The organism is bacterium, from assembly GCA_023228325.1.
Classification (GTDB): Bacteria; Auribacterota; UBA6266; order UBA6266; family UBA6266; genus UBA6266.
The window spans coordinates 1,199,465-1,430,150 of the sequence record JALOBK010000001.1; the positions used below are offsets into that span (position 1 = coordinate 1,199,465).

214 protein-coding genes and 3 tRNA genes (2 of these 217 cut by a window edge) are annotated in these 230,686 nt (G+C 43.6%); 193 read left to right on the forward strand and 24 right to left on the reverse strand.

The annotated features are described in order from the left end of the window. On the reverse strand, positions 1-277 hold the 5' portion of the coding sequence (locus M0R36_05745; protein ID MCK9555299.1) for a PilZ domain-containing protein. The gene continues 146 nt to the left of window position 1, outside the view; 277 of the gene's 423 nt are visible here — the first part of the coding sequence; its start codon is at positions 275-277; its stop codon lies off the left edge, out of view. Between the two features lie 65 nt (positions 278-342). Between M0R36_05745 and M0R36_05750 the strand changes: the two genes are divergently transcribed. Continuing rightward, positions 343-1,044, forward strand: coding sequence for a YIP1 family protein (locus tag M0R36_05750; protein MCK9555300.1), 702 nt, complete (start codon positions 343-345; stop codon positions 1,042-1,044). Here the strand turns inward: M0R36_05750 and M0R36_05755 are convergent. From M0R36_05755 to galE, 4 genes are all read right to left on the reverse strand, one after another. Continuing rightward, positions 1,009-1,680, reverse strand: coding sequence for a pyrimidine 5'-nucleotidase (locus tag M0R36_05755; protein MCK9555301.1), 672 nt, complete (start codon positions 1,678-1,680; stop codon positions 1,009-1,011). The two genes, M0R36_05750 and M0R36_05755, sit on opposite strands and share 36 nt — an antisense overlap. Beyond that, positions 1,670-2,350: a deoxyribonuclease V gene (nfi, locus tag M0R36_05760; GenBank protein ID MCK9555302.1), complete on the reverse strand. Its 681-nt coding sequence runs from the start codon at positions 2,348-2,350 to the stop codon at positions 1,670-1,672. Before nfi ends, M0R36_05755 begins: the two co-directional genes overlap by 11 nt. Next, positions 2,347-3,240: a homocysteine S-methyltransferase family protein gene (locus M0R36_05765; protein MCK9555303.1), complete on the reverse strand. Its 894-nt coding sequence runs from the start codon at positions 3,238-3,240 to the stop codon at positions 2,347-2,349. Before M0R36_05765 ends, nfi begins: the two co-directional genes overlap by 4 nt. A 328-nt stretch (positions 3,241-3,568) precedes the next feature. After that, positions 3,569-4,561 carry a UDP-glucose 4-epimerase GalE gene (galE, locus tag M0R36_05770; GenBank protein ID MCK9555304.1) on the reverse strand — a complete coding sequence of 331 codons (993 nt, stop codon included), beginning with the start codon at positions 4,559-4,561 and terminating at the stop codon, positions 3,569-3,571. 556 nt (positions 4,562-5,117) lie between these two features. On the opposite strand from galE, the gene M0R36_05775 reads away from it, so the two are divergent. The 22 genes from M0R36_05775 (at position 5,118) to M0R36_05880 (ending at position 22,735) form a co-directional block, all read left to right on the forward strand. Beyond that, positions 5,118-5,558 carry a hypothetical protein gene (locus tag M0R36_05775; protein ID MCK9555305.1) on the forward strand — a complete coding sequence of 147 codons (441 nt, stop codon included), beginning with the start codon at positions 5,118-5,120 and terminating at the stop codon, positions 5,556-5,558. A gap of 98 nt (positions 5,559-5,656) precedes the next feature. Continuing rightward, positions 5,657-6,316 (forward strand): tetratricopeptide repeat protein, encoded by a 660-nt coding sequence (locus M0R36_05780; GenBank protein MCK9555306.1) that lies wholly within the window; start codon positions 5,657-5,659, stop codon positions 6,314-6,316. A 325-nt stretch (positions 6,317-6,641) separates the two neighbouring features. After that, positions 6,642-8,255 (forward strand): alginate export family protein, encoded by a 1,614-nt coding sequence (locus M0R36_05785; GenBank protein ID MCK9555307.1) that lies wholly within the window; start codon positions 6,642-6,644, stop codon positions 8,253-8,255. Positions 8,256-8,358: 103 nt separating this feature from the next. Next, positions 8,359-8,898: a hypoxanthine phosphoribosyltransferase gene (gene hpt, locus M0R36_05790; GenBank protein MCK9555308.1), complete on the forward strand. Its 540-nt coding sequence runs from the start codon at positions 8,359-8,361 to the stop codon at positions 8,896-8,898. A gap of 18 nt (positions 8,899-8,916) precedes the next feature. Beyond that, positions 8,917-8,990 (forward strand) — tRNA-Gln (locus tag M0R36_05795). Between the two features lie 126 nt (positions 8,991-9,116). Next, positions 9,117-10,109: an FAD:protein FMN transferase gene (locus M0R36_05800; GenBank protein ID MCK9555309.1), complete on the forward strand. Its 993-nt coding sequence runs from the start codon at positions 9,117-9,119 to the stop codon at positions 10,107-10,109. Positions 10,110-10,300: 191 nt separating this feature from the next. Further along, on the forward strand, positions 10,301-10,651 hold the full coding sequence (locus tag M0R36_05805; protein ID MCK9555310.1) for an SdpI family protein: 351 nt from the start codon (positions 10,301-10,303) through the stop codon (positions 10,649-10,651). Between the two features lie 47 nt (positions 10,652-10,698). Further along, positions 10,699-11,385 carry a response regulator transcription factor gene (locus M0R36_05810; GenBank protein MCK9555311.1) on the forward strand — a complete coding sequence of 229 codons (687 nt, stop codon included), beginning with the start codon at positions 10,699-10,701 and terminating at the stop codon, positions 11,383-11,385. Beyond that, entirely contained in the window at positions 11,382-13,115 is a 1,734-nt protein-coding gene (locus tag M0R36_05815) for a cell wall metabolism sensor histidine kinase WalK (protein ID MCK9555312.1), read from the forward strand. The genes M0R36_05810 and M0R36_05815 overlap by 4 nt, the downstream gene beginning before the upstream one ends. Before the next feature lie 267 nt (positions 13,116-13,382). Continuing rightward, positions 13,383-14,639, forward strand: a complete 1,257-nt coding sequence (locus M0R36_05820) for a putative porin (protein ID MCK9555313.1) — start codon at positions 13,383-13,385, stop codon at positions 14,637-14,639. Positions 14,640-14,667: 28 nt separating this feature from the next. Further along, positions 14,668-15,474 (forward strand): phosphate ABC transporter substrate-binding protein, encoded by an 807-nt coding sequence (locus M0R36_05825; GenBank protein ID MCK9555314.1) that lies wholly within the window; start codon positions 14,668-14,670, stop codon positions 15,472-15,474. A 70-nt stretch (positions 15,475-15,544) separates the two neighbouring features. After that, the gene (gene pstC, locus M0R36_05830; protein MCK9555315.1) at positions 15,545-16,423 is read left to right on the forward strand and encodes a phosphate ABC transporter permease subunit PstC; all 879 of its coding nucleotides are present in this window, start codon (positions 15,545-15,547) and stop codon (positions 16,421-16,423) included. Next, complete coding sequence (pstA, locus tag M0R36_05835) at positions 16,420-17,265, forward strand: phosphate ABC transporter permease PstA (GenBank protein ID MCK9555316.1); 846 nt, start codon at positions 16,420-16,422, stop codon at positions 17,263-17,265. The genes pstC and pstA overlap by 4 nt, the downstream gene beginning before the upstream one ends. Further along, on the forward strand, positions 17,258-18,022 hold the full coding sequence (pstB, locus tag M0R36_05840; protein MCK9555317.1) for a phosphate ABC transporter ATP-binding protein PstB: 765 nt from the start codon (positions 17,258-17,260) through the stop codon (positions 18,020-18,022). The genes pstA and pstB overlap by 8 nt, the downstream gene beginning before the upstream one ends. Positions 18,023-18,064: 42 nt before the next feature. Next, entirely contained in the window at positions 18,065-18,724 is a 660-nt protein-coding gene (gene phoU / locus M0R36_05845) for a phosphate signaling complex protein PhoU (GenBank protein MCK9555318.1), read from the forward strand. 177 nt (positions 18,725-18,901) lie between these two features. Beyond that, positions 18,902-18,978: transfer RNA gene (locus M0R36_05850), tRNA-Glu, on the forward strand. A 564-nt stretch (positions 18,979-19,542) separates the two neighbouring features. Next, the gene (locus tag M0R36_05855) at positions 19,543-19,941 is read left to right on the forward strand and encodes a hypothetical protein (GenBank protein ID MCK9555319.1); all 399 of its coding nucleotides are present in this window, start codon (positions 19,543-19,545) and stop codon (positions 19,939-19,941) included. 150 nt (positions 19,942-20,091) lie between these two features. Further along, a complete protein-coding gene (locus M0R36_05860; GenBank protein ID MCK9555320.1) occupies positions 20,092-20,310 on the forward strand; it encodes a ribbon-helix-helix domain-containing protein in 219 nt (72 codons plus the stop codon). After that, entirely contained in the window at positions 20,300-20,554 is a 255-nt protein-coding gene (locus M0R36_05865) for a type II toxin-antitoxin system RelE/ParE family toxin (protein MCK9555321.1), read from the forward strand. Before M0R36_05860 ends, M0R36_05865 begins: the two co-directional genes overlap by 11 nt. A gap of 110 nt (positions 20,555-20,664) precedes the next feature. After that, positions 20,665-21,843: an NAD(P)/FAD-dependent oxidoreductase gene (locus M0R36_05870; protein ID MCK9555322.1), complete on the forward strand. Its 1,179-nt coding sequence runs from the start codon at positions 20,665-20,667 to the stop codon at positions 21,841-21,843. Between the two features lie 64 nt (positions 21,844-21,907). Beyond that, positions 21,908-22,300, forward strand: coding sequence for a hypothetical protein (locus M0R36_05875; protein MCK9555323.1), 393 nt, complete (start codon positions 21,908-21,910; stop codon positions 22,298-22,300). A 6-nt stretch (positions 22,301-22,306) separates the two neighbouring features. Continuing rightward, on the forward strand, positions 22,307-22,735 hold the full coding sequence (locus M0R36_05880) for an arsenate reductase ArsC (GenBank protein MCK9555324.1): 429 nt from the start codon (positions 22,307-22,309) through the stop codon (positions 22,733-22,735). 2 nt (positions 22,736-22,737) lie between these two features. Here the strand turns inward: M0R36_05880 and M0R36_05885 are convergent, their stop codons facing one another. Next, positions 22,738-23,370 (reverse strand): DUF502 domain-containing protein, encoded by a 633-nt coding sequence (locus M0R36_05885; GenBank protein MCK9555325.1) that lies wholly within the window; start codon positions 23,368-23,370, stop codon positions 22,738-22,740. A 141-nt stretch (positions 23,371-23,511) separates the two neighbouring features. Here M0R36_05885 and M0R36_05890 point away from each other — a divergent pair, with 141 nt between their 5' ends. Beyond that, positions 23,512-23,991: a hypothetical protein gene (locus M0R36_05890; protein ID MCK9555326.1), complete on the forward strand. Its 480-nt coding sequence runs from the start codon at positions 23,512-23,514 to the stop codon at positions 23,989-23,991. On the opposite strand, the gene M0R36_05895 is transcribed toward M0R36_05890, so the two are convergent. The 4 genes from M0R36_05895 to M0R36_05910 all read right to left on the reverse strand — a co-directional run bounded on the left by M0R36_05895 (position 23,982) and on the right by M0R36_05910 (position 27,119). After that, positions 23,982-24,671 carry a HEAT repeat domain-containing protein gene (locus M0R36_05895; GenBank protein ID MCK9555327.1) on the reverse strand — a complete coding sequence of 230 codons (690 nt, stop codon included), beginning with the start codon at positions 24,669-24,671 and terminating at the stop codon, positions 23,982-23,984. The genes M0R36_05890 and M0R36_05895 overlap by 10 nt on opposite strands. A gap of 36 nt (positions 24,672-24,707) precedes the next feature. Next, on the reverse strand, positions 24,708-25,202 hold the full coding sequence (locus M0R36_05900) for a hypothetical protein (protein ID MCK9555328.1): 495 nt from the start codon (positions 25,200-25,202) through the stop codon (positions 24,708-24,710). Between the two features lie 100 nt (positions 25,203-25,302). Then, positions 25,303-26,508 carry a FecR domain-containing protein gene (locus M0R36_05905; protein MCK9555329.1) on the reverse strand — a complete coding sequence of 402 codons (1,206 nt, stop codon included), beginning with the start codon at positions 26,506-26,508 and terminating at the stop codon, positions 25,303-25,305. A gap of 119 nt (positions 26,509-26,627) precedes the next feature. Continuing rightward, entirely contained in the window at positions 26,628-27,119 is a 492-nt protein-coding gene (locus tag M0R36_05910; GenBank protein MCK9555330.1) for a hypothetical protein, read from the reverse strand. Positions 27,120-27,298: 179 nt separating this feature from the next. Here M0R36_05910 and M0R36_05915 point away from each other — a divergent pair, with 179 nt between their 5' ends. From M0R36_05915 to M0R36_06040, 26 genes are all read left to right on the forward strand, one after another. Beyond that, a complete protein-coding gene (locus M0R36_05915) occupies positions 27,299-27,940 on the forward strand; it encodes a toxin-antitoxin system YwqK family antitoxin (protein MCK9555331.1) in 642 nt (213 codons plus the stop codon). 7 nt (positions 27,941-27,947) lie between these two features. Next, positions 27,948-28,805 (forward strand): formyltetrahydrofolate deformylase, encoded by an 858-nt coding sequence (gene purU / locus M0R36_05920; protein MCK9555332.1) that lies wholly within the window; start codon positions 27,948-27,950, stop codon positions 28,803-28,805. Positions 28,806-28,916: 111 nt separating this feature from the next. Then, complete coding sequence (gene corA, locus M0R36_05925) at positions 28,917-29,879, forward strand: magnesium/cobalt transporter CorA (GenBank protein MCK9555333.1); 963 nt, start codon at positions 28,917-28,919, stop codon at positions 29,877-29,879. Continuing rightward, positions 29,870-30,541, forward strand: a complete 672-nt coding sequence (locus M0R36_05930) for a hypothetical protein (protein MCK9555334.1) — start codon at positions 29,870-29,872, stop codon at positions 30,539-30,541. Before corA ends, M0R36_05930 begins: the two co-directional genes overlap by 10 nt. A gap of 22 nt (positions 30,542-30,563) precedes the next feature. After that, positions 30,564-31,139, forward strand: a complete 576-nt coding sequence (locus M0R36_05935) for a hypothetical protein (protein ID MCK9555335.1) — start codon at positions 30,564-30,566, stop codon at positions 31,137-31,139. A gap of 105 nt (positions 31,140-31,244) precedes the next feature. Beyond that, positions 31,245-32,546, forward strand: coding sequence for an adenylosuccinate lyase (gene purB, locus M0R36_05940; GenBank protein MCK9555336.1), 1,302 nt, complete (start codon positions 31,245-31,247; stop codon positions 32,544-32,546). A 45-nt stretch (positions 32,547-32,591) separates the two neighbouring features. Next, on the forward strand, positions 32,592-32,840 hold the full coding sequence (gene purS / locus M0R36_05945; protein MCK9555337.1) for a phosphoribosylformylglycinamidine synthase subunit PurS: 249 nt from the start codon (positions 32,592-32,594) through the stop codon (positions 32,838-32,840). Between the two features lie 22 nt (positions 32,841-32,862). Further along, positions 32,863-33,555, forward strand: a complete 693-nt coding sequence (gene purQ / locus M0R36_05950) for a phosphoribosylformylglycinamidine synthase subunit PurQ (protein ID MCK9555338.1) — start codon at positions 32,863-32,865, stop codon at positions 33,553-33,555. A gap of 8 nt (positions 33,556-33,563) precedes the next feature. Next, complete coding sequence (purL, locus tag M0R36_05955; protein MCK9555339.1) at positions 33,564-35,828, forward strand: phosphoribosylformylglycinamidine synthase subunit PurL; 2,265 nt, start codon at positions 33,564-33,566, stop codon at positions 35,826-35,828. Between the two features lie 9 nt (positions 35,829-35,837). Next, the gene (gene purM, locus M0R36_05960) at positions 35,838-36,881 is read left to right on the forward strand and encodes a phosphoribosylformylglycinamidine cyclo-ligase (protein MCK9555340.1); all 1,044 of its coding nucleotides are present in this window, start codon (positions 35,838-35,840) and stop codon (positions 36,879-36,881) included. A gap of 15 nt (positions 36,882-36,896) precedes the next feature. Beyond that, on the forward strand, positions 36,897-38,471 hold the full coding sequence (purH, locus tag M0R36_05965; GenBank protein MCK9555341.1) for a bifunctional phosphoribosylaminoimidazolecarboxamide formyltransferase/IMP cyclohydrolase: 1,575 nt from the start codon (positions 36,897-36,899) through the stop codon (positions 38,469-38,471). 163 nt (positions 38,472-38,634) lie between these two features. Next, complete coding sequence (purD, locus tag M0R36_05970; GenBank protein MCK9555342.1) at positions 38,635-39,906, forward strand: phosphoribosylamine--glycine ligase; 1,272 nt, start codon at positions 38,635-38,637, stop codon at positions 39,904-39,906. 27 nt (positions 39,907-39,933) lie between these two features. Then, positions 39,934-40,449: a 5-(carboxyamino)imidazole ribonucleotide mutase gene (gene purE / locus M0R36_05975; GenBank protein MCK9555343.1), complete on the forward strand. Its 516-nt coding sequence runs from the start codon at positions 39,934-39,936 to the stop codon at positions 40,447-40,449. A gap of 30 nt (positions 40,450-40,479) precedes the next feature. After that, positions 40,480-41,103 carry an L-threonylcarbamoyladenylate synthase gene (locus tag M0R36_05980; GenBank protein MCK9555344.1) on the forward strand — a complete coding sequence of 208 codons (624 nt, stop codon included), beginning with the start codon at positions 40,480-40,482 and terminating at the stop codon, positions 41,101-41,103. After that, positions 41,100-41,570: a low molecular weight protein arginine phosphatase gene (locus tag M0R36_05985; GenBank protein MCK9555345.1), complete on the forward strand. Its 471-nt coding sequence runs from the start codon at positions 41,100-41,102 to the stop codon at positions 41,568-41,570. The genes M0R36_05980 and M0R36_05985 overlap by 4 nt, the downstream gene beginning before the upstream one ends. Then, positions 41,561-41,995 carry an RpiB/LacA/LacB family sugar-phosphate isomerase gene (locus M0R36_05990; GenBank protein ID MCK9555346.1) on the forward strand — a complete coding sequence of 145 codons (435 nt, stop codon included), beginning with the start codon at positions 41,561-41,563 and terminating at the stop codon, positions 41,993-41,995. The genes M0R36_05985 and M0R36_05990 overlap by 10 nt, the downstream gene beginning before the upstream one ends. Before the next feature lie 25 nt (positions 41,996-42,020). Then, positions 42,021-43,322: a serine hydroxymethyltransferase gene (locus M0R36_05995; protein MCK9555347.1), complete on the forward strand. Its 1,302-nt coding sequence runs from the start codon at positions 42,021-42,023 to the stop codon at positions 43,320-43,322. A 24-nt stretch (positions 43,323-43,346) separates the two neighbouring features. Beyond that, positions 43,347-43,823, forward strand: a complete 477-nt coding sequence (locus M0R36_06000) for a cytidine/deoxycytidylate deaminase family protein (protein ID MCK9555348.1) — start codon at positions 43,347-43,349, stop codon at positions 43,821-43,823. A gap of 179 nt (positions 43,824-44,002) precedes the next feature. Beyond that, on the forward strand, positions 44,003-44,482 hold the full coding sequence (gene nrdR / locus M0R36_06005) for a transcriptional regulator NrdR (protein ID MCK9555349.1): 480 nt from the start codon (positions 44,003-44,005) through the stop codon (positions 44,480-44,482). After that, a complete protein-coding gene (gene nrdD / locus M0R36_06010) occupies positions 44,463-46,865 on the forward strand; it encodes an anaerobic ribonucleoside-triphosphate reductase (GenBank protein MCK9555350.1) in 2,403 nt (800 codons plus the stop codon). The genes nrdR and nrdD overlap by 20 nt, the downstream gene beginning before the upstream one ends. Before the next feature lie 16 nt (positions 46,866-46,881). Next, on the forward strand, positions 46,882-47,178 hold the full coding sequence (locus M0R36_06015; GenBank protein ID MCK9555351.1) for an anaerobic ribonucleoside-triphosphate reductase: 297 nt from the start codon (positions 46,882-46,884) through the stop codon (positions 47,176-47,178). 31 nt (positions 47,179-47,209) lie between these two features. Next, positions 47,210-47,485 (forward strand): thioredoxin family protein, encoded by a 276-nt coding sequence (locus M0R36_06020; GenBank protein MCK9555352.1) that lies wholly within the window; start codon positions 47,210-47,212, stop codon positions 47,483-47,485. Next, positions 47,485-48,216, forward strand: coding sequence for an anaerobic ribonucleoside-triphosphate reductase activating protein (locus M0R36_06025; protein MCK9555353.1), 732 nt, complete (start codon positions 47,485-47,487; stop codon positions 48,214-48,216). The genes M0R36_06020 and M0R36_06025 overlap by 1 nt, the downstream gene beginning before the upstream one ends. A gap of 6 nt (positions 48,217-48,222) precedes the next feature. Then, positions 48,223-49,230 (forward strand): AmmeMemoRadiSam system radical SAM enzyme, encoded by a 1,008-nt coding sequence (gene amrS, locus M0R36_06030; protein MCK9555354.1) that lies wholly within the window; start codon positions 48,223-48,225, stop codon positions 49,228-49,230. Positions 49,231-49,282: 52 nt separating this feature from the next. Then, positions 49,283-50,884: a sodium:solute symporter gene (locus M0R36_06035; protein ID MCK9555355.1), complete on the forward strand. Its 1,602-nt coding sequence runs from the start codon at positions 49,283-49,285 to the stop codon at positions 50,882-50,884. A gap of 10 nt (positions 50,885-50,894) precedes the next feature. Next, the gene (locus M0R36_06040) at positions 50,895-51,965 is read left to right on the forward strand and encodes a glycoside hydrolase family 5 protein (protein ID MCK9555356.1); all 1,071 of its coding nucleotides are present in this window, start codon (positions 50,895-50,897) and stop codon (positions 51,963-51,965) included. Positions 51,966-51,969: 4 nt separating this feature from the next. On the opposite strand, the gene M0R36_06045 is transcribed toward M0R36_06040, so the two are convergent. Further along, on the reverse strand, positions 51,970-53,604 hold the full coding sequence (locus tag M0R36_06045; protein MCK9555357.1) for a peptidyl-prolyl cis-trans isomerase: 1,635 nt from the start codon (positions 53,602-53,604) through the stop codon (positions 51,970-51,972). 201 nt (positions 53,605-53,805) lie between these two features. On the opposite strand from M0R36_06045, the gene M0R36_06050 reads away from it, so the two are divergent. The 6 genes from M0R36_06050 to M0R36_06075 all read left to right on the forward strand — a co-directional run bounded on the left by M0R36_06050 (position 53,806) and on the right by M0R36_06075 (position 58,525). Beyond that, entirely contained in the window at positions 53,806-54,237 is a 432-nt protein-coding gene (locus M0R36_06050) for an NYN domain-containing protein (protein MCK9555358.1), read from the forward strand. A 131-nt stretch (positions 54,238-54,368) separates the two neighbouring features. Then, complete coding sequence (locus M0R36_06055) at positions 54,369-55,244, forward strand: hypothetical protein (GenBank protein ID MCK9555359.1); 876 nt, start codon at positions 54,369-54,371, stop codon at positions 55,242-55,244. A gap of 104 nt (positions 55,245-55,348) precedes the next feature. Next, on the forward strand, positions 55,349-55,498 hold the full coding sequence (locus M0R36_06060; protein MCK9555360.1) for a hypothetical protein: 150 nt from the start codon (positions 55,349-55,351) through the stop codon (positions 55,496-55,498). 14 nt (positions 55,499-55,512) lie between these two features. After that, a complete protein-coding gene (locus tag M0R36_06065; GenBank protein ID MCK9555361.1) occupies positions 55,513-56,757 on the forward strand; it encodes a family 10 glycosylhydrolase in 1,245 nt (414 codons plus the stop codon). A 17-nt stretch (positions 56,758-56,774) separates the two neighbouring features. Further along, positions 56,775-57,302 carry a DUF4416 family protein gene (locus M0R36_06070; GenBank protein ID MCK9555362.1) on the forward strand — a complete coding sequence of 176 codons (528 nt, stop codon included), beginning with the start codon at positions 56,775-56,777 and terminating at the stop codon, positions 57,300-57,302. Beyond that, positions 57,290-58,525 carry a DUF1015 family protein gene (locus tag M0R36_06075; GenBank protein MCK9555363.1) on the forward strand — a complete coding sequence of 412 codons (1,236 nt, stop codon included), beginning with the start codon at positions 57,290-57,292 and terminating at the stop codon, positions 58,523-58,525. The genes M0R36_06070 and M0R36_06075 overlap by 13 nt, the downstream gene beginning before the upstream one ends. On the opposite strand, the gene M0R36_06080 is transcribed toward M0R36_06075, so the two are convergent. Genes M0R36_06080 through M0R36_06105 form a run of 6 tightly spaced genes read right to left on the reverse strand, consistent with a single transcriptional unit; the run spans position 58,510 to position 66,128 of the window. Further along, positions 58,510-59,523, reverse strand: a complete 1,014-nt coding sequence (locus tag M0R36_06080) for a hypothetical protein (protein ID MCK9555364.1) — start codon at positions 59,521-59,523, stop codon at positions 58,510-58,512. The two genes, M0R36_06075 and M0R36_06080, sit on opposite strands and share 16 nt — an antisense overlap. A gap of 2 nt (positions 59,524-59,525) precedes the next feature. Continuing rightward, on the reverse strand, positions 59,526-61,559 hold the full coding sequence (locus tag M0R36_06085) for a hypothetical protein (protein ID MCK9555365.1): 2,034 nt from the start codon (positions 61,557-61,559) through the stop codon (positions 59,526-59,528). Positions 61,560-61,567: 8 nt separating this feature from the next. After that, positions 61,568-63,481 (reverse strand): CIA30 family protein, encoded by a 1,914-nt coding sequence (locus M0R36_06090; GenBank protein ID MCK9555366.1) that lies wholly within the window; start codon positions 63,479-63,481, stop codon positions 61,568-61,570. A 12-nt stretch (positions 63,482-63,493) separates the two neighbouring features. Beyond that, on the reverse strand, positions 63,494-64,687 hold the full coding sequence (locus M0R36_06095) for a CIA30 family protein (protein MCK9555367.1): 1,194 nt from the start codon (positions 64,685-64,687) through the stop codon (positions 63,494-63,496). A gap of 3 nt (positions 64,688-64,690) precedes the next feature. Next, positions 64,691-65,416 carry a CIA30 family protein gene (locus tag M0R36_06100; protein MCK9555368.1) on the reverse strand — a complete coding sequence of 242 codons (726 nt, stop codon included), beginning with the start codon at positions 65,414-65,416 and terminating at the stop codon, positions 64,691-64,693. Between the two features lie 52 nt (positions 65,417-65,468). Next, entirely contained in the window at positions 65,469-66,128 is a 660-nt protein-coding gene (locus tag M0R36_06105; protein ID MCK9555369.1) for a hypothetical protein, read from the reverse strand. Positions 66,129-66,499: 371 nt separating this feature from the next. Between M0R36_06105 and deoC the strand changes: the two genes are divergently transcribed. The 35 genes from deoC to rnhC all read left to right on the forward strand — a co-directional run bounded on the left by deoC (position 66,500) and on the right by rnhC (position 115,205). Further along, positions 66,500-67,165 (forward strand): deoxyribose-phosphate aldolase, encoded by a 666-nt coding sequence (gene deoC, locus M0R36_06110; GenBank protein MCK9555370.1) that lies wholly within the window; start codon positions 66,500-66,502, stop codon positions 67,163-67,165. Beyond that, the gene (gene gcvT / locus M0R36_06115; GenBank protein ID MCK9555371.1) at positions 67,166-68,275 is read left to right on the forward strand and encodes a glycine cleavage system aminomethyltransferase GcvT; all 1,110 of its coding nucleotides are present in this window, start codon (positions 67,166-67,168) and stop codon (positions 68,273-68,275) included. It abuts the gene before it with no gap. 31 nt (positions 68,276-68,306) lie between these two features. Continuing rightward, positions 68,307-68,690, forward strand: coding sequence for a glycine cleavage system protein GcvH (gene gcvH, locus M0R36_06120; protein ID MCK9555372.1), 384 nt, complete (start codon positions 68,307-68,309; stop codon positions 68,688-68,690). 6 nt (positions 68,691-68,696) lie between these two features. Beyond that, positions 68,697-70,022, forward strand: a complete 1,326-nt coding sequence (gene gcvPA / locus M0R36_06125; GenBank protein ID MCK9555373.1) for an aminomethyl-transferring glycine dehydrogenase subunit GcvPA — start codon at positions 68,697-68,699, stop codon at positions 70,020-70,022. 86 nt (positions 70,023-70,108) lie between these two features. Further along, positions 70,109-71,581, forward strand: coding sequence for an aminomethyl-transferring glycine dehydrogenase subunit GcvPB (gene gcvPB, locus M0R36_06130; GenBank protein ID MCK9555374.1), 1,473 nt, complete (start codon positions 70,109-70,111; stop codon positions 71,579-71,581). Between the two features lie 200 nt (positions 71,582-71,781). Next, on the forward strand, positions 71,782-72,573 hold the full coding sequence (locus M0R36_06135; protein MCK9555375.1) for a lipoate--protein ligase family protein: 792 nt from the start codon (positions 71,782-71,784) through the stop codon (positions 72,571-72,573). A gap of 64 nt (positions 72,574-72,637) precedes the next feature. Further along, the gene (locus tag M0R36_06140) at positions 72,638-75,052 is read left to right on the forward strand and encodes a tetratricopeptide repeat protein (GenBank protein ID MCK9555376.1); all 2,415 of its coding nucleotides are present in this window, start codon (positions 72,638-72,640) and stop codon (positions 75,050-75,052) included. A gap of 53 nt (positions 75,053-75,105) precedes the next feature. Beyond that, on the forward strand, positions 75,106-75,294 hold the full coding sequence (locus M0R36_06145) for a hypothetical protein (GenBank protein ID MCK9555377.1): 189 nt from the start codon (positions 75,106-75,108) through the stop codon (positions 75,292-75,294). Positions 75,295-75,464: 170 nt separating this feature from the next. Further along, positions 75,465-75,770, forward strand: coding sequence for a helix-turn-helix domain-containing protein (locus M0R36_06150; protein MCK9555378.1), 306 nt, complete (start codon positions 75,465-75,467; stop codon positions 75,768-75,770). Beyond that, positions 75,767-76,630, forward strand: a complete 864-nt coding sequence (locus M0R36_06155) for an AAA family ATPase (protein ID MCK9555379.1) — start codon at positions 75,767-75,769, stop codon at positions 76,628-76,630. Before M0R36_06150 ends, M0R36_06155 begins: the two co-directional genes overlap by 4 nt. Then, positions 76,591-77,247 carry a hypothetical protein gene (locus M0R36_06160; protein ID MCK9555380.1) on the forward strand — a complete coding sequence of 219 codons (657 nt, stop codon included), beginning with the start codon at positions 76,591-76,593 and terminating at the stop codon, positions 77,245-77,247. Before M0R36_06155 ends, M0R36_06160 begins: the two co-directional genes overlap by 40 nt. A gap of 13 nt (positions 77,248-77,260) precedes the next feature. Then, on the forward strand, positions 77,261-78,985 hold the full coding sequence (locus M0R36_06165) for a hypothetical protein (protein MCK9555381.1): 1,725 nt from the start codon (positions 77,261-77,263) through the stop codon (positions 78,983-78,985). Positions 78,986-78,987: 2 nt separating this feature from the next. Further along, positions 78,988-80,085, forward strand: coding sequence for a tetratricopeptide repeat protein (locus tag M0R36_06170; protein ID MCK9555382.1), 1,098 nt, complete (start codon positions 78,988-78,990; stop codon positions 80,083-80,085). Positions 80,086-80,121: 36 nt separating this feature from the next. Beyond that, positions 80,122-81,513, forward strand: a complete 1,392-nt coding sequence (locus M0R36_06175) for a sensor histidine kinase (protein MCK9555383.1) — start codon at positions 80,122-80,124, stop codon at positions 81,511-81,513. After that, the gene (locus M0R36_06180; GenBank protein ID MCK9555384.1) at positions 81,485-82,138 is read left to right on the forward strand and encodes a response regulator transcription factor; all 654 of its coding nucleotides are present in this window, start codon (positions 81,485-81,487) and stop codon (positions 82,136-82,138) included. The genes M0R36_06175 and M0R36_06180 overlap by 29 nt, the downstream gene beginning before the upstream one ends. A gap of 88 nt (positions 82,139-82,226) precedes the next feature. After that, positions 82,227-84,722, forward strand: a complete 2,496-nt coding sequence (locus tag M0R36_06185; protein ID MCK9555385.1) for a DUF2341 domain-containing protein — start codon at positions 82,227-82,229, stop codon at positions 84,720-84,722. Positions 84,723-84,738: 16 nt separating this feature from the next. Continuing rightward, positions 84,739-98,763: an Ig-like domain-containing protein gene (locus tag M0R36_06190; protein ID MCK9555386.1), complete on the forward strand. Its 14,025-nt coding sequence runs from the start codon at positions 84,739-84,741 to the stop codon at positions 98,761-98,763. A gap of 16 nt (positions 98,764-98,779) precedes the next feature. After that, positions 98,780-99,574, forward strand: a complete 795-nt coding sequence (locus M0R36_06195) for a hypothetical protein (GenBank protein ID MCK9555387.1) — start codon at positions 98,780-98,782, stop codon at positions 99,572-99,574. Positions 99,575-99,722: 148 nt separating this feature from the next. Then, entirely contained in the window at positions 99,723-100,463 is a 741-nt protein-coding gene (locus M0R36_06200) for a F0F1 ATP synthase subunit delta (protein MCK9555388.1), read from the forward strand. Positions 100,464-100,481: 18 nt separating this feature from the next. Then, on the forward strand, positions 100,482-101,252 hold the full coding sequence (locus tag M0R36_06205) for a peptidase MA family metallohydrolase (protein ID MCK9555389.1): 771 nt from the start codon (positions 100,482-100,484) through the stop codon (positions 101,250-101,252). A gap of 3 nt (positions 101,253-101,255) precedes the next feature. Beyond that, entirely contained in the window at positions 101,256-101,474 is a 219-nt protein-coding gene (locus M0R36_06210) for an ATP synthase F0 subunit C (protein MCK9555390.1), read from the forward strand. A 22-nt stretch (positions 101,475-101,496) separates the two neighbouring features. Further along, positions 101,497-102,957, forward strand: coding sequence for a F0F1 ATP synthase subunit alpha (locus M0R36_06215; GenBank protein MCK9555391.1), 1,461 nt, complete (start codon positions 101,497-101,499; stop codon positions 102,955-102,957). 20 nt (positions 102,958-102,977) lie between these two features. Continuing rightward, positions 102,978-103,847, forward strand: coding sequence for a F0F1 ATP synthase subunit gamma (locus tag M0R36_06220; protein ID MCK9555392.1), 870 nt, complete (start codon positions 102,978-102,980; stop codon positions 103,845-103,847). A 26-nt stretch (positions 103,848-103,873) separates the two neighbouring features. Further along, positions 103,874-105,295, forward strand: a complete 1,422-nt coding sequence (gene atpD / locus M0R36_06225) for a F0F1 ATP synthase subunit beta (protein MCK9555393.1) — start codon at positions 103,874-103,876, stop codon at positions 105,293-105,295. 58 nt (positions 105,296-105,353) lie between these two features. Next, positions 105,354-107,087: a Flp pilus assembly complex ATPase component TadA gene (gene tadA / locus M0R36_06230; GenBank protein ID MCK9555394.1), complete on the forward strand. Its 1,734-nt coding sequence runs from the start codon at positions 105,354-105,356 to the stop codon at positions 107,085-107,087. Positions 107,088-107,104: 17 nt separating this feature from the next. Further along, a complete protein-coding gene (locus tag M0R36_06235; GenBank protein MCK9555395.1) occupies positions 107,105-107,344 on the forward strand; it encodes a hypothetical protein in 240 nt (79 codons plus the stop codon). Positions 107,345-107,361: 17 nt separating this feature from the next. Next, the gene (locus tag M0R36_06240; protein ID MCK9555396.1) at positions 107,362-108,600 is read left to right on the forward strand and encodes a type II secretion system F family protein; all 1,239 of its coding nucleotides are present in this window, start codon (positions 107,362-107,364) and stop codon (positions 108,598-108,600) included. A gap of 16 nt (positions 108,601-108,616) precedes the next feature. After that, on the forward strand, positions 108,617-109,054 hold the full coding sequence (gspG, locus tag M0R36_06245; GenBank protein MCK9555397.1) for a type II secretion system major pseudopilin GspG: 438 nt from the start codon (positions 108,617-108,619) through the stop codon (positions 109,052-109,054). Positions 109,055-109,085: 31 nt separating this feature from the next. Continuing rightward, positions 109,086-109,514 carry a prepilin-type N-terminal cleavage/methylation domain-containing protein gene (locus tag M0R36_06250; GenBank protein ID MCK9555398.1) on the forward strand — a complete coding sequence of 143 codons (429 nt, stop codon included), beginning with the start codon at positions 109,086-109,088 and terminating at the stop codon, positions 109,512-109,514. Further along, positions 109,471-110,121 carry a prepilin-type N-terminal cleavage/methylation domain-containing protein gene (locus M0R36_06255; GenBank protein MCK9555399.1) on the forward strand — a complete coding sequence of 217 codons (651 nt, stop codon included), beginning with the start codon at positions 109,471-109,473 and terminating at the stop codon, positions 110,119-110,121. The genes M0R36_06250 and M0R36_06255 overlap by 44 nt, the downstream gene beginning before the upstream one ends. Beyond that, a complete protein-coding gene (locus M0R36_06260; GenBank protein ID MCK9555400.1) occupies positions 110,118-111,146 on the forward strand; it encodes a general secretion pathway protein GspK in 1,029 nt (342 codons plus the stop codon). Before M0R36_06255 ends, M0R36_06260 begins: the two co-directional genes overlap by 4 nt. Positions 111,147-111,213: 67 nt before the next feature. Beyond that, positions 111,214-112,683 (forward strand): pilus assembly protein PilM, encoded by a 1,470-nt coding sequence (pilM, locus tag M0R36_06265; GenBank protein ID MCK9555401.1) that lies wholly within the window; start codon positions 111,214-111,216, stop codon positions 112,681-112,683. After that, a complete protein-coding gene (gene pilO, locus M0R36_06270) occupies positions 112,680-113,228 on the forward strand; it encodes a type 4a pilus biogenesis protein PilO (protein ID MCK9555402.1) in 549 nt (182 codons plus the stop codon). Before pilM ends, pilO begins: the two co-directional genes overlap by 4 nt. Continuing rightward, positions 113,218-114,294 carry a signal peptide peptidase SppA gene (sppA, locus tag M0R36_06275; GenBank protein MCK9555403.1) on the forward strand — a complete coding sequence of 359 codons (1,077 nt, stop codon included), beginning with the start codon at positions 113,218-113,220 and terminating at the stop codon, positions 114,292-114,294. The genes pilO and sppA overlap by 11 nt, the downstream gene beginning before the upstream one ends. Next, the gene (rnhC, locus tag M0R36_06280) at positions 114,276-115,205 is read left to right on the forward strand and encodes a ribonuclease HIII (GenBank protein ID MCK9555404.1); all 930 of its coding nucleotides are present in this window, start codon (positions 114,276-114,278) and stop codon (positions 115,203-115,205) included. The genes sppA and rnhC overlap by 19 nt, the downstream gene beginning before the upstream one ends. Before the next feature lie 4 nt (positions 115,206-115,209). Here the strand turns inward: rnhC and lpxD are convergent, their stop codons facing one another. Then, a complete protein-coding gene (gene lpxD / locus M0R36_06285; GenBank protein MCK9555405.1) occupies positions 115,210-116,265 on the reverse strand; it encodes a UDP-3-O-(3-hydroxymyristoyl)glucosamine N-acyltransferase in 1,056 nt (351 codons plus the stop codon). A 150-nt stretch (positions 116,266-116,415) separates the two neighbouring features. On the opposite strand from lpxD, the gene M0R36_06290 reads away from it, so the two are divergent. Both M0R36_06290 and hemW read left to right on the forward strand, forming a co-directional pair. Next, positions 116,416-116,763, forward strand: a complete 348-nt coding sequence (locus tag M0R36_06290) for a hypothetical protein (protein MCK9555406.1) — start codon at positions 116,416-116,418, stop codon at positions 116,761-116,763. Positions 116,764-116,768: 5 nt separating this feature from the next. After that, complete coding sequence (gene hemW / locus M0R36_06295; GenBank protein MCK9555407.1) at positions 116,769-117,887, forward strand: radical SAM family heme chaperone HemW; 1,119 nt, start codon at positions 116,769-116,771, stop codon at positions 117,885-117,887. Positions 117,888-117,908: 21 nt separating this feature from the next. Here hemW and M0R36_06300 read toward each other — a convergent pair whose 3' ends face one another. Beyond that, positions 117,909-118,334 (reverse strand): ATP-binding protein, encoded by a 426-nt coding sequence (locus M0R36_06300; GenBank protein ID MCK9555408.1) that lies wholly within the window; start codon positions 118,332-118,334, stop codon positions 117,909-117,911. A gap of 124 nt (positions 118,335-118,458) precedes the next feature. Between M0R36_06300 and M0R36_06305 the strand changes: the two genes are divergently transcribed. The 27 genes from M0R36_06305 to uvrA all read left to right on the forward strand — a co-directional run bounded on the left by M0R36_06305 (position 118,459) and on the right by uvrA (position 144,684). Then, positions 118,459-119,439, forward strand: a complete 981-nt coding sequence (locus tag M0R36_06305; GenBank protein ID MCK9555409.1) for a tRNA 4-thiouridine(8) synthase ThiI — start codon at positions 118,459-118,461, stop codon at positions 119,437-119,439. After that, complete coding sequence (gene thiD, locus M0R36_06310) at positions 119,436-120,233, forward strand: bifunctional hydroxymethylpyrimidine kinase/phosphomethylpyrimidine kinase (protein ID MCK9555410.1); 798 nt, start codon at positions 119,436-119,438, stop codon at positions 120,231-120,233. The genes M0R36_06305 and thiD overlap by 4 nt, the downstream gene beginning before the upstream one ends. A gap of 21 nt (positions 120,234-120,254) precedes the next feature. After that, positions 120,255-120,755, forward strand: a complete 501-nt coding sequence (gene def / locus M0R36_06315) for a peptide deformylase (protein MCK9555411.1) — start codon at positions 120,255-120,257, stop codon at positions 120,753-120,755. Then, positions 120,739-121,593, forward strand: a complete 855-nt coding sequence (locus tag M0R36_06320; protein ID MCK9555412.1) for an ARMT1-like domain-containing protein — start codon at positions 120,739-120,741, stop codon at positions 121,591-121,593. Before def ends, M0R36_06320 begins: the two co-directional genes overlap by 17 nt. Next, entirely contained in the window at positions 121,590-122,513 is a 924-nt protein-coding gene (locus M0R36_06325) for a radical SAM protein (GenBank protein ID MCK9555413.1), read from the forward strand. The genes M0R36_06320 and M0R36_06325 overlap by 4 nt, the downstream gene beginning before the upstream one ends. A 162-nt stretch (positions 122,514-122,675) precedes the next feature. Then, positions 122,676-123,254: a CvpA family protein gene (locus M0R36_06330; protein MCK9555414.1), complete on the forward strand. Its 579-nt coding sequence runs from the start codon at positions 122,676-122,678 to the stop codon at positions 123,252-123,254. Between the two features lie 126 nt (positions 123,255-123,380). Then, the gene (gene rplM, locus M0R36_06335) at positions 123,381-123,809 is read left to right on the forward strand and encodes a 50S ribosomal protein L13 (GenBank protein ID MCK9555415.1); all 429 of its coding nucleotides are present in this window, start codon (positions 123,381-123,383) and stop codon (positions 123,807-123,809) included. A gap of 3 nt (positions 123,810-123,812) precedes the next feature. Beyond that, complete coding sequence (gene rpsI, locus M0R36_06340) at positions 123,813-124,202, forward strand: 30S ribosomal protein S9 (GenBank protein MCK9555416.1); 390 nt, start codon at positions 123,813-123,815, stop codon at positions 124,200-124,202. Positions 124,203-124,356: 154 nt separating this feature from the next. Beyond that, complete coding sequence (gene argC, locus M0R36_06345) at positions 124,357-125,379, forward strand: N-acetyl-gamma-glutamyl-phosphate reductase (GenBank protein ID MCK9555417.1); 1,023 nt, start codon at positions 124,357-124,359, stop codon at positions 125,377-125,379. Next, positions 125,379-126,587: a bifunctional glutamate N-acetyltransferase/amino-acid acetyltransferase ArgJ gene (gene argJ / locus M0R36_06350; GenBank protein MCK9555418.1), complete on the forward strand. Its 1,209-nt coding sequence runs from the start codon at positions 125,379-125,381 to the stop codon at positions 126,585-126,587. The genes argC and argJ overlap by 1 nt, the downstream gene beginning before the upstream one ends. An 8-nt stretch (positions 126,588-126,595) precedes the next feature. Beyond that, on the forward strand, positions 126,596-127,480 hold the full coding sequence (gene argB / locus M0R36_06355) for an acetylglutamate kinase (protein ID MCK9555419.1): 885 nt from the start codon (positions 126,596-126,598) through the stop codon (positions 127,478-127,480). Positions 127,481-127,488: 8 nt separating this feature from the next. Next, positions 127,489-128,679 (forward strand): aspartate aminotransferase family protein, encoded by a 1,191-nt coding sequence (locus tag M0R36_06360; protein MCK9555420.1) that lies wholly within the window; start codon positions 127,489-127,491, stop codon positions 128,677-128,679. Positions 128,680-128,699: 20 nt separating this feature from the next. Continuing rightward, complete coding sequence (locus M0R36_06365; GenBank protein MCK9555421.1) at positions 128,700-129,908, forward strand: argininosuccinate synthase; 1,209 nt, start codon at positions 128,700-128,702, stop codon at positions 129,906-129,908. After that, the gene (argH, locus tag M0R36_06370) at positions 129,895-131,280 is read left to right on the forward strand and encodes an argininosuccinate lyase (protein ID MCK9555422.1); all 1,386 of its coding nucleotides are present in this window, start codon (positions 129,895-129,897) and stop codon (positions 131,278-131,280) included. Before M0R36_06365 ends, argH begins: the two co-directional genes overlap by 14 nt. Positions 131,281-131,285: 5 nt before the next feature. Next, complete coding sequence (locus M0R36_06375; GenBank protein ID MCK9555423.1) at positions 131,286-131,678, forward strand: hypothetical protein; 393 nt, start codon at positions 131,286-131,288, stop codon at positions 131,676-131,678. After that, on the forward strand, positions 131,671-132,918 hold the full coding sequence (gene lysA / locus M0R36_06380; protein MCK9555424.1) for a diaminopimelate decarboxylase: 1,248 nt from the start codon (positions 131,671-131,673) through the stop codon (positions 132,916-132,918). The genes M0R36_06375 and lysA overlap by 8 nt, the downstream gene beginning before the upstream one ends. Before the next feature lie 20 nt (positions 132,919-132,938). Further along, the gene (gene dapF / locus M0R36_06385) at positions 132,939-133,745 is read left to right on the forward strand and encodes a diaminopimelate epimerase (protein ID MCK9555425.1); all 807 of its coding nucleotides are present in this window, start codon (positions 132,939-132,941) and stop codon (positions 133,743-133,745) included. 47 nt (positions 133,746-133,792) lie between these two features. Next, positions 133,793-134,659, forward strand: coding sequence for a 4-hydroxy-tetrahydrodipicolinate synthase (gene dapA, locus M0R36_06390; protein ID MCK9555426.1), 867 nt, complete (start codon positions 133,793-133,795; stop codon positions 134,657-134,659). A 21-nt stretch (positions 134,660-134,680) separates the two neighbouring features. After that, on the forward strand, positions 134,681-135,487 hold the full coding sequence (dapB, locus tag M0R36_06395; protein MCK9555427.1) for a 4-hydroxy-tetrahydrodipicolinate reductase: 807 nt from the start codon (positions 134,681-134,683) through the stop codon (positions 135,485-135,487). Positions 135,488-135,528: 41 nt separating this feature from the next. Further along, positions 135,529-136,710, forward strand: a complete 1,182-nt coding sequence (locus M0R36_06400; protein MCK9555428.1) for an LL-diaminopimelate aminotransferase — start codon at positions 135,529-135,531, stop codon at positions 136,708-136,710. Continuing rightward, positions 136,694-137,188, forward strand: coding sequence for a 2-amino-4-hydroxy-6-hydroxymethyldihydropteridine diphosphokinase (gene folK / locus M0R36_06405; GenBank protein ID MCK9555429.1), 495 nt, complete (start codon positions 136,694-136,696; stop codon positions 137,186-137,188). Before M0R36_06400 ends, folK begins: the two co-directional genes overlap by 17 nt. 9 nt (positions 137,189-137,197) lie before the next feature. Further along, positions 137,198-137,986 carry a 3-methyl-2-oxobutanoate hydroxymethyltransferase gene (gene panB, locus M0R36_06410; GenBank protein MCK9555430.1) on the forward strand — a complete coding sequence of 263 codons (789 nt, stop codon included), beginning with the start codon at positions 137,198-137,200 and terminating at the stop codon, positions 137,984-137,986. A gap of 80 nt (positions 137,987-138,066) precedes the next feature. Beyond that, positions 138,067-138,927 (forward strand): pantoate--beta-alanine ligase, encoded by an 861-nt coding sequence (gene panC, locus M0R36_06415; GenBank protein ID MCK9555431.1) that lies wholly within the window; start codon positions 138,067-138,069, stop codon positions 138,925-138,927. An 18-nt stretch (positions 138,928-138,945) separates the two neighbouring features. After that, positions 138,946-139,302, forward strand: a complete 357-nt coding sequence (locus M0R36_06420) for an aspartate 1-decarboxylase (GenBank protein MCK9555432.1) — start codon at positions 138,946-138,948, stop codon at positions 139,300-139,302. Next, on the forward strand, positions 139,299-140,207 hold the full coding sequence (nadA, locus tag M0R36_06425) for a quinolinate synthase NadA (GenBank protein MCK9555433.1): 909 nt from the start codon (positions 139,299-139,301) through the stop codon (positions 140,205-140,207). The genes M0R36_06420 and nadA overlap by 4 nt, the downstream gene beginning before the upstream one ends. 22 nt (positions 140,208-140,229) lie before the next feature. Further along, positions 140,230-141,822: an L-aspartate oxidase gene (gene nadB / locus M0R36_06430; protein ID MCK9555434.1), complete on the forward strand. Its 1,593-nt coding sequence runs from the start codon at positions 140,230-140,232 to the stop codon at positions 141,820-141,822. A 30-nt stretch (positions 141,823-141,852) separates the two neighbouring features. Continuing rightward, positions 141,853-144,684, forward strand: coding sequence for an excinuclease ABC subunit UvrA (gene uvrA / locus M0R36_06435; protein MCK9555435.1), 2,832 nt, complete (start codon positions 141,853-141,855; stop codon positions 144,682-144,684). A gap of 4 nt (positions 144,685-144,688) precedes the next feature. Here uvrA and M0R36_06440 read toward each other — a convergent pair whose 3' ends face one another. Then, positions 144,689-145,690, reverse strand: a complete 1,002-nt coding sequence (locus M0R36_06440) for a TrkA family potassium uptake protein (GenBank protein MCK9555436.1) — start codon at positions 145,688-145,690, stop codon at positions 144,689-144,691. Positions 145,691-145,819: 129 nt separating this feature from the next. Between M0R36_06440 and M0R36_06445 the strand changes: the two genes are divergently transcribed. The 14 genes from M0R36_06445 (at position 145,820) to M0R36_06510 (ending at position 159,141) form a co-directional block, all read left to right on the forward strand. After that, positions 145,820-147,208: a discoidin domain-containing protein gene (locus M0R36_06445; GenBank protein ID MCK9555437.1), complete on the forward strand. Its 1,389-nt coding sequence runs from the start codon at positions 145,820-145,822 to the stop codon at positions 147,206-147,208. A gap of 10 nt (positions 147,209-147,218) precedes the next feature. Continuing rightward, a complete protein-coding gene (locus M0R36_06450; GenBank protein ID MCK9555438.1) occupies positions 147,219-147,824 on the forward strand; it encodes a hypothetical protein in 606 nt (201 codons plus the stop codon). Beyond that, complete coding sequence (locus M0R36_06455; protein MCK9555439.1) at positions 147,821-148,645, forward strand: CPBP family intramembrane metalloprotease; 825 nt, start codon at positions 147,821-147,823, stop codon at positions 148,643-148,645. The genes M0R36_06450 and M0R36_06455 overlap by 4 nt, the downstream gene beginning before the upstream one ends. Continuing rightward, positions 148,576-149,373 carry a ComF family protein gene (locus tag M0R36_06460; GenBank protein MCK9555440.1) on the forward strand — a complete coding sequence of 266 codons (798 nt, stop codon included), beginning with the start codon at positions 148,576-148,578 and terminating at the stop codon, positions 149,371-149,373. The genes M0R36_06455 and M0R36_06460 overlap by 70 nt, the downstream gene beginning before the upstream one ends. Positions 149,374-149,404: 31 nt before the next feature. After that, complete coding sequence (locus M0R36_06465; GenBank protein ID MCK9555441.1) at positions 149,405-149,929, forward strand: hypothetical protein; 525 nt, start codon at positions 149,405-149,407, stop codon at positions 149,927-149,929. 113 nt (positions 149,930-150,042) lie between these two features. Next, complete coding sequence (gene gap, locus M0R36_06470) at positions 150,043-151,050, forward strand: type I glyceraldehyde-3-phosphate dehydrogenase (protein MCK9555442.1); 1,008 nt, start codon at positions 150,043-150,045, stop codon at positions 151,048-151,050. Positions 151,051-151,069: 19 nt separating this feature from the next. Continuing rightward, positions 151,070-152,287 (forward strand): phosphoglycerate kinase, encoded by a 1,218-nt coding sequence (locus M0R36_06475; GenBank protein ID MCK9555443.1) that lies wholly within the window; start codon positions 151,070-151,072, stop codon positions 152,285-152,287. Positions 152,288-152,461: 174 nt separating this feature from the next. After that, positions 152,462-153,220: a triose-phosphate isomerase gene (gene tpiA / locus M0R36_06480; GenBank protein ID MCK9555444.1), complete on the forward strand. Its 759-nt coding sequence runs from the start codon at positions 152,462-152,464 to the stop codon at positions 153,218-153,220. A 2-nt stretch (positions 153,221-153,222) separates the two neighbouring features. Then, entirely contained in the window at positions 153,223-153,540 is a 318-nt protein-coding gene (secG, locus tag M0R36_06485) for a preprotein translocase subunit SecG (GenBank protein ID MCK9555445.1), read from the forward strand. Between the two features lie 107 nt (positions 153,541-153,647). Continuing rightward, positions 153,648-154,631 carry an ABC transporter ATP-binding protein gene (locus M0R36_06490; protein MCK9555446.1) on the forward strand — a complete coding sequence of 328 codons (984 nt, stop codon included), beginning with the start codon at positions 153,648-153,650 and terminating at the stop codon, positions 154,629-154,631. Beyond that, on the forward strand, positions 154,628-155,593 hold the full coding sequence (locus M0R36_06495) for a dipeptide ABC transporter ATP-binding protein (GenBank protein MCK9555447.1): 966 nt from the start codon (positions 154,628-154,630) through the stop codon (positions 155,591-155,593). Before M0R36_06490 ends, M0R36_06495 begins: the two co-directional genes overlap by 4 nt. After that, positions 155,578-157,200, forward strand: a complete 1,623-nt coding sequence (locus M0R36_06500; protein ID MCK9555448.1) for a peptide-binding protein — start codon at positions 155,578-155,580, stop codon at positions 157,198-157,200. The genes M0R36_06495 and M0R36_06500 overlap by 16 nt, the downstream gene beginning before the upstream one ends. A gap of 7 nt (positions 157,201-157,207) precedes the next feature. Then, the gene (locus M0R36_06505) at positions 157,208-158,200 is read left to right on the forward strand and encodes an ABC transporter permease (protein ID MCK9555449.1); all 993 of its coding nucleotides are present in this window, start codon (positions 157,208-157,210) and stop codon (positions 158,198-158,200) included. Then, positions 158,197-159,141, forward strand: a complete 945-nt coding sequence (locus M0R36_06510; protein MCK9555450.1) for an ABC transporter permease — start codon at positions 158,197-158,199, stop codon at positions 159,139-159,141. Before M0R36_06505 ends, M0R36_06510 begins: the two co-directional genes overlap by 4 nt. A 10-nt stretch (positions 159,142-159,151) precedes the next feature. On the opposite strand, the gene M0R36_06515 is transcribed toward M0R36_06510, so the two are convergent. Both M0R36_06515 and M0R36_06520 read right to left on the reverse strand, forming a co-directional pair. Then, positions 159,152-159,739, reverse strand: coding sequence for a hypothetical protein (locus M0R36_06515; protein ID MCK9555451.1), 588 nt, complete (start codon positions 159,737-159,739; stop codon positions 159,152-159,154). A gap of 26 nt (positions 159,740-159,765) precedes the next feature. Continuing rightward, on the reverse strand, positions 159,766-160,776 hold the full coding sequence (locus M0R36_06520) for a PDZ domain-containing protein (GenBank protein ID MCK9555452.1): 1,011 nt from the start codon (positions 160,774-160,776) through the stop codon (positions 159,766-159,768). A gap of 215 nt (positions 160,777-160,991) precedes the next feature. Here M0R36_06520 and M0R36_06525 point away from each other — a divergent pair, with 215 nt between their 5' ends. From M0R36_06525 to M0R36_06585, 13 genes are all read left to right on the forward strand, one after another. Further along, positions 160,992-161,141 carry a DUF5679 domain-containing protein gene (locus tag M0R36_06525; protein MCK9555453.1) on the forward strand — a complete coding sequence of 50 codons (150 nt, stop codon included), beginning with the start codon at positions 160,992-160,994 and terminating at the stop codon, positions 161,139-161,141. Positions 161,142-161,291: 150 nt separating this feature from the next. Continuing rightward, entirely contained in the window at positions 161,292-162,425 is a 1,134-nt protein-coding gene (locus M0R36_06530) for a nucleoside-diphosphate kinase (GenBank protein MCK9555454.1), read from the forward strand. Position 162,426: 1 nt separating this feature from the next. Beyond that, on the forward strand, positions 162,427-163,587 hold the full coding sequence (locus M0R36_06535) for a pyridoxal phosphate-dependent aminotransferase (protein MCK9555455.1): 1,161 nt from the start codon (positions 162,427-162,429) through the stop codon (positions 163,585-163,587). A gap of 49 nt (positions 163,588-163,636) precedes the next feature. After that, on the forward strand, positions 163,637-166,792 hold the full coding sequence (gene mfd / locus M0R36_06540; GenBank protein MCK9555456.1) for a transcription-repair coupling factor: 3,156 nt from the start codon (positions 163,637-163,639) through the stop codon (positions 166,790-166,792). A 74-nt stretch (positions 166,793-166,866) separates the two neighbouring features. After that, positions 166,867-167,754 (forward strand): peptidylprolyl isomerase, encoded by an 888-nt coding sequence (locus M0R36_06545; GenBank protein ID MCK9555457.1) that lies wholly within the window; start codon positions 166,867-166,869, stop codon positions 167,752-167,754. Next, complete coding sequence (locus tag M0R36_06550) at positions 167,741-168,700, forward strand: SurA N-terminal domain-containing protein (protein ID MCK9555458.1); 960 nt, start codon at positions 167,741-167,743, stop codon at positions 168,698-168,700. Before M0R36_06545 ends, M0R36_06550 begins: the two co-directional genes overlap by 14 nt. A gap of 18 nt (positions 168,701-168,718) precedes the next feature. After that, positions 168,719-169,702 (forward strand): 4-hydroxythreonine-4-phosphate dehydrogenase PdxA, encoded by a 984-nt coding sequence (gene pdxA / locus M0R36_06555; protein MCK9555459.1) that lies wholly within the window; start codon positions 168,719-168,721, stop codon positions 169,700-169,702. A gap of 158 nt (positions 169,703-169,860) precedes the next feature. Then, positions 169,861-170,685, forward strand: coding sequence for a 16S rRNA (adenine(1518)-N(6)/adenine(1519)-N(6))-dimethyltransferase RsmA (gene rsmA, locus M0R36_06560; protein ID MCK9555460.1), 825 nt, complete (start codon positions 169,861-169,863; stop codon positions 170,683-170,685). Positions 170,686-170,691: 6 nt separating this feature from the next. Then, positions 170,692-170,982, forward strand: a complete 291-nt coding sequence (gatC, locus tag M0R36_06565; protein MCK9555461.1) for an Asp-tRNA(Asn)/Glu-tRNA(Gln) amidotransferase subunit GatC — start codon at positions 170,692-170,694, stop codon at positions 170,980-170,982. A 2-nt stretch (positions 170,983-170,984) separates the two neighbouring features. After that, positions 170,985-172,430, forward strand: a complete 1,446-nt coding sequence (gene gatA / locus M0R36_06570; GenBank protein ID MCK9555462.1) for an Asp-tRNA(Asn)/Glu-tRNA(Gln) amidotransferase subunit GatA — start codon at positions 170,985-170,987, stop codon at positions 172,428-172,430. A 188-nt stretch (positions 172,431-172,618) separates the two neighbouring features. Then, complete coding sequence (gatB, locus tag M0R36_06575; protein ID MCK9555463.1) at positions 172,619-174,049, forward strand: Asp-tRNA(Asn)/Glu-tRNA(Gln) amidotransferase subunit GatB; 1,431 nt, start codon at positions 172,619-172,621, stop codon at positions 174,047-174,049. A gap of 170 nt (positions 174,050-174,219) precedes the next feature. Further along, positions 174,220-175,059, forward strand: coding sequence for an acetyl-CoA carboxylase, carboxyltransferase subunit beta (accD, locus tag M0R36_06580; protein ID MCK9555464.1), 840 nt, complete (start codon positions 174,220-174,222; stop codon positions 175,057-175,059). Further along, the gene (locus M0R36_06585) at positions 175,056-176,351 is read left to right on the forward strand and encodes a bifunctional folylpolyglutamate synthase/dihydrofolate synthase (GenBank protein ID MCK9555465.1); all 1,296 of its coding nucleotides are present in this window, start codon (positions 175,056-175,058) and stop codon (positions 176,349-176,351) included. Before accD ends, M0R36_06585 begins: the two co-directional genes overlap by 4 nt. A 1-nt stretch (position 176,352) precedes the next feature. Here M0R36_06585 and M0R36_06590 read toward each other — a convergent pair whose 3' ends face one another. Continuing rightward, entirely contained in the window at positions 176,353-177,234 is an 882-nt protein-coding gene (locus M0R36_06590) for a hypothetical protein (protein ID MCK9555466.1), read from the reverse strand. 221 nt (positions 177,235-177,455) lie between these two features. Here M0R36_06590 and M0R36_06595 point away from each other — a divergent pair, with 221 nt between their 5' ends. Then, positions 177,456-179,303, forward strand: coding sequence for a cation:proton antiporter (locus M0R36_06595; GenBank protein MCK9555467.1), 1,848 nt, complete (start codon positions 177,456-177,458; stop codon positions 179,301-179,303). A gap of 422 nt (positions 179,304-179,725) precedes the next feature. Here M0R36_06595 and M0R36_06600 read toward each other — a convergent pair. Beyond that, a tRNA-Ala gene (locus M0R36_06600) sits at positions 179,726-179,801 on the reverse strand. 134 nt (positions 179,802-179,935) lie between these two features. Here M0R36_06600 and M0R36_06605 point away from each other — a divergent pair. The 45 genes from M0R36_06605 to M0R36_06825 form a co-directional block, all read left to right on the forward strand. Next, on the forward strand, positions 179,936-181,972 hold the full coding sequence (locus tag M0R36_06605; protein MCK9555468.1) for a hypothetical protein: 2,037 nt from the start codon (positions 179,936-179,938) through the stop codon (positions 181,970-181,972). A 22-nt stretch (positions 181,973-181,994) separates the two neighbouring features. Further along, positions 181,995-183,668, forward strand: coding sequence for a glycosyltransferase family 39 protein (locus M0R36_06610; GenBank protein ID MCK9555469.1), 1,674 nt, complete (start codon positions 181,995-181,997; stop codon positions 183,666-183,668). Between the two features lie 6 nt (positions 183,669-183,674). Further along, positions 183,675-184,520: an exosortase/archaeosortase family protein gene (locus tag M0R36_06615; protein ID MCK9555470.1), complete on the forward strand. Its 846-nt coding sequence runs from the start codon at positions 183,675-183,677 to the stop codon at positions 184,518-184,520. Then, a complete protein-coding gene (locus M0R36_06620; protein ID MCK9555471.1) occupies positions 184,502-185,164 on the forward strand; it encodes an EpsI family protein in 663 nt (220 codons plus the stop codon). The genes M0R36_06615 and M0R36_06620 overlap by 19 nt, the downstream gene beginning before the upstream one ends. Then, complete coding sequence (locus tag M0R36_06625) at positions 185,164-186,330, forward strand: FecR domain-containing protein (GenBank protein ID MCK9555472.1); 1,167 nt, start codon at positions 185,164-185,166, stop codon at positions 186,328-186,330. Before M0R36_06620 ends, M0R36_06625 begins: the two co-directional genes overlap by 1 nt. A 43-nt stretch (positions 186,331-186,373) precedes the next feature. Beyond that, positions 186,374-187,549 (forward strand): outer membrane beta-barrel protein, encoded by a 1,176-nt coding sequence (locus M0R36_06630; GenBank protein MCK9555473.1) that lies wholly within the window; start codon positions 186,374-186,376, stop codon positions 187,547-187,549. A gap of 78 nt (positions 187,550-187,627) precedes the next feature. Further along, complete coding sequence (locus tag M0R36_06635; GenBank protein ID MCK9555474.1) at positions 187,628-189,691, forward strand: polysaccharide biosynthesis tyrosine autokinase; 2,064 nt, start codon at positions 187,628-187,630, stop codon at positions 189,689-189,691. Next, positions 189,678-190,283: a polysaccharide export protein gene (locus tag M0R36_06640; GenBank protein ID MCK9555475.1), complete on the forward strand. Its 606-nt coding sequence runs from the start codon at positions 189,678-189,680 to the stop codon at positions 190,281-190,283. The genes M0R36_06635 and M0R36_06640 overlap by 14 nt, the downstream gene beginning before the upstream one ends. 32 nt (positions 190,284-190,315) lie before the next feature. Further along, complete coding sequence (locus M0R36_06645) at positions 190,316-192,133, forward strand: O-antigen ligase family protein (GenBank protein MCK9555476.1); 1,818 nt, start codon at positions 190,316-190,318, stop codon at positions 192,131-192,133. Beyond that, positions 192,130-193,104 (forward strand): GDP-mannose 4,6-dehydratase, encoded by a 975-nt coding sequence (locus tag M0R36_06650; protein ID MCK9555477.1) that lies wholly within the window; start codon positions 192,130-192,132, stop codon positions 193,102-193,104. Before M0R36_06645 ends, M0R36_06650 begins: the two co-directional genes overlap by 4 nt. A 20-nt stretch (positions 193,105-193,124) precedes the next feature. Continuing rightward, entirely contained in the window at positions 193,125-194,021 is an 897-nt protein-coding gene (locus M0R36_06655; GenBank protein MCK9555478.1) for a DUF2334 domain-containing protein, read from the forward strand. Between the two features lie 26 nt (positions 194,022-194,047). Then, the gene (locus tag M0R36_06660) at positions 194,048-195,490 is read left to right on the forward strand and encodes an oligosaccharide flippase family protein (GenBank protein MCK9555479.1); all 1,443 of its coding nucleotides are present in this window, start codon (positions 194,048-194,050) and stop codon (positions 195,488-195,490) included. Beyond that, positions 195,477-196,325, forward strand: a complete 849-nt coding sequence (locus M0R36_06665) for a class I SAM-dependent methyltransferase (GenBank protein MCK9555480.1) — start codon at positions 195,477-195,479, stop codon at positions 196,323-196,325. Before M0R36_06660 ends, M0R36_06665 begins: the two co-directional genes overlap by 14 nt. Before the next feature lie 3 nt (positions 196,326-196,328). Next, the gene (locus M0R36_06670; protein MCK9555481.1) at positions 196,329-197,687 is read left to right on the forward strand and encodes a hypothetical protein; all 1,359 of its coding nucleotides are present in this window, start codon (positions 196,329-196,331) and stop codon (positions 197,685-197,687) included. Beyond that, positions 197,684-198,838, forward strand: coding sequence for a glycosyltransferase family 4 protein (locus tag M0R36_06675; protein MCK9555482.1), 1,155 nt, complete (start codon positions 197,684-197,686; stop codon positions 198,836-198,838). The genes M0R36_06670 and M0R36_06675 overlap by 4 nt, the downstream gene beginning before the upstream one ends. Beyond that, positions 198,831-199,961 carry a glycosyltransferase gene (locus M0R36_06680; protein ID MCK9555483.1) on the forward strand — a complete coding sequence of 377 codons (1,131 nt, stop codon included), beginning with the start codon at positions 198,831-198,833 and terminating at the stop codon, positions 199,959-199,961. Before M0R36_06675 ends, M0R36_06680 begins: the two co-directional genes overlap by 8 nt. Next, the gene (locus M0R36_06685; GenBank protein MCK9555484.1) at positions 199,951-201,372 is read left to right on the forward strand and encodes an O-antigen ligase family protein; all 1,422 of its coding nucleotides are present in this window, start codon (positions 199,951-199,953) and stop codon (positions 201,370-201,372) included. The genes M0R36_06680 and M0R36_06685 overlap by 11 nt, the downstream gene beginning before the upstream one ends. Then, a complete protein-coding gene (locus M0R36_06690; protein MCK9555485.1) occupies positions 201,344-202,585 on the forward strand; it encodes a glycosyltransferase family 4 protein in 1,242 nt (413 codons plus the stop codon). Before M0R36_06685 ends, M0R36_06690 begins: the two co-directional genes overlap by 29 nt. Further along, positions 202,569-203,591 carry a radical SAM protein gene (locus tag M0R36_06695; protein MCK9555486.1) on the forward strand — a complete coding sequence of 341 codons (1,023 nt, stop codon included), beginning with the start codon at positions 202,569-202,571 and terminating at the stop codon, positions 203,589-203,591. The genes M0R36_06690 and M0R36_06695 overlap by 17 nt, the downstream gene beginning before the upstream one ends. After that, on the forward strand, positions 203,581-204,720 hold the full coding sequence (locus tag M0R36_06700) for a glycosyltransferase family 4 protein (protein ID MCK9555487.1): 1,140 nt from the start codon (positions 203,581-203,583) through the stop codon (positions 204,718-204,720). Before M0R36_06695 ends, M0R36_06700 begins: the two co-directional genes overlap by 11 nt. Further along, on the forward strand, positions 204,717-205,541 hold the full coding sequence (locus M0R36_06705) for a TylF/MycF family methyltransferase (protein MCK9555488.1): 825 nt from the start codon (positions 204,717-204,719) through the stop codon (positions 205,539-205,541). Before M0R36_06700 ends, M0R36_06705 begins: the two co-directional genes overlap by 4 nt. A gap of 11 nt (positions 205,542-205,552) precedes the next feature. After that, positions 205,553-206,770 carry a CapA family protein gene (locus tag M0R36_06710; GenBank protein ID MCK9555489.1) on the forward strand — a complete coding sequence of 406 codons (1,218 nt, stop codon included), beginning with the start codon at positions 205,553-205,555 and terminating at the stop codon, positions 206,768-206,770. Positions 206,771-206,853: 83 nt separating this feature from the next. Next, positions 206,854-208,146: a 3-deoxy-D-manno-octulosonic acid transferase gene (locus M0R36_06715; protein MCK9555490.1), complete on the forward strand. Its 1,293-nt coding sequence runs from the start codon at positions 206,854-206,856 to the stop codon at positions 208,144-208,146. Between the two features lie 26 nt (positions 208,147-208,172). Next, positions 208,173-209,078 carry a PTS sugar transporter subunit IIA gene (locus tag M0R36_06720; GenBank protein MCK9555491.1) on the forward strand — a complete coding sequence of 302 codons (906 nt, stop codon included), beginning with the start codon at positions 208,173-208,175 and terminating at the stop codon, positions 209,076-209,078. A gap of 12 nt (positions 209,079-209,090) precedes the next feature. Beyond that, entirely contained in the window at positions 209,091-210,347 is a 1,257-nt protein-coding gene (locus M0R36_06725) for an ArsB/NhaD family transporter (protein MCK9555492.1), read from the forward strand. An 8-nt stretch (positions 210,348-210,355) separates the two neighbouring features. Continuing rightward, positions 210,356-210,814, forward strand: a complete 459-nt coding sequence (locus M0R36_06730) for a PTS sugar transporter subunit IIA (GenBank protein ID MCK9555493.1) — start codon at positions 210,356-210,358, stop codon at positions 210,812-210,814. A 12-nt stretch (positions 210,815-210,826) separates the two neighbouring features. Next, positions 210,827-211,999: a tetraacyldisaccharide 4'-kinase gene (gene lpxK, locus M0R36_06735; GenBank protein ID MCK9555494.1), complete on the forward strand. Its 1,173-nt coding sequence runs from the start codon at positions 210,827-210,829 to the stop codon at positions 211,997-211,999. 25 nt (positions 212,000-212,024) lie between these two features. After that, the gene (locus M0R36_06740; GenBank protein MCK9555495.1) at positions 212,025-212,879 is read left to right on the forward strand and encodes a lysophospholipid acyltransferase family protein; all 855 of its coding nucleotides are present in this window, start codon (positions 212,025-212,027) and stop codon (positions 212,877-212,879) included. An 89-nt stretch (positions 212,880-212,968) separates the two neighbouring features. After that, positions 212,969-213,997, forward strand: a complete 1,029-nt coding sequence (gene waaF, locus M0R36_06745; protein ID MCK9555496.1) for a lipopolysaccharide heptosyltransferase II — start codon at positions 212,969-212,971, stop codon at positions 213,995-213,997. 16 nt (positions 213,998-214,013) lie between these two features. Then, positions 214,014-215,183: a glycosyltransferase family 4 protein gene (locus M0R36_06750; protein ID MCK9555497.1), complete on the forward strand. Its 1,170-nt coding sequence runs from the start codon at positions 214,014-214,016 to the stop codon at positions 215,181-215,183. 12 nt (positions 215,184-215,195) lie between these two features. Further along, positions 215,196-216,329: a glycosyltransferase family 4 protein gene (locus M0R36_06755; protein ID MCK9555498.1), complete on the forward strand. Its 1,134-nt coding sequence runs from the start codon at positions 215,196-215,198 to the stop codon at positions 216,327-216,329. 21 nt (positions 216,330-216,350) lie between these two features. Then, positions 216,351-217,874 (forward strand): glycosyltransferase family 39 protein, encoded by a 1,524-nt coding sequence (locus M0R36_06760; GenBank protein ID MCK9555499.1) that lies wholly within the window; start codon positions 216,351-216,353, stop codon positions 217,872-217,874. Beyond that, positions 217,861-218,757, forward strand: a complete 897-nt coding sequence (locus M0R36_06765) for a class I SAM-dependent methyltransferase (protein MCK9555500.1) — start codon at positions 217,861-217,863, stop codon at positions 218,755-218,757. Before M0R36_06760 ends, M0R36_06765 begins: the two co-directional genes overlap by 14 nt. Then, on the forward strand, positions 218,754-220,211 hold the full coding sequence (locus M0R36_06770; GenBank protein MCK9555501.1) for a glycosyltransferase family 39 protein: 1,458 nt from the start codon (positions 218,754-218,756) through the stop codon (positions 220,209-220,211). The genes M0R36_06765 and M0R36_06770 overlap by 4 nt, the downstream gene beginning before the upstream one ends. Further along, the gene (locus tag M0R36_06775; protein ID MCK9555502.1) at positions 220,211-220,918 is read left to right on the forward strand and encodes a polyprenol monophosphomannose synthase; all 708 of its coding nucleotides are present in this window, start codon (positions 220,211-220,213) and stop codon (positions 220,916-220,918) included. The genes M0R36_06770 and M0R36_06775 overlap by 1 nt, the downstream gene beginning before the upstream one ends. Continuing rightward, a complete protein-coding gene (locus M0R36_06780; protein ID MCK9555503.1) occupies positions 220,915-222,423 on the forward strand; it encodes a B12-binding domain-containing radical SAM protein in 1,509 nt (502 codons plus the stop codon). The genes M0R36_06775 and M0R36_06780 overlap by 4 nt, the downstream gene beginning before the upstream one ends. Before the next feature lie 89 nt (positions 222,424-222,512). Continuing rightward, positions 222,513-222,794: a helix-turn-helix domain-containing protein gene (locus M0R36_06785; GenBank protein MCK9555504.1), complete on the forward strand. Its 282-nt coding sequence runs from the start codon at positions 222,513-222,515 to the stop codon at positions 222,792-222,794. After that, positions 222,781-223,761, forward strand: coding sequence for a UDP-N-acetylglucosamine 4,6-dehydratase (inverting) (gene pseB, locus M0R36_06790; GenBank protein MCK9555505.1), 981 nt, complete (start codon positions 222,781-222,783; stop codon positions 223,759-223,761). The genes M0R36_06785 and pseB overlap by 14 nt, the downstream gene beginning before the upstream one ends. An 11-nt stretch (positions 223,762-223,772) precedes the next feature. Next, the gene (gene pseC, locus M0R36_06795; GenBank protein ID MCK9555506.1) at positions 223,773-224,930 is read left to right on the forward strand and encodes a UDP-4-amino-4,6-dideoxy-N-acetyl-beta-L-altrosamine transaminase; all 1,158 of its coding nucleotides are present in this window, start codon (positions 223,773-223,775) and stop codon (positions 224,928-224,930) included. Positions 224,931-224,936: 6 nt separating this feature from the next. Continuing rightward, positions 224,937-226,790 carry a hypothetical protein gene (locus M0R36_06800; protein MCK9555507.1) on the forward strand — a complete coding sequence of 618 codons (1,854 nt, stop codon included), beginning with the start codon at positions 224,937-224,939 and terminating at the stop codon, positions 226,788-226,790. 21 nt (positions 226,791-226,811) lie between these two features. Continuing rightward, positions 226,812-227,576: a hypothetical protein gene (locus M0R36_06805; GenBank protein ID MCK9555508.1), complete on the forward strand. Its 765-nt coding sequence runs from the start codon at positions 226,812-226,814 to the stop codon at positions 227,574-227,576. After that, the gene (locus M0R36_06810; protein ID MCK9555509.1) at positions 227,573-228,130 is read left to right on the forward strand and encodes a GNAT family N-acetyltransferase; all 558 of its coding nucleotides are present in this window, start codon (positions 227,573-227,575) and stop codon (positions 228,128-228,130) included. The genes M0R36_06805 and M0R36_06810 overlap by 4 nt, the downstream gene beginning before the upstream one ends. A gap of 6 nt (positions 228,131-228,136) precedes the next feature. Next, positions 228,137-229,165 (forward strand): Gfo/Idh/MocA family oxidoreductase, encoded by a 1,029-nt coding sequence (locus M0R36_06815; protein MCK9555510.1) that lies wholly within the window; start codon positions 228,137-228,139, stop codon positions 229,163-229,165. After that, positions 229,166-230,458, forward strand: coding sequence for a DegT/DnrJ/EryC1/StrS family aminotransferase (locus M0R36_06820; protein MCK9555511.1), 1,293 nt, complete (start codon positions 229,166-229,168; stop codon positions 230,456-230,458). Beyond that, positions 230,455-230,686 carry the beginning of a Fe-S cluster protein gene (locus tag M0R36_06825; GenBank protein MCK9555512.1) on the forward strand. It continues 410 nt past the right edge of the window, so only the first 232 of its 642 coding nucleotides appear in the window; it begins with the start codon at positions 230,455-230,457; the stop codon falls past the right edge of the window. Before M0R36_06820 ends, M0R36_06825 begins: the two co-directional genes overlap by 4 nt.

The window sequence follows — 230,686 nt, forward strand, 5'->3', positions numbered from 1 at the left end:
CCTGTTTTGTCGTATCTTTGTCGCATCTTGTCACTTTTACCTGGCAGTTGATAGGTTTGTAACCTCCCGGGAGCCTGATTTCAGAATCAAATACGGTATTTAATACTATATATTCTGGACTGAGGAACATTAAACCTGTTCCGCTGATATTTTTTGTAAGAACACAGCGGGATCGGTTTAAAAACCCTTTTTTCCTGCCCGGGTTCCAGTATTCGAAATAACACTTTTCCTTTATCGACAGGTTGATTCTCGCATACCTGCGGCGCTCGAATATCACTTGTTGTTACTCCTTGATTTTTATACAATTATTATATCATTTGGGATTTATAAAACAAAATAAATATGATTTCTTGTCCTGTTTGCGGCAAAAATTTTAATATTTCGGGTGAAGGCATTTTTGAATGTCCCGCCTGCCTTTCCGGGTTTTCCGTTCGGCCCCTTTCGGGGTTCAATGTCTGGGATCGCCGGCGTGAAACGGGCTTTTTAAGGGCTTTTACAATCTCTGTATGCAGGATTACGGCGGAACCGTTTATCTTCTTCAATGCCGTAAAGGCTGAATCATCCGTATGGCCGGCCTTTCTATTCTGTTTTATGGTGTTTTTCTCGGCCGCGCTGATAAAATTTGCCGCCTATGAAGCGCCGGTTTTTATCGGTTTATCCTTCTTTTCCGGTCCGGCTGAACATCTTCCGGAGTTTTTATTCAGAATATCCTCGGCTCTTATGCAGCCGCTGAAAATGCTCTTGATAACCGTATTCAAAGCGTCGGCGCTCCATCTTTGTGTTATTCTTTTCGGCGGAAAAGGTTCTGTGGGGTCGACTTTCAGGATAGTTTTATATTCATCTGTCGCATATTTTGCGCTGTTGATTCCGGTTGCGGGTGTATTGCTAAGCCTGTGTTGGGAGATATGGCTTTATATGGAAGGTTTTCATGTAGCGCATGATATACCGCGATCCCGTTCCGCGTGGGCGGTTATGTTTCCGATACTGATGTTTATGTTATTTGTGATTTTAGGGCTGATGGTGTTTTTTTCGCTGACCATCTAATCTTTCAAGCGCTCCGGAGATTTCTGTTATGTCCTTTATGATTTCATCTATATGCGGGTCTTTCTGTTTTTTGCCGACCAGAATGGTCTTCATGTTGAGTTTTTTTGCCGTCAGCAGGTTTTGGGTCAGGTCATCTATCATAATAAAATCACCGGTTGCCCGTCCTATATCTTCCGCGACTTTCAGGAACGCTTCAACGGCGGGCTTGCAGTTGAAATTCATAAATTCTATCCCGTATATTTTCCTGAAGCATTCGGAAATATCAAGGGCTTTGAGGATTCTGGAAGCGTAGCTTTCAAGGCCGTTTGTAAATATATATTTAAAGTTCGGGATTTTAAGCAGGATACGCCTGAGTTTTTTCGCGGGCTTCAGCATTTTTTCTATGTCGAAATCATAAACATATTTTAAATAACCATTAACATCAAACCCGGGGTATTCTTTTATCAGTCCTGTCAGAGAGAGCCCGTATTGCCTGTAAAAACCATGTCTTAACTTTTCCGCCTCTTCTACGCTGATCTTAAAATATCCGGCCAGAAAATCCGAAATATTCCGGTCAATATTTTTTAACACGCCCGCCTCTCTGGGATACAGTGTGTGGTCAAGGTCGAATAGCAAGACGGCATTTTTATTTTTCATAATTTCTCCTGAAGTCGTTTACAAGCATATGCGCCTGCCTGGTCGGTTCGGGTATCCTGTAACGTTTTGCGCTTATAAGGGCTGTCTTAACCGCGTCCTTTAATGAAATCAGGTTTCCCGCTGATATGAAAACAGGTTTTACATTGTCTTTTGTGCGCAGGGCGCAGCCGACTTGTTCCCCTTTATAGAAGAGCGGCGATTTACTCCCTTTTTTTATGCCCGGTTCATTGAATTCGCCTATAAGCAGGGATTTTGCGCAGCCTATTGACGGAATGTTGTATATAACTCCGATGTGGGCGGCCAGACCGAATTTTCTCGGATGAGCGATCCCCTGCCCGTCAACGATGATGACATCCGGCTTCCGTTCAAGCTTGAGCAGGCATTTCCGGAGGACGGGTATTTCCCTGAAGGAGAGAAAACCGGGGACATATGGAAAAGATACAGTTCCTTTTGCCGTAACGGAAGATAAGATTTCCATACCGGGAAAAGAGAGGATAACGGCGCCGGCGAAAAAGAGGTTTGTTTTCAGAGAATAAGAAACATCGACTCCGCAGACCGTCCTGATGGTTTTTGTTTTTCGCGGTATTGATATTTTTGCGGAAAGCTTTTTCTGGAGTTCGGCGGCTTCTCTGAAAGACAGATTGAAAGAATGGCGGATTTCCGGTTTCACTTGTTTAATAAGACAGATAATTTTCTGATATGTTCGGGTGTGGTGCCGCAGCACCCGCCGACTATAAGCGCGCCTGCTTTAAATATAAGAACTGCTTTCGATGCGAATTCTTCGGGCGACTGCTTATAAAACGTCTGACCGTTTTCATATCGGGGAAGCCCCGCGTTGGGTTCAGCCATAACCGGCAGGGAAGTTAATGCCGCGATTCTTTCGACCACCTTGAGTATATCGTGCGGCCCGGTTCCGCAGTTAACGCAGATGACGCTTGCCCCGCATTCTTCGGCCCGGCTTACAAATGTCTTGATGTCAACCCCCATAACAGTATGGTAATCATCCCTGTTAACATCTTTTGCGAATGACATGGAAGCGATTACCGGAAGTTTTACGGAAGCCGCGGCTTCTACGGCCACGGCGAGTTCATTAACGTCTGTCATTGTTTCAATGATTATGGCATCTGAGCCGGCATCCGCGAGAGATTTCGATTGCCGGTGGAATATTTCACGGAATTCCTCCTTTGAACAGGTTCCCAGAGGTTCGAGGAATTGTCCGGTCGGACCTATGCCGCCTAAAACCGCTGCCCTGCCGGAACCTGCCTCAATAGCGATTCTTACAGCTTCTTTGTTGATAATATCGGCTTTATCCTGCAGATTATAATTCCTGAGTTTTGGCAAATTACCGCCGAATGTATTGGTTATTATCATTTGAGCTCCCGCATCAATATATGAGGAATGTATATCTTTGATAACGGGAGATTTTTCAATATTCCAGAGTTCGGGGCATTCCCCGGCCTTAAGGCCGCGCTCTATTAACTGGGTACCCATAGCCCCGTCGCAGATGAGTTTTTTTCCTGTTTTTAATAATTTATCGAATTCCACTGAAACAAACCTCATTATTTTTCGGCTGAAATTTAACCAACCACAAGCTTTAAAATCATACGTTGTTTAGGAAGCAAAGTTTTCAGGGGCGTTTATAAATCCCGCCGAGGTTTACTGCGCTCCACTTTTTTACTCGCTCGCCCTTCGGGCACCATGCCTGCCGGCAGGCAAGGCGTGGCCGCTCGCAAAAAAGAGGCCCTTCAAAACTTACTTCCTAACCAACTTCTTAACCTTAACCTTAACCTTAACCTTTTCTACTTAACTATTCTATATCTGTATATCTATGTAAATCTGTTAAATCTGTGGTTAAAATTCTTTTTATTTTTCTGTTTTTATTTTGGATTTAGAGTTTAGTATTTTGAATTTTTGATTTATATCCTTCAGGATTCTTCTTGTGCCAGTTCCACGCCGATGAGATTATTTTTTCAATAGAAGCGTATTCAGGCTTCCATCCGAGTTTTTCCGATATTTTCTTCGAACTGCCTACCAGCGCGGGAGGGTCGCCTTCTCTCCGCCCGGTTTCAACGGTTTTTATCTTTTTTCCGGTGATTTTTTCGGCGGCTTTTATTACTTCCATAACCGAGTAACCGCTGCCGTTGCCGAGGTTGTAACAATCTGAAAAGCCGCTTTCCATTGCGAGTATATGGGCCCGGGCGATGTCGGATACATGGATGTAATCCCTTATGCACGTACCGTCGGGAGTGTCATAATCCGTGCCGAATATCTCCAGTGTTTCCCTTTTGCCGGCGGCGCACTCCATGATCAGGGGGATGAGATGTGTTTCAGGCCTGTGGTCTTCCCCGAGCTTTTCGGTGGCTCCCGCCGCATTGAAATACCTCAGGATAGAATATCTGATTCCGTAAGCACTGGAATACCATACCAGGGCTTTTTCAAAGGCAAGTTTTGTTTCGCCGTACGGGTTTACGGGCAGCTGTTTCTCATCTTCGGTGATGGGAATTTTCCCCGGCACGCCGTAGGTGGCGCAGGAAGATGAAAAGATAAATTTTTTCACTTTATGCCGGACGCATTTATTCAACAGTATCAGGCTGCATAATACATTATTACTATAATATTTTACGGGGTCTTTTACGGATTCCCCCACATAGCAGTTTGCCGCAAAATGCATTACGGCGCCGATTTTGTTTGCCGTGAAAAGGGCGTCGAGTTTTTGTTCGTCCGCAATATCGGCGATTATTAAGCCGCATTCTTCGGGAACGGCGGCTTTATGCCCCTCAGAAAGATTGTCGAGCACGATCACATCGTGATTTGATTTTACAAGCAGTTCCGCTGTCACACTGCCTATATAGCCGGCGCCGCCGGTGATTAACACTTTCATAATTCTCTCCGTATTTGCGTTGCTGTGCGGCAAAATGAGATTTTACCATAGCGCCGGGTGCCGGTTGCAATGTTTTTTTGACAACATCATATAAACTGAATTAACCGCCGATGACTCAGACAATAATCCTCAGCGGTTTGCCCCTAGGGATTCGAAGAATTCCAGAGTGTTAGTCCTTTTATAGGATTTTGCAAAGCAAAACAGCAGAGGGTAATCACAGATACTAAAAAGAGCGATAGTAACCACATTTACCCGCCTTAGGCGGGGATGACACACCTGCCTACGGCAGGCAGGGATATACACAGATAGAGACTATTAAGCGCAAAAGAAAAATTTAAGAATTGCAATTTTTTATTTTCAAACTATTTACATGTTTTTTTATTTTTTTATCTGCGCAAATCTGAACTATCTGTGGTTGCAATTATTTTTTCTTTTGTTTTCTTTGTTCCGGAAGGCGGAATTTATTGACATGCTTTTTTTGAGGTGATACACTTTCGCTATTCCGGGGATAAATCCGGCTTGTGATGTATATGTTTGGATATAAAGGCGGTTTAAAGTGAAAAAACTTCTTGTTATTCTTATAATTTTAAATTTTATTACGGTATCGGGTTGTTCTACATGGGGTTCGGGTTCGAAAAAAGGAAGCTCGGATTATCAGCAATCCACGATCGGCCTTGCTCTTTCCGATTCCCTGAAATTCGAGGATGTCCCCGTTCCGTCAGGGTTCCAGTTAAACATTAAAGACTCATTTGCCTTTCAGAATAATACCATGAGAGTGGGGGTTCTGCTGTACAGGGGAAAGGCTCTTCCGCAGGATATCATAAATTTTTATAAGGAGCAGATGCCTCTGTATAACTGGAAGATTTTGAATGTTATTGAATACGAGAATATTCAGATGCTTTTTGAAAAGTCGGATGAAACCTGTGTTATAACACTTATCCCGGGCAGGACAAGTTTAATGAAAATCAGCGTTGCTCCGAAGAGTAAGACCCGTTAGAGAACCATATTATCTTAACGGCGCGCGGGAAGTAATTCTAAAGAAGAATAATTTTTATTGGAACAGACAAATTTTTCTCTAATAAGAGGTTATCGTAAATGAGATACAAACGCCATAAAATCAAGATAACAAGAGAAGCCCTAAAACATGACGGTTTTGTTGATTTTATCAGCAAATGTGTTGAATTATACAACACTTATAAAACAAAAATTCTTATTATTGTCTGTTTTTTGGGAGCGGTCCTTCTTTTAGGGTTTACATATTGGTTTTACCTTGAAAAACAGACTGATAATGCATCTTTTGCTCTGTATAAAGCTGCCAATAGAGAAGAACTGGAGGCTGTTTTTAACCGTTTTCCCGGCACGGATTCCGGTAAAATAGCGCTTTATTTGGCTGCAACATCGTATGTTAAGACCGGTGATGTCCAAAAAGCCCTTCAGTTATTTGAAAAGTTTATAGACCTCTACCCTTCAAATTATCTTATACCGGATGCTATGATCGCCGTTTCTTGTATCAAAATCGATGCGGGCAAACGGGATGAAGCGTTAACCATACTGGATAAGTTGATTGACAGGTATCCGTTCAGTTATGTGACTCCGGAAGCTTTGGCATATAAAGGAATGATACTTGAAGAAGAAGGCGAGTTGCATGAGGCATTAATACAGTATAAGAAAATAGCCGAAACATATCCCGGCAGTTTTTGGGTTAATGATGCCGAACAAAAGATCTCGATTTTAAGCTCAAATCTGAAGCTGTAAGGGGCGCAGAAAAAAAAGTAAAAAAAAGTTGACTTACAGTGTGTTTTTTCAGTAAAATCTTGGAAAATTAAGATATAGGTTTATATAAGCGTGAAGTTTTTAAGTTTTACGGAGAAGCTGTTCTTTGTAATAATGTGTTTTGCGCCGTAGGTAATTTTAATAGTTTAATTCGCGAGCTGCGGGAAGGAGGCGATGTTAAATAAATAGCGGCTGGAATTACCGAGACGGTGTTAAAATAGATAAAATATCAAGATTAAGCCGGAGTCATTCGATTTGATGGCTTCGTTTTTTGAGTGCGAGTTGCACTAAATTTGGAGGTTAATTAATGAAGAAGTTTCTATTAGCATCTTTGGCGCTGATTTTCGTTCTGTCATCTGCAGCGATTGCTGAAGTTCAGAATGTTAAAGTCGGCGGCGAAATCAGGGTCCGCGGTTATTATGAAGATAACAGAGCAGACCTTTCTACAGAAAACAAATTCCCCGGCACCAGGCCGACCGACGCATGGATGTATCGTTGGAATCCACGGGATGAACAGGTCCCTAACGATACCCTGAGCGCTCAGCACTGGAGTGACGAGGATAGTTACATCCTTCAGAGAACTCAGGTATATGTAGAAGCCGACCTTACTGACAATGTTCTTGTACGTGTAACATTGGAAGCAAACGGCGCCTGGGGCTCTAATGATGGAGATGACAACATAAATTCTCCTTTAAGAGGCGGAACAGAGAACTGGGATGCAGGAATTGTTGAAGCATGGCTGCAGGTATCAGAACTCTATTATTCTCCTCTTACAATCAAGGTTGGACGTCAGTACCTTAATTATGGTACGGGCTTCATGATCAGCGACAAGGAAAAATTCTGGAATTTCGACGCTGTTAAAGCGGTTCTTGATTTCTATCCTTGGACACTGGACCTTATCTATGCAAAACTTGCTGAAAATACGGACAGAGAATTCCAGGTTCGTAACAGCAATACAAACGCTATTATGGATACCAGAAGAGACTGGGATCTTTATGGCGCAAACCTGAGATATTCTGCTGATTTCTGGAATATTGAAGCTTATATATTCGCAACGCAGAATACAACAGACACCAGCCACTATGCTAATGACCCTCTGAGGGTTGCTTACACCTCTTATACTAACGGTGTAGGCTGGGCAGATGTTAACGGAAGGCTTGTTCCTAATGATTTAGCTCCTTCCGTAGTTGGTATCCGTGGCGATGTTCGCCCTGTAGAACAACTTGATGTCTGGGGTGAATTTGCATATGAATTCGGTACACGCGGCGGTATAGCTCGCTGGGCTACCGGTAACGACAGAACAATCCAGAACCCGCTTGAAGAAACAGATGAAATCGAACTTTCAGCGTTTGCGGTTGACTGCGGTTTAACCTATACATTTGACTGGACATGGGAACCTGCAGTTACTCTTGCGTATACATACGCGAGCGGCAGTTCGGATAATGTAATAGAAGAAACAGACAGCGCCGGTAACAGGATCAGACATTGGGACAAAGAAAGCCACGCTTTCTATCCTCTGTTTGACTACGACTATTATGGATACGCGTTTTCACCGATGCTTTCAAACATCCATATTTTCAATGCGGGAATCAGCCTTCTCCCTCTTGAAAATGTAGAATTAGTCGTTGATTATTATCACTATGAACAGGCAAGGACTAACCAGAATGAACTCGGCGCGTCAGCCGGTCTTTATCCTGTAGTTGGAAACCCGTTCATGGATAACGGCGGCGTTTCTGCTCCTACTAACGGAAAAGAAAAGTCTCTCGGAGATGAAATCGACGTGACTGTTAACTACGACTACTCGGAAGATGTAAGCGTTCAGCTTATTGCCGCTTATTTCATACCTGGTGGCGCATTTGACAACGTAACTGATGAGAAAGAAGTAATAGAAGTACGTGGAGAACTTAAGGTTAATTTCTAACCTGAGTTAAAAAATATGGGAAGCCCCCGGTTCTTCCGAACCGGGGGCTTTCTTTTATTGACACTGTAAAAAGCATCTGATAAGATTCGCGGTGATTTTTTTTATGAAAAATGACATAGAAAAAATAATATTTTCACGCTTTGAAATAGCGGCAAAAATCAGGGGACTTGTCCGGAATATAATGAAAGATTTTAAGCGTGAAAAGACGCTTGTAATGGTAGCTCTTTTAAAAGGCAGTGTAATTTTCCTTGCGGATTTAATAAGGCAGATTGACAGGTCAGTTGAATTCGATTTTATAGGCACTTCAAGTTATAAGGGGGGCACTATTTCAGAGGCTTCTGTGGAAATATATAAAGACCTTGTATTTGAAGTAAAAGGGAAATCCGTGATACTGGTTGATGATATACTCGATACGGGAAAGACCGCGAAAGTTGTAATGAAGCATTTGCTCGATAAGGGAGCCAAGCAGGTTAAATTATGTGTTCTTCTTGATAAGCCTTCGAGAAGAGAAGTGGATATAAAAGCGGATTATGCGGGTTTTACGATAGATGATGTTTTTGTTGTGGGTTATGGCCTTGATTTTAAAGATAAATACAGAAACCTTCCGTATATAGCCGTATTGAAGAAAAAACATTATAACTAAATAACTAAATTTTTCGGTTGCCCTCTCGTCTAATGGTAGGACGGCTGACTCTGGATCAGCTGGTCGTGGTTCGAGTCCACGGGGGGCAGCCATTGAGCAATACTTGCCCGCTTTAGGAGGGGCAAATAGAACAATAGAGCTGATGCTCAATTGCGGTCTAATGTTCTATTGCTCTATTGTTCAAAAGTAAAGCCAACCTTATTAGCTAAGAGATTATAATGGCAAAAGCGGCTCATAATCACGGGAATTTAATCATGCTTAAAGGACTACGGTATTTATTGATTATTTTCGTCCTGTGGGTTGGGTTATCCGGTTGCTCCAGACCTTATTATACGGAAACATGTCTTATGATGGGGACGTTTGCGAAAATCACCTGTCAGGATCAGGAAGCTATTGGCGCCGCATTTAAGGAAATGAGCAGAGTTGATGCAATAGCCGATAATTTTGACTCCTCATCAGAAATATCGCGGTTGAATAAAACAGGTAAACTTAAGGCATCCGGCGATATGATGGATTTGGTAAAAAATTCGCTCAAGTACTACGAGCTTACCAACGGCGCGTTTGATATTACAGTCGGCCCTGTTGTCGACGTGTGGAAACAAAAAATTGAAGAAGCGCGGGGAAATAAGATACAGGCATTATTACCTTCTCCGGCCGATATTGATGCAAAGTTAAGGCTCATCGGTTCGGAAAAGATTTCAGTTGATGAAACAACATCTGTGATTACATTTAATCAGCCGGGTATGGAGATTGATCTGGGAGGAATTGCCAAGGGATACGCGGTTGATAAAGCAGTGGAACGCCTTAAGACTCTGGGAGTAACTTCGGCATTGGTAGATTTAGGAGGAACTATCTATTGTCTGGGCAGAAAAGGAAATAAAAAGTGGCGTATTGCTATACGTGATCCGCGCCATAATGACCGGATACTTCACCCTCTGGAGCTTGAAAACCGGGCAGTGGCCACATCAGGCGACTATGAGCAATTTTTTATGGTTAAAGGGAAACGTTACAGCCATATTATAGATCCTAAGACCGGATATCCGGTCAATAACGGAGTTATTTCAGTGACTATCATTGCCGATAGCGCTATCGCGGCGGATGTCATGAGTACAGCCGGTGTTGTGTTAGGAAAAGAAAAAGCGGAATCACTGGCAGAAGGAATGAATGAAATCGTTGAAATAAAGATATTAAGGGAAAAGGATCTATTATAAACAACAGAATCGGATTTAACTGGAAACTTAGGAGTGGTATGCCGGACAAAAAGATGCAGGACGGGTTCTTTTTTCCCGTCTGAATATTAGAGACGCTTGAATTCAACATCGGAGTTCGGAATGCCGCCCGGCGGCGGCGCGATTTTTAAATTCTCTTCAAAAAGATATACCCCGCGTGTTATAATCTACATATGATATTTACGCTGTTTGTTTATAACCTTGTTCTGGCGCTGATAATCATTGCGCTGGCCGTACCGCTGTATATGGAAAAAATACACATTAACCGCTGGTATGGGGTAAGACTGCCGAAATCTTACGAATCGGAGCAGAACTGGCACAGGATAAATAAATTATGGGCGAAAAAAGCGTTTCTCTGGGCTTCTGTTTATATACTGGCGGATATAATTATTTATGTCCTCGGCGTTTTGCTGACTCCACGGAATGAACTTATATTTATTCTTTTGTTTTCGCTGCTGCCCGTTATGATAGCTGCCATGCTGTTTATAGCGGCGATTATTGTGTCGTCAAAAATAATAATTTAGCGTGTCGTCCTGTCCTCGCCGGTATATTTTATTTGAGCATGTGGAATATGAAAAAGACAGTTGTTATAGTGGATGATGAGCCGGATATACTTGAGCTTGTCTCTCTGCATCTTAAGAAATCCGGTTTTGAGACAAAAGGTTTTTTGGAACCCGAAAGTTTCCTGGATTTTGTCCAGTCCCGGAAACCCGACCTTATTGTTCTTGACCTTATGCTTCCCCACACGGACGGTTTCGATATATGCAAGAAGCTTAAAACCGATGACAAACTCTCCGACGTCCCGATTATAATGCTTACGGCTAGAGGGGAAGACACCGACAAGATACTCGGGCTTGAGCTCGGCGCCGATGATTATGTGACAAAACCGTTCTCACCGAAGGAGCTTGTGGCGAGAGTGAAGGCCGTGCTTAGAAGAACCGAAAAAAGAGAAAAGACCCGGGATGATATTATACATATCAACGGAATTATGGCTATTGACCCGGTAAAATATCAGGTCAGGGTTGAAAACCGGAAAATTGAACTTACGTCAACCGAGTTTAAGATCCTGATGCTTTTGGCTTCCGGAAGCGGGCGCGTCTTTTCCCGGGAACAGATACTGGACCACCTGTGGGGGAATGAAAAAGCGGTAATTGACCGGACGGTGGATGTCCATATAAAAAATCTGCGGGAAAAACTGGGTAAAGCCGGCGGCCTTATTAAGAATATGCGCGGTGTCGGGTATAAAATAGAAGAATGAAAAAACCGATTTTCCTTAAACTATTTATAAGTTATGTCGTGCTTATTGCTCTGTTCTCGTTCCTGATGCTTTTTATTTCTTTCCGGATCGCCAAAAAGAATTACATAGACACTCTCACTGCGGACCTCGGGAAAATATGCATTTCGCTCGAAGATAAGGTTTCAACACTTGTAAAATCAAAGCGCGAAAAGGAATTAAACCGCATAATAAGGGAATTATCCCCGAAAATCGCCACCAGGATTACGGTTATCGACAACAACGGCATTGTGATTGCGGATTCCGAAGAAGAACCTGCCGTTATGGAAAACCATAAGAACAGGCCTGAATTGAAAAAAGCGTTGAAGGGCAGGGAGGGAACATCCATGCGGTTCAGTTCGACTGTCAAAGAGGAAATGCTGTATGTCGCGGTTCCTGTGGAAGCGGACGGCGAGGTTATTGCGGCAATAAGGGCAAGCCTGTTCCTGAAAGACATTAAAGGTATCCTGGCAAATTTAAGGAAAAAAACGATAGAGGTGACTTTGCTTATCGGTTTGATCGCCCTTGCTTTCAGCCTGATATTTTCTGCCAGGATAGTCAGGCCCATAAAGGAGCTGTGCCGGGCGGCGGGTAAAGTCGCTTCGGGCGATTTTAGCTCAAAAGTTATACTGGACAGGGATGATGAGTTAAGGGACCTGGCAGTGAGTTTTAACCATATGACCGATCAGATAAAAAGCCTGTTCCAGCAGTTGACGGGGCAGAAGGACGAACTGGATAACATAATAGCATCCGTTACGGAAGGGCTTTTAGTGCTTGGTGTCGACGGGAAAATCCTCCTTGCGAACCAGACGTTTAAAAAGATTATAGGCGAGGGAGAGTTTAAGGGCAGGTTTTACTGGGAAATAATAAAAGCGCCGGATTTTGCGGAACTGGTAAAAATTATTGTCAGGAAAAGGAATAATATTTCGAAAGAGATTTTGCTGAAAGATAAAACCTTCTTGTGCAATGCCGCTTTCCTTGAAGCAAAAGAGGAGATCGTCATAGTGTTTTACGATTTGACACAGATAAGGGAGCTTGAAAAGATTAAAAAGGATTTCGTGATAAATGTATCTCATGAACTTAAGACGCCGCTGACATCCATAAAAGGCTATGTGGAAACGCTTGAGGATGACCCTTCCGAGGAAAACCTTAAATATCTGGGTGTCATCGGAAGAAATACCGAAAGGCTTATAAATATTGTAAAAGACCTGCTTGTTCTTGCCGAACTTGAGGAAGGGAAAGAAAAATTTGAGTTCAAAAAGGTAAACATTACCGAGCTGGCCGAAAGCCTGGTAAAGCTGTTTGAGCCGAAAGCGAAAGCCAAAAACATAGAATTTAAGGTTCAAATACCGGCTAAAAAGATAATTCTGACGGCCGATTCCTTTAAAATAGAGCAGATGCTGATAAACCTTATGGATAATGCCGTTAAGTACACTGATGAAGGTTCTGTGACGGTTGCGCTTCATGAAGACGGCCGGAACGCGTATATTGAAATCAAGGACACCGGAGTCGGGATAAAAGAAGATGATATCCAGAGGATATTCGAGAGATTTTACGTGGTCGACAAGTCCCGCTCCAGGACGCTGGGAGGGACCGGCCTCGGGCTCTCCATAGTCAAGCATATCGTCCTGCAGCATAACGGCGATATAAAAGTTTCAAGCGAGCCTTCGAAAGGGACTGTATTCACTGTTGTTTTGCCTTATAACCCCGCATAACCTGCTGTCCCGGATTTTCTGCTATCGCAGAAAATTAACCAAAAATTAACAAATCATTTATACCCGCTTAATTATCTCCGTGTAAAAATACGGGTGTGTTCTTTAATGCATTTTTCTTTTCAGGGGAAAATGGGCGAAAAGGAGGTGTTGAAAATGAACAGCCCGGCTCTGTTGGGAAAAATGTTCATACGAATAGACGCGCCGAGAAAGAGCGAACGTAACATTGTGGAAAAACCGTGTTTTTACTTAAAGGGAGATAAATAAAAAATGAAAAATCTGTTATATATAGTTGCCTTTATGCTTGCTGTTTTAGCCGGAGCGGCGGCAGTTAAAGCGGGAGAGATAGATCTGCTGGTTGACAAGCTTGTAGAAAAAGGGATTCTTACAAGAGGCGAAGCCCAGCAGATAATAACCGAGACGCAGGAGGAAGTAAGAAGAGAGGTAGCTTCAATGGAAGCCCCCGGGCTTCCGAAATGGGTCCAGAAGATGAGTTTTAAGGGTGACTTACGCCTGCGTTACCAGTGGACAAAGAGAGAAACGAACCCCGGCGTTCCGCAGGTTGAAAGGAATCGCGGCAGATACAGGCTGCGCTTCGGCGTTGAGACATATGTAGTGGACAACATATCCGTGGGTTTCGGTATCGCCACGGGTGACGGCGATCCGCGTTCGACCAACCAGACTTTCACAAACTCGTTTGAAAAACCCAGTGTCAGATGGGATTACGCTTACGCAAAATATTCACCCGCTGACTGGATAACTTTTACAGGCGGTAAGATGCAAAATCCCCTCTGGCGGCCTACAGACCTTGTGTGGGATACGGATATTACGCCTGAAGGAGGCGCTGTTCAGTTTCAATACGGTATTTATGACAATCTTAACTTTTATATAAATTCGGGATTATTTGTTTTGGACGAATCTGCCGGAGATGAGGCGGATCCGCTTCTTTACGCTATACAGCCGGGATTCAAGTGGAAACCCATGGATAAGGTCGCATGGAATACCGCAGGAGTATTTTACGGGACATCTGGTGTAAAAGGAAAGATACTTAATTATTCGGCCGGAACGAACAAGAGAAGGCCTAACGGGGGCGCCGGCGGGCTTGCGTATGATTATGATACCATTGGCGTAAGTTCGGAAATCGCTTTTGAAAACCTGTTTGACCTTAATTTGCCCCGCCTTGCGTTTATAGGGGAATATTACAATAACATAGATGTTTCAGATGAAGATTACGCGTGGATTATAGGAGCAAAAATAGGAGCTGCGAAAGTCGGGAAAAAAGGGCAGTGGCAGGCAAAGTATCTTTACAGGTGGCTTTGCCAGGATGCGGTGCTTGATATTCTTCCCGATTCCGACGCATACGGCGGAGCTACGGGCGTAAGAGGACATGAAGTCGCGCTGGAATATGCCCTTTTGGATAATGTAATTATGGGATTGGACTATTATCATATGGAACCTATACATAAAGTGGGCGGGCACAGGAACGCGGAAGATCTGTTCCAGGCCGATATACTGTTTAAATTCTAAAAAAATTGTTTAAAGGAGGTTTTTGATAATGAAAAAAATAATGTATATATTGGCGGGTTTGGCGCTTATGCTCTTCGCCGGTAACGCTTTTGCCGGTGTTACCATTAAAGGTTCGACGACTGTTCTGCCTATAGCGCAGGCTGCGGCGGAAGAGTTTATGGACCAGAATCCCGAAATAGATATTTCTGTCCAGGGCGGGGGTTCGGGCGTAGGAATATCGTCTTTAATTGACGGCACATGCGATATCGGGGATGCTTCAAGGGCAATTAAAGAGCAAGAACTCAAGCAGGCGGCGAACAAAGGGATAAAGCCTAAAGCCCATGTCGTCGCAATGGACGGCATAGCCGTTATTGTTAACTCCGGGAACGGCGTCGGAAACCTTAAGATTGAACAGATAAAAGATATTTACACGGGCAAGATTTCCGACTGGTCCCAGGTGGGCGGAACAGGTGGGAAAATCGTCGTTATATCCAGAGATTCTTCAAGCGGAACTTATGAAGCCTTCAACGAATTGGCATTGAAGAAGGAGAAGGTGAGAAATGACGCGCTTTTGAGCGCCTCAAATCAGGCGGTTGTCACCACTGTCGCCAAGACGCGCGGCGCAATCGGGTACGCCGGGCTCGGTTACCTGAGCGAAGAAGTTAAAGCGCTTACCGTCAACGGCATTGAATGTTCCAAAGACACGGTGCTGTCGGGGGAATATCCTCTTGCAAGGCCTCTGTTTATGTACACAAACGGGAAACCTTCGGGCGATGTGAAAAGTTTTATTGATTTTGTCCTTAGCGCCGAAGGCCAGATTATTGTGGAAGAACAGGGTTTTGTCGGATTAAAATAAAGTTAACCTCCATAAGTTGCCCGGGGCCTTTCGCAAGGCTCCGGGCAACGGTTGTTGTAACGGGGCATGTATGTTAAAAGAAAAAATATATAAATCGGTATTCCTAGTGCTGGCATTTGCCTCTCTGCTTTTTCTAGTAGGCATTATGGTGGTGCTTTTCTTAAACGGCCTTCCTATTTTTAAAGAGACAGGCGTTTTCAATTTCCTGTTTGGCAGAGACTGGTATCCTACCTATGAGCCGCCCGAATTCGGTATCCTGCCGCTGGCGCTCGCATCCCTGATGGTGACTTTCGGGGCGCTGCTGGTATGTGTGCCGCTGGGCGTGGGAAGCGCGTTGTATCTGAACGAACTTGCCGGCCACAGGCAGAAGGCAATACTCAAACCAATTATAGAAATACTTGCGGGCATTCCTTCTATTGTTTTCGGGTTTTTCGGAATGCTCATTGTGGCTCCGCTTGTCCAGAGGATTTTTAACCTTCCCGTGGGGCTTACGGCTTTTACGGGCAGTATTATTTTAGGTATTATGGCTGTTCCGACGGTCTGCAGTATATCGGAAGACGCGTTGAGTTATGTGCCGAAAAGTTTCCGCGAGGCGTCTCTTGCCCTCGGGGCGAACAGGTGGCAGACACTTATCAAAGTCGTTATTCCCGCGGCCGGTTCGGGCATATCAACGGGAATAATTCTGGGTATGAGCAGGGCTGTCGGCGAGACGATGACTGTCCTGATGGTAACGGGCGGCGCGGCGGTAATGCCTAAATCTTTCTTTATCCCGGTTAGGCCGATGACGTCCACTATAGCGGCGGAGATGGGAGAAGCCGTTGTGGGAAGTTCTCATTTTCACGCGCTTTTCGGCATAGGGCTGGTGCTGTTTGTGATAACTCTTATATTCAATATAATCGCAGAGATGATAAGCAGAAGGTTCCGCGTCAAACTCGGGCTTGGAAGATGAAAAAACTGACCGAAAAATTAGGTTTCGCGTTTTTATTTGTGTGTATGATAATATCCCTGTTTTTTTTAGGGAGCATACTATATTTTATAATCTCACGCGGGTTCAGCGTTATAAGCTGGGAGTTCCTTACACAGGTCCCCAAAAAAGCTATGACGGCCGGAGGTGTCGCCCCGGCTATAGTGGGCACGTTTTATCTTACGCTGGGCTCTATACTTTTTGCCCTGCCTCTCGGCCTGGCGTGCGCTATTTATCTTTGCGAATACAGCCCGAAGAGTTATGTGGTGAACATAATAAGGATGAGCATAAATAACCTCGCGGGTGTTCCGTCCGTAGTGTTCGGGCTTTTTGGCCTGGCTGTGTTTGTAAAATTTTTTAATTTCGGCGTATCTATGCTGTCCGGCGCCCTGACTCTCGGCATAATGATATTGCCGAACATAATATCCGCGTCCCAGGAAGCTCTGCTCGCGGTTCCCCAGTCATACCGCGAGGCTTCTCTCGCGCTGGGGGCCACGCACTGGCAGACTATTAAAAAAGTGGTTCTGCCCACTGCTATGCCGGGTATCCTTACCGGCGTCATCCTGGGCATAGGGAGAGTGGCCGGAGAAACCGCGCCGATACTTTTTACGGCGGCCACATTTTACACCAGGGGTTTCCCGAAATCCGTTTTTTCCGAGGTGATGGCTTTGCCTTACCATATATATGCCCTGATGACCGAGGGGACCCATCCCGAAAAACAAACACAGATAGCTTACGGCTGCGCGCTTATACTGCTGGCGCTTGTGCTTTTGATATCTTCAGTCGCGATAGTAATAAGACAAAGACAGAGGAAATATTATGGATAAAAACGGCATAAGGATGAAGTGCGAAAAGGTTAATTTTTACTACGGTAAAAAACTGGCTCTGGACGGTATTAACCTGGATATATTTAAGAACAGTGTTACCGCCATCATAGGTCCGTCGGGCTGCGGGAAATCAACGTTGATACGGCTTTATAACAGGATGAACGACCTCATTCCCAGGACAAGACTCGAGGGAAAAATATTCCTTGATGATAAGGATATATACGATATCGGGTCGGATGTGGTCGAAATAAGAAGGAAAGTCGGGATGGTTTTCCAGAAACCGAACCCTTTTCCCAAAACGATTTTCGAAAATATAAGTTACGGGCTTGAGGTGAACGGGGAGAGAGATAAGACGTTTATAAACGACAGGGTCATTTCATCCCTGAAAAAGGCGGCGCTGTGGGGCGAGGTGAAAGACAGGCTTCACGACAGCGCGCTTCAGCTTTCCGGCGGCCAGCAGCAGCGCCTTTGCATAGCCCGCTGCCTTGCGGTTGAGCCGGAAGTCATACTTTTTGACGAGCCGTGCGCCAGCCTGGACCCGATTTCCACCCAAAAAATAGAAGAACTGATACTGGAACTGAAAAAAACATATACGATAATAATCGTTACGCACAATATGCAGCAGGCGGCCAGGGTTTCGGATTTCACCGCTTTCCTGTATATCGGGAAACTTGTTGAGTTCGGGACTACCGAGAAAGTCTTTACGGTGCCAAAAGAAAAATTGACGGAGGAATACCTGACAGGCAAATTCGGATAATACTTCCGCCTGTGTTAGGGTATAATTTTAAAAGGAGGAAATATGTTAGAGGAAAAACTGACAGCCCTGAAGAAAGAGCTGATAGAGTACGCGAATTTCGTGCAGAATATGTTCGATAAAAGCATCAAAGGCCTTCAGAAAAAAGATGAGGCCTCTCTTCAGGACATAATAAGCAAAGATGAACCCAGGGCGAACAGGGAAGAGATACAGCTTGATAAACTGTGCACTGTCCTGATAGCCCAGTATGAGCCGCGCGCGAGCGATCTCAGGACGGTCCTTATGATATTAAAGATAAACAATGACCTTGAAAGAATGGCCGACCACGTGATAAACATAACGGAAAGCAGCCTTTTCCTGATTGAGCGCCCGTCAATGGGGATACTCGATGATGTCATAACAATGAGCGGGCTTACAGGCAAAATGCTCAAGAACAGCGTTGATTCTTTTGTAAGTAAGGATGTGGAAAAGGCGAGGCTGGTCTGCCGGACCGATAAACAGGTCAACGAACTCAGGGACAGGATAGTGGAAAAACTCATTTCCCTTATGAGCGCCGATTCTCACAATATCGAGCGCGCCCTTCACCTTATGAGGATAACGACAAACCTTGAAAGGATATCCGACCTTACGACCAACATATGCGAGGATGTCATTTTTATGGTTGAAGGCCAGGTGATAAAACACCATCACGAGCAGGGGGAGTGACGAGGGCGCGAAAGACGAAAAACGTAGGACGTAAAGAATGTAGGATGTTGGACGTGAAAAAACGTTGTTCTTTATCTTAACCTTAACCTTAACCTTAACCTTTCTACCTGTCTCTATGTTTATTATTGCTTGTAAAAGAATTGCCTATCTCATATAATCTCCATTCTTGGTAAAAATGCCCCCATCGTCTAGCGGCCTAGGATGCATGGTTCTCAGCCATGAGACCGCGGGTTCGAATCCCGCTGGGGGTGCCAGCGTTTAATAAAAAAAAGGCGGCCTTTTGGCCGTCTTTTTTTATTAAGTGTGGTATTTGCCACGCAGATTCGAACCCTTGGGTTCGTTTCGAAGCGAAGCGTAGAACAGCTGAACTTTTTGAAGAAAAGTCAGAGCCCTGAACGAAGTGAAGGGTGCCAAAGGCACCATCCCGCTGGGGGTGCCAATTTCGCCTTTGGCGAAATAGAGCAATCGAAAATAGAAAGTAGAAATCTGACAATTATTCGATTGCGGTCTAATTTCGATTTTCTATTCTCACTATTTGACCAAATCTTATGACGACTTTCCTTGTGGATTCATTTTAAAGCAAAGGGTGCTGAAAGCACCATCCCGCTGGCTTCCCTAACATCCTGTCAATGAGCATAATAGATGAATTTATACTTGTAATATATGATTTTTGGGCGTATATTTGTCTCTGCAATGTGTTAGGGAAATCTGTATATGTTATTGTGCTATTGATTTTCAGGAAAAGACCCCTTTCGTCTATTATGTTATTACAGTCAAAAGACGAATTGAGTCAGCGGGTTTCCTGTACAAATACTGGGATGAAAACTAAACTTTTTTTAAGAAAAGATTTCAATAATATAAAAAACGACGTTCGTATATTAATTGTTCGGGATAAACGCATGAAAACAACTGGAACCAAGCGAGTCGCGATGGCTCTCATCGCAGGTGTCCTGGGCGGCGGCATCGCTGCCAGCGCGTTCTACCTTCATGCTTCACGCCTGTATTCCCAAACACCCTCCGATCCGCAGAAAGCTATCGGATATATCTTCATTGCATTGTACTCGGCACTTGTTGGTGCCCCAGCTTTCGGCTCTGTCTTCACCGGCTTCATGATTCCGCTTGTCCGACACAACAAGACTGCAATGCTCGGATTATCTGTCCTATCCCTCTTGCTAGCTCTGGCAACAGCGCTCCTTGTCATCTTCAGTCCGAAATGATGAAAACATCCCGAACCATGAGTTGGAGTTTACGTTTCTGCCGCGGCGGCAGAAACGAAACTCACCTCTAACGTTATAGAAGAACACCCTTGACAAACGTGTATTCATAGTATACAATGTATTACAAATGAATACAAAGGGGAGAAGAATATGAGTACATCCGTATCTGTAAGAATACCGGATAAATTAGCTAAAGAGCTTGAATCTGTAGCTAAAATTACAGAGAGGTCAAGGTCCTTTCTTATCCAGAAAGCACTGGAATCTTATCTTGTAGAACAGGCTGATTTGCAGATTGCGCTTGACCGCCTGCGCGATACATCCGATCCCATTATCTCCATCGGGGAAATGAGAAAAGAACTTGAAATATAAAATAGCATTCAAGAAATCGGTTGCTCGCGATCTAAAAAAAATTGATAGCCAGCATGCTAAGAGGATATTAAATAAAATCGAGAAAGATTTGCCTAAAACAGCTGCGCAATATCCTGAACTTAAGGGAAAATTCTCAGGGTTGCGTAAATGCAGAATAGGTGACTATCGAATTATATTTTCTATTATGGAAAATACTGTTTTAATTACAAGAGTAGGTCACAGAAAAGAAGTATATAAAAGATAACAGTTTGTTTCACCGGCTGGACTTGAACAGCCCGGTGAATGCCGAATGTTCCTCCTCAACCCCCCGATTGACACAAATCCTCTTTAAGAGTAATATCGGTTAATTTGAATATGAAAGTGAAAAATCATTTTGATGTCATTATCATCGGGGTGGGGGCGTCCGGCCTGATGTGCGCTCTCTCGGCGGGAAAAAGAGGGCGGAGTGTCCTGGTTCTGGAGCATTCAAAAGAAGCCGGCGCCAAGGTTCTTGTCTCGGGCGGCGGTAAATGCAATTTTACCAACCTTAGCGTGGATAAAGAAAACTACATCTCGGAGAATCCTCATTTTGTCACCTCGGCATTGCGGCGTTTCACACAGCATGATTTTACAGGTCTTCTTGATGAGTATGGCGTGAAATACGAGGAAAGGGAACACGGCCAGCTTTTCTGCAGGGGGAGCGCGAAAGAGGTGATTAACCTTTTACTGAAGGAATGCGGCGCTGCGGGTGCGAAAATCCGGACGGGATGCAGTGTAAAGAAAATTGAAAGAGAGAAAAATTTCCGCGTAAAAACAAATTTGGGAGATTTTATTTCCGAGTCGCTGGTCATTGCCACAGGAGGGCTGTCCCTGCCGGAATCCGGCGCGACTGCTTTAGGATATAAGATAGCCATACAATTTGGAATCAGGGTTATTAAACAGTTTCCCGGACTGGTGCCTCTTGTTTTGAAAGAAGTAAAAGATTTTAAAAGCCTGTCAGGGATATCCGTTAATGCTTGCGTATCGGTAAACGGCTATTTGTTCAAAGATGCAGTCTTGTTTACCCACAGGGGTTTGAGCGGTCCCGCTATACTGCAGGCATCTAACTACTGGCATAAGGGAGATGAGATTATAATAAATCTTCTCCCGGATGTTAATCTTGAAGAACAACTTGCCCTATGGCAAAGGGAAAAACCCAAATCAACAGGTAAAAACCTGTTATCGACGTTGTTGCCCAGGAGGCTTGCAGCATATTTGTGTTCCGGCCTCAATATAGAAAGGCCAATCAGCCAGTACAGCAAAAAAGATATGAAAAGAATTGCAGAGATATTCAACGCCTGGGGTGTCCGCCCCGTCGACACAGAAGGCTACAGCAAGGCGGAGGTTACAAGAGGCGGTGTCGATACAGATGAGTTATCATCCAGGACTTTTGAGGCGAAAAAAGTGAAAGGGCTTTACTTTATAGGCGAAGTCCTTGATGTCACCGGCTGGCTGGGGGGATACAACCTGCAGTGGGCCTGGTCATCCGGCTATTGCGCCGGCCAATACGTTTAATCACATAAAAATCTATTTATTTTATGGCCTCATTCTAATAAACTCTATAAAAAGGCAGAGTTTAATGAAAAAAGCAATCTTAACTCTTCTTATAATTTTAGGGATTTGTCTGCTTGTGCCGTTTATTTTTGTAAAGGTTTTCCTGGACCAGATTGAAATCCCCGTCACAGAGCCGGAACCTGTTGTTGAGCAGCAGCCGGCCGAAGTCGAAGAAGTCAAAAGAGTTCCACAGAAAGTAAAATGCCCCGATTGCGGAGGAGAAGGCTGCATACAATATGAGAAAGTGGAAAAATGCCCTATGTGCAAGGGCAATAAACTTGTAAAATCAGGAATGAAGGGGTCTGACACGATGTATCCGTGCCCCAAATGCGGCGGAACCGGTGTTAAGAAAAAGACCGCGTGGAAAACATGCCCCAAATGCGGGGGGAAAGGTTATATAGAGCGTTATAGCCGGTAGTATCTTATGGGTAAGAAAAAAGTCCTTTTTATATGCGTTCATAATTCCGCGAGAAGCCAGATGGCTGAAGCTTATCTTAAGAAGTTTTCGCCGGACGACTTTGATGTTGAGAGCGCCGGACTGGAGCCGGGAGAGCTGAATCCTGTTGTCGTGGAGGCAATGAAGGAGGATGGCATTGATATTTCCGGAAACAAAACTAAAAGCGCGCATGATTTTATCCGCCAGGGCAGAAAGTACGACTATGTTATTACGGTCTGTGACGAATCGGGAAGGGAAAAATGCCCTGTTTTCCCGGGCAAAGTAGAAAGGCTGCACTGGAGCTTCCCGGACCCGTCTTCTCTGAAAGGCAGCGCGCCGGAGAAACTGGAGAAAATCAGGGAAATAAGGGATTCCATCAAGAAGAGAATCACGGACTGGCTGAAGGAGCCGCGCTGAGATTAACTTTTGCCGTTCTGAGGCGGTATAACTCCCCCCGAAACAATACACTTGATTGCCTTATCCACAGAAATATCCAGTTCGATGATTTTATCTTTAGGGACGAAAAGTATCATTCCCGAAAAAGGCGCCGGAGCGAGCGGCACAAACACAGTTATAAGGTTTTTATTTGCTTTCCTGTTCAGTTCATAGAGTTCTTCATTGGTTATAAAACCGAGAGAATAGGATTCTTTTGTGGGGTATTCGACAAGTACGACCTTCTTGAATTTATCTTTTTTATTTGAACTGAAAAGGGAATCGGACAGTTCCTTTGCCGAAGGGTAAATATGGGCTATAAAGGGGATTTTTAAGATTAATTTCTCAAAGACAGGAAAGATCTTTATTCCGATTATGTGGCTTGATATGAACCCGACTATCAGTATGATGAGGATTGTTGTCAGAAACCCCAGCCCGGGTATGGAAAAACCGTATTCTTTTATAAGCAGGGCATTGACATATTTGCCTGTGAGCTGGTCGGCAAAACGGAATATGATGACTATGATATAAACGGAAACGAATAAGGGGAATATGGTTGCTATCCCCGCAAAAAAGGATTTTTTTAAAGAGGAAACAAATGTGGTTTTATGCTCATCCATATAAAAGATTATACCAGTTTCTGTCTTTTTGTTTAAGGTTTTTATATGAAGCCCTTGACAAAATCGGAAATATCGTTATTATTTATAATATGATGTAACCGGTTACATCATATTATCTGTTTTCGACATTGTGGGGGAGAGATGGTTAGAAAAGTTTGTTACTTTGTTGTTTTTCTTTTTGTTTCCATATGTATAACTTCTTTTGCTGAGCCAAGTTATACAGTTTTAGCTCCGGGTTCTACCGATGCCAGGTATGTTTTTGAGTATTCCGATGAAGTATGGTACTACATTAACGTGCCTGATTATTCCTCTTATTGGCCCGGGGGTTGTACGATAAGCGGCGATGTTGACTGGTATCATGAAGGCCAGCATGAGGGGTATGCTTACTTAAACCAGATGGGGCAGAACTGGAAATATATAGGCTCCGGCCTGGAGGCGGGAAACTGGACAATATATACGGTTGTCGATTATTATCACGCCGAACAGTATAAGAGAGATTATTTTACAGCGACGGCTTCATTTTATATCAATCCCGTGCCTGAGGTTTCAACTGTCGTATTCTGGGCTGCGGGTTTCGCGGGGTTAATCTTGCTTAAGAGGAAAAGTTTGTTTCAGGGTTGAGGATGGTTTTTCTGCCACTCTTTCCACTTCGAGTAATTTTCTCCGATATTTTCTCCCGTTAACTTATCCAGTGATTTTGCCGCGGTTCCCCTGACATTCACATCGCTGTCTGTAAGAGTTTCTATCAGATGACCGATCGCTTTTTTATTTTCCATCCGGCCCAGGGCATATTCTGCGGCTGAGCGGACACCCGGGTCTTTATCTTTGAGCATCCATATCAGGGCGGAAGTTGAAACCTTTTCTTTTATCTTGCCGAGGGAAAAAGCGGTTGTCCACCGGACGCGGGGTTCTTCATCGGCGGTTAAGGGGATAAGAGCGTTTACGCTTTGAAGATTTTTAAATTTTCCGAGCGCAAAAGCCGCGGCTTTACGGACGGAAGGTTCCTCATCTTTCAGGGCTTTGATCAAAGGATGAAAGGCTCTTGTATCGGTTGCCTGCGCGAGCGCTGTTGCGGCGGCAAATCTGACATCAGATGAAGGGTCTTCCATAGCTTTTATGAGAGGTTCGACCGCTTCAGGCATCTGTTTTGTCCCCATTTTGTTCTGCAGTATCCTTGCCGCCTGGGCTTTTTCTTCGGCAGTGGGGGATGAAAGCTGTTCTATGTATTTCTGAGCCGGGAATCCGCTAAATTCACACCGGCAGTACGCCGGAATTAACAGGAGCAGCGGGATGAAAAGCAAAAATTTTAAAACTTGCCGACCGGATAGCATGATATATTATAAGCCGTAACCGGGAAAGTAATCCATGATTACTTCCTTTTTTACTCCGGTTATCTCAGAAAATTTCACGGAATATTTTTTCCGTATTTCAAGGATTTTTTCTTTCCTCGCGCTGCCGGCGTTTTGAATCCGGCTTAGTGCGGGCGCATCCAGCTTTTTCCTGGTTATATTTTCAAGTTCTGAGGAAATTTTATCAGGGTTGTTTTCTTCCTGCAGGTTAACGATTATAGTCTGGGGGCTTAAACCTGTTATTCTCGACAATTCGGTTATAAACCGGGCCCGGGTTTCATTCAGTTCCGCTTCCATTTCTATTTTTCTTTTACCGAAGGAAATCCGCTCATCAAGAGTCAGGGGCTTCCCCCTGGCAAATTCAAGCCGCGCGACAAAAGAAGGTTTTGTTTCCGCATTCAGGCCGGAAGGGGAATAATTTAGTATTACCAGAAAACCTAATACAAAACATATGAATATAAAGCATGGAAATCTTTTATTCATTTAACTTCGCCCTCAGTTGTTTTATATATTTTCCTGTATTAGGGCGCATAAGTCAAATTTAAAGATTTATCCCGCGGGATTATAATTGGATTAAGTAAAACTAAGATTGGCTCGCGGGGTTTTCGGGAGCAAAACCCGGGGCATTCGGGCCGAACCTGTTTCCGCCCGGAGGAGGCTGATAACCTTCCGCTCCGAGGGTCTGAGCATTGATTCCCTGTGACAGAATGTCGAGGGCTTCTCCGAATGTAACAAATGAATTTATCGGTCCGTTTACATTCACGCCTGCGTCCGCAAGCGCTTCGATGGCCGCCTGGACCGCGATTTCAGCCCCCGCGTCGATAGCCGCCTGAGCATCGGCAGGGCTTAATCCGGACCCGGCCTGAGACAATGTAATGTTCAACGATGACTGAATCATATTCTGCAGGTTTCCGGCCTGACTGTTAATTGAACCGGCGAGTGTTTCGCTGAGAGACTGTGTGTTGCCTGAAGGTTGATTTCCTGATTGTGAAAGAAATTGGCTGAAATTTACCGTGACAGGGTCTCCTGTCCTGTTTCCGTTCGCGTCCAGCGCGTAAGTAGTTACCGCGCCCGATGTAACATCCACTTCCATATTCTGCCCGTTGTAAGAGAGCTTATAGGTGGTCCCTTTGATGGCGGCGACGGATATGGGGGTCGCTGTTTTGAATGCCGACCCTTTTTTGATATCATTGATATCCACTATCATGTCGCCCCTGGCAAGGTAAAGAAGGACATTTTCCGTCTTGTCGGGATTATAGTTTAAGGTTTTTATTATAATTTCGGAGTCATTAAGTATTTTTATTCCTCCCATGGAACCTATCTGGAGGATTGCGGAAGAGGTTTTCTCTGTTGAAACGGAAGCGCCTTCCGCAAGGGTCATCCTTTCCTGCGCTGGTGTCCAGTCTCCGTTAGAGTCCTTTTTAACATTGACGGAACCCTCGATATTAATGAGCATGGCGAGAAATTTGCCTTTGTCGTCTTCACCCGTTAATTTTTTTATTACCGCGTCTTCCAGCCCGAGGCTCCGCTCAAGAATAATCGCCATATCGCCGTTGGTGAGGACCTTATCCGCCTCAAACCCGCCGGGAGGGGTTATGCCTCTTGCGGCAAGTATGGAGAAATAATCCTCGGTTGCCGGGTTATCGGGCAGCATATCTGTTAACCCCAGCGAATTTACAAGATATTCGGCAAACCGGGCCTGTGTAATAGCGTCGGTGCTTTCGAGCGGAAACGCGGTTGTTCCCGCAAACAGGAAAAAAAGCCCGAAAATTATATTTAAGTATTTCATAAGTATGCTTTAAAAAGATGGTTAGCAAAATTTACGGGCAATAACCCGGCACATAAATATTTCATAAAAATATGAAGTTGTCAATCCGAAAAAATAAGACAGGAGTAAATTCGCTGAGCCTATTGGACGGATTTTTCGTATTTTTGTTTGACCATCATAGGCCTGTAAATATAATCGATGTACCCGAAATTTTCCTTAGGGGAGTATTTCATGCTTATTATGACATCCTTGCCCACCCATTCGTATTCATAGCCTTCGATATCCTGGTTTGCGCGTTTACCATGCTGGTAAAAAAGAAGGCTTCGAATCTTTTCGAAGTTTGTTTTCCCTTCAAATCCGACGCTCGCGGCGTAGAACTTGTTTTTAGAAAATATGTATACTATGATTTTCAGGCCGGCGCTTCCAAAATCGAGGTTTTCATTTTTCATTGCGAAGAACATATCGTTTCCGGACCTCCGGACCGGCTGAAGACCGGGTATGTTAGCGGGTGATGTCTTCCATTTTATGCCGCGGAAACCGTCGGGTTCATTTTGAAAAGAGTCTGTCCGGGTAGGGAAAAACACAGCAAACAGCAATAATGGGAAAAGAAGTAAGGCAGCGTTTATTTTCATAACTATCGTATTATATACGATTGTGTCAAATAAGTGTTAACTATTACGGATATACGGTTGATTGTCCCGGGAAAATCTGTCCCCTGCCCAGCGGTATTATATATATAAGTCTTTTAAAAAAACAATTTATATGATAGAAATATTTAAGATTATTTTTTTATAGGAGAAGTATATCTTAAATGAGAAGACTTTTGTGGTGGGTATTGTTTTTGCTTGCGGCTTCGCCTGTGTCGGCTCAGATGGTTATGATGAAAACGGGGAAGACGGAAAAAGGATGGGAAAGAGCTTTCTACAGCGCCAGCGCGGAGTTGGCCGTCCAGGAATTTGACCGGGATTGGAATTTAAAGAAGATGAAAGGCAGGATCCCCGACGGCGTGGCCAGGGAATACGATGGTTCAGGCCGGCTTATCAGGATATATAATTATAAAAGTAACAGGAGAGAAGGGGAATCAAAGGTCTATTATGAGAATGGAAAAGTAAAATCGATAAAGAATTACAGGAGAGATATCCTTGAAGGGGTAAGCCGGAGTTTCTATTCTGACGGCGCCCTTGAAGCGGAGCGGATCTATAAAAAGGGGAAACTGGACGGCTTATGCAGGAAATACGATGAAAAAGGGGTTTTGCTTTTTGAATATAATTACAGCGGCGGGGAACAGGACGGAATCACCAGGCAATATACTTCCGGGGGAGTCCTTATAGGGGAATATAATTTCAAAAAGGGGAAACTGGACGGCGAATCAAAAATCTACAATTCCGCCGGAAGATTGATAAGCATTGATACATACGGCGGCGGAGATTTGATACGCAAACAGGCTTATTAGCGTAATTATGAAAACAAAAACAGTCAGACTTTTAGTGTCCTGCCCTGACAGAAAAGGGATAGTCGCCGCCGTTTCGTCGTTTTTATTCGATAACGGGGCTAATATCATTGAGTCCGATCAGTACGCGACGCGCCGTTCATCCGGGGTTTTTTTCATACGGATTGAATTTGAGGCTGAGAAAGGACTATCGGATAAGGATAGTTTCAGGCAAAAATTCAGCCCGCTTGCGAAGAAGTTCTCTTTTGACTGGACGGCAAGTTTCGCCGAACCGCGCAAAAAGATGGTCATTTTTGCGTCTTTGGAAGAACATTGCGTTCTTGAACTGTTATGGAGATGGAAAAACGGGGAACTTCCGGTTGATATCCCTTATATTATCAGTAACCATGAGGTATTAAAAACCGTTGCGGACCAGTTCGGCATTGATTTTAAGTTTCTCAGGGTGGATAAAGGAAACAGAGAAAAAACCGAACAGGAGATGATGTCTCTTATCAGGGGCAAAGCGGATTTCATCGTGCTGGCAAGGTATATGCAGATATTGACCGGCGGATTTGTAGATGAATACAGAAACAGAATAATAAATATCCATCATTCTTTTCTTCCCGCGTTTGCGGGGGCCAAACCCTATGAGCAGGCGTATCAGAGGGGAGTAAAGATAATAGGGGCGACTTCCCATTATGTTACCGAGGAGCTTGACAGGGGCCCGATAATTGAACAGGATGTCGAAAGGGTAACCCATAAAGACGATGTCGAGGAATTGAAACGCAAGGGAAAAGACATAGAAAGGACCGTGCTGTTCAGGGCCGTGAAGTGGCACGCGGAAGACCGTATTATAGTTTATAACAACAGGACGATTGTCTTTGGCTGAATCTGTCTCTCCGGTTCAAGCTTCTAAATAAAATGATTGTCATATTTCTTCCGGAAGATTAAAATAAATAGGATTTATCTGTATAAACATTACCGGCTTGGAGTATTAAAGATGATTTCGGCGTATATATATGCGGATGGAAAAGTTGAAGTAATCGACTCTGTCGAAAGGCTTTCGAAGGATATCCTGCAAAAGGGGAAGGTGTGGCTTGACATATCGCAGCCGGCCGATGGGGAACTAAAGAAAGTGCTTGAAGAATTCTTTAATTTTCATCCCCTGAGCATAGAAGACTGTTTTACCGAGATGCATTATCCCAAGGTTGACGATTACGGGAACTACCTTTTTATTGTTATACACGCGCCGGATTTTACGCATCTTGAGACTTTCGAGACGGTTGAAGTCGATGTTTTTCTGGGAAAGGATTTTCTTGTCACATACAGCCGCGCGCATGTGAAAAGCACGGATACCCTTAAGGAAAAATGCATAAAAGACTCCAGGAGGACATTTGAGCAGGGAATGGACATGATGTTTTACAACCTTGTTGATAGCACTATGGATAATTACAATAACATCCTGGATTTTTTTGAGAAAAGAATTCAGAAATTCGAGGATGAAGTGGTTGACGGGGAAATAACCATTTCGCTTAAGGATATTATCCTTTTAAGGAATGACCTCAAGGAAGTCCGCAGGATACAGCAGCCGCAGAGAGAACTTTTTAACAGGCTGTCCAAACAGAAGTTTTCACAGATACTTGATAAAACAAGAAGATATATGAGGGACACCTATGATGCCATGTACAGGATCAATGACGAAATAGATAACCTCAGGGATTATATAAACAGCGTCAGGGATATTTATATGACAGTGGAATCGAATAAGATGAACCGGGTGATGAAAACTTTAACCGTCATCGCCACGATTATGATGCCCTTTGTGGTTATAGCAAGCATCTACGGTATGAATATAAGCCTGCCGCTGGGAGACAGTCCGCACAGTTTTATGCTTATCATGGTAATTATGTTTTTTGTAACAGTGGTTTTTATGTTCTGGTTTAAGAAGAAAAAATGGCTTTAATCCACATTAAAAATTCACCATTTAAATCGGCATTTTTTCAGTTGGTTGTCGCGGCGGCGCTTTGTTTCTGCACCGCGGTTTTTCCGGAGGACGGGATACCGGTTGAATTCGAGGGTTTTAAACTGGGAATGGAACTGGAAGAGGTTAAGCAGAAGCTTGATGAGAATAACCTTGCGTATAACCGGACAATCGATCCGGGAACGCCCAATGCCCTTAAAGAAGGTTCTCCCATGAGCCTGCAGGGCGAACTTGCCAGGGCTTTAAAGTATACGACGCCTTTTGCCCTGACGGTGACAAAACTGGGGGATTCGGAGTTTACCAAGTTTTATTTTACCGGCGCCCTTAAACCCGAAAAACTTTGTATTATCAATGCGAGATACGGTTCGTCATACTGGCAGAATTACAGCGCTCTTGTGGAAACCGAAGCAAAAAAAATGCCGGATTACAGGAAAGAATCAGAAGAAGGCTTTATGAAAAGGTCCCTGAACGATTCCGCGGTGTGGGAAAACGCAGATTATATATATAAGGTTACCAGGGCGACCGAACAGGACCATTTTTCCATGTACGGAAGGAAAAAGATGAGAAGTATTGAAGGGTCGTATCTTGAATTATTGTTTATCGATAAGCGTTTATTTGAAAAGGAACTGGCTTCTTACAGGTAAATATTCCGTGTCCGGAGATTAAATGAGAAAGTTTGCCGTGCCGTTATTGTTTCTTCTCTTGATATGTTCCGTCCTTTATATATTCATACTTTTCTTCAGGACAGATTCCGTTTTGGGCATCAAGATAGGAAAAAGCAGGGAGGAGATTCAGCGGGAATTCGAACGGCTTGCGATAACAAAACTTGATGCGGGCGACGGGTATATTGTTTATGATAAGGTTCCAAGCGGTATAAAACATGTAAAGAATGTGAAGATGTCCTTCTCCCGTGATGACAGGCTTACTAAATTCGAAGTATGGTTTGCCAAAAGGGCGAAGGAAATAATGAGCGAAGGTATTGATGATGAGATTTTTTACAAAAAGGAAGGTGATTCTTCCCCTGATTTCGACCTTTATTTCTATGTAAGGGATGAACTTTCCAAAATTCACGGCGAACCGCATATTGAATCGATTTCAATGGAAAAGGGCTGGGCGGCATGTAAATGGTATCTTAAAAAAGCCAATGTGATATTCGGAATAAACGGGGATATGTGCGGTTTGAGCTGTTATAACCCCGGGAACACGCCTCAGAAATTGATAATAAACGAATTCGAAGAATAAATATCCCGCCTTTTGATTTTTCATTTCTTTTATCGTTGACGTTTTTATAAGCGGTTTGATAACATTAAAATCTTCAATTTCTGTCTAAAAAGGGAGAGAGAAAAGATGATAGAGCGATATACCGGGCCTGAAATGGCGAAAATCTGGTCTCAGGAAAACAAGTTCGGCACCTGGCTTAAGATAGAAGTGCTTGCGTGCGAAAAAATGGCGGAGCTCGGAATTATACCTAAAAAAGACCTTGCCCTGATAAAAAGAAAAGCGGGTTTTAACGCGAAAAGAATCGATGAAATAGAAAAAACCGTAAACCACGATGTAATAGCTTTTCTTACCTCTGTCGCTGAACATGTCGGTCCCGCGTCAAGGCACATACATTACGGCATGACGTCTTCCGATGTGCTGGATACATCTCTTTCTCTCCTTATGAGGGAATCTGCGGATTTACTGCTGGACAAGCTCGGGGTTCTCATTAAAGAAGCAAAAAAGAAGGCATTAAAATATAAATTCACGCCTATGATAGGCCGTTCTCACGGAGTCCACGCGGAACCGGTGACTTTCGGGCTTAAGATGGGGCTGATGTTTACCGAACTTAAAAGAGCTTATGAAAGGCTTAAAGCGTCCAGGGATATTGTTTCCGTCGTAAAAATTTCCGGTGCTGTCGGGATGCATACGCATCTTCCCGCGTCGGTTGAAAGTTATGTCGCGAAAAAACTCGGGATGAAGCCCGCCGCAATATCCACCCAGATTATACAGAGGGACAGGCATGCGGACTTTCTGAATTCAATAGCCCTTGCGGGCGCCGTACTTGAAAAATGGGCGCTGGAACTGAGAAATCTTCAGAGAACGGAAATATATGAGGTGGAGGAATATTTTGCGAAGGGGCAGAAAGGTTCTTCGGCTATGCCGCATAAGCGCAACCCCATCACCTGTGAAAGGATATGCGGACTTGCAAGAGTGCTCCGGGCGAATGCCATGGCGGGTCTTGAAAATGTGGCTCTCTGGCATGAGAGAGATATTACTCATTCTTCCGTTGAGCGGATTATTATTCCCGACAGCGCCATACTGCTTGATTATATGCTGTCCCTGATGATTAAGATCATCAGGAATTTGAATGTATATCCCGGTAATATGATGAAAAATATTTTCAGGACCAAAGGGCTGGTATTTTCACAGCGGGTGATGCTGGAACTTACACGGAAGGGGATGTCGCGTGAAAAGGCCTATAAGGTTGTCCAGAAAAACGCGATGAAAGTGTGGAAAACAGGCCGGGATTTCAAAGAACTTCTTATGAACGACGAAGAATTGAAAACACTGATGAAACCCGGAGAAATCGAAAAATGCTTTGATTTGAAATATTATTTCAAAGATGTAAACAGGATGTTCAAAGCCGCGGGGATCGTCAAGCGGTAAATGATGTTTCGGAGAGTGCTAACGGTTTAAAATCAGAGGGAGATTATGTTTCTTGCCAAAGTATATGTGACTTTGAAAAAAAGCGTCCTTGATCCGCAGGGAGTAACTGTGAAGCATGCCCTGGATTCCCTGGGATACAGGCAGGTGAATGATGTCCGGCTGGGCAAGTATATGGAAATTAAAATTAACAGCGATGACAGGCAACAAGCGGAAGTTTTATTAAAGGAAATGTGCGAGAAGCTGTTGATAAATCCTGTTATAGAAGAATTCAGGTACGACCTGGAACAGAAATAAGGATCCTCCCAGAGGAAATCTGATGAAATTCGGAGTTGTGGTTTTTCCCGGTTCTAATTGTGACCATGATTGTTATTATGTGTTGAATGATGTAATGAAAGTTAAGACCGATTATATCTGGCACAAACAGAACGAAATAAGCGGTTATGACTGCATCGTTTTGCCCGGAGGTTTTTCGTATGGCGATTATCTCAGGACCGGCGCGATTGCCAGGTTTTCCCCCGTAATGAAGTCGCTGATCGAATATGCGGAAAAAGGCGGATTGGTGATAGGCATATGCAACGGTTTCCAGATTCTTCTGGAATCCGGGCTTTTGCCGGGCGCTATGTTAAAAAATGAGTCCCTTTCATTTGTCTGCCGGGATGTCCGGCTTAATGTTGAAAACAGCATGATCCCGTTTACATCCCGCTGCAAAAAAGGAGAGATACTGGAGATTCCTGTAGCCCACGGCGAAGGAAATTACTATGCCGATGAAAGGACAATCAGAATGCTTGAAGACGGAGGCAGGGTTGTTTTCAGGTATTGCGGCAAAGACGGGAAAGCGTCAAAAGAAGCGAATCCCAACGGCTCTATTAACGATATCGCGGGTATATGCAATGAAAAAGGGAATGTGCTTGGAATGATGCCTCATCCCGAAAGGTGCTCGGAGAAGATTTTAGGTTCCGCCGACGGAACAAAAATATTTAATTCGATAATAAGCCATTTAACCAGGTAAAGCGTAAAATGCCCATATCAGACAAAACACAGATCGCCGAGCCGGAAGTGAATGAGAAGCTTGTGCGGGAACATAATATCACGCCGGAAGAATATAATCATATAGAGGAAATACTCGGCAGGAAACCGAATTTTACCGAACTCGGCATTTTTTCGGTTATGTGGTCCGAACATTGCTCCTATAAAAATTCCAGGCCCGTGTTAAAGTTATTCCCTGTGGACGGCCCGTCGGTTCTTGTAAAGGCGGGAGAGGAAAACGCGGGTGTTGTCGATATCGGGGACGGATGGGCTGTCTCTTTCAAAGTTGAATCCCATAACCATCCTTCGGCGATTGAACCTTTCCAGGGAGCCGCGACAGGTGTCGGGGGGATTATAAGGGATATTTTCACAATGGGCGCGCGGCCGATTGCGAGCCTCAATTCGCTTCGTTTCGGGAAATTGGCGAATGCGAGAGTGAAACACCTGCTGAAAGGTGTTGTCGGAGGAATTGCGCACTACGGAAACTGCATAGGAATACCCACCGTGGGCGGAGAAATATATTTTGATGAGACATATGAAGCCAATCCTCTTGTTAATGCTTTCTGCCTCGGGATAATCAGGCATAAGGATATCGCCAGAGGGTGCGCTAAAGGTGAGGGAAACCCCGTCTTTTACGTTGGAGCCGCCACAGGGAGAGACGGACTGGGCGGTGCGAGTTTTGCTTCCCGTGAACTTACCGACGAATCTCACGAAGACAGGCCGGCTGTCCAGGTCGGCGACCCTTTTATGGAAAAATTGCTTTTGGAAGCCTGTCTGGAACTTTTGAAAACGGGTTATGTTGTCGGCATTCAGGATATGGGCGCGGCGGGACTTACATGTTCGACATGTGAAACGGCAAGCAGGGGAGGTTCAGGAATAGAAATCGAACTTTCCAAAGTGCCGAAAAGGGAAACAGGTATGATTCCCTATGAAATAATGCTTTCCGAGAGCCAGGAAAGAATGCTTGTAATAGCGGAAAAGGGAAAAGAAAAGGAAGTAAAAAAAATATTCGAGAAATGGGACTTGCACGCTGTTGAAATAGGGCATGTCACAGGTGACGGGATAATGAGAGTCAGGAATAACGGCAATATTGTGGTTGAAATACCCGCGAGAAAAATTGCCGAAGATTCTCCTGTTTATATCAGGGAAGAAAAAGTGCCGGCATACCTGGAAAAAGCCGCTGAACTTGATGAAGAGAAGCTTGAAGAACCCGGAGACTATAATGAAGTGCTCGCGCGGCTCCTGGATGACCCCACCATATCGAGCAAAAAATGGGTATATGAGCAGTACGACCATATGGTTATGACTAACACGGTATTGCGTCCCGGTTCCGATGCCGCCGTCCTGAGAGTGAAACCCGCCGGGAAATATCTTGCGCTTTCATCGGACTGCAACAGCACCTACTGCTATCTCGACCCGTATACGGGAGGCAGGATCGCAGTCGCTGAATCAGCGAGGAACGTGATATGTTCGGGAGCTAAACCTATTGCGGTAACCGATTGTCTCAATTTCGGGAATCCGATGAAACCTGAGATATTCTGGCAGTTTAAAAAATGTGTAGAAGGTCTTGCTGATGCCTGCAGGTCCTTCAATACGCCTGTCACGGGGGGGAATGTCAGTTTTTATAATGAGAATCCGAGGGGACCTATTGATCCCACTCCTGTTGTGTGCATGGTCGGGCTTTTTGAAAGTGAAAAACATATCACCGGTTCCCGTTTTACGAACAAGGGGGATTTGGTGTATCTTATAGGCGGCAACAGGGTGGAAATCGGGGGGTCTCAATACTTGAAAAATATTTTCGGTATGAAAAAAGGAAAATGCCCCGTTATGGATCTTGAAGAGGAGAAAGCGGTCCAGTCGCTCTGTTATGAATCCATAAAAAAAGGACTGATAAGATCCGCGCATGACTGTTCCGAAGGAGGGCTTGCTGTGGCCCTGGCCGAATGTTGTATAATGCCCGGAGGCGAATGTCTGGGGGCTTGTATTGACCTGGCACGGGTTTACCCCGGCGCCCGTTCAAAAGCATCCGTTCTTTTTGGCGAGTCGCAGTCCAGGATAATTGTTACCGTTGCGCCTGAAAATGCCGGAAAGTTTGATTCTTTCGCGGATTCTTCGCCTGCGAGTGCGCACAGGATAGGAACTGTAAAAGGCAAAAAACTGGTGATTAAATTCAACGGAGATGATTTAATAAATTCTGAAACTGACCGCATGGGGGAAAAATATTTTGGCAGTATCGGAGCGAAATTAAAACTATAACGAACGGAGATGGTTGTGAACAGAGAAAAAATGACCTATAAGGATGCCGGAGTGGATATAGATTTAAGTTCCCGGGCCGTGGAAAGAATAAAAAAGATAGCCAAAAGGACGCATAAACACGGGATAATTTCGGGGATAGGCGGTTTTGGCGGTTTGTATGAATTGCCGAAAAACAAGTATGAAGAACCTGTGCTTGTATCGAGCATTGACGGTGTGGGAACAAAACTTAAAGTCGCCGTTATGGCCGGAAAACATGACACGGTCGGGATGGATATCGTAAACCACTGCGTGAACGACATAGTTGTCCAGGGCGCGCGCCCTCTTTTTTTTATGGATTATGTCGGGATGGGAAAACTTGAAAAAACTGTTTTTGACCAGATTATAGACGGCATTGTAACCGCCTGCGATAAATCGGATTGTGTTCTTCTCGGAGGGGAGACGGCAGAAATGCCGGGGTTGTACGGAGAAGGAGAATATGATCTTGTCGGATGTATAACGGGCATTGTTGATAAAAAGAAAATAATAGAGGGCAAAGAAATCAAGCCGGGGGATAAAATAATAGGTTTGCAGTCTACCGGTCTTCATACCAACGGGTATTCGCTTGCGAGAAAGGTCTTATTTGTAAAAGGGCAGTTTGCGATTAATGATAATATTCCCGAACTGGGAAGAACGGTTGCGGAAGAACTTCTTATGCCGCACAAAAGTTACGGCAACCTGATTCTTTCCCTGCTGGAAAAATTTAAAATCAAAGGTATGGCGCATATAACCGGCGGAGGTTTTGTGGATAATATCCCGAGAATGCTTCCGGGCGACTGTTCCGCGAATATATTCAGGAACAGCTGGAAAGTCCTCCCGATTTTCGGATTGATTTCTTCCGTGGGCAATATAGACGAAATAGAAATGTACAGGACATTTAACTGCGGTATCGGCATGGTCATTGTTGTTGAAGCGGAGATGGCCGATGATATACTTGCGGAAATAAAGAAACAGAAAGAAGAAGGTTTCCTTATAGGTGAAATTGCAAAGGGCAATAAAATAGTTAATTTTGTATAGCGTTAAGGGGAAAATATGAAAAAAGTTGAAAGAGCTTTGTTAAGTGTATACGACAAAACAGGAATAGCCGAATTTGCGAGGGAGCTGCGCGGACTGGGTGTGGAGATAATATCCACCGGCGGCACGGCGCGGCTCCTTAAAGAAGAAGGAATTCCCATTACAAATATTTCCGATTACACGGGATTTCCCGAGATGCTGGACGGGAGGGTAAAAACCCTGCACCCGAAAGTGCACGCCGGGCTCCTTGCCCTGAGAAATAATGAAAGCCACAAAAAACAGATGAAAAACGCCGGCTTCGGATATATAGACCTTGTTGTTGTTAACCTGTATCCCTTTGAACAGACCATTTCCAAAAACAATGTTACTCTTGAGGAAGCCATCGAAAATATTGATATCGGCGGGCCTTCAATGCTCAGGTCAGCCGCCAAAAATTACAGGGATGTTGCCGTTGTGGTGAACCCGTCGAAATATGAATTAGTGCTGAAAGAGCTCAAAGAAAACAAGAATACGTTATCGGAAGAACTGAAAATGAGGCTGGCAGTGGAAGTTTTCCAGACCACTTCCAGATATGATGCCCTTATATCCAGTTACCTTAAGAAAGTTTCTTCCGCTATCACCGACAGCCTCCCCGGCGAACTTTCCATTTCATGCGTGAAGAAACAGAATCTGAGATACGGCGAGAATCCCCATCAGAAAGCGGCATTTTTTGAAGACTATGCTTTTGAAAAATCTGAACCGTCTGTGATAGGCGCGAAACAGCTTCATGGAAAAGAATTGTCGTTCAACAATATTATAGACCTTAATGCCGCGCTTGAAATAGTCAAAGAATTTACCGAGCCTTTTGCCGTTATCATAAAACATACGAATCCGTGCGGGGCGGCCGTATCCGGCGATATTTGTTCAGCGTATAAGAAAGCCCTTGAGACAGACCCCCTTTCGGCGTTCGGAAGCATAGTCGGTTTTAACAGGGGACTTGATGAGGCCGCCGCAGTTGAGATCTCAAAGCTTTTTGTAGAAGCGGTTATCTGCCCTTCCTATACAAAAGAAGCTCTGGGTATCCTTGAAAAGAAAAAAAACATAAGGATTCTCGAGATTGCGAATCTGACTGACTGGTACAAGAATAAGATTTATTCCGGTTTTGACCTCAAAAAGGTGACAGGGGGAGTCCTTGTGCAGGACAGGGATGTGAAAGAAGTGACAGAAAAAGATATAAGAGTGGTAACAAAGAAAAAACCTACAGAGAAACAGGTTGAAGATATGCTTTTTGCATGGAAAATCGTCAAGCATGTTAAGTCCAATGCCATTGTTTATGTTAAAGATAATCAGACGATTGGCATCGGAGCAGGTCAGATGTCCAGGGTCGATTCATCGAAGATAGCCGTGATGAAGGCTCAGAAAGGATTGAAAGGCAGTGTTATGGCGTCAGATGCTTTCTTGCCGTTCAGGGATAACATTGATACCGCCGCCGCCGCGAATATTTCTGCGATAATACAACCCGGAGGTTCGGTGAAGGACCAGGAAGTCATAGACGCCTGCAATGAGCATGACATGGCGATGGTCTTTACGGGCGTAAGGCATTTTAAGCATTAAGAATAATAATAAAATAAAAGAACTACGACCACAGATAACACAGATGATCACAGATAAGTGCTATTTTGATATAAGTCAAAGTTTTAATAATTTATATGTTTCTTGCTTTATATCTGTGTATATCTGAGCAATCTGTGGTTAATGTTTTTAATGGGAATTTATCATGAAAGTACTTGTAGTCGGTTCAGGCGGCAGAGAACATGCCCTGGTATGGAAACTGTCAAAAAGTAATTCTGTTTCCGGTATTTACTGCGCCCCGGGCAACGGGGGTATAAGCGCGCTTGCCGATTGTATTGACATTGCCGCAAATGATATAGAAGGTCTTCTTGCTTTTGCAAAAAAAGAAAAAATCGATTTTACGGTTGTTGGCCCGGAAGCCCCTCTTGTTTCCGGGATAGTCGATATTTTTGAGAAAGAAGGACTGCATATTTTTGGGCCGGTGTCGCAGGGCGCAAAGCTCGAAGGAAGTAAAGCATTCTCGAAAATTTTTATGAGAAAACACGGTATTCCCACGGCCGAATTTCAAATCTTCGATAATTCAGATGAGGCAGCGGATTATATCCGCGGTAAAAAATATCCGCTTGTCGTAAAAGCTGACGGGCTTGCCGCGGGCAAAGGGGTTTTTGTATGTGCTTCAGCAGCCGAAGCCGAAGAAGCCGCCGGGCTTATAATGAAAAAAGGAATATTCGGTAAGGCAGGCAGAGAGATTGTAGTGGAAGAATGCCTGAAAGGGGAGGAAGCTTCCATCCTTGCTTTTTGCGATGGGAATACGATTATGCCCATGGATTCTTCGCAGGACCATAAAAGAATTTTCGATGGCGATAAAGGTCCTAATACGGGGGGGATGGGAGCCTATAGCCCCGCTCCCGTAATTACCGGAGACCTGATGAAAGTCATTGATGAGAAAATCTTACAGAGAACCATCCGCGGCTTGAAAAAAGAAGGAATAAAGTATAAAGGAGTTATTTATGCGGGTATAATGGTTACGGATAAGGGCCCTATGGTTTTGGAATACAATGTAAGGTTCGGAGATCCGGAAACACAGCCGTTGCTTATGAGGATGAAGACGGACCTGATGGAAGTGATAAAAGCGGTGTCTGCGGGAGATTTGAATAAAATAAAACTTGAATGGGATGACAGAGCCGCAGTTTGTGTGGTTATGGCTTCGGGAGGTTATCCGGGCAGGTATGATAAAGGGTTTGAAGTAACGGGGCTTGAAAAAGCCGGCGGCATCAACGATGTTTTTGTGTTTCATGCCGGGACAAGGAGAAAAGACGGCAGGATTCTGACAAGCGGCGGAAGGGTGATTGGCGTTACGGCCCTTGGAAATAATATAGAAAAAGCCGTAGAAAAAGCTTACAACGCGGCCGGACTGATAAAATTTGAAGGCGTATTTTTCAGAAAAGATATAGGCCATAATGCTTTGGCAAAATAAATCATCCGTATATTTAAGGAGGATAAAATGAATAACAGTCCGTTAGTCGGGATAGTCATGGGAAGCGAGTCGGATTACGAGATCATGAGGAAAGCCGGTGATATGCTTGATAAGTTTGATATAGCGTATGAGATGGATGTCCTCAGCGCGCACAGGTCTCCGAAACTGGTTGTCAAATATGCGGAAGAAGCCGTTACAAAAGGTTTGCGTGTCATTATCGCGGGCGCGGGCAAGGCGGCCCATCTTGCGGGGGTAATTGCCGCCCATACAACCATACCTGTTGTCGGCGTTCCTATTTCGTCCGACGAGTTAAAGGGAATGGATGCCCTTTTTTCCATGGTTCAGATGCCTGCCGGTATTCCGGTCGGGACTATGGCGCTGGGTTCCTCGGGAGCAAAAAACGCGGCTTTATTCGCCGCCGAAATAATTTCCCTGTCCGATTCAAAATTGTTTGATAAACTTTTAAATTACCGGAATCTGCTTGAAGAAGAGGTTCTTGCGGCATCTGAAAGAGTGAAAAAAGCAAGCAAAGAAGCAAAATAAAAATTTCCTAAATTAAAGAAATACCTGAGATTGAAAATTTATATTGCAAATAACCCCGAAGAAATAGAAACCGCCGTTTCAGAAGCGGCGAAAGTTATAAAAGCCGGCGGGATCATAGCGTTTCCCACGGAAACAGTTTACGGGCTTGGCGCCGATGCGGGCAACCCTGATGCGGTTAACAGGTTGTATGAAATAAAAAAACGCGATAAAAACAAGCCTTTTACGAATTTAATCGCGTCCGCCGGGCAGATAAAAAGAACATGTGTCGTTACTAAAGGGGCTGAAAAAATCATTAGAAATTTCTGGCCCGGCCCGGTGACACTAATATTCAGAAGTTCAGAGGGAAAAGAAGGGTACAGGGTTCCTTCAAACAGTATTGCATTAAGGCTGCTTCAGGAGTGCGGAAGAGCTTTAGCCGCCCCGAGCGCGAATCCAAGCGGATTTAAAAACCCAAATGACGCTCAGACTGTCAAAAGCTATTTTGGAAAGGAAATTGATCTTTTGATTGACGGAGGTTCCGCGGATTTGGGTGTAGAATCGACGGTAATTGATTTTTCCACGGGGAAACCGTCCGTCCTGAGAACAGGAGCCGTATCCGTCCGGGATATCAGGGAAAAAACAGGTGTTGAGCTTGATATCGCTTCAGAGTTATGAAAAAGCCCATAAAAAAAGTTTTGTTTGTGTGTACCGGCAACAGCTGCCGTTCTCCGATGGCGGAAGGATATTTTAACTTCCTGTCAGCCGCAGGAAAAACGGGTGTGAATTCGGAATCGGCGGGGGTTTTCGCCATTGACGGATTTCCCCCGAGCGCGGAAGCGGCCAAAGTGATGGAGGATCGGGGAATAGATATTTCTTCTCATAAAACCAGAAGGCTTTCCCAGAAAATAATAGATTTATCCGATATAGTCATTGTTATGTCGGATTCACATAAGCGCGAAGTCGAAAAAAAATTTAAGACAGGCGGGAAAGAAGTAAAATTGTTAAAGGAATTTGGTGAAAGTGATAATATAAATTCCATGGATATCAGAGATCCGATAGGGATGCCTGTTGATGTTTACCGGGCTTGTTTTGAGGAAATGAAACCGTTAATTGAAAATTTACTGGAGGATATATGCGGATAGCCGTTGCAAGTGATCACGGTGGATACCTTTTTAAAAAGGAACTTATAGCATATCTTCAAGGGCTCGGACATGTTGTCGGGGATTTTGGTTGCGAAGACGAGAACTCCTGCGATTATCCGGATTACGGCATACCCGCCGCGCGGAGTGTTTCGGAAGGGAATAATGACAGGGCTATACTTATATGCACAAACGGGATCGGGATGTGTATGCTGGCGAATAAAATACCGGGGATAAGGGCGGCTCTCGTATATAGCGAAAAAACCGCGGAGAAGACGAGGCAGCACCATGATTCAAATGTGTTATGCCTGGGCGGGCAGGAATTCAGTTTTGATGATCTGAAAAAATTTGTATATATCTGGCTGAACACCGGTTTTGAAGGCGGAAGACACGAAAGAAGAGTAAATAAAATCAATGGCCTTGATTAACCGGTTTTATAAAGGAGGCTTGTTAATGAAAAATTTAAGAAAAGCGGACCCTGAAATTTTCGATGCCATACAGAAAGAAACAGAAAGAGAGGAATATCACATTGAATTAATCGCCTCCGAGAATTTTACAAGTGACGCGGTGCTTGAAGCGGCAGGCTCCGTTATGACCAATAAATATGCGGAAGGTTATCCCGGAAGAAGGTATTACGGCGGCTGTGAATGTGTTGATATAGCCGAAAATATTGCTATTGAAAGGGCAAAAAAACTTTTTGACGCCGAATACGTAAATGTCCAGCCTCATTCGGGATCACAGGCAAACATGGGAATATATTTTTCCGTCCTGAATCCGGGGGACACTATTTTAGGTATGGACCTCGCGCATGGCGGGCACCTTACTCACGGCGCCAAAGTAAATTTTTCAGGCCGGTTGTACAACGTGTGTTCTTATGGAGTAAGCAGGGAAAAAGAGACGCTTGATTATGACGGAATAATGAGGCTGGCAAAAGAGCACAAACCCAGGCTGATTATCGCGGGGGCATCCGCTTATCCCAGGACGATAGATTTTAAAAGGTTCAGAGAAATAGCCGATTCAGTGGAAGCATATCTTATGGTTGACATGGCTCATATTGCCGGACTGGTTGCTGCGGGATGCCATCCTTCTCCGCTTGTTCACGCTCATTTTGTCACTACGACTACGCATAAGACTTTGAGAGGACCCCGCGGCGGGATGATTCTTATGGGGAAAGATTTTGAAAACAGGATGGGTATTATCCTGAAAAGCACCGGAAAACCGAGGATGATGAGCAGCATCATAGATTCCAATATAATGCCCGGGATTCAGGGCGGCCCTCTGATGCATATAATTGCGGCAAAAGCGGTGTCCTTCGCCGAAGCGCTTGAACCCGGTTTTAAAAAATATTCGGAACAGGTGATAAAAAACGCGAAAACACTGTGCGGCGCTCTTGAGAAAAGAGGATACAGGATAGTATCCGGAGGAACGGATAACCATCTTTTCCTCGTAGACCTTACGGATAAAAATATAACGGGCAAAGATGCGGAAAAGGCCCTGGACAGGGCTGGTATAACCGTCAATAAAAACGGTATCCCTTTTGATTCCAAATCGCCTTTGGTGACTTCGGGTATCAGAATAGGCACTCCGGCCATGACTACCAGAGGAATGAAAGAAAAAGAAATGGATGTTATCGCGGGTTTTATATCGGAAGTTTTATATGCTCCGAACAGCGATAAGGTTGCTGAGGATATAAAAAGCAGGGTCAGGGGATTATGCGAGGCATTTCCGATTTATAAGCATCATATTAAAAAATAATTTATTTTGAGGAGAATCAGACAGATGTGTCCTGTAAAGAAAAACAACTCTGCAAAAAAAGATAAGCGCCCGTCGTGGGATGAGTATTTTATGGAAATTGCCCGTCTTGTTGCGCAGAGGTCCACATGCCTGCGGCGCAAAGTCGGAGCTGTCCTGGTTAAGGATAAGCATGTCCTCGCAACCGGTTATAACGGTGTGCCGTCGGGTCTGAGACATTGTCTGGAAATAGGCTGCATAAGGACGAAAAACAAAATCCCTTCCGGCCAGAGGCATGAATTGTGCAGAGGCCTGCATGCCGAGATGAATGTTCTTATACAATCCGCCAAATTCGGAGTGAGCATTGAAAAAAGCACAATTTATTCAACTACCCATCCCTGCATCTTGTGCGCCAAGATGATAATCAACGCCGGCATTAAAAAAGTTGTAATCAGTGAAGGTTATCCGGATGAAGATGCTGTTAAAATGTTCAAAGAAGCCGGTGTGGAAATTAAAAAAATTTAAAGATTTTTTGAAAAAAAATAAAAAAGGCTTTTTATAACCCGCGTTTTTCCAAGGGAAAACAGCAAAGGCCGCGGATTTTCTAAAATGTTATTGACATACTATATATAGTGTGATAACGTCGTAAATGCACTACATATACTACATCGATGGGGTATTTGGATTTACGGGGAAAAACACAAATGCGATGTCCTTATTGTGATTATGATGGAGACAAAGTGGTTGACTCCAGATCGTCGAATGACGGTGTAGTGATAAGGCGGCGGCGGGAATGTCTTAAATGTTCAAAAAGGTTTACCACATACGAAAGAGTCGAAAAAATACATATTTCTGTGATAAAGAGAGGTAACATAAGGGAAGATTTTGACAGGGGAAAGATGCTTGAAGGAGTTTTAAAGGCCTGCCAGAAAAGGCCCATCAGCCTTGACAGGATAGAACAGCTTGTAGATGAAGTAGGGCAGGAAATAGAAGCTGAAGGGAAAAAAGAAATAAAGTCCGAAGAAATAGGCAATATAGTTATGAATAAACTCCAGTCGCTTGATGATGTGGCATATGTCAGATTTGCCTCGGTTTACAGGCAGTTTAAGGATGTCAACCAGTTTATGTCCGAGATAAAGAGTATATTAAATGAGGAGAAGAGGAATGATAAAAGAGGTCGATAAGGTAACATATGTAAGGAAAAGAGACGGCCGCCTGGTGCCGTTCAATAAGAGAAAAATAGCGGATGCGATATTCAAAGCGGCAAAAGCGGTCGGAGGAGAAAACCGGGAACTTGCCGATGAGCTTGCTGAAGCCGTTTCTTTCTACCTTCATAAAACATATTCCGAGGCAGCCCCCAACATAGAAGAAATACAGGATATGGCCGAGAAAATTCTCGTTGAAACAGGACATACCAGAACGGCAAAAGCATATATCCTTTACAGAGACTCAAGAGCCAGGAAAAGGGAAGAGATTAAGGTAAGAAAAAAAATAATAAAAGACGGTAATTCTACGGATTTGGCGCTTATGGTATCTCCTTCCTCGAAAGACCAGATGTTCAACTGGGACAGGTCCAGAATAGCGCTTGCGCTTATAAGAGAAGCGAGGATGCCGCAGCATGTTGCGGAAGAAATAGCCGCCGCCGTCGAGAAAAAAATATTCAATTCCGGACTGAGCCAGATTTCCACGTCTCTGATAAGAGAACTTGTTGATAACGAACTTTTTGTCAGGGGCTTTGATGTAAAATTAAAAGCGCATTCTATCATAGGCATGCCCGTATATGACCTCGACAGGCTTATAACTTCAAAAAGCAATGAGAACAGCAATATTGCGGCAAATAACCCGGAAGCTATAAATCTTTCGATTGCTGAAGCGACACTCAAACAGTATGCGCTCGAGAAAGTTTTCAGCGAAGAAGTCGCCGAAGCGCATCTTAAAGGGCAGATTCATCTTCATGATCTGGGTTATCCGACAAGGGTATATTGTTCCAGCCATTCTCTTGAATACCTTAAAAAATACGGCCTTCAGCTCGGGAACCTCGATACTTCATCAGGGCCTGCCAAACATGCCCGCACGCTTACGGGACATCTTAATACTTTTCTTGCGTCCATGCAGGCGTATTATGCGGGAGCTCTCGGAGTCGGTTATATAAATATATTTTATGCCCCCTACCTTGAAGGGATGCCTTATGAAGAAATGAAACAGGAAGCCCAGTATCTTATTTTCAGCGGTTCCCAGAATGCCTTTTCCCGCGGCGGGCAGACGCTGTTCCTTGATTTCAATATTCATACCGGCATTCCCAACTATATGAAGAATATTCCGGCAATAGGGCCGGGAGGAAAATATACAAATAAGACTTATAAGGATTATGAGAAAGAGTCCAGGATGTTCGCGAGGGCTATGCTTGAGATATGGGAGAAAGGAGACAGCGGCGGCAGGGTGTTCGCATTCCCGAAATGCGATTTTCACATCAACAAAGAGACTTTTGAAGAACCGGAACAGCTTGAACTGTTGAAATATGCCTGTGAAATAGCAGGCAGGAACGGAACTCCTTATTTTATATTTGATCGCGATGAGGTTACTTTGTCGGCCTGCTGCAGGCTTAGAACCCAGATAAAAGATAATTACATGATACAGCACCCGGAAAGCATGCGTTTCTGCGGTTTTCAGAATGTTACGGTCAACCTTCCTCGCGCGGCTTTCCAGTCCGGCAGGGGGAATAAAGAGAAATTTTTCGAAGAGGTCGAAAAATCATTTGAGCTTTGTGTAAAAGCCCATCTTGAAAAGAAGGACTTTATAGAAGGGTTGATGGGTTTTCCCGGCGCCCCGCTCTGGGAGGTCGGAAAAACGGCGATGGACGGGAGGCCTTATATAGAGTTGGAACAATGCACTTATATAGTAGGGCTTGTCGGGCTGAACGAGGCTACGCAGTATATATTGGGAAAAGAACTCCATGAGGGAGAAGATGCTTTGAAATTCGGGCTGAAAGTTGTTGCCAATATGTATTTTCTCGCGAAAAAAGCCGAGCAGAAATACGGCCTTAAATTCAGCCTTGAAGAATCTCCCGCAGAATCCGCGACAAGAAGGCTTGCGAAGGTCGATATGCAGCATTATCCCGAGGCGAAACAGTATGTAAAAGGTGATTTTGCCAACGATGAGTATTATTATACGAATTCAATACATCTTCGGGCTGACGCGGATGTAGATATAGTAACCAGGATAGAGAAGCAGGCTAAATTTCATACAATGATAGAGTCGGGCGCGATAATCCATGCTTTTGTCGGGGAGAAACTGCCTTCGCCGGAAAGTATTTTGAACCTTGTAAAGAAAACATATCACAAGACTCAGGCGGCTCAGTTAACGATTTCACCTGAATTTACGGTTTGCCGGCAGTGCAGAAGGAGTATCATCGGTATTAAGAACGAATGCCAGTCCTGTGCCGGAATAAAAATACCCGATGTGACTCACTTAAGCGGCGCGGATGAGAATATCAAATGGCGGAAAAAAAGGCCGGAGAACGATGTTGTTTTTGAGAAATGTGAAAAAGTTCAGGAAGCGAAAGTATAAGCGCGGGGGGATTATAATGAAAACGGAAGAATTTCTCAACAGATGCGTGGGCGAAGGATTCGAATGGGCGGAAGGAAAATACAAGGATGAAACCGGAGTTTATGTTAAAAACCCCAGAATCGGGACATGCGCGCATTTTAAAGAAGAAGCCATCGAAAATAATGAATGGGATGTTCTGAAAACACAAGTCCTGCAGGGCAAAGACATCTATCATGTCAGCCGTATAGTCGGTTATTTTTCAAGGATAGAGAACTGGAATAAGAGCAAACTGGGCGAATTGACAGACAGGCGCAAGGGTAATTACGCTGTCTGACAGGTGACTTGGCTTTTCACGGGAGGGGAATATGCGTATTAAGATTTTCGGAAAATTAAATTGCGCGAAATGCGAAACTACAAAAAATAAATTCAGCCACTTTCTGCAGAAATGGGATTGCAAAGGAAAAGCAAACATTGAATTTTTCGATATGGATACTATTGAAGGTATGGCTGAAGGAGCTTTCAATAATGTCCTGAATATCCCTTCCACTATTTTGGAGAAAGATGACAGGCAGATTGCCAGGTGGGACGGGGAGGTCCCTAAGTCTGAAGAATTTAAAACGTATTTTCAAGACCTTGTTTAATGCGAATAAGCAAATCACAGAGTTTACCGGAAATAAAAGGGTTCATTAAGAATACATTAATAGAGTGGGATGGTTTCCTGTCCTCGGAAGTGTTCCTTCCGAACTGCAATTTCAGATGCCCGTTTTGCCATTCATATAAGTTGTTCCAGTCTCCGGGGGAAATCCCTTCGGTAAAATGGGAAGAAGTCATTTCTTACATGACTGAAAAGAACCAGTGGGTGGACGGGCTTGTTATATGCGGCGGAGAACCGCTTATGGATAAGGATATTGTTTCCTGCCTCCGCATGCTCAAATCCGAAGGGATTAAAGTCAAAGTTGATACTAACGGGTATTTCCCCGGCGTGCTTAAGAAGATATTGGAAGAAAAACTGGCGGCATATGTGGCTATGGATGTAAAAGCTCCCTTGAACAACTCCGATTACGGAGCCGCCGCGGGGATCAGGGACATTGATGTATCAAGGATAAGGGATTCCATAGATATAATCATGAAGTCTTCATCCGATTATGAGTTCCGGACGACAGCATGCCCTCTTTTTGTTAACGAAAAAAATATCGAAGATATAGCCATGGCGATCAAAGGCGCTAAAAAATATTCTATTCAGCAATTCAATCCCGAAAACTGTTTGAGCGGGGAATTGAGAGAAATAAAACCTTATATGAAAGAATATATCGAAAAGATGAGGGAAACCGCCGTAAAATACGTCCAGCGTTGTGTAATCAAAGGCATCTGAGGTCCAATGGATAAAAATCCAAAAGTAAAGAAAGCGTTGTTCGGAAAAGTTGAGGGCGGAAAGCTGTCATGCGGATTATGCCCGCACAATTGTCTCTTGCCGGAAGGCTTGCTGGGCTTTTGCGGCACGAGAAAAAATTCCGGCGGAGAGTTGTTTACCTTGATATATGGGTGTGTGAGCAGCATGGGCGTTGACCCGATAGAGAAAAAACCGCTTTATCATTTTTACCCCGGAAGCAGAATTCTCAGCGCGGGAACCGTGGGGTGTAATTTCCGCTGTTCTTTCTGCCAGAACTGGGAAATCTCCCAGAACACTTCTTTCCCGTGTAAGTTCATTGGGCCCGAAGAACTTATTTCTTTTGCCGCGGAGAAAAAATCTATCGGCGTAGCGTATACTTATTCGGAACCTTTGATATGGTATGAATATGTGCTGGATTGCGCAAAACTGTGTAAATCAAAGGGGCTTAAAAATGTCCTGGTAACAAACGGTTATATCAATCAGGGACCTTTGAAACAGCTTCTTCCCTTTATTGATGCCATGAATGTGGATTTAAAATCATTCAGCGACAATTTTTACAGGAAACTTTGCAAAGGCGCTCTTGAGCCTGTTCTCAATACCATCCGTACGGCTTCAGGAGCCTGTCATATGGAAATTACGAATTTGCTGATTCCCGGGCATAATGATTCGGAAAGTGAAATTGAGGATATGAGCAGGTGGATAGAGAATAATGCCGGAAGAGGAACCCCTTTGCATATAAGTAAATATTTTCCCGGATACAGGTTCAATGCGCCTGAAACCGGAGCAGAGGCGATTAGCGCCGCCAGGGATATAGCGCTGAAGCATCTGGATTTTGTGTATGCCGGCAATATTGATGTGCCCGGATCGTCTGATACTTTGTGTCCCCGATGCGGCGCCCTTCTTATCGGGCGGAGCGGGTATAACACGGAAATTAAAAATCTGAAAAAAAATATTTGTGGTAAATGCGGCTCCGAAATAAATATAATTAATAGTTGATATTGTTTTGATTTTTTCCAGTGGGTTTTTAATATCATGAAAGGAAAGTAAGATGAAGCCCATCGACTATTTTTTCCTGGCGGCGTATTTTTTTATCGTGTTTTTCATAGGCTATATTTCCAGCAGAAAAAGCCGGACCGATTCAAAAAACTATTTTCTTGCGGGTTCATCCATAGGATGGATGGCCATCGGGGCAAGCCTGTTTGCCAGTAATATTTCCGCCGAACATTTTATAGGGCTTGCGGGTTCGGGCGCTCAGGGCGGACTGGCGGTTGGACAGTTCGAGTGGCTCGCATGTTTCATTCTCCTGCTGTTGGGTTGGGTATTTGTTCCCCTTTATATCAAGACCGGTGTTTTTACGATGCCTGAATTCCTTGAGAGAAGGTACAACAGGCAATGCAGGACTTATCTTTCATCCATTTCACTCATCGCTTATATTTTTACCAAAATAAGTGTTGCGATTTATGCGGGGGCTATCGTTTTAAAAACAATACTGGGATGGAACATCTGGTTTGGAGCCGTGATACTGATAGTCGCGACGGGAATTTATACCATTTTCGGAGGACTGAAGGCTGTCATATATACGGATTTTTTCCAGGCGGGGGTTTTAATATTGGGAGGGTTGCTGCTTACTGCGCTTGCCCTTTCCAAAGCCGGCGGGTTTTCCTCTTTGATGAGCAGTGTAAACCCGGAGTTTTTCAATTTGTGGAAGCCCCTGAGCGACGCTGACTTTCCCTGGACAGGCATACTTTTTGGAGCGCCCATACTTGGCGTCTGGTATTGGTGTACCGATCAGATGATAGTCCAGAGGACGCTTGCGACAAAAGATATTGAGAATGCGAGAAGAGCGACGATATTTGCGGGTTTCCTGAAAATATCCCCCGTATTCATATTGGTTTTGCCCGGGGTGATAGGGAGCGTGATTTATAAGGATGTTCAGCCGAATGAGATGTATGCCACTATGGTAAACGACCTTTTGCCCGCGGGAATGAAAGGTTTTGTTATAGCCGCATTGCTTGCCGCTTTGATGAGTTCCCTTTCAAGCGTTTTTAACAGCAGTTCCACTCTTGTGGTTATGGATTTTTACAAAAACTGGAGGCCCGATGCGACAGAAAGAGAACTTGTCACAGCCGGCCAGATATTTACTGTCCTGCTTGTGGGCATAGGCCTGCTGTGGCTTCCTTTCATAGGCATAATGAGCAGTCAGCTGTACATATATCTTCAGTCGGTTCAGGCTTACATATCCCCTCCGATAGCGGCGGTTTTTCTTCTGGGTATATTTTTTAAGAGGATCAACGGAAGAGGGGCCTTTGTTACATTAATTACCGGGTTCGTGCTTGGCGCCGTGAGGTTTGTTGCCGAAATAGGCACAAAATCCGGCTGGATCCGATGGAAACCTCTTGTGCATTATTCTTCGATGAATTTTTTGCATTTTGCCGTGTTTCTTTTCGCTGTGTCGGTCATTATATTGGTAGGCGTCAGCCTGTTAACCGGATTTCCTTCTCCGGAAAAACTTGAAATTTTCAGGTTGAAAGAGGCGGATACGGCTGTCAGTTCATCCAGAAAATCGCACATTCTGAATATTGTATTAAGTTTAACACTTTCCGCGATAATATTAAGTTTATGGTTTTATTTCAGCCCCTTATTTTTTTAAATAGGAGATAATGATGCAGAAGAACGACAGCGACAGAAAAAATCTGAAAATCAGAGGAGTGAATCTCGGAGGATGGTTTGTTCTTGAAAGATGGATGACTCCTTCCCTTTTTGAAGGCCTCAAAGCTCCCGATGAAACAAGGTTTTGTGAAGAACTCGGCGTGAAAGCCGAGAAAAAACTGAAAAAGCATTGGGAAACATTCATTACCGAAAAAGATATTAAATGGATTGCCGAAAGGGGAATAAATACGGTCAGAATTCCTGTCGCCCACTGGATTTTCGGGGATGTAAGGCCGTACTACGGGAGCATTGAATATCTGGATAATATAATTAAGGTTTTGAAAGACCGTAAAATAAATGTGCTTTTGGACCTTCATGCCGCTCCCGGCAGCCAGAACGGACTCGACAACGGCGGCATAGAAGGTGTTTGCGAGTGGCATAAAAAAAAGGAAAACATCGGGAAAACGGTCGATTTTATAGAAAGGATTGCCCAGAGATATAAGGATTGTGAAAATATATGGGGCATCCAGCTCTTGAACGAACCCAGATGGGATATCCCGATGGACATACTTCATGATTTTTACACAAAAGCATATTTCAGTGTCAGGAAACATATGTCCGGCGATAATGTAGCCGTGATTATTCATGATAGTTTCAGGCCTTTAAGCTGGGGGGATTTTATGAAAGAGCCTGAATATTCCAATATCGTCCTTGACACACATCTTTACCAGTGTTTTCTCGACGAAGACAAAAAACTTGATGTATACGGGCATATCGGCCGCGCGGCGGTACAGAGAAAAAAAGATGTGGATAAAATAAGGCACCAGCATGAAACCATTGTCGGCGAGTGGTCTTTGGGGCTTCCTCATCAGTCTTTTGAAGGAATGAATGATTTTTCGGTTTATTCTTCTCACCGCGCCTATGCCGCGGCGCAATTGATATCCTATGAAAGGTGCAAAGGATGGTTTTTCTGGAGTTATAAGATTGAGAAAGGTTTATACGGCTGGAGTTTTGTTGAATCTGTGAACAAAGGCTGGCTGCCATCTGATTTCCGCGATGGAAGTTACCCCGATAATTTATAACACATCAGTTTTGTGATGCCAATTCTTTCAGGTTAGCTTTCTTGAAAAGGTTCCTGTACCATTCCGACAAAACTATATTTTGTTTTATGGCCAGAGCCTTTTCCGTATAAGTTTCCTTTATCTCATCAAATTTAGACATGTCGGGCATATCGATTTTAGTTATCCAGAGCAGGGAAACTCCCGAAGAAGTTTCCACGGGTTCGCTCAGAAGGTTCTCTTTAAGCGAAAAAGCTATTGATGTGAACATATAAGAATTGCCTATACCGCTGAACTGTGATTCCAGGGTTGCAGACTTTTCGGATTCGGTTTTGAATCCGAGTTTCGATGAAGCTTCTTCAATGCTCATCGAAGGGTCTTTTTTAGTGAGGGCCAGGATTTGTTCCCTTGCCGATCGAGCCGCAGCGGCTGAAGCTTCGGAGGCTTTTTTTATTTTGAGAATCTCCCCGATTTTATCTTTGCAGTCTTCAAAGGCCGGGATTACGGCGGGAGTTTTGGCCTTAGGGATTACAATTATGAATTCAGTGCCCGTAAAAACAGGTTCGGAAACTTTATTTAAAGGTGTTTCAAAGGAAATTTTTGCGAATAAATCGGAATTGGCTATACCTTCTACAGGATCGAAGCGCGAAAAGTACTCCGTTGTTTTTAAGCTGAGGCCTGATTTATCCGCCGCTTTCGCGGGGGATAATTCGCCGCTGTCTATGTCAAAGAACAGTTCTGTAATTTTTGCCGACGCGTTTTCATAGGCCTTTTTTGCGGATAGATCTTTTTTGACATCAGATTTTGCTTCGGAATATGTTTTTTCCGAACCGTCTTCGTTTTTGTAGTTTTGCCTGTTTCTTTTATAGAAAGCTTCCGCTTCGGGTTCCGTAAGCCGGATCGAAGGGTCGTTGCTGTCCGCTGTTACGCTGATATAATCAATTTTGACTTTTTCCGGTATTTTAAGCAGGTTTTTGTTTGCGTTGTAAAAATCCTCCATTTCCTTGACGGAATACGATACCTCGTTCACAAAATCTTTATAATCGAAGGCTATGAAGCTCACATCTCTTTTTTCATTTTCACGCAGGAAGTAATCTTTTACTTCGTTTTCGGTTACTACAGCGGTTGAGCGTATCAGGCGGATAATCTTTATCGAAAGCAGGCTTTTTTTAAGTTCTTCAAGGAAATCGCCCGGCAGAATACCGAAGAAAATAGTTGAAAGGACTGTATCGAATTTTGATTCTTCGAACTTGCCGTTAGACTGAAAAAGAGGGAAAGAGGATATCCATGCCTCTATTTCCCGGTCTGAAACGGACAATCCGATGTTTGAAGCTTCTTTTTCAAGGATGAGCCTGTCCCATGCCGCCTGACGAAGGGCGTTTTCCTGGGATAAGATATTATCTATAATCCATTTATTGGCGAGAATGGCTTCAGGGTTGCGGACATTGTAATATTCGCAGAGTTCGATTATTTTCCAGACGCCTGCTCCCCTGAGGCTTGAAGAAAAGACAGCGCTGCTTACCGGTTTTTCAAAAATATATCCTGCGACCGGGCCTTTCGCGCGTTCCGCGCCTCCTGAACCCCAGAAAATGAACGCCGGAATGATTAATATGAGAATAGCTATAAAAATGGCTTTTGAATATTTATGAATTTTAATAAGCATTTTGTATCTCCTTTGACATTATGCTGAAGTGAAAAATTATAGTAAAAGGTGTTTGAACCGTAAAGAAAAATCGTAATAAATGTTCGGTAATGATATGCCGTAAATTTGTGGCCGGGCCCGCCATATCTATGGCCGGCAAAGGTTTTTTATACTGCAAATTCAGGAATTAATGCTGTATAATTAACTCAAGCTGAGGTTGTTATGAAAAAATACCTGATAGATGGTTATAATCTGTTGTATTCATGGAGGGAGCGGGCGGTTTTCCTTTCTTCGGGGTTTGAGGCAATGAAGGAGGAGATGCTGATTATGCTTCAGAAACTGGCTGATTTTGAAGAGAATGAGATTGAGGTCTATTTTGATGCGTTTAAAGGTCCGGCCAGGCAGGCGGAAAAATCAGGAAGGCTGAAAACAATTTATGCTTCAGGAGAAACGACGGCGGATATGATAATTGAAAGGGAAGTTTATAATACCGGGAAAAAAGATGATATCAGGGTTGTCACTTCCGATATGGGCATAAAAAATATGGTGATGGCCATGGGTGTTTTAGTTGTCGGCCCCGATCAATTTTTAGCTGAGGTCTCGGATTGCATAAAGGAGATAAATGAAATAATAAAAAAGCAAAACCGCCGGTAATCCGACGGATGCTCCCTCAAAAAACATTTGACTTTTGCGTTGCCAGATATTAGAATTTTTTCTTAAGTATATTAATAATATTAAGTTATATAATCTGACGATTATTGGATAACCGGACGGAGGTTATTTTAATGGGAAAACTTGTAAAAGGCGGAGTCGCAGTTATTTTTGTATTAAGCATCGTGTGCCTCGGTGTTACAATAATGCTTTTTGCGCACAAAATTAACGAAAGAGAAAGAGCCGATGCTATGGCTGATTACATCTCAAAATCTTCCGTAGCTTTGGGCATCGCAAACTCGGAGCAGGAAGTGCTGCTGAAGCTGAAAGACCCCGCGCAGAGAAAATCCATGCTGGACCAGTTTAAGAAAGGCCTGGACAATACCTTGACTGAACTTGGCGAAACAAAGAACAGCCTTGCCAAAGTTAAGGAAGACCTGACGAATAAAATAGAGGAGGCCAAGAAGCTTGCAACCGATCTTCAGGTTGAAAAGAAGGAAAAGGACCGCCTGCAGGTGGAGCTTGATAAACAGATAGAAAAGGCCCAGAAACTGGTTGAGGAACTTGAAAAAGAAAGAGAAAAGACTAAACAGATAGAGCAGAAGCTTGCAAACATATCCGGGGAACTTGAAACGCTTACGGCAGGCAAAGATGAAATGGTAGAAAAAGTAAGAAAGCTTGAAGAAGAGAAGATGGCTTTGAAAAAACGTCTCCAGGAAATTTCGGCAACCGCGGAAGGCTCAGTTCCTCTTGAACCTATTTATGTCCGGGCCGAAAAGAAAGTATCGGGGGAAGTGATCGCAGTTAACGATACTTATAATTTTGTCATAGTTAATGTCGGCTCTGCCGAGGGGCTGAATAAAGGCGATGAACTGATAATAAGCAGGGATAAAGCCCTGGTCGGAAAAGTAAGAGTGGAGAAGCTTAAGGATGATATGGCCGTTGCCAATATTATGCCTGAGTGGCTGCAAAAACCCATAAAAGAGGGCGATGATGTCAACAAGTTCTAAATCCGGTTTAGCGGCGCTGGACATTCTGGTAATATTGACTATAGTCCTCCTTGCGGGCACATTCCTTCTGCAGGTCGCTGAATTGGCGGGTTATTTTTAGGGTTATGAAACGTCTTTCTCTGATACTTATATTATTGGCTGTTGTTTTGTGCTTTTTTTCCGGTTGCGCGACTCCGAAAGGCGGAACTTCGATGCCCTGGTCGACACCGGCTTCATGGGAAAGCAATACGGCTATTCAGGGTGGTTCATTCTAATGCCCTTGTTTTTTTTGAAGAGTAAACCTTCTTTTTCTTCCCATGCCGCTTTTTCTTTAAAAACGGGAAGATATATTAAAATAATTCTGTTTTTTCTTTCTTTCAGCGTATGTTTTTCATCTGTAACGGCATCCGGTGTTCCTCTTTCCATCTGGGTTGAATGTGAAGGATCAAACAAGACCCTGTCCTCGGAGCAGAAAATCACTGAAATGATAGATTTTTGTTCAAATACCGGAATCAGGGAAATTTTTGTCCAGATTTACAGGGGCAACAGGACATGGTTTAAAACCGCTCTTGCCGGGGAGGGATTGGTTGATGACACTCCTTACAGGGATTTTCTTGAAAAAGAGAAAGGGTTGGATTTGCTGAATACGGTAATTAAAAAAGCTCATGCAAGAAAGATAAAAGTGCACGGCTGGATAAACGCGTTCAGGATTGCGAAAAACCTCAATGCGCCTGTTCTGCTTAAATACGGAAGGGATATAATAATCGTGGACAGCAAAAACAGGTCAATGCTTGATTATCCTGATTTAAATCTTCCCGGGGCCGAAGGAGAATTTTTTTCTACAGGCAGAGATGGTTACTGGCTTAATCCGGGGGATGACAGGGTGACATCCCTGATTTCTAGGCTTATTCAGGGCGTAATGGAAGAATATCCGGATATCGACGGTATACACCTTGATTTTATCAGGTATCCTTATTGTGTCCCTTACTCGCCTGGATCCTTGTGGATGAAGGGTGTTGATTTCGGATATAACAGGGTAAACAGGCAAAAATTTTCAGATGCTTACGGGCTGGACCCGTTATATATGGATAAAAACAGTGTAAACTGCCGGTTATGGGATGATTTCAGAAGGGGTTTGATATCCGGCTTCATAAAAGAGCAGGGGACTATTGTGAGAGAGTCCGGTAAAGAGTTTTCAGTGGCGGCCTTATGCTGGCCCGACAGGGCTTATCTGTCTTCCTTTCAGGACTGGAGGATGTGGATGGAGGATAATTACCTGGATTTTATTGTTATTATGAATTACGGGACAGACCGCAAACTGGTGAGATATCTTTCAAAAGAGGCAATGGCGTTCAGGCGCGACAGCGGCGTCTATATAGGGCTGGGGGCATATTTGCTGAAAGGAAGCCCGGATGAATTAAAAACGCAGATAAAAGATGCGGAAGAAGTTTTTCCTGACGGGATTACGTTTTTTTCATATGACTCCGTTAAGGACCAGCCCCGGGTAACCGAGATTATTAGCGGGTTGGATTGATAAGCCGGATAAATGATATGGGTAAAATTATTAAAGACAGGCCGGTTAAATATACTGCAGGCCTGTTATATAAATCGGGAATTGAAGAAATGCTGGAGTTGTTAGTTCCGGTTCTGGGTGATATCGACGGACAAAGCAGGGAAGAGGAATTTTCGTTTACGGATTATTATGAGAGGGAAATGGGAAAAAACCTTAAAAGGATATTTGTAAGTTTTAAGAAGCTGCAGCCGCCGGAGCTGATTGCTGATATTAAGATAAAAACCAATCAGGTGGAGTCGGAGACATCGAAATCAGGGAAAAGGGTTTTTAATATAGACCCGGGTTATCTTGACCTTGCCAAGCTTGTCGTAGCTTCAACTAAAGATGCCACATACAGGGTTTATATTAAAAATGGAATTTTTGCGCAGGGAATGTTATATTTTGCGAATAATTCTTACAGGCCGTGGGAATGGACATACAGGGATTATAAAGAGGATTTCAGCATAGAGTTTTTTAATAAAACCAGGGAAACTTACAGAAAGCAGATTGAATTATGGCAACGGTAAAACCTTTCAAAGCTTTAAGGCCGGAACCGGGGTTAACATCGAAAATAGCTTCTTTGCCCTATGATGTTGTATCAAGGGAAGAGGCGCTGACTTATTCAAGGGGGAATCCATTCAGTTTTTATCATGTGGTAAAGGCAGAAATCGATTTACCTCCCGAAACAGATGAGCACTCGAAAGAGGTATATAAAAAGGCGAAGGAAAATTTTGACAGGTTGGTTAAAAACAGAATACTCATCCAGGACCAGAAAGAATGTTTTTATATTTACAGGCAGAAGATGAAAGAGCATGCGCAGACAGGGATAGTCGCCTGTATCGCGGTGGATGAATATATTTCCAATACCGTGAAAAAGCACGAACTTACGAGGGAAGAAAAGGAAAAAGACAGGACAAACCATATCGCGGCGCTAAAAGCTAATACGGGTCCTGTTTTTCTGATTTACAGGGGGAAAAATGAAATAGATGAGGTTATTGAGAAGATTACGGCCGGAAAACCGGAGATTTCATTCTGTTGTGACTTTGAAGTTACCCATGAATATTGGATACTTGACGATCCCGGACTCATCGATGAACTGGTTAATCATTTTAAACAGGTTCCCGCGCTTTATGTCGCGGACGGACATCACAGGCTGGCGGCCGCGGTCAATGTCGCGAATATGTGCCGCGAAAAAAACAAAGATTTCACCGGACATGAAGAATTTAATTTTGCCATGGGAATTATATTCCCCCATAACCAGATTAAGATTCTCCCTTATAACAGGGTGCTTAGAGATGTTGATATTGTCGATAGAGAGCGGTATCTGAGCGTTTTAAAGGATGAGTTCAGGGTTGAACATTCAAATAGCGGCGTACCCGGGAAAAAAGGGATTTTATGCATGTATATGGCAGGCAGGTGGTTTTCTCTGGAGTTGAAGAATCCGGATGGTATTGCCGGCACGGCAAATAAGCTCGATGTAAGCATCCTGCAGGATAAAATACTTTCAAGGATATTCGGTATAGAAGATCCGAGAAAAGACACAAGGCTTGATTTTATAGGCGGCAACAGGCATCCGGATGAATTAAAAAAACTGGTTGATTCCGGGGCGTATAAAATCGCCTTCAGTCTGTTTCCGACTTCGGTTAATGACCTTTTTGAAATATCTGATGAAGGAGGTATTATGCCTCCGAAATCAACATGGTTTGAACCTAAGTTAAGAAGCGGTATATTCGTTCATCTGCTGGAATGATCCGGGCTGTTGAATTTTTTGTAAGATGCCGTCAGAGTCTTCCATGCTTCCTGAGGGTTTTCACAGGCAAGCTGTGACATAGCTTCGGTTCCCATATAGCTCCACGCGGCTATATCCCTTATGCCGCAGGAAAAAGCCGCTTCGCACGCGATTGTAATGAACCTTTCCTCGCCCTTTCTTATCCTGAAGTTTTGTATCCATATATGGGCTCGTTTGCCATGTTTTTCGGCGATGTCCTTTATTTTCCGGGAAAAAGTTTTCACATGTTCCGCAATTGTATTTTCGGTTATATCGGACAGGTGATTCCAATAGGGGTCCGTCCCTATTGATTCAATGGCGGGTATCCCGGCTATTTCAGTCCATAGTAAAGTGTTGTCGATATCGGGCAGAAAACAGATGGAATTTTTTATTCCGTTTGCCGAAGCGTATCCTGAAACGGTTTTTATTAAATCAAACAGCGAAGCGCGCTGAAACGATTTGACCTCATCGTTTATGTTGGCAGGGATATCTTTTTTGAATACCGAAAGGTATTTTTCTTTGCAATGTCCGCAGTGGCATCCCCATATATCGTTTTTTTGCCCGAACCAGCGCGGTATATAAAAATGTGGTTCATCCCAGAATATATAGTCGGCGGAGCAGTCTCCGCATGCGTCAACCCATGATTTCAGGAAGTCCACGGTCTGAGGGTTATTCGGGCATGAGACGGGAAGCGGCCGTCCGCGGTTGTCGATCTGCCTTGAGGTAAAAGATGTGTTGATGAAATTTGTGTAAGCCTCGCCTCCGAATATGCCGCAGACTCCCCATGGGTCTAAATGGACTTCAAGCCCCGCGCAATGGGCTTTTTGTGAAAGCCCGGCGATATTTTTTTTGTAATACTGGAAATCATTTTCGGAAAATGTCAGGACGACATAGGAACACCCGTTTTCTTTCATATTTTTAAAATCTTTTTCCGCATGTTCGGGGAATTTATTGCCGAAGTAGCTTGTGCCTGTGCGCATTATTAACGCCTTGTCCTTCCGGGGCTGTATTTTCTTCTGCCGAAAGTTGTGTTTATATATTTGGGGGAAGCAAGAGTTACGTAATCGTCGATTGCTATTCCCGAAAAGACATAATTCCTGTAAATATCTTCGGGTATCTTATCTAATATGTCTTCGCACCTGTCCGCGTCTATGCTTAGCATTATCCTGTTATTATATCGGCATACGATATCCGATATGCGTTCCAAGCGTGTAAAAATATCTTTTTCGCTTCCTGTATATTTTACCAGAAGATAATCGCAGTTTTTACCGAGTTCTTCCGCGAAATCCTCTGTTATGTCAGGCGGAATCATGGCGCCGAACGAGATGGGGGTCTTTTTTTCGTAGATATCGTTTGAGATCTCTCTGGTTATGTCTATGAAGTCGCGGTTAAGTCCTTCGAGGAAATCGTTTTTTCCGGATTGCGCCTGCGCCTTGTTGTAATAATCTATTATCACCCCGTCAAAACGCTCTTTGGCGCCGACATCGGAGTTATATGAAGAAAGGCGCCCCAGCAGGCGCTTCGCGAATTCCGAATTCAGCCTCGTATGTTCTCCTGAATCGAAATAGTGGACTTTGCAGCCTTTTTTGTGGCACTGTTCTATGAACTCTTTCAGTTTGGTGTCTTCTTTTTTAAGTATCCTGCCCCATTCATCGAGGTTAATGAATATATTTGTAAACTTATTTTCTTTTGTTTTTTCGTTTTCGATGAAACTGAAGAATTCTTCGACGGCTTTCGGGTTTTTGAACAGGTATTCCGAATCGGATATGAAAATTCCGAGGTCGGACTGGCGGTTGTCGAAAGTGTCTTTTCTTATCCGGGATTTGAACATATATTGTACGGGGTCGAAATCATCCGAATACATCCATTTTACCGAGTAATATGCGGGTTTGGGCCTGACATCGTAGTCTTTGAAGCTGTTCCCGTCTATCGAGATTATGCCGAACCATTCTTCATAATCATCTTTTTCGTGGTAAAGTTTATCTTTCGCGGCGGGGACGGGTTTTGCGGCCTTGCTCTGCTTGTACCATTCATCGCTCCATTCGAACACCAGCCCTCCCGCAAGAGGCGGTTCTGCCGTAATAATATCGGTCCACCTGTTCAGCAGGTATACGGCCTGCATAGATTCCGAATTGCCTGATTCGGTCGGGTTTTCCGGAGCGGTCGCATAGCCGAATTCGCTTATTATCAAAGGCATTTTGCCATAATTTTTTTTTAATCCTTCTATATAACCCTGATATGCCGTCCGGGTTGTTTTTCCCTTGGGATGGGAGTATACTTTTTCAGGCCAGTAGGAATAGACGTCAAATAAAGCGATGTCAAGGAAAGGGGTTTCAATCAGATTGTCCGTAACAGGCCAGTTGATGTGGCTTACCATCGCATCCCTGTTGTAATTTTCCCGTACATGGGATTTCAGATAATCGGCTGTCTCGGCCAGAAAAGATTCCGTCGCGTTGGCGTCATCCGGGGCGCTTACATATGTTCCTTTATAAGGCATGGAGTCCGCGTGTATCCTGTTTGTTGTGTTTACCGCGCCTTCATCAAATTCCCCACCGACCCAGTACGCGAGTATGATGTCGGAATAATCGCTGCCGTTATAATTATGTATTGTGTCTGTGAGATACCGGATTCTTTTTTTGATTTGTTTCTTAAAGTTTTCATCTTGAAAATCCCGGGGGTTGTTCTCGACTGTTACACCCTGAATAATGTACAAACCCTGTTTTTTCGCTTCTTTATAAATGCGCTCATCTCTCAGCCAGTACAGGAGTATCGTGTTTGCGCCAAGCTCTTTTATTAATTTCATGTCTTTTCCGATGTCCGCTTTTTTAGGCACGTCGGAGTGTGTCTCGCCCGGGTAAAAAGGAGAATAAGTTATCCCTTTTATGATTGTTTTCTCGCCGTCCACATAAATAAAGTTACTGTCTTTGGTGAAAGTAACAGAGAAGGAAAAAGACACTGCGGAAAGAAAAACGGCCAGTACAAAGAAAAACATCGGCAGTCGGGTTGTTTTTTTCATAGTTTACCTTATTTGTCCGGCATGTTTTTGTATGTCGCATAATAATGTATGGCGAAACCGAAAAAGCTTTCATTTTCGGAAAAATGCTTTTCCACTGCCGTGAGCTCCCTCTCCATTTCTGCTTTTGTCTTGTCGTCGAATGTGATTTTCGGCAGCATGATGAGAGTGGTCTCAAACCCCGGGTATTTCTCCTTGCCATCAGGCGAAGATATCTCTATTTCAGCCAAACCGTCCCACTCGGGGTTTTTGGAGATAGCGTATTCGGCGTCAAACACGAGGTCATCTATATCCGTGTCGGAAACATCTCTGCCTATCCATCTTGCAAGCTTGAGAAGCGCTTCGTCAAAATGTTTCTGTTTTTCTTTGTCCATACCCTGCGGGACTTCAAGCCCCGCGTGGATATAATTTCCGGTTGAAAGGACCTGAAGCCGGAAACTGGCTCCGCACATTCTGCTTATGTCGCGCAGTTCCTTAAGCTCTTTATTCAGGCGGGCCATAAATTCTTCCTTTTCGAACCCGCATACCATTTTTACTGTTATAAGGGGGTATCTGAAGGTCTCAATTCCTATATATACCTTTTTGCCTTTTTGGTCGGCATATTTGATCTCGTCAACCGCGTGGGCGATCATCCCGTCGGCTCCGTAAGCGAAATCGCGGTAGTCCATAATTCCGATATTATCCACGAGATCTATTATATGGCAGCTCGCCGGTTTCTCTGTCCCGTTATATTCGCAGGAGCCGGCCGCGTTGAATTCCTCGTCTTTCTCCTCAAACCAGTAGGGGATGTCTATGCCGTAGACCATATCGGAGTTTTCATGTACCATCCTGCTTGCTTTATCATTCAGCTCTATAAATTCCGACAGTATCTGCTTCCTGTATTCGGGGTTGATGAAACCCACAAGGAGATAGGGCTCATTATCGAGGTGGATGCCGTCAAATCTTTCTTCAGGCGAAACTTTCTTGTTGTAATCTATCACCGATTTTATCATCGACAGGGAATACTTGTGCATTGGTTTAATCACCCAGTCAGGATATCCTTCAAGGGCCTGGATAAAAAGGCCGTTGTCATGGGATTCGGCGATAAAACCCCTGAATTCATCAATCATAGTGACTTCTGTCACGATATTCTCCGGGTCCGAATCATCTGTTTTATACTGCAGCTGGAGAAAAATATCGTTTATTTTATACTTTTCGCAGAATTCAAAGAATTCCCGCCTTTTTGCGCTGTCGGTCAGCAGGGAGTATGAATCCCAGACCCACATTGCCCTTCTCAGGTTTTTCGGCTTGAATGTTTCATTTTGCTTTGCTGTTTCCGGGGTTGGTTCATCTTTGTTTTTCTTCAGGTAAATATCATCTATATATATTTTATACTTTCCTTCGGATGTGAAGTTAAAGGTTATACCTCCGAGCTCCGTCGTGTCAAGCCCGGTAAAATCCGAAAGGGGAATGACAACCTCCTGCCATTCGGCGGTGACGCCTTCAGGGATGTATGTTTTGAGCGGCCGGGCCGGGACGGAATCTTCTTTTTGGACCCATGAAGCATCGGCCATCTGGACTGTGAAATTTTCCCCGCCCTGTTCGCCTTTTACCCGGAAAGATATATATTTGTAGTCTGACGCGTCGAGATACTTCCTGTTCTCGGGTTTTTCCTTTACATTAAAAAAATGCACCCATGTTCCGCAAAATCCTCCGGAAGTCTTTTCCGCGGTTATTTCGAGTGACCTTCCGCCTTTCCCCCTGTATGTTTCATCGCTGAGATAGTTGGAAGCGGAGGACTCCTGGTTTGCGAACTGGTTGAAATGGCCGCCGAAATCGGTAGTGTTGCCGTTATCGAAGTTCCATATCCTCAAGACATCATCGGAAGCATATGTTAAAGCGACATTTAAAATAAGTAAAGCGGCGAGGAAAAATAGTTTTTTCATTTTCAACCCTTTTTATTTTTCAAATTGTATCTCATCTATCAGAATTTTTCCACTGGATACTCCGTCAGGGAAGCAGCTTCCTTCGAAGCATATAGACACCGCGTATAATGCCTGGGTATCCACAAAAAAATCGCTCAGGGGGATTTTTACTTTCTGCCAGTCCCGTCCGATGCTTCCACTGTCTGTGTAATCAGTGACATCATTGGATTTATATGAATCGTCATTTACAGCGTGCATCTGGTCCGCAATGCCGATTTTAAAGTTTTCATCTCCCGCGTACGCTTTTACCCTGAATGTGATATATTTGTATTTTGAAGCGTCGAAAAATTTTATGTCGGTGATATTCCTGTTTTCTGATTTCGGGTGTTTTGTCAGAAGCATAAAATATCCGCAGAACCCGCCTTTTCCGAATTTCCCGCCTTCATTTTTCTTGTCATACCATATTTCAAGGCCTTTGCCTGTGCCCTTGTTGTAAGCTGCGGAAGAATTTATCAGGCAGGTCGTCCTGGAAGGAGAATTCTGGTAAGAGCCCGATACCCCTTTCATTTTTGTTTTTTCACTTGAAAAATCATGTATTACTTTAACTCCGGTTTCTTTTTTTTCTGTTTCCGGTTCAGTTTCTGCGGGATTTTTATAAGAAGTTAAACTTTTTTGTTTTTGCGGGGAGGGGAATATTTGCAGAAGTTCTGCCGGATGAGCAAATTCATCCTCAAGTTCTCCGTTCAGATATATGCTTATTGTAAAGCCGCCGAATTCAAGAGACAGCTTGTTTTCCTTGAGGTAATTTTCCAATTCTATATCGTTGTAACAATGGCTGGCGAATAAAACTGCTTTTTCCTTTTTCTCCAAACCCGGGATTTCCCTTTTTTCGGCCCAATCCGATCTCAGGGGCTTTATATAATTACCGCCGCCCGCTTTATCGAAGAAACGGGTTATAACGGTTATTTTATCTTTGATGTCTTCATCCGCGCGGTTTGTTATTCTGAATGATATATCATAATATGTGTAATCCTGAGCCTGGTCTTCAAGTACCGGTCTTTCGGTTTTCCTGCTGATTCCTTTCGGTTTTTCCCTGTTTGTTTTAGAGAAGTTTTTGGATATGTTTGAAATAGAAATTTTCCGCGGCGGTAATGCCGCCTGCGAAATATCCGCGGAGCAATTTCCTCCGGCAAAAAGAAGAAAGATAATAAATAATATTTTTTTCATTTTTTATATGTAAGGTTGTGTTTCAAGTTGGATATCATCAATTGCTATAATGCCTTTTGAAGGCTTGTCATCGGCAAATAAGTAGCCTTCAAAACACAAATATATACCGGAAAGTTCGCTTAGGTCGATTTCCGGAAAATCTGAAAGGGGGATTATGGCTTTTTGCCATTTATCGGTTATCTTTCCTTCGGTGAGATAATAACCGATGGATCGGGATTTCAGGCTGTCCCCCTGGTACTTATCCCATGTCTTGTCTCTCAGTCCCACCACCATGTTTTCGTCTCCGGCGTCTCCTTTTATCCTGAAGGTTAAAAATCCGTATTCGGAAGCGTCAAAATACCTGTTGCCTCTTTTAATCAGCACATACCAGCCGCACCAGCCTCCTTTGCCGAAGGGCCCGCCCTCTTTTGCTTTAAAATATCTGATCTTCACTATCCTGTTGATGTTTTCTTCCCCCGATTCCAGTTTTTCAAGTTTGAACTGGGCTTTGGACGGAGGCTGTTCATAACATGACATTTTTGTTTTCTTCAGGCCGGATGTGTTTTCGAAATTCGCTATCAGAAAAACATCGCCGTATTTTTTAAAAGGTTCTTTCGGAAGTTCTTTGGCCGGTGTTTCACCGGGGTCTTCGGATTTTACGAATACAGGTTTTTCGCTTTCAGCCATTACGCTGTACGGCCGGAGTAAAAATTGGATAGAAATAATTATTAAAAATACCGGTTTTTTCATAGGCATGAAAAAGCGCTCCCTTAAAGCACCGGGAGCGCTTTTAATATGCGGATTATTTTTCAAATTGTATGTCATCTATATATATTTTTCCCTGCTGCCCGCCTTCTTCATAGCAGTCAGTTTCAAAGCAGAAGGATATTGAGTGAAGCATACCCCAGTCAACAAAGACTTCTTCAAGCGGAATTTCAACTTTCTGCCATTCGGTCGTGACGGCGCCTTCGGGGAGATAGGCTGTAATGCAGTCTGTTTTTGTAGAGTCATCTATCATCTCTCCCTGCTGGTCGGCTATCCCGAGTTTAAAGTTTTCTCCGCCTTTCTCGCCCTTGATCTGAAAAGTAAGTTTCTTATAACCCGATGCGTCAAGGTAGTTTTTGCCTATATGAACAAGAGTGTAATATCCGCACCAGCCGCCGTTTCCGTAAGGTCCGCCTTCGGCTTGCTTGTCATAAGAAATTTTTAATCCCTTGGTCGGCTGATCGTTTTTCGCGTATCCTGTGTCCGGGGCCTTTGAAAACATAATGCGAGAGGGGGCCCTGACATATACGGAACATCTTCCTCCCAGCGAGTTTGTGTTTTTTTCCATGTCATCAACCACAAGCGCTTCCACGGAAATTTCTTCTGTTTCTTCTGCTATCGCGCTCAGCGGGAAGCAGGAGCCGAATAGCGAGAAAAGAAAGATTACTGCAATCAGATGAAAGGCCATTGTTTTCATTCTTACACCTCCTGTAAAAGTTTACCTTATTTAAGACTGCCGTTAAAGAAACTTTTAACAGCAGATTTCATAATGAGCGGGACAAACATAGTTTCAGTATGGAACGATAATAAGCAAAAAATAAAGAGCGTTTGTTTTAATATGAAACTAACTTAATATAATACTTTTTCAAGGGTTTGTCAAGCCACTATTTCATATTTTTTACGTTGAAACAAAAAAACACGGGTATTCTGCGCTGATACCAAAGTATAGAGGAGTAAAAAATAGTGAAAATGAAAATTTTTTTCTTGTCTTTTCACCGCGGATATATTATTTAAGAGTATTCTTTAATTATTTATTATTACTTAATTACCGGTTAAAATTGGAACTTTATGGACCTTTCCCGTTATTTGGAACATACACTTCTCAGGGCTGATGCCTGCATAAGCGATGTAAAAAATTTGTGCAATGAGGCTAAAAAGTACGGATTTTTTTCTGTGTGCGTAAACCCTTTTTGGGTCAAAGACTGCAAAAAATTTCTTAAAAACTCAGGTGTAAAAATATGCGCGACGGTGGGTTTCCCTCTGGGAGCGAATAAAACCGAAGTCAAAACTCTGGAAGCCGTGATTGCGGCCGGGGACGGGGCTGATGAGCTGGATATGGTCATTAATATAGGAGCCCTGAAATCCGGGGATATGAAAACATTGTATGATGATATAAGGTCAGTCGTAACACACGCCGGGAAAAGACCGGTTAAGGTTATAATAGAAGCCTGTTCCCTTACAAAAAAAGAAAAGATAACAGTCGTAAAACTTGCTGTAAAGGCGGGCGCTTCTTTTATTAAAACCTCAACAGGTTTCGGAAACGGCGGGGCAACTCAGCCGGATATCAGATTGATCAGAAAAGCTGCGGACGGGAAGATAAAAATAAAGGCCGCCGGCGGCATCAGGAATTATGAAGAAGCCCTGGATTTGATAAGCGCCGGCGCGGATAGAATCGGCAGCAGCGCGGGAGCGGACATCATGCGTAAAATCGGGAAAAAAGGAGGAGCCTGTTAAGTGCAGTCTTTGAAAAAATCTCCGCTTAATGAAGTCCATATAAACCTCGGGGCAAAAATGGTTCCCTTTGCCGGATGGCTTATGCCGATACAGTATTCCGGTATTATAGACGAGCATTTGACTGTAAGGAAGAAAGCCGGGCTCTTTGATCTTAGTCATATGGGAGAAATTATCGTGACAGGGCAAAGAGCGGAAGAATATGTGCAAAAGCTGGTCACAAATAATACCGCGAAGCTTACCGACGGAAAAGCCTTTTATACCGTAATGTGTTTCAAAACGGGCGGAATAGTCGACGATGTTATCGTATACCGCTTCAAAAAGGACGAATATATGTTTGTGGTAAATGCTTCCAATGCGGATAAGGTTTTTGCCTGGCTCAGAAAAGAACTGATACCCGATGTCAGGTTAATGGATAAGTCATCCAGGACGGCTCTGCTGGCGGTTCAGGGGCCTGCTTCCGAAAAAATACTTTTAAATGTCGGTTTTAACGTCGGCAACCTTGGTTATTTTGAATTTATCCGGCAGATGTGCCGCGGTATAGAATGTGTTATTGCAAGGACAGGATATACGGGGGAAGACGGCTTTGAAATATTTTTTCCGGTTGATTATGCATTCAGCCTCTGGGCTACATTGAATACCGCCGGGAAAAAATACGGTTTGAAACCAATTGGACTCGGGGCAAGAGATACTTTAAGAATAGAGGTCGGATACCCTCTTTATGGAAATGAGATAGATGAAAAGACAAATCCTGTTGAGGCGGGCCTGTCGTGGGTTGTTGATATGGAAAAGGATTTTATCGGGAAAGAAGCGTTAAAATCACACGTAAACGGAGCAACCGCGCGCAGGCTTATAGGGTTTGAAACGGCTGAAAGAGCTGTTCCCAGGCCTCATTACGATATTTTTTCCGGCGGCGATAAGGTCGGGTATGTGACAAGCGGCGCATTGTCTCCGGTCCTGGACAGGGGTATAGGCATGGGGTATGTCCCCGCAGAAATGTCTCAGGCAGGTTCCCCTATAGATATATCTATAAGAGGGAAGATGATAAGAGCTGAAATAGTGAAAAAACCTTTTTACACCAAAGGTTCGATAAAGAGAGATAAAGTCAGTTAATAGGGACTATTCAATAAAAAGGAGGGACAAAGTGAGTATTCCGGGAGATCTGAAGTATACGGTTTCGCATGAATGGATAAAGGTTAAAGATAATATCGGAACGGTCGGCATTACGGATTACGCCCAGGATAAACTCGGAGATATTGTATTCGTCGAATTACCGAAAGCTGGAGCGGAATTGGAAGCCAACAGCGAAGCGGCTGTTATTGAATCGGTGAAGACGGCGGCGGATGTCTATACCCCCATATCCGGTAAGATAGTAAAGGTTAACAGTCTGCTTGATAAGGACCCTTCTTTTATAAATTCAGACCCTTATGATAAGGGATGGATATTCGAAATCCAGATTAAAGATATGTCAGAACTTGAAAAACTGATGGATTCCTCAGTTTATCAAAATAAGATTTCAGAGGATTAAACTTCCATGGATTATACACCTCACGGACGGGAAGACATCCGGCAGATGTTTGAGTCGCTGGAAATATCTTCCGTGAAAGACTTATATCCAAATATTCCTGAAAAAATCCGCATAAAGAGCTACGGGATTGCTGAAGGAATATCCGAACCGGAGATGAGAGAAGCCCTTGAAAAATTTGCGGGCATGAATTTTTCCGTCAAAGACTTAAAGTCATATATTGGCGGCGGGGCTTATGAACATTTTATACCTGCCGTTATAGATGATATATGTTCCAAACCGGAATTTTATACCGCATATACGCCTTACCAGCCTGAGGCAAGCCAGGGGATCCTGCAGTCTATTTATGAGTACCAGAGCATGATATGTGAACTTACCGGAACGGATGTTTCGAATGCATCCCTTTATGACGGGGCGACCGCCGCCGCGGAAGCGGCGTTAATAAGCGTCAATAAATGTGATGAGGGCACCGTAGCCGTATCATCCGCCGTAAACCCCATGTACCGGAAAGTAATAGAGACTTATCTGAAATCTTCGCCCTGCAATATTGAAATTGTGGAACACACTGAAGGGATAACGGACGTCAGCCGGATTGAAAAACAGATATCCGGCAAATTAATTTCTTTCATATTCCAGTCGCCGAATTTCTTCGGCTGTATCGAAGATGTGAAAGCCTTGTCGGATTACATCCACGATAAGAAGGCGTTATCAATCGCTATTGCGAATCCCTTATCCTTGGGCATCCTTGAAGCTCCCGGAAAAAACGGGGCGGATGTTGTTGTCGGGGAAGGCCAGAGCCTGGGTATCCCGCTGTGTTTCGGCGGACCGTACCTGGGTTTTATTGGCGTGAAAAAGGAATTAATGAGAAGGCTGCCCGGCAGGATAATCGGCAGGACACTGGATAAGGACGGCAAAGAAGGTTTTGTTATGACACTGCAGGCGAGAGAGCAGCATATAAGAAGGGAAAAAGCCACATCCAATATATGTTCGAACCAGGCGTTAATGGCGCTGAGAGCCGCGGTTTATATGGTGTATATGGGAAAAGAAGGGATGAAAGAAGTGGGGGCTCTTAATATATGTAACAGCCATTATCTTGCGGCGGGGGTTGAAAAAACGGGAAAAGCCGTTTTGAAGTTTAAAAAACCTTTCTTCAACGAATTTGTGATTGAGTTCAAGAAGGACGCGGAAGAAGTTTTTAAGGCTTTTGAAGAGGAAGGTATATTACCCGGCATACAGCTTAAAGAAGAAGGGCGAAACAGTATTTTATGCTGTGTAACAGAAACAAAAAGCAAAAGCGATATGGATAAATATGTTGAGGTTGTAAAAAAACTGTAAATTCAAAATAGTTTCGGGTTTCGTATTTTACATTTTGAAAGATTGGTTTCGAATATTTTAATTCTCAAAGATACGGTGGATATTAAATGGCGAAGAAAAACGGTACAGGTTTGATTTTTGAGAAAAGCGTTAAAGGGAGAAAAGCGTTTTCACTGCCTGAACCTGCTGCAAAAGGTAATAAGCCGGCCGATTATATTCCGGCAGGATTCTTAAGGTCTTCGCTTGAATTTCCTGAGATATCCGAGCTTGATATCGTAAGGCATTATACCAATCTTGCGTCGAAGAATTTCAGTGTTGACGGCAATTTCTACCCTCTTGGATCCTGCACGATGAAATACAACCCCAAAATTAATGAGCAGATATGCGCTTATGAAGGGTTCAAAGATGTACATCCTCTTTTCCCGTGTAAAAAGGTGCAGGGGTATATGTCTTTGCTGAAAGAGATGGAAAAATTACTTTGTGCAATAACGGGTATGGATGAGTTTTGCCTGCATCCTTCGGCGGGCGCGCACGGCGAATTGCTCGGCCTTATGCTGATCAGGGCTTTCCATGACAAACAGGGCAACAAGCGAAAAAAGATTATTGTGCCCGATTCTTCTCACGGCACCAATCCGTCCAGCGCCGCGATGGCGGGATACAGGATTGCTTCGATAAAATCAGACAGGGACGGCCGGATTGATTTGAACGAACTCAGAAACGCTCTTGATGGCGAGGTTGCCGCTTTAATGATGACAAACCCGAACACTCTGGGACTTTTTGAAGATAAAATACTTGAGATTGCCGGGATGGTCCATGAAAAAGGAGCTCTCCTGTATTATGACGGAGCTAACCTAAACCCGCTGCTCGGATTATGCCGTCCCGGTGATATGGGTTTTGACGTTGTACATCTTAATCTCCACAAAACTTTCTCAACGCCTCACGGCGGAGGCGGACCGGGTTCGGGCCCTGTCGGGGTGAAAAAGAAACTGGAACCGTTTCTTCCGGTTCCTGTTATCAGGAGAGAGGATGATATCCTGACGTTTGATTTTAACCGCCCTGACAGCATAGGCATGATTAAGGCTTTTTGGGGAAACACAGGCGTTATCCTGAAAGCTTTCGCTTATATAACGGCGCTGGGAGATGACGGCTTGAAAAAAACGGGTGAGACTTCAGTGTTAAACGCCAATTATCTGAGGAAAAAACTGGGAGAGCATTATAATATTCCTTTTAACAGGGCCTGTATGCATGAATTTGTGATTTCCGTTAAAGACCTGGCCTCAAAAGGAGTCCATGCGATAGATATCGCGAAAGCTCTTATAGACAGGGGAATACACCCTCCGACGGTATATTTCCCTTTGATAGTGGAAGAATCCATAATGGTTGAACCGACTGAAACCGAGAGCAAATCCACGCTGGATTCTTTTGTCGATGAAATGGTTCAAATCCGGAAAGAGGCGGAACAGAATCCCGGGTCTTTGAAAGATGCGCCGGTCAATATGAGCGTGAAGAGGCTTGATGAATTCAAAGCGGCCAGATTTCCGGATGTAAAGTGGGATTTTAAAACACAAAACTTAGAATAAAAATAAAAAGCCAACAAAAAAAAGAAAAATATTTTAACCACAGATAATACAGATTCACACAGATAAAGAAGTAAGAGCATATAATAAATAAAAAAATAAAAACAAATAAGTATTTAATAAAAATGTCTTTAAGTCTATCTGTATTAAATGGTGTTTATCTGTGGTTGAAAAGCAAATAATAAAAATAGAAGAATAAGGTTATGGATAAAAGTAGAATCTGGCGGCTTTTGGACGACGAACCCAGGAACGCCGGAGAGAATATGGCGGTTGACGAAGCGCTGGCTTTATCGATAGCCGGAGGCGTGTCGCTTCCGGTTCTGAGGCTTTACAGGTGGTCGTCGCCTGCGTTGACCTACGGATATTTCCAGAATCCCGGACAGGAAATAGATATAGAGTATTGCAAAAGTAATAATATAAGTTTTTCAAGAAGGATGACAGGCGGCGGTGTTGTCCTGCACTTCGGGGATTTGACATATTCCGTCATTACGGATATAGGTTTTTTCGGCGTGAGGAATGATGTTATGTCCACATATGAGATACTTCACCGTTCTGTGAAGAATGCATTGGGTTTTCTCGGTATAAATGCCGAATTATGCGTGTTAAACCCGGGCGTGACCGACAGGCGGCGCGGCTTCTGTTTTGTGAAACATTCCAGATATGACCTTTTGGTTGATGATATCAAAATAGCCGGGAGCGCGCAGAGGAGGCTGTCAAATATACTGGTGCATCAGGGATATATTATGTTATACGGCGCGCCGGAAGAAAGCGCTAAGATCCTGAAGGGCGGGAAAAATAACCGCTGCGCGCGCGGCATTGATATACCGTCGGGCTTTCCGCCGAGGGAAGAAATAACATCCTCGATGGCTAAGTCTTTTGAAGATGAGTTTGATTTGAAATTTGAGCGCGGATATTTGAGCGCCGCGGAACGGAAAGATGCGGAACAGTTGAATTTTGATAAATATTCTTCGGACAAATGGAAATACCTGCATTGATTTTTGTTTGGTATATTTATTAAAAATATTATTATATATCATTGAGTTTTTCGGGAGTGCTGTTATGCCGGTTAATAAATATATTTTATCAGCGATTTTTTATACGTTCCTTTTCAGCCTTGCCGGCTGTTCAAAATCCGGGCAGAAACCCGCCAGCCCAGGTAAGATAGAACAGGCGTATAAATATTACCGGGAAAAATCCAAAGAAAATCCCCAAACCGCTTCCTCGACAAAATACAAGTTAAAGCTGGGGATTATATGCCTGAAGATGGGAGATTACAACAAGGCTGTTTCGGAGTTTATTTCTGTAATAGATATAGACCCCGGCATAGCGGAAGCGCATTACAATCTCGCTTACGCGTATCAGATGCTCGGCAACGACGACAGCGCCATAACCGAATACAAGAATGCGATAACCATAAGGCCCGGTTACTCCGATGCGTATAATAATCTCGGCTTGCTTATGGTGGAAAAAGGGTATATTAAGGAAGGGATATATTATTTAAGAAAATCGCAGGAAAATGACAGCGGTTTTTCCCCGGCTTATTACAACCTTGGCGCCGTATATCTTACAAAGGTAAAAGATAATGATATGGCGCTTGATTATTTCGCGAGGTACCTGGAGATTAATCCTTCGGGCGAAAAATCGGAGGATGCAATCAAATACGCTGAACTTTTAAAATCCAAAACCGGCGGAAGAAAAATTGATACAGCGGAGTTATATTATAAAAGAGGGATTTCCGCGCGTGAGGTTGGGGATATAAAAGCCGCAGTTTCCGAATTTCAGAAGAGCATTAAAGATAACCCGCGCTACCCTGACCCTTACAGGGAATTGGGTTTGCTGTATCAGGACAGCCTGCATGACAATGATAAAGCCCTGGCGTATTTTGAACAGTATCTTGAAATGAATTATAAAAGCGGCGACGCCGCGGAGATCATGCGGCGGGTCAAACACCTGAGAAAGAAGGGAAAAGAGCCGGAAATAACTCCCGAAAAAATCGAACCGGAAAAAGCGGGAGCCGCGCCGGCTGAAGAACATAGAAGCGTTAAGTCAAAAGAGCGGGAACTCGCTGAAACCAGGAAAAAAGCCGCAGAATATTATAAATCGGGCGATTATGATAAATCCGCCGAAGCGTATAAATCCGCATTGATGCTGGAACCTGATTCCGCCGATTTAATTTCATCTCTGGGTGTTGTCTGCCTGAAAGCGGGCAATTACGGGGAGGCGAAGGAATATTTTGTCCGGGCTTTGGAAATCAACCCGTCGGATAAAAACAGCATTGAGGGGATTATCGCCGCGGAGAGGAATGCCGGAAATCCGGAGGCCGCGGCGGCTTTGCTTTTGAAATCGGGCAGAAAGGATGAGGCGGCGGATATATACAGGGAAATAGGTTCGAATTTCGCGCAGGAAAAGAAATATACTGAAGCTATAAGTAATTTTGAAAAGGCCGAGGAACTTAATCCCGGATTGAATTTGAAGCAGGAGAAAAATGACGCCGCGAGCCGGAGCGCGAAAATAAAGCTTGCTTCGGGGGATATAAAAGGCGCGGAAAAAATGCTGGAATACCTTAAAGGCAACGGCGCCGCCGGGGAAAATATCCATATATTGAAAGGGGAAATACTTTTGGCGGAAAAAGATTTTTCCGGAGCGGCCGGCGAATTTGAAAAAGCTTATTCTCTTTCCCGAAAACCGGAATTAAAGAAATTAACTGCGGGGGCCCTTGCGTCAGGATGCAGGCAATTAATAAATAAAGGCGACCTGATTCGGGCGGAAGAAATAGCCGGCAAAATAATAGAATACGACCCTTCGCTTTCCGAAATAATTTATGAACTGGCCGAAGCATACCGGGCCAAAGGTAAAGATACAGAATCCGCCTATAAGTACTTTAAACTGTATGCCGATAAATTTCCTTCTGCCGGGCACTCCCGGAAAGCAAAAGCATTTGTGGCGGATTATGAAAAAGCGAAAGAAGAAAAAGATTCATACAGAAAAAAGATGCTGACCGTTGACGAAAGCGCCGCGCAGCATTACAATCTTGCCGTGACCTGTACGAATCAGGCGAATTATGACCGAGCCATCGAAGAGTATAAAAAAGCGATTCAAATAGACCCCACTTTTACCGTGGCGCATTATAATCTCGCCATACTTTACCGCAGGAAAAATAACCTGCCTCTTGCGGCGGATTCTTATAAAAATGCCATAAAATCCGATCCGCGGTTTGAAAAAGCGTATGTAAATATGGGATTTATTTTAAAAGAGGCGGGCGAGTATGATACAGCAATCAGTTACTTTAAAAAAGCGCTGACACTGGACCCGGAAAATCCGGTTGTCCATCTGGGGCTGGCGCAGATATATGATTTAAAAAAATATAATAATGACCTGGCGCTGTATCATTATGAGAAATATCTCGGGCTTGAGCCGAACGGGAAATATTCTGCGGATGTCAGGGCCCGGATAAAAGTTTTAAAAACGCAGTAAACATAATATAATGTATTTATCCGGCAAATAATGTAAATAGAGGAGTTGTCCGTATGGAGAGAAAATTGTATTTATTGTGTGCGTTTTTGTCTGTTGTGGCTGTTTTCGGATGCGCGACTGTGGAAGGGGACCTTGATAATCCTGTTAAAACTGTGGCCGACGCCGCGGCAAAGGGCGTGTCGCTTAAAGGCGAGATGCAGCAGCAGGACAGGGATTCCGTAAATCCTATGGGTATAGAATAATTTTTTACAGCGCTTCAAACCCGCGATATTCTTTTTATGGATGTTGCGGGTTTTTTTTATTTTTTTACAGGTGTCCCGGTACGGCATTCAATTACTTGACAAAAGTGCTTTTTTTGATATAATTGCACTATATTAACAAATTGAAGTAAGTACTTTAATGATTTTCCGGTTTGAAGAAAATCGGGGATTTTTATTTCTTCAGGGCGGAAAAAAATGTCCTTATAAGGTTTTTTGTTATGTCCAAAAAGTTGATTTTTTCCAAAGATATTGTTGAAAAATTCAATATTCCTTACTCCACAGTTACACACTACACGAATATGGGGTTCTTCGCGGTCGTAAAAAAACAGGGGAATAAGCGCCTTTATGATGAAAATGAAATAGGCGCGCAGCTGGAAAAAATAAGGGAATTGACGGAGAAAGGCTATCCCTTGCGTTTAATACGCGAGATACTCATAAACGGAGAAAAAATAAGGTGAGCTATTATAAGGTATTGGGATTACAGAAAGAACCTTTTTCAACAAGTCCGGACCCGGCGTTTTTCTTTGAGTCCATGGAGCACAAGACCGCTCTTACAAATATTCTGATTGAGATCCGGTTAAAACGGGGGCTGAGTGTGATACTGGGCGATGTGGGGACAGGAAAAACGACACTGAGCAGGAAGCTTTTCCAGATGTTCGGAAACAGGGAAAATATAGACTTTTTTATGATACTTGACCCCACATATGAAACCGAGTTTCTGTTTTTGATGTCGCTGGTAAAAACGTTCGGGCTGGAACTCAAAGTAAAAGACCCGACTATCCTCGACCTGAGAGAGGAAATAAAGAGATTCCTTTTCCAGAAAGGGGTCAATGAAAAGAAGACAGTGGTGCTTCTTATAGATGAAGTCCAGAAGCTGAATTCAATGTCTCTGGAAGTATTAAGGATACTGTTAAATTATGAGACAAACGAGTTCAAGCTTCTCCAGCTGGTCCTCCTGGGCCAGATGGAATTCCTGCCGCGGCTGGTTGAGACCAGGAACCTTGTAGACAGGGTAAGCTTGAAGTACACGCTGGGGCCTCTGAACGAGGAAGAGACCCGCCAGATGATAGAATTCAGGATTGCCAGGGCAGGATATCAGTCCGGCGAAAAATTATTTTCGGACAAAGCCTATAGGGAGATCCATAAATACACAAAAGGTTATCCGAGGCGGATATCAATGCTGTGCCACAAGGCGCTTAAGAATATTGTAATGGAAAACAAACTTTTTGTAGATGAGAAAACCATACAGAATATAATAAATTCAGAGGTCAAGTTAGGATGGCAAAAAGAAGACCAACTCCTGAAGAACAATTATTAGACCTTATAGAAAAGGGGGATGATCTCAGTTCCGGGAAAATCAGGAAAAGGAGGCTGAGCCCTTTTGGTTTTTCCGGGATCAAGGGGTTTATATATGTCTCCAGAATAAAAAGCCGGGCTTTTTTTTCCGGCATATTAAAATCGGTTAAAGAACCGAATTTAAAACTTATAAATAATTTATTACTTGTGTTAATCTGTATAGTATTCGGCTTTTCGCTGTTTGACTTTCTGGTTAGAAGCCCCGGGATAGAAGAATTTTTCCGGAATATACATACGGGAGCTTTTGACAAACCCGTTGCCGGAGAAGAGAAGCAGGGAAGGCCGTTTCTTCACTATCTGGAAATAGTGAGGCGGAGGAACATATTCAGCCCTCTGGAAATAAAAAGGTTTCAAAAAGAGGAAAAGACTGTTGTAAACGTCCAGGATATGGTCAGCGACCTTGCTCTTGTGGGCATATCATGGGACAAAGATGACCCGGTTGCTATGATAGAAGACAAGAAAAACCAGAGGACGTATTTTCTCAAGAAAGGCGATACGTTTTCCGATTTCAGGGTAGAAGAAATATTTTCCGACAGGGTTATTATAAAATCGGGAGCGAATAAAATCGAAATGAAATAAGGGCTGTAATATTATGCTTAAGAAAAATATCTTTTTGGCGGTTTTGATTTGTTTCTGCGCCGTATCGGCCGGCTTTGGCGAGGATACTGTTCCCGGCGCCCCTCCCGGGCAGCCCGGAAATACGGATGAGCAGGCGGCAGGGGCCCCGGCCGCGGGCCCGGCGGTCATCGAGGAAATCAAAGAAGACGAAACCCCGCGCCATTTTGTCAGCATGGAAGAGGGGCTTTCAAGAAAAATCAGCCTTGATCTCAGGGGGATAGATATTGTCGATGCCATAAAATTTCTTGCGATGAAAGGCGAGCTTAATATAGTGACCAGCAAAAGCGTCAACGGCAGGACGACCCTGTTCCTTCGGGATGTTACGATATCGAATACGCTTGATGTGATTCTCATTACAAATAAGCTGGCGTGCGAGAAGAGGAACAATATTATCACTGTCATGACTGAGGCGGAATATGAAGCCCTTTACGGCCAGAAATACACGGATAAGAGGGAAATTGAGACTTTGAAGCTTTCATATGCCTCAGCATCGAAAGTCGGCGCGGCGCTGTCAAGCATCAAAAGCACCATAGGCACTATCATTATGGACGATGCTTCGGGCACCATAATCCTTATAGACACGCCGGAAAAGATAGCCGAGATGGAACAAGCGGCCTACGAGTTTGATACGGGGATGGAAAAGAAAAAAATCCCGACGGTTAACAAGGTTTTTGAACTCAGGTATGCGAAGGTGAAAGACATAGAAGGTAAAGTCAAAGAGCTTTTGACTGAAAACATAGGCGTGATGTCGGCGGATGAAAGGACGAATAAAATAATAGTCAGCGACCTGCCGTTTGCCATCGAGAGGATAACACATGTGGTCGAAAATTTCGATTCAAAAACCAGAGAGGTATTTATAGAGGCGAGAATCGTGGAGATAAGCCTGAGCGATAAGTATACCTGGGGTATAAACTGGGAGAGGGTTTTTGAAGATGTCCATAATTTCACGCTTACGGGGGTTTTCCCCGCCGGTGACCTGACCTCGTACGGAAGGATTGCCATAGGCACGCTGAGCAGGGATGAATATCAGGCGACTTTGACGATCCTTCAGGAAATAGGGGATGTGAAGATAGTGTCCGCTCCCCATATCGCCGCCTGTAATAACGAGGAAGCAAAGATAATGGTGGGAAGCCGCGAACCTTATGCCACCAGCACGATTTCACAGAGCGATACCACGGCGACTACATCATGGCAGGCGGAATTTGTCGATGTGGGAGTTACTTTGACCGTAACGCCTACCATAAATGAAGATAACTTTATTAAGATGCACATTAAACCCGAAGTGAGCACATTGAGAGACTGGTTTGAGATAGAAGATGACGCCGGCACTGCCCAGATCAGGCTGCCTATCATAGACACTACCAATGCCGAAACGGATATTCTCGTGAAAGACGGGACGACAATAATCATCGCCGGCCTTATAAAAGACATAAAAAGGGATAATACCGATAAAGTCCCACTGCTGGGCGATCTTCCTCTGCTCGGGTACCTGTTTCAGAACAAGGCGACAGAAAACACCAAAAGCGAGGCTGTAATCTTTATTACGCCCCATATAATAAGCGGGGACAGCAATATTATGTATGTAAGCGACACGGAGAAGGGAAAGAAACCGTTGAAAGAGATAAGCGGCGGCGCAAATAAAAAAACCGCCGGCAGTAATCCGCCCGCCGGCAAACCCGTTAAAAAGAAAAAGAACTGAATATGAAAGAAAACCTGTTTAAAGCTTTAGTGATAATAGTTATGTTTTGCATACTGGTTTTCATTGTCGCGGGCGGGATTTATGCCTATCTTATATATACCCGCAATGTGACTGAAATTCAGGGCGAGCTGAAACAGATGGTCTCCGAACTGGAGGAAAAAGAGAAAGAGCTCCGGAAAGAGAAAGAGGTAAGGGCTCTTACGGAGGGAAAGCACCAGCAGCTGGAAAGTATTGCAGGGGAACACAAGGACACCATAGATAAACTAAAGCAGAAAACAGGAGAGCTCGAAAAGCTTAACGAGGACCTCCTAAGGAGAAGTGCCGAGCTTGACAGGATGATGGCCGAAAAACAGGACGAAGTTTACACTCTTGACGAAAAAAACAAAACCGAATCAGCGCAGAACAAAGAGATCGTTGCCCGGCTTCAATCCCAGAGCAAACTGCTGAAAGAGCAGAAAGAAGAACTCTCGATAAAGCTTGACGGGATGGAGGCGGAAATAGGCCGCCTGCGCAAGAATAACGACGGACTTAGCCTTGAATTGGGACAGATGAAAAATCTTGTTTTGGAACTTGAGAGCGATAAAAATGTCAAAAACATAAGGGAGATCAAGAAGGAGCTTAAAGAGAAAGAAGAAAGACTTAGGGAAGAAATAAGGAAGAATGAAAAACTTATTTCCGAAACAGAAGGAAGAACAAAAGATTTGGCAAGGCCGGACAGAAAAAGAAGGCCGGCAAAATCGGAAAAATCCGGGACTGAAACGGCGCAGGAAATCCCGGAGAGCGCAAAAACAGAAGATGCTAAATTCTACTATAATACAGCTTTAGGGTGCCAGCAGACAGGTGATTACAAGGAAGCTCTTAACAATTACGAAAAAGCCCTCGAACTCGATCCTCTTGATCCCGATATCCACTATAACATTGCAATCCTTTACGATGAGAACCTGGGGGAAAACAGCAAGGCGGTTTACCATTACAGGAAGTATCTTGAGCTGAACCCCGGGGCCGAAGATAAGAGTACCGTGATTCACTGGATTGATGAGGCCGAAAGGGAATCGAACTGGGGAAAAAACCTCCAGAAATTTGATTTTTTCAAAAAATAAAAAAATGGAATATCGGGAATTGCCCACGTGAAAAGAATGACATCGGACTGGAAGCTCGCATGCGGTTTTATCGCATTATTGCTGCTGATACCGCTCATCGGCCTGACCGGTATTTACCAGATCTCCTCGTTCAGCAAGCAGCTTGACAATCTCGGGAGGAAGCATTTTCCCATGCAGAAAGCCGCGTTGGAAATACGGATGCAGACCAGCATGTATGCGATGTATCTCAGGAATTATGTCTTCTGGAAAAGCTTCAAATACCTGGAGGCCGCGCGTAAAAGCGTTACAGCCGAAGACATAAACAGCGTAAAAGAGAAATCAAGAAGGCAGGTTGAGTATTTCGGCTCGCTGTCCAGCGATGCGGCGCAGAAGGATTTTGTGCTGCAAATGTCGGTTCTTCAGAAAAATTTATTTGAAATAGGGGACCAGATTATGGAATCGGCAGACAGGATGGACGGGGCGGAGAGCAGCGGTGAAAAGGAAGAGGGCCGGAATTCTGTAAATAAGCTGATGATGGTCTTCGAAACGCGCCTTTTCGCCGTCGATGATTTTATCGAGAGCGAGGTGCAGAGCTATAACCTGCGTGTTGTGGAAGAGGAGCTTGAATACGCGCGGGAAGCCAAGAGGAAAGCATACACATTGCTCGGATGGTCTATCCTTTTTTCAGTCCTTATAGGAGGGCAGACGGCCGTAGTTGTCTATAACAGCAGGAAAAACGACAGGCTGAAAAGAGAAGAACTGATTAAAAAGATGATAAAGATAGAAGAAAAGGAAAGGGAGAACCTGTCAATGCAGGTCCATGACCAGATGGGGCAGGACCTCAGCGGCCTGAAAATCTATCTTGACGTCATTTCAAACGCGATTGGGGGAAAATCCCCGGATATCGAAGAAAAAATACGGAAATGCAAAAACGTGCTTTCGGGGCTTATCGAGAAAAGCCATAATATAGCTGAGTTGCTCAGGCCTCCGGCATTGGATGAACTGGGGCTTGCCGATGCTCTCAGGGGCATGATATCGCAATACCGCCAGGTTTCGGGTCTGGATATCTCTTTTTCCGGAGCCGTGAGCAAGTCCGGGATAAAAGGGGAATATTCGCTTCTTATATACAGGATAATACAGGAGTGCCTTACAAATATAATCAAGCATTCGGGAGCGACGAAAGTGGATGTGTCCCTGAAAGGCGCGGGAAACGGCCTGGAGTTGACGATTAAAGATAACGGCGTCGGCTTCAAAAATTCAGGGAACGGCCCGGAAAACTCTGAATACGCCGATGACAGGTTAAAACTCGGGCTTCTCGGGGTAAAAGAAAGAGTGGAGTTTTTTCAGGGAAATTTTAAGGTGCTTTCCCTTGAAGGAAACGGAACGACAATAACAGTTGAACTGCCTTTGGAGCGGGATTATGGCGCACACGATAATAATAGCCGATGACCATGATATTATCAGGGAAGGGATAAAGAATATCTTAAGGGATGAAACCGCCTATAAAATCGTGGGCGAGGCTTCAGACGGAAAAAGCGTTATAGATAAGGTAAAAACGGCTAAGCCCGATATCCTGTTGCTTGATATTTCCATGCCGGAGATGAGCGGGCTTGAAGCGATTAGGGCTGTCCACCTGTCATCGCCTGAAACAAAAATACTGATAATAAGCGTCCATAAGTCCAACGCTTATATAATGAAAGCCCTTGAATCGGGGGTTATGGGATATTTGCAGAAGGAGAATGCCGGAGAGGAGTTAATCCCGGCCCTGGGAAAAATAGCGAAAGGCCGGATTTATCTCAGTTCATCAATATCATCTTTCCTGGTTGATAAAGCCGTGAGCAGGGATAAAAAACCTTCGGAATCCGGAGATGTTTTATCTTCAAGAGAAAAAGATGTGATACGGCTTGTCGCGGAAGGAAAGACCGCGAAAGAAATATCTTCTCTGTTGTGCATCAGCCGGAGAACAGTGGAAAACTACAAGAATAATATTTTAAAAAAACTGGACCTTCATAAGACCGGCGACCTTATTAAATACGCCATAAAGCACAATATTGTCGATCTGGAAAATTTTTGATTAGAGTAATTTGCGCAGGAAAGAAGAGTGTTTTTACCGGTAGTTATCGTTAAGGCACTTATGTTATATTGGATATGAGGCCAAATAGATGAAGATAATGTTGCGCGAAATTATAATGTGCATTTTTGTCTTTTCTTTATGTACTGTCTTTTCTCCCTGTGTTTTTGCAAATCCCGAATGCTATAAGTTAAGCTCGCCTGCAGTCTGGAAAACAGATGATTCCGGAGATTATCTGCTTGACGCTGAGAAAGCCGGAGCCGCCGGTTATTATGACAGCGGAACTGTATATGAAACCGACGGGGAGATACAGTCGCTTACGGTTTCATGGAAATCCAGGGGTAAAGTCGAGATTGAAGTCAGCGCGGATAACGGCCGCAATTTTGTCAAGGCTGTCAACGGAGTCCCTGTTACCGGCGGATTTATAAAAGGCAGTATGATAAAGTGGAAAGCAAATATTTCCGCGGGCGGCGCTCTTGAGGAAGTCAGGGTATATTACACCGATAGTTCGGGCGTGGTTTCTTCGTTCGGCGAACCGCGGCTTTCAGGCTGCGGGTATCGCAAGCCGGTTTACTTTGCGAATAGTTCGGAAGACGCTGTTTTCAACCATCAGCTGAAAATAAGGGTAGGGCAGACTGAAGACTCCGTGTTTCCCGATGTGCATTGCGACGGCAACGCCAGGCAGGATTTTGCCGATATCAGGTTTACCGCGGCTGACGGTATTACTTTGATTCCCTATTATATTGAAAAGACCGAAGGCTCAGGATCTGCGGCAACAGCCGTTTGCTGGATAAAGCATCCCCAACTGCCTTCAGGGTCTTCTTATATATACATATATTATGGCAATAACAGCGCTTCCAGCCTGTCTTCGGGGGAAGAAGTGTTTGATTTTTATGATGATTTTGCGGCAAACGCGCTTGACAGCGGCAAGTGGCTGGCTCTTTCGGGAAAAGTCAATGTTTTCGGCGGCCAGTTAAAGTTGGATTCCGGAGAACTGGTTGCGCGGGATTATATTATGGCCGACGGCGTAATAGAATATGAGGCAAGAGCCGGGGAAGGAAGTGAGATAAGGGTTATTATAAAAGGCAATGAAACAGTTGGCCTTTCCTCTTCGAGCGAACTTGTTTATTCATCCATTTATGACGGAGCCCAGCATTGCATTGTAGTAGGCGATATTGTCAAGGCGAATTCTCCTGTCCCGATAGAGATTGATAAGAATTACGGCTTCCGTGTCACAAGAAGCAGTCAGACGGTTACTTTTAACAGGTTTGCGAAGGGTTCCGACTTTGTCCAGGCCGAGACCTCATATGTTGCCCGAAGCGCGTTAAAAGAAGGCTACATAGGGCTGAAATCGGCGGCAGAGTGCGTAAGCTATTTTGATTGGTTCAGGACAAGGCAGAATGATTTATATTATATAAGCATTGATAAGGAGGCATCCGCGGACGCTTCTCCCGAGGAGCTAGAGCTTCCTTATTTTTCCAATATCTCATTAAATGGCAGGGGTGAACTATCATTGGAAGAAGGGGCTTCATCCGGCTTCTACGTTTCCGATACCTTCAGCATACCTTTCCCTGTAAGGGTGATTGTCCCGGAATTCCTCATCTCGTCCGTATCCGCCGAAAAGGCATCGCTGGATATTTCTTTGGACGGCGGCGAAAATTATTGCGGCGGCTGCATCAGGGACAGAAAGTATTATTCGGCAAAAGAAGATTTTGTTCCGGGTGAAGAGCTCAGGTTGAAGATCTCTCTGCAGGCGTCGGGAGATGTAGATGAGGGTATGCCTTCAGGCGTGAAATCAGCCGGCGCGGAATGCCTGCCCGGAAGAATACTCGTGATTTCTCCCAACGGCGGAGAAGAATTCAGCGGCGGCGACAGGGTAGCCGTATCGTGGACCGCCCTCGATTACGATGAATCTTACGAGATGAAAATCGAGTATTCCGCCGATGAAGGCGGCAGTTATAAAACGGTTGCCGATGATGTTTCGAATTCAGGTACCTATATATGGAATGTACCTTCGGGATTTGAGCCGGGCAGCGCCTTGATCAGGGTTTCCGACTCGCTCGATGCCGAAGCGAATGACATCAGCGACGGGTTGTTTTACATAAAATCGGAAGAGGAATCTGAGGAAGACAGCAAGGATAATATCGAGACAATAGGCCCTGACGAGTTCGACCTTGAGAAAGCCATTGAAGAAGGAGAGCGGCCGGGGACCAGGCTGTACGACCTTCTTATAAAGGTGGGAGATAATGTTTCCGCCGATTCAGGCGAAGACGCTGTCGCCAGTTTTAAAAACGGGGATATAGTCATAGTAAGGCCTGCCGGACATAAGTGGGGAGCCCAGGAAAAAAGAAAGTTCCTGATAGTCAGGGTTTATCTGACCGATGAGGAAGTTAAGGATATCACGCAGGAGAAGAAGGTCGAAACGGGAAGGGTCGGCAGGAACGGCAATCCGGTTATGAGAACGACAGGCAGAAGAAAAAATAAAGTCGATCTCCAGAAACTGGGGATATCCGGAACCAGCATTTCGCAGGCGCAGAACATTCTTAATAAGAAAATTTTTGAACCTGATGTAATAGAGCAAAAATAAAAAAGCGGGGAAAAATATGGCTACGGCAGGAAAAAAATTAACAATGTTATCAGGTGTCTTGCTTGCGGGCCTTTTGCTCTTCTCGGTTTTTTCTGACAACGCTTATGCCGCGACTGAAGTCACAAAAATAATAAGGGCGGGCCAGTCGATAAGTTCAATAAGCAGGTCCGGTAATGTCGTTACGGTTACTATGTCCGCGAATTATCCTAACAGCAACATTAAGGCAGGCCAGTCGATAGTTGTCTCCGGCGTCAGCAATTCTTCGTTCAACGGGACATTCACGGTTTCGACGGTCGCTGACCAGCAGCACTTCACTTATTCCCAGGCGGGCGATAATGAATCGAGCTCGGGCGGAACGGCAGGCGGCGATTACACGAGCCTTACTTCATGGGTCGCGGGCGAACAGAAAAACCTGGTTTCCTCGGATGAAATTGCCATCGCCGAATGTTATAACGACTGGGCGGCCGGACTGGAAGATAACGTTACGATAGACGGTTTCACGACGGATTCCACCCGCTACATCAAGGTCACATCTCCCGAAGGCGAAAGGCCTGACGGACAGGCAGGCGTAGGTTTTTGCATTAATCCCTTATCCGATGGCGACGCTGTCGTCATCTCCGACGATTACACCGTATTTGAATATGCCGAAGTCAAAGGCTGGCAGGGCGCTGATTCGACCGATGTCTGCGGCATAAAAATCAATGCCGATAATGTTACTGTTGAGGGCTGTGTGGTTCATGACCCTGATAGCGGAGCGCTCAAACAGCAGATAGGTATACTTGCAGGGAACTATACATCTAATATATTCAATAATATAGTTTACAATATTGAAGGGACCGCGAAAGGTTACGGTATTTCCGCGGGTGGAAACGGAAACAAGGTTTACAATAATACGGTTTATAACGCGCTTGATAACGGTATAATCAGGGCCGGCGGCTCACCCGATGCGCGCAACAACCACATCACGTTGTGCGGAATGAATTATAATATTAACGGTGGTTCGTGGGGCGCGTCGACGAATTATAACCTTTCTTCATCCGCTTCCGCAACGGGCGGAGCTGATGATGTTTTAAACGTTGCGGTCGCAGATGAATTCGTAAGCATTGCGTCGGGTTCCGAAGACCTGCACCTTAAGACCGGAGCCGATGCCATAGGCGCCGGGCAGGACCTGTCCGCGACTTTTACGGATGACTGCGACGTTCAGACAAGGTCCGGCGACTGGGATATAGGCGCCGACCAGATAGGATGTGTTTGGAACAATGCTACAGGGAACAGCCAGTGGGCAACTGCGGATAACTGGGTAAGAAGTATACTTCCCGCGGCGGGTGTCCCGGTCATTGTAGATTACACCTGCGCCAATTTTACAAAAGTCTGGGTATATGACGGCGCAACATATGAGAATGTAACCGACCAGGCAGGCAACGGGACAGAAGAAGATATCTTCCACTCAGCGACAAATGCGCTTCTGAAAGATACGGGCGACATATTATATATAGGAAGAAGTTCGAGTTTTACCGGTATTTATTTTGAGCTTTCGACGCCGAGAACAGGCGGGGATATCGTATTTGAATATTGGGTAGGGGCTTATAGTTTCTGGAATACACTGACAACAATTATTGAGGATACGACATCTTCTCTTACACGCTCGGGTTATATAAGATTTACTGTCCCGCCCGACTGGGGGACCACAAGTGTAAACGGCAGTCCGCAGTATTATATAAGAGCGCGCGCGACATCGAATATTACAACCGGCCCCGTCGGAACAGCGCTGCTCCAGAGTTATATAAGGGTTACATCCGCCGCCAACAATCTTCTCTCCTTTACGGCGAATGCGCCGTGTATGGTCTATTTCGAAGATAATTCGGTTGCGGACGACATGGCGTTTACGGTTGCGGGCGACATTACTCTTAATAAAGGCGAAATGATATTCGAGGGAGATATCGCGACGGATTGCAACCCCGCCACGCCGGCAAGTGAAGGGACCGGATGGGTAATAACCGCCGATAATATTACTGTAGAGTCAAGCGCCGGTATAAGAACCGACGGGCTTGGATTCGGCGATTATGTCGGTCAGCGCGGTCCCGGCGCCGGAGCGACAGGTTCTTCGGGTTACGGCTCAGGCGCGGGTTACGGGTCGGCCGGCGGAAATTCTTCGGACGGCGGCGCCGGCGGCGCTACTTATGGAATTTATGTTTCACCCAGATATCTCGGTAGTAAAGGCGGCGGTTCGGAAGGCGGAGAGAGCGGCGGAGCGTTATGGTTTAATGTCGCGGGGAGCTTTGTTATAAACGGAAGGGTGTCCGCTGACGGTAACGATGCCTCATCAGGAAATAACGGAGGCGGTGGTTCGGGCGGAAGCATAACGATAATTACAAACGTCCTGTTCGGTTCCGGAACTATATCGGCAAACGGGGGCGCCGGCGACGGTAACGGGACAGTAGGAGGCGGAGGCGGAGGCGCCGGAAGAATATATATCGAGAGAGGGAACATAACAATACCGTTTAGCGGAACAGCCGAAAGTAACGGCGGAGCGGCCGGAGGAACTGCCGCCCAGTCCGGAGGAAGTAACGACGTATTTTATACGGATTCGGTCAATATACATACATATATATGGGATAACGGTTCGGGAGACGGGCTGTGGTCTAACCCTCTGAACTGGGACAGAAAGAGCGGTGTTCCCGGGCCAGGTGACGCCGTTGTATTTAAAGTCCAGGGAGCTGTAGGGACTACGGCTAACTGCACGGCGGATGTTGTGGTAAATAACCTCGGCTCAATTACGCTTGAGAGCACTTATACGGGGATACTTTATTTAAATACTAATTTTGTCGGCGACAGTAATGAACTGACTATTTCGGGCGACCTGACGCTTAATCCGGGAACGCGTATCATCTGCAAAGGCGAGACTGACGGTGTGCCGGTGAACGGCTTGGGAATATCGATTAAAGCCGCGAATATAAATATTGCCGCGGCCTCAACTATTGACGCTTATATGCAGGGTTTCCTATATCTTCAAGGGCCCGGAAAGCCTTCAAGCAGTTACAGGATGGACGGCGCTGCACACGGCGGTTACGGGGGGCGGGGAGAACGGGCAGGTACCAATACGAAAAGTTACGGTTCTATAACACAGCCGACTTCGCTCGGAAGCGGCGGGGGTTATTATACCGGCGGTTCCGCGACAGGCGGCGGGGCGATTAAACTAACCGCCTCGGGGACAATTACGTTAAACGGGACAATTAATGCAGATGCCCAGAATTCGACCGGCGACTGGCAGAGCGGCGCCGCCGGCGGCAGTATATGGCTTGATACCCCTACATTGACCGGTTCCGGCACAATTACGGCAATCGGCGGCCAGGAAGGTAATTGGCAGAGTGGTTGCGGCGGCGGCGGCGGCGGAAGAATTGCCGTTTATTATACTACGAACAATTTTACAGGGACTATAACGGCGCGCGGCGGCTATTCTGCAACCGGCAGTTCAAATACTGAATTCGGCGGGGCGGGCACGATTTATTTAAAGAAGACGGGCGAAGAGCCGGAAATAGTTGTAGAACACGGCGCTACATATAATGCTTATATGGCAAGCACGCTGGTTGCGGAAGATTTTACATTAAAATCACTTGCGGTCAGGAATAACGCCAAGCTGGTTTCAACCTGTGACTTTAATATCGGAGAACTGTCGGTTAGCGGAAACGCTTCGAGAATGACACATACGGGTGATATAACTGCAGAGGATGTTACGGTAAATAATTACGGCGCGTTATATGTTACGGGAAGTCTTTATATCAATAACTCTATAAACGGCCAGACAGGGCCTGATTACACGCTTGCCGATAACTATTCGGCCACCATAAAAGTCACGAACAGTTTTAATTTCCCGTCCGCGGTGGATAACCTTACGTTAAGCAAATATTACCTCGAATTTATGAAGTATAATTCGACTGACGAATTTACATTAGATGATACACTTGAACTGACAAACAGCAGCAGCCTTGTTATACAGGGGGATTTGACAGCGATAAATGAACCCTCCGGCGGAACGCCTGAGATCCCGGGCGTGCAGGCAGCGAATCCTCACGGAACCGGTGTTACAATCAGCGCCGCCAACATTACGATTGACGCGACATCCAAGATTTCAGCGGATGAGCGCGGTTTCCCTATGCTTACTGGCCCGGGCAAAGCAAACAGCGACTACAGAATGTGCGGCGCTACTCACGGCGGGCGCGGCGGGCGGGGTGAGCGTTCAAGCAATTCCGTTACAGCGTATGGGATAATGGAAGAACCTACCGCGCTCGGGAGCGGCGGCGGTTATTATAACGGTGGCACATCAACGGGCGGCGGCGCGTTTAAACTGGTTGTTTCCGACACCCTTACAGTCAACGGGACGCTTAGCGCCAACGCGAAAAATTCAAACGGCGAATGGCAGAGCGGCGGCGCCGGCGGAAGCATATGGATTAACACCCCGACACTTGCAGGTTCGGGAATGATTATGGCGAGAGGTGGAAATCCGTATAACTATGGCAGCGGCAGCGGCGCCGGCGGAAGGATAGCTGTTTATTACACAGACAACGGTTTTACTGGAACCATATCGGCGCGCGCCGGTCAGGCATACGCCAACCGTTCGGACAGTTACTACGGCGGCGCGGGAACAATCTATTTTAAACAAGCAAGTCAGACCAATTTTGATTTGGTGCTCGATAACGAAGCGGATAATCCATACAGGGAGGGAGCATATCTTACGGGCAACCACACCATAGATAATTTGACTATAGCCAACAGCACGGGGCTGATTCACACCGGTAGTCTTACGGTGGATAATATTGACATTGATGTAAGATCTTTCTTAACCAATACCGGCAATATTAATGTTAAGGATTTAAGCATACAGAACTCATCCGTTGTAACCAACACAGGTGATGTTATTGCCGAAAATCTGGTTGTCCAGAGTTCTTCACAGCTTATCGTTACAGGAAGTGTGACGGTTACGTCATCCATTAACGGACAGGCAAGCAGCGACTATACACTTGTCGACGGGAGCATAATGGTGACAGAATCTCTTACATATCCCGTTACGCCGAATATACTTACGCTTAGCAACTTCAATTTAAAACAGAAATGTGATTTAACGCTTTCCACACTTAATCTCACAAACGGCAGCACATACAGTTTCATAGGGGATACAGGTTCTACTTACGGGACGGGTCACACAATAACAGCCGATAATATTACGATAGATGCGGGTTGTTCAATCCATGCTGACAGACTGGGTTTTCCCCCGGGGCAGGGTCCCAGCGTCAGAAATAATTACAGGGACTATGGCTCCGCCCACGGGGGTTACGGCGGATACAGTTACAACTACAGTTACTGGAACCAGAACACATACGGTTCGCTGACTCAACCGACCGCTCTCGGGACAGGAGGCAGTTCCTCCCAGGGCACCGGCTATACGAATGAAGGCGGCGGGGCGATTAAATTCAACGTTGCGGGTACGCTCACGATTAATGGATATATAAGCGCCTGCGCCGGAAATTCCGGCAATGAGGCTGCCAGCGGAGGCACGGGCGGAAGTATCTGGATAATAACAGGCACACTGGCAGGTTCCGGCACAATAAGGGCCAACGGAGGTTACGGCGGTACTTATTCGGGGAGCGGCAGCGGCGGAAGGATAGCCGCACATTACACAACAGATAATTTCAGCGGGAATATTACCGCTTACGGCGGGAATTACAGCGGCGCTAATAGTATTACCTATACCGGAGGCGCGGGGACAATCTATAAGAAACAAGCTGCTCAATCCAACTTCGATTTGATTATAGATAACAACAATTATTATGAAACGCCCACGCCCCTGGCGGCAGATTACACAATAGATAATTTAAATGTCCGGAATCTTGCGTATCTTTATTCGACGGGAAGCTTGACGATAGAAGAGACGTTGAACGACCAGGCGGGGCCGGGCTACACACTGACGGACGGTACTATAAAAATTTTGAAGGCGCTTACATTTCCATTGGGTATAGAAGACCTGACGCTTGATAATTTTAATATAGACCAGCAAAGTTTATTTACATTACCGGGCGATTTAAGTCTTACAACCGCGAGCAATATATATTTTTATCCCGACAGCGGGCTTGGCGCAATATTAACATTAGGCGGTAACCTGAACATTGAAACCTCAAGCAATATGTATTTTTATGGCAAGACGGATGTGACAGACGGGCTTGGCGGAACGATAAACGCGGGTAATGTGACCGTTGACCCGACTTCAAGGATTTATGTCGGATATAACTACGGTTTTCCCGGCAGCCAGGGACCCGGCAAAGGACAAGGATATAGAGGCGGCGGCTCGAGCCACGGCGGCTGGGGAGGAGAAGGGTATAACAGAACTACTCTTCCGGGGAAAATATATTACGGTTCCCTGACAGAGCCGACATCTTTAGGTTCGGGCAGTGGTTATAGCAGTGCTGCTTATGGCGGCGGGGCTATAAAAATAGCCGCGGGGACTGTTGCAATAGACGGGTATATCAATGCGACCGGGAGAGGGAATTATGGAACTGATTATCCCGGAGCGTCCGGAGGGAGCATATATATTGACGCCGATACGCTTACAGGTTCGGGGTATTTTGAAGCTGACGGCGGCGCTGGAGGCCAGTATTCGGGTGGCGCCGGAGGCGGAAAGATTTCGATTAACGCATCGAGTTATTCCAATTCGCTTTCATATGTAAGAGTTGCCGGAGGGCTTAACGGCTCGAGTGTTTCCAGCGCTTATCTGCAGAGCGAATCGGGCACGATTGTCTGCGCTCCGATAGGAGGGTATTCGGATGACAATGAAATACCCGCCGGGCAGATAACGCAAGAGACAGATGGGTCGGGTGTTATGACCGTCAATTTTAAGATTAAAGACGCGGGTGACCAGATTAATAACACGGATTATTATAAATACAGGACAGGCGACACTCAGGTGTATGACGGCGGAAACGGCTGGAGCACGGCGGATAAAACTCTGGGCAGTTACGCTAATATATGCTACTACGATGTCAACGGGAACGGGAAGTATGATACGGGCGAGGATATCTGGACGGAGAGCATAAGTGTCAACAGGATATATGACAGAGGCGAAACACAAACTTATGACGGCGGGAACGGATGGGAAACGCCTGAAGAAGCTTATGGCAAAAAACAGGGGCTTTATTATAACGGTGATGATATATGGGCTAAGGCAGGGCTTGATAATGAGAATCACACTCTGTCCGGTTTCGAATACTCTGTTGACGGCGGGGAAACATGGAATGCGCCTGTAAACGGGGACGCGTCAGCGTGTCTGACAGGTTACTGGCAGGCAGACGACCAGGATTACAACGGGCCTTTCTATGAAGGCGCTACGCTGTTCAGTAACGCATCCGAATACAGTTTCACGTGGAACACAAAACATGCCGACCTGAGCGGGCTTGATAATGTCGACCAGGATGATATAAAGATAAGGTTTAAGATAAAAGACTGGAACACGCAAGGTGTGTTCCCCAACGACGTAAAATATTATTTATATTCAAAGGCTTATACGGTATCGGCGGCATTCCGCGTTGATAACCTTGCCCCCGATGTCCCCTCTACTCCGGATTTGGCGGCTGAAGACGACCTTGGCGTGTCCGATTCGGATAACTATACGAATGTTACTGAAAACCTGACGTTTACCGGCACAGCGGAAGCGGATATGGTTGTCCGGCTTTATGACGGAGCTTTGCCTGTCGGGAGTCCGGGTGTGGCAGCCGGTGGAAATTACAGTATAGATATCGACCTTGCGGACGGAGAACATTATATAAGCGCGAAGACAGTTGATTTAGTCGGAAACGCGTCTCCTTCTTCTTCCGCGGTGACTGTTACAATAAAGACCTCGGCTCCGGAACTGAGCAGTGTTATGGCGACGTCTCTAAACAACGCGGGAGATACTATAGAGTTGACGTTTAATGAAGCTATGGACACATCGACTATCGAAAACGGCTGCTCGACTATTGTAATAGAATATTGTGATGATGCGCTGGGTGCGAATACGGTTGTGATAACGGCTGCAAATGCAACTGTTTACTGGACGGGAAACCTGATAGCCACAGTCACACTTGATGAAAGTGTTGACGGCGCGTATATACCTGACGGCAAATATGTAAGGGTAACCCCGAATGCCGACAGCGTTAAAGACCTTGCGGGCAACAGTGTTGAGAACACTCCTGTCTACACCGCGAACGCTATCTCCAAAGAAGCAATAGCGCCGTCCATTGCAAGTGTTGTCGGGACATCAATCCATGCCGGCGGGGATACGATAGTCGTAACATTCAGCGAGCCGATGGACACTTCTACGTTGACTGACGGAAATGTAGCTTCCAATATCGAAATAGATTATTCGGATAATGCCGGAAACATAAACGAGGGTGACATTGTCCTTAATAATGCCACGGTAGAATGGGATACGGCGAGAAAAGTCGCGACGATAACGCTTGATGAAGCGACTGACGGCGCGTTTATCCCGAGTTACAAATACATAGGCGTAACACCTGTCGCGGCAGCGGTGAAAGATCTTGTGGGCAATACTGTTCCCGCCGCGGAAATTTACACATCCAGTCCCGTCGAGAGGGAAACGACGGCGCCCGCTATCACGGTCAGCGCCGTCTCGAGGCATGCGGCGGGAGATATTATCACTATTACTTCCAATGAGGTTTTGAGGCCTGATCCCGCGGTAAATCTTTCCAACTGGCTTGTACAGTATGATGATAACAATACAGCCGGCGGTGAAACGACATTCACTACCGCAAACGCCCAGATAGCGCTTGATTCGACGGGCAAAATTGTAACGGTTACACTGGATGAAAGTGTTGACGGCGCGTACATACCTGACGGTAAATATGTAAAAGTAACGCCGAACAGCAATATAAGAGACCTGATAGGAAACTCAGGCGTCCAGGCGAAATATAGTTCATCGCCCATAGCGGCGGAAACAATTCCTCCGTTATTCTCTGTAACCGCGCAGTCGGTCCATTCCGGCGGTGATACAATAACGCTGACATTTGACGAGGCGATGAACACGGCTTCGGTAGCTAACGGCTGCGCAACGCTGAATGTTGCTTATACCGATAATACTTTGGGCGACGGAAGAGTTGACATAACTGTTGATAATGCGACGGTAAACTGGGATGTAACAAGAAAAATCGCGGTGATTACCCTTAATGAAGAGACCGACGGCGCATATATACCGAACGGAAAATACATCGAGGTCAACCCCGTTGCGGATTCCGTTCTGGACCTTGTAGGAAACGCGGCGGTATCTTATGAGAGATATACCGCGAGCGCCGTTTCGAAAGAAAATATTGCGCCTACGATAACAAATACGGCTCCCGCGACAAATGCAAAAATAAATAATGCCAGGGTTACTTACACATTGTCAGAAACCTGCGCTTCCGGGACTATAACCTGGACAAGGACAGGCGGAACGGCTGACCCCGCATCGCCTCACGCGTGCACGCTTGTAGGCGAGGAACTTTATGAAGGCGCCCATACGGATATTACCTTAAATGATAATCCTTCACTGGTAGGCGGGGCAATTTACAGTGTGAGATTTAATGCAACTGATTTTGTGGGCAACACCGCAACGCCTGTGACCAACACGAATATCACCTGCGATATAACCGCGGTTGTAATAAGCAATGTATCGCCTTCATCTACGGCTACGGTTAAGAACGCAAATATAAGTTATACGTTATCCGAGGATGCAAGCTCGGTTACTATTACATGGACAAGGACAGGCGGAGAAGCCGATATTAATTCTCCTCATGTCTCGAATTTAAGCGGCGACAACCTGCTTGAAGGCGCCCATACGGATATAACGCTTACCGGAGTGACATTGGTCAACGAAGCAGTCTATACCGTCACTTTTGAGGCCTCCGACCTTGCAGAGAACCCGGCCGACCCTGTTTCAAGCACGCTTGTGGTTTGTGATATGGTGCCTCCTTCTGTGGCTGTTACGATTACAAAAGCCAATTACAGCGCCACGACATGGAATGAGACCACGACGATAAACGGAACATCCAGCGACTCCCGTGGAATAAGCGGAGTTGAAATATCTGTAAAAAGAGAAGACGGGACAACAGACCATTACTGGGACGGGGAGGATTGGGATGCGACAGCCGAGCAGTGGCTGCCTGCGACAACCGGAACCACGACCTGGAGATATACGCTTGCGGCAGCTAACCTGGCTAACGGGAGGATGTATACTGTCAGGGCAAGGGCGACGGATAATGCCGGAAATGTTACTCTTGTAGCAAATTACGCGAGCGACACATTTACTTATACGCCTATAGTTGAAGTAAGCGGAATAACGGACCCTGTAACTGCCGGCGATGAGAATGATGCTATTGTAAGCATTAAGGATTATCTGGGCAACCTTGTTACCGAATATGTCGGAGTAATGAGGTTTACATCAACCGATACGCAGGCAGTGCTTCCGTCGAATTACCAGTTTGAACTGGCTGATGCCGGCGACCATACGTTCAGCGGACTGATACTAAAGAGCGCCGGCGAACAGTCTGTAACGGTAACGGATACAGCAGAAGCGGTATTGACGGATATACAGAGTGATATCACAGTCCTTCATGCATCTGCTGACCATCTCAAATTCCAGAGCAATGTAGTTTCTCCTCAGGATGTAGGAGTAGAGTTTGACCTTGGCCATCTGCAGGCTGTGGACCTTTATGGAAACGTTGTTAACGGCACAGGATCTACTCCCGCTTATAACGGAACCAAGACGGTAGGATATGTTTTGAGCGGCGGCAACAATGCTCCTAACGGCAGCGCGACTGATTCATATACCACTTCAGTATCGTTTGCCGACGGCGCTTCCGTAACAGTCCTGAATACCACTTTATACAGGTATCAAAGCATTACTATTACCGCTTATGCAAGCGATCTTGCGGATTATGCGAGCGGAAGGAATATCGCATCCAATTCAGTTACTGTAAGGTCAGGTTCGGTTTCCGGGCTTTATTTCTATCAGCAGCCTTCATCTTATTCTCTTACAAATGTTGCTCTTGCCCAGCAGCCGAAGGTTGCGATTGCAGACGAATACGGCAACCCGTGTATGGGAGAGACTCCTCTTATTACTTTGAGCGCTTCGGCGAGCAATACGGAATACGACCCTGATATAAACGGGACACTTACCGCAACTGCGCTCCAGGTGATAGCCCAGGACGGACTGGCCGAATTCAGCGGTGTAAAATATAATTATCCTGAAGACATCTACTTGAGGGCATCCACTTCGGGTGTTGATGATATCTATTCAAGTAAGATAACATTTATAAACGCTGCCGACGGAACTTTGACCGCGGGCGCTCTTGCGGAACCCGCGACTATATCTTCGGCGGCTTCTTCGCCCGAAACAAAAGTACAGGTATTTGATTTTAAAGTTACGGATTCAGGTTCAGACGGAGCCAGCATAAATATTACAAGAATAATCATAACACGCGGCGCGACTGATACGACCGAAGGCTGGTCGGATTACATTGCGGGCGCTTCCCTGTTCGACGGCACAACGACTGTTGCGGGCACGATAACAGATAATGCCCTGACTTTCGGGGACGGCATAAATGTTATGTACACTGTTTCCGATAATTCAAACAAGACTTATACATTGAGCATATACCTTAAATCGACCTTGCCTGCCGACGCCGACGGCAAAACAGTGGCATTTGACGTAGACCCCAATGATGATATCGGCGTAAAAACACCGGGTTCATTGTTTACGGAAGGTAATTCAATAACAAGTTCGTCGGTTGTGGATATTATAGCTTCCCAGTTCACTGTAACAGGAAGCGTTTCACTTGTTGCGGCAGGGCAGGAAAGCCTTGTTTACTTAAGGGCAACCGACACTAATTATAATACCGATATAGGATATGAAGGTGTTAAGAGCATAGTATTCAGCGGGGCAAATGAGTCTGTTACGGAAATAAAACCTTCATGCACGAATTATTCCGGGGTAACGATTGATTTCGGCGATACCACTCTTATCAGTTTTAATTCGGGAGAAAGCGCGTCGGCGATTACGATGAAACTCTATAAAGCGGAAGCTGTCGCCATAAAAGCGGGTAATTCAGCAGGGACAATCACTACATCCGACAGCGATGACCTTGAAATAGTTGTGACCGGCGGTGTGCCCGGTCAGTTACTGTGGGGCACACAGCCTGAGAGCACAGTTGTGGCGAATTCTCCATGGAAAACATTTACAGTGAACGTAACCGATGCCTACGGCAACACTACGCCGAGCAGTATCAATGTTACAGCCACGCCCACAGGCGGCGCGTGGACTCCGGGAAGCGCTTATATCGCGACCGCTAATTCCGGAGTCGCGAGGTTTACCGGTTTCGCGGTTTACTGCGCCGATTATCCGAGGCAGGTAACTGTGAACGCGACCGCGACCGGTGTCGCTGAAACCGGCGCTTCCGGCGCAGTCACGGTGGTTGAAAAATACGCTGTAACGCTCAAAGTCCTTGACCAGACTACGGCGAGCGCTTTGACCGAAGTAAGGGTTACGGTCTTTGACGCGGATACCGGCGAAGTCGTAAGCATATCCGACGCCGATAACCCGATGACGGGCAACAGTCCGTTCTCATTCAGCCTGCCTTACGGTTCATATAACTTCAAGTTCGAGAAAGACGCTTATGTCGAGACGACTGTTGGTAAGATTGCCGATACTTCGGCTGACGCCCTTGACGGGATATATGACAACGAAATCACATGGTCGGTTTATATTACATCGATAGCCGAAACACTTGCCGACTATAAAGTCATGTCCGATTTTGTTTATGATGAAAACAACGACATACTGGCCGCGTCTCTCCGGCTTGAAAAGAGAGGACAGATTGTCACGAGCACGCCGTCTATGGAACTGAAAACCGCGACTATCAATATCTATGACGGCGATACACTGATAGGCACGATTACCGATGCAGCCGCCGACGAACTGGGCAATTACTGGTTCGCGCTTGAAGATCCTGTTGAAGGCGTGTCCGGGCTGCCTCCGGCCGGTATGACGGAACTGCTTGAAAGCGGAAAGAGTTATTTCGCGAGATGCAGTATTGCCTACGGTGATTTGATGACTTATTATTCGGGAACTACGTTCACGATACCGGTTGCCATGAAAATGAAGGAAGTCACCGACAGCATACAGGCGATGAGCACCGAAATCAAGGCGGAAGTCGCCGGAGTGAAACAGACCGTAACAGCGGAAGCGAACAAGGTCCAGGATCTGATAGGGGATGACGATCTCATATCGGGAGAGTCTCTTGTAAGCACGCTGAAAAGAGAACATGCTTCGAGGATACTGACACAGCAGGATTATGTCCAGCAGAACAATACCCTTACGGTGCAGTATAAGACCGATACGGGGCTTTCGCCTACAATCACGGTATATGATTCTTCAGGCGCGATAAGGATAAACAAACAGGCCATGAAAGAGACAGTCGCGGGTTCAGGCATATACGAATATGACGTAAGATTTATCTGGGGCAGGGGCCAGCATACGATAGTCTGCGAAGAAGCGGTAAAAGGGACTGTTGACGGTATACATATTGAAGTGATAAGCACGGACCTTGAAGATATATCATCCACGGCGACCAATGTCCAGGCGCAGCTTTCAAATATTGATACGGATGAATTGGGCAGCCTGACGACAAGTGTTAATGAGATTAATTCCGTTATAACGAGGATTATATCCAACATAGACGAACTTACAAACCTGAGCGCGCAGGTCAAAGACCTTACTGATAAGACCACAGGCGCTATATATGACCAGCTTGAGGTGGCCATGTCGAAATTGAGAGAAATAAATGAAGGGCAGGGGGTTAAGCTTGAGAGGATGTATGATATGTCTGAAGATCAATCCACTGATGTCGATTACATAAGGAATAAGACGCTTGAGATAAAATCGCTGGTTGAATTGAGCCAGGATATACTCTCAAGGACAAATGATGAACCTATAGTTAAGACATGGATGGAATCGGGAGAATAAGGGGAGTGAATTTACGATGAGATTAAGGTGTTTGCCTGTTTTCTTTTTTTGTTTTGTTTTATTTGCCGCCGGAAACGCAAATTCAAAAGACGTGGTCCTTAAAACGCTTGTAGTGAACCCGTCTAAAACAAAGACCCAGAGCGCCCTGCTGAAGGCGTATCTCCCCAGGGAGGCAAAACCTGTGGATGTTGAAGAAATGGGGGACCTTAAAATAGATTATGATATAGAAAAAGCGCTTTATTATGTTTATAAGATGTTTGAGCTGGAGCCGGGCCAGAGCGAAACGAGGGAAATAATCATAAATGATATCTGGATAATCCCGGAGGAAAAGATTAATGCCATGAATACCTCGGCTCTCGATTACGTGAAGGTTTTAAGGGATTCCGAATTTTATGATTCGGCTGTGGCAATGCAGAGGGAAATCGAAGAAAAAAGCAGGCAGATACTTTTAAAACAGCAGGAGGCCCTGGATGCCCAGCCCCAGACGCATATCGCCGTTTACAGGGAGAATATGAAGGGGGTCGAAGAGATTAATAATATGCTGGTGAAAATGGAGAAAGAGTCCGGAAAAGCAAAAGCCGCCGCCGGAACCGGAGGAGGAGGCTCATCTGTTCCTCTGGAAAAAATATCTGTTAAAGCCAGTTGGTGGCTTATTCTCGGTGTTATATTTTTTCTCGGCCTGGTTTCGCTTGTTTTCTTTATTGTGTGGCACAGGCAGGTTGGAGAGAGCGCTTCGGGAGAGGAAGAAACAGCCGCTCCGGCTTCCGCGGAAAGTATGCCGGTCGAAGAAAACGGACAGGAAAAAAAGTAAAAATTTCCTGAGGATTTTAAAAAGGGGGCTTAATGAATCATGTTAAGTCCCCTTTCGACTATCTATTTATTGCCTGAGGCTCAGTCATTATGATAAAATTTCAATATTGAACTTTGTATTTTAAAACAAATAAGAAAGGCAGATGTTAATGGCACTTTTCTGGCAGTTAATCCTTATCCAGATAGTAACCTTCCTTCTCATCATACTTTTCCTCAGGTGGCTTTTCCTCAACCAGACCCGGAGGACGATAAAAAGGCTGCGGGAACTTAGCGAGGAAAAGCAGAAAGAGGAAAAAGCCCTTAAAGAAAAAATTGAAAAGACGAAAAAGCAGATACAGGAAGAAATGGATAAAAGCAAAAAAGACGTCGAGGATCTCAGGAAAAAAGCGCGCGCCGATGCTGAAAAAGACAGGGAAGAAATTATTGAAAGAGCAAAAATCGAATCGAAAAAGGTGCTGGATGAGGCTTTACAGGAAAGCAAAAGAAGAGAGTCCGAGCTTATTATTGAGATGCAGTCTAAATCCCTCTATCTGGCCGTTGATATGATAAAGCAGATTTTCAGCGATAAGAGGCTCGAGGAAATCCATCGGCATCTTGTAGATGATGTGATAGATGAGATAAAAAAGATAGATGAAAGCAAAAGAGATACAGGATCCGCCGCCGCAGTTGAAATTATCACTTCGATTAAGCTTACCGATGCGCAGATGAGAAAGTTAAAGGAAATATTAATCGGGAAAACAGGCGGAGATTTGAAATTTATCGAAAAACAGGAAGATGATGTTATCGCCGGGCTTGTAGTTAAAATCGGAGAATGCATTATAGACGGTTCGCTGAAGAATAAACTTAAAAAGATCCTGCCCAAGATGAGGGAAAAAGTCAGGGCTGTTTAAAGAGAGAGAAAACAGCAGTTGAAACTTGTTTTTAAAATATCAGTCTTATTTTTTGCCGTTCTTATCTTTTTCGGTTTTAAGTTCGGCGGCGACTGGAAAGTAAAGAAAAGCAAACATTTTCTGATTTACTACAAGCGCGCTCCTTATGGATATATCGGCAATGTGGCCCGGGAATCGGAAAGGTATTATAAGGAGATAACCGAATATCTCGGTTTGAGAAGGTTTAATTTCTGGACATTCGATAACCGATGTAAAATATATATATTCGAGAGCCTTGAAGATTACCTGAAAAATACCGGTTGCGAAGAATGGTCAAGAGGCCATGTTGACATAAAAGAAAAGGAAATAACCACATTTGTTATTCAGGAAGAGTTTTTTACGAATATACTTCCTCATGAGATGGGGCATATTATTTTCAGGGAAGTTATAGGTTTTAAAGCGAAGATACCGTTATGGCTTGATGAGGGGGTCGCGGTCCTTCAGGAAGAGAACAGGGACAATTATTTGGACGCCGCAAAAGCCCTGGTGAAAAATGATCTTTATATTTCGGTAAAATCCCTTTCGGATATCAGGGATTATAAGTACGTTATTCCGGTGATTTTTTACAGCGAGGCGGCGAGTTTAATAGAGTTTCTCCTTGATGTATACGGGAGGGATGAATTTATAAAATTCTGCAGGAAAATAAGAGACGGAATGGGATGGGAAGAAGCCCTTTTTAAAGTATACGGGTTTAAAAACCTTGAAGCTTTTCAGGGCGCCTGGATTAATAATATGAAAAAGCAGGTTTAAAAAATGAAACATATAACCGTAATTCTGATAATGCTTATAAGCACATTGGGCCCTTCATCGGTGATCGCTTTTGTGGGTTATAAGAGCGTCGAAGCCCTGGGCAGAAATCCGTCTGCCGCGGCTAAAATACTGATATCGATGCTGCTTGCGTTTATTTTCGCCGAAGTTATCGCGGTGCTGGGGATACTTTCGGTCTTTATGCTTTACGGCCATTGGCAGTGATTTTTATAGAGGATGAAACGTTATGGAAGGCAGAGAAGATAAAATCCCCCTTGTGGAAATCAAGGATACGGGGGAAATAAGGGAAATCAAGAAAGGTATTGTGAAATTATCGGGCCTGCCTTTCTGCATAAACGGGCAGCTGGTGGAACTCGGACAGAATTTAAGGGGTATGGTAATAGGTTTTACGGATAAAAATGTTGTGGCGCTTGCCCTTGGAGATGAGACTTCTCTGAGTGTCGGGGATACTGTTTATGCGGAATCCGATATTTTTGAGGTTCCGGTCGGACCGAACCTGATAGGGCGAACAGTGAATGCTTTTGGCGAGCCTATAGATGATATGGGGAAGATTGAGCAGGAAGACAGTTATCCGATATTCAGAGAGGCGCCCGGTGTTATGGACAGGTCTCCTATAACACAGCCCCTGTTAACGGGAATCAAAATGATAGATACGGTCATACCTCTCGGCAAGGGGCAGAGGGAACTTATAATAGGAGACAGGGTTACGGGAAAAACAACCCTTGCGCTTGATACCATCCTTAATCAAAAAGAGAAAGATGTCATCTGTATATTCTGCTGGATAGGGGGCAGTTTCTCTTCATTCCAGAAAATAATCCAGCAGTTACAGAGGGAAGGGGCCATGGATTACACTATTGTCGTCGGAGCGCTCGCCTCTGATTCTCCGGCAGAGCAGTATGTTGCCCCGTATACCGCCGCTACTCTGGGCGAATATTTTATGTATAAGGGAAAAGATGTGCTGGTGACATTTGACAATCTGACCCGCCATGCCTGGATTTACAGGCAGATATCGCTTCTGTTGGAGAGGTCTCCCGGAAGAGAGGCGTATCCGGGAGATATATTTTATATACATTCACAATTGGTGGAGAGAGGAGCAAAGCTCAGCAATGAAAATGGCGGCGGCTCAATGACCATGCTTCCTATAGTTGAAACCCAGGAAGGTGATGTCACGGGTTTTATCCCGTCTAACCTGATATCGATGACCGACGGACAGATTTATTTAAATAGCTCGTTGTTCCATGAAGGGTTTAAACCCGCTATCGACCTGGGGCTTTCCGTATCCAGGATAGGCAGCAAAGTCCAGTGCGAAGCGATCAAGGAAGTGGTCGGGCATCTTAAGGGGGAATACGCGCGTTACAGGGAGCTTGTGAGCCTGACGAGAGTAAGGGCAAAGTTATCCGCGGAAGTCGAAGACAGGCTGAAAAAAGGCGAGATATTAAGCAGTTTCTTCGTACAGGATAAATCAACCCCCCTTTCCATAGAAGAACAGGTTATCCTTTTCTATGCTTACAGCAGGAACATACCCGAGCTCAAAGACGCTGATAAAAGACAGAATTTCAAAAGGAATATTTTTAAGTTTATTTCCGGGAAGACCCCCCATTTGATCAGAAAACTCTCGGATAAACTGTCATTGGCCGAAGATATCAAGCAGGGTTTAAACGAAGCTTTTGCCGATTTCTTTAAATAAAGTTTTTACCGGGGATAAATATGCTTGATTTGACAAAATTGAGGCAGGAACTTCAGTTTAACAAAGAAATAGGCGGTATTATCAATGTGCTGAAAGGCGTTGCGTCTTCGGAATTTTACAGGCTTCAGCGTGAGAGAAAAAGGTTAAATGATTTTGAAGAATGCCTTAACAGCATGTTTTCCGTCATTTCGTCCGTTGGCGAAGACAGTATTTTTGTAAAGGAATCATCCCTTCCGGAAACGGTCGTTATGATTACTTCAGACCTTGGCTTTCTGGGCAAGCTGAACGTAGCTATCGTAACCGCCGTTATGGAAAAATATTCCGCCGGCAAAAAACTTGTTGTTGTCGGGAAACAGGGCTTGAGATATATGGAAACAGGGGAGGAAGATATAGTCAGTTTTCCCGGCATAAGCGATGAAGTTTCTCACAGTGAAGTGGATTCCGTAGGCAATTATGTTTTTGACAGGTTTTTCAACGGGGAAACGGGCAGGGTAAATGTTGTTTTCCCCCATTTTATCTCATTCGGAGTGTGGGAAGTTGAGGAAAAACAGTTATTACCTTGCGGAAGCCTGTTTGAATCGTTCAGGGAAAAAAAGAAAATCGAGTATCTGATAGTTGAGCCTGCGTACAAAAGGGTCCTGGAATATCTGGTTAAAGTATGGATTAACCATGTCCTTTACGGGATCTTATGGGAGAGCAAGCTTTCCGAATGGTCGGCAAGGGTAATGCATCTGGAAAGAAGTTCCACTGAGATTAAGGAAATGGATAAAAAACTTAAATTCAGGTATTTCCGGATGCTTCATGAAAACAGCGATAAGAATATCAGGGAAATATTTTCCAGCCGGCTTGCCGTTTCCCGGCAGAACAGACAGATGCATAGCGCTGTATAGCGGCGTACAATCGGGAGAAAACAGATATGCCGGATAAAAACATAACGAAAAACGGGACGCCGAACGGTAAAGTGACCGGTATCCAGGGCCCGGTTGTAATAGTCAAGTTTGATTCGCCTGAACAGATGCCCGACATATATGATGTCCTGGAAACAAGGACGTATGACGGCAAAAAAGTTGTCCTTGAGGTCTTTGAGTATCTTTCCAGGAGAGCCACCGATGTCGGTGATGTGGTGAGATGCATATCACTTTCTCCCCTGTCCGGACTGCAGAGAAACGCGGAAGTTGTGTCTGTCGGAGGCGGCATAAAAATCCCCGTGGGCGAAAAGGTGTGCTCGAGGATATTGAATGTTTTCGGTGAACCGGTAGACAAAAAAGGCCCGGTTGATTCCAAAGAGTTTGAGTTGATACATAAAAAGCAGAAAATTGATTTTGGTATGTCCAAAACCAAACAGATGAAATTTGAGATGCTTGAAACGGGGATAAAAGTCATAGATTTGCTTTTTCCTATGATAAAAGGCACCAGGACCGGTATTTTGGGGGGAGCCGCGCTCGGCAAAAGTGTTATCATTCTTGAACTTATGCATAATGTGACAAAAAAACAGAAAGGTTATTGCGTATTTACGGGCGCGGGAGAAAGAATAAGGGAAGGCAATGAACTTTATAATGAGTTAGACAGGCAAAAAATACTTGAGCGTTCGGTGCTTGCTTTCGGGCAGATGAACGAGCCTCCGGGAGCCAGGTTTGAAATAGTGCATACCGGTATTACGCTGGCGGAACATTTTCAGGACAAAGGCAATGACGTGCTTTTCTTTGTTGACAGTGTTTTCAGGTTTGCCCAGGCCGGAAGCGAAATATCGACGCTGCTCGGGAGAATACCGTCCGAAACGGGATACCAGCCCACTTTGACTTCGGAAATGAGCGATTTTCAGGAAAGAATAAGGTCTTCGGGCAGGGCCGCTATTACCGCCATAGAAGCTGTTTATGTGCCGAGTGACGATTTGACTGATCCTGCCGTAGTCAGCATTTTCAGTTATCTCGATTCGATATTGATTCTTTCAAGGCAGCATGTCCAGCTGGGACTTTATCCCGCGATAGACCCTCTCCTCTCTTCTTCGTCGTATATGGATCCGCATATAATCGGAAGCAGGCATTTTGAAGTGGCTCAGAATGTAATAATCATCCTGAACAAATTTGAAGAGCTGAGAAGGATAGTGTCGATAATCGGAATCGAAGAATTATCGAGGGAAGACAGGATTATGTTTGAAAGAGCCCGGAAGCTGAGGAATTTTCTGACTCAGCCTTTCTTTACCGCAGAACTTTATACCGGGAAAAAAGGCGTGTATATCCCCCTGGAAAAAACTATTCGCAGCTGCGAAAAAATTATTTCGGGCGAAATGGATAAAGTTCCGCCTGAAGACCTGTATATGATAGGTGAGATTGAATAAAAGCCCTTAAAATATCTTCTTTAGAAGGCTGAGTTTTAATATAGGAGAGACATGGATTATGGTGATGAAACTGGGCGAGATACTCATAAAAGACAATCTTATTTCTAAAGATGAACTCGGGATTGCTTTAAGGGAGCAGCAGAAAACTTCGGAACCGCTTGCGAAAGTTCTGATAAAACTGGGATATTTAAAAGAGGAAGATTTACTTCCCGTGCTTTCGAAACAGCTTAAAATTCCCGTTGTTGATATTAAAAACGCGGATATCGATGAAGCGGCCGTTAAGAAAGTGCCGGCAAAATTCGCGTGGCATTATAAGATTATGCCGGTCAAATTTGAAAAAAACACTTTAACCGTTGCTACATCCGACCCCCTGCATTCGCTGAATGACCTGCAGTTATTCCTCGGAGTGGATATAATAGGCGTCCTCGCTCCGGAGAAGGAAACCATTAAGACTATAAAGAAATATTACGGCGTCGGGGCTGAAACCGTCGAAGGCATTATGGCAAAACAAAAGTTGGAAGATGAGCCGGACAATACGGAAAGGATGGATGAAGTTGAAGACATTGAAAAAATGGCCGCGGAAGCCTCGGTTGTCAAATTGGTCAACCAGATTATTCTTGATGCCCACAAAGCAAGGGCAACCGATATCCACATAGAGCCCTTCAGAGGGAAACTGGGTTTGCGCTACAGGGTAGACGGGGTGCTGTATAATGCCAATGTTCCCAATGAGATGAGCAGGCTTTTCCCCTCTATAATATCGAGGATAAAAATAATGTCTAAACTCGACATTGTGGAGAGAAGGCTGCCCCAGGACGGAAGAGCCGCGGTAAAAATAGGCAAAGAAGAATTCGACCTGAGGATTTCCGTCATACCGACCAGACACGGTGAAAGCCTTGTAATAAGGGTTCTTCCGACAAAAATGCTTTTCAGCCTTGAAAAACTCGGATTAAAACCGGATGAGTTGAAAATAATGGAGAATCTCGTCAAAAAACCCAACGGTATCATATTCGTAACAGGCCCGACGGGCAGCGGAAAAACCACAACCCTTTACGCCTGCCTGAGCAAAATCAAAAGTTCGGAAAACAAGATAATTACCCTCGAAGACCCTATTGAATACGAAATAGAGGGGGTTACCCAGATACAGATAATGCCTGAAATAGGATTTACATTTGCGCAGGGTTTGAGAAGTGTCCTGAGGCATGACCCTGACATTATGATGGTAGGCGAAGTAAGAGACTATGAAACAGCCGAACTTGCCATCAGGATTGCCTTAACCGGGCATTTGATTTTTTCAACTGTGCATACCAATGATGCCGCCGGAGGCGTGACCAGGCTTATTAATATAGGGATTGAGCCGTTTTTGATAACTTCATCCGTTGAAAGTTTTATAGCGCAGAGGCTGGTGCGCGTGATTTGCCCTGAATGCAAAGGGGAGGATACTTCAATAGCGGATGAAGTCGGTAAAATGATATTGCAGGACATAGATAATTTTAACCGGAAGCAGAAGGCGGACAGTTTGATTAAGATTCCCGAAACCCTGAAATTTTATAAGGGGAAAGGCTGTGATTCCTGTAATCATACGGGGTATAAACAAAGAAGCGCGATATATGAGATGTTGTTGATCAACAGGCCTATCAAAGAGCTCATACTCGAGAAAGCTTCTACTGACAGGATAAGGGACAAAGCCGTCGAACAGGGCATGAAGACCCTGCGCGTTTCCGGCTGGGAGAAAGTTCTGGAAGGGCTTACCACTCCGGAGGAAATATTGAGGGTAACGCAGACTGCGGATTAACAGGGGGTTTTATAACGATGTTCAAAGTGACCGTATACAGCGCCGCGGAAGAGTCAGTGCTCTACAGGGATGAGTCTTCGTGCGTTATCCTTCCATCCGAGGAAGGGGAGATATCGGTAATGGAGTTTCACCGCCCTATTGTTTCAACATTGAATAAGGGGACCATCAGGATTGACCGTAAAAAGCAGTTTAAGATAAGAGGCGGCATAGCCGCTATGAGCGGGGCCGAGCTCAGGATAATCATAGAACCGCTGTAATTTTAAGAGAAAGCCAGATGGAATTTTATTATAAAGCGAAAAAAGGGCCTCATGAGGTTGTAGAGGGGACTGTTGAAGCCGAAAACAGGGAACGGGCTGTAGATAAATTAACACAGGGGGGATTGATCCCCGTTAATATGCTGGAAGTGAAACATCATGCCGCTGAGCGCCATAAAAAACATGGGAGAAAAGACGGTTATCCGGGCGGCAGATTACTTTCAAGGAAAGTTAAGCAGAAAGATGTTACGGTGTTTACCGAACAGCTGTCAAGTCTGTTAAAGGCAAAAGTAAGGTTATCGGAAGCTTTGGAAGTCCTGTTTGAACAGACTGAAAACTCATTTTTGAAAAATATTATTATGACAATCGAAGGTAAAATTAAAAACGGCGCCACTCTTGCCGGCTCTCTTTCCGGTTATCCTCATATATTCAGCTCCCTTTATATCAATATGATAGACGCCGGCGAAAAAGGCGGGGTTCTTGACAAAACACTTATAAGGCTTGCCGGGTTTCGGGACAGGGAAGAACAGATAAAATCAAAGATACTTTCGGCTCTTGCGTATCCCCTGTTTATTGTTGCTGTAGGCATCCTGACGGTTTTTATACTGCTGGGTTTTGTAATTCCCAAAATGGCCGTCCTGTTCCAGCAGATGGACCAGGTTCTGCCTTTGCCGACCAGAATATTGATATTCTTAAGCCAGCCTGTTAAGAAATTCGGTCTATGGTTTGTTGTAGCTTTGTGTATTTTTGTTTTTATACTGGTCAAAGCGGGAATGATAGAGAAAAAGAAGCTGGCTATAGACAGGCTAAGCTTAAAACTGCCTGTGTTGGGAGGATTCCTTAAGAGGACCGTATATTCCAGATTTTGCAGGACACTGCAGACTCTGCTTGAAAACGGGATTCCACTCGCCCAGGCAATCGACATCGCTATGCCGACAGTCAATAATGAGGTGTTCAGGAAAGAGATTATCAATGCGCAGAAAAATGTTATGGACGGCGCCTCTTTTAAGGACAGCCTGAGGAAGACAGGTCTGTTCCCGCCTTTTATGATTAATATGATAGCCGTCGGAGAAAAGAGCGGCAGCCTTGAAACCGCGCTGTCCGATGTGGCTGACTTTTATGAGAAGGAAGCCGACAAGATTACGAAAGTGATTACTTCTCTTTTCGAACCCGTGATAATTTTAATAATGGGGCTTATAGTTGGCTTTATAGTATTTGCCATGCTTTTGCCCGTATTCCAGATGAATTTGGCAGTTTAATCAAGGAGATTATAATATGAACCGTAATAAAACTATCGGAACGGAAAAAAAATCTCTAACGGGATTCACCCTTATAGAGCTGATGCTTGTGGTTATAATAATAGGAGCCCTGGCCGCCATGATTCTTCCGCGCCTGGCCGGCAGGTCCGAACAGGCTAAAATTGCAGTAGCTAAAACAGATGTGACAGCGAATATCCCTGTTGCCCTGGACCTGTTTGAAATTGATAACGGAAGATACCCTACGACCGAAGAAGGACTGAAATCACTGGTCCAGCAGCCCGGAGGCCTGAAAGACTGGAAAGGCCCTTATGCAAAGAAAAAGAAATTCCTTGATCCGTGGGGAAAGGAATATCAGTACAGGTGCCCTTCGAGCCAGGGGATGGATTACGATCTTTTTTCCTTCGGTTCCGATGGCGCCCAGAGCAGCGATGATGTAACTAACTGGGAAGAATAATTTCCGAAAAACCTGAGCCGTGAATGATATTTTGAAGAGAAATTTTAATAATGGAATCAGTGGTTTTACTCTTATCGAAGTGATGATAGCGGTTGCCATCGTCTCTATAGGCCTTGTAATGATTCTTCAGGGATTCGTCTCGAGTCTCAATGCCGTCAAAATTTCGGAAGGCACATTGACGGCGTGCATGATCGCGGACAGCAGGATGGCTTACGCGCAGCTCGAATCGGAAAATAACCCTGAATTTATGCGGGCGGAATCTTCCGAAGCTTTTGTTTCTGAGAATCTGGAATTCTCCTGGGAATTTATTCCCGAAATTATTGATATGCCGGAAACAGGGGATATAAATGAAGAGCTTTTCAGCGTGACCTCGGTTTTAAACTGGAAGGATGGAAAAAGAAAAGGGGATATAAAGATTGAAACTTTATTCAGACAGAAAAAAGAAGCGGCGGGTTTCTGAAAAGGGATTCACCCTGCTTGAGGTTCTGATTTCAGCGGCGATAGTTTCGGTCTTAAGCGTTGTAATATATGCGGTTTTTTCAAGCGGTGTTACAATATGGAAAAAAGCCCGGGAAATGAGGTTTTTGGAAAAGAATGTCTTCGGTTCATTGCGGGAACTGACGGTTGACCTGAGAAATTGCCTGAAAATAACCACTCTTCCCGTTACTGGCGGCTCAGACAGGATAAGTTTTCCCAGACTGGTTAAAAAAAATGCAGAAAAAGAATTGGGGCTTATAACTTATTATTTTGATGAGGACAGTTCTTCAATAATAAAAAGCGCGGAGACATATGCCGAAGCGCTTAATGAAGAGGAATCGGAGGAAAAGGGTATCGGAAAAGCGCTCGCCGGGAATATAAACAGATTTTCATTAAGTTACTGTTATCTGGATACGGATACGGGGCTTTACGGTTGGAGGGACGATTGGGAACCTGAAGATGATAGCGCTGAGATTCCGAGGGCAGTTAAAGTGCTTGTTGAACTGGATAAGGGAGGCAGAAAAATTTCTGTCGAAAAATTGATTTTAATACCGATAGGCTTGTCCGCCCGGAAGGGATCTTTTAAATGAATAAAGCGGGAAAAAATACCGGCGGGAGCATACTTATTCTTGTAGTGTGGGTTTTGTGTTACCTGTCAATTCTTGCGGTCGGAGCCGGTAATATGGCGTTTTCCAGGCTGCTGTTTGTAAAATATGCGAAAAACAGGCTTGTGTCTTATTATCTCGCAAAAGCGGGAATTGAAAAGGCGATCATTATGATTGAAGCCGACGAAAACAAGGGAATCGTATCGTTCAATATCCCTATCCTTAACAACGAAAATGTGTTCAGGGAGTATCCGTGTGACACCGGCTTTTTTACGGTTTGCCATACTGTATCATCCGGCGGCAGGGACAGCGCTGACGAAGAAGAGTTTTTGTATGGAGCTGAAGATGAATCCGCGAAGATTAACATAAATAAAGCGCCGTCCGGTATATTACAGAAACTGCTCGTAAATACGGCGGATGTCCGGCCTGAGGAAGCGTATGGAGTCGCAAATTCCATCATTGACTGGAGAGATAAAGATTCAAGTGTTTCGGACATGGGAGCCGAGGAGTTGTACTACAGCGAACTTGAAATCCCCTGCCATTGCAAAAACTCGGATTTTGAAGTTCCCGAGGAATTATTGCTCGTTAAGGGGATGAATGCGGATATATTCAGCAAAATATCGGATGTAATAACGGTTTACGGTAACGGGAAAATAAATATCAATACCATGGGAAAAAAAACCATGCAGGCGCTGGGTTTCAGCCCGGAATTTGCCGATGATGTGGAAGAATACAGGAGGGGCGGCGACGGAATTCCCGGAACGGAGGATGATATGGTTTTTATGTCGCCTGCAGAACTGAGGAAAGCGGGGCTCCTGTCCCGGGCTGATTCGGATACGGTTAATTTTCTTTCCTCGGCTGATATTCTCGGCGTTAATTCCGATGTATTTAAAATCAGTTCGACAGGGTTTATATTCAAAGATGATAAACGCTATTCCAGGCAGGTAGTCTGTTTTGTGCGGAGGGAAAAAGGGGATGCCCCTGTTATATTGAGATGGATTGAAGATTAGAATTTAAAGCGGAATCTGGAAATTGTATAATAACCCCGGTGTTTTATAAAAGAAAGCGGACAGAATAATGTTCAAACGGGCAAAAAAGAAGGTCTCGGTTATTGAAATAGGGAAAGACTGGCTTAAAATTGTCCAGGCGCAGTTGTTTATTAAGGAAAAAAAAGTCAGCAGGGTAGTTGTTGAAAAAATATCCGGCCTGTCGGACGACCTTATTTCCGAAAAGCTTAAAAATCTTGCTAAATCCGAGGATATAAATTCCCTGTATCTCTGTCTTTGTGTTCCCCACGCCCAGGCGACGGTTAAAAGCATCGAACTTCCTTCAACGCATGAAGATGAGATAAGGAACATGCTTGACCTTCAGATAGGCAAGCAAACACCTTTTTCCCGCGAGGAAGTTATTTTTGACCATGCGGTGCTGAATATTTCCGAAGAAGGCTACAGCAAAGTATTGCTTGTAATAATACATAAGGATATTGTTGAAAGGTTTCTTAATATAATACACGGCGCGGGATTGAAAACCGATAATATAGGATTAAGCTCCGAAGGCCTGCTTAAATGGGCCGAAATATCCTGCCACAGCAGGATAAGCGATGATTCTTTTATCCTGATGGATGTAGATTATGACAGCTGTGATTTCGAAGTTATACATGAAAAACATATAATATTTTCACGGAATATATCATTCGGTATGGTAGATTTTACGGGGAATAAAGATGAATGGCAGAAAAAGATCACGGAACAGCTTAACCATTGCCTGTATGCGTTCCAGAACGAATTTCCCGAAAAAGAAACCCTGAAATTAGTTATTACCGGCGCCGACAGGATAAATGAGGCAATTGACATTGAAAACATGAAAAAAGATTTGAATATGGCAATTGAGCTGGTTCCCCAGTTTAAGAACATACCGGAGAACAGGGAATTCAGGGATGACGAATTGTCAGCGGAAGTTTCATATCCTGAGCTCCTGGGTCTGGTGCTCACTTATCCCGAACATGATATAAATCTCATCCCGCAGGAACTTCTGCTTGAACGCGAGGTAAAGGAAAAAGGAAAGAACCTTTTTTTATGCGGAGCGTATATTTTCCTGCTTATACTGCTTGGCTCAGTATTTTTTCTCGGGAAAATATACAGCAAGGAAAGATATCTGGGCCAGCTTCAGGATAAACTCGAAAATATCAGGCCTAAGGTTGAAAAACTTGAAAGTATGACTGAAAAAACCATGATAATAGAAGCCCGCCAGAAAGCAAAGGATTATTCGCTGAACCTGATACATGAAATCCACGGTCTTATATCTCCGGATATTCATCTGACTTCCATTATTTATGACGGGAAAACCCATTTTACTTTAAGAGGCACTTCGAAAAATACATCGGAAGTATTCAAATTTGTCACCAGCCTTGAAGAATCGGGGTTCTTCATAAACGTTAAAGCGAAATATGCGACGAAAAGAAATGAAGGGGACAAGGAACTTACGGATTTTGAGATAGTGTGCCCTCTTGAAATACCCTTGGAAAATGATATGAAAGAGAAAAAATGAAGTATAATATTTTATCGAAAATGTCAAAGAGAGAAAGAATAACAGGCGTAATCGCCGTGCTTGTGCTGCTGTTCTTCGGCGTGAATACATATGTTGTAAAGCCTCTGTTGAATAAAATGGATGATCTGGACCAGAAGATTTTGATGGTTGAGAAAAAATTGCGGAAAGCATACGGGATACTCTTCAGGGAAAATACCATTGCAAAAGAATATGAAGAAAAGCTGCAATTTGTTAAACAGGATCAGAACGAGGAAGAAGAAATAGCGGCGTTCCTTTCCGCAATAGAGACTATCGCCAGCAGCAGCAACATTTTTCTTTCGGATATCAAACCGGGAAACGTCGAAAAAACGAAAAATTACAGGATTTATTCGGCTGAAATCGAAATAGAGTCGGAAATATCATATATTGTAGATTTTATGTATCAGCTGGAAAGGCTTCCTCAGCTGATAAAGATAAAAAGTTTTACTTTTTCTCCGAAAGATAAAAATTCGAATGAACTTAAAGGCAATTTGACAATGGTCCTTTTGCTGATTGATGAAAGTTAAAGAGAACGGAGACAGGAAAATGGCGGATGAAAATATAATCATTAAACATGTTCCGAAAAAGGAAGGGATTCCGGGCTGGTTCTGGGCTGTATTGACGGTTTTCATAATGCTGATTGCGGCGTTTTGGGTTGCGGGGGCCGGTGTTATTTACATTTTAAAGGAAGCTCAGTCATCTCTGAAATATCCTTCCGGGGAAGAAATAAGGTTTGAAGAGGTCTATGTCGAAGGTAAAGGAGACAAAAAAATAGTCCTGATACCCGTTAAAGGTTTGATTATGAGTTCAGGCGGTGATTCATGGGGAAGGACAGACATTGTAAAAGAAGTCGGCAATAAGCTGAAAAAAGCGAAGACGGATGAGGAAGTTGTTGCGGTTATATTGCAGGTAGACAGCCCCGGGGGAGGTGTTACCGCGAGCGATATCCTTGCGAACAGGATAAAGGACTTTAAGGATTCAGGTAAAATAATCGCGGTAAGCATGGAAGACCTTGCTACGTCAGGCGCTTATTATATCTCTGCCCCTTCGGATTATATTATTGCCCATCCCACGACTATTACCGGGAGCATAGGGGTGTTGATGCAGGGTTTTAATCTTGAGGTTTTGCTTGAAAAAATAGGCGTGCAGGATATTATATTCAAATCCGGAAATATGAAGGATATTTTCTCTCTCACGCGGGATATGACCGAAGAGGAAAAAGAACTTATCCAGAATATTGTGGATTTCATGTTCCGCCGGTTTATTTCTGTTGTAGCCGAGGGAAGAAATCTGCCCGCCGAAAACATAGAAGCTGTCGCGGATGCGAGGATTTTTACCAGCGATGAAGCGTTAAGGCTTGGGCTGATAGATGACATAGGATATATTGAGGATGCGATAGACAAAGTTAAAGAACTTGCGAACGCGCAGGAAGCAAAAATAATAAGATACAGAAAAGAAGCTACCCTGAGTGAAATTTTTCTGATGAAAATAGAAGATATCAATCCTATCTCGAAGATAACTAACAATAATCTGCCGGGCCTGTCCGGTTACGGCGGCTTCCGTTTTCTTTATTTGTGGAAAGCAAACCTGTGACAGAAAAAAGAACCGTTAACACTTATACTCATACAAAACCCTTGTCTCCCGGGGAAACAGAGAAATTAAAAACTGTATTGACGGAAAAGAATTTTATCTTTTCGCCGAAACCCTATACAGTGATAAATGCTAAAAATGAAGGGGTGTCGGTTTCAGTTTATAGTTCCGGTAAAATTGTGGTTCAGGGACGGAAAACAGCGGATTTTGTCGAATTTATACTGGAGCCGCTTGTTATAAAAGAACTTTCTTTCAGCGCTTCTTTTTTTGCGGATAATGACATGGCAAAAAGGATAGGTTCCGATGAAAGCGGTAAAGGTGATTTTTTCGGGCCTCTGGTAGTCAGCGGCGTTTGTGCTTACGGAGAAGAGATAGCTGAAATGGCAAAAGCCGGCGTCCGCGATTCGAAGAAAATAAAATCCGAGGCGAAAATCCATGCGCTGGAAAAAATAATTGCGAAAAATTCCGCGACGGAAACCGTTTCAATAAGTCCGAAGCGTTTTAATCAAATGTATATGAGCATGAAAAATATGAACAAAATTCTGGCGTGGGCGCATGCCTGTGTCATAGAGAATCTTATCAAACAGACGGGATGCAAACTTGTTGTGGTTGATAAATTTGCGCCGAAAACGACCCTGCTTCAGATGCTGAAAGAACACGGCCGGAAAGCCAGAATTATCCAGAGGACAAAAGCGGAATCGGATATAGTTGTGGCCGCGGCTTCGATTTGCGCCCGGGCGGCTTATCTAAAGGAGATGAAGCGTCTGGGTGATAAATACGGGGTAACCTTTCCCAAGGGGGGAGGGTCGGATAAAATCACCGATGCGCTGAAGACGTTCCTTTCAAAATACGGTAAAAATGAATTGGAAAATGTCGCAAAGATAAATTTCAAAACTTCCGATGGGTTTCTGTGATTGGTTAACTCTTGTCTTTTTCCCTGATGTCCGTTTCCATCTGGTCCTTCATTTCATCCAGGTCTTTTCTCAACCGTTTGAATTTGGAAAAGAATCTGGGAAGCATCCCTTCCAGAGCGAAGATTTCGGCCATTTCTTTCATCTTCCTGACAGGAGAGCCGAGGTAAACCTCATTTGAACGGAGCCTTTTTTTCATCGGTATTCCGCATTGAGCTCCCACGGTTACATTATCCTCTATGACGGCATAGTTTCCTACCCCGACCTGTCCGGCCAGAATACAGTTGTCTCCCACCTTTGAGCTTCCCGCTATCCCGACCTGTGAGATTATCAGGGTGTTTTTACCGATTTCGACATTATGCGCTATCATGACCAGATTGTCGATTTTTGTGCCGTTTTTGATTCTTGTAGAGCCCAGGGCGGCCCTGTCTATAGTTACATTTGCGCCGAGTTCAACGTTATCTTCAATTACTACATTTCCGACCTGAGGTATTTTACGGTAAGCGCCGCCGTCTTTCTCATAGCCGAATCCGTCGCTTCCTATAACAACACCCGAATGGATCCTGATATTATTGCCCAGAATACAGTTGTAATATATGGTAACCCCCGGGAATATTCTGCAGCCACTGCCTATCTTGACATTTTTCCCGAGGAAGGAATGGGATTCTATAATGGAATTTTCTCCTATGGAGCAGTTATCGGAGATAACGGCATATGGGCCTATATGGACATTTTTCGGTATATCGCAGTTCTTGCCTATAACGGCTGTATTGTGAATGGAAAGTTCGGGTTTCGGTTCAGGCGAAAAAAGTTCGACAACCAAAGCAAAAGCCACCCTGGGGTTTTTAACTTCTATGGTGGGTTTTTTTGATTTTCTGGTGCCTTCGGGAACTATTATCGCTTCCGCTTCCGTGATTTCGGCTTTTTCCATGTAATCGGGCGAAATGATATATATGATTTCGCCTTTTCTCGGATTCACAAGATTCCCGAAAGAGGTTATTTCTGTGTCGGGTTTGCCGTTAAGTCTTCCATTGCAAAGTGTTGCGATTTTATCTAATTTCATGTGAATTCTCTTTTTATTTGAAAAATTTGGAGTATTATTGCATAAAAAAACAAGGAAGCAAACAAAAAAATAAAAAAATAAAATCATAGGGGTCAGACCTTGAAATGTGAAATGATTTGACAAATTTTTTTCGACGGATATACTCTTGACATGCCGCGACTATATAGATCGCAAGCTAAAATACAGGGCAGGGATTTTGCCCGCAAGAGAGAAATATCGGCCATTGATCCAGAAATTCTGATAAACAGGGTTGCGGCATATTATGGCAAAAAGCCTGAACAGCTGAAAAAAGCCAAAAAAAGGCCGCTGCTTGCAAAAAAAATAGCAGTATATTTACTTAAGCGATTTACCGATATGACCAATGAATGTATCGGGAATCAATTTCAGATAAGTTATTCTGCGGTAAGTAAAATCAATAAGGATGTTATAGAGATAATGAAAAGAAGTGCGGATGTGAATGCTGAAGTGGAAGAGCTCATTTCACATTTCAAGGTCTGACCCCTATGGTTGCGGGCAGCGCGGGTTTATATATTCATGTTCCATTCTGCAAAAAAAAATGCGGATACTGTTCTTTTTACTCCGTTTGCCGCGGGGAAAATGCCGGAGCCGGATTTGTCGATGCCCTTAAAACCGAATTCAGAAAATATGATGCTTTGTGTTTTGATACGCTCTATATAGGAGGCGGTACGCCGACAGCTGTTTCGGATATGGATTTTGACAATATCTGCGATTTTGCTTTTCAGGTTAGCGGGGAGAAAACGGTTGAAGCGAATCCCGAAAGCCTTTCTTCGACTAAAATTTCGATTTTGAAGGAACACGGTTTCAACAGGTTAAGCATCGGATTGCAGTCTCCCGCGCGGAAGGACCTGAAATTCCTCGGCAGGATACATTCATTCGGTGATTTCCGGAAATGTTTCATAGCCGCAAGGTCCGCAGGTTTTAAAAATATCAACATAGATTTAATTTACGGTCTGGAAAACCAGAGTTTAAAAGAGTGGCTGAAGAACCTGGAAAAAATAACAGCATATGAACCTGAGCATATCTCATGTTATTGCCTTTCAATAGAAAAGGATTCCGGTTTTTATGAGTCGGCGGGTGAGAATCCAATAAGACTTCCGTGTGACGATATTACTGCCTCGATGTTTATTGAGACCCATAAATTTTTGGCTGATACAGGTTATATCCATTATGAGATATCTAATTTTGCGAAAAAGGCGAAAGAGTGCGCGCATAATATAAACTACTGGAAAAACGGGCAGTATGCGGGACTCGGGCCGTCAGCGTGGTCTTTTATCGATAATATCAGGTTCAGAAACATATCGGATTTAAACGGTTATCTGGCTTCTTCCGGCGCCGGCGAATCCTGTATCGAAGAGGAAGACAGGGTTGATGCGCGCGTCAGGTTTTATGAAACGATATGTATAGGTCTCAGGATGAAGGCCGGAGTAAACATTGAAAATGTCAGCAATACATATGACATCGATTTCTGGGGATGTTACCGGGAGATATTTAATAAACTGAATGAAGACGGGTTTCTGTTTATGGAAGACGGGTTCTTAAAACCTACGCTGAAAGGTATGCTTTTTCATAATACCATTGCCGCTGAATTCGTCCTGCTGTAGACTTCCCGGCCTGAAAACGGTTCATCTGGCCGTTTTTTCAAAAACCAGGATATTCTTATCTCCGGAGTTGGAGTAATAGACCTTATCCATGACCTGATGTATCAGGTAGATGCCCAAACCTCCTATAGGCCTTTTGGTGATGTCCGAGGAAAGATTGGGGTGTGTTGGTATTGACTGGTTGAATACGGGGGCGTTATCGGTTATTTTTACGGTATATTTACCGGGATGCCTTGCGATTTCCATGGTTATCCTGCCTTTTTTACCTTTAAAACCATGTTTTATTATATTTGTTATTGCCTCGTCGGAAGCGAGTTCGATATCGAATAATGTTTTACCGTCAATTTTGTTTTTGACTCCGAACTTGTGTACGAATTTGTGGAGCTTGTCCAGCTCGCTGATTTTTCCCGACAGAATGAGTTTTGCTGTATCCGGACAATGTTTTTTCATATAAATTTAATATCATAAAACGTTATAAAATGACAATAAAATACGGTATCCATTTAAATATGATAGTTTTAATTCCAATGTGGTAAAATGAAATTCCTGTTTTCGGGTATTAAGGAGGTATCTGTTGAAAAAGGGGTGTATTGCCCTGTTTTCGGGAGGACTGGACAGCGTCCTTTCCGCTTTGCTGGTGAGGCAGCAGGGGATCAGGGTCATAGCTTTGAGGTTTATTTCGCCTTTTTTTGAAAAACCCGCTTCCGGAGAAATTGAAGAGATACTTAAAAAAAACGGGATACGGCTTCTAAAAAAAAAGGTAAAGGAACACTATCTTGATTTGGTCGCAAATCCCCGGTTCGGCAGGGGGAAGAACATGAATCCGTGTATTGACTGTAAAGTCTATATGTATGAAGAGGCTGCGCGTATGTTCGGAAAAACCGGGACATCGTTTATAGTCACGGGGGATGTGTTGGGGCAAAGGCCCATGACACAGAGCAGGGATACAATGTATATGATGGATAAAAAATCTTTTTTAAAAGGGTATGTTCTCCGTCCTTTGACCGCCCTTAATTTAAATCCGACGGTTCCTGAGGAAACGGGAATAGTGGACAGGAGTAAATTGATGGGTTTATCCGGCAGAGGAAGGAAAAAACAAATTGACCTGGCCGGGCATTTTGGTATAGAAAAGATTCCTCAGCCTGCGGGAGGCTGTTTGCTTGCCGATTCGAATTTTTCCAGAAAGCTCAGGGATCTTATAAAACATAGAGAATTTTCCTTAAAAGATGTTGACCTGATTAAACACGGGCGTTTTTACAGGAATAAGAACGGCAGCCGTATTATAATAGCGAGGAACGAAAGCGAAAGCCTGCTGTTATGGAACGAACGCGGGGGCAACATGATTAATATGAAGCATTATGATTTCCCCGGCGCGGCGGCGGTTTATATACCCGGAAAAAACAGGGATATTGAAAGCGCCGCGGCCCTGTTATCTTATTTTGGCAAGGGGAGAAATCTTGAGAAGGTGGAGATAGTGTATAAAATTGCCGGAAAAGAAAAGAGATTGTCCGCAACCCCGGGGAGGCCGGAAAAATCCGGGTTTTCGCCTGTATGAAAAAAAGACCGATAGCCTTAACAGTAGCGGGTTCTGATTCGGGAGGTGGAGCGGGTATCCAGGCCGACCTTAAGACTTTCTACGCGTTTGGAGTCTATGGAGCCAGCGTTATAACAGGGCTGACCGCTCAGAATACAATAGAAGTAAGATCCGTATTTAAAGTCCCTCCTGAATTTGTTATCGAGCAGCTAAATGCGGTGTTTGATGATTTTGCCGTGGACGCGGTAAAGACCGGAATGCTTTGTGATGCGGGGACCGTGAAAAAAGTAGCAGGATTTTTTACCGGAAAAAAGATTAAAAATATCATTGTTGACCCTGTTATGATTTCCAAAAGCGGATATGCCCTTCTTGAAGAAGACGCTGTCCGGACACTTATCAGGGATCTTTTGCCTTGCGCTGCGGTTGTTACACCGAATATATTTGAAGCGGAGAAGATAACGGGCATAAAAATATCATCGGTCGGGGATATGCGTTCGGCGGCGAAAAAAATATTGAAAACGGGGGCAAAAAACGTTCTTATTAAAGGAGGACATCTCAAGGGGGACCCATTTGATGTTCTGTGTTCCGAAAACAGGTGCGCGGTCATTAAGGGAAAAAGACAGGCCGAATCATTTACCCACGGCACCGGCTGTTCTTTGTCTTCAGCCATAACATCTTGTATTGCGAGAGGGCACGGCATTGAGGCGTCCGTGAGGATATCAAAACAGTTTGTTGAAGAAGGTATCAGAAAGGGATATAATCCCGGCAAAGGCTGCGGTCCTGTTAACCATTTTGTCAGGCCCAGATTTTTATAGATTAAATTCGAAAATAATATTATGAAAATTTTTAAATACGGTTCGGAAGTGTTAAGGAAAAAAGCGGGAAAAGTGGTTTGGTCCGAAGAGACCAGAAAACTTATTTCGGATATGTTTAAAACAATGAGAGAGGAAAGGGGAGTCGGCCTTGCCGCGCCCCAGGTTGGAAAATCAGCAAGGATAATAGTTATAGATATAGGAGAAGGCGGGGTTGCTCTGGTTAATCCCGAAATAACGGAAAAAAGGGGGAAAGAAACATCTGTTGAGGGCTGCCTTAGTTTTCCCGGTATTGAATTTGAAATAGAGAGGGCCGGAGAAGTTGAAGTAAGGGGCTTAAATGATGAAGGCTGTGAAGTGAACATAACGGCCTGCGGCCTTTTTGCGCGCGCGCTGCAGCATGAGATAGACCATCTTGACGGTATTCTGATTGTTGACAGGACAACTTTTTTAAGCAGGAAACTTGCTTCAAGCAAATTGAAAAAGCTGATAAAGGAAAGCAAAAAAAATGAAATGCTATCTTGAATGCATACCCTGTTTCGTAAAACAGGCTGTCGAAGCCGGGAATATACTTTCGTCCACCGCAAGCCAGAGAGAAGAAATTTTACAGAAAAGCCTTAAGCTGATAATAAATATGGACAGGGATATGACCCCGCCCGAAGCAGGGATGAAGATACATTCGATAATAAAATTCATTACGGGCAGAAAAGACCCTTATAAGGGGATAAAAGATTATTATAATAATCTCGGACCGGAATTCTATAAAAAATATAAGAAAAAAGTCAATAAATCGAAAGACAGACTTTTAACTGCGGTTAGATGTGCTATTGCGGGAAACGTTGTTGATTTTGGCGTGGCGGGCGAGTTTGACGCCGAAAAAGATATCGAAAAAGTGATGACCCAGGATTTCGCGTATTTTGATTACGATGACTTCAAAAAGATTCTGTCGAAATCGCGTTCGATCCTGTATCTCGCGGACAATGTCCCTGAAACATTTTTCGACCGTATACTTATCGAGGAATTGGAGGGTAAAGAGATTACGTACGCTGTCAAGTCGGCGCCCATAATAAATGATGCCACCGTTGAAGACGCGTTGATAGCGGGAATTGACGGGACTACCCGCGTTGTTGAAAGCGGCTCCTGCGCGCCCGGCACGGTGCTAAGCCTGTGCAGCGCCGAATTTCTGCAGACAATGAAGGAAAGCGATATGGTCATAAGCAAAGGACAGGGTAATTATGAGGCATTGGAAGATATGAAAGGCAAGGATGTGTTCTTTATGCTTAAAGCAAAATGCAAGGTGGTTGCAAAACATTTAAATGTGAAAGTCGGGGATATAATCTTCAAGTATAAAGGTGGAAAATGAAATATTTGTACGGTCCTGTTATATCACGCAGGTTGGGATTATCGCTCGGTGTTGACCTTATCCCTTTGAAAACGTGTTCCTTCAATTGTGTTTATTGCCAGTTGTCGTCTACCGCAAGCTGTGTGACAGAGAGAAAGGATTATGTTTCCCCTGAAGAGGTTATAGATGAGTTTTACGAATTCAACAGTGAAAATATCCAATATGACTGGATAACTTTTTCCGGTTCGGGAGAGCCGACTTTGAATGCGTCTTTGGGGTATATAATACAGGAAATAAAAAAATCAGCTTCAAAAAAAATCTGTGTGATTACCAACGGTTCATTAATAAGTTCAGGCGAAGTGAGACGGGACCTGCTCGGCGCGGACCTGGTTATGCCTTCCCTGGATGCTGTTTCCCCGGAGATATTTCAAAAGATAAACAGGCCGTTTAAAGGGGCGGATGTGGAAAAGATTATCAGCGGGCTTATTGAGTTCAGGAAAGAGTTTATGGGCCGGATATGGCTTGAAATAATGTTTGTCAAAGGCATAAATGACAACAGCTCCGAAATCGCAAAATTTTCAGAGGTTATAAAAAAGATTAAGCCGGATAAGGTTCATTTGAATACCGTTATCAGGCCGCCGTCCGAAAAAAATATACTGCCTGTCGACAGGTATACGCTTATAAAGATAGCGGATCAGTTGGGGGATAGGGCGGATGTCATAGGCAATTTACCGGAGGTCCCCCAATTTGAAAAAGGCAGATTGAACGCGGAAAATCTCCTTGGCCTTCTGGAAAGCCATCCTGCGACGCTTGAAGAGATTATGAACTCGTTCGGCGCGACAAAATTTGCCGCGGCAAAGATACTTGAAGAACTTGTAAAATTAAGGAAGGTGGAAGAAAAAAGATTTGAGAATAAAGTGTATTATGTGCTCAAACCATGATTCCCTGATATAGCCTTTTTTCACGTCGATAAATAATATTTTACCCGTAATTTCTTGACACCGAAAGAGCAAGGTGTTAGTATCCGTCGAAATTAAAATTATTCTTCCGCTTCTTTCCGGAAAAAAAGTTCAAAAATTCATATTTGGTACGGGGTGAATATTATGTTTTTTAACTGGCTTGATATAATTTTACTTATAATAATTTTACATGGCGCGAGAAAGGGCATGCAGAGAGGTTTTTCCGCGGGGATTATTTCGCTTATCGGTTTTGTTTCAGCCGGTATTTTAGCGTTGCATTTTTATAAGGATGTCGGCGCAAAGATAGAGAATCTAATACCCATAGGAGAAAGGTTTTCAGGCTTTATCGCTTTCGGGATTATATGCGCCTTAATAATTTTTGCCAGCGTTTTAGTCCAAAAATTCTTTCATTCGGTTCTGCAGATGAGGTTTGTCGATAACTTTGAGAAGTACGGAGGCGCGGTAGTCGGATGTTTAAAAAGGACATTAATGATTGGGATTGTTTTTTATGGCTGTTTGTTTATCGGAACATTTACGGAAGTGCCTCCTGCCGTTGTGGAAAGCGGCGAACATTCCGTGATAGCAGGAATGATATTCAATATTTTTAACGGCGCTTACAGGACAAGCATAGCCATTACCGGTTCGGAAGATAATCTGGCTGAACAGGAAATTATCAGCAGGAATCACGGCAGCCCGGGTTATGCGAAGCGGAAAAAATCGTGAATAAAAACCGCCCCGCGGGCAACCTGAAAACTGATAAAATTTAGTGTTGACATGGTATTAGACGTATGTTAAATTATGCGTCTGTTTTTTAGATATGTTGAGGGAATTGTTACGGAACAGGATAATATGAAAAAGAAAAGCAAAGAAAAAAGCCGGAAATGGTATCTGGTAAATGCGGAAGGGCAGATCCTGGGAAGGATGGCCACCAGGGTAGCCGATATTTTGAGGGGAAAGAATAAACCTACTTTTGAGCCGCACGCCGATACCGGAGATTTTGTTGTGGTCATCAACGCTGAAAAAGTTAAGCTGACCGGCAGAAAAAAAGAACAGAAAGTTTATATTTCGAAAAGCGAATATCAGGGCGGGCAGAAAATTGTGCCGATTAAGAAAGTTATGGAAAAGAAGCCGGAAATGGTCATTTTTCATGCGGTTAAAGGCATGCTGCCGAAGAACAAACTGAGCAGCGCCATTATAAAAAAGCTTAAGGTGTATGCCGGTTGTGAACATCCTCATGCGGCTCAGCAGCCGGAAAATCTGAATTTAGGAGTTAAATAGGCGATGATTGAAGAATATAGAGCTATCGGAAGGCGGAAAACCTCTGTTGCCCAGGTTCGTATGATGCTGGGAAAGGGGAAAATTGAAGTGAATGATAAACCTTTAAAAACATACTTTAATATGGAAAATTTAATCAGGCTTGTTGAAAGGCCGTTATTGGATACAAATAATATGGGCAAGTATGATGTAATAATCAGAGTTAAGGGCGGCGGAGTTGCGGGTCAGGCCGGGGCTATCAGACACGGCATAGCCAGGGCTCTTGTCAGGGCGGATCTCAGTATCAGAGGGCGCCTTAAAGAAGAAGGGCATCTTACAAGAGACGACCGGAAAAAAGAAAGAAAAAAATATGGCCGGGCCGGCGCCAGAAAGAGGTTCCAGTTCTCGAAACGTTAATATTATGCGTTTATCAGGGCAGAGGACTTACCTCTGCCCTTTTTTTTTATCCATTGTTTATAAAACTTTACATTAGAAACGTTTGACACTTTTGTTGCAGTAAAATATAATCGAATACATTTTAAACGCGTAAGGTATTTTAAAGGAGACAGATATGGTTAAGGCTTCAATAGTAGGGGCTACGGGATATACAGGGGAAGAGATAGTAAAAATTCTTACAAGGCATAAGAGCGCGAAAATCGTGTCTTTGACGGCCAAAATAGAACAGGAAGTGTTTATTGATGATGAATTTCCCGAATTAAAACATGTTACCCATATTAAATGCTATCCTTTTGAAAAGGAGATAGCCGCCGCTGATGCGGATGTTGTTTTCCTGGCGCTTCCCCATACGGTGAGCATGAAGTTCGCGTCTTTTTTCCTGAAACGGGGCAAAAAGGTTATAGATCTTAGCGCGGATTACAGGCTTAAAAATGCCGGTGATTATGAAAAATGGTACGGCTGTAAGCATGTGGATGAAGATAATGTTCAAAAAGCGGTTTATGGATTGCCGGAATTGTATGAAAATGATATCAGGTCCGCGAATCTTATTGCCAACCCCGGCTGTTATCCGACAAGCGTGATCCTGGGCCTGGCTCCGCTGCTGAAAAACAATATCAACAGTTCAGATAATTTCATAGTTGATTCCAAAACGGGCATTATGGGAGCGGGCAGGAAAGCCAGCCTCAGTTTTCATTTTCCGGAATGTGACGGGAGCGTTTGGGCTTATAAAATCGGACAGCATCAGCATACCCCCGAAATGATCCAGGAATTGGCCAGGATTTCGGGCAGAAAAACCAGTGTTCTTTTTACGCCTCATGTCGTTCCTTCATCACGCGGAATTTTAAGCACCATATATGCGGACATTAAGAAAGGAATAAAATTAGAAGAGATAATCGGCATATATGCCGATTTTTACGGGAAGAGCCCTTTTGTAAGGGTGTATCCGGCCCATAAACTTCCCCATACAAAGGATATCAGCGCGAATAATTTCTGTGACATCGGGTTTGGTTACGACTCTGAATCGGGGAAACTGATAGTCGTATCCACGGTAGACAACCTGCTTAAAGGGGCAGCCGGTCAGGCTGTCCAGAATATGAATATTATATATGGCTTTGACCAGAAAGAAGGATTAATTTGATGAATGAATCTTTTATCAGAAATATACCTCAGGGAAGCATAACCACTCCCAAAGGGTTTAAAGCCACAGGCGGCCATTGCGGCATTAAAAGAAGCGGGAAGAAAGATCTGGCTATAATATATTCCGACGCGGAAGATACTGTTGCGAAAGGTTTATTCACAACAAATGTTCTTCCGGCCGCTCCCGTATTGTTATCCAGGCTGCGCCTCAGGAACGGCAGGCTGAGGGCTGTTGTAATAAACAGCGGCGTCGCCAATGCCTGTACGGGTCAGCAGGGATATAAAAACGCCGATGCAATAACTGAAGAAGTTGCTGATATTCTCGGTTTGAAAAAAAATATGGTCGCGATGTGCTCTACGGGTAAAATAGGGGTCCCTCTTCCCGTTGAAACAATAAAGAGAGGGTTAAAATACCTTTCCAAGAGAATATCCTCTGAGGGCGGGCATTATGCGGCTGAAGCTATAATGACTACTGATACAAGGGAAAAACAATTGGCTTATGAAGTAACTTTGAACGGCGGGAAGGTAAGGATCGGGGCTATGGCAAAAGGCGCCGGTATGATAAATCCGAATATGGCTACAATGCTTGCTTTTATTACCACCGACGCAAAAATAACTGCCGTCCAGATGAAAAAGATTTTGGCTGATGCCGTTGAAATGTCCTTCAACAGGATCAATATAGACGGCGATATGAGCACCAACGATTCTGTAATCGCGATGGCTAACGGCCTTTCGGAAGTTGAAGTTAAGCCGAATTCCGCCGATGAGAAAACGTTCAGGGCGGCTTTTAACAGTATATGCCTTGCGCTTGCGGAAATGATAGTAAGAGACGGGGAAGGGGCTACAAAATTTGTTAAGGTTAAAGTAACAGGGGCAAAAACCAGGAAAGACGCATCGCTTGCGGCCAGGGCTGTGTCAAATTCCCTGTTGTTCAAGGTCGCTCTGTACGGGCAGAATCCGAACTGGGGGAGGCTCATGGACGCGCTGGGTTATTCAGGAGCGGCGATATCCGCCGATAAAATAAGTGTTAGATTCGGAGATATCCAGGCTGTAAAGGAAGGAATTGCAGTGGAAGATTCCGAGCACCTTCTGAAGACCTATATGAAGCAAAGGGAAGTAGATATTTTTATAGATCTTTCGCTGGGATGTTATCAGGAAGAAATCCTGACATGTGATATCGGCAGAAGGTACATAGAAATTAATATTTAGGAGATTTTTTGGAAAAGGCTATTTCAAAAGCAGCTGTTCTTATAGAAGCGATGCCGTATATACAACGCTTCAGGGATAAGGTTGTTGTCATAAAATTCGGCGGAAACGCCATGTCCGATAAGGCTATAAACAATAATGTGTTGAGGGACATTGTTTTTATGGAGCTTGTCGGGATGAAGCCTGTCCTGGTGCATGGAGGCGGCAGCGCTATATCGAAGGAAATGAAAAAAGCAGGTAAAGAGCCGGTATTTTCCGGCGGGCTCAGGGTTACGGATCTTGAGACCATCAGGATTGTCGAGAAAACATTATTTGAATCGGTGAATAAAGAATTGGTTATTTTAGTAAAAAAATTCGGAGGCAGGGCAAAACCGGTCTCAGGAAACAGGGACAGGATAATAAACGCCGCGAAAAAGAGGTTTTTGGACCCTGAAAATCCCGGGAAGGGAATAGACCTCGGTTATGTGGGTGAAGTGAAAAAGGTAAATCCCGCGAAGATCAGGAAAATCTGCGATGAAGGCATGATCCCTGTTATCGCGCCTCTCGGCTACGGGAAAAAGGGGGAAGTTTTCAACATAAATGCCGACCATGCCGCGGCAGAGATTGCAGCCGCTCTTAAGGCGGAAAAACTTGTGTTTTTGACCAATGTGAAAGGCGTAATGGTTAACAGGGGTAATGACGAGGCATATCTGGTCCCTTCCATTAATGTGCGGGAGATCGAAAAATTGAAGATGAGCAAAATTATAACGGGCGGGATGCTGCCCAAGGTGGATTCCTGTATTCATGCAGTAAAATCGGGGGTTCATAAAACACACATAATAGATGTTAAAATCCAGCATTCTCTTTTGCTCGAAATTTTTACTGACAAGGGAATAGGAACTGAAATTATCGTATGAGGTGACGGATGCAGAATTCAGCTGAGGATATTATTAAGTTTTACAACACATATGTTATGAAAACATATATGTGGAATCCCATAGTTATCGTTAAAGGCAAAGGCTCATGGGTTTGGGATATAAACGGCCGGAAATATCTGGATTTTTTTCCGGGTTGGGCTGTCAGCGGGCTGGGACATTGTAACACGGAAGTGGCCGGAGCCATAAAGAAACAGGCGTCCACTCTTATCCATATGCCCAATAATTTTATGATGGAACATCAGCCGCTGCTTGCCAAAAAGATAATAGAAAATTCTTTTAAGGGGAAGTGTTTCTTCTGTAATAGCGGCGCCGAAGCCAATGAAACAGCTTTTAAAATTGCGAGGAAATACGGGAGTCAAACGGGAAGATATGAAATAATAACGATGAAAAAATCATTTCACGGCAGGACTCTTGCGGCTGTGACAGCTACGGGGCAGGAAAAATACCACAAGGGTTTTGAACCGCTCGTCCCGGGCTTTAAATATGTGGGATTTGGCAGTAAGGATGAACTGGCAAAGGCTGTTACGGATAAAACGGTTGCCGTTATGCTTGAGCCTATCCAGGGTGAAGGAGGAATTAACGTTTCGGATAAAGACTATCTCGCGTATATCAGAGACTTATGCGATAAAAATGATATGCTTTTGATACTTGACGAGATACAGACCGGCATGGGCAGGACAGGCAGGATGTTTGCTTACCAGCATTATGATGTTGAGCCGGATGTTATGACTTTGGCTAAAACGCTGGGGGGAGGGATTCCCATAGGAGCTGCTGTCGCCGGCGAAAAAGTATGCGATGTCCTTGAACCCGGGAACCATGCGTCTACCTTCGGCGGCAACCCGCTTGCCTGCGCTGCGGCGCTGGCGGTTTTTGAGGTTATAGGGGAAAATGGTTTTCTTGATAAGGCTGTCAAAAAAGGCGGTTATCTGAGGAAAAAACTTGAAGGCCTTAAATCCAAATATCCTTTCATCAAAGAAGTGAGAGGTGTAGGATTAATGTTGGGTATGGAATTGAATATTGAAGGCGGCGGAATATTCAATGAATGCCTTAAAAAGAATCTCATAATAAATTGTACATCGGGTAATGTGCTAAGGTTTGTGCCGTCAATGACAGTTAAAAAATCGGAAATTGATATGGCGATTAATATAGTTGATGAAGTTTTTAAAAATGTGTCTTAACTTAGGGACGGGAGTATTTTATGGAGAAAGTTGTTCTTGCGTATTCCGGGGGATTAGACACTTCGGTGATATTAAAGTGGCTAAAGGAAGAAAAAGGATATGATGTTATTGCTTTTGCCGCGGACCTGGGGCAGGGAAAAGAACTGGACAGGATTGAAAAAAAGGCAAAAGACACGGGGGCTTCAAAGGTTTATGTAGAAGACCTGAGGGAGGAGTTTGCCCGCGATTATGTTTTTGAAATGCTGAAGGCTAACGCTGTTTATGAGGATAAATATTTGCTGGGGACATCAATAGCCAGGCCCCTGATAGCCGGGAAGCAGGTTGAAATTGCTCTGAAGGAAAATGCAACGGCGGTATCTCACGGCGCTACGGGTAAAGGTAATGACCAGGTAAGGTTTGAACTTACATATGCGGCTCTTGCGCCCGGGCTGAAGGTGATTGCTCCGTGGAGGGAATGGGATTTCAAGTCAAGGACGGATTTGATAAATTACGCCAGGGAGAAAAAAATACCGATTCCGGTATCAAAGCAAAACCCTTATAGTTCCGACAGGAACCTTCTTCACATCAGTTTTGAAGGAGGGATACTGGAAGATCCCTGGATGGAGCCGCCGGAAGATATGTTTGTTATGAGCTGCAGTCCCGAAAAAGCGCCTGATAAGCCGGTTTATATCGAGGTCGGTTTTGAAAAAGGGATTCCTGTATCTGTCAACGACAGGAAAATGAGCCCTGCCGCCCTGCTGCAGTATATGAATGAGGCCGGCGGAGCCAACGGCATAGGAAGGGTGGATATGGTTGAAAACAGGTATGTCGGAATGAAATCAAGGGGAGTCTACGAAACTCCGGGAGGGACTATACTGAGGGAAGCTCATATTGCTATGGAATCAATAACTCTTGACAGGGAAGTTCAGCATCTTAAAAACTCTCTTGCCCTTAAATATGCCGAACTTGTGTATAATGGTTATTGGTTTTCTCCCGAGATGAATATATTAAGGAATACGGTTAATGAAACACAGGAAAAAGTATCCGGGACAGTCAGACTGAAATTATATAAGGGAAATTGCATTGTTACCGGCAGGAAATCCGCATTTTCCCTTTACAGCGAAGATTTTGCCACTTTTGAGAAAGACAGCGTATACGATCAGAAAGACGCCGGCGGTTTTATAAAAATTAACGGATTAAGGATGAGGATTAAGAAAATTCTGGATGGTAAAAAATATGGAAAAAAATAAGAAAAAATTGTGGGGCGGAAGGTTTTCCAAACCCACAAATTCCGGGGTAGAGCGTTTTACCGAATCTCTCTCTGTGGATATCAGGTTGTATAAGTATGATATTAAGGGCAGTATCGCTCATGCCGAAATGCTTGCTAAAACCGGTATAATTTCCCGGAAAGACAGCATTAAAATAATCGGCGGGCTGAAGAAAGTCGGGGAAGATATTGAAAAATGCGATTTTAAATTCTCCGTTTCCGATGAAGATATACATATGGCCATAGAAAGGTCGTTGACCGAAAAAATAGGTGAAGCCGCCAAAAAACTGCATACGGCGAGGAGCAGGAACGATCAGGTCGCGCTGGATGTAAAAATGTATTTAAAAGATGCCGCAAAGCAAATAACCGCGCTTATTGAGGCCTTTCAGGGGACAATAGCGGAAAAAGCTTATGCTTATTCGGATACGGTTTTTCCCGGGATGACACATATGCAGCTGGCTATGCCCGTGACTTTCGGCCATTACATGCTGTCCTTTATATATATGCTTGAGAGGGATAAGGAAAGGTTGAAAGGTCTTTTTAACCGTTTGGATGAGATGCCTCTCGGTTCGTGCGCGCTGGCGGGCACAAGCCTGCCGATTGACAGGGGTTATGTCGCTAAAAAACTTGGATTTTCAAAAATAAGCCGGAACAGTATGGATGCGGTCGCGGACAGGGATTATATTATTGAAATGCTTTCGATCATATCGGTGACAGGCATACATCTCAGCAGGCTCTGCGAAGACCTGGTTTTTTATTCCTCGTCAGCCGTGAATGTTGTCAATCTGCCGGAGGATTTCTGCACCGGTTCGAGTATGATGCCCCACAAAAAAAATCCTGATGTCGCAGAAATTGTGAGGGGTAAGACCGGAAGCATGGTAGGCAATCTTGTATCAATTCTTGTGACAATGAAAGGTTTGCCTATGACCTATAACAGGGACATGCAGGAGGATAAGAAGCCGTTATTTGACTCGATTGACGCTGTGTCATCCTGTCTGGAAATTATGGCTGATTTAATACGTGGAATTACATTGAATAACAGGGTATTAAATGAAGTGCTTGGATCAAACCTCGGGTTTTTAGCGACGGACCTGGCTGAATACCTTGTCAGCAAAGGAGTGCCTTTCAGGGATGCGCATCATATTATAGGTAAAATGATGTTATCTGAGATAGCGACAATGAACCCTCGGGAGATTACACTTGAAGAACTGCGCGGTTTCTCGGATAAGTTTGGATCTGATTCACTGGCGGTTTTGGATATAGAAAACTCTGTGGCGAACAAAAAATCTCAAGGAGGCACAGCACCTGTCAGAGTTAAAAAAGAAATCGGGAAATGGCTTAAAAAAAGCAGATAAAACCTATGATATTTTTCCGTCGTCAGAATGTTACGGAAAAAAGCCTGGCCGAGAAATACAGGCTTGATGAACATGTCGTTTGGTTTATAAGACATGTTATTAAGTCTCTTGTCCACCTGGAAGTTTTTGTTCATTTTTACCGGAACAGGAGTTCGATCGAAGCGCCCGGTGAAGTGGCCAGGAAAATCGGGGCCGATAAACTTATTGTTTACAGGGCGATGAAAGATTTGCAGAAAAATGATATTCTCAAGAGTCTTGATGCCGAAGACAGCGCTTTTAATTACGCTCCGGCTGAAAACCTGAAAAACAATATTGAACTTTTTATTCAGGCTCACACAGATGAAGATTTAAGGAGAAGGATACTGAGTTTGGTGATGGAGATAAGCGGAAATGAATGATTTTGAATATCGTAACGGCGAATTATTCTGTGAAGATATCAGGGCGAAAGATCTTATAGAAAAATACGGGACCCCTTTGTATGTGTACAGCAAAAAAGCTGTTTGTGACGGTTTTGACCGGTTATCGGATGCGTTTAAAAAAATCGACCATTTGATATGTTTCTCGGTTAAATCCTGCTCTAATCTCGGGATTCTCAGGGTTTTGAAAGAAAAAGGCAGCGGTTTCGATATCGTGTCCGGCGGTGAATTGTTCAGGGTTGAAGAAATTAATGCGGATATGTCGAAAGTCGTTTTTGCCGGTGTCGGTAAAACATGTGATGAGATAGAATATGCCCTAGAACAGAACATACTGATGTTTAATGTTGAATCGGAGCAGGAAGCGGAAAGAATTAACGCAATTGCCGGAGATTTGGGGGTTGAGGCCAATGTCGCCGTAAGAATCAATCCCGATGTCGATCCTAAAACCCATAAGTATATAACAACGGGAAAAAGCGAAAATAAATTCGGGGTTGATATAGAGAGAGGTTATGACTTGTATAAAAAGGCGTCCGGTCTTAAGAACCTGGCGGTTAAAGGTATTCAGATGCATATCGGTTCCCAGATAACCGAGATAGAACCGTATATAGATGCTGTCAGGAAAATAACACGACTGGCCGAGAAAGTGGCAAAAGATATTGCCCCGCTCAGCTATCTGGATATCGGGGGGGGGATGGGCATAGTATATGAGGATGAAAAGCCTTTTGATGTTCCGGCTTTTGCCGAAGCTATTATAAAAGAGATAAAATCTCTGGGCGTAAAATTGATAATTGAACCCGGAAGGTATATTACCGGTAACAGCGGCGTCCTGCTTACACAGGTTCAATACCTGAAAAAATCGGGAGCGAAAAATTTTATTATTGTTGATGCGGGGATGAATGACCTTATAAGGCCCAGCCTTTACGGCTCATACCACAGGATAGAACCTGTAACCAGGCATGATAACGGCAGCGTTCTTTGCGATGTGGTCGGACCTGTTTGTGAATCAGGCGATTTTATCGCGAAAGACAGAAAAATAGGGCGTATTTCGCAGGATGATTATCTTTGTGTCTTTAGCGCCGGGGCATATGGTTTTGTTATGAGCAGTAATTATAATTCCAGGCCCAGAGCGGCGGAAATCCTGGTGGATGGGAACGAAGATGTGATGATCAGGAAGAGAGAAGAATATCTTGACCTGATACGTTTTGATAATCCGAATGTTTAGATACGAGGGGTTTTTATTTTATGCGGATAAGGTTTTCCAAGATGGAAGGCGCGGGAAATGATTTTATAGTTATCGATGACAGGGAAAAAATATTTCCTGTTCCGGAGAATTCTCTTGCGGCTGAAATGTGCGTCCGCAGGAAATCCATAGGCGCGGACGGTGTCATACTGCTTCAGAATTCCGGAAAAGCGGATTTTAAAATGAGGATATTTAACCCCGACGGGGGTGAAGCCGAAATGTGCGGTAACGGGGCCAGGTGCATAGCAAAATTCGCCTATGACAATAAGATTGCGGGTAGAAAAATGACAGTAGAGACTATGGCGGGGATGCTGTCTGCTTCTGTTGAAGGTGATATGATAAAAATCAAAATGAGCGACCCGCGTGATTTGAAGGCGGATGTTTGCATTTTGTTTCCGGATAAACAGGTAAAGCTTGATTTTATAAATACGGGTGTCCCCCACGCGGTATTGTTTGTGGAAAAAGTAGAGCAGGTTGATGTTGAGGGGCTCGGCAGGAAGATCAGAAACGCGGCTGAGTTTAAGCCTTCCGGGACAAACGTGAATTTCGTTGAAATAAACTCTGACAACTTGGTAAAAGTCAGAACTTACGAGCGCGGGGTTGAGGCAGAGACCCTTGCCTGCGGTACGGGTGTCGTAGCTTCCGCGATAATTTCACACAGGCAAAAAAATGTGAAAGCGCCCGTAAAAGTGGTTACAAAAAGCGGTGACAGTATTATTGTCGATTTTAAAATCGGGGACGGATCCTACAAAAATGTTTACATGTCCGGACCCGCAAAGCTAATATATGTTGCTGAATATGGTTTCTGAAAATCAGTTTAAAGATATGATTAAATTAAATATTCCAGGGGGTAAAAATGTTTAAAGGCTCTTTTGTCGCTATAGTGACTCCATTTAAAAACGGCCGGCTGCATGAAGAATCTTTAAGGGAACTTGTACAGATGCATATTGCAAACGGCACATCGGGGATAGTGCCCTGCGGTACTACGGGAGAATCAGCCACTCTTACACCCGAAGAGCATAAAAAGGTGATAGAGACAGTTATAAGCGAGACGGCGAAAAAGATTCCTGTTATAGCCGGCACTGGATCAAACAACACGAAAGAAGCCATAGAATATACGAAGCATGCTTATAATGCCGGGGCCGATGCGGCGCTGGTAATAACACCTTATTATAATAAACCCACGCAGGAAGGTTTATATTATCATTATAAGGCAATTGCGACCGAAGTCCCTATACCCATAGTAGTTTATAATGTCCCGGGCAGGACGGGCGTATCCATAGAGCCCGAAACAGTTGCCAGGTTGTCGGAATTAAGTAATATCGTTGCGATTAAAGAAGCCAGCGGGCAGATGGACCAGATATCCAAGATTATGTCACTTTGCGGTATAACCGTGTTGTCGGGCGATGATTCGATGACAATGCCCATAATGGCAATCGGCGGTAGCGGCGTAATTTCTGTGATAGCCAATATTGTGCCGGCTGATATGAAAGAACTTACATCTGCGATGGAAGACGGAGATATTGAAAGCGCAAGGGAACTACACTATAAACTTTTTGATTTGTGTAAAGTTATGTTTATTGAAACCAACCCTATTCCTATCAAGACAGCTATGGCGATGAAAGGAATGATTGAAGAGGAATTCAGGCTGCCTCTTGTCAGCCCGACTGAAAAATCAAGATCGCTGATTAAAAGACAGCTTGAACAATACGGTTTACTGTAATAAAAATGAAGGGGAAGAAAGATGCTTAAAATTGTTGTATGCGGCGCTTCCGGAAGAATGGGAAAAAGGATAATCTCTCTTGTCCTTTCCATGGACGGGGTGAAACTGGCCGGCGCGTGTGAGGCGAAAGCCCATCAAAGCGTCGGTCTGGATGCCGGGGATATAACCGGTAATCCCAAAAGCGGTGTTGTTATTTCCGATTCCCTTGAAAATGCGCTCGAAAATGCCGATGTCCTTATAGATTTTTCATCAAAGGATTCCGTTGTTTCAAATGTTCGGGCGGCGTCAGACAAAAAAGTGCCTGTTGTAGTGGGTACCACAGGGTTAACGGAAGAGGATAAAGATAAAATCCGGATTTGCGCCAAGACCATACCGGTTCTGGTTTCATCCAATATGAGCGCCGGTGTGAATCTGTTGCTGCAGATTGCGGGAGATATTGCTTTAATGCTTGGCGAAGAGTACGATATAGAAATTATAGAGAGCCATCATAAAATGAAAAAGGATTCCCCGTCGGGCACCGCTCTGTCATTTGCCGAAGCAATAAAAAAAGCCCTTGCCGCCAAGGGAAGGAATATAAAATTTATTTACGGCAGGGAGGGTATTTGCGGGGAGAAGAAGAAGGACGAGATAGGTATTCATGCCGTAAGGTCAGGAGATGTTGTCGGAGAACACACAGTTATATATTGCGGCTCGGGAGAGAAAATAGAAATTAAGCATACTGCCCATACACGCGATACATTTGCCCTGGGCGCGGTGAGGGCGGCGATATGGCTGAAAGGCAGGCCTTCGGGTTTTTACACTATGAAAGATGTCCTTTTCGGGAAATAGGTAAAACGGTTCGAAGCCGGGATTGTTATAAGGAGATTAAAATGGCTTTTAAATCTGGATATTCCGAGAAATTAAAAAAACTGCCCCCGTATTTGTTTGCGGAAATAGATAAAATTAAAAGAAAACTGCTCCAGGACGGGAAAGATATCATAGACCTGGGAGTGGGGGATCCGGATATACCCACACCGACGCACATAATTGAAAGGCTGTATAAGGCCGCGCAGGATCCGAAAAACCACAGCTATGCCCTTGACGCCGGCATGCCGGAATTTAGAAAAGCCATAGCGTTATGGTATAAAAAAAGATTTAATATCGACCTCGATCCGCAGGATGAAATACTTCCGTTGATAGGTTCTAAAGAGGGGATAGCACATCTGCCTCTTGCTTTTGTGGATCCGGGAGATGTCGTTCTTATACCTGAGCCGGGTTATCCGGTATATTTTTCCTCCACCGTTTTTGCGGGTGGCGACCCGTATTTTATGCCTTTACTGGAGAAAAATTCTTTTTTACCCGGTTACCATGATATTGATGCGCAGGAATTAAAAAAAGCGAAACTTATGTTCCTGAATTATCCCAATAATCCCACATCGGCAACGTGTGATATAAGTTTTTTTGAGAATACGGTTGAGTTCGCAAAAAAGAACAACATTATAGTGTGCCATGATGCCGCCTATACAGAGATATTTTTTGACGGAAAAAAACAGCCCAGTTTTCTTCAGGCTGACGGGGCGAAAGATGTCGGGATAGAATTCCACTCTTTGTCCAAGACTTTCTGCATGACCGGCTGGCGCATCGGTTTTGCTGTTGGAAACCCGGATATCATAAAAGGCCTCGGAAAAATAAAAAGCAATATCGATTCAGGCATATTTCAGGCAATCCAGTTAGCCGGTGCAGAAGCTCTTGAGAGAGGAGAATCGGATACAAGGCGGTTTAACAAGATTTACCAGGAAAGAAGAGATATATTCGTTGAAGGGTTGAATAATTTAGGCTGGAAAGCGGAAAAACCGGATGCTACTTTTTATATATGGCTCAAAGTCCCTCCGGGATATACTTCTTCCGAACTGACTATGGTACTGCTTAAGGAATGCAATATAGTATGCACTCCCGGGAACGGCTTTGGCGAAGATGGGGAGGGATATGTCCGGTTTGCGCTTACAAGGGATAAAGGCAGGATCATGGAAGCGCTTGAAAGAATCAGAAAGCTGCATGAAAAAAGAAGTTGAAGTCTATATCGGCCTGGGTTCTAATCTGGGGGAAAAAAAGTTAAATATCGAACAAGGCATAAAGTTTTTACAATCAGACAATAAGATCAGAATTATTTCACAGTCGTCGTTGTATGAGACCAGTCCAGTCTGTATTATTTCAAAAAAGTTTTTTTTAAATTCTGTTATAAAAGTTAAGACTGTTCTTAAACCGCTTGCTCTTTTAAAAAAGATGAAGAAAATAGAAAAAAAGATGGGAAGAAGGCCGTCAAAAAGAGGCGACAGGATTATTGATATGGACATAATACTGTACGGAGAGAAAAGCATGAAAAGAAAATCGCTTGAGATCCCTCATCCTTCCTTTCATAAAAGGCTGTTTGTGCTGCTTCCCCTGTGTGAAATTAACGGCCGTCTGAAGCACCCGGTTTATAAGAAAACCGTTAAATATTACATAAGAAAACTTAAAGATTCGGGACAATCCGCGGAAAAAATCGCGTAGTGTGAAAAAATGAATGCGGAAGATATCAAAAAGTTAAAGGTTTCCGGTAAAAAAATTGTTGCGGTTACGGCATACGATTGGGCAACTGCCTCGCTTTGCAGGGATGCGGCTCCGGATGTTGTGCTGGTGGGCGATTCCCTGTCCATGGTGGCTCTCGGTTATGATAATACTTTGCCTGTGACGGTGGATGAGATGCTGCATCATACAAAGGCTGTCGTAAGGGCCGGACTTAATTCTCTTATTGTAGCGGATATGCCTTTCATGTCGTTTAATGTTTCGACCGAATCGACGATTTATAACGCGGGGCGTTTCATAAAAGAAGCCGGCGCGCAAGCCGTAAAAATCGAAGGCGGGACAGAGGTTTCTTCTGTAGTAAAACTGCTTGTCGAGAGAGGTGTCCCCGTAATGGGCCATATTGGCCTGACCCCTCAGGATGTACTTGTCCTCGGAGGGTATAAAGTCCAGGCGAAAACACCTGAGAAAATAGGGCTTTTGCTGAAAGACGCAAAATCTTTACAGGATGCGGGTGCCTTTTCGATTGTGCTGGAGTGCGTCCCGGCTGAGGTAGGTAAATTGCTGTCGGATTCGGTTGATGTCCCCGTTATTGGAATAGGGGCCGGTCCTTTTTGTGACGGGCAGATAATGGTTTTCAGTGATTTAACGGGGTTGTATGAAAAGAAAAAAGCAAAATTTGTGAAGGTTTACGCCGATGCCGGCGGCGTGATAAAAAATGCCGTAAAGAAGTATGCGGATGAAGTGCGCAAAGGCGAGTTTCCCGATAAGGAACATTCGTATTAAATAGTTAACACTTAAACAGGAAAAATAAAAAATAATATTGAAATTTTAATAATTAAAATATTTTATAGTAAGGAATTAATGTGATTGTAGTTAAAAAAATAGATAAGATGAGAAAAGAGGTTCTTGCCTGGAAGAAAAAAAACAAAACCATAGGTTTTGTCCCTACGATGGGTTTTCTTCATAAAGGACATATAAGCCTTATTAAGAAAGCACGCCTCGAAAACGACATAGTGGTAGCCAGTATTTTTGTTAATCCGATACAGTTTTTGCCGGGCGAAGATTTTTCTTCTTATCCGCGGAGTTTTGAAAACGATAAAAAAATATGTAAAAACGAAAAAGTTAATATCCTGTTTTTCCCTTCCGCCGGAGAGATTTACCCGCTCCGGTTTTCGACTTTTGTCGAAGAAACTGATTTGAGCTTGCCTTTGTGCGGAAAAGACAGGCCGGGCCATTTCAAGGGGGTTACAACAGTCGTATTAAAGTTATTTAACATAATTCAGCCCGACACAGCATATTTCGGTCAAAAAGACGCGCAGCAGGCGCTCGTAATAAAGAAGATGACCGAAGATTTGAATATTTCCGTAAAGGTTAAGGTTATGCCGATAGTCAGGGAAAAAGACGGTCTCGCAATGAGTTCAAGAAACAGCTATCTTTCCGCGGATGAAAGGCGAAAGGCTCCCGCCATATACGAATCGCTGAAAATGGCGGAAAAAATTATTATGGGAGGAGAAAGAAACGCCCTTAAAATCAAGAAGCGCATAGCGAAGGCTGTCAATTCCGCTACAGGAGGGAAAATCGATTATATAGAGATAGTCTGTCCGGTCAGTATGAAAGCCTTAAAACGTGTGGAATCCGGCGCCTTGATTGCCATAGCTGTTAAGCTTGGCGGGGCAAGGCTTATAGATAATATCATTGTCAAAACGCCGGGAAAAAGGAAATAAGAAAGGGGAAAAATTAAAATGTTAAGAATGATGTGCAAATCTAAAATACACAGGGTGACTGTTACGGATAAATCGCTGAATTATGAAGGGAGTATTACTATAGACGAAGAACTGGCGGAGGCGGCAAATCTGGCTCCGTATGAAGTTGTAAAAGTCGCCAACCTGAATAACGGCGAACGTTTTCAGACATATGTTATAAATGGGAAGCGGGGTTCGGGCGAAATCATACTTAACGGCGCAGCGGCGAGGCTTGGGGAAAAGGGAGATAAATTGATAATAATGGCGTTCTGTATGGTCTCCGAAGAAAAAGTGAGGGATTTCCATCCCTCATTTGTCGCTGTAGACAGCGAAAACAGGATTGTTAAAAAGAAATGAAATACAAAAAAACTTTAAATGAAATAGAAATTCTCAAAAAAGACAGGAAGGCCCTGATACTCGCTCATAATTATCAGAGGCCTGAAGTGCAGGAAATTGCGGATATCACCGGCGATTCGCTCGAACTTGCGCAGGCGGCTTCCGAAACCGATTCGGAAATAATAGTGCTTTGCGGGGTAAGATTTATGGCGGAGACCGCCTCAATATTAAACCCGGGCAAAAAAGTTTATCTGCCGGAAAATAGCGCCGGTTGCCCGATGGCGGATATGATTGGGGCGGATGCGTTGAGAAATATTAAAAAAAACCATCCGGGTGTTCCTGTTGTAACATATGTAAATTCGCCTGCCGAGGTAAAAGCCGAAAGCGACATTTGCTGCACTTCTTCAAATGCGGTTGAAGTCGTAAAATCGGTTTCTTCCGGGAAAGTGATTTTTGTCCCGGACAGGAACCTCGGGTCATTTGTAGCTTCCATGGTGGATAAGGAACTGATATTGTGGGACGGGTACTGTTATGTGCACGATTGTCTGACAAGGGAAGAAGTTCTGAGGGTTAAAGATGCCCACCCGGGCGCGGAAGTTATCGCCCATCCCGAATGCAGGGCGGAAGTGCTTGAAATTGCGGATGCTGTTTTAAGTACGGCAGGGATGCTTGATTATGCCGGAAAAACAGCCGCAAAAACTATAATTGTCGCGACTGAGATAGGCATGTTATGGCCTTTGAAAAAAGCCGCTCCCGGGAAAGAGTTTATTCCCGCGAGTTTTAATATGGTCTGCCGTGAAATGAAATCCATAACCCTGGATTCAGTTCTGTCTTCGCTTAAAGATGAGAGGTTTGAGGTTAAAGTGCCTGAAAGTACAGGCAAAAAGGCATTAAGTGCGATTCAAAAAATGCTTTCGGTAAAATAAAATTATTCATCAGGATTGTTTTATGAATCCCAGATATCTTATAAATTTTGATTTGGCAAAAATGAATTCGGTAAAAACCGGCATGATAGTCATCGGCTCAGGTTCTGCGGGTCTGACAGCGGCTTTGCATGCATCTGCATTCGGTAATGTCACTATTGTCACAAAGTCAAAAATTGAAGAGAGCAATACATTGCATGCGCAGGGCGGTGTGGCCGTTTCACTCTCTAAGGATGATTCATGGGAAAAACATTTTGAAGATACTATTTTTGCGGGAGCGGGTTTGTGCAACAGGAAATCAGTTGAGATCCTTGTAAAGGAAGGGGTCGACAGGGTAAATGAATTAATAGACCTGGGAGCTAATTTTGACAGGCATAACGGCAAACTGCTCTTTACGCGCGAGGCTGCGCATGGACAGCGCAGAATAATACATGCCAACGGAGATAATACGGGAGCAGAAATAGAAAGGACTCTTGTCCGCGCTGTTAAAAATAACAGGAAAATAGATGTAATGGAAGAGCATTACGCGATTGACCTGCTGCATCATAAAAACAGATGTTACGGCGTCATTGCCTTTAACCGAAGAACCGGCAGAAAAACCGCGGTAATCGCTCCCTCTACGATTCTGGCCACCGGAGGAGCGGGTCAGGTATACAGGGAAACCACTAATCCTGAGGTTGCCACCGCAGACGGGATGGCTATCGCTTACAGGGCCGGAACGGCGTTGATGGATATGGAATTTATGCAGTTTCATCCCACAACACTTTATCTCGCCGGGGCGCCCCGCTTCCTGATTTCCGAGACGGTGAGAGGGGAAGGAGGCGTTCTCGTAGATAAAAACGGCTACAGGTTTATGCCCGATTACCATCCTCTTTGCGAACTGGCGCCGCGTGATGTGGTAAGCAGAGCAATAGTTGAACAGATGAAAAAAACCGATTCAAATTTTGTTTCCCTGGACCTGTCGAATATACCGCCGGCAAAAGTCGGGAAAAGATTTCCCAATATAAAAAAGATATGTAATGATTACGGCCTTAAGATTCCCCGCGATAAAATTCCCGTCAGGCCGAGCGCCCATTATATGATGGGAGGGGTACGGATAAATCTTGGTTGTGAAACAAATGTAAAAGGGCTGTATGCGTGCGGCGAGGTTTCATGCTCGGGGGTCCACGGCGCAAACAGGCTTGCAAGTAATTCCCTCCTTGAATCCATGGTTTTTGGATATAGGGCGGGTATCGCCGCCGGACAGAATTCAAAGATGAAAGGTTTCAGGGTCCCGCCGATAAAATATGAGATAGACAGGAAAATCCTGCGTGCGCTTGATGTAGCTGACGTAAAAAGGTCTCTCCAGAGCGTTATGTGGAGATGTGTCGGGCTGGAGAGAGAAGAGCATAGTCTTGCGGAAGCTTATAATATCATTACTTTCTGGGAAAGATATATACTGTCCGCGATGGTCAGATATGCGGACGGGTTTGAATTGCAGAATATGCTGATGGTCGCAAAACTGATGGCTAAAGCCGCTCTTCGCAGGAAAGAAAGCCGTGGAGCTCACTACAGAACTGATTTCCCCAAACCTGTCGAAAAATGGAAAAAACATATTAATTTTTCATTAAAATACTGATTTATCATCCTTCACATCTTAAAAATATTTATGGAAAAGAACATTGTTATCAGGAATGCCAGGCAGCACAACCTGAAGAATATCAGCCTGGAAATACCGAGGAACAGGCTGGTTATTGTTACGGGCCTTTCCGGTTCGGGAAAATCATCGCTTGCTTTTGATACGCTTTACGCGGAAGGGCAAAGGAGATATGTAGAAAGCCTGTCAGCCTATGCGAGGCAGTTTCTTGAGCAGATGCAAAAACCGGAAGTTGATTATATAGAAGGTTTGTCCCCGGCAATATCTATTGAGCAGAGAAGCGCGTCTTCCAATCCCCGTTCGACCGTCGCCACATCCACCGAGATATATGATTACCTGAGGGTTCTTTACGCCAATGCGGGGGATGTGTTCTGTTATAAATGCGGCCGTCCCATAAGCCGGCAGGGGCCTCAGGATATCGCCGATTCCATACTGGAATTGCCGGAAGGCCTGGATATTGCGCTGCTTGCCCCTGTTATTGAAGGCAAGAAAGGCGAACACAGGCAGGTCTTTGAATTCCTCAAAAGAGACGGCTTTTCAAGAGTCAGAATAGACGGCTTTATGAATGAGCTTGATGATGTCACAGGGCTTGATAAAAATAAAAAACACAGCATAGCCGCCGTTGTTGACAGGTTTAAAATTAAGAGCGGAATAGCAAAAAGAGTAAGTGATTCCGTCGAAACGGCTCTTAAGACCGGCAAAGGCAAGATAATTATACAGCGCGGCAGGAATAATAAGGCGGAAGATATCTTTTATAGCGAGGAAAACAGCTGTCCTTACTGTGGAATAAGCTACGGGGAAATAAGCCCCAGGATGTTTTCGTTTAACAGTCCTTACGGGGCCTGTCCCTCCTGTCATGGACTTGGGCATAAACTGAGTTTTTCGAGAGAGTCTGTCGTGCCTGATCCCGATAAATCGCTTGAAAAGTGGGCGATTGCTCCCTGGAAAAGAGGCGGAAAATCATTACTGATTTATTATAAAAAGATTTTAAGGGGGGTATGCAGGCATTTTTCCATTGATATGGATAAGCCGTGGAAGGAACTGTCCGGAAAACAGCAGAAGATAATATTATACGGCTCCGGCGAAGAAGATATTTCTTTTTCATTCTGGAGAAGGGGCGCGGTCAGGCATTTCAGTAAACCTTTTGAAGGTGTTATCCCGAACCTTGAAAGAAGGTTCAGGGAAACGGACAGCGAGGGGGTAAAGGAATACCTGCAGAGATTTATGGGAGAAGAAGACTGCGAACTCTGTAAAGGTTCCAGGCTGAAACAGGAAAGCGCTGCCGTGAAAATAGAAGGTAAATCCATTTATGATTTTACAAGAATGTCTGTTTCAGAGGCTCTGGAATTCATAAACAATATAAATTTTTCTGCAAACAAATTTAAAGTTGCGGGTGAATTGATTAAAGAAGTCAGGATGAGGCTGGTTTTCCTGGAAAATGTAGGCCTTGGATATCTGACGCTGGACAGAAAAAGCGCGACCCTTTCCGGCGGAGAAGCCCAGAGGATAAGGCTGGCGACACAGATCGGATCGGGACTTGTCGGGGTTCTCTACATACTTGATGAACCGAGTATAGGTCTGCACCAGAAGGATAACATAAAACTTCTGAATACATTAAAAAGCCTGAGAGATATGGGCAATACCGTGATTGTGGTGGAACACGATGAAGAAATTATAAGTTCGGGTGATTTTATTATAGATCTGGGTCCCGGCGCGGGGAAAAAGGGAGGATATCTTGTATATGCCGGAGGATTGGACGGCCTGCTTAAAAATAAAAATTCAATAACGGCGGCATATCTTTCGGGAGAAAAAGAGATTTTGCTCAGGGAAAGAAGGATTGTGGGGCCGAAGAATAAATTTTTGAAGGTTTTCGGAGCCAGGGAGAATAATCTTAAAAATATAGATGTGAAGATACCTCTCGGCAGGTTCTGCTGTGTTACGGGTGTGTCGGGATCGGGGAAAAGCACCCTTGTGGATGAAATCTTGAGGAAGGCGCTGTTTCAGAAAATTTACGGTTCCAAGGAAAAACCCGGCGCTTATTCCCGGATAGACGGGGTTTCGAATGTTGACAAGGTAATCCTTATCGACCAGTCGCCTATAGGCAGAACACCGCGTTCCAATCCCGCTACATATACGGGTGTTTTCGGGCATATAAGAGATTTATTTTCAAAAATACCTGAGGCAAAGCAAAGAGGCTATATGCCGGGAAGATTCAGTTTTAACGTCAAAGGGGGCAGATGCGAATCCTGCAGGGGAGACGGAATTTTAAAAATCGAAATGCATTTTCTGCCGGATATTTATGTAGAATGCGAAACCTGCAAAGGGAAACGTTACAACAGGGACACGCTCGATATCAGGTATAAAGGTTTGAATATCGCGGAAGTTCTGGATTCAACGGTTAACGAAATGCTTGAGCATTTTAAAAATGTGCCTAAGATAAGGGAAAAACTTCAGACATTGAAAGATGTCGGGCTTGGTTATATCCATCTCGGTCAGCCCGCGACCACACTATCCGGAGGGGAAGCGCAGAGAGTCAAGTTATCTTCGGAACTGGCGAAGAAAGCGACAGGCAGTACATTGTACATCCTGGATGAACCTACGACCGGGCTGCACTTTGACGATATAAATATGCTTCTTGATGTTTTGCACCGCCTGGTATCGCTGGGCAACACGGTGCTTGTCATAGAACACAACATAGATGTCATCAAAACGGCTGATTATATTATCGATCTCGGCCCTGAAGGCGGCGACAAAGGCGGTTTTATTGTCTGTGAAGGAACGCCTGAAGAATTAGCTTCAAATCCGGAATCTTATACGGGGAATTATCTGAAGAAAAAGCTTTAAGGTCTTATTCCACGAGTTTTCTGAGTTTTTCCAGCTGTTCTATGTTTCCCATCATTATCAGCGAATCTCCGGCGTTCAGCACAAGCTCGGTGCGGGGATTATATATATAATTTTTAGTTTCAGCCTGTTCGACCGCAACAACAATAAGACCTGTTTTCTTTGCTATATCCGCTTCTCCCAGGGTCTTCCTGATGAGGGAGGAGTTTTCAGCGATTGTAACGCTCTCCATTCTCAGGCTCAGATCGGCTTGTTTCAGCATAGTATCAAGAAATGAGACAACAACAGGCCGGAGAGCGACGGATGCAAGGCGCATACCTCCTATCCTGTTGGGAGAAACCGTGGCATTGGCGCCTGCTTTAAGAAGCTTTCTTTCAGAGTCTTCATCGACCGCTTTTGAAATAATCCTGAGGTTGGCATTAAGGCTTCTCGAGGTAAATACGACGAAAAGGTTGCTCGTATCATCGTTCAATGTCGATATCAGGCCTTTTGCGTTTTTTATGCCGGCAAGTTCAAGTATCTCGTCCTGCGTGGCATCTCCTGTCACAAAAAGAAGGTTCTCTTTATACGGTATCTGATTCAGGGCTTCCTCTTTTTTTTCAACTATCACAAACGGGTTTCTTGTTTTATAAAATTCTTCAATAACCGATAAGCCGGTTTTGCCCGCGCCGCATATAATAAAATGATTATTTAATTTAGATATATTTTTATTCATTTTCTTTCTCCTTAAAATATTATTTAATTGCCCTTCAAGAATAAAGGCAGTTGTATTTGATACTCCGTATAACAAAGTTCCCATCCCGGTGAAGATGATAAAAATGGCGAAAAATATTTCAGCGGGATTTTCTCCGATTTCCCTGTTGCCGACCGTTGATATAAGGCAGATTGTCAGATAAAGGGCATTTTCAACCGAAATATTTTTAAGAGCGGCAAATCCTGCCGTGCCCGTAATAATCACCGCCGCAAGGGCTATGATGATTTTCAGGATCCTTTTTTGAATGATATCCATAGTAACTATATTATTTAATCCGGCCCGGCGTGTCAATTATTTCAGAAAGAATATGGAATATCTTTTTTGACATGGGGAAGAATTTAGTGTAATTTAAATGGGAAAAATTTTTAAAAGGACGGTGTTTCAATGATAAAGAAAAGTTGTATTCTTTTTTTGACGGTATTGTTTATGGCGGGTGTTAAATGCTATGCGCTTAAAGTGTCTGATGTTTCGACCCAGTGCCCCGAACATCCGTCAACCGCGGCTGTTGACGGCAATGACGCCAGTTACTGGCTGTCATCAAAAGGGATGAGTCCGGCCTGGCTGGCCATAGATATAGGGAAGACAACTAAAATCAACGGTATTCAGCTGATCTGGGGTGATAAGGCCGCCAGATTATATAAGATATACATATCTTCGGGGGGAAAAAAATGGGATGAAGTCGCCTGTGTTGATGACGGCAAAAAAAATGAAAGCCGCATGATATTCTTTGATGACAAAGAAGCAAGAATGATAAAAATCTATTGCGAGGAGGGCGCTGACGGGGACGAATATTCAATAAGGGAGATAAAGCTGCTGTGTAACATAGAAGAAACTCAGGCCGATAACCCCATTATTTCTATTAAAGCCTCTTCCGAAGGTCCCGGAAGCGACGGAGCCATAACGGCATGCGACGGAAACGATCTTACAAGATGGGCATCCAGACAGGGAAGCGAATATGAATGGATAGAATTTGAATTTACAGGTATGCAAAAGATAAAAGCCGTGGAAATTATCTGGGAACGGGCATCCGCGAAGGAATATACGATAGAAACATCCGTCGACGGTAAAACATGGGAGTTGCAGTCTGCGGTCAAAGACGGCCGGCAGGGAGAAAGAAGAATGGTGCTTCTTAAAAACGAACCCGAAATCAAATTTTTCAGGGTCAATTGTTTCAGCAGGGCAAGTGTCTGGGGTTATTCAATATGGGAAGTAAAACCCATATTAACCGGCAAACCTAAATTCTCAGGGAAAAGATCCGAAAAGAAAACAGAATTGAAATTCGACAGGTTCCAGTCCCATGCCAGCGGCGCGCTGAAAAAAGAATGGCTTTACAGAGATGCTTCCGAAAAACTTGTTAAAAGCGTTACCGCATCTTCGACAAGGGAAGGGCATGAACCCGTTTATGCGGTAGACCCCAGGATGAGAACCAGCTGGTTCTCGGACGCAAACGGCGAGGAATGGCTGCAGATAGAATTTAAGGAAGGCGTGATTCTGGGGAATTTAAGATTGAAATGGAATTATAACCCTGCCCAGCATTTTAAAATCCAGGTTTCGGAAGACGGATCTGACTGGCGGGATGTTTATGAGCAGGAAGGCGTGGGGAAATACGAGCAGAAATATATAAGTTTTGATTCAGTTGCGTGCAGGTTTATGAGAATACTATGTATAAAACCCACTTTTGATGAAGCGACTTCCGGTAATTATGACAGTTATTCGGTGATTGATATCAGTATCAATCCTGCTAAACCGACCCCTGTTTGGAAGCAGAATTGAACAAAATCTTATGAAAGTAAAAATATTATTTTTCATAACAGTATGTTTTTTTGCGGTTGCGGCGGTTTCGGCCGAAGAACAGCTTTATGCCGGAAAGAGCGAGAACCCTCCGACACACACAATAGAAAAGTTTTTCTCGGCCAGCAACAAGATCCCCATATGGATATCGGATTCGGAAATAGTTTTCGTGAGGGAAAGCATAATGTGGATCGTGAATCCGGGAGACAAGGTAGTGGATGATGAAAAAGGGAGAATTATCAAGGAAGAGATTTGCGTAATGAACCTGGATACAGGCAGGATCAGCGTGGTATATAATACAGCCGGCAGAAAGAAACGTATAGAAGCTCTGGGATTGCGCGATAAGGATATCCTTATCAAAGATAAGTTTAAAGGTGATTTATATGTTTCCGAGAATGGCTGGTTGAGGAAATCCGGGAAATCGGAGGAAGCTGGTTTTAATGAGGTTTTAAACCGGTCCGTAAAAGATAATGAGAGAAAAGGCAGATGCATTTATGAAGAAGGCGGCAATATTATGATGAAATGCAGAGGATCGGACAAGCCGGTTGTTTTGGTAAAAAGCCTGTTTAAGACGGTCGAGTTTTCCAAAAAAAGATGAAAGGCTACTTTAACAGCAGGTTCAGTATATTGTATGAAGCCTTTACTTCGGCGGTCGTCGGTTTCGTTCTTGCTATAGTCGTGCGCGGGTTTATCGATTTTCCTGTAGTTAAGATATGGACCAGGACATCCGCGGCGGCTTTTCTTATTCTTATAATGCTGGACTGCAGGTTTTCGAAATTAAGCGGGCATGAGCTCGGGCTGGATATCTCGCTTGCGGCAAAAAAATATCTTTACGGTTTGGCTTCGGGGGTTCTGAGCCTGTGTGTTCTTCTGGTAGCCTTTTATTCTTTCCGGCTGAGATATCCCGACCCGGCTTTCCTATGGAGTTCTTTTTCGCGTCGCTTGGTTGCGGCCCTTTTTATTGCGCTTGCGGTGTCTGTATTTGAAGAATTTGTCTTTAGAGGCTACCTGTTTTCAAAGATAAAAAAATACAGTTCGGTAAAAGTTTCTTTCTGGACTGTAACCGTTCTGTTTGCCATGTTGCATCTTATAAAACCGGTTTTCATTGACGGTGAAAAGTTTTTTCCGGAACATTTTGCCGGCATGTTCGGCATAGCCGCCGTCAGTTATATACTTATGGATGCGAGGATAAAAACCGGAAGCCTGTTTTTCCCGATGGGAATCCATGCCGGATGGGTTTTTGTTATGAAGACCAAGAGTATTTTTCTGGATGTCCCGACGCATTACAGTGATTCATGGTTTTTGCCTCTTTTTGGTTCAACCGAATATTTTGAAGGAGGATTGGTTTCGTGTCTTTTTCTTATAGCCGTAGCGGTATTCTTAACAAAAAAAATATATCCGGCTCTGCAAAGAAGATAAAGTCCGCGGCGGGTTCCTGGCTTAAAACCGCAGAAGATATTTTTTTCCCTCCGAGATGTTTGTTTTGCGGGAAACTCTGTGATGACGGGGAGATAAGGTTTATTTGCGGGGATTGTTACGGCGGATTTACGGGTTTCGATTCCGTCCGGTGCGTAAAATGCGGGAAAATCCATTCCGAAGCAAACAGTCTCTGCGTCAGATGCAGTTATGCTCAATTTTCCTGCGGCAGGGCTTATCATGCTTACAGACTGTGTGAAAAAACCAGATTCCTTGTACACCAGTTTAAATACGGCAAAAATTTTGAAGCGGCGCAGGCTATTGCGGGATTAATGGATAAAAAAGGGCTTTTAAGCGCAATATCATCTGATATAATCGTACCTGTGCCCATGCATATAATTGATAGACTGAAAAGAGGTTTCAACCATTCTTCATTTCTCGCAAAGATGATTTCTAAAATTACGGGAATTCCTGTTGTGAAGGCTCTTGCCAAAACAAAAAGCACCCTCCATCAGGCAAGCCTTACGAGAACAAAAAGAATAAAAAACATTAAAAATGCCTTTAAAACCGTAAAAGCCGGCAGAATAAAAGGAAAAAAAATCCTTTTGTTTGATGATATATGCACTACGGGGGCTACGTTAAACGAATGTGCGATTGCCCTGAAAAAGGCGGAAGCCCGGAGTATAGAAGTTATGACTTTTGCTGTTACAGCCTCGGACAGCAGCTCTTAAACAGATTAAGTTTTATATAAGGAGACGATTGATGAAAAAGTTTATTTTTGCCGCGGTCATCACTCTGCTGATTTCAGGTTTTTCATATTCCCAGGATTATATTTTAGTTTCCCAGATTCCGCTGGGTATTCATAACGAAAGTTTTGTAAAAATATTCGGGAAACAGATACAGAAAAAAGCCTTCCATCAGGGTGTCTACCGTTATTATATGGGGGAAAAACAGTATTATTGGGGAAACCTTTCCGCCACGGCCGATGCGACTAAACTTAAAAAGTATGATAATTATGTCATAACATCAATAAACATAAAGCTTTATGAATTGGATAAATGTTATGCCTGTGATGTTTTTGAATTCATTATAGAAAGCCTTAATGACCGGTTTGGAGAGCCTGAGATTAAAGGAACCCTGAAACCGGTTTATACATGGAACACTGAAGACGTCCTTATTAAAAAAGAAGATAACTGTATAACATTTTCCGCTAAAGAAAAATACCTTGAGAATTTGCAGAGGGAAGAGCTTCAACAGTCGGTCGAATCTCTTTTCGGCTGCCAATAGATTAGTTTAAAAATACCTTTTTACCCTTGACATACTTAGAAGAACAGATAAAATAGTGAAACTTTGAACCAAGTAAGCAGAAAAACGGCAATATTAAATTTAAGGAGGGTTCCATGGCTGTAAAAGTTGCTATTAACGGGTTTGGCCGTATAGGAAGACAGGTATTCAGGCTTCTTAAGGCTGAGAAAGGTTTTGAAATTGTTGCTATTAACGATTTAACCGATTCAAAGACACTCGGGCATTTGCTCAAATACGATTCTGTCCATGGTAAATATAAAGGGACCATCCAGGTAAAAGAAGACGCTCTTATAGTGGATGGCAAAGAAACAAAAGTTTTGAAAATAAAGGACCCCGCGCAGCTTCCCTGGAAAGATATGAAAGTTGACATAGTGTTGGAATCCACAGGTGTTTTTGCGAGCGCGGAAGACCTGCAGAAGCATATATCGGCCGGCGCTAAAAAAGTATTGCTGACCGTTCCTCCCAAGAAAGACCCCGAGGGGAAAGTAAAAATAGTCGTGATGGGAGTAAATGACAAAGACCTTACACCGGACCAGATTTTTGTTTCAAATGCTTCCTGCACGACAAATTGTCTTGCTCCTGTTGCGAAGGTTCTTCATGAGGCGTTCGGCATCAAGAGGGGTCTTATGACGACTGTACATGCTTATACGAATGATCAGAGGATATTAGATCTGCCTCATAAAGACCTGAGAAGAGCCCGCGCGGCGGCTTCAAGCATAATTCCGACCACTACAGGCGCTGCAAGAGCCGTAGGGAAAGTGCTCCCGGACCTTAACGGGAAACTTGACGGTTTTGCAATGAGGGTTCCTGTTACGGACGGTTCGGTTGTTGACCTGACCGTGGAATTAGCAAAGGAAGTTACAATAGAAGAAGTTAATGCCGCTGTTAAAAAAGCCGCGGAAAGCGAACTGAAAGGCATTCTCGAATATGAAGAAGCCCCTATTGTTTCGGTGGATATCGTAGGCAACTCCGCTTCATCAGTTTTTGATGCCCTGTCTACCATGGTTATGAACGGCAACATGGTTAAAGTTGTTTCCTGGTATGATAATGAGTGGGGTTATTCAAATAGGTGCATCGATTTGATTAAAAAGATGTCTGAATAATCATAAAAGGTATTTTATTATGGCTAAACTTTTTATTGAAGACCTGGATGTTAAGGGCAAAAAGGTTCTTATAAGAGTTGATTTCAACGTTCCTCTCGACGATAAACAGAATATCACCGATGATACGAGAATCCGCGCTGCTTTGCCGACCATAAAATATGTTATGGACAATGGCGGCAGGGCCATTCTTATGTCTCATCTGGGAAGGCCTAAAGGGCAAAGAAACCCCGAATACAGCCTTGAACCTGTCGCAAAAAGACTTTCAGAACTCCTGAATAAAAACGTCGGTTTTGCCAATGACTGTATCGGCAGCAGAGTCCAGATGATGGTCGGGCAATTGAAAGAAGGCGATGTGCTTTTGCTTGAGAACCTGAGGTTCTATCCGGGCGAGGAAAAAGGCGATGATTCTTTTGCCGGGGAACTTGCTTCGCTGGGTGATATGTATATCGATGATGCTTTCGGAACCGCGCACAGGGCTCATGCTTCCATGGTAGGCGTGACAAAACACATAAAACAGTGTGCCGCCGGGTATCTGCTTAAAAAAGAAATCGATTATCTCGGGCAGGCTGTCGAAAACCCGAAAAGGCCTTTCATCGCCATTATGGGCGGAGCGAAGGTATCGGATAAAATTAAGGTCATTAAAAACCTTATAGAAAAAGTGGATTCCATACTGATCGGCGGAGCGATGGCGTATACTTTTCTGAAGGTTAAGGGTATCTCTGTGGGAAGTTCCAGAGTCGAGGAGATTATAGAAGATAAAAAAGGAAATAAAATTAATGTTCCGGATCTTGTTTCCGAGATATTAAAGAAAGCCCATGCCAGAAATGTAAGCATACTTTTACCTGTCGACCATGTAATAGGCGATAAATTCGGTGAGGACGCGAATGTAAAGGTGGTTGAAGAAGATAAAATAACGGACGGCTGGATGGGACTTGATATAGGGCCTGAGACAATAGATTTGTATTCCGCGAAAATCAAGGAAGCGAAAACCATCATATGGAACGGACCTATGGGTGTTTTTGAAATGAAACCTTTCTCCGAAGGAACGATGGCGATCGCCAGGGCTTTATCTGAATCGGATGCGATATCCATTGTCGGAGGGGGAGATTCTGTCTCCGCTGTGAATAAAAGCGGCGTAAGCGACAAGATTTCACATATATCTACGGGCGGCGGGGCGTCGCTTGAATATCTCGAGGGAAAAGAGTTGCCGGGTATAGCGGCGCTGACCGATAAATAAAACTTAAGTATGAAAAAAGACTAAAAAATAAAATATTTAAACCACAGATTACACAGAGTTACACAGATAGGAAAAAAGAAAGAAATATAAAAAAATTAAAAGTATTTTATAGTATTTATCTGTGATTATCTGAGCTATCTGTGGTTATATAAGAAATTATAGGAGATTAACAACATGCGTAAGCCTATTATAGCCGGAAACTGGAAGCTTTATAAAACTATTTCTGAAGCTGTTGAATTCGTTTCTGAACTCAGGGAAAAGGTTAAAGGAATAAACGATGTTGATATTGTTGTCTGCCCGCCTTTCACGGCTGTTTCGAAGGTGGCGGATGTCCTGAAAGGTTCGAATGTCAAAGTAGGGGCGCAGGATGCGTACTGGGAAGAGCAAGGAGCTTTTACGGGAGAGGTTTCCCCGTCAATGATAAAAGAAGCGGGATGTTCGTATGTTATCCTCGGGCATTCCGAAAGAAGGGCAATGTTTGGAGATACCAATGAAACGGTTAACAAAAAGCTGAAAGCGGTGTTACATACAGGTTTAACCCCTATAGTTTGTGTGGGCGAGAAACTGGAAGAGCGCGAAAAGGGGATAACAAAAGATATTGTCAAAGATCAAATTCAGGGATCTCTTCAGGGATTGAAAAAGGAAGAGATGCTGAAGGCGGTTATTGCGTATGAGCCGGTTTGGGCTATAGGAACCGGCAAAACCGCGACACCGGAGCAGGCGCAGGAGGTTCATTCTTATATAAGGGAGCTTTTATCTGATTTATTCGGTGGCGAGGTTGCTGAATCTGTCCGTATCCAGTATGGCGGAAGCATAAAACCCGATAATATCAAAAAGCTGATGTCACAGAAAGATATTGACGGCGGCCTTGTAGGCGGAGCAAGCTTAAAAGTTGATTCATTCGAAAAATTAATTAAATACCAAGAGGTATAAATATGTTTACTTTTCTTTTATCTGTGCATGTTTTGTTGTGTATAGCTTTGGTTGTTATTGTGTTACTGCAGGCCGGAAAAGGGCAGGGTTTGGCCGGACTTTTCGGCGCGGGAGGCGGAACTCAGACTATTTTCGGCTCCAGAGCGGGAGATATACTGACGAAGTTTACGACTGTCGTAGCGGTTTTATGGATGCTTATAAGTGTTTCCCTCGCAGTCATGAGCTCCAAAAGGAGCGGGACATTTGCCTCGAAGATAGAAGCCGAGGCCGCAAAAACCGTAAAGGAAACGCCGCTGCAGCAGGACAGTAAGCCCGAATAATTGGACCACTCGCTTTCAGGCGCCGTTTATTTAAACGGCGCTTTTTTATTGTAAAAAAATATTATTGAAATACAATAGTTCAATAAGCGGTTTTAAAGGAAGGTTGAATGTCCATGTCCCTGCTTTCTGTAAAAAATCTTAAAACCTACTTCTATACTTCCGAAGGCGTGGTAAAGGCTGTAGATGATATCAGTTTTGATATTCAAAAAGGGGAGATACTTTCTATTGTGGGGGAATCCGGCTGCGGAAAAAGTATCACTGCTCTGTCTATCCTGAATTTAGTGCCCGGTCCGGGGGCGGTAGCGGGAGGTGAAATCCTGTATAACGGAAAAGACCTGTTGAAGTTGAAAGAGAAAGATATAAGGAAAATACGCGGCAAAGAGATCTCCATGGTGTTTCAGGAGCCCATGACTTCTCTGAACCCTGTTTTTACCGTGGGAAACCAGGTTGCGGAAGTTTTTGCGGTCCATAGCGGATTCGGCGGGAGGAAGGCAAAAGACTCAACTGTACAAATGTTTAAGAAGGTCAGGATTCCGGATCCTGAGAGGATCTTTGACTCTTACCCGCACCAGTTGTCCGGCGGGATGCAGCAGAGGGTTATGATAGCAATGGCGCTTGCGTGCGGGCCTTCCATACTGATTGCCGACGAACCGACCACTGCTCTTGACGTAACGATTCAGGCGCAGATCCTGGACCTTATCTGTTCTTTAAAAAAAGATTTTTCCATGAGCGTGCTTTTTATAACACATGACCTTGGGATTGTTTCGGATATCGCGGACCGTATTCATGTCATGTACTCCGGGAAAATAGCGGAAAAAGGTCTTGTTAAAAAAGTTATTTCGGAACCGGCTCATCCGTATACAAGAGGATTGCTTGACTCTCTCCCGAAACTTGGCCGGAATAAAGAAAAACTTAATGTTATTCCCGGGCAGGTGCCGAGTCCTCTTACACAAATTAAAGGGTGTAAATTCCATCCCAGGTGTCCGCGGGTTGTGGAAAGATGCCTGGTTGAAGAACCCGGACTTTTTGATTTGGACGGCGGCGGGTGCGCCGCCTGTTTTAATCCCGTTCCTCCAAGGAAAATCAAATGAAAGAAATTTTAAAAACAGAAGGCCTGAAAAAATATTTTCCTGTTAAAAAAGGGGTTTTTTCCAGGATTGCCGGTTATGTGAAAGCGGTTGATTTTGTCAGCTTAACGATAAACAAAGGTAAAGTTGTTGGATTGGTCGGGGAATCGGGATGCGGGAAAACAACACTCGGAAGGACCATTATAAAATTATATGAGCCGACTGCCGGAAGGATTGTTTTTGATGACATTGACATTACCTCTATGTCCCGAAAACTGATGAGACCCCTGAGAAAAAGGATCCAGTATATTTTCCAGGACCCGTATTCTTCTTTGAATCCGAGAATGACCGTCATGGATATCGTGGGAGAAGGGCCTGTTATACACAATATCGTTAAAAATTCCGATCAAAAGAGAAAACTTGTAGAAAACATATTAAATAAAGTCGGTTTATCCAGAGAACATGCTGACAGGTATCCTCATGAGTTCAGCGGAGGGCAGCGCCAGAGAATAGGTATTGCCAGGTCAATGGCGCTGAATCCTGAGCTCATTATCTGCGATGAGCCGATTTCCGCTTTAGACGTGTCTATCCAGGCGCAGATAATAAATCTTCTGGTGGATTTAAAGAATGAATTTGGTATTTCCTACCTGTTTATTTCCCACGACCTTAAAGTCGTGGAACATATCAGCGACGATGTTGCGGTTATGTACATGGGCAGGCTGGTTGAGTATGCTTCCGCCTCAATGCTTTACAGCGAACCCCTTCATCCTTACACGCTCGCTCTTATAGACGCTATACCGGTTATAGACAAGAAAACCAACTCGAAGAAAATTTTTCTTCAGGGTGATGTTCCTTCTCCGATGAATCCGCCGGCAGGCTGTCCGTTCCATACAAGGTGCGCGGAATGCGTTGACAGATGCAAAAAAGAGATACCCGAATTAAGAGAAGTGAGAAAGGGGCATAAAGTAGCATGCCACAGAAGATAATTTTATTGTTAATCCTGGTTTTTGTGTTTAATAATTTATCCTGCTCGGTAAGCGAGCCTGACGCTGAACATATGCCGCTTGACACGAAACCTGCTTCGGGAGATGCCCTTGTAAGGCTGATTCATGCCGAACCTGGTATATTAAATCCGATTTTAAGCACGGATGTTTATTCCAGCGATATAGAGAGCCTGATGTTTGATTCTTTAATCGAAAGGGATCCGCAGACGCTTGAATTCAGGCCGTTGTGCGCGGAAAAATGGGAAATATCCCGTGACGGCATGGAATATACTTTTTCCCTGAGAAAAGGGATAAAATGGGATGACGGGCGGGAAATGACGGCGAAAGATGTCCTCTTCTCGTTTAATATGATAAAAGACCCTTCGGTAAATGCCCCCCATCTGAGGAATTATTATAATGATATACAGTCGGTGGAAGTTATCGGCGCGTATACCGTCAAATTCAAATATATCAGGAAATATTTCAGGGCGCTTGAGATTTGCGGCACCATGCCGATACTGCCCGAGCATATTTATAATTCAGGCGATTTCAACGAGTCCGGATTAAACCGCCGTCCCGCTGGCAACGGCCCTTACTCTTTCGACAAATGGAAAACAGGCAGTGAGATAGTCATTAAAAGAAATAAAAATTACTGGGGCGATAAACCGTTTATAGACAAAATAATTTTTAAGATTATTACCGATGAAACGGTGGCCCTGCAGCTGTTGAAAAAAGGAGAGATAGACATGATGTCTCTTCAGCCCCTGCAGTGGGAAAAACAGACCGGCGCGGAAAAGTTCCTGCGCAGATATGACAAGCATAAGTATTTTCTGCCCAATTATTCGTTTATCGCATGGAACCTGCAGAAGGAACCTTTTTGTGATGTAAGAGTAAGGCAGGCGATGACCCATTTTATAAACAGAAAGAAAATTCTGGATAAGCTCAGGTATGGGTTGGGGGTTATAGTCACCGGGCCCTTTTATGTCAACAGCGATGAATATGATAAAACCGTCCTGCCTTTGGAATATTCACCGTCAAAAGCAAGGCAGCTTTTGGCGGAAACCGGCTGGAAAGATACGGACGGCGACGGCATTATGGATAAAAACGGAAAAAAATTCGAATTTGAATTTTTAATCCCCTCCGGCACGGATTTTTCATCGAAATTGGCCACCATCATCAAGGAAGATTTCGCAAAAGAAGGTATTATCGTAGAGATAAAAAACCTTGAATGGGCTGTGTTTGTGCAGAATCTCAATGAAAGAAATTTCGACGCGGTGACTCTTGCATGGCAGATGCCGGTAGAATCGGACCCTTACCAGGTCTGGCATTCTTCCCAGGCCGGCAAAGGTTCGAATTTCATCGGTTTCAGAAACGATAAAGCGGATTTTCTTATAGAAGCTATCAGGGAGACGCTGGATAAGAAGCGGAGAATAGAGTACTGCCACGAGTTTCACAGGATGCTGAACGAACTTCAGCCTTACACATTCCTGTTCTGCAGTAATTCACTGGTCGCGCTGAATAAAAGGTTTATGAACGTAAAAGTTTATCCGATGGGGTTTAGGATAATAGAGTGGTATGTTCCCGGCAGCATGCAGCTTTATTCGGAATAGGGGATAAATGAGAGATTATATTTTAAGGCGGCTGTTATTGATAATACCGACTTACATCGGCATTACCCTTGTGACATTCATCATTATACAATTGGCTCCGGGCAGCCCCGTTTCACAGAAGCTCGGCATAGGGGAATCACTGAAAGATAATGCGGTAAACAAAGAAATAATTGAGCAGACAAAACAGCTTTACGGTCTGGATAAGCCCCTTCCGGTCCAGTATATGAGATGGTTCAAGAGAAGTGTTTCTTTTGATTTCGGAAATTCCTACAAGGATAACAGGCCTGTAATGGAAAAGATTTCCGAGAGAATTCCGGTTACCCTTCAGATAAACATTATTTCAATTCTTGTCATCTACCTGATATCAATACCGATAGGCGTCTTTTCTTCGATAGAGCATAATTCCCTTCCGGACAAATTGCTGACGCTTTTTATTTTCATACTTTATTCACTGCCTAATTTCTGGGTTGCCATTCTTCTGATTACTTTTTTGGGCGGCGGAGATTATCTGAATATTTTTCCGATTTACGGTTTGAACTCATACGGCATAGAAAAAGCGGGTTTTTTCAACTTTGTCATTGACCGGTTATGGCACCTGTTCCTTCCCGTGTTGTGTTTGTCATATGGCGGGCTTGCCGTTTTATCGAGATATGCTAAAGTCGGGATGCTGGATGTAATAAGGCAGGATTATATACTTACCGCCAGAGCAAAAGGACTTTCGGAAAAAACGGTGATATTCAAGCATGCGCTGAGGAATTCCCTGATACCGATTGTAACATTGCTTGGAGGCCTTTTGCCTGCAATGCTTGGCGGAAGCGTTATTATCGAATCGATATTTTCGATTCCAGGTATGGGCAAGCTGGGTTTTGAATCCATACTGGCGCGAGACTATCCGACGATAATGGGGATAGCTTCGATTGCCGCCTTGCTTACGCTTGTAGGGTTTTTAATATCGGATATTCTTTATGCTGTAGTTGACCCGAGGATTTCATACGAATGAAAACAGGATATTTATACGGTATCTGGTTGAGGTTCAGGAAAAATAAACTGGCCCTGTCAGGATTGTTTTTGGTTATATGGATAAGTTTAATTGCGGTTGCAGCCCCTCTCCTGTCTAATGATGTGCCGCTTTTCGCCATAAAATCTTCCGGCAAATTCGTATTCCCTTTCCTGAACAGGAAAATATTTTCTGAAAAAGAAGAATATGTTTTCAGGTTAAACCCCCCGATTAGTTTCAGTCCCACAGAGTATAACCTTGATGAAGTGCTTGAGGCGCCCTCCCGAAAACATATATTCGGCACGGATGACAGGGGAAGAGATGTTGCCAGCAGGCTTCTTTACGGCAGCAGGATATCTCTATCCGTGGGGTTTGTCGCGGTATCTATCTATGTTTTGATAGGAGTGCTGCTGGGTTCTTTTGCGGGTTATTTCGGCAGGTTTGCCGATGCTTTGATTTCCCGTGTTATAGAAATAGTCATCTGTTTCCCTGCTTTTTTCCTTATAATAACGATAATAGCATACCTGCCTTCCAGCATTTATAACATAATGATAGTCATAGGAGTGACAGGCTGGCCCGGTGTCGCGAGGCTTGTAAGGGGAGAAATATTAAAAATAAAAAGTATTGAGTATATCCAATCAGCCAGGACTGTGGGTGTCTCATCCATGCGCATAATTTTCAGGCACATATTACCCAATGCCATAGGCCCTGTGCTTGTTTCCGCCACATTCGGCGTTGCCGGCGCGATATTGATTGAGTCAAGCCTGAGTTTTCTCGGTTTTGGCGTTCAGCCTCCTACTCCTTCATGGGGTGAGATACTTTCGCAGGCGAAGCAATATCTGTCATGGTGGCTGGTATTATTCCCGGGGATAGCGATTTTTATAACAGTCACGGCCTTCAACCTGGTAGGGGAAGGCGTAAGAGACGCGATAGATCCCAAATGACAGCTTCCGTTCAGGATGTGGTTTTGAATTTGTTAAGTATTTCGTTCAATTCGGATATATTTTTTTGTAATTCATCGACTATGGGCTTAATTTTTTCGTCTACCTGAATATTCTCTTTGAGATTTGAGAGGTTCATGGAAATTTCCTTTGCGGTGAACTTTGATTCGCCGATGTTCCTGTCCAGGGCCGACGCCAGGTTATTTATGTGGTTTGCTATAGTTTTTAATTCGTCGCCTTTTCTGAGACGGACTCTTTTTTTCAGGTTTCCTTTCGATAGTTCTTCAATATCTGTTTCCAGCCTGTATATAGGGCCGGCAATCTTGTGAGACAGGAAAATGCTGATAATTATTATCAGGGGTGAAATAGCGGCAAGGCTTGAAATGACACTTTTCTTTATGGCGGATAATATAGGCACAAGCCTGTATTGAGGATATACCTTCTGGAGAGGTTCCTGGACGAGAGGCATACCGGTTTTCCAGATAACGGCGCCCGTAAGGACCGACGCGATAACCATAATCAGCAATGTTATAAATATATATTTTCCCTGAAGTTTGCCCTTTACAATATAATTGGTTCTCATTTTTCTGATTTTAACCATCTTCGGCTCCTTTCATTAGCAAAAGATCAAAGAGAAGATCCCGCACCGGTTTCTTTTTTATTTAAAGAAGAATTATTGCTTTCGTTAGAAAGATCTGGCCCTCTCATTAACTCAACCCTTCTGTTGATAATCAAATCTATTGTCTGGCCCTGCGAGTTGGAAATATTTTTTATGGCTTCTTCCATGGGCATGTACCTTGTAGGTTCCTGGTTAATGGATATTATAAGGTCCAGAGGCTTGAGTCCTGCCAGGTCAGCCGGTTTCCCGGGCATAACGCTGATAACCGTGAGCCCTTCGGTTTCCATGCTCAAAGAAGCGCCTATGCCTTTGAAAGACCTTGTGCCCCAGTTTATTTCTTCGCTCCGCGGCTTGATTTCTTTTTGCACGATTATGTTTATTTTTGAGCCTTCGGAACCGGAAAGGAGCTTGATAACCTCTTCGCGTGGCATATATTTAGTGGCTTTATCCCACACGCCTACAAGGAAATCTCCGTTTTGTATGCCTGTTTTTGAGGCTTCGGATTCGGATATTACATCGTTTATCCTGAAATCATCGCCTTCTTTTTCGATATTAAAACCGACATTGTTCCTGAGGATTGTTTCCTGTTCTTCGCGCATCTTGAGGAGCTGTTCTTTTTTTTCTCTTAATTTGGCGAGAAGCTCTTCTTTCCGTTGCCTTTTTGTATCGACGATATCATTGATTCTGCTTATCGCGTCTTTTGCTTCCCTGAGGTCGGATTTTAACTCGAGCGCCATATTATAATAAGTAATAGCTTTTTCGTAGTCCTTGCGTTCTTCATATTTCGAGGCCAGCATCATATAATTATTTTCAGGGTCGTCATACACTATGTTTTTGACCTGGTCCATCATTATTTCGACTTCGCCTTCAGGAATGGACAAAACTATACGATCGGCATATTTATCTACGATAATACCCATCTGTCTGCCGCCGTTTTTAAGATGGACGACATCGGCACCGGAAGAAGCGGCCCATAGGGTGAGAAAACAAAAAATCAAAGTAAATCTCAATCTTGTCATTGAGAAATTTTCAGTATCTTTCAGGTTAATTAAATGTTCTAAATCAACAAATAACATTTTAAATTGATATAGTCAAGCAATAAGAGAAAGAAAAAGGATCGTTAAAATTTGAATTATTTAGTTTTATTTTTATTGACACGGTAATATAATGAATGATAGTTTCATTGAAATTTTTGGGAGGATTGTCATCTAAACTTTTTCAGGAGGAGGGTAAAATGGCTGAAGGTTATTGTGTTAAATGTAAAGCAAAGAAACAGATGGTTAACTCAAGTGAAATTACTATGGCAAACGGCCGTCAGGCAATGAAGGGCAAATGCCCTGATTGCGGAACGGGAATGTTCAAGATTCTCGGAAAGAAAAAATAACAATTTTGAGTTAAAAAACAATTCCGGAGCTGTGCCTTATTGTGAAAATCTGGGGTATGGCTCCGGAAGATCTTTTAGTACCGCGATGTATTTGAGGAATTCTCTATGGCCCAGGAACTTGCATACGTTTTAATCAATCCTTATACCCTTATGAAATCAAGAACCGGCGGTGTAATCGCAAGGCTGCTCGGAAGAAGCAATCTTGAATTGGTTGCCTGCAGAATGTTTGCGCCGAACGAAGAAATGGTTAATGAATTCTGTGAGGTCATAATGGGTGATTCCAAAAGCGGCAGACAAATCAGGGATCATATAGTCGGTTATCTTCAGAATAATTATATAAAACACCCCAATTCGAAAATGCATAACAGGGTGATGTTCCTGCTTTTTAAAGGCGAGAATGCCGTCAATAAAATAAGAAAAGTTGTGGGGCCGCTGGTGCATAAATCCATTTCCGGCGAAACGATACGCGATACCTATGGTGATTACATCAAAGACGCGAAAGGCAACATTACTTATTTTGAACCCGCTGTCCTTGTTCCGCCCGACGCTAAAAATGCTGAAAAAAGGCTAAAAATATGGGCGAAATACTCAAAGAAAAACGGCGGACTTCTTGAAAAAACGATAAAATACAAGAACAGGAAAAATGTTCAGAAAACACTTGTGCTGATTAAACCGGATAATTTCAGAGGGCCGAGCCATAAGGCGGGCAACATTATAGACCTTTTTTCGAAGACCGGATTGTATATTATTGGGGCAAAGCTTGTTAACCTCAGCTTAAAAGAAGCGGAGGAATTTTACGGCCCTGTCAGGAAAGTATTGGCGGAAAAACTGCAAACAAGGATTAAAGAGCGGATCAAAAAAGCCATAGAAACGGAATTTGGCTTCAGAGCACCGGATGCGTGCCTTGATAAAGTTACAAATGAAATCAGCAATATCAATGCTGAAAACGAATTCAACAATATTATTTATTTCATGACCGGTATAGACAGGCGAAATCCTGAAGTGCTGAAAAACAAGGATCGGAAAGGGAAAGTTAAATGCCTCGCGCTTGTATATCAGGGAAAGGAAGCGGTTCAGAAAATAAGGAATCAGCTTGGATCGACTGACCCGACAAAAGCCGAATGGGCGACCGTAAGGCGGGAATTCGGCCAAAACGTAATGGAAAATACCGCTCATGCTTCTGATTCCCCGTTAAATGCGGAGAGGGAGATGAGAATAATAGATATAGACAAAGATGATATTGGTCAAATAGTCAGAGATTTTTATGGAAAGAAAAAGAAATAAGATTTCGTTAAGCCGCCGCGTACGGAACATAACGCCTTCCATTACGCTTGAGATAACAAGTAAAGCAAAAGAAATGAGGGAAAAAGGCATTGCTGTCCTTGGTTTCGGGGCGGGGGAGCCGGATTTTGACACTCCCGAAAATATAAAACAGGCCGCGAGGGAAGCAATCGATGAAGGTTTTACAAAGTATACGCCTGCGGCCGGAACCCCCGAATTGAGGAAAGCAGTCGCGGAGGAATTCAAAAAAGACACCACTGTAAACTATGATTCCTCCCAGATAGTGGTCTCCTGCGGCGCCAAGCATTCTCTTTTTAATATTTTACAGGTTATACTGAACGAGAAGGATGAAGTGATAATCCCTTCCCCTTACTGGCTGAGTTACCCCGAGATGGTTAAAATGGCCGGCGGTGTCCCGGTATTTGTGCTTTGTGATGAATCGGAAGATTTCCAGCTCAGGATGAAGAACCTGGTCAAAAAAATCACACCGAGAACCAAAGCCATCATAATAAATTCCCCGAACAACCCGACGGGTTGTATCCTGGGGAAAAAAATACTGAAAGAGATAGCAGAATTTGCCATAGAGAATAACATATTTGTAATATCTGATGAAATATACAATAAGATAGTCTATGAGGGCGAATCAGAAAGCATTTTAAAAATATGTCCCGAACTGAAGGATCTGGCCATTATAGTTAACGGTGTTTCAAAAAGTTTTTCTATGACCGGCTGGAGAATCGGTTATATAGCCGCGCCGAAACCGATAGCTTCCGCGATATCAAGTTATCAGAGCCACAGCACTTCCAATCCCTCTTCCATTGCCCAGAAGGCGGCGTATGCCGCGTTAAAAGGCGACAGGGAATTTATAAATAAAATGGTCAAATCCTTCAGAGACAGAAGAGAGTATATGTTCGGTAAGCTGAGTGGAATCCCCGGTGTTTCCTGTGTTAAACCCAGAGGCGCTTTTTATGTATTCCCCAATGTATCCGGGTTGGGAATGAAATCCACTGATTTTGCCGCTGATTTACTTGAAAAAGCTCATGTGGCTGTTGTTCCGGGGGCTGCTTTCGGCTGGGACACGCATATAAGGTTGTCTTACGCCGCATCGATGGAAGTTATTAAGAAAGGTCTTGAGCGGATCGAAAAATACATTAAATCTCTGTAATGCCTGGGAACCCCTTGTTTTTTCGGAAAAGTCCGATTTATTCCGCCGATTGACAGATACCATACGGGAAGGTAACAGTTGTATTGGCCGGGGAATACCTCAGGAAGCGAAGGGGTATGTCCTTTCGTATCTTTTTAAGCATCTGTCCAGAAGTTTTATCCTGTGTGTTTCCGGAAATCATGAAGCCGAATCCGTTATAAATGAAATAGAATCTTTTCTGGGCGGGGATAGTGTTATTTACCTGCCCGCGTGGGAAATCCTGCCCGGGGAACATGTCCACCCTCACATTGATGTTGTCGGGGAAAGAATGTCGGCGTTGATTCGTATTGCCGAAGAGAAATCGCCGGCGCTGATAATTACGACAGTAGATGCCCTTCAGCACAGGGTTGCCGCTCCCGCGCGCCTCTTTGATTTTGTTATAAATGTAAAATCCGGGGAATATTTAAATTTTGAAAATACACAGACAAAGTTGTCCTGTATCGGTTACGAAAGGGTGAAACAAGTTTCTTTCAAAGGCGAATTTTGTGTCAGGGGGGGGATTATCGATGTTTTCCCCTCGAATTCCGATTATCCCGCGCGCATTGATTTTGACGGAGATACGGCAAATACCGTCAGGATATTCGATGCTTCAAATCAAAGGTCATTCAGGAAGCAGAGCGCTGTTTCTATCGCGCCCGCGGATGAAACAATAACGATGGCTCCGGGCGGGATGGGCCGTATAACGGATTATTTTTCACCGTCCGCTATTTTAGTCCTCGATGATCCGGGGGAATTGGCGCGAAAAGCGGAAAAGAATAAAAAAATGCTGGCGCATAAAAGTCCGGAGGAATTTGAAGAAGCGCAATATCTGTTTGATTCCGCCGGACAAAAAATCATTTTCGGGGAAGACAGCATTGCCGGCGGGAAATTCGGGCATTTTAAGGAAATTAATTTTGGGATAAGCAGGATAGAGTATTTCCGGCCGAAAACGGAGCATGCGGGCCTGAAAAATATATTCGGCAGCGCGGTTAGCGAGTTAAAAAAAATAATAGGTAAACAAAAAAAAATATTTATATTCGGAAATAACACGGGAGAAATCGAGCGCCTGGCCGAAATGCTGGTCGAGGAAAAAGTGCCTGTCGATAAAATTAATTTTTCAATCGGCAGGTTAAGGGGCGGCTTCTCGCTTGATGACGCGGGGCTTTATATCCTTACCGACCAGGAAATCCTGGGAAGATATAAAATACAGAGGCCGAGGAGAAAGTTTTACGGCTCTATCGCGCCCATGGAAATTTCCGAACTTAAGACAGGAGATTATGTTGTCCATATAGATCACGGTATCGGCAGGTATCTGGGGCTTAGCCAGATAGAAAAAGACGGCAGAACATCGGAAAAGGCCCTTATAGAATATGCGGATAATTCGAAGTTATACGTCCCTTTAAGTAAATTTAACTTAATACAGCGCTATATAGGGTTAAAAGACAGAAAACCGGCGCTTGACAGGCTGGGCGGCAGGAAATGGCTTTATAAAAAAGCAAAAGCACAGAAAGCCATAATGGATTATTCATCGGAGCTGCTGAAGACGCAGGCCGCGAGGAATTCCGCTTCCGGGTTTAAGTTTTCAAAAGACAGCATATGGCAGAAAGAATTGGAAGCTTCTTTCATTTATGAAGAGACACCCGATCAGAATTCTTCGTTAAGCGATATAAAAAATGATATGGAATCCGACAGGACTATGGACAGGCTGATATGCGGCGATGTGGGTTACGGAAAAACGGAAGTTGCCATGAGGGCGGCATTCAAATCAGTCATGGATTCAAAACAGGTCGCCGTGCTGGTACCGACCACTATTCTCGCAAAGCAGCATCACGATACTTTTTCCGAAAGGATGGCCGATTATCCGGTTTGCATTGAAATGCTTTCCAGGTTTAAAACGTTTTCTGAACAGAAAGACATTGTTGAGCGTCTAAAACAGGGTAAAGTCGATATTATAATCGGGACGCACAGGCTACTCCAGGATGATGTGGAATTTAAAGATCTGGGGCTTGTTGTTATTGATGAGGAACAGAGATTCGGGGTCCTACATAAGGAAAAACTGAAAAGATTCAGGTTAACCGTGGATGTGCTTACTATGAGCGCTACTCCGATTCCGAGGACGCTTTACATGTCGCTTGCGGGAGCCAAGGATATAAGCACAATCACTACTCCTCCCGAAGACAGGCTTCCGGTTGAGACATATGTGGGGGTATACGATAAAACCGTTGTCAGGGATGCCATCCTGCGGGAAATCGGGCGGGAAGGCCAGGTCTTTTATATTCATAACAGGATTGATTCCATCGGTAAGGCATGTGCCGAGCTGGCGGAAGCTATCCCGCAGGTCAAGTTTGCTTATGCTCACGGGCAAATGCACGAGCATGAACTTGAATACATAATGAGCGATTTTGTTTCCGGAAAAATTGATGTCCTGGTGTCAACAACGATTATAGAATCAGGGATAGATATACCCAATGCCAATACGATAATTATAGAGCGCGCGGATATGTTCGGGCTTGCCGACCTTTATCAGCTGAGGGGCAGGGTGGGAAGATTTAAGCGCAGGGCGTATGCCTACCTTTTTACATTGTCCGATTCGGCTATGACATCCGATGTAAGGAAGCGGCTTCACGCGATGAAAAAATTCTCTTCGCTCGGCTCGGGGTTTAAGGTTGCTCTTAAAGACCTGGAAATAAGGGGCGCGGGAAATATTATAGGGAAGGAACAGCACGGGCATGTGAGCTCGATTGGATTCGATTTATATTGTAAACTGCTCCGTCAGGCCGTGGCTGAGCTTCAAGGTAAAAAAGTCCGTGAAATTCCGGATGTACACATAGATCTCGGCTTATATTTGAGGATTCCCGAAGCTTATGTGGAAGAAGAGACTGAAAGGACTAAAATCTATATTATGATAGCATCCTCTGTTGACGGCAAAGAGATAGATGAGATAGCCCGGAACATGGAAGACAGGTTCGGGGCGATTCCCAGGCCGGTGAGTTTGATGTTAATGATTGCAAAATTAAGGTTCTCGGCTTGTTCCTGCGGGGTAAACTCCGTTGAAGTTGCCGGCACCAAGCTGATTATAAGAAAAAAGGGAAGAAGACTGTGTTATAACTTAACGGATATCGGAGGTGATATTAATGATCCTGAAAGGTTAATTTCGACGGTGAAAAACTTGTTGCAGGGTATATAAGTAAATGATAAACTCTTTTTCTTGTTAAATATTGAGTTAAGCGCTTTAAACAGTCTCTGAATTGGAGGATTTCAATGAAAACAGCGAAATACTTTTTTGTCATAGGTCTTATGTTTTTGCAGGCTGCGGTTTGCGCCGCTTCCGGTAAAGATGTGGTGGCTACGGTGAACGGGCAGGAAATAACGGTTGATGACTTCAAAAATAAAATAAAAATTTCTGTTATGCCTGCCGCGTACGATGATGAAAACGTTAAAAAACAGGTCCTGGATTCCATGATAATAAACAGCCTGATATATGATATGGCAGTGGAGAAGGGTGTCGATAAAGATGAAGAACTGCTATCCAGGATAAACGACATAAAGAAGTCAATGGCGTCACAGATATTCATTGAAAGGGAAGTGCTTGATAAAATCAGTTTAACCGACGAGGAAACGAGAAAGTATTATGATGAGCACAGTGAAGAATTTGTAATTCCGGAGAGGATAAAAGCCTCTCACATACTTATCCAGATTCCTGAGAATGCGGATGAAGATGTTAAGGATAAGGCGAAAAAAGCCGCTGAAGATATCCTTAACAGGATAAATAACGGGGAAAAATTTGAAGTCCTTGCCGAAGAAATGTCGGATTGCCCTTCTTCAAAAAGAGGCGGCGACCTTGGCTTTTTTGCCCGCGGGCAGATGGTCCCTGAATTTGAAGATGCGGCGTTTGACCTTGAAGTGGGGGGGATTTCCCGGGTGGTGGAAACCAGGTTTGGGTACCATATAATAACGGTTACCGAAAAAGCCCCCGGCGAAAAAATTAATTTTGATGAAAATAAGGACAAGATTCAACAGGTTCTCCTCCAGAAAAAAAAGAATGACACGCTGCAAAAATGGCTTGAAGATGTGAAATCCAAATCCGATATACAGATAAACGAAAACGCTTTAGAGGAAGTAAAGATAGAAGCCGATGACAAGCAGTAGAATCCTCAATTTTATTTGTATTTTTATCATCGGGATAACCTGCCTTGTTTTTCCCGCTGATGTTCCCGCTTTTGTTTTCGATAAAATAATAGCGATAATTAATGATGATGTCATTACATCGAGCGATATAAACAGGTTGATAAAACCCCTGTATGAACAGTATAAGAATATATATTCCGGCGAGGAATTGAATAAAAAACTGCTGTCTGCCCAGAAGGAAGCGCTTGATATAATGATAGACAACAAACTTCTGTATCAGGAAGCCGTCAAATACAAGGTTGAAATTGACAAAGAAGAAATAGACAGGAAAATAAACGAAGTCAAAGCCCGTTTCGGCTCCGAAGATGAATTTATCCAGGCGCTTGAAAGTGACGGGATAACAGTTGAAAAATACCGCCAGGAAATAAAAGAACAGATGATGATAATGAGATTGGTAGGGTATTTTGTCACTTCCAGGGTAGTTGTTGCCCCTATCGATGTGGAAAAGTACTATAACGAGCACAAAGAAGATTTTTTTGTAAAAGAGATGGTGAAGTTTGATTTAATCACAGTCAAGGATTCAGAAGAAAACCCGGCTTTGGATAAGGCAAATAAAATATTCTCGCTCCTGGAAAGCGATGCCGCCCTTTCAGAAATAAAAGGTAACTTTAAAGACGATGATTTTGTAAGCGTTAAGGAAGACATGGGTTTTTACGGCAGAGACCAGCTGCTGAAAGAGATAGAAGAAAACGCCTTCTCTCTTCAGATAGGCGAGTTTAGCAGGCCTTTTGTTATTGAAAATGAGTTTTATGTGGTGATACTCACAGACAGGATTACCGAAGGCACGGCTTCTTTAAGTGATGTTTTCCAGTCTATAGAAAACAAGTTGACATACGATAAAGTCAGGGATAAAAAGGCGGAGTTTATCAAGGAACTGAGAGAGAAAGCCTATATTTGTTACAAATAACCCCTTTAAGAGATTATAATGTCTAAAAAACCTGTTGTTGTTTTTACAATGGGAGACCCTTCAGGGATCGGACCTGAGATCTGTGTTAAAGCGGCATTATCGAAAAAAGTCCTTTCAGTATGCAGCCCTGTGATTTTCGGAGACCCCCTGGTTATTGAAGAAGCGGGTATCTTAATCGGAAAAAAGATACATATTATATCCGGAAAACTGGATTCAGCAGAATTAGGGAAAAAGATATGCGTGATGCCTGCTGTAAAACATAAGGGGAAACTTGAACCGGGCATTATTTCCGCTTTATCCGGAATTTCCGCCATGAAATGCATAGATGTTGCGCTGCGGTATGCTTTGGAAGGAAAAATTTCGGGGATTGTCACCGCGCCGATAAACAAGGAGTCGATTAAAAAGGCCGGGTATGATTTTCCCGGCCATACAGAATATCTTGCCGACAAGACAAAGACTAAAGACTTTGCCATGATGCTTATCGGGGGAAATATAAGGACGGCCCTTGTCACGACCCATTTACCTTTAAGAAAAGTCGCCGGCCGACTGACAGTTTCCGGTATTTACAGAAAAATACTGGTCTTAAATGACGGGATGTTAAAACTGGGGTTTAAGAAACCCAGAATCGCCGTCTGCGCCCTGAATCCTCACGCCGGGGAACACGGCAGGTTCGGCTCAGAAGAACAGAAAATCATAAAACCTGCCATCATTAAGGCCGCAAGAAAAAAGATAGATTGTTCGGGCCCTTTTCCGGCTGACACGGTTTTTTATTTCGCGAACAAGAAGAAATATGACGCAGTTTTGGCTATGTATCATGACCAGGGCCTTATCCCGGTTAAAATGCTTGGTTTTGACGACGGGGTCAATATAACTCTGGGCCTGCCGTTCATACGGACTTCACCCGACCATGGGACAGCGTTTGATATCGCATGGAAAAACAAGGCGTCTTCAAAAAGCATGGAAACCGCCGCGATTCTCGCTGCGAAACTCGCAAAAAAATAAGTTAATTGCTAAGAAAAAATGAAAAAAGAAAAATTGAAACCACAGATAACTCAGATAATCACAGATAAATATTCTTTAGCAAAAAATAATGCTTTAGTAATTTATATATTTTTGTTTTTATATCTGTGGTTAGAAATACTTTAACTACTGACATACAAATGAATGTTTCTGAAATAAAAAAAGTTCTCGAAGAGCGTGGAATAGCCCCGTTAAAAAGGTTCGGCCAGCATTTTCTGATAGATGCTAATGTTGCGGGAAAAATAGTCAATTCCATGGAGTTGACTGCTGCGGACAAAGTTCTGGAGATTGGCGGCGGTCTGGGCGCCCTGACTTCCGTTATTTTGAATAAAGGCTGCAGCCTTGAAGTCTGTGAAATTGACAGGAAAATTTCTGACATTCTTGAGGCTCGGTTTTCATCCGATAAAAACTTTAGCCTTATAAGGGGAAACTTCCTCGATTATAAGTTCCGTATTCGCGGCAAAAAAAAATATAAGATAATTTCTAATTTGCCCTATTATCTCACTTCATCTATAATATTCACTTTAATTGAAGCAAGGGGGTGTATTTCCGAAGCCGTGCTTGTTATGCAGAAAGAGATGGCGGAGCGGATTACCGCAAAACCCGCTACACCCGAATACGGGGCCATTACGGTTAAAGTAAATTTATTTTGTTCGGTCAGGAAATTGTTTGATATAAGCAGAAACGTATTTTACCCCAGGCCTGAAGTTGAGTCCGCCGCTGTTAAATTTGTTTTTCCGGAAAAGCCTAATTATTATGTGGAAGATATGGCTCTTTTCGACTTGATGCTTAAAAAGGGTTTTTCGCAGAGAAGAAAACAGTTCAGAAAAATACTGGCTGATGTCGGCAGGGAGACTGACCCTGTAGGCATATTAAGCGGTATAGGGCTTGACCGCACTGCTAGAATAGAAGAACTTGAAACAGGGGATATTGTAAAAATAGCCAATTGTTTGAAGGGAAAATAATTTCGGATGAAAGTTGATAAAAAACTGGTTGAATACCTTGCGAATCTTTCCAGGCTGGAGTTTGACGATACAAAGCTTGATGAAATTACAGGCCAGCTCAAAGGGATAATAAAATACGTCGAAAAACTTGATACCCTTGATACAAAGGATGTTGAGCCTACCGCGCATATACTTCCTTTGAAGAATGTTTTTAGGGAGGATAAGATAATCCCGTCAATTGACAGGGATAAGATTTTCAAAAGCTCTCCCGATTCTGACAACGGCTATTTTATCGTGCCCAAGGTCATTGAGGAATAACAATGGAAATCTGTGATAAGACAATTCATGAAATTAAGGGTATGCTGGCAAAAAAAGAAATTTTGCCGAGTGAAATCATGAAAAGCGCCCTTTCGCGCATGGAAAAAACCGGAAAATTCGCGTCTTTTATAAAAACATTTCCCGAAGAAGCCCTGAAATATGCCGAAGAACAGGATTCCGCGCCGCTTAAGGGTATCCTCTCAGGCATACCCGTCGCGATAAAAGACAATATGTGCATTGAAGGCAAAGAAACTACCTGCGCGTCACATATCCTGCGGGGTTTTGTCGCGCCGTATACCGCGACTGTTGTGCAGAGGCTTTTAAATGAAGGCGCGATTGTAATCGGTAAAACCAATATGGACGAGTTTGCCATGGGGTCATCAACGGAAACATCGTTTTTCGGCAACACATTAAATCCGTGGAATAAAGATATGGTTCCGGGCGGTTCAAGCGGGGGTTCGGCGACATCCGTTTCATTGGGGGAAGCGCTGGGTTCGCTGGGTTCGGACACAGGCGGTTCTATAAGGCAGCCGGCGTCACTCTGCGGTTTGGTTGGGTTAAAACCCACCTACGGGAGAGTTTCGAGGTACGGATTGGTGGCTTTTGCTTCTTCTCTGGACCAGATAGGGCCGTTCGCAAAGGATGTTGAAGACGCGGCGATATTATTAAAAGCGATAAGCGGATATGATGCAAAAGATTCAACTTCGGTTAATGCGGAAGTGCCCGATTACCCCGAAGAGATAAAAAAGGGAATAAAAGGGCTCAGGATAGGGGTTCCCGGGGAATATTTTTTAGAAGGGATTGATGATGAAGTCGGAGTCTGCGTTAGAAAGGCTATAAAAGACCTTGAACACTGCGGGGCCGAGGTGAAAAATATTTCCCTTCCCCGCACAGAGTATGCCGTGGCAACTTACTATATTATAGCTACGGCCGAGGCGAGTTCGAACCTTGCGCGGTATGACGGGGTCCATTACGGCCTGCGCGAGAAGGCCGGCAATATAATCGACCTGTATAAAAAGACCAGGAGCGCGGGTTTCGGAGATGAAGTGAAGAGAAGGATTATACTGGGCACATATGTTTTAAGTTCGGGATATTATGACGCGTATTACTTAAAAGCCCAAAAGGTGAGGACGCTTATAAAAGAAGATTTCTCAAAAGCTTTTGGTGAAGTTGACGTGATAGTAACCCCCACTTCACCTACGACGGCATGGAAAATCGGGGAAAAAACCGATGACCCGCTGAAAATGTATTTGTCCGATATATATACGATTTCCGCCAATCTTGCGGGTATCCCCGCCGTTTCGCTCAACTGCGGATTTTCCGCAGGCCTGCCTGTCGGGCTGCAGCTTCAGGCGGCGCATTTCAATGAGGCTGTGCTGCTGAGGACGGCTTATGCTTTCGAACAGATGAACGATTATCATAAAAAAAGAGCATTTTCCGAAAAGTAGAAGTATAAAGTGGCAAGGAGTTAAGTAAGTATTTTGAACGGATTCGGGAGCTGAATTTTTCTCTCAGCGACTGCCTCGGAATCCCGCCGCAGGCGGGATGAGAATGAGTGAAAAATATTTACTTAACTCAGTTTTTGAAGCAAGTGATTTATCCATGCAATAAGCGTTAACTGTTACAAAGGTGTTTTATGGAATATGAGATTGTAATAGGGCTGGAAGTCCATGTGCAGCTGAATACTCTCTCAAAGATGTTTTGCGGGTGTTCAACTAAATTCGGCGCCGAACCGAACACACAGACATGCCCTGTATGTTTAGGGCTGCCCGGCGTCCTGCCTGTGATGAATGAGGAAGCGATAAGGCTTACCGTAAAAACAGGCCTGGCTTTCGGGTGTAAAGTTTCTAATTTTTGCAAATTCGACAGGAAAAATTATTATTATCCGGACCTGCCCAAGAATTACCAGATATCCCAGTATGATAAGCCGTTGAATGTGGGCGGAAGCGTTCCCATAAGAATCAAAGGTGAAAAAAAAGCGATAAAACTTACCAGAATACACCTTGAGGAAGATGCGGGAAAACTGGTGCATAATATTTGCGGCGGCAGCGGCGTAGACCTGAACAGGACAGGATTGCCTCTTATGGAAATCGTGAGCGAACCGGATATCCAATCGCCCGATGAAGCATACGCTTATCTCGTTTCACTTAAGCAGGGGTTAAAATATCTCGGGGTTTCCGACTGCAATATGGAAGAGGGCAGCCTGAGATGCGACGCGAATATATCTATAAGGCCTAAAGGAGTGTTGCAATTAGGCACAAAAACCGAAATAAAGAATCTTAATTCATTTGCCAATGTTAAAAAGTCGCTGGAATATGAAGCAAAAAGACAGGAAAAGGCGCTTGGCGGCGGAGAAAGGATAATTCAGGAAACACGGCTGTGGGACGCCGTTAATAATAAGACAGTATCCATGAGAAGCAAAGAGGAAGCGCATGACTACCGGTATTTCCCCGAGCCGGACCTGGTTCCTGTTGTTTTGGATGATGAATATTTCCGGAAAGTTGCCGGGGAAATACCCGAGATGCCCGACATTAGATATGAAAGGTTTATTGCGGAATATAAACTCTCCGAATATGACGCCGGAGTTATGACAAGTGACAGGGATCTGGCGGATTTTTTTGAAGAAACATCAAAGCAGGGAGTTGACCCCAAAAAAGTCGCCAATTGGATTATGGGGGATTTTCTTAAGGAAATCAATACCGCAAAAGTCGGGATATGCGATGTTAAGGTAAAATCGCCGGATCTTGCCTCGCTGATAAAACTTATTGATGAGGGGACTATAAGCGGAAAAATCGCAAAAGATGTTTTTGCCGAGATGTTTGTATCAGGGAAAAAACCCGAAACCGTTATAAGGGAAAAAGGGTTAATCCAGATTTCCGATGAAAAATCAATTGAGGGGGTTATAGAAAGTGTATTGAAAAGCAATTCCAAGGTTGTGGATGATTATAAAAGCGGGAAAAAATCCGCGGCCGGTTTTATGGTAGGCCTTATAATGAAAGCAAGCAAGGGTAAAGCGAACCCGAAACTTGTAAATGAACTTTTGAAAAAAAAATTATCTGGACTATAATAGAAAAAGCGCAAAGAATTAGAACCACAGATAACTCAGATAGTCACAGATAAAGAGAATTAAGCACAGAAGAAATTTTGATAATTATAACTTTTTTGTATTTTTAATCTGTGTAGATCTGTGTCATCTGTGGTTAGTATAAATAATTAACTAAAGCCAAAGGATTATCAATGGCTCTATTCGGAAGAAAGAAAAGTTCGGCGGCTCAGGCGAAAAAGTCCAATATACCGGACGGCCTCTGGATAAAGTGCAAGGGCTGTAATGATACCCTTTACACCAAAAAACTGGATGAAAACCACAGGGTCTGTCCTAAATGCGCGTTCCATTATCCGCTCAGGGCTGCGGACAGAATCAGAATAATCGTGGATAAAGGGACATTCGAGGAGACAGATGCCGAACTGAGAAGTATAGATTCGCTTGATTTTTTTGATTCAAAAAAATATGAACACAGGATAACACAGGCGGAAGAAAAGACAAAAATGAACGAAGCTGTCGTGACAGGCACCGCCCGGATTGAAAAAATAAAAGTTGCCATAGGCGTCATGGATTTTAGTTTTATGGGGGGCAGCATGGGTTCTGTCGTTGGGGAAAAGATAACAAGGATTATTGAATTGGCGACAGATGAGAATCTTCCCGTTATTATTTTTTCGACATCCGGGGGGGCGAGGATGCAGGAGTCAACCCTTAGCCTTATGCAAATGGCTAAAACGAGCGCTGCTCTTGCGCGGCTTGCCGAAAAGGGGCTGTTCTATATTTCCGTCATGACTGATCCCACAACCGGAGGGACAACAGCGAGTTTTGCGTCGCTTGGCGATATTATCATAGCGGAACCGGGAGCTTTGATAGGGTTTGCCGGCCCGAGAGTGATAAAGCAGACCATCCAGCAGGAATTGCCGTCCGGTTTCCAGAGGTCCGAATTTCTGCTTGAGCACGGGCTTATAGATATGATCGTAAAGAGAGAAGATCTCAGGAAAACAATAGCTTCTATTTTAAAGTTTACCCTTAAATGACCTACCAACAATTTCTTTCTGAAATATCAACATACCGGAAGTTCGGTATAAGGTTAGGGCTGGAAAATATCCGGCGCCTGATGGAAGCGCTCGGTTCCCCGCAAAAAACCCTGAAAATTATACATGTAACCGGCACCAACGGCAAAGGTTCGGTTTCCAATTTCCTGATGACAATATTAAGCGCTTACGGGTTTAAGACAGGGCTGTTCACTTCGCCTCACCTGTGCTCGGTGGCCGAAAGGTTTATAATAAACGGCAGTCCTGTATCCCGCGAAAAAATCTCGGATGTTTACCGTCTGGTTAAAAAAGCGTGCGAAAAAATCGGTAAAAACCGCAATTTCAGCCCGACTTATTTTGAGATTATGACGGCAATGGCTATGGCGTATTTTAACCTTGAGAAAACGGATTACGTTGTTCTTGAGACGGGCCTGGGCGGCAGGCTGGATGCCACAAATATTTTTCCCGACATATTATGCGTAATCACTACGGTTGCGAAAGACCATACGGAACATCTCGGTGATTCCATTGCCGGTATCGCGTATGAAAAAGCGGCCATAATCAAACGGGGAAGCAAAGTTGTGATAGGTAATGTCCCGTCCGCGGCGCTAAAAGTTATAGAAAGAACGTGCAAGAAATTAAAGGTTTCCCCCAAAATTCTAGGCAGGGATTTTAAAGTGGATTTAAAAGAAACCGGGCTCAAAGGTTCAAAATTTGATTTTAATACGGGTAATTTAAAAATAAAAAATCTGGAACTGAGAAAGGCCATAGGCGCAAACCAGGTTGAAAACGCGTCCGTTGCCATTATGGGTATTAAAGAAATACTTCCCGTAGAGGAAAAATGTATCAAAAGCGTAAAAAAAGCATTCTGGCCCGGCAGGTTTGAGATTTTGCGCAGGAAGAACGGCACAATTGTGATTGATTGCGCCCATAATCCCCATGGAATGCGGACATTCAGGCGGAATATGGAGCTTTTCGGCAAAAAAACGAAATTTGACCTGGTATTCGGTGTTTTGAAAGATAAAGATTACAGGAAAATGATAAAAGAAATCCCTTTTGAGCGTTTTAATTCCGTTACTGCGGTTGTTCCTCCCGTTCCCGACAGGGCGCTGAATGCCGGGATTCTCGCCGGAGCATTAAGGAAAGAGAGCGGAGGCGTTTCCGTAAGGGAAGGGGAATCTTTGGAAAAAGTGATAAAGTATCATTTGAGCAGAAAAACAAATATTGCTGTCGCGGGGTCGCTTTTTTTAGCGGGGGAAACAAGGAAAATACTTAAATTATGCATGGGAGAATGATTCAAATATGCAGCGCCGCTCCCAGTAATATCCCCTCATCCGAAACAGTTATTTCATCTATCCCGAACGTGTCCATTATACAGAGAAGGATTAATGTCCCCGCGCCTATTATGTCCGCCCTTTCGGGTTCCATGCCTTTTATCCGTTTTATTTCTTTAAGCGTGGATGAGGAGAGTTTTTTGAATATGCGTGATATTTTTTCTTTTGAAAGCATGTAACCCTGGACTTTTTTCCTGTCGTAACTTTTTTTGCCTATATCTATCGAAGCGAGCGTTGTGCATGTGCCTCCGATGGCCGCGCATTTCCCGGGAATTTTCAGGGTTTTCGGCTTCCTTATTTTTGATTTGATGAATTTGACGGCGTTTTCAACGGATGTATCTTTATACGGGAATGAGTTTAAAAAAAATTCCCTGAGGCTTACGCATCCCATATCGATGCTCCTGATGTTTTCGGGCGATGATCCTATCTCGGTGCTCCCTCCGCCTATATCTATGAAAAACATTTTTTTCGCGCCGAGCGATTTTTTCGCGCCGCAAAACCCGAGGAGGGCTTCTTTTTTTCCGGAAACAACATTGATTTTCGCGCCGATAAGGCGTTCCGCTTTTTTCAGAAACAGGAAAGCATTTTTTGCCGTCCTTAAAACTTTTGTTCCTATAGCTTTTATTTCAGGCCCGTATCCCGATGTCTGTTCCATATATTCTTTCAGGCAGGCAATGGTTTTTATGATGCCCGCTTCCGCGATGACGCCTGTCTTAACGGTGCCTTTCCCAAGGCGTGTAATAGTGGCATCAGACTTGATAAGCCGCATATCTTTTTTGCGGTAAAGCCCGTATCTTGTGGAATTGGTCCCGATATCTATAACAAGGATATAATCTTTTTTCATAAAGCTATGATAGCAGATATGAGAGTATAATTTAATTGAATAATAAATTGAATAACAAAATCATTTTTTTGGAAATAGGAAATTGAAACCGGGCCGTTCCGCCTCCGGCGAAATTCCGCCAAAGAAGGGATACTCTTAGTAATCCATTGATATAACGCAAGATATAAAATAATTGTTTTTATATTTGATTCAGGTATAATGTCAGCGTGGAGTGAGATAATATGAAAAATGTCCCTTTGGTTTCTTGTTGCTTTATCGTCTTTTTACTGCTTATTTTATTTCCCGCGGCGATTCTTAATGCGGAAGGATTGGGAGTCGGCGACCACAGCAACATAATTATAAGCGTCGGAATTGCCATATTGGCCGCTACCATCGTGGCTTATATCGGTTATCTTCTGAAACAGCCTTTAATCCTCTCATATATAGTCGCCGGCGTAATAATCGGCCCCGGAATCGGATTCGGGCTGATCAGGGATATTAATGAAATTGAGACTATATCGCGTTTCGGGCTTATACTCCTCCTGTTTTTAATAGGGTTTGAGATTAATATAAAAAAATTAAAAGGGTCCGGTAAATCGCTGTTAGTCAGCGGCTTCACGCAATTTCCCCTGACATTTATCATCGGCGCCGGATTCTTTTTCCTGCTGGGATATGTATTTGACGGCGGAAAATACGGTCTTTTCTACCTTGCCGCCTGCTGCAGCCTGAGCAGTACCGCGATAGTCGTCAAACTTTTATACGGGAAATTCGAACTGGATACGCTTGCGGGAAGGATATCGCTGGGCATCCTTGTGTTCCAGGACATATGGGCTATTGTGTTGCTGGGAATACAGCCGAATCTGGCAAGCCCGGATGTTTTTCAGATTCTCTGCTCTTTCGGCAAAGGTATTTTCCTCATCGCTTTTACTATGCTTATCAGCAAATATATTTTACCGCGCATATTCAAGTCGATAGCGAAACTGCCCGAACTGGTCCTGGTATCTTCTCTGGGCTGGTGTTTTCTTGTCTGCGGGATGGCGTCCATTTTAAATTTTTCGCTTGAAATGGGAGCTCTGATAGCGGGTATTGCCATATCCACATTCCCTTATAATCTTGATGTAATGACCAAAATAGTCAATATAAGGGTTTTTTTTGTAACGCTTTTTTTTGTTTCACTGGGCATGCAGGTTCCCAATCCTTTTGATAACCCGTCCGTCCTTTTAATAGGGGCAGTCGTATCGGCATTTTTAGTGGTTTCCCGTTTTCTGTCAATATTTCCGGTGCTCTACCTGTTGAAAAACGGCTTGCGGGTCAGTCTGTTGACTTCCTGTAATTTATCGCAGATAAGCGAATTTTCGCTGGTTATAGCTTCTCTCGGGGTAACGGCCGGACACATAAACCGCGACACGATGTCGGTTATAATATTTGTTTTTGTCATAACATCGAGCCTGTCAACTTATATGATTAATTATAATGATTCAATCCAGAAATTCCTGGCCTCGTTTCTGAAAAAAGCCGGCTTGAAGGATATCCGGTCCGCCGAACAGCAGGATGCGGACGCGGGAGGCAGGGAAATAGCCCTGCTCGGTTTCCATCAAACCGCGAGTTCCCTGCTCCATGAATTATTATCAGGCAGCCGGGGGAGCGGACAGGACCGTCATTTCAAGGATAAGATCGTAGTCGTTGACTTCAATCCGGAAATCTATGAAGCCCTCCGGAGCGCGGGAATCAAGGTTGTTTACGGGGATATAAGCCATTTTGATACGCTTCACCGCGCGGGAATCCATGATGTTAAAATAGTGATATCCACAATACCCGATACGATATTGGTTGGAACCGATAATTTAAAAATTATCAAACATATAAAAAATATCTGCCCTCAGGCGAAAATAATAGTAACGGCTGAAAATATTGATAAGGCATTGAAAATGTATGAAAGCGGGGCGGATTACGTTTTTATCCCCCGGATCCTTGCCGCGAAAAATATTATGGCGATTATTGGCATGATACTGGACAATAAACAGGACCAGATGTCGGTTATCGCAGCCAGAGAAGTCGAAATGCTGAAAAGCAGGGCCGAAATTCTCTAAACAGCTAAACAGGGACAGACACCAATTTAAATAGGGACAGACACCCTATTTCTTAAATCCTCTCTTTTGCCTGGTTTTGGGAGTAAATTCCAAGACGTTCGGACAATACTTGTTCCGTCCCGCTGTCGGCGGATAAAAAAACTGCCCTGTACCATGCAGGATACAGGACACCTCACCAGATAGAACCTATGCTTGTCTTTATAGAACGTATGTTTTAAAATCCTCTTTGGCGCTTGCACCGAACCCTGTGTGGTCCTGAGCTTTTTTGAACAATAGAAAATAGAAATTGGACCGCAATTGAGTTTTTCTAATGTTCTGATGATCTATTGCTCAATTGCTCTGTCCCGCCCCGAGGAATTTGTAAAATTCCCGGGACTAAAGTCCTTGGAATCTTTTAGATTCCTAATGGCCGCTGGCGGGACTGGTGGAGCCGATGGGAGTCGAACCCACGGCCTCTAGAGTGCGATTCTAGCGCTCTTCCATCTGAGCTACGGCCCCATTAATCCAGGAAAAGAAATATAATATAAAACATAAAGAAGGACAAGCACAAGTTATTTAATAACTTTGATTTTGCGCGTGTTTGATGTATTATTTTCTGATAAATGAGCAAGGTTTTACATCTATTTTTTCTTATGTTTCTTTTTGCTGAGACGATGGCTTTTTGTGAGAAGAAAATCGTTATTGTGCCGGATGAAGAAACTTTCCTTTATTACCTCGGCGAATGGTCGCCCGAAAATAAATTCCCGGTTTTTATCGGCGAAAGCAGGTATTCGCAAAAATTTATTTCCGCATACAGACCCGATATCGTGGAAAAGGCGGGCAAAAGAAATGTGGGAGGCGTAACGGCAGATAATATTTTCAGGGCGTTAGCCGCATCACTGACCGGAAAAAATATAAGAGATATATCTCCGGGTGAAGGTTTTAAAATGTATTATAAACTGCTGGAGAGAGGGAAACCCGTTGACGGAATAGTTGTTACAGGCCGGAGCTCGAAAGAATTAATGGCCGGAGTAGCCCTTGCCGCTTTTTACAAACAGGATATTTTTATGTTCGATTACGGCCGGACAATGGACGATAAACTCACATTCGATGAAGTTGACTCTTTAAGGAATTCCATTCTTCAGTTTATCAGGGATCGGGGATATACGTATTCGGGGCGTGGCGGCATTGAATATATTACGGTTGCGGAGGATCTGCCTTATATTTACGAGCGCAGTATGAGTGTTGATGATGCCGTAGGGCGCGAAAAAATGACGGATTCCGATGTATACGCTTTTGTCGGCAGGCTTGTTGAAGTCGAAGAAGGGGCTTCTTTATATCAGGCGATGTGTTCTCTGTTTCTTGAGGCGGAAAAATCACTTTTCTTTGATTTGTGGTCTCCGGACTGGAAACTTCAGGCAGGCTATGGGGCATGGATGTTATTTGATAAAATGGTCACCCTGAATATTTCCGCCCCGCGGGCGGATGTGGGTTACTGGAAGAGCATTGTCAGAGACGGGTTAGCGGCGGATTTTGTATGGGTCAATACGGGCGGAGGTCCCCGTGACTGGGGCGGAAACGGAACTCCGGATGATATCCCCTCGTGCGGTCCCTGTTGTGTTTATTTTGCGCACAGTAATTCCGCGCGTGATCCGAGGGATAAAGATACCATATGCGGAAGATGGCTCAGCCAGGGGGCCTATTTTTATGTGGGGTCTGTTTTTGAGCCCTACGCCCAGTCTTTCCAGTTTTCTTATTACGCCGTAAAAGACCTGGTGGAAGGCAAATCATTTGGACAGGCTTTCCAGACAAAAAGAGGGCTTTTCAGAGGAAGGTTTGACATCCCGTGGAAGCATATTTATATAGGAAATCCGAGAGCGCGCCTTGTTATTAAGGACAATACAGGCGAACAATACCTCATGTTTAAAGAAATTTTTCTGGAAGTAAAAAGAGGAAATTTTTATTCGGCGAAAGATATGCTGGAAAATTCCATTCCCGGTTTTTCGGATCCGTATATAGTTTTGCAATCGGAAAATTTTCTTAAAGAGGTTTATTTTTTTGATTTCTGCAGAGGAGTGGATTCTTCAATAACTCTTGCCGGCGAGAGTGAAATAAAGCAATGGATGTTAAATTTGTCGCCCGATATTATACGTAAAAAGAACCGCCTGTTATCAGAAAAAGGGGACATGTTCATATTTTATCTGAAAAACAGGTATTACAGTGTAGAGAATGCCGTTTTAAGAAAGATGATAAGCTCTCAGATTTATGAAACCGAAAATTACCTGCGGTATATTAAGGGTATTTATGTTTTCGGGCCGTTTAGAGACCTGTCCGGCGCGGAAGCCAATATTTCCAGGGTGGATAACCTGATGAAAATGGCGGCGGGATATGATATATGGGGGAGAAAACTGATTCTTCCCGCGGAAAACAGGGTATATCTTCTTAAAACGGATGTTTATTCGCGTAAAGACTGCGCGGTAAAAATAAAAATTGACGGGAGCGCGGCGCTGAAAGCTTTATATGTCAATAATAATAAAGTGCCCGATATTTCGGCTTTTTATATCAAAAAGGGAAAAAACAGGATTTGTTTTCTGGTTGAAACGCCGGAAAACAAGGAAAAAGCGGGTTTCGGCTGTATTATTTCGGATGTGAAAGGCGGATATTTGCCGGATTTGAAATATTCAAACTGAAAATAAAAACGGGGGTGTTTAAATGACGGATAAACTTTTGAAAACACTTGTTAATATCGATGATCTCGGCCCCATACTGGTGAAGATATCTTTATGGGCTGCGCTGGTAATGGGTGTGTTTTTTTTATTCTATACCGCGAATTTCAGGGGTCTGGACACGGAAGATTCGATGGAATGCGCGCAAATCGCGAGAAATATCGCTTCGGGCAGGGGATTCACGACAGATTTCATTACCCCTTTATCGTTAAGTTATTATAACCTCCTGAAGGATACCGGCGATACTTTGCCGGAAAATTTTCCGGACCTTTCGAACCCGCCTTTATACCCCCTTTGGCTTTCGCTGATTTTTTCGTTTCTGACCCCTTCAATGACATTTAGCGGTTATGCCGCGCACGCGGACAAGATAGTGTCTTTACTGGGTTCGGGAATATTTTTTATGGTAACGGCCATTCTGGTTTACTTTTTCGCTAAAAAAATGTTTGATAAAAAAATAGCGTATCTGAGCCTCTTGCTGTACATCGTCTGCCTGAACCAGCTGAAGATCGCCATAAGCGGCGATTCTCTATCTATGCTGGCTTTTCTTACCACGGCCTTTTTGTACTCTTTATATGCGACTGACGGGAAAAATATCATACCTGTGGTTTTCGCGGGTGTTTTTGCCGGGCTGTGTTTCCTTTGCCGTTACAGTTTCGGCATCTTTGTATTTCCTGCTTTGGTTTATTACGCGGTTTCTTTCAGGCAGAAAAGAGCGGTGTTTTTATCAGTATTCATTTCAGTGTTTATCGTGACGGTTATGCCGTGGCTTATACGAAATGCCGTTGTAGCGGGCAACCCCTTTTTTTCCCTGGGGACATATAATCTTTTTGCCTATACCAACGCGTTTCCCGCCCATGAATATATGAGAAGTTTCAGCGCGGAAGCCTTGTCAAAGGCGGTGAGCCTGTCCGATGTGATGGGGAAAACCGTAACGGGACTGAAGGCCGGCTACCTTTCATTGATTAATTTATCCGATAATTTTCTGATATGCTTTATCGTTGCGGCGGTGTTCTATTCGTTTGCTGACAGGAAGATCAACAGGTTCAGGCCCCTGGTGTATTCTTTGTTTGTGTTTGTAATCATTGCGGCGGCCGCATTTTTCCCGTCGGGGAATAATTTGTCGGTTTTCGTGCCGTTTTTTGTGATAATTTCCTCCGGGTTTTTTGTGAAAGCCTTATGCGATTTTAATAAGCCTAAGATGCTGAAATCATGGGTTGCGGTTATTGTTATGGTAGTGATTTTTATATTGCCTCCTTTTATTTTCTCCATAACCAGAAAAAACAGGTCTTTGCCATACTATATATTCAATGATAAGAAAACCGGCCTGGTAAATGCCGTTACCGAAGCAATGGGGAAAATCCCGGAAGATACACTTATTGTTTCCGACGTCCCCTGGGCTGTCGCCTGGTACGGGAATGTTAAAACGATATGGCTCCCCTGGGATATAGGAGAATTCAGGAACCTTAGCGAAAAAGGTTATAATATGGAATATGCCTTTTTTTCTTCAATGCTTTTAAGTTATCCCAATATGCCCGAGTGGAGGAATATTTTAATGGGAAGAATTCCTATAGAAACAGGTTTTAAATACGGCAGGGCCGTATCGGAAAACCCTTTAAATGTCGTGTTAAGCAGGTATCCTTTTAAAGAGGATAAAAAATAGCATTCGATGAATACGGGAAAAAACATAATAAAAAAATATCTCCCTGTTATTATTTTGTTTATTTCCGTGGCGTTTCTTTATTGCAAGCCCGTGGTCTGGATGATAGGGACATGGAACGATAAATATGTAAGCCACTATACTCCGGGGCCATGGATATTGTTCCTGTCCTTGTGGGTTGTTTATTTGAAGCTTCCCGAGTTGAAAAAACTGACGGCGGAAGGCGACACAAGAGGCCTTTATATCATAATCTTTGCTTTTTTGCTTAATCTGTTTGCTCTCAGAACCGATTTAAACAGAATTTCCCTGGTTTCCCTGATAATTTTCTTTTTCGGTTTTGTGCTTTACTTTTTCGGTAAAGGCTTCCTGAGAACCCTTTGGTTTCCCATAACTTATCTTCTTTTTATGGTGCCGATGGGGTTTCTGGACTCTATTGCCGGTATGCCTTTAAGGTTTTTCGTTACGGATGTCAGCGCCGCTTTCTTTAAGATGATAGATTCGCTTGATTATGTTAAGGGGACGGTTGTATGTTTGAAAAATATCGGGCCTTTAAACATAGATGCCCCGTGCAGCGGTTTGAATTCCATGATATCACTGGCGGCGGTCGGAGCTGTTTTTGCTTATTTGACCCAGAAGACAATTTTCAGGAAGTGGTTTTTATTTCTGCTTTCTTTGCCGATAGCCGTTACAGCCAATATAATCCGCGTGGTTCTTATAGGTATGGTAGCGCAGGGGATTAGCCCGGAAATAGCGCTGGTTAAACTTCATTATTTTTGGGGATTTTTTGTCTTTGCGCTTGCGTTGGCGATGTTTATACTTGCGGGATATTTAATCAGATGGAAAACAGGAAAATAATAATTTTGATTTGCATAAGCGTTGCCGCTGCGGTGGCCGGTTCATTTGCCGGCAGAGTTTCCGTTGAGCCTTCACCGGATGTTACTCCCGGTATCGTTCCCGAGCAAGTCGGCGTTTGGAAATCTTCTGATATAAAGATGAATGATATAGAGAGGGAACTTCTCCCTCCCGATACTGAAATGGTGAAGAAATTATATGCCGGTCCGGAAGGCAGGGAAATCTTTGTAAATATCGTAATAAGCGGGAAGGACAGGAGAAGCATCCACAGAGCCGAAGTATGCCTGCCTTCACAGGGGTGGGTTATCACGGGAAGGGAAACAGTTTTTCTTTCATATGAGGATTGCGCGGGAAGGCGGAAGACCGCTGATGTTCAAAAGCTTTCGGTTATCGCCGGTAAAAAAAGTATTGAAATAAATAGTCTTGTTTTATATTATTACATAGGTGGAAACCGGGTAACGGGCAGCAACCTGAAAAGGATATTTTTCACCGTTTACGACAGATTATTCAAAGGCAGGCAGACACGTTGGTCTTATGTGGTTATTTATATGCCTGTTTATAGAGGGGAAAAAGACACCTTGTATATTCTGGAAGATTTCTTTAAACAATTTATGGCTGATATGGATAAAAACCGCGGAGGTATTTAATGCTAAGATATATTAAGTATGCCGTTTTCATTACACTTATTGTAATGTTAAACAGCACATTTACATGCGCTCTTGATAAAGAAGAAGTAATGACACAGGGCCAATTTGCGAGGTATCTTGTTAACGCGCTTGCATTGAACGAACAGCTTCCGGCGGCTCCGTCAACACAGGACTATTTCAGATTGCTCGAATCCCGCGGCGTTACTCCTCCGGGGGGCTTTGATGCGGAAAAGGTGTTGACCAACAAAGATATGGTGATTCTGCTTGAGCGCGCTCTGGGCCTTGAAAAAGAAGTAATCAAAAAGCTTACAGAGGGCGGAGAGGCGATTCCTTCCGCGGATAAACTTTTTGCTTATGTTGTGGATGTTCAGGGTGATGTTGAGATAAGAATAGGCCAGGGCCAGTGGATACCAGCAAGAAAGGGAATAAGGCTTAAAGAGGGCGATGCTATCCGGACAGGGGAAAATTCCTGGGCTGCTCTGGGAATAGGGAAATTAGGAGCGGTAAAGGTTAAAAGCGATTCGGAAATAGTTCTTCAGGAATTAAGTTTCAATCCGGACAAAACCGAAAACGTGTTTATTTATCTGCAAAGGGGCGATATGCTTGTAAATGCCGGCGATTTGAAAGAAGGCGCCAGGTTTGAAGCGGCGACCCCCGTTTCCGTAGCCGCCGTAAAAGGAACGGTCTATACTTTATCTTATAACGGCCAGAGTATGCAGATTCAGGTTACCGACGGAACAGTTACAGCTTATGCTCTGGATTCCAGCGGGAACCCTGTCGGCGACCCTGTTGAGATAAATATTAATGAGTTCTTAAATCAGACGGGAAATCAGCCCGCGGGCGGAACACAGTCATTAAGCCAGGCAATGGCTGATGCCATTAATTCCGAAGCAGGGAATCTGCAGAATATGGTAGAAGCGGCTTTAGGAATTGCAATCGGCCAGCTGACGGCAGGCATGACGCCGGAAGAGGCGCAGGCAGCCATTGAGCAGGGGCTTGATATCGCCATTCAGGCCGCGATGGAAGCTCTTGCTGAGATCGGGGTTCAGGTTGAAGGGTCTCCGGACATGCCGGTTACTTTCGGACAAGCGCTGCAGATACTTTCGCAGGGGGGCAGCAACCTTGAGACACAGACTAATTATGAAACGCCGGCTACGCCGACATAAAATGTGATTATTTAAAAAACGGCATAACGGGAGAAAATAAAAAATGCGTTTAAAAATTGTTATATTAGCTGTAATTATCGGGCTTGCAGGTTGTTGTTCATATGTGTCGGCATGGGACATTTTAGACAGAAATGATTTTTTCACGCCGTCGGTAAGGTTCAGGACCGAATATGACGATAATATTTACACTACAGAAGATGATGAAACGGCCAGCTGGAAATTTATAGTTGAGCCGAAAATCGAACTTAAATTTGATTTTCCGCAGGATGTGGTCAGCCTGGATTATAAATTCGGATACAGGTATTATACACATAGCCCTCATGGGAAAGACCACGAATTTGACCACAATGCCAATTTTAGCTGGTCCCATGAATTTGACCCCAGGTGCACGCTGTTTCTCAAGAATACCTTTGTTTATGACCAGGAACCCGAAGCAGTCGATAACAATGTTGTACTGCAGAGGGAAGGTAATTATTATTACAACAAAGGTTCCGTCGGGCTTGCTTATAATATGACTGAAATGTTTGTGATAAGGCCCCGCTATTACAATGAGTACCTGCATTATGTTGATGATTTCTATGAAGACCAGTATGACAGGTTTACTAATGCTGTGGGAGCCGATATTGATTATCTGATGAATCCAACAACTTCCCCTTACGCCGGATACCTTCTTCTCCGCACCGATTGGAAAGAGAACCATGACAGGGATTACTGGTCTCACAGGGTTTACGGCGGAGTGAAGCACAGGTTCAGCAAGATGTTTTATATTGACGGTAAAGTAGGGTATGAATACAGGGATTTCAAAGGTTACGGGAATTTTGATTCGCCTTTCGCCGACATAAGCCTGACCACCACTATTTCACCTATGACTAATTTTACTGTCGGTTATTTTATCGAGATAGACAACCCGGCCACCGGAGATTATAAATACCAGCAGAGGCAAAAAGCGTATCTCCGCGCGGAACATAAATTTACGCGCAGGCTGGCTGTTTTTGCAAGAGGTTCGTATGACCACGGGCGCTATAACAGAAGCAGCAGGATCGCGTCAGCCGCAAGAGACGGCAGGCAGGAGACATGGGAAGCTGCCGTCGGCTTAAGTTATGAGTTTAAAGATTATCTTTTTGCGGAAGCAGGATATAATTATATTGATGTTGATACTGATGTATCCACCCCGTATGACCGGAACCGCGTCTATATGGGTGTAAACCTTATTTTTTAACGTTATTTTCAGTTGATAACCGGAAAACAAAAAAGGGGTATAAAACATTACCCCTTTTTCCATGTAAAAGCGTAATTCATGAAAAATGTTGAAGATAAACACCTTTTAGATTATTGGAGAATTGTCCGCAAGCGTAAAGGTCTGATATTAGCCACGGTGTTTATTGTCACTTTTACGACCGCACTTGTTTCATTCATTATGACACCCCGTTATTATGCATCCTGTAAGATCAGGGTGGTAAAACAAAAACCCGCGGTTGATGTCTACGGCAAACAGTATTCCATGATGTCGGATTATGACCCTATTTTCTTCGGGACACAGTCTGAATTGATACAAAGTGAGCCTATCCTTCTTAAGGTGATAGATGAACTGGGCCTCGCGAAGCGGTGGTTTGGAGCCAGAGACGATTTTAAGGAATTGGGGAATAAGTTCGCTTTAAAAAGAATGAAATACCATCTCCGTGTCAAGCAATTCAGGGGAACGGATATAATTGAAATAATATTTGAGGATTATGACCAGGAAAAGGTTTCCGTAATAGCCAATACCATTGCGAATGTTTTTCGCGATGAAAGGCTTCGTCTGATGCAGGAAAATGTTAAAAAAGGGCTCGATAACCTTTCTGAAAGCCTTAATAAGTCTTTACAGGAGCTTGCCGAGACCGATAAAGAACTTGAAGACGCTAAAAAACGGACAGGACTTGCGTATTACCAGGGGGTTAGCATAGACAAGCAGAAACTGACTGAATACAATGATGCTTATATTCAAGCGCAGATGGAAGCCGTCCTTAAGAAAACAGAGATGGATGAACTTACGAAACTTTCCCCCGAAGATCAGCTTTATACCCTTTCTGTCGGAGTCAGGGGAAATGCTTCACAGAACCTGGCAGTTTTGAAACAGCGCCTGGCGGAAGCCAGTGTCGAACTTTCCGTTCTGCTTGAAGATTACGGCGATAAGCATCCTCTTGTTATGCAGGGAAAAAGCAAGATAAAGGAGATAGAGGATAATATCGCGAAAGAGATTCGCGGGATTATTAACGGGCTTAAAACCGAGTACGAAGTCGCCAGAGTCAGGGCTGAAGAACTGAAACATGTTCTGAAGACTGTAAAAGAAGAAGATCAGGTGCTTGATGAAAAACAGCTTGAAGTGGTAGCCCTTGTCAGGGAAGTGGAAACAAACAGGGAAGTATATATGACGCTGAAAAAACAGCTTACCGAGGAAACAGTTATCAAATCTCTCCCTGTAAGTTATGTCGAAATCGTTGAACCTGCCGTGAGGCCCACAATTCCGTCCAGGCCGAAGAAAGCTTTGAATATAGCTCTCGGACTGCTGTTCGGACTTGTTCTGGGGACAGGGTTTGCTTATTTTATGGAGTATCTCGACACAAGCATAAAAACCGTAGACGATATAGAAGAACTTTTAGGATTACCGATCCTGGGTGTTATCCCGCAGAAAATAAAGATACTTTTTGAAGAAAAAAGAAATTCCCTGAATTACGAGTCTTACCGTATTGTCAGGACAAATCTTGACCTCATACTGCAAAAAAACAATTATAAAGTCATTACGGTTACGTCTGCCGGAGCAGGGGAAGGGAAATCGACGACTGTAGTAAACACGGGAATAGTTTTGGCAAGAGCCGGGAAAAAAGTGATTATACTGGATACGGATATCAGGAAACCCAGGATAGCGTCGTTTTTCAACGCGGCGGAAACAGAAGGGATGGTTGATATCCTGAAAGGGAATATGCCGCTGGATAAGGCAATCAAAGATACCCGGGAAGAAAATCTGAAATTTATACCGTGTGGCAAATCATCATCCGGTTTTGTAGGTCTGTTGAATTCCCGGAAAATAAAAGAGTTTGTTTCAGACCTGAAAAATAAATTTGATATTATTCTTATGGACGCCCCGCCTCTTATAGGCGTGAGTGACTCTTCCATACTCGCGAACGAAAGTGATGCCGTAATTTTAGTCATCCAGCACAGAAAATATCCCAAAGATATGACTAAAAGGGCTGTTAAAACTCTGCGCAATATGGGCTCGAATGTAATAGGGGCCGTTCTTAACAATATTAATTTTGCGCGTGACGATGATTACTATAAGCACTATGCGTATTATTATCATGATAATGAGAATGAAAAAAGCTGAACTTATTATATTAATCATGTTATCTTGCTGTTCCGCTTTCGCGGCGGATATGCAGACTCCTCCGGGTGTTTCTAAAACGGACAAATCCAAAACTGTTTCGGGCGGCGACCTGAACCATGTTATAAAACCGCGTGATGTGCTTGAAATATCCGTCTGGCGGCATGAAGACCTGAATACTGTGCAGGAGGTTTCCCCGTCGGGAGAGATTAATATGCCTCTGCTGGGGGAAATTAAGGTTCAGGACATGACGGTCCAGGACCTTAAGAAACACCTTGAAAAACTGTATGAGGACGGTTATATCAAAAACCCGTATGTAACGGTTATAGTGCAGGCAAAGACCTTCTTTGTTATGGGAGAGGTAAAAAGGCCGGGAAATTATACACTCCTGGGTAAAATAAATATTTTAAGCGCTATAACCATGGCCGGCGGTTTTACCGATTTTTCCGATGAAGGGAAAGTTAAAATCATTAAGGGAACCGACAAAGAAACGGTAGTGGTTAATGTCGGACGCCTTATAAAACACAATGAAGATGCCGATAAGTATATGATCGGCCCCGGCGATGTTATTAATGTGCCTCAAAGCTTCTGGTAAGATTCTAAACCGTGAATACCTTTAAACCTGCTATGAATGATAAAACAAAAGAAATTAACCTTGTAAACTATGCTCTCGTGTTTATTTTAATTGCCGTTTCCGTTTTCGCGCCGGTCGCTCTCGGGGCGATGAGGCCGTGGTCGGGCGCGTCTCTGCGGCTGCTGGGATCCGTCCTGTTTTTGGTTTTCGGGGTTTCTGTTTTCAGAAAAGATGAAATTATCTTTAATAGGCTTGACCTGATTGCTCTCCTGTTTTTAGCTTATTGCCTGGCATGGTTGTTTTTTTCCCCCGTTAAATATTTCGCGGTTGGAGAATTTTTAAACATTCTCAATTATTTTTTCCTGTTTTTTGTGTCGGCCCGGTTATTTGCCGGGAAAAAACCGGTAAACATTTATATTGCAGGTTTAATGCTGTCGGTCCTGTTCGTTTCGTCTTACGGGCTTATAGATTATTTTAAAGGGATGAATTCAGTATTCGGGATATTAAGGCCCGTCCAATACCATGGCAGGCTGGGGGGGACATATATATGCCCCAACCACTGTTCCGGATTTTTTGAAATTAGTTTTTTTGTGATCCTGTCCTGCCTGTTTGTCAGGAAAATAAATACAGGTTATAAGATAATCATAGGATACATCCTGGTATTAGTTGTTTTATCGCTGTTTTTATGTAAATCGCGGGGCGGCCTGGCGGGCATGCTGACGGGAATGGCAATATTTTTTGTTTTTGTAATCAGAGAAAGAAAAAGGAATTTCCTGGTTGGTTTAAGTGTTATCCTTGCAGTCATGATTATAATCGGGATAGCGTTTTCGCCGATGATAATTGAAAGGTTCAGCAATCTTTCTTCCGATACCAGCGTAAATACAAGAATCACTATCTGGAAAGACACGTTAAGCCTTATAAAGCAAAGACCTTTGCTGGGCTTTGGGCTTGGTTCATATAAATGGGTTTATCCGGCAGTGAGAAGCATGGGTATGAGCAGGGATATTAATTTTGCGCATAACGATTATCTGCACACATGGGCTGAATTAGGTGTTTTCGGCCTGGCCCTGGTGTTATGTTTTATCTTTTTTTATTTCAGGATCAGCATTAAATCAATCGGCGGGATATCCAGTTCAACAAAAAGGTTTCTTCTTTACGGGGTGCTTTCCGGTATCACCGTTATGTTGGTGCATTCCCTGACCGATTTTAATATGCATATTCTGGCAAACGCTTCAATTTTAATCATTCTGGCGGGATTGGGAAGCAGTATAGCATTTTCTTCTCTTGACCCGGGGAAAATTCGGGGCATAAGGGTTAAACCCGCGCTGGCTTCGATTATTTTTTCTTCAGTAGGTGTTGTTGCCTGCGCGCTTTCTTTGATGGATATCAGGGCCGCGATTTTAGATATGAAAGGCGCTGAATCTCTTGAAGACGGTGAATTTGACACTGCTATCGCCTTTTATGAAAAAAGCATGTTAAATTACAGGGTCAACCCCGAAGTATATAAAAATGCCGGGCGTATATATGAAATATTGTATAAGTTCAGGAAAAACAGCGATTTCAGGGAAAAAGCGGTTGATATGTTTAAAAAAGGCGGACAGTCAAACCCCCTCGAAGGCGATTTTAATCTGGGGCTCGGGCTTATTCGGCAATCCGAGAAGAAATTCCCGGAAGCGCAGAATGAATTTTTAAAGGCGCTGGAAAAAGATCCTAACAATGCTTATTACAATAACGTTATCGGGACCTATTATTATATAATCAATGACAATGAAAAAGCGGAAAGATATTTTAAAGATGCTTCCAGGATGGATTTCTGTAATAATTATGCGAATCAAAAGCTTAATCTGATAAGAAAGAGAGTTGCGAAATGAAATACTTGATTACAGGCGGGGCTGGTTTTATAGGCTCCCATCTTTCAGATGCCCTTGTAAAAAGAGGGGATGAAGTATATGTTATCGATGATTTATCCACCGGATCCCTTAAGAACATAGAACACCTGAAAAGCGAAAAAAATTTCCACTGTGTGATAGATACGGTTATGAATGAGGCGGTTATCGGGGTGCTGACTTACAAGTGCGATGTTGTCTTTCATCTTGCGGCCGCGGTAGGCGTGAGAAAAATAATAGAAAGCCCGGTTGAAACCATAGAGACAAATGTGCACGGAACCGAAAATGTGCTGAAAGCCGCGGCTAAGGAGAAAAAACCGGTTGTTATCGCTTCAACATCGGAAGTATACGGGAAAAGCATGAACAGGGTTTTTAACGAAAACGATGATTCCATTATGGGGAGCACACAGAAGAGCAGGTGGAGTTACGCCTGTTCCAAGGCTATAGATGAATTTCTCGCGCTCGCGTATTTAAAGGAAAAATCGCTGCCGGTTATAATAGTAAGGTTATTTAATACAGTCGGCCCCAGGCAGACAGGCAGGTACGGCATGGTTATCCCCAATTTTGTGAAGCAGGCCATAAAGGGAGAGCCTATAACGGTATTTGGAGACGGCAAACAGACAAGATGTTTTACATATGTGACGGATGTGGTTAACGCGCTGATTAAATTGTCCGAAACAAAAAGCGCGGTCGGGGAAGTGTTTAATATAGGTTCGGAAGAACCTATATCGATTTCCGGCCTTGCCGGAAAAATAAAAGAGAAAACTTCAAGCCCTTCGGAAATATCGTATATTCCCTATGATAAGGCCTATGAATCAGGTTTTGAAGATATGCTGAGGAGAGTGCCCGACATTTCCAAACTCCGGAAGTTTATAGGATATAAGGCTGAATACACTCTCGATATGACCCTGGGCAAAATCATAGATTATTTCAAAAGCAATGTTGGTTTTGAATAATCTTTTTTAAAATACCCGAAATGAATTTTGCTATCCGAGACGATGATATTAGTTACTGGACGGACCCCTCTGAACTGGAGTCCGTTTACTCGGAAATTTTTGGGAAAAAAGTTGTCGTATCTTTTTCCGTAATCCCCTTTGCCGTAAAATCCTTTTTTCCCGGAGAGAGAAAAAAGTTTTATCAGGATGAAACGGAAAGACCTGTAGGGGAAAACAGGGAACTCGTAGAATATCTTAACAGGCGGATAGCGGAGGGAAAAGCTTCAATAACACTGCATGGTTATTCTCACTTGAAAAAAATTGCTGTTCCGGGAGAACATGGATATTTCAGCCTTACAAAAGATAATATCGAACAACATGCGAAACACTTACCGCGGGGAAAATTAATTTCTTTAAGCGAATACAGATGGAAATCTTATGAACAGCTGAAAGAAGAAACGGCAAAAGGGAAAAAACACCTTGAAGATACGTTCAGCAGAAAGATAAATGTCTTTGTCCCTCCGGGAAACGATATTTCCAGAGAGGGGGCAAAAGCTGTATCAGAGTGCGGGCTGAATTTAAGCGGGACAATGCGTATTGTGAAGTTCAACAGGAAAATTGATTTTTACAACCTGAAAAACTGGACTTTAAAATTGTTTTGGCGGCTGGCATATAACAGGGTATATCCATATGTTATGGATTACGGCTCTCACAGGGAACTTTGCGCGTACGGCCTGATAAGCGGGAAAACAATAGATGAATTAAAAGACGAGTTTTTATTTTGTTTTAAAAAGAACGCGCCCTTTGTGTTGGCTGTTCATCATTGGGAATTGCTGAAAAACCCGCCTCTGCTTGAAGTTTTCAAACAGTTTCTGGAGTTTGTGTTTGTTTTTAAGAATATATCCTTCAGAGATTTAAATTCATTATATGGAGAATGACTTTGTTTTCGTTTTTCTTGAAAAGAATGAGAAACGGGGTTGGCAGAAGAAGCGCCATCAACCTTTCCTCAAGAATCATTGTATCAGCAATATCTCTGGTTTTTCTGGGCATTGTTTCACGCAAGCTGTCGGAAGAGCAACTCGGTGTTTTTGCGGTCCTTTTTGTTTTTTGCGGCATTATAAGTATGTTCGGAGGTTTGGGATTCGGCACTTCTTCGATAAGGCTTATTCCCGAACTTAATGCCAAGGATGAGACAAGCTATGTTTCTGATATTATAAAATACACCGTCTTTGTTCCGTTTCTTATACTGCTTTTTCTGATGGTTGCCGGTTTTTATTTCCGGGAAAATTTAGCGGAGGTGTTTTTGAAATCCCGGGATTCGGCGGATTTTATCCTTATAATACTTGTGGCAAGCGTTTTTTACGCCACTTATGACAGGATAATACTTATAATGCAGTCCCTGCAGTGGTTCTCCAAAATAGCGGTTTCGAACATAACAATAAATATCCTGCAGAGGTCGCTGGCGGTTATCTTTTTGTATTTCGGGTATGGGGTAAAAGGGATTTTGTACGGATTTTTGATAGGTAATATCCTGGGCTGTATCTTAGGCCTTATGCTTTTGCTTAAATATCTGCTTATGCCTTTTTCAGGTTACTCGCTGAAGCAATATATCAGTTTTTCTCTGCCTTTTTACGGGCAGGGTTTCAGCAGGTTCCTGTTTTCCAGGGCGGATCAGACTTTTATAGCTATCCTGTTTACCCCGGATAAACTGGCGGTATATTTTATAGCAAAAAGAATTGTATCTCTTATAAACCTTGTGCTTGAGCCCCTCCTGGAACCTGTAATCCCAAAGCTTTCCGAAATAAAAGCGAGAGGGTTGTCCGCTTTCAGGGAAAATTCGGCTAAAATATATGTAATATTCAGTTTCCTCGCGTTTGCGGGGGCCTGTTTTGTAATTTTCAATTCAAAAATCGCGTTATTCATTGTCGGCGGCGTTAAATATGTTCCGAATACACTGATATTGAACATTCTGGCGGTTTCGGTTTTTCTGTCGTTTGTTTTTTCGGTAAGCAGGATTGGGATTTACCTGTATCAGCATCCCAAAGAGACGTTCAAGATATCTTTTTATGTCGGGTTAATCAATACCTCCCTGGGAATCGTTATAGGCCTGTATCTTGGGCTCGCAGGGTTTGCGCTGGCCCAGTGCGCAGGGTTTCTCTGGGGTGTATTTTTTATAAGGTGTAAATATAAGAGTGACTGGGTGATATACGAGCCAAGATTGGATATTCTTTATTTTCTGAGTTTAAGCGCTGTTGTAATTACAGGCGCGGCGGTTAACAGGTATCTGGCACAGGCCAATATGGATATTATCAATGTAGTTAAAATCTTTATTTTAAATTTTATTCTTATCGGGGTGTTTTCGGCGCTCATATTTAAAAACAAGGTCGTATCAAATGCGTTTAAATAAAGATCACATTGAAAAATCATTTTACAAAAATAAAAATTATTATGAATTGATGGAGCGCAGGTATAATACGGCGAAAGGTTCGCTGACAGTAGAGCCTGTCACAAAAGAGCTTATATTTCGCGCGCTCAAATCGTTGAATCAGGGCGCCAGAGTTTTGGAAATGGGATGCGGCGTCGGAAGCAATGTAAGATGGCTGGCCGAGCGCTTCCCGGAAATAAGATTTTTAGGCTCTGATATTTCGGAAATCGGCATATCTTATGCGCTGCAAAAGGTTGACAGCCTTAAAAACCTTGATTTTGTTGTTGACGACATCCAAAACTCAAAATTGGAAAAGGGGAAATTTTCATTGATAATAGCCCAGTCTGTATTAGAACATTTGACTGATTATAGAAAAGCTCTCGGTGAATGTTTCGGGTTGCTTGACAACAACGGAACGCTCATAATCAGGGTTGGAAACGGGGGAAGGACGGGGTCAGGTTTATTCGGATTTATAAAGGATACAGTTAAATATATTTTAAAGGTTAACCATTCGCGGAATTTAAAGCCCGAATTTGTTATAAACAAAGAAGATATCGCAGGCAGAAGAGAACAGCACAGGAAAAACTTTGATATGTGCAGTATCCCGTCCGATATTTTGGCCGGAGACTTAAAAAGGGCCGGTTTTATAATCAATTCTTTTTCAACTTACAGGGAATTAAGCAGGCTTACGGAAAGATATGAACGCGGCAATGTTTTGCAGAAGAAACTGATGGATTTATATATAAATACGAGGATTTTTCCTTTCAGCCATATGGGGCGTATCACCATCCTTTCGGCGTCAAAGCGGGTTATGTAGAATATGATAATTCAGCAGATGCAAGATATAATATGTAAAAGCAGATTAAAAAAATATCTTTCTTCAAGAAGAAGCAAATGGCAGCTTTATCGCGACAAAGAGAAATTATCATATCTTTCCGAAGATGAAATAAGGAATCTCCGGGAACGGAAATTCAGAAAACTGTTAAAGCAGTCGCTGAACTCTTCTTATTACAGCGGTGTATTGAAGAAAGCCGGTTTGAATCCCGATAACATTGTGCTTGAAGACTTAAAAAAGCTTCCTTTCCTTACCAAAGAAATCATCAGGCAGCAGGGGGACAGTCTTCTTACAAAACCCAAAAGCATGCTTTACCAAAATGCAAGCGGCGGTTCCACGGGAGAACCTGTAGTATTTTACCAGGATGATAATTACGCGGATAATATCTGGGCGACGATGATGGTAATTCTTGAAATGTGCGGGTGGCGCTATGGCGCGAGAATAGCAAGGCTATGGGGGGCCCCGCAGGATAAATATAAATTCGAGACACTAAAAGGCAGACTCGTATATTTTCTGCAGAATACAAGATTCTACGATTCATTTAATATGTCCGAAGAGAATATGCTGAAATATCATTATGATATGACAAAGCATAAACCTGATATAATCATCTGTTATGCGTCTTCCGTTTACCTTCTGGCGAAATTCCTGAAAAAAAGAGGATTGAAGCCTTCATACCCCTCTATATCCATAAACACATCGGCTGAAACGCTGATGCCCCATATGAGAAATACGCTGGAGGAAGTATTCGGCAGGGAAATCTATGACAAATACGGCAGCAGGGAGATAAGCGGCATAGCGTGCGAATGTTCCGAGCATAAAGGGCTCCATATTTTTGAAGATAATGTCATTCTGGAATGTCTTGATCCCGTGACCGGGGAAAATGTCTATGAAAAACCCGGAGAGCTTGTCATTACAGACCTGAATAATATGGGAATGCCGTTTATCCGCTACAGGATAGGGGATATGGGGGTGGTTTCAGGGGAAAAGTGCGGCTGCGGCAGGAACACCATTATGCTGAGAAAAGTGCTGGGCCGCATTACGGATAATTTTTACCTGAAGGACGGCAGAATCGTGCACGGGGAATATTTCACGCATCTTTTTTACGGGAAGCGGGGCATAAAAAATTTCCGGTTCACGCAGAATAAAGAAGATGATTTCCTGCTTGAGATTGTTAAAGACAGAGATTATACGGATGAACATTTGAATAAGATATTGTATGAGATAAAAAAAGTTATCGGGGACAAAGTTTTATTAAAAGTTGAATTCAGGGATAAGATTCCCGATACCGCAACGGGAAAATACAGGTTTACCATTTCAAAGGTGAGAAAAAATTCCTTATGAATATCTTATTCGTAAACAGGTTGCTGGGAACTTACTGGGGCGGCGGGGAATCATTTACTTATAATGCGGCGAAAATTATCTCAAAGATGGGGCATAAAGTATGCATCCTTTCAGCCATGCCCCTGCTGGGGAAAAAGAACGGCATAAGTGGCGTTGATGTAACTTATATAAGGATGCCTTATTTGAAAAAATTCGGTTATATGCTCCAGGATAAGTTTCCCAAAGTGCCGTCTTTGCTTATGCAGGCGGATTCCTTCTTGTTTAGCAGGATGGCTTATTCCTGGATTAAGAGCAACGCCGGTTGCTTTGACGTAATACAGCTTACAGCCCAGACTTATCTCGCGGAAATGATATTAAGCCGACTCGGCAAACCTGTCGTGTTGAGGTTCCCGGGCCCGCCGTCGGAAAAATGGCACTTGCCTGCATTGAAAAGGTTAGACAGCAATCCCAGAGCGCTGGTTTTCGGTACCGGAGACGCGGTTATAAAATCGGAAAAAATGGGAATCCATATGGAAAATATTTCTCAGGGCGTAGATTCGGATATCTTTAAACAAGATTATGTTGAGAGGAGTAAAATTCGCGCTAAATACGGCATCAAAGATTCCGATTTCCTGTTTTTTTCATGCGCGAGGCTGATAAAAGGCAAGGGCCTGGGATTTTTGATAAAAGGTTTCTGTAAGGCGAACCTGAAAATACCCGGTTTAAAGCTGATTATATCCGGCGAAGGTATATTGGAAAAAAAACTCCTGCGTCTGATAAAAAAACTGAATCTGGACGGCAAAGTTTTCCTATCGGGATTTTTGCCTTATAATGAAGTTTATAAGTACTATTCCGCGGCGGATGCATATGTGCTGCTGTCACATTACGAAAACTTTTCAAATACTGTGCTTGAAGCAATGGCCTGCGGCTTGCCGGTGATTACCACTGATGCCGGCGGTTTCCCGCTGCAGGTGCAAAAAGGAAAAAACGGTTTTATGATACCTTATAACGATATGGATACCTTTGTTTCGAGTGTTAATAGGGTATATTCAGACGTAAATTTGAGAAAAACAATGCGGGAAACAAATAGAAATTGTGTTAAATCGGATTATCGATGGGAAACGGCCGCGGAAAAAATGCTGGGATTGTATAGAAAGGTAATCAATGCCTGACAGGAAGAAAATTGTATTTACCATTCCTAATATGGAAGGGGGGGGCGCGGAGAGGACGGTCTCTAACCTGTTGAAGTATTTAGACAGGTCTAAATACAGGTTTTTCCTTGTGCTATATGAAAAAAAGATTAAATACGATATTCCGGTGGATGTGAAGGTTTTTTCCCTTAATGTATCTCCTTCCGGAAATTTCTTTGTGAAAATATATAATTATGCGATTCGTATCATCAAACTTGCGGCGGTGTTCAGGGATATCAAGCCCGATACTATTATGAGTTTTCTGACGGATGTCAACATATCGGCGATACTGGCCCGCTTTCTTTCGTTTTCAAAAAGCAGGCTGATACTCTCCGAGAGAAACTCTGTTAAAGCCGTTTATAGCGCCGGATATCAGAGAACAAAGAGATTTCTGGTAAGGTTGCTGTACAGGTATGCGGATGGGATAGTAACTGTTTCCGAAGACATATCCGGGGAACTTATGGGCTACGGGATAGATAAAGGTAAAATAACAGTTATCCACAATATGGTTGATTGCAGGGATATCGCTGTTTTATCCAAAGAGGAAGTAACCGAAACAGATATATTTAATAGGAGCTTGCCGGTAATTGTTACGGCGGGTTCACTAACGAGGCAGAAGAACTATAGTTTGCTTCTGGATGCATTTAAGCTTGTTTTGGATAGCATAGACGCAAAACTTATTATTCTGGGCGAGGGGCCTCTTCTTGGCGAACTTAAGGAACAGGCAAAAACGCTTTGCGTTGAAGATGATGTTGTTTTTGCGGGGTTTCAAAAAAATCCTTTTAAGTATATTTCAAAGAGCGATGTTTTTGTGGTGACTTCACTGTGGGAAGGGTTCCCTAATGTCATACTCGAGGCTTTTGCGTGCGGGACTCCCGTAATATGTGTTGATTGCGGGAACATATGCAGAGGACTTATAAAAGACGAAATAAACGGTTTTATTGTTTCCGGGCATGATGATAAATTATTGGCGGCATCCATTATAAGGTTATTGGAAAACAGTGTTTTATTGAAGGAATTCGCAGGCGGCGCTGTCGTGGCGGCAGGCGAGTATGATATTAAAAAAGGAACATCCCGGTACGAGAAGGTGATTTTTGAAAAATGAACTGATGAAACAGTTTAATATCAGTGAAACGCTGGTAAGTAAAGTCTATTTTTACGGCGTTATTGCTTTGATATCCGTGTTGCTGGGTATTTTGATTGCGGTTGACTATCATATCTTCATTCTGCTGGTTTTAATCGGTTTGGCCGCAATTTTTCTGTTTTATTTCGACTCGGAATATTCCTATGTTATTTTTTTTATCGCGCTTATCTGGGTGCCGACATGGGTAAATTCGTATTCTTTATTCGGGGTAAGGTTCGGCATACTTACCGTGAATTATCCGCTGGTTTTTCTCTTTGTTTTTTTTATAAGGGATATTATTGATATTTATACCAAGAAAACCTCTCCGGAGATGAACTATATTGACGGGCTTATTATTATACTGTTTTTATGGACATTGTTTTCGCTTTCCAAATCCATATCACCCGAAGGAAAAAGAAGTTTTTATCTTTTTGGCTTCCCGCTGCTTTATTTTTTATTTGTAAAATATTGCCCCCTGGATAAGAAAGGGTTCATTTTGTGGATGAAAAACATAGTCTTCTTTTCCCTGCCTATGGCGCTTTACCTTGTTTTTGAGATGATAACAGAGATAAACATCTTCTTCCCGCCGCAGGAAAGGTATAAATATTTCAGTTATATGTATAAGGATTCCAGCGGATATCAGCCCGGGGGAAGTTTTCTAGGTCCCAATGAAGCCGGCCTTTTCCTGTCGATGGCGGCGGCTATGGCTCTTTATTTTTATAATACCTGCGCTGCAAGACTGAAGAAGTGGTGGATACTGACAATAGTAATTTTAAGTTCCGGTGTGGCAATAACCTTATCGAGAAGCGCATGGCTGTCATTGTTGAGCGTTTATATAATGAACGTTTTTTTCAACGAGAAGAACAGGATTAAGTCATTTTATTATATTTTTACTTTTTTCATATGTTTTGCCATCGGGTTCCAGTTTTTTGACCTGCCGCGGACAGCCTCCGAAAGATTGTTTGACGGCGATACGATTAATGCCAGGATTGAGGTCTTTCACGACGCATTGAATCAGATCAAGGATAACTGGTTGTGCGGCATCGGGTACGATAATTTCCGTTTCAGGCATTTCTGGATGGTAAAAGGCCCCACTCATAATGTATTTACATCTCTGCTTGCCGAACTCGGTATAATCGGGTTGATTCCTTTTGCCGTTATCTTGACAGTTGTTTTCCACCGCTGGAAACTGTATTCGGATATTGACGGTATTGATAAAAGTATCTTAACCATGTTTATCAGCATTTTTGTCGCGTATGTTGTCACGGGTATGGCGCACAGCGTGAATCTTGCATACCATTCGAGTTCATTATTCTGGATTTTTGCCGCGGTTTATTTGAATAACAGAAAAACACTAATAATTGATGATAACGAGAATACTTTTAATAAATAAATTTTTATACCCCCGAGGCGGAGATGCCATCAGCACTCTCGAGGCAGGCCGGCTTCTCGAGGAAAAAGGCCATAAGGTGTATTTCTGGGGAATGAAGCATCCTCTGAATCGGGCGTTTGAGCATGCCGAGTGGTTTGTTGATAATTCGGACCTGAACGCGAAATCAGGTATTTCCTCAAAATTTAAGGCGGCGGCGAATATCCTGTACTCAAGGGAGGCAAAAGAGAAAATCGCTTTTATGCTGGACGAATGCCAACCCGATGTTGTCCATATCAATAATATATCCCATTATGTTTCGCCTTCCATATTACATGTGATAAAGAAGAAGAACATTCCTGTTGTGATGACGCTCAGGGATATGCAGATGGTTTGCCCGACTTATTTGATGCTGTCCGGTAACAGGCTGTGTGAAAAATGTAAAAACGGGCGCTTTTACTGGTGCGTCTTAAGAAAATGCACAAAAGGTTCCTACGCTAAAAGCGTTTTAAATGCCGCTGAGATGTATTTGCACCATAAAATAATGCATATTTATGATGCTGTTGACATGTTTATATCCCCCAGCATCTTTTTAAAGGAGAAAATGTCCGAGATGGGGTTTAAACCCGGGATTGAGCACCTGCCTAATTTTATAGACGCGGAAGAATACGCGCCGGTGGATTCCGCCAAAAGCCGGAAAATGGTTTATTTCGGGAGATTATCTCCGGAGAAAGGGATTCTTACGCTTTTAAAAGCGGCGAAAAATATTAAAGTGGAGCTTGATATAATAGGTGACGGGCCTATAAAGGGAGATATAGACTTATTTGTAAAAAATAATATGCTTGAAAATGTCCGGGTACACGGGTTTTTGAAAGGAGAAAGTCTCAAAGCAAAAATTAAAGAAGCTTTTGCCGTTATAGTCCCTTCCGAATGTTATGAAAATAATCCCAGGTCTGTTTTGGAAGCTTTTGCGCTTGGGAAACCTGTGATAGCGTCAAAAATAGGGGGAATACCGGAAATGGTGAAAGACAATCAGACGGGTTTGCTTTTTAAGCCCCGGGATGCCGTTAGCCTGGGTGAAAAAATCCAGTACGCGCTGGAAAATCCTGAAAAATTTGCTGAAATGGGGCATAAAGCAGGATTATCAGCGAAAAATAATTATAGTCCTGCTGTTTATTATACTAAGCTTATAGAAATATACGGGAAAGCGCTGAGCAAACATGAGAAAAAACATTAAATATCCGGAAGAAGCATGTTTTATTTCCACATACAGGTGTAATGCGAAGTGTGTGATGTGCGGCATTTGGCAGAAACGCGCAGGGGAGGGAAAAGAAATCGGGCCGTCAGACCTGAAAAAACTTCCTTCCTGTTTTAAACGGATTAATATCAGCGGTGGCGAGCCGTCTTTGAGAGATGACCTCCCTGATATTGTCGAAGCGCTAAGGTCTAAATCGCGTAAAATCGACATCAGCACGAACGGATATCTAACGGAAAAGTTAGTGGAAACGGGCCGAAAATTTCCCGATACGGCTTTCAGGATAAGCCTTGAAGGAATGAGGGAATTGAATGACAGGCTAAGGGGTCTGAAGGATGGGTTTAAAAAAGCCATGGAAAGTGTTGAAAAATTAAAATCAGCCGGTGTAAAGGATATAGGATTAAGCATTGTTATTTCCGACAGGAATAAAGATGACCTGTTGAAATTATACCGCATGGCAGTGGAAATGGATTTGGATTTAAGCAGTTCCGTCATGCACAACTCTTTTTATTTCAATAAATTCGATAATAAGATCGAAGATGTCGAAGGCACCGTTATTGAAGTGCGAAAGTTTGTAGAACAACTTCTTAAGTCAAAAAGAAAAAATATAAGTTTGAGGATAAAGGATTGGGGCAGAGCTTTTATCAATTATGGTATTATAAAATACATTAAAAAGGAAGACAGGCCTATAATGTGCGGCGCCGCGAAGGATTTTTTCTTTCTTGACCCCTATGGGAACATATTGGCATGCAACGGAAGCGATGAGCCGTGGATTCTCGGCAATATTATGAAGGAATCGTTTGAACAGATTTGGTCTGGCGAAAGGGCAAATGAGATGCGCGAAAAGGTTTTGCGATGTAATAAAAAATGCTGGATGGTCGGCAGCGCGCGGCCCGCCATGAGAACCAGACCGTGGGTTCCCGTCATTTGGATAATAAAAAATAAAATAAGCCTTTTAAAAGGGGGATGTGTTTTCGGTGAGAAATAATAAAGAGGGAAAACATATTGCCGTTATAGGGATAAAGGGCTATCCTCCGAAGGCAGGAGTAGATTTTGTCGCAGATGAAATTATCCGGAGTTCTTTAAACAGCGGTTTTAAAATTACGGTTTACGGAAAGAGAAGCTGCTGTAACCCGGATTATAAAAGGGAAAACCTTGAAATTATCCCTGTCTGGGATATGAAAGGGAAACATCTCAGCGCTTTTTCATACGGTCTTTTTTCCGCGCTGCATGCTCTCTTTTTCGGTGATTTCGGCCTTATCCATTTGCATTGCGCGGATTACGGCTACATTGTCCCCTTACTCAGGTTAAGGTTCAGGGTATTGAGCACATCTCACGGCGCGGAATATAATCGTGACAAGTGGAACTTTCTTGCTAAAGCATTCTTCAGGGTCGTGGAGAGGCCTTTTATTAAGTATTCCAATATCTGCACATGTGTTTCAAGGAAACTCAGTGAATATTACAGGGAGAAATACAGGAAGAAAGTCCTGTTTGTGCCTAATAGAATAGATTTTGAAAGCATGGACCGCATCAAACATTTGCTGGACGGGAGAAAATGCAGGGAATACGGTTTAGAGCCCGGAAGGTACATTCTTTTTTGCGCCGGCAGGATAATTCCGAGCAAGGGTTGTGATATCCTGCTTAAAGCCGGTAAAAGTTTTGAGACGGACGTGCCTGTTGTAATAATCGGCAACATTAAGGACAGGTATTACAGGAAATACCTGATGCAGTTAAAGAGGGATAATACGGTTTTTATCGATGCAATCGAGGACCGCAGGACGCTATTTGATATTATAAGGCATTGCCGGTTTTTCGTATTTCCTTCGACTTATGAGGCTATGTCTATGATGCTGCTTGAAGCGGCGGCGCTCGGCAGGGGTATCGTCTGCAGCAATATCCCCGAGAATGTCGATGCCATAGGCGAGAACGCCCTGTTTTTCAATGCCGGTTTTATAAGCGACCTGGCCGAAAAACTGAAGTACGCGCTGGAAAATCCCGGCGAAATGGATAAACTGGGTAAAAAAGGGTGCGACTGGGTCAGGGAAAACAGAAACTGGGAAAAATTCGCTCTCACATATATAGATTTATATCGCGAATTGATGGAATCGGAGAGATGAAAAATATTTTACGCAGGCTAATACGCGGTAAACCGGAGAAAGACGGTTATATTTACCTGAAACAGAGATTTCTGGAGAACGGAATATCTGCGCGGGATACAAACATCAGGAAAGACATAGCGAAAAAATTTGAGATAATAGATAAAAATATCCGCTCGGCTACAACACCTGTTGACGGATTATTCCTTGCCGAATTCGTCCTTTCAGTGAAAGCGGACGGGGAGATGGTGGAATGCGGCACTTATGCCGGGGCGAGCGCGGCCAAACTTTCAGTCCTTGCGGGGCTTACCGGCAGGAGACTTTATATTTTTGACAGTTTTGAAGGCCTGCCGGAGGCCGATGAAACGAATATAACCGATTTTCACGCGAGAAGAAGCGCCAAATGGGTTACACCATGGAAAAAAGGAAGATATAGCGGCGATATCGAAGAAGTTAAATCAAATATATCAAAGTACGGCAGTATCAAAACCTGTATTTTTAAAAAGGGATTTTTCAGCGATACGCTGAACGGGATAAACCTTCCCGAAAAAATCGCCCTGTCGTTTGTGGATGTCGATATAGCTTCTTCCGCCAAAGTGTGCATTGCTTCGATTTGGCCTAGGATAACGCCCGGCGGAGTCTATGTTTCCCACGATGTCGCTTATCTGAAAGTTTTAGAGTCTATTTTAGATAAAAATTTATGGGAATCGGTATTCCATGAGTTTCCGCCTGTTTTATTCGGCGCCGGATTCGGGTTGTGCGATAGCGCTCCTCATATGGGATTTTTTGTGAAAGAGAATGGAGACCCTGGGTATATAAAAAGTTTAACAATTGATAAATAGCGGGTTATAGAATGGGTAATTTCTGGTTTGGCGAAAATAATGAAAGAGAATTATTATCGCTGGCAATTGCCGGCGATCTGAGTATTACGGCGGAGTCTCAAAAATTAATATCAGGCCGGGGTTGCCTCAGTAATGTTGATAAGGCAATAACGAGTTATTTTAAAGAGAGCGACTATACGATTGTAAACCTTGAAAATCCGATATGCGGTAAAGGAATGCCGATAAAAAAAACCGGACCCAGTCTGAGATCCGAACAAGGGCTGGGGCTTTTTCTTAAAAACATGGGAATCGATGCGGTCAATTTGTCCAACAACCATATAATGGATTTTGGATGGGATGGTTTGAATCAAACCATAAAAGAACTTAATCAAAATAAAATAGGTTGTTTTGGGGCCGGCAGGGATAAAAACGAAGCTGCACAGGCATATTTTTTTGAAGGGAACGGGATAAAAGTCGCCCTTTTGGGGTTTGCCGAGGCGGAATTTGCGCGCGCGGAGTACGATAAAGCAGGCGCTGCCCCTCTTGAAATGCCGGATAACTATATTAGTATTGGACAAATTTCTCAGAGATCGGATTTTGTAATCGTTTTTGCTCATGCCGGGAGTGAATACCAGTTGGTTCCTTCTCCGAGAATACAGAGAATCTACAGAAGCATGATTGACGCCGGGGCTGATTTAGTTGTCGGATGCCATCCTCATGTTCCTCAGGGCATAGAGCGTTATGGGAAAGGGTTTATTTTTTACTGTTTAGGCAATTTTATATTTGATTATAAAGTACAGGGTAATCTTCCTTTTGATATGGGGTATGTCCTGAAAGTGGGTTTTGCCAAAAATAGTTTAAAATCCATAGATATTAAAGCGGTAAAATTAGACAGCGAAAAAGGGCTTGGATTTATAACAAAACAGGCTGATTTTATCAATTATATCAGGTGTGTAAGCGGAGATTTTAATGATTTGCCGAGATTAACGGCTGTTTGGGAGCAGGAAGTGATTAACCTATATAATTCCTATAAATATTTTCTTAATCCAGGAATTAAATCTTTTCTGTCAAATAAGATTTTCGGACGGAAGAACATTTTGCCGTTTTTAAATGTTTTTCAATGCGCATCTCACGCAGATGTTTTACATACCATACTCAAAATGATTCATAACGGACAGTTTATCAGGGATGCCGACATTCAGAGATACCTGTCGGACCTGGATGTTAAACTGAAAAACTGTTACGATTGAACTGCTAAATTAGTCTGGAATATATAACGCAAATCTGGTAAAATTCACCACTTAAATACAGTTAGTTAAATATATATATATATATGATTGCAATTTATAATATAGTTTTTCATATAGGTTTTCTGTTTATGCTTCCTGTCTTCCTGTTCAGGATGTTATACCTGAACAAATACAGGGCAGGCCTGTTCCAGCGGTTCGGTATTTATCCGGGAGAGATAAAACAAAAACTGCGGGCAGGGAAGACCATCTGGGTTCACAGCGTATCTGTTGGAGAAGTCATTGCCGCACAACCACTTATAGCTCTTTTGAAATCAAGGTGCCCCGGAAGCAATTTTGTTATCAGCACAACAACGAATACGGGTAATCAGGTTGCGCGAAAATACGCCGGCAGTAAAGATGTCGTAATATACTATCCGGTTGATTTCCCATGGGCCGTCAAAAGGGCGGTGAAGGCTGTTAATCCCGAATTATTTATTATGCTTGAAACTGAACTGTGGCCGAATATGATAAAAACGCTTGGAGTCAGCAAAGTTCCTGTTTTCCTTGTTAACGGGAGGGTTTCCGATCATTCATACAGATGGTATAAGAAAGCAGCCCCGGTTCTCAAAATCGTTTTTAAGCATATATCCGCCTTTATAATGCAGACAGAATCCGATGCTGAGAGGATAATCCGGCTGGGCGCCGCTCCCCAGAAGGTGTCTTACGCGGGAAGCCTGAAATATGAGAGCGCTATGGGGAATGAACCTGAAGCGGATGAGATAATAGAAATGGCTTCGGATCTCGGGATTCGGATAAGCGATACAGTTATTATCGGGGGCAGCACTCATGAACGCGAAGAGGAAATGCTGATAAAAGCTTTTGGAAAAGCGAAAAAAGAATGCGTTTCCGTCAAATTAATTCTGGCGCCGAGACATCCTGAAAGGTTTAATAAAGTTATTTCTCTTGTGAAAGAGAGCGGTTTTATTTACTCAACAAGAAAGAAAATCAAAGAATTTAATTCGGAGGAAAGGGAGAAAAGGGAGATTATAGTCCTTGACACCATCGGGGAACTGAAAAAGGTATATAATCTGGGAAACATTGTTTTTGTGGGGAAAAGCATGTTTGGCAGGGGAGGCCAGAATATATTGGAGCCCGCTGCGGCCGGGAAAACCATAATTACAGGGCCTCATATGGAGAATTTCCGGGATATTATGATACAGTTTATTAATGCGAATGCCTGTATTGTTGCAAACAATGAAATTGAATTTGAAGAGAAACTTATATCTTTATGCAGGGATAAAGCAATGTCTAAAGAATTCGGCAGAAGGGCTAAAAATCTTGTTATAGCCAATTGCGGAGCTGCATCAAGAATAGCGGATAAAATCAATAAAGGATAAAAGTATATATAAACAAGGAGTTTTGTATGCTGTTTTCGAGCCTTATCAATGAAAAACTTGTAAATCTCGATTTGGAATCCGGCGACAAGCAATCTGCCATAAAGGAGCTGGTTTTGCCCCTTAAGGAGTTCGGATACGATGATAATGTTGAAAATATAGTCAATATGGTTATAGAGAGAGAAAAAATAGCCCCTACTTACCTCGGAGAAGGTGTTGCCATTCCGCATGCGAGAATAGACGGCCTTAAAGATTTTTATATTATTATCGGAAGGTCCCTTAAAGGAGTTAATTACCATTCGGGAAAAGAGTGCAAAGCCAACCTTATATTCCTTATTCTATCCGGGAAGACGAAAAATAAAATTATGCTGCAGACACTTGCGGCGATAGTGAAATTGGTAAAAGAAAAAGATGTGAAAGAAAAAATTCTGAAAGCCGGAAAACCTTCAGATCTGATAAAAATTATAGAAAATACGGGGATTAATGTTAAAGAAGCGCTTACCAATTCCGATATAATGGAACCCCCTCTGGTGTTTTTTTATCCGGATATGACAATTAAAGAAGCCGCGGTAATATTTTTCAAAAGTAACATAATGTGCGCTCCGGTTGTGGATGAAAATAATATGCTTATAGGGGAAGTGCATGAATCGGATATTGTGGAAGTCGGACTGCCGAAATATATGAACCATTTAAGCAGCCTCTCTTTTTTAAAGGATTTTGAGCCGTTTGAAGAATTCTTTAAAAAAGAAGATATAATAAGGATACGGGATATTGCCAGGAAAAATCCCCAGACGGTCGCTCCCGATACTTCCATTGTCGAAACGGCTTTTCTGCTTGTTAAGAAAAAAACAGAAAGAGTTTTTGTCGTGAATAACGGGAAATTGATAGGTTCTATTACCGCAAGAGATATCATCACAAAAGTGTTGCAGATATAACGGACGGGAAAAATGGTTTTTGCCCTGATTATCTTTTTTACAGTGTTATTTGCCGTGGCGACCGATAAGGTTGACAAGACAATAGCAGTCCTTGTGGGCGCTTCTCTTATGCTGGTTTTCAAGATAGTGCCTCAGGATATTGCGTTTAAATGGATTGATATGAATGTGCTGCTGCTCCTGATAAGCATGATGATAATTGTCGGAGTGTTTGCGAAAACGGGAATATTTGAGTGGATGGCGATAAAAGTCGCGAAATCCGCAAAAGGAAGACCGCTGGTCATAATACTGCTGCTCTCAATTGTAACTGCCGTGCTCTCCGCTTTCCTGGATAATGTCACCACGGTGCTTCTGATTGCCCCCATTACGTTCCTGATAAGCCAGCAGTTGGATATTAATCCCGTGCCGCTTCTTATCATTGAGGTAATGGCTTCGAACATAGGGGGTACGGCGACGCTGATTGGGGATCCGCCCAACATACTTATCGGAAGCGCCGCAAATCTCAGCTTTAATGATTTTTTGCTCAACCTCACTCCCGTCATTTTGATTATTATGGTTGTGTTTGTATTCACCGTGATTTTTTTAATGCGCGATAAGTTAAGGGTTTCCAACGAAATAAGGGCCAGGATAATGGCCCTGGATGACAGCAGGGCGATAAGAAATAAAAAACTGCTGTTAAAATGCTTAATTGTGATGAGTTTAACCTTGATGGCGTTTCTTGTTCATGAAAAATTGGGACTCGGCCCGGCTTCAGTCGCGCTTGCCGGCGCGACTCTGCTTATGATTATCGCCGGGGAAACAACCGAAGATTTTTTTAAGTCGGTAGAATGGCCGACAATATTTTTCCTGATAGGGCTTTTTATTGTTGTTTCCGGTATTGTCCAGGTCGGGGCAGTGAGCATAGCGGCTAAAAAATCCGTTGAATTTACCGGGAAAAACCACTGTTTTACGACGTTGATGATATTATGGGTTTCTGCGGTCTTTTCGGCGGTGATAGGAAGCGTTTCCAATGCTGTCGCATTGATACCGGTTGTCAAAGACATCAGCGCGCATTTTACCAACGCCAAACCGCTTTGGTGGGCTCTTTCCTTAGGAGCGTGTCTCGGGGGCAATGGTACGATAATAGGGGCTCCCGCCAATATAATAATCGCCGGGCTTGCCAAAAAAAACGGAAGCCCGATACTTTTTAAAGAATTTTTTAAATACGGGGTAATTTTTGTAATTGAATCTCTGCTGATATGTACATTATATGTTTATTGGAGATATCTTTAAGGTTATTTATGAGAATAGATGAAATAGTAAGGGAAGACACGGTAATCCTGGATCTGAAAGCATCAAAGAGGGATGATGCTATCCGTCAGTTATCCAAAGTGGTGGCGCCCAAAACCGGCGCTATAAGCCCTGCTGAACTTGCAAAGGGACTGATTTTAAGAGAGGAAAAAGGCCCGCCGACGGCAACGAAAAGCGGTTTTGCCATTACTCACTGCAGAACCGATATCGTAGACGGGATTTTCGGCGGAGCGGCAAGGCTGTTAAAGCCTGTTGATTTCCACGAACCGGGGGGAAATCTGACACACCTTGTATTCCTCTTTGTCGATTCTAAAGAAAGAAATGAAGATTACCTGAGGCTGCTTTCAAGAATAACAAGGATTTTGTCCAAAGAGAAGGTTAAGGAAAAATTATTGTCGGCCGGGACACCGAAGGAATTCGTGAGCATTTTGGCAGAACATGATATTTAGGAAGCCGGAAACATGGTAGCGCTTTTGATAAAAATCAGGGAATCGATTGAAAGATATGTCATATCCGTAATAACAAGGGAACGGGATGACATCAGCGCAAGATGTTTCCTGAACGTATTAAGCTTCCTGTCAAGGATCTTCAGTTTTATAGTTCAGATAAGGCTGTTTCTATATAAGCACAGGATATTGAGAAGGAAGACCCTGGGCTGTATGACCATAAGCATAGGAAACCTGACAGTCGGAGGAACCGGAAAAACACCTATCGTCGAGATGTTTGCGAGGTCTCTGGAAGCGGAAGGAAGGAAAGTGGCGATTCTTTCGAGAGGATACAGGAGCGCAAGCAAGTCCGTTATAGTCAGGCTTATGGATTTTATTTTTAAGAATAAGATGAAGTATGAACCCAAAATCGTTTCGGATGGCAGGAGCATCCTGCTGGATTCCATGCATGCTGGCGATGAGCCCTATATGCTGGCTAAGAATGTTAAAAGCGCTATAGTCCTTGTTGATAAAAACAGAGTGAAATCAGGAGCCTTTGCCATTGAAAAATACAGCGTAGACACGCTTTTGCTGGATGACGGATTTCAGTATCTTCCTCTGGACAGGAGATACGATGTGGTTCTGATTGACGCAACTTCGCCTTTTGGCAATGAAAAAATGCTTCCGAGAGGGGAGTTAAGGGAAACGGTAAGCAATCTTAAAAGGGCGAATATCATATTTATTACAAAAGCGGGCGGAAAAGATATTTCAATTTTACAAAGCAAGATAAGGGCGATTAACCCCAAAGCGGAGATAATTGTCTGTGTCCATAAGCCTTTGTATTTTGAAGAGGTTTACAGTGGGAACAAAAGAGATATAAGTTTTATCGATTCAAAGAAAATAGTTACCTTGTCTGCGATTGCCAAACCCAAAGGTTTTGAAATCGCGCTGGAGGATATCGGCGCCCAAATTGTTTCCTCTCACAGGTTTATGGACCATCACCGGTTTACCCAGCAGGAAATAATAGATGTGATTAATGACGCGATAAACAAAAATACCGAAGCTATAGTTACAACTGAAAAAGATTCCGTAAGATTTCCCTATGTCTCGGGAGTGGATATCCCCATATATTTTTTAAGGGTGAAAATTGAGATTATGGAAGGGGCCAAAGATTTTCATGATTGCGTATCTCGCATATGTTTTAGCTAAAGCCGGTTTATTCATTCTGGGGGTCTTGCCGGAGGGAATATCTTATCAGATAGGCGGGTTTCTGGGTCTTGCCGGTTATATTCTGGACTCAAAGCACAGGAAGGTTGTATTTAAAAACATAAGGACGGCTTTCCCCGGAATGAAAACAGGGGAGGTTAAAAGGATTGCGCGCCGTTCATTTATGCATTTTGGGATGATAATTGTCGATTACGGCAAAGCGTTTGTTAAAGGGCCGTTGTGGTTTTTAAAAAGGTCGGAGATGAGCGGCTACAAATCGGTAGTCGAATATATGAAAAAAAGCGGAAAGGGCGCGATAATACTGCTGGCGCATCTCGGCGTATGGGAAGTCCTGGGCTCCATGTGTATTGTCGAAAATGTGAATATCAACGTGATTGCAAGGCCGCTGAAGAACAGGTTTATCAATAACCTGATAAAAGAGATAAGAGAAAGGTTTCCTCAGAAAGTCATTGATAAAATGGGGGCCGTATCAAGTATCGGCGATATATTGCGGAAAAATGAAATAGTCGGCATACTTGCCGACCAGCGCGCCGGGGGAAGAGGTATATTTGTGGATTTCTTCGGGGAAAAAGCTTCTACGGTCGCAACCCCCGCTGTTCTTGCTGTAAAAACCGACACGGCGCTTTTCCCTGTTTTCGGATTAAGGACAAACAAGAGCCGTTTTCGTTTATATGTGCAAAATAAAATTGAATCTTCTGATTTCAAAGGCACATTTGATGAAAAGATATTCGAGATTACACAAAGATATGCGCATATAGTAGAGCGCGAGGTCAAAAAATTTCCCGAGCAATATTTTTGGATGCATAGAAGGTGGAAATCGGTTCCCAGAAAAGGGGCTTTAATGAAAAACGGAAGACTATAAAATTATTATTTTGATATTGTTTCGCCTGCCGGCGGGCAGGGATTAGATATTCAGATTTTGTGTCTGTTTGAGTATGAGAGGTGGAAGATATGGAAACTTCAAAAGAGAAAATTTTAATAAGAGCCGTAAACTGGGTAGGCGATGCCGTTATGATGGCTCCTTCGGTCAAAGCCGTGAGAGAAATGTATCCCGATGCTGGCATTACAGTTTTAGGAAGGGGTAAGATTAATGATGTTCTTTCCCTTGCCGATATAGTTGACCGTTTTATCAAATATGATATTCCGCCCGATTTCCTGGAATTAAAAGAGCGCATTAAGCTTGCAAGGGAAATAAAAGCCGAAAAATTTTCCAGATGTTTTATTTTCCCTAACTCGTTTGATTCGGCTCTTGTGCCTTATATGTCCGGGATTCCCGAGAGAATAGGTTTTGGTAATTTTCCCGGACGTATTCTTTTGACCAAAACCGTAAAGGTCCCTCCCGCAGGCACGCATCAATCGCAGAAGTATTTCGAACTGGTAAGGGCAGCCGGGTTTTCGGGTAATATGCCCGATTTCAGTATGGATGCCGATGACATCTCATTGAAATGGGCTGAGACGTTTCTTAGCATGAATTGCAGAAACCGGACAGCTCCTTTGATAGGAGTAAGCCCGGGGGCGGAATACGGCCCGGCAAAAAGATGGTTTCCCGATAGGTTCGCGAGCCTTATTAACAGGATAAAAAATGTCTATAACGCGGAAATCATCCTGTTAGGGAGCAGGAACGATACGGATGTCTGCGGCGCGATAAAGAGACAGGTGTCGGAAACAATAATCGATGCCAGCGGGAAAACGACCGTTAAGCAGTTAGCCGCTATTTTAAAGAAGGTTAAATTACTGATAACCAATGATACGGGAACGATGCATCTGGCCGCCGCCCTGCAGACGCCGGTCCTGGCCATATTCGGTTCTACCGACGCAAAAGCCACATCACCCGTTAAGGGAAGTATCACTGTAATAAAAAAAGAGATAGAGTGCAGCCCATGTTTAAACAGGATCTGTCAGAAAAAGACTTACGAATGTTTTTCCATGATATCCGTTGATGAAGTGTTCGGCAGCCTGAAAAAATTCCTTGGTTCTTAACCGAAAATTCTGCTATATGGATAAAATAAAGATATTATTTATTATAGAGAACTTTACACCTGCTACCGGCGGGGGCGAAAATTTTGCCAGGATGCTGGCAGAGATACTTACATCAATGGGTTGTTCCGTTGTTGTAGTTTCCAGGGAATTTGATTCCATTAACCCCGCGATAAAACACATTAAAGTCCCCGGAACACATTTTATGCGGTTGATTAACAGGATAATATTTGCCTTTTATGTGCCATGGGCCGTGCGCAGGGATAATTTTAACGCAGTCTTTGCCTTCAGCAAAAGCTTTGGTATGGATATCTACAGGCCCGGCGGCGGGGTTCATCTGGCATACAGAAAGTACAATATACGGTCGTATAACAATATAGTGTTTAAAGTCTTTCAGAGAGTTAAGGATTTGCTGTCTCCTGAGCAATGGTTCCTGACATGGCTTGAGAAAAAGCAGTATTCCTCGAGAAAACTGAAAAAAGTTATAGCGGTGTCGAATATGGTGAGAAGGCATGTCAAGAGATGGTACAGGCTGGATGACTCTATGATAGAGGTTATTTATAACGGTGTAGATCTCGAAAAGTATCATACTCTTAAGAAAGAAAACACCGGCGCTGTTTTCCGCAGGGAACTTCACATTCTGGATGAAGTAGTTATTCTCTTTGTCGCCAATAATTTCAGATTAAAAGGGTTAAGGACGGTTTTCATGGCCCTGTCAATGCTCGACAGTTCGTTGATAAACGATGTCAGGCTGTTGGTGGCCGGCAGGGGTAAGATAAAGAGATGGAAACAGATGGCTCTCAGGCTCGGAATAGACAGAAATGTCATTTTTCTGGGACAGCAGAAGGAAATGTCCACTGTTTATGCGGCTTCCGACATTTTTATTCTGCCTTCATTTTACGATCCATGCGCCAACGTATGCCTTGAAGCTTTGGCTTCCTCGGTGCCGGTGATAACGAGTTCGTCAAACGGGTCCAGCGAGATAATGGAAGAGGGAAAAGAAGGTTTTATAATAAAAGACGCCGATGATTTTGTCGGTTTTGCCGCCAAAATCGAATTTTTACTTAAAAACAGGAAATCCAGGCTGGAAATGGCTGAAAATGCCAGGAAACTTGCCGAAAAATATTCGATAAAACTTCAGTCGGAAAAAATTATCAGAGTTATTAAAGATGTTATGGAAACCAAATAAAGAACATTTATTATGAGAATTATTTATCCTGTCAATAAAAGGCTGATTACAGGCCGGGCGCATGATGTTTTGATTATCCGGACCTGTTATGCCCTTGCCGAATCGGGCCTTGATGTAGTGCTGATAATAGGCAAGACCATGCCGGAGAGACAAATCCTTTCGTATTACGGGCTTAAACCTCATAAAAACCTCAGCATAATGCAACTGCCTGTGATCAGGAAAACAGGCAGATTCGGTATTTCATGGCATTTTGTTTTTAACAGGTTCGTTTTGAGAAAGATATTGCAATTGCTGTCAGACGGCAAAGAAAGCCTGCTTTATCTTTCTGAATTAAAGATGGCGCTGTTTTTGTTGAAACATAAGAAACGGATAAACATACCTTTTTTTTATGAAATACACGGCCTTTATGCCTCATACCCCGATGCTGAGAATTATCCATGTGCGGATAATGAGGAAGGGAAAGTGTTTTCTCTCTCCGACAGGCTTATCACCACGACTGGGGAGCTGAACAAAATTATAAAAGAGACATATCCGGGCGCAAAAGATATATCGGTTGTCCCGTTGGCCGCGGAAAAGGTTTCCGCTTTTAAATCCGCGCGCGGCGGGGAATTTAAGGTATATTACATAGGCCAGCTGTATTATGAGCAGGGGATAGACTTGTTAATGAAAGTTGCGCGGAAGCTTGAGAATGTCCAGTTCCATATAATAGGCGGTAAAAAAGAAGAGGTCTTGTCTTACCGGGAAGCGGCGGCTCGGGAGAATATTGAAAAGAGGGTTTTTTTTCATGGGTTTGTGAAACCTTCGGAAATCGATGAGGCTGTCAAAGAGGCTGATTGTTTTGTGATACCCTCGCGACAAAAAGGCAAAATGAATTATGTCGCGCATACAAAATCTTATGAATATCTCAGATATGGGAAACCGGTAGTGTCCTTCAGGCTGGATTCGGTTCTTGAAGTGTTGAAGGATAATTACAACGCTCTTTTGGCCGAAAGGGATAACCCCGATTCACTTGCGGAATGTATCATAAAACTTGAAAATGACGATGACTTGCGCAATAAACTTTCAGCAGGCGCGTTGAAAACACTTGAAGAATTTTCATGGTCGGAGAGAGCCGAAAAACTGAAAAAAGTTTTTAATGTGAATTAACAGGAAAACAGGACTCGTTAGATGGATTTTAAACCCGGACAAAAATTTATCGGTTGGGACCTTGCCAGACTGGTTACACTGTCTTTTGTTATGAGGCTGATTCTGAGGTTGATGTTTTTTGTGCCCGCGAAAGACGGCCTGACTTTTATTGAAATAGCGGGATATTTTATCAGGGGAGACTTCAAAACGGCGTTATCCCATGAATATCACCCGTTATATCCCTGGCTGATAAGCGTCTTTTCAAAATTCACGTCGGATTTTATCGATGCGGGACTGGTTATATCCCTGTTATCCGGATTTTTGCTGGTTATCCCTGTTTATCTTTCCGCTTTAAGGCTTTTTGACAGGAAAGCCGCCGTTATCTCCTCAATTTTTTGTATTTTTCACCCATACCTTCTCAGGTTTTCGTCGAATGTGCTGTCTGAGTCCATGTACCTGTTTTTTATGGCGTTTGCGTTCTGGTGCGGCATAGAGGCGGTAGTGAAGAAAAAAACCGTCTATTTCGCCGCGGTGTCTTTCTTTTCCGTGCTCGCGTATCTGACCAGGCCGGAAGGCGTCGGTATTCTGCTGGCGGTCGTGTTCTCCCTTCTGATTATCCCTTTGCATGGGTTAAGTTTTTTGAAGAGGTTATGGCTTGCCTTTCTTGTCGTTGCCGTTTTCGTTGTTTTGATTTTCCCGTACATTTATGTCATAAGCGAATTTCAGGGCGAATGGCGTCTGACACAGAAAACCAGAGTGACATCGCTTCTCGGGCTGGATAAAACAGTAAAAGATACGGAAGTTGAACAATCTGTTCCTGAAGCTGTCGAAGAGTACCCGCTGAAAGCCGCTCCGGAAAGGCCGAAAGGCGTAAAACTTGCGGTAAAAGGCTCTGAACAGCTGATAAGAAAAATTTTGCAGGGAGTATTTCTCCCTGTTGCCGTATTTGCGCTTATCGGTATTGCAATCAGGAAAAAATACCCGAGGTCTCAGGCGGAATTTATTCCTTTGCTGGCTTTTTTAATATATATATCGGTGCTTTTTATGGTTGCTATACGCACTGACATATCTTACAGGCATACGGCCTTTTTGATGCTGCTCGGATGCGTTTATGCGGGCGCGGGAGTGTATGAATTTACGTCTTTATTTTCGAAAAAAACCGGAGGCCGGCTTCTTTGGACTATTTTATTTGTATGTGTAATCGCTATGTCTGTGAAAGGTTTAAAACCTGTGGGCATGGATAAAGAATCCAGAAGAACGGTGGGTATCTGGATCGGCAGGAATTATCCCGGAGAGGTGATAATGACTTCAAGGATGTCCAGGATCCCTTTTTATGCGGGCGCGGAGCATTTTGATTATACTGATTACAAAAAAGAATTTATACTGGAAGAAGCCCGCAACAAAGGCGTTAAACTTGCGGTAATAAACCTGCTTGATATGTCCGAAGCCGATAAGGACCTCTTAATCCTGCTTAATGATAAAAATTCAGAAAAAATATATTCAAATAAATCCACAGAAAAAGATGAAATAGTAGTATACGAGCTTTTTTTAAATGGCGAAAATTGAAATAAATCTGACTAAAAGGGGTGCTTGTCCGTACTGCGGTTCGGGCTCAAGAAAAGTTATGTTTGCGCTTGAGCGCTATTCCGTCTGCAGGTGCAAATCCTGCAAAGGTGTTTTCAGCGACCCTTACCTGAGCGAAAATGAGGCGGAAAAAGTCTTTTCGGACCCTGACGCCGTAGGCGCGATTAATCCCGAAATGGAATCTTATTACGACAGGGAGTTTGTCCTTGCCAATTCCAGACATACTTTTAAGGTCTTTGACCGGCTCCTGGATTTTCTTGAAAAGAGTGTGTCCGGCAGGAAACTTCTTGATGTAGGGTTCGGTATGGGATTTTTCCTTGAGAAAAGCCGTCGCAGGGGTTGGAAGTGCAAAGGCATAGACTTTTCGGATGAATACTATAAATACGCAAAAGAAACAATGGGCCTGGATGTAATGAAGAAAAAAATTTCGGAGTTTACCGGGTATAACGAGGAATTTGATGTTATAATCCTGTGGGATGTAATAGAGCATCTGGATGATCCCGGCGAGTCGATTGCCATGTTCCGCGGCATGCTGAAGCCGGGAGGAATGCTGGCGATAGCAACCCCGAATGAAAAGAGCCTGCTCTCTTTTATTGCAAAACTTATATATAACATAAGTTTTGGATTGATAAAAGGCCCTTTAAGTTCGATCTATGTGTTGGAGCATCCGTTATTTTTTGACAAAAATTCTCTTCGAAAATTGCTTGAGCGAAACAGTTTTAATATTGTATTGTCAAGGCAGGATGAAACCGATCTCGAAAGGCTGAATCTGGGAAAATTAAAGAAGATCATAGTAAAAATAATATTCTTTTTATCGAGGTTAATGAAAATGAGCAACAGAATAATCGTAATTGCGGAAAAATGAAAAGAAACCATTATCTTATACTTGCTGCTATCTTATTCGGCGCTTTATTCGCAAGAATCGGGCCTGTCAACAAACCGTTATTAGGCAACTTTTCTTCATATCAGACTGCCACGGCAATGATGGCGCGTTTTATCGCGAACGAAGGATTGCCTGCTGTCGCGCAGCCGAAAACGAACCTTCTGATAAACGGAAAACCTGCCATTCACATGCTTTATATTCCGGGCGCTGCCGCCACAGCGGGCTATCTGTGGAAAATCTTCGGTTTTTCGCTTGATTTTTGGGGAAGATTCCAGGCGTCTTTCTTTACAATGCTATCTTCATTGCTTATCTATTTGATTGTCCGCAGGCATTCTGATGAGGCGACAGGTTTAATGAGTTGTTTTTTCTTCAACGCCTTTCCCCTCAGCTTTGTCTACGGGCAGAGTTTTATGAACGAAGCGCTTGCCTTCTTTCTTGTTATGCTGTCCTCCTGGTTATTATTTAATTTTAAGATCAATTCGTATAAAGTCATTGCCGCCGGTTTAATTGTTTCTCTGGCATTTCTGATGAGGATACATTTTTTATGCCTGGTTCCCGCTTTGCTTTTTTTAATATGGTATAATGCGCCGAAAAATAAAATTTTATATATTGCGCTTTTTTCCATCTGCATAGCTATTCCTGTTGCAGGCTGGTATCTGCATACTTATTATGTCGCCTCCGTGGCGGATAATAATATTACAAGTATTTTCGCGCAGGAAAATAAACATTACGCTTCTTTTCCCCACCCTCTTTTTTTAAAGGCTGTGTTTTATAAGGATATTATCGATAAACTTGCGGGAGTATGCCTGAACCCCATAGGTTTTACATTAGTGATCGCAGGCGTATTTCTATGCAGGCCCGAAAAGAAAGAGTATTGGGCGGTGATATTATGGCTACTGGGTTCATTGAGCGTTATTATCCTTCTTCCGCAAAAGGTATATGACCATAATTTTTATTTTTACCCCATCCTTTTTCCCGCTTCGTTTTTTGCGGCGCTTGTCACTTTTAAGATTATAAAACTCGACCGTTATATATATGTGATTTTATTTTTATGCCTTTTTTTCCTGGTTTCCGCGAGGTATTTTATAAATCCGGCCTTTAAATATTCCGTTGAGCTTTCGGCTGTGCCTGAAGCGGGCTATTTCATTCAGAAAAACACTCCGCCTGACAGCAGGATTATTGTATCGCCCTGCACTTATGACCAGCTTTATTATTGCGATAGGAACGGATGGGTCTTCAATATAGAGGGCTCAAACGCGGATATTGATAAATTCAAAGAATATATCAGCGAAGGCGCGGATTATTATATTACCGCGGATACGGCAAGTCTCCGCAAAAACAGGGATTTCTATAAGTTTATTGATAAAAATTATAAAAATATTTCCCCCAGCGGGAATTATGCGGTTTACGTTTTAAATGATAAGAGGAAAAAATAATGAACAGATATCTGATTATTATACCTACTTACAATGAAAGTAAAAATATCGTCCGTCTGTGCGAGAAAATCATGTCCATGGAAAAAAGTTTTGATATCCTGGTTGTCGATGACAATTCCCCGGACGGCACCGGAGAGTTGGCTGAGAAAATGTCTTCAATTCATCCTGAAATCCATGTAATGAGAAGACCATCCAAAATGGGGATAGGAAGCGCGTATATCGAAGGCTTTCAATGGGGATTGAAGAAAGATTATGAACTGTTTTTCGAAATGGACGCTGATTTTTCGCATAATCCCGAAGATTTAATCCGGATGGCGGAAACAGTAAAAGATTGCGACCTGTGTGTCGGCTCCAGGTACATAGAAGGCGGAGGCGTGATAAACTGGCCGCTCTGGAGGATGCTGCTGAGCAAGTTTGCCGCCAGGTATTATACCAGAGTCATCACCGGAATGCCTATGAATGATGCCACTTCCGGATTCAAATGTTTCAGGCGGACGGTCCTGGAAAAAATCGATTTTAATAAGATCCACTCCGAGGGATATTCTTTCCAGATTGAAATGCATTATCGTATCTGGAAAAAAGGTTTTCGAATCAAAGAAATACCTATTATATTTACGGACAGGCAGCATGGTTTATCAAAGATGTCTAAAAAGATTATTTTTGAGGCAATAATTATCGTTTGGAAAATAAAATTTACCGTTAAATGAAAATTAAAAAAGTATTCCTTCTTTTCCCGCCGTGCCCGATCCCCAAAATGTTCCCTAAAAGGGTTCAGATGCCTTTGGGGGTAGCGTATCTTGCTTCTTCTATAAGAGCGGCAGGCATAGACGTAAAGGTGCTTGACAGTCTTATCGAAGGGTGGAATCAGGTTGAAGAGATAGATGAGAGGAATATTCGTTTTGGGTTGTCCGGTCGGCAGATTGTGGATAGAATTTCGGAGTACGGACCCGATCTGGTGGGCATATCCTGCATGTTCAGCATACAGGCAAAGATAGTTTCCGAAATTGCATCGGAAATAAAAAAGGAATTTCCTGATATAAAAATTGTTTTAGGCGGGGCTCATCCATCTGCCATGCCCGAGGATTCAATTGCGGATAAGAATATTGATTATGCCCTTATAGGGGAGTCAGAAGCTACATTTATAGAACTAATCCATCTGTTGAACCGGAATAAGTCCGCAGCGGATATGGATGGCATCTGTTATCACGACGAGAAAGGTTTTCCGCGTGTTAACCCCAAGAAAAAATATATAGAGAACCTGGATGCTTTGCCGTTGCCCGCCTGGGACCTTCTTCCTGTGGAAAAATATTTTAAGTTGAACAGGCCGCACGGCACAGTGACAAGGGGAAACCGTATTATCCCTGTTATTACATCCCGCGGCTGTCCCGCAAAATGTGTTTTCTGCTCAATCCATCCTATCTGGGGCAGGGTGTACAGGACTCGTTCCCCGATAAGCGTTGTCGGAGAAATAGAAATGCTTGTTCACAGATATGCGGTTCAGGAAATCCAGATTGAAGATGACAACATGACCTTCAACAGGAAAAGGGCTGAAGAGATATGCGACCTTATCGTTGACAAAGGCATAAAAGTTTCTTTCACGGCGCCTAACGGGCTTGCCGTTTGGGCTCTTGATAAAAGCCTGCTTCTTAAACTGAGAAAAGCCGGGTTTTACCGTTTGACTCTCGCGGTTGAATCGGGCAGTCAGCATACATTAACGCATATTATCCATAAGCCTTTGAAAATAGATAAAGTGCTTGAAATCATAAAGGATGCGAACGAAATCGGGTTTGATATAGATGTTTTCTTTGTTGTCGGTTTTCCGGGAGAAACTCTTTCTGAAATGCAGAAAACATTTGATCTGGGCAGGAAGTTGGATGTGTCCAGTGTCAAATATTTTATTGCTACGCCTTATCCCGGGACAGAACTTCTGGAGATTGCCGAAAAAGAAAATCTGCTTCCCGCGGATTTTAATCCTAAAGACCTTGGAATAAATGCCGTAAAAGGTAATATTACAACAGAATATTTTACGCCGGAAATACTCGAAAAGAAGGTATCCGCCGAGACTTTCAAAACTCAGATTGCCCTGTTTAAAAGACATCCTGTCAGATATGTTACAGGTATTTTCAGGAATTACCTGATAAAGGACATTGGCGCAACAATTGCGTTTCTACGGCAGTCTTTGAAGAATTGCCTCTCTAAACATAAGATTTAGCTTGACGGCCTGATGCCTAAAGACTACAATAGATAACTAATGATAAGCAATGATAACCAATGAACATTAAAAGTCAGGTGTTTTAAATTATGGAAATTAAAGAGAATGAAGTTTATACAACTGAGGAAGCCCAGAAACTTCTGAAAATCAGCTCTAGCACAATGATGAGGATGATTAAAAAGGGGCTTATCAGGACAGGGCGCGCGGGAAAACAATATAGAATTCTGGGAAAAGAGATTTTGAGGGCTGTTTCACCGAAACTTGAAGACCAGGTGGGCAAAATTTATAATAAAGGAAGAAAGTGGGTTCATGAAGGAGTAGATGGGAATAACGGAAAAGTAAAAAAAGGGGATGATAATGTCAAATCATGATTTGTTCAGCGGTAAAACTGTTCTGATAACCGGAGGAACAGGCTCTTTCGGAAGAAAATTTACGGAAATAGTAATTAAAAAACATAACCCTAAAAAACTTATCATATTCAGCCGCGACGAGATGAAGCAATATGAAATGCATCAGGAATTTAACCAGAAGAACATAAGGTATTTCATCGGTGATGTGCGCGATCCTGACAGGCTTCACAGGGCTTTTCATGGTGTTGATGTTGTGGTTCACGCGGCTGCGCTTAAAATTGTGCCGTCGGCCGAGTATAATCCATTTGAAGCTGTCAGGACAAATGTTATAGGCGCGGAGAATGTGATAAACACAGCGATAGATAACGGCGTGAAAAAAGTAATAGCATTAAGCACGGATAAAGCGGCAAACCCGGTAAATCTTTACGGCGCGACTAAACTTTGTTCGGAGAAGATGTTTGTTGCGGCCAATAATTATTCGCCGGAAGGGACAAAATTCAGCGTGGTAAGATACGGGAATGTTTTCGGTTCGCGGGGCAGTATAGTACCGTTTTTTAAAGAGTGCAGGGGTACAGGGATAATCCCCATAACAGATAAAAGGATGACGCGCTTTTGGATAACCTTAAGCCAGGGAGTGGAATTTGTAATAAGCTGTGTCAACTCCATGAAGGGAGGGGAAGTCTTTATACCCAAAATGCCCAGTATGAGAATAATGGACCTGGCAAAAGTGATAGCTCCTGAATGCAAATTAAAAATAATAGGTATCAGGCCGGGTGAGAAACTTCATGAAACCCTTGTTCCCGCGGATGATGCATTTTCCACGGTGGAAAAAACGGACAGGTTTATTACATGTCCTGCGGTTGTCTTTAATAAAAAGAATAAACATTCGGGAGCCTGCCTTAAGGGTGATTTTTCCGGGTATCGAAGTGACAATAATACGAGATGGCTTACGGTGGATGAACTTAAAAAAATGGCGGATATGGAGTAATTAAACACAGTATGCGAAATATTCCCTATGGAAGACAATATATAGACTCTGATGATATAAGAGCGGTTATCAAAGTGCTGAAGTCCGATTTTATCACCCAGGGCCCTGCAGTCAGCGCTTTTGAGAAAAAAATCACTTCCTGTTGCGGCGCTAAATATGCGGTAGCTGTTTCAAGCGGGACAGCGGCGCTTCATCTGGCTTGTCTTGCCATCGGATTGGGTAAGGGTGACGAAGCTATAACTACTCCTATAACATTTTTAGCAACTTCTAATTCGGTTATCTATACAGGGGCAAAACCTGTTTTTGCGGATATTGATTATGAAACAGTTAATATCGACCCTGCTGAAGTTAAGCAGGCGATAACATCCAAAACCAAAGCTGTTTTACCCGTTCATTTTGCCGGTTTGCCCTGTAATATGCCGGAAATACACAAAATCGCTAAAAAAAACGGTTTAAAAATTATAGAAGACGCCTGTCATGCTTTAGGGGCGGAATATAAACACAACGGCAAATGGATAAAAGTAGGCAGTTGCAAACATTCAGATATGACGGTATTCAGTTTTCATCCTGTAAAACATATTACCACAGGAGAAGGCGGCGCAATAACGACAAATAGCCGGATGTATTACGAAAAATTGATGAATCTAAGAAGTCATGGAATAGTTAAACCGCGCGGAAAATGTAAAATGGTAGGTCCATGGTATTACGAAATGCGTTCACTCGGGTTTAATTACAGGATGACGGATATTCAGTCGGCGCTGGGTCTGTCACAGATGAATAAGCTTAACGATTTTATCAAAAGGCGCAGAGAAATTGCGGAACAATATAAAAAATCATTTTCCGGCATAAAAGGTATATCTTTTCAGGAAGAACCGTTATGGGCAAAATCATCGTATCATCTTTTTGTCTTAAATATCGATTTCAAAAAAATGGGTATCAGCAGAAAATATTTAATGAACAAATTATCGGGAAAAGGCGTAGGCACGCAGGTCCATTATATCCCCGTTTATAAACAGCCTTACTATAAGAGCAGTGTATCTGAAAATCTGCTTTTGGATAATGCTGAGCTTTATTATCAAAAGGCTTTAAGTATACCGATCTTTCCGGCTATGAAACACAGTGAAGTTTCAAAAGTGGCGGAAGAAATAAAAAAGCTTACGGGAAAATAGTTTGTTATGGGTGAAGGCAAAACATATATAGTTGCGGAAGAATATAACCCCGATTTTGATTATTCGGCGGGCAATGTCCTGTCTTTGTCTCCGCGCGCGTCATATCAGTTCGATAATAAAGGCATAAAATATTCCGTGCTTTCCGATTATCTGGGAGAAGAAGAAATAAGGAAAGATGAAAAGGAGATATTTGATAAAGAAATGGCCTGGTGCAGGAATTTTGATGAATATCTTCAATCCCGGCTGACTATTTTCCGGGGAAAAAATATTCTGCCGGTTTATCTTCATTTTTCCCGGTTCAAGTACCTGATTGACTCTCTCGTTATGCAGTCCAGGAGGATAAAAAGTTTTTTGAAAATATGCATGCCTGCGGAAATCGTATATGCAGGAGACTCTTTGCTTCCCGTTGAAGATTACTCCATATTCAATATCAGAAAGGCTTCCCGGCAGATGTTCATAAAACTTTTTGAAGTTATTTGCGGAGAATACGGCATAAAATTTTCTTTTATTCCCCATAAGACAGCGGAACCGGAGAATATCCAGCCGGATGGGATAATAGAGAAAAGCAGGAAAGTTTTAAAGCATTTTTACGGCAAAGAAGCGAAGGATATTTTCAAGTATATTTTGCCCGGCAGGCTTATACCCGGGGGGAAAATATTAAAAGGGAAAAAAATCTTGTCTCTTGATGCGGGCACCTTGTCGATTGACGGTGTGATAATAGAACTTATCAAAAGAGGCGCTGATGTATATATTAAAAATGGGTTAAAGATACGTGAAATATGTATTTTTCCCGGGAAAAGATGTTTTCTTGCGGACGAAAAAGAAAAAGGTCCTGAGTTAGCGGAAAAACTCAGAGAAACCGCTTCTTTTCCTGCGGAGGCGCATAAAATTGTCCGGTTTATATCTGATTTGTGTGAAGTCAATACGGAAGATCTGGTCCGGCCTTTTCTTGGATGGTTTGTTGAAAATGATTGCAGCAAGTTCTTTTATGAGTATCTGGCTATGGAAAAATTCTATGCGGAGAATAATATTGATTCAGTCATTGCGCGAAGCAGTTCGGGCGTCAATTATCCGGCGGCGTTGAATGCGGCTATGAACAGTAAAAACGTTAAAAGAGTGTGTTTCCAGCACAGCTGCGGGCCACTTGACTGGAGGGACCTGTATCAGGGCGATATCGGCTATTTTGATTATTTTTTCTCCACGGATTCTGTTTCGGAGGAAATATACAAATATGCCTCAAAGAAATATAATTACGGGAGTTGTAAAATCTATCAGTCGCCGCATTATCTGCAGGCAATAGAGAAAAAATATAATCATGGAAGGATAAAAAAAGAAAGGCCCCTGGTCATATTTGTCCCCAAAAAACAGGATGTAAGACTTCAAAAATACAATGCGGGCAGCGTGTTGCTTACGTGGTATTACGATTTTTTAAAAAGGATAATAAATTATATGGCAAACCGCGATGATTTTCATTTTATATTCAAATATCCCGTATCATCGGGCTGGTATCACGGGTCCATAATAAAATATATAAATGGCCTGAAACCCGGGAATATAAGCCTTTCATCGGAAAAGATGTATAAATACTTCGCCAAAGCCGAAAGACTAATACAGGATAACGCTTCCACACCTATGTTCGAAGCGTGCGCCGCGGGGTTATCTGTGCTTGCGATGTACAGAAAACCTTTGAAACCGTCCGCAATTGCCGAAAAAGAGTTTTCCGGTATATTAAAGCCCTATAATGATTCAGAAGACGCGATTTCGCATATCGAAGGATTTCTTAATACGCCGCCGGAAAAGTATATGAAGAAAATCGGCTTTCGCAATGATGCCCTTTCCGTGATATTTGAAAGGGTATAAATTCAGGAAAAGGATTTTAGGATGAATATAGTTGGCATAGTACAATCGAGAGTCGGATCGAAAAGATTGCCTAAAAAGTGTTTTTCCCTGATCCACACAGAACCTCTTATAGGAGTAATTATCAGCCGGCTTTTGGAATCCAGATATATCACCGGGGTCAGCGTAGCCGCCACAGACAGGGAAGAGGATAATGAACTTGATCCGGTTGCATTAAGATATGGCTGTAAGTGTTACCATGGGAGTGAGAATGATATAGTTGACAGGCTGTATAACGCGGGACTTGAAAGCAGAGCCGATATGATTGTGCGCGTCTGGGGAGACTGTCCTCTGGTGGATCCCCGTCTTATCGACAGGTATATTGATGCCGCTTTGCGTGATGATGCTGATTTCGCGTCCAATATCAGCCCCAGGAGCATTCCCGGCGGGCTTAATGTGGAAATCTATAAGATGTCGGCGCTGAAAAGAGTACTCGATGAGACAAAGGATGAATTTTACAGGAAGTACCCGAGGAATTACATACTGGATAAAAATGATTTCAAAGTTTGCAATATAAACATAAATTCCTCTTTGACCGGTATCAACCTGTGCGTCGATTATCCCGGAGACCTGGTCTTTATAAATAAGATATTCCTGAAATTCAAAAAGAATAACTATAAATTTCACATAGAAGACCTTGAAGGATTGTTCAAAAAAAACAAGAAGCTTATGCATGACAGGCAGGGTTTGAAAAGAAATATTGAATACAGTGATGAATTGGAAAAAAGAAAAAAAAGGGGTAGGTTATGAAAACATATTATTTAACCGGCAAAAAAATATATTTCCGTCCTTATCAGGCCGAAGATGTCAAAACCTGTATGTTTAACTGGGTAAATGACCCGGAAATTACATATTTTATGCTGACCGGGCAAAAACCTGTAACGATGGATGCCCTGTTAAAGGAATATGAAACACTTATAAATGACTCTAAAAACTCGATATTTTCGATAGTGGATAAAAAAACGGATAAGATGATAGGGATTATCGGGCTTTATAATGTAAGGCCTGTGGTTTATGCGGCCGAGTTAAGGATAATAATAGGGGAAAAAAGTGTATGGGGCAAAGGTTACGGGACGGAAGCGTGTTTAATGCTCCTTGAATATGCCTTCAACAGGCTTAATCTCCATAAGGTTTTCCTCGGCGTGAATAATGATAATAAAGGAGCCGTAACTTGTTATAAGAACGCGGGATTTGTCGAGGAGGGCGTTTTAAGGGATGAAATTTACAGGAACGGCAGATTTTACGATGCTTTGAGAATGAGCATATTAAGGAATGAGTACGACAAATTAAACAGGAAGAAGTAACTGTATATGAAAGAAAGAAAACTTAAAGCGGCGATAATAGGATGCGGACGGATCGCCTATGGGTTCTCGAAGGACCCTAAAAGACCGAAACCCGCGACCCATTTTGAGGCATATAAGGGAAATCCTTCAATAGACTTAATTGCTGTATGCGATAAGGATAATAGCAAATCGGGGAACTTCGGGCCGAATTGCAAGTTCTATGAAGACTACAGGAATCTTATGGATGAACAGCATCCCGATGTTATAAGCGTCTGTACTCCGCCGGATTCCCACTTTGAAATCGCGCGTTATGCGGTCGACGCCGGCGTAAAAGCCGTGTTCTGCGAAAAACCTATGGTCTTGTCGCTCAGGGAAGCCGACGAACTGGTTGAATTGGTCGAAAAAAGGAAAACAGTGTTTGCCGTTAATTTTTTAAGAAGATGGGACCCGTTCCTGAACAGGGTCGCTGATTTTATAATGAGCGGAGAGCTGGGTGAAATAGTGTCGGTCGATTGTTACTATACCGCAGGAATCATAAATACGGGTTCTCATATGGTGGATCTGCTCAGGATGTTGACAGGGTGCGAGGTAGAATCAGTTGAGGCCGGTATGCGGGATAAAAATAAATTCCCGGATCCCACGATTGATGTGGTGTTGCGGTGCGACAAGAAATTCAATTGTTATTTTCACGGTATGGATAAAGATGATTATATGATTTTTGAAATGAGCATTTATGGCTCCAAAGGGAAAATTGCTTTATATGACAATGTCCGAAAGGCGGATTACCTGATTCCGGCAGATAACCCGGATATGTCAGGATATAAAGCGTTGGTTAAAAAGGAGCATGACTGGGGTGAGCGACAGGGCTCTTTAATAGATAAGGGGCTTGGAAAAATAATAGATGCCGTTAACGGGAAGCCGGTAAAATATTGTAATGTTGACGATGGGGCGAAAACAATTGAAATACTGGCGGGTATTATGATGTCCGTGGAAAATTCCGGGAAAAAGGTTTCTTTCCCGCTGAAAAACAGGGATGTTTCTATCGGAGGGATATAGATGAGTTTGAAATTAGCGGTTTCAGGCGGTAAAAAAGTGAGGGAAAAACCTTTTGTCACCATTCCCAGCATCGGGGAGGAAGAAAGAAAACACGTCCTTGATGTTCTGGACAAAGGAATATTGTCCGGTTTCGTCGCCGGCCCGGGAGAATCTTTTTACGGGGGAAGCAAGGTAAAAGAGCTTGAAGGGAAGTTCAGGGATTACTTTAACGTGAGGCAGTCTGTCGCTGTCAATTCGGCTACGGCGGGATTGCATGCGGCTGTTGCTGCTATCGGAATCGGACCCGGAGATGAGGTTATAGTTACTCCCTATACGATGTCGGCATCCGCGACAGCGATACTTATGCAGAATGGAATTCCCGTTTTTGCCGATATAGATGAGAAAACCTTTTGTATAGACTCCGCGGAAATCGAGAAAAAAATCAGCGCCAGGACAAAAGCGATAATAGTGGTGCACCTGTTCGGGCAATCTGCGGATATGGATAAAATAATGAAGATTGCGAAAAAGCATAAACTCTTTGTTATTGAAGACTGCGCCCAGTCTCCCGCCGCGAAATATAAAGGAAAATATACCGGGACCATTGGAGACATAGGGATCTTCAGTCTGAACCAGCATAAGATTATCACGTGCGGAGAAGGAGGGGTTGCCGTCACAAATAACGATGAACTGGCTCTTAATATGCAACTTGTCCGGAATCACGGGGAAGCTATCATTGATAAGATGAAATTTAAAAAACAGCCGGTTATCCTGGGCTGGAACTACAGGATGACCGAACTTGAAGCTGCTGTTTCAATCGGCCAGTTCTCAAGGCTGGATATGCTTACAGATGAAAGAAGACATCTGGCGGAATATCTCAGCTCAAAAATAAATAATATCGAAGGTATTATTCCTCCTTTTGTGCCCGATTCCAATGAGCATGTATATTTTGTCTATCCTGTTAAATTAGACGCGGATAAATTAAAAATAAATAGAGATATTTTTGCCGCGGCTTTAAAAGCCGAAGGCATACCATGCGGAACGGGTTATGTTCGCCCGATATATCTTGAGCCTTCATACAGGTCGCTTAAAGGCTATGGTAATGACGGGTGCCCGTACAAGTGTCCTTTCTACGGCAAAGATATATCCTATAATTCCGGCGATTGCCCTGTTTGCGAAAGAATGCATTTTAACGAATTGATTGTATTGCCCGTGTGCAGATCTCCGCAGACGGAAAGAGACATGGATGATGTCGCGGAAGCCATCAGAAAAATTACAAATAATATTGATGAGATAAAGGAGAAAACGGAGATATGAAACGCGAGAAAAAATGGGTTCCGCCGGGAAAAAACTGCGGCTTGTGCGGAGTTAAAACCTGTAAAGAATTTGCAACGCTTGTACGGAACAGGAAAAAGAGGCCCGAAGATTGCGTGTTTTTTGTCGGAGATACCGGATTAGCACGCAGGACAGCGGGAGAGAAAAAAGCGCATATTAAGAAAACCGATATTCTGGGAAATAAATTTGATTTTATTTTAGATCCCCTTC

What these genes read in the sequence shown, in the direction of transcription:
- M0R36_05750 (MCK9555300.1), top strand. Translation starts at nt 343, where the DNA reads ATGATTTCTTGTCCTGTTTGCGGCAAAAATTTTAATATTTCGGGTGAA.
- M0R36_05755 (MCK9555301.1), bottom strand. Translation starts at nt 1,680, where the DNA reads ATGAAAAATAAAAATGCCGTCTTGCTATTCGACCTTGACCACACACTG.
- M0R36_05765 (MCK9555303.1), bottom strand. Translation starts at nt 3,240, where the DNA reads ATGAGGTTTGTTTCAGTGGAATTCGATAAATTATTAAAAACAGGAAAA.
- galE (MCK9555304.1), bottom strand. Translation starts at nt 4,561, where the DNA reads ATGAAAGTGTTAATCACCGGCGGCGCCGGCTATATAGGCAGTGTGACA.
- M0R36_05780 (MCK9555306.1), top strand. Translation starts at nt 5,657, where the DNA reads ATGAGATACAAACGCCATAAAATCAAGATAACAAGAGAAGCCCTAAAA.
- M0R36_05785 (MCK9555307.1), top strand. Translation starts at nt 6,642, where the DNA reads ATGAAGAAGTTTCTATTAGCATCTTTGGCGCTGATTTTCGTTCTGTCA.
- hpt (MCK9555308.1), top strand. Translation starts at nt 8,359, where the DNA reads ATGAAAAATGACATAGAAAAAATAATATTTTCACGCTTTGAAATAGCG.
- M0R36_05800 (MCK9555309.1), top strand. Translation starts at nt 9,117, where the DNA reads ATGGCAAAAGCGGCTCATAATCACGGGAATTTAATCATGCTTAAAGGA.
- M0R36_05805 (MCK9555310.1), top strand. Translation starts at nt 10,301, where the DNA reads ATGATATTTACGCTGTTTGTTTATAACCTTGTTCTGGCGCTGATAATC.
- M0R36_05810 (MCK9555311.1), top strand. Translation starts at nt 10,699, where the DNA reads ATGAAAAAGACAGTTGTTATAGTGGATGATGAGCCGGATATACTTGAG.
- M0R36_05815 (MCK9555312.1), top strand. Translation starts at nt 11,382, where the DNA reads ATGAAAAAACCGATTTTCCTTAAACTATTTATAAGTTATGTCGTGCTT.
- M0R36_05820 (MCK9555313.1), top strand. Translation starts at nt 13,383, where the DNA reads ATGAAAAATCTGTTATATATAGTTGCCTTTATGCTTGCTGTTTTAGCC.
- M0R36_05825 (MCK9555314.1), top strand. Translation starts at nt 14,668, where the DNA reads ATGAAAAAAATAATGTATATATTGGCGGGTTTGGCGCTTATGCTCTTC.
- pstC (MCK9555315.1), top strand. Translation starts at nt 15,545, where the DNA reads ATGTTAAAAGAAAAAATATATAAATCGGTATTCCTAGTGCTGGCATTT.
- pstA (MCK9555316.1), top strand. Translation starts at nt 16,420, where the DNA reads ATGAAAAAACTGACCGAAAAATTAGGTTTCGCGTTTTTATTTGTGTGT.
- pstB (MCK9555317.1), top strand. Translation starts at nt 17,258, where the DNA reads ATGGATAAAAACGGCATAAGGATGAAGTGCGAAAAGGTTAATTTTTAC.
- phoU (MCK9555318.1), top strand. Translation starts at nt 18,065, where the DNA reads ATGTTAGAGGAAAAACTGACAGCCCTGAAGAAAGAGCTGATAGAGTAC.
- M0R36_05855 (MCK9555319.1), top strand. Translation starts at nt 19,543, where the DNA reads ATGAAAACTAAACTTTTTTTAAGAAAAGATTTCAATAATATAAAAAAC.
- M0R36_05860 (MCK9555320.1), top strand. Translation starts at nt 20,092, where the DNA reads ATGAGTACATCCGTATCTGTAAGAATACCGGATAAATTAGCTAAAGAG.
- M0R36_05870 (MCK9555322.1), top strand. Translation starts at nt 20,665, where the DNA reads ATGAAAGTGAAAAATCATTTTGATGTCATTATCATCGGGGTGGGGGCG.
- M0R36_05875 (MCK9555323.1), top strand. Translation starts at nt 21,908, where the DNA reads ATGAAAAAAGCAATCTTAACTCTTCTTATAATTTTAGGGATTTGTCTG.
- M0R36_05880 (MCK9555324.1), top strand. Translation starts at nt 22,307, where the DNA reads ATGGGTAAGAAAAAAGTCCTTTTTATATGCGTTCATAATTCCGCGAGA.
- M0R36_05885 (MCK9555325.1), bottom strand. Translation starts at nt 23,370, where the DNA reads ATGGATGAGCATAAAACCACATTTGTTTCCTCTTTAAAAAAATCCTTT.
- M0R36_05890 (MCK9555326.1), top strand. Translation starts at nt 23,512, where the DNA reads ATGGTTAGAAAAGTTTGTTACTTTGTTGTTTTTCTTTTTGTTTCCATA.
- M0R36_05900 (MCK9555328.1), bottom strand. Translation starts at nt 25,202, where the DNA reads ATGAATAAAAGATTTCCATGCTTTATATTCATATGTTTTGTATTAGGT.
- M0R36_05905 (MCK9555329.1), bottom strand. Translation starts at nt 26,508, where the DNA reads ATGAAATACTTAAATATAATTTTCGGGCTTTTTTTCCTGTTTGCGGGA.
- M0R36_05910 (MCK9555330.1), bottom strand. Translation starts at nt 27,119, where the DNA reads ATGAAAATAAACGCTGCCTTACTTCTTTTCCCATTATTGCTGTTTGCT.
- M0R36_05915 (MCK9555331.1), top strand. Translation starts at nt 27,299, where the DNA reads ATGAGAAGACTTTTGTGGTGGGTATTGTTTTTGCTTGCGGCTTCGCCT.
- purU (MCK9555332.1), top strand. Translation starts at nt 27,948, where the DNA reads ATGAAAACAAAAACAGTCAGACTTTTAGTGTCCTGCCCTGACAGAAAA.
- corA (MCK9555333.1), top strand. Translation starts at nt 28,917, where the DNA reads ATGATTTCGGCGTATATATATGCGGATGGAAAAGTTGAAGTAATCGAC.
- M0R36_05930 (MCK9555334.1), top strand. Translation starts at nt 29,870, where the DNA reads ATGGCTTTAATCCACATTAAAAATTCACCATTTAAATCGGCATTTTTT.
- M0R36_05935 (MCK9555335.1), top strand. Translation starts at nt 30,564, where the DNA reads ATGAGAAAGTTTGCCGTGCCGTTATTGTTTCTTCTCTTGATATGTTCC.
- purB (MCK9555336.1), top strand. Translation starts at nt 31,245, where the DNA reads ATGATAGAGCGATATACCGGGCCTGAAATGGCGAAAATCTGGTCTCAG.
- purS (MCK9555337.1), top strand. Translation starts at nt 32,592, where the DNA reads ATGTTTCTTGCCAAAGTATATGTGACTTTGAAAAAAAGCGTCCTTGAT.
- purQ (MCK9555338.1), top strand. Translation starts at nt 32,863, where the DNA reads ATGAAATTCGGAGTTGTGGTTTTTCCCGGTTCTAATTGTGACCATGAT.
- purL (MCK9555339.1), top strand. Translation starts at nt 33,564, where the DNA reads ATGCCCATATCAGACAAAACACAGATCGCCGAGCCGGAAGTGAATGAG.
- purM (MCK9555340.1), top strand. Translation starts at nt 35,838, where the DNA reads ATGGTTGTGAACAGAGAAAAAATGACCTATAAGGATGCCGGAGTGGAT.
- purH (MCK9555341.1), top strand. Translation starts at nt 36,897, where the DNA reads ATGAAAAAAGTTGAAAGAGCTTTGTTAAGTGTATACGACAAAACAGGA.
- purD (MCK9555342.1), top strand. Translation starts at nt 38,635, where the DNA reads ATGAAAGTACTTGTAGTCGGTTCAGGCGGCAGAGAACATGCCCTGGTA.
- purE (MCK9555343.1), top strand. Translation starts at nt 39,934, where the DNA reads ATGAATAACAGTCCGTTAGTCGGGATAGTCATGGGAAGCGAGTCGGAT.
- M0R36_05985 (MCK9555345.1), top strand. Translation starts at nt 41,100, where the DNA reads ATGAAAAAGCCCATAAAAAAAGTTTTGTTTGTGTGTACCGGCAACAGC.
- M0R36_05990 (MCK9555346.1), top strand. Translation starts at nt 41,561, where the DNA reads ATGCGGATAGCCGTTGCAAGTGATCACGGTGGATACCTTTTTAAAAAG.
- M0R36_05995 (MCK9555347.1), top strand. Translation starts at nt 42,021, where the DNA reads ATGAAAAATTTAAGAAAAGCGGACCCTGAAATTTTCGATGCCATACAG.
- M0R36_06000 (MCK9555348.1), top strand. Translation starts at nt 43,347, where the DNA reads ATGTGTCCTGTAAAGAAAAACAACTCTGCAAAAAAAGATAAGCGCCCG.
- nrdR (MCK9555349.1), top strand. Translation starts at nt 44,003, where the DNA reads ATGCGATGTCCTTATTGTGATTATGATGGAGACAAAGTGGTTGACTCC.
- nrdD (MCK9555350.1), top strand. Translation starts at nt 44,463, where the DNA reads ATGATAAAAGAGGTCGATAAGGTAACATATGTAAGGAAAAGAGACGGC.
- M0R36_06015 (MCK9555351.1), top strand. Translation starts at nt 46,882, where the DNA reads ATGAAAACGGAAGAATTTCTCAACAGATGCGTGGGCGAAGGATTCGAA.
- M0R36_06020 (MCK9555352.1), top strand. Translation starts at nt 47,210, where the DNA reads ATGCGTATTAAGATTTTCGGAAAATTAAATTGCGCGAAATGCGAAACT.
- M0R36_06025 (MCK9555353.1), top strand. Translation starts at nt 47,485, where the DNA reads ATGCGAATAAGCAAATCACAGAGTTTACCGGAAATAAAAGGGTTCATT.
- amrS (MCK9555354.1), top strand. Translation starts at nt 48,223, where the DNA reads ATGGATAAAAATCCAAAAGTAAAGAAAGCGTTGTTCGGAAAAGTTGAG.
- M0R36_06035 (MCK9555355.1), top strand. Translation starts at nt 49,283, where the DNA reads ATGAAGCCCATCGACTATTTTTTCCTGGCGGCGTATTTTTTTATCGTG.
- M0R36_06040 (MCK9555356.1), top strand. Translation starts at nt 50,895, where the DNA reads ATGATGCAGAAGAACGACAGCGACAGAAAAAATCTGAAAATCAGAGGA.
- M0R36_06045 (MCK9555357.1), bottom strand. Translation starts at nt 53,604, where the DNA reads ATGCTTATTAAAATTCATAAATATTCAAAAGCCATTTTTATAGCTATT.
- M0R36_06050 (MCK9555358.1), top strand. Translation starts at nt 53,806, where the DNA reads ATGAAAAAATACCTGATAGATGGTTATAATCTGTTGTATTCATGGAGG.
- M0R36_06055 (MCK9555359.1), top strand. Translation starts at nt 54,369, where the DNA reads ATGGGAAAACTTGTAAAAGGCGGAGTCGCAGTTATTTTTGTATTAAGC.
- M0R36_06060 (MCK9555360.1), top strand. Translation starts at nt 55,349, where the DNA reads ATGAAACGTCTTTCTCTGATACTTATATTATTGGCTGTTGTTTTGTGC.
- M0R36_06070 (MCK9555362.1), top strand. Translation starts at nt 56,775, where the DNA reads ATGGGTAAAATTATTAAAGACAGGCCGGTTAAATATACTGCAGGCCTG.
- M0R36_06075 (MCK9555363.1), top strand. Translation starts at nt 57,290, where the DNA reads ATGGCAACGGTAAAACCTTTCAAAGCTTTAAGGCCGGAACCGGGGTTA.
- M0R36_06080 (MCK9555364.1), bottom strand. Translation starts at nt 59,523, where the DNA reads ATGCGCACAGGCACAAGCTACTTCGGCAATAAATTCCCCGAACATGCG.
- M0R36_06085 (MCK9555365.1), bottom strand. Translation starts at nt 61,559, where the DNA reads ATGAAAAAAACAACCCGACTGCCGATGTTTTTCTTTGTACTGGCCGTT.
- M0R36_06090 (MCK9555366.1), bottom strand. Translation starts at nt 63,481, where the DNA reads ATGAAAAAACTATTTTTCCTCGCCGCTTTACTTATTTTAAATGTCGCT.
- M0R36_06095 (MCK9555367.1), bottom strand. Translation starts at nt 64,687, where the DNA reads ATGAAAAAAATATTATTTATTATCTTTCTTCTTTTTGCCGGAGGAAAT.
- M0R36_06100 (MCK9555368.1), bottom strand. Translation starts at nt 65,416, where the DNA reads ATGAAAAAACCGGTATTTTTAATAATTATTTCTATCCAATTTTTACTC.
- M0R36_06105 (MCK9555369.1), bottom strand. Translation starts at nt 66,128, where the DNA reads ATGAAAACAATGGCCTTTCATCTGATTGCAGTAATCTTTCTTTTCTCG.
- deoC (MCK9555370.1), top strand. Translation starts at nt 66,500, where the DNA reads ATGGACCTTTCCCGTTATTTGGAACATACACTTCTCAGGGCTGATGCC.
- gcvPA (MCK9555373.1), top strand. Translation starts at nt 68,697, where the DNA reads ATGGATTATACACCTCACGGACGGGAAGACATCCGGCAGATGTTTGAG.
- gcvPB (MCK9555374.1), top strand. Translation starts at nt 70,109, where the DNA reads ATGGCGAAGAAAAACGGTACAGGTTTGATTTTTGAGAAAAGCGTTAAA.
- M0R36_06135 (MCK9555375.1), top strand. Translation starts at nt 71,782, where the DNA reads ATGGATAAAAGTAGAATCTGGCGGCTTTTGGACGACGAACCCAGGAAC.
- M0R36_06140 (MCK9555376.1), top strand. Translation starts at nt 72,638, where the DNA reads ATGCCGGTTAATAAATATATTTTATCAGCGATTTTTTATACGTTCCTT.
- M0R36_06145 (MCK9555377.1), top strand. Translation starts at nt 75,106, where the DNA reads ATGGAGAGAAAATTGTATTTATTGTGTGCGTTTTTGTCTGTTGTGGCT.
- M0R36_06160 (MCK9555380.1), top strand. Translation starts at nt 76,591, where the DNA reads ATGGCAAAAAGAAGACCAACTCCTGAAGAACAATTATTAGACCTTATA.
- M0R36_06165 (MCK9555381.1), top strand. Translation starts at nt 77,261, where the DNA reads ATGCTTAAGAAAAATATCTTTTTGGCGGTTTTGATTTGTTTCTGCGCC.
- M0R36_06170 (MCK9555382.1), top strand. Translation starts at nt 78,988, where the DNA reads ATGAAAGAAAACCTGTTTAAAGCTTTAGTGATAATAGTTATGTTTTGC.
- M0R36_06175 (MCK9555383.1), top strand. Translation starts at nt 80,122, where the DNA reads ATGACATCGGACTGGAAGCTCGCATGCGGTTTTATCGCATTATTGCTG.
- M0R36_06180 (MCK9555384.1), top strand. Translation starts at nt 81,485, where the DNA reads ATGGCGCACACGATAATAATAGCCGATGACCATGATATTATCAGGGAA.
- M0R36_06185 (MCK9555385.1), top strand. Translation starts at nt 82,227, where the DNA reads ATGAAGATAATGTTGCGCGAAATTATAATGTGCATTTTTGTCTTTTCT.
- M0R36_06190 (MCK9555386.1), top strand. Translation starts at nt 84,739, where the DNA reads ATGGCTACGGCAGGAAAAAAATTAACAATGTTATCAGGTGTCTTGCTT.
- M0R36_06195 (MCK9555387.1), top strand. Translation starts at nt 98,780, where the DNA reads ATGAGATTAAGGTGTTTGCCTGTTTTCTTTTTTTGTTTTGTTTTATTT.
- M0R36_06200 (MCK9555388.1), top strand. Translation starts at nt 99,723, where the DNA reads ATGGCACTTTTCTGGCAGTTAATCCTTATCCAGATAGTAACCTTCCTT.
- M0R36_06210 (MCK9555390.1), top strand. Translation starts at nt 101,256, where the DNA reads ATGAAACATATAACCGTAATTCTGATAATGCTTATAAGCACATTGGGC.
- M0R36_06215 (MCK9555391.1), top strand. Translation starts at nt 101,497, where the DNA reads ATGGAAGGCAGAGAAGATAAAATCCCCCTTGTGGAAATCAAGGATACG.
- M0R36_06220 (MCK9555392.1), top strand. Translation starts at nt 102,978, where the DNA reads ATGCTTGATTTGACAAAATTGAGGCAGGAACTTCAGTTTAACAAAGAA.
- atpD (MCK9555393.1), top strand. Translation starts at nt 103,874, where the DNA reads ATGCCGGATAAAAACATAACGAAAAACGGGACGCCGAACGGTAAAGTG.
- tadA (MCK9555394.1), top strand. Translation starts at nt 105,354, where the DNA reads ATGGTGATGAAACTGGGCGAGATACTCATAAAAGACAATCTTATTTCT.
- M0R36_06235 (MCK9555395.1), top strand. Translation starts at nt 107,105, where the DNA reads ATGTTCAAAGTGACCGTATACAGCGCCGCGGAAGAGTCAGTGCTCTAC.
- M0R36_06240 (MCK9555396.1), top strand. Translation starts at nt 107,362, where the DNA reads ATGGAATTTTATTATAAAGCGAAAAAAGGGCCTCATGAGGTTGTAGAG.
- gspG (MCK9555397.1), top strand. Translation starts at nt 108,617, where the DNA reads ATGAACCGTAATAAAACTATCGGAACGGAAAAAAAATCTCTAACGGGA.
- M0R36_06260 (MCK9555400.1), top strand. Translation starts at nt 110,118, where the DNA reads ATGAATAAAGCGGGAAAAAATACCGGCGGGAGCATACTTATTCTTGTA.
- pilM (MCK9555401.1), top strand. Translation starts at nt 111,214, where the DNA reads ATGTTCAAACGGGCAAAAAAGAAGGTCTCGGTTATTGAAATAGGGAAA.
- pilO (MCK9555402.1), top strand. Translation starts at nt 112,680, where the DNA reads ATGAAGTATAATATTTTATCGAAAATGTCAAAGAGAGAAAGAATAACA.
- sppA (MCK9555403.1), top strand. Translation starts at nt 113,218, where the DNA reads ATGAAAGTTAAAGAGAACGGAGACAGGAAAATGGCGGATGAAAATATA.
- lpxD (MCK9555405.1), bottom strand. Translation starts at nt 116,265, where the DNA reads ATGAAATTAGATAAAATCGCAACACTTTGCAATGGAAGACTTAACGGC.
- M0R36_06290 (MCK9555406.1), top strand. Translation starts at nt 116,416, where the DNA reads ATGCCGCGACTATATAGATCGCAAGCTAAAATACAGGGCAGGGATTTT.
- hemW (MCK9555407.1), top strand. Translation starts at nt 116,769, where the DNA reads ATGGTTGCGGGCAGCGCGGGTTTATATATTCATGTTCCATTCTGCAAA.
- M0R36_06300 (MCK9555408.1), bottom strand. Translation starts at nt 118,334, where the DNA reads ATGAAAAAACATTGTCCGGATACAGCAAAACTCATTCTGTCGGGAAAA.
- thiD (MCK9555410.1), top strand. Translation starts at nt 119,436, where the DNA reads ATGAAAAAAAGACCGATAGCCTTAACAGTAGCGGGTTCTGATTCGGGA.
- def (MCK9555411.1), top strand. Translation starts at nt 120,255, where the DNA reads ATGAAAATTTTTAAATACGGTTCGGAAGTGTTAAGGAAAAAAGCGGGA.
- M0R36_06320 (MCK9555412.1), top strand. Translation starts at nt 120,739, where the DNA reads ATGAAATGCTATCTTGAATGCATACCCTGTTTCGTAAAACAGGCTGTC.
- M0R36_06325 (MCK9555413.1), top strand. Translation starts at nt 121,590, where the DNA reads ATGAAATATTTGTACGGTCCTGTTATATCACGCAGGTTGGGATTATCG.
- M0R36_06330 (MCK9555414.1), top strand. Translation starts at nt 122,676, where the DNA reads ATGTTTTTTAACTGGCTTGATATAATTTTACTTATAATAATTTTACAT.
- rplM (MCK9555415.1), top strand. Translation starts at nt 123,381, where the DNA reads ATGAAAAAGAAAAGCAAAGAAAAAAGCCGGAAATGGTATCTGGTAAAT.
- rpsI (MCK9555416.1), top strand. Translation starts at nt 123,813, where the DNA reads ATGATTGAAGAATATAGAGCTATCGGAAGGCGGAAAACCTCTGTTGCC.
- argC (MCK9555417.1), top strand. Translation starts at nt 124,357, where the DNA reads ATGGTTAAGGCTTCAATAGTAGGGGCTACGGGATATACAGGGGAAGAG.
- argJ (MCK9555418.1), top strand. Translation starts at nt 125,379, where the DNA reads ATGAATGAATCTTTTATCAGAAATATACCTCAGGGAAGCATAACCACT.
- M0R36_06360 (MCK9555420.1), top strand. Translation starts at nt 127,489, where the DNA reads ATGCAGAATTCAGCTGAGGATATTATTAAGTTTTACAACACATATGTT.
- M0R36_06365 (MCK9555421.1), top strand. Translation starts at nt 128,700, where the DNA reads ATGGAGAAAGTTGTTCTTGCGTATTCCGGGGGATTAGACACTTCGGTG.
- argH (MCK9555422.1), top strand. Translation starts at nt 129,895, where the DNA reads ATGGAAAAAAATAAGAAAAAATTGTGGGGCGGAAGGTTTTCCAAACCC.
- M0R36_06375 (MCK9555423.1), top strand. Translation starts at nt 131,286, where the DNA reads ATGATATTTTTCCGTCGTCAGAATGTTACGGAAAAAAGCCTGGCCGAG.
- lysA (MCK9555424.1), top strand. Translation starts at nt 131,671, where the DNA reads ATGAATGATTTTGAATATCGTAACGGCGAATTATTCTGTGAAGATATC.
- dapF (MCK9555425.1), top strand. Translation starts at nt 132,939, where the DNA reads ATGCGGATAAGGTTTTCCAAGATGGAAGGCGCGGGAAATGATTTTATA.
- dapA (MCK9555426.1), top strand. Translation starts at nt 133,793, where the DNA reads ATGTTTAAAGGCTCTTTTGTCGCTATAGTGACTCCATTTAAAAACGGC.
- dapB (MCK9555427.1), top strand. Translation starts at nt 134,681, where the DNA reads ATGCTTAAAATTGTTGTATGCGGCGCTTCCGGAAGAATGGGAAAAAGG.
- M0R36_06400 (MCK9555428.1), top strand. Translation starts at nt 135,529, where the DNA reads ATGGCTTTTAAATCTGGATATTCCGAGAAATTAAAAAAACTGCCCCCG.
- folK (MCK9555429.1), top strand. Translation starts at nt 136,694, where the DNA reads ATGAAAAAAGAAGTTGAAGTCTATATCGGCCTGGGTTCTAATCTGGGG.
- panB (MCK9555430.1), top strand. Translation starts at nt 137,198, where the DNA reads ATGAATGCGGAAGATATCAAAAAGTTAAAGGTTTCCGGTAAAAAAATT.
- M0R36_06420 (MCK9555432.1), top strand. Translation starts at nt 138,946, where the DNA reads ATGTTAAGAATGATGTGCAAATCTAAAATACACAGGGTGACTGTTACG.
- nadA (MCK9555433.1), top strand. Translation starts at nt 139,299, where the DNA reads ATGAAATACAAAAAAACTTTAAATGAAATAGAAATTCTCAAAAAAGAC.
- nadB (MCK9555434.1), top strand. Translation starts at nt 140,230, where the DNA reads ATGAATCCCAGATATCTTATAAATTTTGATTTGGCAAAAATGAATTCG.
- uvrA (MCK9555435.1), top strand. Translation starts at nt 141,853, where the DNA reads ATGGAAAAGAACATTGTTATCAGGAATGCCAGGCAGCACAACCTGAAG.
- M0R36_06440 (MCK9555436.1), bottom strand. Translation starts at nt 145,690, where the DNA reads ATGGATATCATTCAAAAAAGGATCCTGAAAATCATCATAGCCCTTGCG.
- M0R36_06445 (MCK9555437.1), top strand. Translation starts at nt 145,820, where the DNA reads ATGATAAAGAAAAGTTGTATTCTTTTTTTGACGGTATTGTTTATGGCG.
- M0R36_06450 (MCK9555438.1), top strand. Translation starts at nt 147,219, where the DNA reads ATGAAAGTAAAAATATTATTTTTCATAACAGTATGTTTTTTTGCGGTT.
- M0R36_06455 (MCK9555439.1), top strand. Translation starts at nt 147,821, where the DNA reads ATGAAAGGCTACTTTAACAGCAGGTTCAGTATATTGTATGAAGCCTTT.
- M0R36_06465 (MCK9555441.1), top strand. Translation starts at nt 149,405, where the DNA reads ATGAAAAAGTTTATTTTTGCCGCGGTCATCACTCTGCTGATTTCAGGT.
- gap (MCK9555442.1), top strand. Translation starts at nt 150,043, where the DNA reads ATGGCTGTAAAAGTTGCTATTAACGGGTTTGGCCGTATAGGAAGACAG.
- M0R36_06475 (MCK9555443.1), top strand. Translation starts at nt 151,070, where the DNA reads ATGGCTAAACTTTTTATTGAAGACCTGGATGTTAAGGGCAAAAAGGTT.
- tpiA (MCK9555444.1), top strand. Translation starts at nt 152,462, where the DNA reads ATGCGTAAGCCTATTATAGCCGGAAACTGGAAGCTTTATAAAACTATT.
- secG (MCK9555445.1), top strand. Translation starts at nt 153,223, where the DNA reads ATGTTTACTTTTCTTTTATCTGTGCATGTTTTGTTGTGTATAGCTTTG.
- M0R36_06490 (MCK9555446.1), top strand. Translation starts at nt 153,648, where the DNA reads ATGTCCATGTCCCTGCTTTCTGTAAAAAATCTTAAAACCTACTTCTAT.
- M0R36_06495 (MCK9555447.1), top strand. Translation starts at nt 154,628, where the DNA reads ATGAAAGAAATTTTAAAAACAGAAGGCCTGAAAAAATATTTTCCTGTT.
- M0R36_06500 (MCK9555448.1), top strand. Translation starts at nt 155,578, where the DNA reads ATGCCACAGAAGATAATTTTATTGTTAATCCTGGTTTTTGTGTTTAAT.
- M0R36_06505 (MCK9555449.1), top strand. Translation starts at nt 157,208, where the DNA reads ATGAGAGATTATATTTTAAGGCGGCTGTTATTGATAATACCGACTTAC.
- M0R36_06510 (MCK9555450.1), top strand. Translation starts at nt 158,197, where the DNA reads ATGAAAACAGGATATTTATACGGTATCTGGTTGAGGTTCAGGAAAAAT.
- M0R36_06515 (MCK9555451.1), bottom strand. Translation starts at nt 159,739, where the DNA reads ATGGTTAAAATCAGAAAAATGAGAACCAATTATATTGTAAAGGGCAAA.
- M0R36_06520 (MCK9555452.1), bottom strand. Translation starts at nt 160,776, where the DNA reads ATGACAAGATTGAGATTTACTTTGATTTTTTGTTTTCTCACCCTATGG.
- M0R36_06525 (MCK9555453.1), top strand. Translation starts at nt 160,992, where the DNA reads ATGGCTGAAGGTTATTGTGTTAAATGTAAAGCAAAGAAACAGATGGTT.
- M0R36_06530 (MCK9555454.1), top strand. Translation starts at nt 161,292, where the DNA reads ATGAAATCAAGAACCGGCGGTGTAATCGCAAGGCTGCTCGGAAGAAGC.
- M0R36_06545 (MCK9555457.1), top strand. Translation starts at nt 166,867, where the DNA reads ATGAAAACAGCGAAATACTTTTTTGTCATAGGTCTTATGTTTTTGCAG.
- M0R36_06550 (MCK9555458.1), top strand. Translation starts at nt 167,741, where the DNA reads ATGACAAGCAGTAGAATCCTCAATTTTATTTGTATTTTTATCATCGGG.
- pdxA (MCK9555459.1), top strand. Translation starts at nt 168,719, where the DNA reads ATGTCTAAAAAACCTGTTGTTGTTTTTACAATGGGAGACCCTTCAGGG.
- rsmA (MCK9555460.1), top strand. Translation starts at nt 169,861, where the DNA reads ATGAATGTTTCTGAAATAAAAAAAGTTCTCGAAGAGCGTGGAATAGCC.
- gatC (MCK9555461.1), top strand. Translation starts at nt 170,692, where the DNA reads ATGAAAGTTGATAAAAAACTGGTTGAATACCTTGCGAATCTTTCCAGG.
- gatA (MCK9555462.1), top strand. Translation starts at nt 170,985, where the DNA reads ATGGAAATCTGTGATAAGACAATTCATGAAATTAAGGGTATGCTGGCA.
- gatB (MCK9555463.1), top strand. Translation starts at nt 172,619, where the DNA reads ATGGAATATGAGATTGTAATAGGGCTGGAAGTCCATGTGCAGCTGAAT.
- accD (MCK9555464.1), top strand. Translation starts at nt 174,220, where the DNA reads ATGGCTCTATTCGGAAGAAAGAAAAGTTCGGCGGCTCAGGCGAAAAAG.
- M0R36_06585 (MCK9555465.1), top strand. Translation starts at nt 175,056, where the DNA reads ATGACCTACCAACAATTTCTTTCTGAAATATCAACATACCGGAAGTTC.
- M0R36_06590 (MCK9555466.1), bottom strand. Translation starts at nt 177,234, where the DNA reads ATGAAAAAAGATTATATCCTTGTTATAGATATCGGGACCAATTCCACA.
- M0R36_06595 (MCK9555467.1), top strand. Translation starts at nt 177,456, where the DNA reads ATGAAAAATGTCCCTTTGGTTTCTTGTTGCTTTATCGTCTTTTTACTG.
- M0R36_06605 (MCK9555468.1), top strand. Translation starts at nt 179,936, where the DNA reads ATGTTTCTTTTTGCTGAGACGATGGCTTTTTGTGAGAAGAAAATCGTT.
- M0R36_06610 (MCK9555469.1), top strand. Translation starts at nt 181,995, where the DNA reads ATGACGGATAAACTTTTGAAAACACTTGTTAATATCGATGATCTCGGC.
- M0R36_06615 (MCK9555470.1), top strand. Translation starts at nt 183,675, where the DNA reads ATGAATACGGGAAAAAACATAATAAAAAAATATCTCCCTGTTATTATT.
- M0R36_06620 (MCK9555471.1), top strand. Translation starts at nt 184,502, where the DNA reads ATGGAAAACAGGAAAATAATAATTTTGATTTGCATAAGCGTTGCCGCT.
- M0R36_06625 (MCK9555472.1), top strand. Translation starts at nt 185,164, where the DNA reads ATGCTAAGATATATTAAGTATGCCGTTTTCATTACACTTATTGTAATG.
- M0R36_06630 (MCK9555473.1), top strand. Translation starts at nt 186,374, where the DNA reads ATGCGTTTAAAAATTGTTATATTAGCTGTAATTATCGGGCTTGCAGGT.
- M0R36_06635 (MCK9555474.1), top strand. Translation starts at nt 187,628, where the DNA reads ATGAAAAATGTTGAAGATAAACACCTTTTAGATTATTGGAGAATTGTC.
- M0R36_06640 (MCK9555475.1), top strand. Translation starts at nt 189,678, where the DNA reads ATGAAAAAAGCTGAACTTATTATATTAATCATGTTATCTTGCTGTTCC.
- M0R36_06645 (MCK9555476.1), top strand. Translation starts at nt 190,316, where the DNA reads ATGAATGATAAAACAAAAGAAATTAACCTTGTAAACTATGCTCTCGTG.
- M0R36_06650 (MCK9555477.1), top strand. Translation starts at nt 192,130, where the DNA reads ATGAAATACTTGATTACAGGCGGGGCTGGTTTTATAGGCTCCCATCTT.
- M0R36_06655 (MCK9555478.1), top strand. Translation starts at nt 193,125, where the DNA reads ATGAATTTTGCTATCCGAGACGATGATATTAGTTACTGGACGGACCCC.
- M0R36_06660 (MCK9555479.1), top strand. Translation starts at nt 194,048, where the DNA reads ATGAGAAACGGGGTTGGCAGAAGAAGCGCCATCAACCTTTCCTCAAGA.
- M0R36_06665 (MCK9555480.1), top strand. Translation starts at nt 195,477, where the DNA reads ATGCGTTTAAATAAAGATCACATTGAAAAATCATTTTACAAAAATAAA.
- M0R36_06670 (MCK9555481.1), top strand. Translation starts at nt 196,329, where the DNA reads ATGATAATTCAGCAGATGCAAGATATAATATGTAAAAGCAGATTAAAA.
- M0R36_06675 (MCK9555482.1), top strand. Translation starts at nt 197,684, where the DNA reads ATGAATATCTTATTCGTAAACAGGTTGCTGGGAACTTACTGGGGCGGC.
- M0R36_06680 (MCK9555483.1), top strand. Translation starts at nt 198,831, where the DNA reads ATGCCTGACAGGAAGAAAATTGTATTTACCATTCCTAATATGGAAGGG.
- M0R36_06690 (MCK9555485.1), top strand. Translation starts at nt 201,344, where the DNA reads ATGATAACGAGAATACTTTTAATAAATAAATTTTTATACCCCCGAGGC.
- M0R36_06695 (MCK9555486.1), top strand. Translation starts at nt 202,569, where the DNA reads ATGAGAAAAAACATTAAATATCCGGAAGAAGCATGTTTTATTTCCACA.
- M0R36_06705 (MCK9555488.1), top strand. Translation starts at nt 204,717, where the DNA reads ATGAAAAATATTTTACGCAGGCTAATACGCGGTAAACCGGAGAAAGAC.
- M0R36_06710 (MCK9555489.1), top strand. Translation starts at nt 205,553, where the DNA reads ATGGGTAATTTCTGGTTTGGCGAAAATAATGAAAGAGAATTATTATCG.
- M0R36_06715 (MCK9555490.1), top strand. Translation starts at nt 206,854, where the DNA reads ATGATTGCAATTTATAATATAGTTTTTCATATAGGTTTTCTGTTTATG.
- M0R36_06720 (MCK9555491.1), top strand. Translation starts at nt 208,173, where the DNA reads ATGCTGTTTTCGAGCCTTATCAATGAAAAACTTGTAAATCTCGATTTG.
- M0R36_06725 (MCK9555492.1), top strand. Translation starts at nt 209,091, where the DNA reads ATGGTTTTTGCCCTGATTATCTTTTTTACAGTGTTATTTGCCGTGGCG.
- M0R36_06730 (MCK9555493.1), top strand. Translation starts at nt 210,356, where the DNA reads ATGAGAATAGATGAAATAGTAAGGGAAGACACGGTAATCCTGGATCTG.
- lpxK (MCK9555494.1), top strand. Translation starts at nt 210,827, where the DNA reads ATGGTAGCGCTTTTGATAAAAATCAGGGAATCGATTGAAAGATATGTC.
- waaF (MCK9555496.1), top strand. Translation starts at nt 212,969, where the DNA reads ATGGAAACTTCAAAAGAGAAAATTTTAATAAGAGCCGTAAACTGGGTA.
- M0R36_06750 (MCK9555497.1), top strand. Translation starts at nt 214,014, where the DNA reads ATGGATAAAATAAAGATATTATTTATTATAGAGAACTTTACACCTGCT.
- M0R36_06755 (MCK9555498.1), top strand. Translation starts at nt 215,196, where the DNA reads ATGAGAATTATTTATCCTGTCAATAAAAGGCTGATTACAGGCCGGGCG.
- M0R36_06760 (MCK9555499.1), top strand. Translation starts at nt 216,351, where the DNA reads ATGGATTTTAAACCCGGACAAAAATTTATCGGTTGGGACCTTGCCAGA.
- M0R36_06765 (MCK9555500.1), top strand. Translation starts at nt 217,861, where the DNA reads ATGGCGAAAATTGAAATAAATCTGACTAAAAGGGGTGCTTGTCCGTAC.
- M0R36_06770 (MCK9555501.1), top strand. Translation starts at nt 218,754, where the DNA reads ATGAAAAGAAACCATTATCTTATACTTGCTGCTATCTTATTCGGCGCT.
- M0R36_06775 (MCK9555502.1), top strand. Translation starts at nt 220,211, where the DNA reads ATGAACAGATATCTGATTATTATACCTACTTACAATGAAAGTAAAAAT.
- M0R36_06780 (MCK9555503.1), top strand. Translation starts at nt 220,915, where the DNA reads ATGAAAATTAAAAAAGTATTCCTTCTTTTCCCGCCGTGCCCGATCCCC.
- M0R36_06785 (MCK9555504.1), top strand. Translation starts at nt 222,513, where the DNA reads ATGGAAATTAAAGAGAATGAAGTTTATACAACTGAGGAAGCCCAGAAA.
- pseB (MCK9555505.1), top strand. Translation starts at nt 222,781, where the DNA reads ATGTCAAATCATGATTTGTTCAGCGGTAAAACTGTTCTGATAACCGGA.
- pseC (MCK9555506.1), top strand. Translation starts at nt 223,773, where the DNA reads ATGCGAAATATTCCCTATGGAAGACAATATATAGACTCTGATGATATA.
- M0R36_06800 (MCK9555507.1), top strand. Translation starts at nt 224,937, where the DNA reads ATGGGTGAAGGCAAAACATATATAGTTGCGGAAGAATATAACCCCGAT.
- M0R36_06805 (MCK9555508.1), top strand. Translation starts at nt 226,812, where the DNA reads ATGAATATAGTTGGCATAGTACAATCGAGAGTCGGATCGAAAAGATTG.
- M0R36_06810 (MCK9555509.1), top strand. Translation starts at nt 227,573, where the DNA reads ATGAAAACATATTATTTAACCGGCAAAAAAATATATTTCCGTCCTTAT.
- M0R36_06815 (MCK9555510.1), top strand. Translation starts at nt 228,137, where the DNA reads ATGAAAGAAAGAAAACTTAAAGCGGCGATAATAGGATGCGGACGGATC.
- M0R36_06820 (MCK9555511.1), top strand. Translation starts at nt 229,166, where the DNA reads ATGAGTTTGAAATTAGCGGTTTCAGGCGGTAAAAAAGTGAGGGAAAAA.